The organism is Pedobacter sp. UYP30, assembly GCF_040547165.1.
GTDB lineage: Bacteria > Bacteroidota > Bacteroidia > Sphingobacteriales > Sphingobacteriaceae > Pedobacter.
The window spans coordinates 1-201,723 of the sequence record NZ_JBEPPD010000008.1 but is presented as its reverse complement, the minus strand read 5'-3'; the positions used below and the strand labels follow the sequence as shown (position 1 = coordinate 201,723).

Sequence of the window (201,723 nt, the reverse complement as noted above, 5' to 3'; positions counted from 1 at the left end):
TACTGATATTTGCAACAGCAATAGACGAGCAAGGCGCAGACGCATCGCTGTTGTGATTTGCTTTCATTCTTTGAACTACTGATATTTGCAACAGCATAAGTTTTTGTGTAGATGGACTTAACTCTGTTGTGATTTGCTTTCATTCTTTGAACTACTGATATTTGCAACAGCAAAGGTAAATATAAAAATGGTATTTGCAAAGTTGTGATTTGCTTTCATTCTTTGAACTACTGATATTTGCAACAGCAATAGACGAGCAAGGCGCAGACGCATCGCTGTTGTGATTTGCTTTCATTCTTTGAACTACTGATATTTGCAACAGCGCTGGCGCCTCACAAATTTGCCAACACTCAGTTGTGATTTGCTTTCATTCTTTGAACTACTGATATTTGCAACAGCTACAATTAGGTTCTTATTCGGCGACTATAAGTTGTGATTTGCTTTCATTCTTTGAACTACTGATATTTGCAACAGCTAATGTTGCACTAAGTATTTCCGATGTTATGTTGTGATTTGCTTTCATTCTTTGAACTACTGATATTTGCAACAGCTGATAATGATGCGTATGTGGTTTGATTTAAGTTGTGATTTGCTTTCATTCTTTGAACTACTGATATTTGCAACAGCATTTGTAGATAACCAGTTGCTCGAAGCAGTGTTGTGATTTGCTTTCATTCTTTGAACTACTGATATTTGCAACAGCAAAGCCAATTCATTCGCCGCCCAACTAGATGTTGTGATTTGCTTTCATTCTTTGAACTACTGATATTTGCAACAGCCTACATCTGTAATTGCCTGACCGTTACCATGTTGTGATTTGCTTTCATTCTTTGAACTACTGATATTTGCAACAGCTTTTTTCTCGAATATAAACCCGCACCATTTGTTGTGATTTGCTTTCATTCTTTGAACTACTGATATTTGCAACAGCATTACTTTATAGCGTTTAGGCCAGAAGCTAGTTGTGATTTGCTTTCATTCTTTGAACTACTGATATTTGCAACAGCCAAGCGTTACTAAGCGATAACCCTCATATAGTTGTGATTTGCTTTCATTCTTTGAACTACTGATATTTGCAACAGCATATACTTTTTTAGTACTAACTGAATCTAGTTGTGATTTGCTTTCATTCTTTGAACTACTGATATTTGCAACAGCCTTTAATTAAGTATTATTTAGGTACCATTGGTTGTGATTTGCTTTCATTCTTTGAACTACTGATATTTGCAACAGCCTCGTAATTCCTGCACTCCACCAAGCAACTGTTGTGATTTGCTTTCATTCTTTGAACTACTGATATTTGCAACAGCTATTTTCACAAATAAGGTTTCCCAACGCTCGTTGTGATTTGCTTTCATTCTTTGAACTACTGATATTTGCAACAGCTTCTTTCTGTAATTCTGTTTCGTGCAAATCGTTGTGATTTGCTTTCATTCTTTGAACTACTGATATTTGCAACAGCATACCCTAGTTCAAAAGATTAACCGTCAGTAGGTTAGTTCGAAAATTAGAATTAAAAAAATCTGGCTATTTCGTTAGCCAGATTTTTATTCTAATAATTATTTTTATCCTAAGCGGGAGAATAAAATTAAAACTTACTGCTTTTTTAACACCCCGCCCTTTGGGCACCCCTCTAAAAGAGGGGAATTGTTAAAAAAGCTCGAGCTGTTGAGGTGTATTGGGCAGTTCTGTTTCCTTTTTTCCATAAAAAAGTTCCATCATCCCGAACTGTTTGTCGGTAACCGACATGATGCCGATATGCCCTTTTTCTGGCAAGAGTCGTTTAACGCGTTTAATATGAACATCGGCATTTTCTCTACTGCTGCAATGCCTTAGGTAGATAGAAAATTGAAACATAGCAAAGCCATCTCGCATAATCTCTTTTCGAAACTTGCTGGCAACGCTTCTTTCCCTTTTGGTTTCAGTTGGCAGATCAAAAAATACTAAAACCCACAAAATTCTATATTCATTTAGGCGCATCAATTAAAAAGGCAGGTTGTCCTCATGTTCCGTTTTATCGTAATTGCCCGTACCTTCTGCAGCTTGGTCCAGGGTGTCGCTACCAAATTCATAGTTGACGGTACGTTTCGAGTCAAAGTTTTCCATGGCCGGATAAATAAGTTTTCTTGTAACCCCCTCATAACATTTCGCCAGAGACGACGTAGTGCTTTGCAGCCCCACCATCAGCGGACTTGTGCCTCGCTCAAACTGTACGTCGACCGTTGCGATTCCTAGTAATTGTGTTTTGATGGAAGTGCCGAGTTCTAAAAAATTCTCGCCTCGGTCTATAATGTCGAGTACAATTTCATCTACATAAGGGCGATAAGGTTCCATAATGTCATCGGCAAGGCAATAGGCGTTATATTTATTGCGATGATGAATGCCTAATGTGGGCAACAATCCAGAACACACCAAGCCACGGGCCACAATGGCCCTCAATATGGCATAGCCATAATTCAGTAAGTTGTTCGGCGGGTCTCCTTCACGACCTCTAAAAAACACTATTTTCTTCGGAAAAACATTTTTCCAATAATAGGCTGCGGCGCGTCCCTCGTAATTGTCAGGATCGCCAGATTTAACAGCTCTTGCCCATCGAATCATATTCTCGCAGGCAATATTCCGCTTATGCAATACAGCAGCTTGGTTTAAAATTTTGGCCTGGGTAGTTTGTTGCCACAATTGTTTTTTTAGAGGCTGCGAGGCATTTATTTGATGCCTAAATCGCTCGCTTTGGATGTCATGTCCATCAATCGGCAACATCATACCGGTAGGTAAATGCCCGTGGTTACAGGTAATAAGCGCTGCATTGTTTGCCAAAAGTGCTGCGATGCAACCATGGGTAATGGTAATTTGTTGATGGTCTAACAACACGATGCCAATATCTTCTATCGGGATTTTCTTTTTAGATTCCTTCTCGCCTAAAGCTTTTAAATGTGGCAAATCTATAAGCAACTGATTTTGCTGCAAACTAAGGTATGCCGGATTGGAGAAGTGGAGCGTTTTTTTGATCATGTTAACCTGTTTCGTAGTGCCGTGGCAAATGCCAACAATTTATGTTTTAGTTACCGTCTCTTTCTTTATCTATAGAACCACCCTCATAAGCACAAACCCCCATTCTTGGAGAATTGACCATTGGCAATTTTGCATAGTCTTCAAAATCTGGGCAGGTCTTAGCGTGTTTTTTAGAGCAGGCCGTACAAAAATAGGCTTCATCACTATTGCTGCAACAGATTGAGCAGATTTGAGTTGCTAATTTTTTGCCGCACAAATCGCAAAGTAGCCCGAGGGGTTCATTTCTAGACAGCAGTACAATCCTATCATCAGCTTGGATCGGATAATCATTGAGTACAGTAACTTGCAGTTCTGTAGTACTGCCGAAATCATATTGATAAATTAATTTTAAACCTTTGGCTAATGTTTTTTTTGCCTTTTTGCTCATTGCAACTTCTCCACAATTTTCCTCCATTAATTTTTCGTACTGTTTCACTTTTCCCTGCTCCAGTAAGTTACCGGCATCGAAAAAATCGAACATGGAGCCATTTTGTTTTTTCATTTTTGAGTTGGTAAATGAACTCATGTGTCCACAACACTCCAACCAAATTTGCCTTAAAAAATCATCTAATTCGTTTATTTTTGTTTCGCCATCTATCCATAAAATTAAAAAGTATGGCCTAGTTTCCCATTTAGGGTTTTCTTCAACTTTAAGCAAAAAAGAATTACCCGGTTTGCTTAATAGAAATTTTTCTTGCAGGTGTTTTTGCAAGTGCCTGCCAATACCCGCTTTTAAAAAGGTTTCTTTGCAATACAGGCATTTGCCTGTTGATTTGATGGGGTTCATTGTTAAAATCTTTACTTAAATCAAAATAGATTGTTAATTAGCGCTTAATGGCTCTTTTTTTCTTATGCTTCTCTAGCAAGACTGTAAACTGTTAAAATTAATAAATAAGATTGTTACAGGTTATTTCCTGTTTTTTATTACAAGTGCTTTTTGTGTAGTTCATTTTCATAATTCGAAGAGTTTTATATTTCCTAATCTATCCACATCTAATTTAATGCAAAAATCGGAAATTTTAATTCGATCTTCAGTCATTGTTGATTGTAGCTTATTCTGACTTTCGAGTTCTCCAATTTTACTTTTTGCATCATAATTTTTTATCAAACTTGCAATGTCCTGTCTAGTAAAATAGCATTCGGCGCCCGATGCTTTTTCAACTTTATATATTCTCTCTTTTTGTATTTTAGTTAATTCTTTTAGATTGAATATACCACTTGCTTTTTCTTCCATTGTGGGGACATATACCAAATCGTTGGGTGAAAGACTGAATAGTAATTTATTCCCATTCTCATCAATTTTAGGTGCAGAATTTAAACCTTGCTTTTCCCGTTCGATAACAATATTTAAAGGAATGGTTTCGTAATTTCTTTTGCCCTTATCGTTCTCATAAACGGCAAAAAAAAGATTTGTTCCTTTTGCAGCTTCTACAAACTTCGTTTTTTTATTTCCTGTTTGGCCTACTGCAAATTTGTTCCCTTTTGCTTCATAAGTTCTTACTTTTAAAATTGGTTGATGCAGCTTCCCTTTGTTTAACGAAGAGATATTTTTGTTCATCTCTTCTACACCTTCTGGCGTAAAAGCTAATAGTTCAGGAGCTATTTTTTTGCCCTTATCATCAAATATTTCTTTATAATTATCTAGGTGAGCAAGTAGTATTTTTTGAATGCCAGTATCGGTAATACTTTCTAATTTTTTTTCATTAAAGGACGTATCTAAACTGGTTCGCGACGCTACGTTATCGTTTTCCCAGTAGTAAATCTCAATTCTAGATACATTATGACCATCCCATTCAGAATTACCACTTTTAAAATGACTTAATAAGTGCCTTTTGTCCAATCCTTTTGCTGATAACGATTGAATATGCTTTCTCAATTTTTTGTCGGCAATATCAATGACGTTATCCAGAGCTAAACTTAGAGATACTTCTTTTCTCTTCCGCAATTTAACTAATCCCGAAACAGTATCTTTATGCATCGGTTTGCGTATTGCCCAACTATCGCCATTTGTTTGGACTATTAAATCTTTTTTTGGTTTTCCGTCTTTACCAATTCGTAAATTACCATTTTCATCTTTATAGCTCTCATATTTATTGGTGGTTTTATTAATAACACGAAGATTTTGTTTAAAACTTACAATGATGTTTTCTAAGGAATTGCGGGCATCAATAGTAAAATTATCCCAAGGCTTTAGAAAATTCTTAGGCACATCTTTTTCTATAAGTTTGCCAGTTTTTAGGTCGGTGTAAGCTACTTTTTCAAACTTTCGTAACTTTCTGTTTAAGTCAAATCGTTTGTTTGATTTTGCATGTTGATTATTTAATAAGTTAATATGATCTCTTGTAGCACAAGCAATAACTAAGGCATCCATAGCATGATGCCTGTGGTCAATTCTTTTCTTTTGAAAGCCCTTTGAAAATTCTATCGGAACAACAGGCAGGAATTTCTGATATTTTTCGTTCCAAGCTGTAAAAACGGTAGAATTGGTTACTCTATTCATTCTTTCGAAACGTGGCAAAATTAAATCATTCCATATGTCATTTAGTCCCCAATCTTTTTTGAGCTCGGTAGTTATTTTTCCGTTTCCGGGTAAGACATTTTTTGAATTTACCCCATCATCATTAATATCTGAACGTACAAGGTTGGACAAGACAGAAGAAATGAACTTGCTAATGTAACGAGTGTCGTTCATTTGTCTTTCAATCATCTTGTCAGGAATCTCTTCTAATAATAGTTTAGTTTTCTTTCCCTTGTTTTTGTCGTAGTGATTCTTTACAAAGTCTTCGTATTCTCTTTCGCCAAAAACCGTTACCTGTTTCCCAAAACCAGTTGGTACAATTTCTCCATGATGATTTTTAATAAATTCTAAACCTAGTTGCTTATCTTTTAGTTTGTTAACTGCCGATTCACAAATTATTTTATTGCTAAAACTATCATCAAAATATCTCGATTGTGGAATAATGTGTTCGATTTCGTATTCAGGTGTAAACAGCTTATTTAACGGGATGATTTCTCCTGTATATGGTGAGCGATATTTCTGCTCCAACCATAATTTGTATCGCTTTAATTCAGAGCTTGATGGCTGTGCCGTTTTGCTTATTTTTAAATATTCATCATCAATATCCAAATCAGAATTGAGTACGCCTTCCTCGTAAATTTTTAAGATTTCTTGTTGCATGGGAGAGAAAGGACGAACATTCTCTACACTTCTATCGTCTAAAAGTTCAGCAAGCAAAGATTTTATTCTCAGGTTGGTATTTTCGTTTTCTGCCACCTTATTAGTTATTTGCTTCCTGTCATCTGCTGTATTTTTCATTTCACGACCAAGCTCAACATGTATTTCATCAAAGAACCCCTTTTCGCTTTGGCCATATTTCACCCAAATATCCTGTACTACACGCAGTGTTTCTGTAATTACTTGCTCTACAATTGGGTTTCTTAGAGAGTGCTGCCTAAAGTCTTTTAGATATTTTTCTAAATCCTTTACAGAATTCCATTTGCTTAAATTTGTAGCTTCCGAGTGTCGGTCGTAAACAATATATTGAGCAAGCCAAAGTTGTAATCCTTGAAAATGATTTTCATCTGTTAGACGAATAGATTTTTCTCTTACCCTATCCTTTATATCTTCATCAAATTCGCCCGTAAGTATTTTTTCTATCTTAATTTGCGTTTTATTATCAATGTTTTCCCAATGCCAATACTTTCCTAAACGAATTAACGGGAGTAGTTTTTTGATTGCTTTTTCTGAATATGAACCATATTCGCTTTTTAAAGGCGGAAACTTTTTAAAGTTCTCTACAAAGGAATCTACATCTAAATTGTGTTTTTCCGCAAAGGTTTTTATTGCCTTCTCATAATCCACTTTATCGGTTACCGAATAAATGATGTGCCAAAGTTTTTGTTCTATTTCTGCCGTCAAAAAACCTTCTGCAATATTTTCTATTTTGGATAACCTTGTTCTAATTTGAGTGCCTGTTTCATTACAGGGATAAATTTTTTCTGACACAAAATTCCAACGATATTTTGCCATTTCAGCAGTCAGTACCCTACTCTTATATCCTTTCTGCTCTAAAAGAAATTTAATCAAGGTGTCCTGCTTAATTTCTTTTTTACTATTTAAGAAATCGAATAGTTGTTCAAAAGCTTCAATGGTATTTAAAAAATCAGTGGTTACGTTTAGATCATTGTCTTTTGTGTATATACTTAGGTTATATATCCATTGCCATAATCGAAATTCTTGATAAAGCGGGTGCGATTTTGGGATGGTCTTTAGATAGTCTGTTATTTCTAAACCATTTTCATCTTTATACTTCCTAAACTCTAATGTACAATTGCTAATTGAAGACTTTTGGCTACGCAAAGGACGTTGATAGAAAATAATGTCATTTACCAATAAATGAACAAGGTCTTTATTGTCCAACGCGGTTTGATGCGATTCATTATTACGATATAATTCTCTTACACAGTCGATATATAACCCTTGGTCATTCAGTTCTGGATGAAACGCTTTTTGAGATTTTAAAATCAATTTCAATTCATCCTTATAAAATTTGCGTTCAATTGTCCGTACTAATTTTCCTTTAATTTTTTGTTTGGGGTTTTGAAGTAATGCATCATATATATAAGTACCAACTGTTTTTTCTGAACGACCAATTTCTTGTTCTGTCTTTTTTTTCAGTAGAGTCCAATCATCTTCACTGGGTGCTCTAAAACTCCTTTTTTCATTACCTTCTTTGTCTGTCTTAATATTGCCATCATCATTCAAATCGGTGGTTACAATAAAATCGCGTATTTTATCCTTCCAATCGTATAAAGGCGTTTTGCTCGAGCGCCTGTATACCCATCCGTTTTCTAAAATCAACGAATACCAGGTTTCTGCTTTACTATTCTGCATTTCATCCCCCACTACATCAACAATTTTAAGTGAATGAAACTCAATTAGCTTATTCGGGTTTTCTTCCTCCTCTTCCCCTCGTAATTGATAATACCCCCTCTTTTGGTTAAAGTTCAGAATTAACCAAGCCAGTTCTTCTCGGCTTATTTTTTCTTTTAAAGCTTTTTTGCGTAGATAATAAATCGTCCAATCATAAGGAACTAATTTTTCCTCTCCTTTTTCATTTGTTAAGAGTTGTGGTTGATGCTTTTTGAAATCAGAAAGCATTTCTTCAAAAGATTTTCTGAAGATAAAATTCTTATTGTCATAAGCCAATTTAGGTTCTGTGTCTTCAATAAACTTCCCAAAATGTTGCTTAAAATCTATTTCGTTAGCATAGTGCTTTGGTAAAAAACCTAAAACATTTAGCACACGATGTAATCTTTCCCTGCGTAATATATGACGTTCACGAATACGACGAATGCCTCTGAAACTCGTTCTATCTGCTGTTTGCGAAATCGAATTTCCTTTACCAAATTCGTCTTTTATATCTTGGCTCATAGGGATTATTCTACTTCCCATCCCAAGAATTTTTCCTTGTTTATTTTCAGAGTTTTGAAGTATCAAAGCCCATCCAATGCTGTTTGTTCCCAAATCAAGTCCTAATATTTTTTTCATTGCATTTAGATTTCCCTAAAAGTATAAATAAAAAATAATTCATTTTTACGGATTCCCGTAATTACATTTAAAAATTAATTTCTACCTTTGATATTGAAAGCAAATCACAATAAGGATTATTCCGTTGTGAAAACATTTAAGGCGGGGCAACTCGCCTTCTTTTGTTTATAATGAGTAGGTTTTCTCGTTTCTAAATCAGGTTTTTTTCTGGTTATTTTTTTTACAGGGCAATATCGTTCTTGGTTATGGTCAGCAGATATTTCTAACGGCATATCTAAGAATTTCTGAATAGACTTTCCAACTTCTTTTTGTGCTTCTGTAACACATTTTCTTGTTAACTCATCTGAAGTCCTATAAACCCATACGGCAATTTTTATTTCGATAAGTTTTGGAAGGTGGAAGTAGAGGCTACCTGCTGAGAGCCATCATTTAGGGGGTGGTTTGCAAGAAGAATACCAGCAGAAGATAACAAACGCTACAATGTTGAATGGTTTTTCAGCTATTTTTTTGGACGTTGCTTTATCGGCTGAATGGGCATTATTTCTAAAATACATTCAAAGAAAAACCCCTTTTCAACTCAAGTTAAAAAGGGGTTAAGGTAATTTACGTAATCAATATGTTTCGCTATCGGGCGGTATGCCATAATCTATTCGTTTTCTTTCGAGCTTGTCTGGTATTTTTTCTTCAACCCAATGTTTCGCAGTATCGAACAATTTCATAAGCTTTTTTGCATTGAGTGATTGGCCTATTTTTTTAGAAGCTAAGCCAACAATAGCCTTGGTAATAAATCCGGAGCCTCTAAATAGTGTTTTTCTCATTACCATTGGAAGCAGAAAAGACATGGCGTTGCCTATTAGGTTAAATTGCTTGTTTACATCTACCATGTTGTCTTTAGAAGTAAATTTTTTAAACAAAGCTTTCGGGCTAAATTGCATGAGATAGCTTTTTCCGTTTTGCTTAAGTTGATCTTCTAAAAGGAGATAGTCAATTTTAAGTCCAACCCGTTTATTTTGCAATTCTTTCAGGCTATTAATGTTATACTTTCTCATCTTCCTCCTCTTCTTCTTCCTGTAGTTTATTAAAATATCTTTTAATCGCAAAATCGGTAATTGCCCGTTCTAAAAATGTATCTTTTGTTATATACACAACAATAGCCAACAAAATGTATATTAAAGCAACGCAACCAAAACCACCAGCATAACTTCCCAAAACTGTAGATAAATAAAGCGCAAGGGTTATACTACCAAAAAGAAAGGCCAAAATAAAACTAACTACAACAGCTAAATTTGTTACCAGGTCGGCAAACACTTTTGCTCCTTTTTCTATCGCGTACAATCTAAGGTATTCCATACGTGCGGATACGTACCCCTTCGCATCGGCCACCAAATCCTCTATGGATTGTTCTTTACTTTCTTCTTTCGTCTCTTGCATTTTTTAGATTTGTTTTTTGCGTTAAAGTTTCCGCTTAGGCATGTTCAGCCTCGTCATTATAGTCTGCTTCTATACCTCGAAGTTTGGTTTTTATAGAGCCCACTATCTTTTCTTTAAATTGATTTAATGCCTCTAGTTCATCTGCTGTTTTATCTTTAACCGCGTCAGAGAGATCCTTTAAAGACTGACTTAACTTGTCGCGTGTTTCGTCGCCCTTATCTGGTGCAAATAAAATTCCTAAAGCAGCTCCTGCCGCCAAACCCGCCAATAAGGCCACTACGGTTTTTGAGTTATCATTCATAATTTTTTTTTAATTTAAGGTTTAACAATGCTAATTTATATAAAAGTTAAATAGCGGTCTTCAATTATTAAAATAACCATTTTTATGGGTTATTGTTTGCATATAAATGAACATCTAATCTCTAATTCCGCAGTTACCTCTCCGTTTAAGTTAGCCAAAAAGCAAGCCAAAGGTTTGGCAAAAATCATTTTTTTGTAAATTTTGGCCTTCGCTTTTCAAGGAAAGCGGAAACACCTTCTTTAAAATCGCTTGTGTTAAAACAGCTGGAAAACCCCTCTATCTCGGTGCCATAATCGGCCGAAAGATTTGCCCCTGCTTGTATAGATTTTAAAGCTGCTGCCACTGCTAACGGTGCTCGCTGCTTTATCGCACCCAAAATTTCTTCAGCTTTATTTATAAGTTCTTCTTGGGTTACCGTATAATTTAGAAGGCCTATTTTTTCTCCTTCTGCCGCACTTATCAGATTCGCGGTAGTAATCATTTCTATTGCTTTTCCTTTGCCTACCAATTGTGTTAAGCGCTGCGTGCCTCCGTAACCGGGAATTAAGCCAAGCGTAACTTCTGGCAAACCGAGCTTTGCATTTTCTGAGGCTATTCTGATGTGGCAAGCCATGGCAAGTTCCAATCCTCCGCCAAGGGCGAAACCGTTAATAGCCGCCACGTAAACCTTACTTGCGTTCGCTATGGCATTAAACACTTCATTCTGCCCATTTATGGCCAACTGTTTGCCTCTTTCTAAATCAAAACCTGCAAATTCTTTAATGTCTGCGCCGGCAACAAACGCCTTTTCTCCTGCGCCGGTAATAATAACGCCAAGAATTTCGTCGTTTTCTTCTACCTGCTTTATAACCTGTGCCAACTCTCTTAAGGTAACTTGGTTTAAGGCATTTAAGGCTTTTTCTCTATTAATGGTTATGTATAAGATGTTGTCTTTTAAGGTAACCAGCAGATTTTGATATTCCATTTTTTAAAAATTTCTATGTGCCGTAACCCATTCATTAATATAGGTTACAATGCTTGCCATTGTGGTGCCTGGAGGAAAAAGCTCTCCCACACCCATTTCTGATAATTTTCGCCGATCGGCTTCGGGAATAATGCCGCCACCGGTAATGAGCACATCGTCCATTTTTTTTTCTTTCATAAACTCGATGATTCTTGGAAAAACCGTCATGTGTGCGCCAGAGAGAATTGAAATGCCAATGGCATCTACGTCTTCTTGCAAAGCAGTATTTACCACCATTTCTGGCGTTTGCCGCAAACCGGTATAAATAACCTCCATACCGGCGTCTCTAAGCGAAGTGGCAATAACTTTTGCACCTCTATCGTGCCCGTCTAGTCCAACTTTCGCAACCAACACTCTTATTGGGCGTTTCAGTATTTTGCTCATCAAAAAATTTCAAATATCATAAATGTATCGAATTTAGCAATTATATCCAATCATTGGGCTTAATACTCAATAAATATGGGCAATGTTTTTAACTTTACCGTTTAATATTGCGAGTTAGGTATATGAACGAGGAAAAATCTCTAAACTTTATTGAGGAAATAATTGAGGGCGATTTAAACGGTGGAAAATTGCAACAGTTGGTTACTAGATTTCCTCCTGAACCGAATGGCTACCTGCATATTGGACATGCAAAAGCCATTTGCCTAAATTTTGGACTGACCCAAAAATATGGCGGGTATACCAACCTTCGGTTTGATGATACCAACCCGGTCACAGAAAAAACCGAATACGTAGACAGTCAGCAGGAAGACATTAGGTGGCTAGGCTTTCAGTGGAAAAACGAATTGTATACTTCAGATTATTTTGAAGAGCTTTATCAGTTTGCAATAGCGTTGATAAATAAGGATTTGGCTTATGTGGATGATAGTACAGCTGATGAAATTGCAACCCTAAAAGGAACTCCTACCGAGCCAGGAAAAGATAGTCCTTATCGAAACCGTTCGATAGCGGAAAATTTAGCGCTTTTCATCCGTATGAAAAATGGTGATTTTCCAGACGGTGCTTACACTTTGCGGGCCAAAATAGATATGGCAAGCACTAACATGTTAATGCGTGATCCAATTGTTTATCGCATAAAGCATGTAGAACATCATCGTACCGGAAATACTTGGTGTATTTATCCGATGTATGATTTTGCACATGGGCAAAGTGATAGCATTGAGCATATTACGCATTCTATTTGCACGTTAGAATATGTTTCGCATCGCGAATTGTATGATTGGTTCATAGAAAAACTAGAAATATTTCCATCCAAACAGTATGAGTTTGCAAGGCTAAATATAACCAGCACGGTAATGAGCAAACGCAAATTGCTTCAGTTGGTTAGTGATAATTTGGTGAGCGGATGGAATGATCCCCGCATGCCTACTATTAGTGGTTTGCGCAGACGCGGATATACGCCAAAGAGTATTCGCGAATTTTGCGAGCGTATAGGCATTGCCAAAAGAGAAAATTTGATAGAACTTAGTTTGCTCGAGTTTTGTATAAGAGAAGACCTGAACAAAACGGCTCATCGTGTTATGGCTGTTCTAGATCCTGTTAAAATGTTTATTACCAATTATGAGAACGGTAAAACCGAAACGTTAATTGGCGAAAATAATCCGGAGGCAGAAGATGGCGGAGGCACGCGCGAAATTCCATTTAGCAATGAGCTTTGGATAGAACGCGAGGACTTTATGGAAGAACCGGCCAAGAAATGGTTTAGGTTGGCGCCAGGAGCCACCGTTCGGTTAAAGTCGGCTTATATTGTTAAATGCGATGATTTTAAAAAAGACGCAGACGGCAATGTGATTGAAATTTATTGTACTTATTTTCCAGATTCTAAAAGCGGTAGCGATACGAGCGGAATTAGTGTAAAAGGCACCATCCATTGGGTAAGTGCAACACATGCTAAAACTACCGAGGTTAGGCTTTATGATAGGTTGTTTACTTCTGAAACACCAGATGATGAAGAGGGCGATTTTAAAGATTACCTTAATCCAACCAGTTTAACTGTTTTGCCTAAAGTATATATGGAACCAGCTTTGGCCGAAGCAAAAATGGACAGTCGCTACCAATTTATTAGGAAAGGCTATTTCTGTTTGGACACAGATTCTACACCAGAAAAACTGATTTTTAATAGAACGGTTTCGTTAAAAGATACGTATAAGAAGAAATAGGTTGGGGCTGAAGATGAGGTTAAGGTTTGGAGCAAAGAATAAGGAGCAAGGAACAACGATATAGCTTAGAAATTTCTAGAGGATATCTGGATTAAAATTAATGCAGATGCGTAGCTTCGGCCGAAATAGTAGCGGTGGGTTTCAACCCACGGCATAACCAAGTTGATATTATTTTGATTTTTTATTGACCTAGCGTTATCTTCAACATTTAAAGCCTAATTGAAAAACTCCCGATGAAAAAAATCTTTTTAACTATTTTAATTTTTATTGCAGCTCTACAACTAAATGCCCAGCAAAACTATGAGCTAAATACTGGCTGGCTTTGCAAAAATATACAAGAAGTTAAAGAAAGCGGTAGTCAACTCTCTAATCCAATATTCGCTACCAATAATTGGATGATTGCCACGGTTCCAGGCACTGTGTTAACAACCCTGCTAAATAACAAGAAAGTTCCCGATCCCTTTTATGGAATGAATAATGAGAAAATTCCAGATGTTTACAACACCGGAAACGATTATTATACATATTGGTTTATAAAAGATTTTACAGAAAAGGCCAAGGGCGATGATCAAGTTTGGTTAAAATTTAGGGGAATAAACTATAAAGCAGATGTATTCCTAAATGGTAAAAAACTAACCGAAAAGCCAATAGAAGGAATGTTTTTGCGGTCGGAGTTTAACATCACAAAAGCACTTGCTAAAGATGGCAAAAACAGGCTAGCAGTAATTGTTTACCCGCCAGATTTTCCAGGAAATCCAAACGGAGGGCAAGGCGGAGACGGTACAATCGCAAAGAATTTAACGACACAATATACCGCTGGCTGGGATTGGATCCAGCCCATGAGAGATCGCAACACGGGTATTTGGGATAAGGTTGCCATTGAAAAAACACATGGAATAAATTTAAAAAATCCACATGTTATTACGTTGGTGCCAGGCAAACGTTTGCCAAACGTAAAGCAGGCGCCTGTAACTTTAAAGGTTTCGGTAGAGGCAGAAAACCCAACTGATAAGCCTATATCTGGCGTTTTAAAATATGAAATTGGGGGAATTACGGTAACTCAAACAGCCACTATTGCTGCCCACAGCAATAAAGAAGTGAAGTTTTTAGATATGGGTTTATCAAACCCAAAACTTTGGTGGCCAAATGGTTATGGTGCACAAAACTTGTACGACTTTAGCATCAACTTTGTTGCTGGAAAAAAAATATTAGACACCGAAAAGCTAAAAATCGGGATTAGACAAATAGACAATGTGTGGAATGCACAGACCAAAAGCATGGAAGCTATGGTTAATGGGCAGAAAATTTTTATCAAAGGAGGAAATTGGATCATTTCTGATGCTATGCTGCGGTTTAGCGATGCCCGTTACGATGCAGAAGTGCGTTATCATAAAGATATGAACCTGAATTTGATAAGAATTTGGGGCGGTGCTTTGTTAGAACGGCCAGAGTTTTACCAGGCCTGTGATAAGTATGGTTTGTTAGTTTTTCAAGATTTTTGGTTTAGTGGAGATTGTAATGGACGCTGGGTGGATCCCATGAAAAAAGAAGACCAATGGACGCGTAGAAAATATCCAGACAACCATCAACTGGTATTGTCTGCGATGGAAGATCAAATTAAAATGATTAGGAACCACGCGTCGCTCGCATTTTGGTGCGGTGGAAATGAAATTACGCCGCCCGATGATATTCTCAATCCTCTAAAAAACGATATTTTGCCTAGACTTGATGGCACGCGCATGTTATTCGATTTCTCTAACAGCGATAAAATGTCGTACAACAGCATCGGTGGTAACGGAGATGGTCCTTATGGCATACAAGACACCAAGACTTTTTGGGGAACAAAAACATATCCTTACAATTCAGAAGTTGGTTCGGTAGGTCTTGGCGACTATGTTTCTTTAGAACGATTTATGCCGGATAAGAATTTGATTCAACCAGAGGGAAAACAACTCGATTCTGTTTGGGAGTACCATAAATACATTGCTTACGATAATCATATTGATGCTTATGGCAAACCAAAAAATGCCAAAGATTTCGCAATGAAAGCTCAATTAGTCAACTATAATCAATATCGGGCCTTGATGGAAGGTTTTTCTAATGAAATGTGGAATTGGTACACGGGTTCGATTATTTGGAAAACACAAAACCCATGGACAGCTTTGCGTGGGCAGATGTACGATTACTACCTCGACCCGAATGCTTGTTTGTACGGACTTAGAAAAGGTGCGGAGCCGTTGCACGTAATGATGAACCCGTTAGATAGTATGGTTACCGTGGTGAACAATGGGTTTACAATACAAAATAATTTAATGGTGCAGGCGAAAGCTTTTGACATGAACGGGAAGGAATATTTCTATTCGCAGGTTTTTAATTCGGTCGAGCCCTCTTCTGTGAGACGATTTTTCCCGTTAAACGAATTTTTAAAAAAGCTAGATAAGAAAGAAGGCGTGTTTGTTTCCTTGCGGATATTGAAAGAGAAAGATAATGTTTTGAGCGATAATTTGTATTGGTTGCCTGGCAAGGATGGCAATTATGTGGGCTTGCAGAAAATGAAATCGGCACCTCTAAAAGCAGACGCTCGTTTTGTTACTGGCCATAAAGTAGCCATAACATTAAGTAATGCAAAAGGCAACCCAATTGCTTTTTTCAACCGTGTTGCTTTAATTAATTCGACTACAGGAAAGCGTATTTTACCTACTTTTTTTGATGACAATTATGTAAGTGTATTGCCCGGAGAAAACAGAACCATTACAGCAGAATATACAGGAAAACCCGAAAATATTGCCGTTGAGGTTTATGGCTGGAATGTTGAAGCGCAGAAAATTAAAATAGGAAAATAGATTTCTTATCAAAAAGCACGCAGAGCTTTTCACAAAATTCACGGAGTAAAGTATGCTGTTTTTCTTTGAGACCTTTGTATGGTTTGCTTGGTGCCCTCTGTGGTTTAGTCTTTTGCCACAAAGTGCAAAGAGCTTTTCACAGAGTAGAGGCATCTTGTCTTTAATCTTTGCTCCTTATTCCTTGCTCTCAGAAACCTTAACGCCCTCAACCTTCTTCTCCATCACAAAATCATCCATAAAAAAACCTCCACCTATGTCAATCTTAACATCTTCAATAATCTCAAAACCAAGCTTTTCATAGAAAAACCTCGCCTTGTTAAATTTATTTACGTTTAACAGCAGCGTTTTTCCTTTAACTGCCCTAACGAATTTCAGCACCTCATCCACAAGTTTCCAGCCCAGTCCTGTGCCTTGCGTTTCGGGCAATACGTATAATTTATGCAATTTATAGGTGTGGGCTTCTGCATCTACCAAAGAAAACCCGGCGAAGCCGAGCGCTTGGTGATGTTGTTCTGCAATCAAAAATATATGTCCTTCTGCCATCTGCTTAGAGAGCTCGGTTGCGTTGTACATTTTATCGAGCATATAGTCGACTTGTGCTTGCCCAATAATTTCTAAATAGGCACTTGGCCAAATATCTTTCGCAAGATTAAAGATCAAACCAACATCTTTCTGGGTAGCCTTTCTAATGTGTATCATAGCGCTTCGCCAATAAAAATAGTGCTACCTGTAAAACCAAACTTCACAAAGCCGTCGCTAATTACCTCGTATTCGTTGTTTTCCAGAGATTTTAAATTGGTTGGCGTTAACTGGTCGTTGCCAAAAACCTTAAAGATAATTCCGGCAGGCTTCCAGACCGAAAAGCTAGGACTAATGACATAATATTTATGGGTACTTGTAAAAACTACCACGTTTATTTTGTCGCACCAACCGTAAAAACGCCCTGCGTCGAATGTCTCGGTTATGATGTTTACGGCTGGGAATTGTTCTCGTTGAAGATAAGAAAGTGCGGTGGCCAAAGAGTCTGTAGAAGAGTTGATCAGCTTTGTATATTCTTGCACATCTTCTACCTTCCCGTTTACAAGCACATCAACTTTAATATTCCAAGACGAAATTTTATCATACGATTTAGCATTTACCAATAGAGTTGGGCTCCATTCTAACAGTTGGCCGAGTAGTTCCTCCTCAAACTCGCCAATTTCGTCTATGTATAAAGCGGGTTCTTGTTTTTCTCTAACAATGTGGTGTGAAGACATAGGTGCGAAGTTAGGAAATAAAAAATTCCTACGACAAAATTGCTATCAGAGATTAAGATGCGTATACATATTTGTCTAAATAAATGGCGTTATTTTTAAACTCTTTTTCTGCTTCTCTCAAATCATAACTAGTTTGAAGTTTTAACCAAATGGCTGGCGTGCCTCCAAATACCTTTGCAATCCTCAATGCCATATTCGGAGAAATTGAAGCTTTGCAGTTTACAACGTTGCTTAACGTTGGCCTGGCAACTTTAAGCAATTCTGCTGTTTCCTTAACGTTCAAGTTGTTTGCCTTCAAAATTTCTTCTCGGAATATTTCTCCTGGATGTGTGTTCTCGCTGATCCCTCTTTCCATAACTTATAGCACTTAATTTTTTTATGATGTCTTAATGCGTGTCCTCTAAACTTAAATCATAGGCATTGCTGTTTTTGCAACTTAAGTAGAGAACATGTGTCAGTATTATATTAAGGCAACAGCCAAAACAATTTAAAGTGGCGGTGAATTAGCGAAAGCTATATAATAAACAATGAAGCGTTCCTAAATAGTGATGCACTTACAATTCTCAAACTCGCCAATCTCGTTTATGTGTAAAGCGGGTTCTTGTTTTTCTCTTACAATGTGGTGTGAGGACATAGGTGCGAGGTTAGGAAATAAAAAATTCCCACGACAGCATAGTGTCCTAGGAATTTGCAAATTTACTTCGCCGTATTTAAGCTTTTACTGCATTGTAAAAACCTTCATATTCATCTGCAAAGTCATTTGTAAAATTAAGAGCGTGCGAAACCGCAACACCGTAAATTCCTGTTTTCATTAACGCCGGAACATCTTTTAGCTCCACGCCTCCCACAGCAAAAATGGGAAGGTCGAGATTTAATTCCTTAAATTTTTCTACTGCTTCTTTATACGCTGCCAAAGAAATGAACGGGTAGTCATTCGGCTTGGTTTTGGTTTCGGCAAAGGGACCGAAACCAAAGTAATCTGCACCAGTTTTTGCCATTCTCAATAAATTATTTAGCGTATTCACAGAACCTCCAAGTGTCAAATCATTTCCCAGTTTTTTCCGCAAAGCGATGAAATCTGCATCCATAGCTTCTATGTGAAAACCCTGGATGTCGGCTTTGCCGGCTAAATGAACGTGATCGGTAACAATTAAAGTGCTTCCCCAATCGTCGCAAATGGCTGCAATGGCATTAATATCTTTCAACAGTTCCTCATCAGTTTTACTTAGGCAACGGTACTGTATCCATTTCGCACCCGCTTCACAGGCCAAAGTTGCCTGTTCAATATGACTTCTATGGGGAATATCGTGTGTAATAAATTGGAATTTTTCTATATATTTTTCCATAATTAAAACTTAGTGTCCTATCAATTTAGCAACTATTTTACTCAATAATTTCCTCTTTAGGAGGTAGGGAGTTTAAATTTTTATGTTCAAGTTTAATAGAAAATTGGTGCCAGCTTGTGGATAGTAGAAATTTTCTGTCACCACACCATTATATAAATAGCTATAAGTGTATCCATTGCTTGCATATTTTTTATCGAAAAGATTATTTACAAGCAAACCCAAATTTATGTTTTTTAACTTAAAGGCCTGAAAATTATAACCCAAGCGCGCGTTGTTTACCCAATAACCATCTAGTTTTCTGGCATTGTTTTGGGTATTGTCTAAGTATTGCTTGCTCACATATTTGCTTTGTAAGGCAAGGGCAAAACCCTTTGCAGGTTTGTAAACCAATTCGCCAAATAATACCGCATTTGGAGAGTAAGAAATATCTGTTAAGTTGTATTTATTTATAATCTGACTAGAATCATCTTCCCCTATGTATTCGATGAAGTTCTTAATTTTATTACGACTTATAGCAGCATTTGCATTTAGGGCAAATTGACTGTTGATTTGGTAAGAGCCATCTAATTCTATTCCTATGCGATAACTTTTATCTACATTTTGACGATACGGGCTACCCACATCGTTAATTCTGCCGGTAAGCACCAATTGGTTTTTATAGAACATGCCATACGCGTTTACTCCGAAATTTAATTGCTCTTTTTTGTATCTATAGCCAATTTCAACATCATTTAAATTTTCTGATTTTGGAAAAGCCTTCATACCTCCATCTACATAATCATCGCGGTTTGGCTCTTTGTTTGCCACGCTAAACGATGCGTAAACATTTTGTTTGGTATCGATAAAATACGTGGCTCCAATTTTTGGGTTAAAGAAATTTAGGTTGTCTTTAATGTCCAGACTATTTAATTCATTCTCAGTTCCTTTAATTGTATAATTTATTCTGCGGTACTGCAAATCGACGAAGAAATTTAACGCCTCAACGGCACTATAATTGGCTTTCAAATAAGTGTTAAAATCATTTTTATTTCCTTCATTATAGTAGTAGTGCCTGTCGATGCTTCCATTACTTGCATATTGCGCCCAAATAACTTGGCCATAATGTCCGCCTGTATATTGATTGTATGCACCACCCAAAGTAAAGTTAAGCGCTTTTTTCGGTGCATAACTAAAGGCGTAAGTTAACCCATAAAAATCGTTATCAAGCCATCTTCTGCGCACTAAATTTGTAGCTTTTACAGTGTCACTTCCAATAATAACTTCTTTTAAACCGTAATTTTTAAGTGAATCTGCCTTAAGAAATTCTTCATAATATCCGGCGCCTTTTGTGTAATGCAAAGCGCCATTAAAAGAAAATTTATTAGAAATTTCTCGCGCGTACAACAACTGATAATGACTTTGATTGTAATTATCTGTTTGGTTATTGTAAGTAAAGCTGTTGTATCTAAAACCAGAGTTTAACAGATTTGCTGCATCTTCTCCATCTAATGGTACTCTATCAATGTAGGCTTTCATCCCCGGCACATCATTATTGTACCGAGATTCTGGAATTCCGTTCCAACTTTGATAGGTTTTTTCCTGACCAGAAAATATGTTGATGCGAAGCAAATCTTTATTTCCCTGATAAGCGCCTGTTAAAAAGTAAGATTTTAATAAGGAAGCACCTCTATCTACATAACCATCGCTGCTAATTCTAGAAAGGCGGCCATCAAAACTAAATTTATTGTTTATTAGCCCCGTGCCCAATTTAACGGTGTTTTTCCAAGTATTAAAACTGCCATAAGTGTTGTTTACCTCGGCATAAGGCTCAACTTCTCCGTTGGTGGTTTGAATATTTAAGCTCCCACCAAAAGCACCAGCGCCATTGGTAGAAGTTCCAACTCCACGTTGAATCTGGATGTTGTTTACAGAAGATGCAAAATCGGGCATGTTAACATAAAAAGTGCCTTGGCTTTCGCTATCGTTTATCGGTATCCCGTTTACGGTAACATTTGTTCTGCTGTTATCGCTTCCGCGGATGCGTATGCCCGTATAACCTACGCCTGCACCAGCATCAGAAGTAACCACAACGCTTGGTGTGTTCTGCAAAATAAAAGGCAAATCCTGCCCAAAATTATTTTCTTCGATGTCTTTTTTACTTATGTTCTTATAGGTGGTCGCCGATTTATCGTTTGCTCGGGTTGCCCGTACAATTACATCTTCTGCTAAAAAAACTTGTTCTTTCAAATCGAAGTTTTGGATGATGTCAGCAGTTACATCGATCACTTTTGTTATATTTCGATAGCCTACAAAGCTTACTTTTATTGTTTTTTTTCCTCCCGGGATGTTTTCGAACCGATAATTCCCGCTGGCATTTGTTGCCGTGGTAAAGTCGCCAATTTTTACCGTAGCACCATTAATAGTTTTGTTCCCGTTTGTAATTTTTCCGTTTACCACAAACTGTGCACATGCAAAACAAGGTATTAACGCGACCAGTAAAGCCACTAAATTAAATTTTTTCAAGTTTCGATTTTCTTTAGTTAAACACCTCGGGCATAGGGGTAAACCCGATTCTAGTTAAACTTCCATAACTCCAATCCCTACGCCGGCATTATCCGGATCAGGTGCATTTAAGGTTTAGGGTTTAAAGGTCTAGGGTTTAGGGTTTGCACAACCTTTAACCTTACCCCTTCTACCTCTCACCTCAAAATGGGTATGTTCTCAGCCTGTTTTTGTGTTTTACAAACAAGGCACCCCTAATGATGGCGCAAATGTATAAAATTATACTTAGATACCCAGTACATTATCATTTCTTTTGAATTAACCGCCGCACCTTGCAGGCATCCGCCAAAGCAGAGGGAATTGCAAGTGTAATAAAAGGTAATTCCCCTCTCTCACAGAGGGGTGGTCGTGTCAAAGACCTCACTTTATGATAGGCGGAGGCGTTCGCTGAGGGATAAATTATCGATAATTACTTATTTGATTAAAGAGGTTCATTATTTTTAAGACGAAACCCAAAATACTTAGTTTTACATCCTACGCTGCACATCATTATCCATACGATAATAAATCGTTATATTTGTGTATGCAATTTCTCAACAATGAACAGACAAGCAATTATTGAACGTACCGTAAATGCAATAAAGCTTCTGCCTGAAGACAAAGCCGCAGAAATTTCAACCTTTGTTGACTTTGTTTTTAAGCGATACGAAGAATCGCAAGTAACTGAAAGTATTCAAAAATTAGCTTCGGAAAGTGAAGCATTCCGGTTTCTCGAAGAAGACGAAGAAATATATTCGCTAGCCGATTTAAAAGAAGTTTTCAATGGCTAAAGGCGACATTGTTCTCATTGCTTTTCCCTTTACAGATTTAACTGGTAAAAAGTTGCGCCCAACTGTAGTGCTTATAGAAAACATTTTGGATTTGGCTGTTTGTTTCATAATAACTCAAATCGGGTGGAAAGAGCCTATGGATGTGATATTTCGCCAAGCCTAGAAAACGGCATCAGGAAACAGTCATTAATACGGACAGGCAAAATAGCAACATTGGATAAAGCATTGGCAAAGGGGCTTTTGGGCAAGTTGTCAGAAGCGAAAGTTGTCGAATTGAATGGAAATCTTACCAAATTAATACAACTGTCTTAAAATGTAAGGGTGTGTAGTAGAGTGTACCTCAGGCCTGTTAAGTGCACTTTTAACTCTTGGAAGCTTATTAAAAACGTAATGCTTTACTTTTCTGGAAACTTGCATTTGCAAGAAGAAATTAATTATCTCCACACTACTTACGTAAATTGTGGTGCTATATGCGGCAATTGGTGGAAAGGCAAATTACAAGAATTTGAGCCTGCGTATTTTAATTTTCATTTGTTTAGAGACGGAAGTTTAAAGTATGAGGTGGTGAATTATTGATGGTTTAATAATGTCTCTCCTACGGGAAACATCAGAGAATAATCATTAGCAAATTGAAATATAAAAGTTCGGAATCAAAAATAATCTACCAAGTTTTCCCCTTCTCCTGTTTCTCCAATTCAGGCATCTGTTTTTTATATTCAGCTACACTCCAGATAATATTCCACTGTTTTACATAAACAGCAAGGGGTTCGAGCCCGACCTCTGCTCGTCTTTTATCTACATTGTCGGGATCCTCAAGAGGCGAAACACAATTTCCCCCAGTTTTTTCATATACACCAATTTGGCTACCATAAATTTGTCGCTTTCCTTGCCGAATGTTTATACGATCTTCCAATAAAGCTAACGCACTACCCTTTGCATTTCCACTCTTTACAGCTTCTCTCAACATCGGTAGATACTTCTGTTGTGTTTTTAAACCAGCGTGTTGTATCACCAAAAATAAAGTCATGTTTGCAATCCCACCAACTTTATCAACCCCAACCCATCCGTCCGTATCTAAAATTTCTGTAACTTCAACTAGATTAGTGCTGTCTTGATGCATCATCACTTTCCCTAAACTATCCACCTCTCTACTTTGATAACCAAACTCTTTCTGTGCTGACAAATATTTAACCCTAATGGGTTGGTCACTATCATAGATTTTCAATAATTTAGCACGGAGAGGCTTGTCCAAAAACGCTTCCTTTTTATCAACTTCTTTTTGTATTTCAGTTAGTAAAACATTCCATTTTTCACTCTCATGTAATGCAATTAAGTCGCTATCTGTCGTTGTATGCTCAAAATTTGACCATCCATTTTTTAATGCAAGGTTTAGCCATTCGAATGCTAATTGCTTGTTGCCAAGCAACGACGCTGCACATCCTGCATTATAAAAATCAAAGCCGCTTTTCTGTTCAATTTTAAATGCTTCTTGATACTCGTCAACAGATTTCTGATATTGTTTGATTTTGTAAAGGCTATCTGCCTGATCAACAATAGATTGATATTTCTGCCCATAGGTAACTGAACAAATAAATAATAGTACGGTGGTGATAGTTAGTTTCATTTGGTTATTGTTTAAAAGATCCCTACACCATGTATTAATCAAGCTTGCACATGTTGTGAAACTCTTCGACCGTCATCTTTCTTCCTTTGCCATTTTTTAAATCCTCATCACCTTGTTTTATTTTCTTTACAAACTCTGAATCATAAGGCTTCTCCTCGTCTTTTGATAGTTCGAATTTAATTTTAAGCGCTTTCATAAACGCTTTGATGGCATCAATTTGCGAAGTATCTGCCGGATATGCCTTAATATTTATGGCTTCCATAATTTAACGTTTAACGCCAATAATTAAATTGGCTTTGCGAGCTGATTGAGTTTTTTCAACCCCCAATAATACAAATATACAAGAAATTGAATAAGGTTTTTCTGATCTTGATAAGGTGACGGTTTTTAAGAAATGGGCTAACTACCTTTGTGGTTGGCCGATAAAAAAATATCAACGGCCCCTATCGCATTTTCAAATCGCTCTTCTCCCAAACCACTAATAACCTTATAACTTGCGTTTAGCGCTTTCAATTCCTTGTGCCAAACCTCCATAAAATATCCGCGTTGGTTTGGAAAGTCTCTCAATGGGTCGTCTTGCCAAGGCAAATCAATGTCCATCAACAAATATAAATCATAGGTTCTTTCTGGCAGCGCATCTAACACCACTTGGGGCGTTTCGCCGAGCATCTCATCGCTCCAAATCTTTACGGTTACAAACGTTGTGTCACAAATAACAAAATCTTTTTCTGTGGTCGCCAATACCGCATCTTCCAGGGCCAATTGACCAAAAAACATGTTTTCTTCGTCTTGCAAAGTACACGGCCGGTTAAGGGTAGCACAGTAATAGCGCGCATATTCTGGTATCCAATCTACACAATAATGTTTGGCTATCTGTATTGAAAGGGTAGATTTGCCGGTGCTTTCTGGGCCAACAATGGCAATTTTTTTAATTTGTTTGTTCACTATGTGTTTTTTTCCATTCTAAATAACCCATCGAAGCAATATAGATGTATATGCCATACATTATCGAGGTTGCATACAGGCCTTTGTAAATATACAGGCCAACATAAATTAAATCTACAAAAATCCACATCAGCCAATTTTCTAGTACTTTCCTAGCAAGAAAAATTTGTGCTACCAAACTTATTGCAGTACAAAAACTATCCAAATATGGAGAAGCAGCATCGGTTTGTTGATGAAGATAGAAGCCTAATCCGCCTGTAAAAATCAATAAACCCAATAAAGATAATAGAAGCTCTTTTTGCTTTATTAAACCAATTCGCCGGGGTTCTTTAGCACTTTTTCGTTCTTTGCTCCAATAATACCAACCATAAATATTCATCGCAAGAAAATAAAACTGCAAACCGGTATCTGCGTAGAGCTTGGCTTCAAAAAAGATAAAAATATAAATGGTAACGCTTATAATGGCAAATGGCCAATTCCAGATAATGTTTTTTGCGGCAAGGTAAACACATAATATGCCGGTAAACACACCGCACCATTCCAGTAGGCTGGTTTTTAGAAAATAGCTTATAATTTGCTCCATGGATTGGTTTTGCCAAATGTATAAAAAAGATGCAAAAAAAACCGGTCGTAGCGGGGAGCTGCGACCGGAATTTAAACCAAACAAACTATTTATGAAGAACCTCTATGCGCGGTTAACTACTCCGCCGAGGTACCTTAGAATTAACTAAAGTATTTAGAAAACGCATGTTTAAGGCACTTATTACAAACCTTCGACAACAATTTCGTTACAATTAAAAAAGGTTGAGACCGAGGCTAAGGTTGAGAGAGGGAAGGCAGAAAGACCAAAGAGAAATGAGCCTGAGGGCTGGAAGGTAGAAGGTTTACCTCGTAAACGTTTTGGTTAGAGGGAAATCAGAAGCCGAAGGTCAGACAGATGCAGAGGACATTTTTGGTAAAGAAAATAAAATTGTAAATTTAAACAGGCTCTAAATTTCTATGCGCTCTCTCATATTATATTGTTTCTTGCGCTAACGACTGTAATGGCATCCTTTTATCCTGCTTCTTTTAGTAGGATAAAAGATACAATGGAAGGCGTGTAAAAGCGCCCAAATTATTTTACCCGTTTCAATTTTACTTCTTGCAAATTATTAAAACTTTTGCAAGATAAAAAACTAATGCACCAAATGTCCATTTCGTTCGTTATCTCGACAAAGTTGAGTATTTTAGAGGCTTATGAAAAATTACCGCAAATTAATCATCGGCGCTTCGTTTGTTGCCATGATTTCCTTTGGCTTCGTAAAAATTAAGATGGGTGCTATTAGGGGGCAAGTAGCGCCTGGTGGTGCTGTCGGCTCTATTTATCTAATTGAGGGAATAGATACTTTGGCAAGAAATTCCGATCAACAAAATTTTACTTTTAACAATTTAAAAGAGGGCGTTTATTCTATTTTAGTTAAAGGAAATAACAATTATCGCGATAGCTTAATTAAAAGTGTTGCGGTGAAAGACAGTTCTACCACAGATTTGGGGTTAATTAAACTCATTACAAAGTAATTGGCGACTTAATAGCTATTATCCCCGAAGGCGAAAAAAAGCTATTAAATTTTTGTAAAAACGTTTTAAAATATCCTTAAAAAACTTACCTTTGCATCCCGACAGAACAGTTGGAATTTTTCTTTTTAAAGCAAAAAAACCTTCTTGCTTTCTCGGTTTCAAATGAACCGATTTTTTAAAATTTATTTATTGTCTAAATATTAATCATGCCTAAAGACACCTCCATACGTTCGATTTTAATTATTGGTTCTGGTCCTATTATTATCGGTCAGGCTTGTGAGTTTGATTATGCAGGCTCGCAAGCCGCATTATCGCTAAAAGAAGAAGGAATTTCGGTTTCCATAATCAACTCTAATCCAGCCACTATTATGACGGATAAAGTGATTGGAGACCATGTATATTTAAAGCCATTAACGGTAGATTCTATAGAGGAAATATTAATTGCACATGCGGAATCTGCAGATTTACCAACTATAGATGCGGTTCTTCCAACTATGGGCGGTCAAACTGCACTAAATCTTTGTATTGAAGCAGATGAACGCAGCATTTGGGCTAAACATAACGTTCGGATAGTTGGTGTTGATGTTGCAGCGATAGAAAAAACAGAGAATAGAGAAGCATTCCGTCAGTTGATGGTTGATATTGGTGTTGGTGTTGCAGAGTCTAAAATTGCAAACTCGTTTTTAGAAGGTAAAGAAGCCGCACAAACTATCGGTTATCCTTTGGTAATTCGCCCATCTTATACCCTTGGTGGCTATGGTGGTGGTTTTGTGCACAATAAAGATGAATTTGATTCTGCATTAAAGCGTGGTTTGGAGGCATCGCCAACGCACGAAGTGTTGGTGGAAAAAGCAGTTCTAGGTTGGAAAGAATATGAATTGGAGTTGTTAAGAGATAGTGCCGATAATGTAATTATTATCTGTTCGATAGAAAACTTCGATCCAATGGGCATCCACACCGGCGATTCGATTACCGTTGCACCCGCCATGACTTTGAGCGATCGTTGTTACCAAGACATGCGCAACCAAGCGATAAAAATGATGCGTGCCATTGGCACATTTGCCGGGGGTTGTAACGTGCAGTTCTCTGTAAATCCTGATAACGACGAAATTATCGCGATAGAGATTAATCCAAGGGTTTCTCGTTCGTCGGCATTGGCAAGCAAGGCAACTGGTTATCCAATTGCAAAAATTGCTGCTAAATTGGCCATTGGTTACAATTTAGATGAAATAGAAAACCAGATTACAAAAACAACCTCTGCTTATTTTGAGCCAACGTTAGATTATGTAATTGTAAAAATTCCTAGGTGGAATTTCGATAAATTTAAAGGCGCAAATAAAGAACTTGGCTTACAGATGAAATCTGTTGGCGAGGTAATGGCAATAGGGCGTACATTTATAGAAGCTTTGCAGAAAGCTTGTCAGAGTTTAGAAATTGGACGTGCTGGTTTAGGCGCCGACGGCAAAGAGGTGCGTAATATTAACGAGATAATGGATGGTTTGGAGCACGCTTCTTGGAATCGCCTGTTTTTGATAAAGGACGCCATGCGCATGGGCGTTCCCTTGGAGTCTATTCGTAAGGTTACCAGAATTGATAAGTGGTTTTTAAACCAGATACAAGAATTGGTAGCTGTAGAAGTAGAGTTAAAAAGATATTCGCTAAATAACATTCCTTACGATTTCTTCTTCAACTTGAAACAAAAAGGATTTTCTGATATTCAGATTGCCTATTTATTAGGCAACGTAACCGAAGATGAGGTATTTGATAGACGTACCGAGTTGGGAATTAGGCGTGTGTATAAAATGGTAGATACCTGCGCTGCAGAATTTCCCGCACAAACGCCTTACTTCTATTCCACTTTCGAGGAGAAATCATCTGGAGATAATTTAGAGGGATCGAACGAGTCTATCTCGAGTAAAAATAAAAAGGTTATTGTGTTGGGTTCTGGTCCTAATAGAATAGGACAAGGAATAGAGTTTGATTATTCTTGCGTGCATGGATTATTGGCGGCAAAAGAATCGGGTATCGAGGCCATCATGATTAATTGCAACCCCGAAACGGTAAGTACCGATTTTAACATGGCCGATAAATTATATTTCGAGCCGGTTTTTTGGGAACATGTAAGAGAAATTATCGAGTTGGAGAAACCTATGGGCGTAATTGTTCAACTAGGTGGCCAAACGGCTTTAAAAATGGCCGAAAAGTTAAAAGAACATAATATTCCAATTATTGGTACAGCTTTCGACGATATGGATACTGCCGAAGATCGCGGTAGGTTTTCTGATTTATTAAAAGAGCTAGGAATTCCATATCCAAAATACGGCGTGGCAGAGAATGCAGAAGAAGCTATTTTAGTTGCACAAGAGGTTGGTTATCCGGTATTGGTTAGACCAAGTTATGTGCTCGGCGGACAAGGCATGAGCATTGTGATAAATGACGAGGATTTAGAGAAAGCGGTAGTTAAATTACTTGGTGATTTACCTGGAAACCGTGTGTTGATCGATCACTTTTTAGATCGAGCAGAAGAAGCCGAATCTGATTCTATTAGCGATGGAGACGATGTACACATTATAGGTATGATGGAGCATATAGAACCTGCAGGCATTCACTCAGGCGATTCATTTGCTGTGCTGCCTACCTTTAGCCTAAGCGAAAATGTAACCAAGGCGATGGAAGAATATTCTATAAAAATAGCCAAAGCTTTAAACGTAATCGGGCTTTTAAACATCCAGTTCGCTGTAAAAGATGAAAAAGTATATGTAATCGAGGCAAATCCAAGGGCGTCTCGTACGGTGCCATTCATCGCGAAAGCGTATGATGTGCCTTACATTAACATTGCCGCTAAGGTAATGCTTGGAGTAGCTAAATTAAAAGATTTTAAAATAGAACGTAAGCTGAAGGGCTATGCGATTAAGGAACCGGTATTCAGCTACAATAAATTTCCAGAGGTTACCAAGGAGCTTGGGCCAGAAATGAAATCTACAGGAGAATCTATTCGATTTATTAAAGACTTAGAGGATCCATATTTCCGTAAGCTGTACACAGATAAATCGATGTATTTGAGTAAGTAGGGGCGGAGATTGAGCGCCCGTCATGTTGACGGCAGGAAACATCACACTTGCTATGGCCAAACCTATTTGTGAGACTTTTCGATGCGCTACCATTGATGTTTTTGCATAAGTTATTTACTATCAGTTAATTAAATCATATCTCATTTTTATTACTCGTCCCTTCAGTCTTACAAAAAATGACCACCGACTCTTCCTTAGGTTCTCCTGACCGGAGGAGCGTCTCTCTTTTTCTTGATAAAAAGAGACAAAAATCAAGGCTTGCACCTCTTTGGGTAAAAATTCGCCAAGCTGTTTTACATCGATTCTTCGAGGCCGCCCCTTGCTCATAACCTCGCGCGGCTGCGAATCCTCTTCGCACCAGTAACCCCGCAGTTCTCTGCAAGCAGCTTTAGGCGCTTTCTCCTCCAAACTGCTGCTAGGCCGGGAGTAGCGAGATGGCTAAGCAAAGCGATATAGCTAGCTTAAACCAAAACGTCATTTATATTGATTTACATGAAATATATTAAACCTCAACGTGACGATCCCGATTTAAGGAATCGCCACGATTGCGCTTTATTATTGCTCCATAGTGGTTGGCCCTAACCCCTAAACCTCTAACCCATAACCCTTATTTAAATTCTCTAAAATCTTGGTCAGCTTTTAGGTCTAGTAAACTATGGTAGATCAAACTAATTACATTATCTACATCTTCTTTGTGCACCATTTCTACGGTGGTATGCATGTAGCGTAACGGCAAAGAAATCAACGCAGATGGAACCCCGCCGTTAGAGTAGGCAAAAGCATCGGTATCTGTGCCTGTAGATCTAGAAGATGCTTGGCGTTGAAACGGAATGTTGTGTTTTTCTGCAGCCTTTATTAAATGCTTGTTTAAGTTGGTCTGTACAGCTGGTGCGTAAGAAACAACTGGGCCTTTACCTGCAAACAATTCGCCTTGCGTATTTTTGTTGATCATAGGCGTTGTCGTGTCGTGGGTTACATCGGTAACAATCGCTACGTTTGGTTTAATTCGATCGGCAATCATCTCAGCTCCGCGCAAACCAATTTCTTCTTGTACAGAGTTAACAATATACAATCCGAAGGGAAGCTTTTTCTTGTTCTCCTTTAACAAACGGGCAACCTCGGCAATCATAAAACCACCTACACGATTGTCTAGCGCTCTACCAACATAGTACCTGTCGTTTAACACCATAAAGGTATCTTCGTAGGTAATAACACAGCCCACATGCACGCCTAATTTTTCTACCTCCTCTTTAGTGGTACAACCACAATCTAAAAAGATATTTTTTAATTCTGGCGTTTGTTCTTTTTCGCCACCATGCCTGGTATGGATGGCAGGCCAGCCAAAAACCGCTTTTACCATACCTTTATCGGTGTGGATGTTTACGCGTTTACTTGGGGCAATTTGATGGTCTGATCCGCCATTTTTGATCACATAGATCAATCCGTCGCTGGTAATGTAATTTACGTACCAAGATATTTCATCGGCATGTGCTTCAATAACCACCTTGTAATCTGCTTTGGGATTGATTACGCCAACAGCAGTGCCATAATTATCTACAAAATGCTCGTCTATGTAAGGCTTTAAATATTTTAACCACATTTTTTGCCCTTCCCACTCATAGCTTGTTGGTGCAGGGTTATTTATGTACTCTTCAAAAAATTGTAGTGATTTTTTCGTAACCACTTCTACATGTTTTGGCTTTTCTTCTTTTTCTTCTTTTGACATTTTTATAAATTTTGTAAACATTCAAGATTTAGTCTCGTTGCCAAGCTGAAAGCTTTATTCAATTTTATCATTTTCGACTAACCTCGAACATGAACCATTAACCCTAAACGGCTTAACGCCTAAACCTTTCTACTCGATCAAATTAAAGTATTTTTCCATCACCACAAAATCAAACCCATCTCTAGAAAAAATAGTGTCGGTTTTGATGAAGCCAAATTTAGTGTAAAACCCTGTAGCGTTAACCCTGGCGTTGCACCAGAGTTTCTCTGCTTGTTGAATTTTACAAAAATCTAAGATATACCGCATCAGTTGAGCTCCTAGTCCTAATTTTTGAGCGCTTGTTAATATGGCAAGTTTTCTGAACTGATAAATATTTCCTTTCTGAAATAAGGAGACAACCCCAGTTAATTTATGGTCGAGGTATAAGCCAAAGTGAATCCCGTTAAAATCATCTGCAAGTTTTACACTATCAAAAGGTAATTCGGGGTACATCACTTCATGCCGAACGCGCCAGGTTAAAGATGGGAATATTTGTTCTACTTGAATTAGAGGGTCCAAATTTAAAAAGCTTAATTATTGAATGATATTTAACACAATCTTCGGAATAGCAGAGAAACCTATGGTAAACTGATTCTTTCCTAAAGCAGAGAAGCTATTGTTGTTTAATGAAATATTTCGCCCATAATAAAAGTAGAAGCCGAGTAGGCCAACGCCGATCTTTGGTGTTGCAACCGGCTGCGTTTTGTTAAAATCTGTATATAGAGAGAAATCGGTTCTTGCAATTAGAACGCCGTCAAAAACATAAGCTGTACTTATTTTTGGCGCAACAAGAAAATTCCTATTTACCACAAATTCTGTGTCCCCGCTTATTAAAAAGCCTGAATCTTTTTTGGTTTGCCAATAAGCGGAGTATATGCTAACATCCGCATAAACCGATTTCTCAATACCAAAGTCAACGCGTTTTATCCAACCCTCCTCATCTTGCCCGCTAACTTTTGTAGTGAAAAAAGCCATTATAAAAAGCAGTATTAATCTGTAGTGCATTATGATAGGTAGTTACTAAATCGATTATCAAAAGTTTATCCCTTAATTAAACACCCCGGTCTGCGACCATCCCTCTAAAAGAGGGGAATTCCCGCTCACATTGTTTAGTACAGCTACAATTTCTCTCCTTTTGCAATTGAGCTATAAAAGCAGGGTAGTTCTTTTTGAGAATTGATCATGCATAAGCGGTATTATTAATTTTATTTTCATCTTAAAGTTATTGATGATTTCTCCGTTACAAAGGGATGTTTCCATGTTTTTTCCGAGGATTATTCACGACTTTATTTTCGAGCATTTTAAATGCTTTAATCAGTTTTATTCGCGTTTGCGATGGTTCTATCACTTCATCTACAAAGCCGCGTTCTGCTGCGCGATAAGGATTGGCAAAAATGTCGGAATATAGCTTTTCTTTCTCCAGCCATTTTTTCTCTGGATTTTCGGCTGCGTTTATTTCTTTTTTAAAGATAATCTCTGCGGCTCCTTTGGCACCCATCACGGCAATTTCTGCACTAGGCCAAGCGTAATTTAAATCGGCACCAATGTGTTTGCTGTTCATTACGTCGTACGCACCACCATAAGCTTTACGGGTAATTACTGTTATTCTCGGCACGGTTGCCTCGCTAAAAGCAAAAAGTAGTTTAGCCCCATTGGTAATTATTCCGTTCCATTCTTGGTCAGTGCCGGGCAAAAAGCCTGGCACATCTTCTAGTACCAATAACGGAATGTTAAAACAATCGCAAAAGCGTACAAATCGAGCTGCCTTTTTAGAAGAATTGCTGTCTAAAACGCCTGCTAAGTAAGCCGGTTGATTGCCTACAATGCCAATACTCCTTCCAGCCAAACGCGCAAAACCTATCACAATATTTTCTGCATAATCTTTATGCACTTCTAAAAAACTATTTTCATCACATAGCGAAGAGATAATTTCTCGAACATCATAAGGTTGCGAAACGAATTCGGGAAGTAAACTGTTTAGAGCTGGTCGGGTTTCGTCAGACGGTTCATAAGGCAAAAATGCTGCGTTTTCTTCGCAATTTTGCGGCATATAGCTCAGTAAATTTTTCAGTTTTGTAATAAGCGCAATTTCATTCTCGCAGGCAAAATGCGTTACGCCAGATTTTACGGCATGGGTATTTGCACCGCCCAATTCTTCTGACGAAACTTCCTCGTGCGTAACGGTTTTTACCACGTTCGGCCCTGTAACAAACATGTAAGAGGTGTTTTCTACCATCAACGTAAAATCTGTAATCGCCGGCGAGTACACTGCGCCACCAGCGCAAGGGCCCATAATACCCGAAAGTTGTGGTATAACACCCGAAGCCTGAACGTTTCGGTAAAAAATATCTGCATAGCCACCAAGAGAAACAACCCCTTCTTGTATACGTGCGCCTCCGCTATCGTTTAAACCAATAAGTGGTGCACCGTTTTTCATCGCCATTTCCATCAGTTTGCAGATTTTTTCGGCATGGGTTTCTGATAGTGAGCCTCCAAAAACAGTAAAATCTTGAGAAAAAACATAAGTTAACCTACCGTTTATGGTGCCATAACCAGTAACTACGCCATCGCCGAGGTATTTCTCATTTTCCATGCCGAAATCGGTGCTGCGGTGTGTAACCATCATGCCAATTTCTTCGAAACTGCCTTCGTCTACTAGGAAATGGAGGCGTTCTCTTGCGGTCAGTTTTCCTTTTTTATGCTGACTAGCGATTCTTGCCTCCCCACCGCCCAGATTTGCCCGATTAATTTTGTCATTTAAAACGTCTATCTTTTCTTGCATATCGATTTTTCAAGTTTTTGATTTTTTCAACCAGCTTACCCATACAACTAGCGTCGAAAAAAAGTTATACGCCAACCATAATGGGATTTACTAAACAGCTGCGGCGTTTATGGTAAATATAGTGAAGATTACAAACGTAATGTTAATTAAAAGAGTAAACATCGACAACATTTTTGTTGTTTTTGAATGTTCTACTAGTACATTTTCGACAGTTATTGCCAATGAAAACTGGAGGGCTTTTGTTTAATCGATAACGAAATTGTAATGATGAAAAAAATAATGGCATTACGTTAACAAATCGGTTTTACCGCGTTGCCAACAATCTCTCTCGATGCATTGAATGATTAGGAATTTTATCTGGCGAAGCCGAATAACTAATTAGGTTAACAAGAAAAAAAGGGACTGTAATCAACCAATAGCCGTTTTGAGAACTTTATCGAAATATTAATTCTTGGCATATAACTGAGCCTTTTTCCATATTAGTCGGGCAGGGCAATACCTAATCGACACTAAATATTGCTTTTAATTTCATCCGCTTTGCGCTAAAAAATTAGTTTAAATGGAATATTTATCGCCTTATGTTTAAATTTTTAAATTAATTCCACGTAGTTTTGCAACAATTGAAAAACAAGAAATACAAATATAGCATCGTTGCAATCTTTCTTTTTGTCTTTATTGCGAAGATGGTTATTTCTGGTGCGCCCGTGTTTTTTGCAAGTGCAGACAAGGCTATTATGAATGCCGTGATTATGCAAATTGAAGTAACGCATGGCCCGAGCGACGACGGAAACGACGGTTTAAAGTTTACCGACTTTAAGTTGCTTGAGGTTACACAGCCAATAACAAGCTTTTCGTTTTTGTATTCTTTTATAGAACTGAAAAGAGACGAACTGCGAAGTTCGAAACGGCTGTTCACTTCCTATCATCCTACGGTAGCAACGCCGCCCCCCAATTTTAGTTGATTTTTTATGTAAATACCGCTGTGTGTAAACTTACACGTAGCTGCCTTGCTGTTTTGTGCAGCAAAGCATGTCTTTATTTCAAATTTTAGATCAACTATACTTTTCATGCAAAAATTCAAACCGGCATTCTCTAAATCAGATGCCAATAAATATATATTAAAAAAGAACTTAAAAAAAGACCTGCCCGCTAGTATTGTGGTCTTTTTGGTTGCTTTGCCACTTTGTTTGGGCATTGCACTTGCCTCTGGCGCTCCGCTGTTTGCAGGGATAATCTCTGGAATTATAGGCGGTATAGTGGTAGCTTCCTTTAGCGGTTCTCAACTTAGCGTAAGCGGGCCGGCTGCCGGCCTAACGGTTATTGTTTTGGGTGCAATAACTTCCCTGGGCAGTTATCAAACCTTTTTGCTTGCAGTTGTTTTGGCAGGAATATTTCAACTTATTTTAGGTTTGATAAAAGCTGGAACGATTGGAAATTATTTTCCGTCTAGCGTGATAGAAGGCATGCTTGCTGCCATTGGACTGATTCTTATTTTAAAACAATTGCCGCATGCGGTTGGCGTAGATACCGATTTTGATGGGGACCAACAGTTTGTACAGAGCGATCATCAGAATACTTTTTCTGCCATTGGCGATGCACTTAGACATGTAAGCTTAGCGGCAATCGTTATCAGCGTGCTTTCTATCGCCATACTTTTGCTTTGGCCAAAAATTAAGAAATTAAATATTGTGCCCGCGCCTTTAATTGTAGTTGTGTTGGGTATTGTTGTTGGTTTTTTGTTTGCTGGCTCCAACTCCGGTCTGCGCGCTAATCAAATGGTAGAAATACCCGTTGTAGGTAATTTTGGAGAATTTTTAGGGTTGTTTACTATGCCCGATTTTTCTGCACTTGCAAACAAAGATGTTTATATTGTTGGGGCAACAATTGCCGTGGTAGCTAGTTTAGAAACCCTATTGAGTATAGAGGCAGTCGATAAAATCGACCCAATTAAACGCGTTTCGCCGACAAATAGAGAGCTACTTGCGCAAGGAATAGGCAATATTTGTAGCGGTATGATTGGCGGATTGCCCGTAACGGCTGTTATTGTAAGAAGCTCGGCAAATGTTGGCGCAGGGGCAAGAACGCGCTTATCGGCAATATTTCATGGCGGTTGGCTTTTGTTATCCGTTTTATTCATCCCACAAATTATAAATTTAATCCCACTATCTTGTTTGGCTGCAATTTTACTGGTGGTTGGTTACAAGCTAGCCAGAATTAGTTTATTTAAGCACATGTATAGAAAAGGATGGGATCAGTTTGTACCATTTGTGGTAACTATTTTAGCGGTTCTTTTTACCGATTTGTTAAATGGCGTTGGCGTGGGTTTACTTGTATCAGTATTTTATTTATTGCGTACAAACATGAGAAATTCTTACTTTTACAAAGTGCAACAAGAAGGCGATAAAAAGCATCTTAGAATAAAATTAGCAGAAGAAGTTTCCTTTTTAAACAAGGCGGCAATACAGGTTTTATTAATTAATATTCCTAAAGATAGCCATGTAGTTATAGATGGGTCAAATGCTAAATATATCCACCCAGACGTGCTCGAAACCATATTCAACTTCGAAGAAAATGCCTATACCAAAGGAACGGTAGTGACATTGGAAGAAATTAAAAAAAATTATGTAGTATCAAAAATGAATAACAAAATTGCTAACGAAATAACGAGCTAAAACATGTGTGCAAAGAAAATAGAATCATTAGACATTAACTGCGATACCCTACTTCAAGGAAATAAAGATTGGGTAAAGGAAGTGTTAGAAGCCGATCCCGGTTTTTTTGAGAAATTATCGGCTGGACAAACACCGCCTGTTTTGTGGATTGGTTGTTCAGACAGTCGTGTGCCTGCAAATCAGATTACCAATACCATGCCGGGCGATATATTCGTTCATAGAAACATTTCTAATATAGTTGTACATACCGACATGAATATGCTTTCGGTACTGGATTATTCTGTAAATGTGCTAAAGGTTAAACACGTAATTGTTTGCGGCCATTATGGCTGCGGTGGCGTAAAGGCTGCACTAGAAAATAAACCTGTTGGGATTATAGACAATTGGTTAAGGAACATTAAAGATGTATACAGAACTCACATTAGAGAGATGGAAACTATTAAAGATCCTGAGCAAAAATTTGATCGTTTGGTAGAACTTAATGCAATAAACGGTGCGTCGAATGTTAGCAATACTTCCATTGTTCAAAACGCTTGGGCAAGCGGGCAAGAATTGTCTGTTCATGCATGGGTATATAGCCTAAAAACAGGGTTGATTAAAGATTTAAAGTTTACAGGTTCTAGTTTGGACGATGTAAGCGACGTGTTTAAGCTTACCTAATTTATGAAATCGGCCCGCAAATTTTGCGGGCCTTTTTTTAACCTTAGCGCTAGGTGGTTAATCCTTATGTCGCACAAAACTAATATTAGCCTGCTTGCTAAGTAATTTTAGCTTTATTGGCTACTTTTGCTTTATGCTTACTCAACGTCAACTATTTTTACAGCATAATGCACAAACATCTCCAACACCCCTTTTATTAGAATTTGTAAGGGCAAAAGGCATTTACATTTATGATAGTGCTGGTAAAAAACATTTAGATTTAATTGCCGGGATTGGCGTAAGTAATGTTGGGCATTGCCATGCAAAAGTAGTAGAGGCGGTGCAAAAACAGGCAGAAACGTACATGCACTTAATGGTGTATGGCGAGTATGTGCAAACGCCACAAGTAAATTTTGCCAAGGCTTTGGCAAACGTATTGCCAGAAAGTTTAAATTGCACCTACTTCTTAAATTCTGGCACCGAAGCCGTAGAAGGGGCAATGAAATTGGCAAAGCGCTATACGGGTCGCCAAGGGTTTGTGGCCTGCAAAAATGCTTATCATGGCAGTACGCACGGAGCAGAAAGTTTAACAGAAAGTGAAGAGTTTACCGCAGGTTACGGGCCTTTTTTGCCGAATGTGCGTTTCATCGAACATAATAAATTAGCAGATTTAGACATCATCGATACCACGGTTGCTGCTGTTTTTATAGAACCGATACAGGGCGAATCTGGTGTTCGTGTTGCAGATATAGCTTACATTAAAGCGCTAAAGGCAAAGTGTGAAGAAGTAGGTGCTTTGTTGGTTTTTGATGAAATACAATCTGGCTTTGGCCGAACCGGAAAACTATTTGCGTTTGAACATTATGGCGTAGCGCCCGATATTTTGTTATTGGCCAAGGGAATTGGCGGCGGGATGCCTATCGGCGCTTTTATCAGTTCGGCAGAGATCATGACGGTTTTATCACACACACCTATTTTGGGCCACATGACCACTTTTGGCGGTCACCCGGTTTGTTGCGCCGCAGGTTTGGCCACGTTAAATGTGCTCTTGGATGAGAAAATTGTAGAAGATGTAGCGCGTAAAGGACAGCTTTTTAAAAAATTACTAAAACATCCGGCCATTAAAGAAATTCGGGGAAAAGGATTGATGTTGGCCGCAGAATTTGAAAACTTCGACATTAATAAAAAAATAATCGATGCCTGTATTTTAGATGGAGTGCTGTCTGATTGGTTTTTGCATTGCAGCAATTCCATGCGCATTGCTCCTCCGTTAATTATCACCGATGGGGAAATTGAAGAAGCTTGCGCCATTATTTTAAAAAATGTGGAAGCAGTTGCTCAACATTAACCCAAGTGTAAAGCCATAGCAACAATGTTTTTTTGTGATCACCAGAATCTTTAACTTTCTCTCGTTTTTTGATTGCTAGATTTCTTATTGAGTAAAAAAGTCTCCATATTGCTTTAACTATATAATTCTTCAAAACCTAAATGAATATTCTAATTGTAGAAGATGAAAAAAGCCTGGCCTTAGAAATTAACGAATTTTTGAGCAAAGAAGGGTTTACTGTTGAACATGCCTGGAAAAAGGCATCGGCCGAGGAGAAAATATTTGTAAACAGTTACGATTTTATCCTCTTAGATCTTGGCTTGCCAGATGGCGACGGGTTTGACATATTGAAATTGTTAAAATCATTTAAGGATAGAGAAGATGCCGTAATTATTTTAACCGCCCGTAGCGCTGTAGACGATAGAATTAAGGGATTGGATGGCGGTGCTGACGATTATCTGCCTAAGCCATTTTCTCTCAACGAACTTTTGGCCAGAATGCATGCCATTATCCGCAGAAAGCATAAGCTAGAAAACAACGAAATTAATGTCCACGGTTTTCTGTTAAACATTCAGAATAGAACTGTGGCCTTTGGCAATGAACGGTTGAACCTTACCAAAAAAGAATATGAAATATTCAACTACTTGGTGTTGAACAAAAACCGCGTAGTCTCTAGAATGGGTTTAACAGAACACGTTTGGGGCGATATTTTAGAAGTCAACTCTGATTCTAATTTTGTAGACGTACATGTTAAAAACCTACGTAAAAAGCTGGTTTGTCTTAGCGATATAGATTGGTTTGAAACTGTTAGAAGTATTGGTTATCGAATTAATTGTTAGCCATTAGTTTAGTTTTTTTTGAAATTAATTGGCCCTAAATGAAACTGCAAGTAAAGCTATCGCTCTACAATACTGTAACCAAAATAGCCATTGCGTTATTGCTGGGCGGTGTAGTGTTGTTTTCCATCGAAAAGATTGCATATAGCCAACTTGATAATAGACTGGTAAAGAAGAAGAATAAAATCATTAAAAACTTAAGCGATGATGAGATAAAAGTATTGTTAGATAAGCAGGACTCTTTTACCGATTACAATATTTTAAAAGAAGAGTTTATCATTCTTAACGATATTCCGGATACGCAAAAGCCCGCACCAGTAAAAATAATTACCGAAGATAGAGAGATAGAAGGGGAGGTAGAAACATTTCGCATACTTAACTTTAAGTTTTTATACAATACCAATTGGTATAACTTAGAAATAGGCGAAACCATTGGCGGTTTAGATAACATTAAAAGTTTTATTCGCTTTTATATGCTTATTTTACTGGTAGTGGCGCTCACCATCAGCCTTTTTACCGATTATGCTTTTACAAACCTATTGTTGAAACCATTTTATGCCATAATTGACAAAAAAATAAATAAGGTTAACGATCCTACGCAGTACAACTATGAGAACATTCCAACCAGTACAGACGATTTTAAGATTTTAGATGAAAGTGTAAATTCTTTGATGCGTAAGATTAACGAACTTTTTGCATTAGAAAAGCAGTTTATCGCAAATGTATCGCACGAGTTGCTAACGCCGATAACCATATTGAGCACCAGGTTTGAAAACATGTTAAATGCAACAAATATTCCTGCCGACCACGAAGATAAATTATACGCCTCGCTAAAAACATTAAATCGCTTAAAGGTTATTATAAACAGTTTGCTCCTCATTTCTAGCGTAGAGAATAATCAATACTTAAAACACGAAAACATAAGCATTTCTAAAGAGCTGGCAGAAATTTATGAGGAGTTGGAAGATAGGATAACAGATAAAAATTTAAACTATAGAGTAAAGCTCCATGCCGATTTTAAATTTATTGGTAGTAAAACGCTTATCCATATTTTGCTTACCAACATTATAAACAACGCTATAAAATACAATTACACAGGTGGTTCTATAGCTGTAAGCGGAACAACGGAAGCCAAAAACTACAAACTGCAGATAGTAGATACTGGTATTGGAATGAATGCAGAAGTAGCAGAAAATGCGTTTGATCGGTTTAAAAGGGGAAATAGCGACGAGAATGGTTTCGGGCTTGGCTTGGCGATTGTAAAAAGCATAGCCGATTATCATGGCATTCGAATTTATATGGAATCTGCCGAAAAGACGGGAACAAAAATTACGCTAGTGTTCTCCGAAGCACAAAAATTAGATCGCTAGACGATAAGCCGATTCTAGTTTAAACCGAATTAATTGTTAGTCTGCAGTATCTTCTATAATAAGTTGCAACTCTTTTAATTCGGAAACCTTATCCATCGAACCAGCCTTTTCATAAGCTGAAACCAAATTTCTCAGTACCCTGCGAATAATGTCTGTATTGGTACAAGGCTTATAATAAATGGGCTGCGGATCTAAATTTAATTGTCGAAGAAACTGATCCACATCATGTTTGCCAAAAATATTGCCTCGGTTAAAGGCATTTATGTAAAAAAGCACTCCATATTCTGTGCTTTCTTGTTTGCTTTCATCTAAATATCCCAAAATAAAATGTTGAGGTAAATTGATGCCATAAATTGGCATATCTAACTTTTGGGCTAGCGTAGCGTAAATAATGGCCAAAGAGATCTGGTTCCCCCGTTTGCTTTCGAGCACTTGGCTTAAATAAGAATTTTGCGGATCGTGATGGTTTTTGGTATTCCCCCCAAAACCGAGTTGATTGTATAGCACGTGGTTGATCAACTTCACTTGTTCTAGCGCGCTCATATCGTACTGCAAACTCAGCCATATTTCTCGTTTAATGTCTTCTATTTGGTTGATAATTTTTTGCTCATCCAGATCAGGATATTGATAACGATTAATAACCAAAGCACCTTGCAGAAGGTCAAAAGCGCCGCTCATGTACCATAAGCTTAAATCTTCTTTAACCGAATTAAATTGGATCTGATGAACAATGTTCTCGATCCTTTCTTGCAATAACGCATCTAAAGAATGTTCCCAGGCATTTTCTAAAAACTCGATTACTTCCGCGCCGTAGCTCAAAAGTTTTTTTTCTATGTGCTGATAAACTTCTCTATCGGGATCATCCAGAAGCCTAACCAAAGCATCTATTTCGTTTTTATTTTCCATAAAAAATCCTTTCAATCGCTGCTAATACCTATTTTTGCGATATGGTTTTTTCTTTTGTCGTCGACTACCTAAAACACCGTCTTAAAGCAAAGACTAGGCACGGTACGCACTCGCCATTTGTGTATAAGCTGGTAGATGAGGTAATTTACAATTTTACCGTCAATACAGCTTACAAAAGCATCGAACAGCAGCGAAAAAAACTTTTTAATGACCATTCGCTGGTCAGCGTGACAGACTTGGGCGCTGGTTCTCATGTAAACAAAAACAGAACAAAACAAGTGCGCCAAATTGCTAAGAATGCGCTAAAGTCACCTCGGTTGGCACAACTTATTTACCGTTTGGCTAAGGATTTTCAGCCAAAAGCCATAATAGAGCTAGGCACGTGTTTAGGCATAACTACGGCCTATTTGGCAAAAGCTAGCCCCGATGCCACGGTAGTAACCATAGAAGGTTGCTCGGAAACAGCCGCTGTAGCCAAGAAAAATTTTGAAGATTTAGCGCTCAAAAATATTGAACTTCACGTGGGTAATTTCGATCATATTTTTCCAGATGTTATCGCTAAACAGGCGAGTTTAGATTTCGTTTACATAGACGGAAACCACCGTAAAGACGCCACATTAACTTACTTTAAATGGTGCCTGCCAAAAGTAACTGAAAATTCCCTGCTCATTTTTGACGATATTTATTGGAGCAAAGGCATGAAAGAAGCGTGGACAGAAATAAAGAATGATCCACAGGTTACCTTAACTGTAGATCTTTTTTGGATTGGTTTAGTTTTTTTTAAAAAGGGACAGGCAAAACAACATTTTAAACTTAAATTTTAGTGACATCCATCGAGCCAACATTAAGTCGTTTCCATAAGTTGACCGCATTGCCCATTCTACTCATTTGTTTGGGAATGGGAATGTTGTTTTACCTCGGCGGATTCTTCCTTAAATTAAATGGCTTAACTCGAATTATGTTCGGATGGGACGCTTTTTCGCTCGCCTTGATTGCGATACATTGGGAAATGTTTTTCTCAGTTGATGCTGCAAGAACTAAGTTACGCGCCAAAATACAAGATGAAACTAGAAGCGAAATCTTTCTAGTAATTCTTATTGCTACTTTTGCAGCCTTGTTTGCCGTTATTCTGGTTTTGATCGACAAGTCGCTAAAAGCTGCCGACATTTCTGTGGCCATTATCGGATTATTTCTTTCTTGGTGCTTAGTGCATACAACATTTACCTTACGCTATGCGCGGTTATTTTATCAAGATATGGAGGAAAGCGGAGACAAGACGTCAAAAGGAGGCTTGGATTTTCCTGAGGATGAGGAACCCGATTTTTTAGACTTCGCTTATTATTCTTTTGTTATCGGCATGACCTTTCAGGTGTCTGATGTAGAAATATCTTCCAAAAAGATTCGCCGACTTACGTTGTTGCATAGTTTGCTTTCCTTTGTTTTCAATACCATTATCGTGGCGCTAACCATCAATGTATTGGCAGGTTTGGGTGGGAAGTAGGGTGCTTTTAGAAAAATTGACCACAGATCGCACCGAGGTTTCCCCAAAGCCCACGAAGTTATATACTGCTTTGTTTTAATTCTTCGAGAATTTTGTCTTGTTTTCTCCAAGGCCTTTAACGACTAACCTTCAAGACTCCTAACGAAAATCGACTTAACGAACAGCGATTTCCTAATAAAAAGCTATGAGGTGGCTAATGCTTAACTCCTAATACCTATCACCTCGTTCCTTTTAACAGCAAAAGGCTAAGATAAATCTTAGCCTTTTTGCCTAATCATATATTTGGTTAGTTGATTCTTATATATGCTTTCGTTAGTTTTCGCTTTTAATCGTTTGCTTAAACTTTTCGAAATAAATACCACTATTTGTTAGAGTTTTTAAATGTATAGTTATTTTTTTAATAATCCAAACTTTTTTAACTTTCTTATACTTTCGTTTGCAGCCACTCTTCCAGAAACTATCGCTGGGGGCACACCGGGGCCTGGTACGGTAAGTTGACCAGTATATAAAAAATTTTTTATTTTGCTTTCCATTTTTGGTTTTAAGAAAGCAGTTTGCGAAAGGGTGTTTGCCAAACCGTATGCATTCCCCTTAAAAGCATGGTAATCTTTTACAAAGTCGTTCATAGCGTAACTTCGTTTAAAAAGTATATGGTCTGCTATTTTGTTGCCCGTAATTGTTTCAAATCGCTCTAACATTAGTGTGAAATATTTTTCTCGTTGCGTCTCTGTATCCTGTAAACCAGGTGCTATGGGCATTAAAAAGAAAAGATTTTCACAGTTTTCTGGCGCTACGTTTTCGTCTGTAATAGACGGGCAACAGGCGTAAAAGAGGGGTTCAGTTGGCCACGCAGGTTTAGCATAAATCTCTTCTGCGTGTTTGTCAAAGTCTTGGTCAAAAAAGAGATTGTGGTGCAGCACATCTGTTAGCTTTTTATTTAAACCAATATAAAAAAGTAGGCAAGATGGCGCCATGGTTCTTTTTTGCCAATAAGATTCAATATATCTTCTATCTTTCTTTTGTAACAACTGTTGTTCTAAGTGATGATAATCGGCATTGCCAATAACAAAATCTGCTTCGAATTTGTTGTTGCCGACATTGATAAATTTCACTTCATTTTCTTCAACTTTTATTTCAGTTACCTCGCTGTTAAATAGAAATTTCACACCTTCAAGCTCGGCAATTTGCTGCATGGCCGAAACGATTTTGTGCATGCCGCCCATTGGATACCAAGTTCCAAGAATTAAATCGGCGTAATTCATCAGGCTATATAATGCCGGGGTATTTTGTGGCGTGGCGCCTAAAAATAAAACCGGAAACTCTAAAAGTTTCCTCAACTTTTCGTTTTTAAATAGCTTTTGTACATGCTTGCGCATATTGCCCAACAACTGCAGCTTTATTCCGCTAACAGCCAACCGAGGGTCGAAATATTCCATCACGCTGTGCGATGGCTTGAACACGTATTCATTCATCCCAACACGGTATTTATATTCGGCTTGATCGAGAAAAAGATTTAAATTCTTGCTGCTTCCGGGCTCTAAATCTTCAAACAATTGGTAAAGTTTTTCTACTGTGGCAGGAATGTCCAATTTCTCATTTTTACCAAAGAAAATTCGATAGGAGGGGTCGAGGCGTTTTAGCTCGTAAAAATCGGCTGTTGTTTTTCCGAAAAGTGCATAATAGTTCTCGAAAACATCGGGCATCCAATACCAACTTGGCCCCATATCAAACGTAAAACCATCTTTTTGCCATGTTCTTGCTCGGCCACCAGCCATCTCATTTTTTTCTAATACGGTAACTTCACAGCCCGATTTTGCCATTAAAGCCGCTGCGGCCATGCCAGCAAATCCAGCACCTATAACCACCACTTTGGGCTTGCTAGAAGCTGTTTCTTTTAAATTCATGTAATATTTCTTCGTTGTAATTTGGGTTTGCGCCCGGCTGCGACGCTACAAAAGCGCCTAGTAAACAGGCGTTTTCTAAAGCTTCTAACATTTCTTTTTCTGCTAAGAAGCCCGCAATAAAGGTGGCGAGAAACGCGTCTCCGGCGCCAACGGTGTCTGCAACTTTTATCTTAAATCCATTATGTCGGTAAAATTTATGGTTATGCCAAACCATTGCACCGTTTCCACCTAGCGTGAGACAAATCGCTTTTAAAGCGAATTTTTCAGCAATTTCCGGTAGGCATTCCTCGTCGATTTGGTTTTTTAGGGCAAAGTTTTGCTTTAGATAAAGCAATTCATTCTCATTTATTTTTAAAACGTGAGATTTTTTAAGCAGCAACTTAATTGTGTCAAAGCAGTAAAAGGGTTCGCGGAGGTTCATGTCAAAAATGGCCAACCTTGCTTTATCTGCAAGCGCACACACGGTTTCTCTGCTTTTCTCTTCTCTGCAAGTTAGACTGCAAAAAACCAATGCATCTGCATTTTCTACACTTGTTAGAGCTCCGTCTGTAAGCGTTATTTCATCCCAGGCCACTGGCTCTGCAATGGTATAAGTAGCATTTTGGTCGTCGTTTAGTTTGATAATTACCGTACTCGTTGGTAAATTCTTTTTTATCTGAATTAGGTGAGTTGATAAATTTTTAACCGTTAGATAGTTTATAAGCGTAATTCCATCAGCGTCATCTCCTACAGCACTAACAAGGAGGCAATTAATGCCTTGTTTGGCTAAATGGAGTGAAACGTTTGTGCTAGATCCGCCTACCTTTTTGTCGTTTGGATAAACATCCCAGAGCAATTCTCCAATACATACTACGGTGTTTTGCATGCTAACAATATTTCTGACCTTGCTTTCTATTTGAAAACTAGGTATGGCTAAAGTTATAATAAAAACTTAGTTTTTTTATGTAGTTTTCGGGTATGAAATATTTCTTGATCCTAGTTTTTTGCTTAGTCTGCATAAAAGTCTCTGCTCAACAGCAACGTATAGAACATCAGATTTTAGCTGTAATGCACAACCAAGAAATTGCTTGGAACAAAGGCGATATCGAAGGTTTTATGAAAGGTTATCAGCAAAGCGATAGTTTGTTGTTTGTAGGCGGCTCTGGGCCTACTTACGGCTGGCAAAAAACATTAAACAACTATAAGAAAGGCTATCCAGATAAAATGGCGATGGGTGAGTTAACTTTCGACATTAAAAAAATAACTGTGTTGGCAAAAGATGCAGCCTTTGTAATGGGAAGTTGGAGTTTAAAACGAAAAACAGATAATCCTCATGGCTTTTTTACCCTACTCTTTAAAAAATTAAACGGGCAGTGGAAAATTGTGGTGGATCGTACATCGAGCAGTAAAGAATAAGGTATGGTGAGCAAAAATGACTGTGCATTGCATAATGGTTTAGCACATTCTATACAGCCCCAAAGAATAGCGCTGCTAGAGTAAAAAAGTACAGATCCAAATTAAGACCTCACACCGGATTGTTAAATGCAACTCTTTATTTACTGCCTTTTATGTATCAAAAACTCATCATCAAAAACTAAAAATACCATTTGATTAATGAAATGAGTTTTTGAGAATTTGCTAAAAATCGGATTATACTGTACCTGTTTTTGGAGCGGCTTATACTAACATCAAAAAACTATTGACTTTCAGTAATTCTAAATTTCAATAAACGGGGGAATAATGACACATCATCATCTTTGTTTGCGAGGAAATAAAAAATTTATTATTTCATTAGCTCTAACAATCGTAATTTAATTTGTTCAGGGTCATTCCACTGGTATGAAGCATCTACCACTAGACCGTTACGATCAACAAGTGCATAATGTGGTATTCCAGAAATATTAAATTTCTTTGCAAGCCAATTATACTCATCGTTAGTAATTCTATAATGCTCACCTTTTATCCCAGAAATCATTGCATTGTAGGCAGTGATTGACGATGTTTGATTAGTAATGTAGAGAAAAGCTACAGGTCTTTCTTTTAACTCCTCTTTTAAAGACTTCATCTTCTGCAATCCTTCAATACATGGCGCACACCAAGTTGCCCAGAAATCTACGAATACTGTCTTGCCTTTATACTTACTAATTATTTTGTTAAAAACACTGTCAGCAATGGTTTTGGGAGTTTCATTAACGTTAGATTTTGTGGCTAAGTTGTTCTGGTCTAATCTGTTAATGATGTTATTGTTCAGTTGCTCAAGCTCAACTAAGAACTCTTTATTTCTAAGCTTTATCTTAATTTTAGCCAGTGAATCTGCAGAAAGCGGAACTTGCTTATTGCTAATTTCTTGCGAGATATCGTGTAAAGCTATTAACTCAAGTTCAAATTCTAATTTATTTTTAGTGATTTCTTTTAATACAGAACTCCGTGCCCTCCTGTATGAATCTAATTGAGCAATACCATTTTTTATTTGGCCTTGGATAATATTCCAAGTATTCAACTCAATACTATCAAGCCGCTTTCCTATGTCGATTTTATTAAATAGATCCGGAGCCACGTTACGCCAAGCGGCGACCACAATAGTATCTAAAGTTTGGAGTTGACCTAGGAAGACAAAGTATTCGCTATGTGAAATGCTAGCCTTATCACCGTACTTAATTTTTGCAAGGAAATCGAAATACTTGTTATCAAGCGGCAACTCCTCGAATACGGACTTCTTATCCTGAAAGGAGATTTGCCCCATCATACGTTTTGCTGATTCACGGTTGGAATTATATCTAATCAATGCACAAAATGTGGTATATTTTAGGTTTCTAGCTGCATGTTTATAGACCTTTTGTCCAATCTCGCCACTTTTCTTTAAGCTATCCAACTTTATTATCTGCATTCGTTCCAGCTGATAATAATAGGCCTTATATTGCTCGGGGTTAAGGTCGGCAATATCCCTATAAATTTTATTATGATCATTACCCAACAAAATAGCTTCGGTTTTAACTAGCTGCGTATTAAACAACGCTCTATCACCACTAAATTTCCTGACCAATTTGTTATTTACATCGAAATAAAAATTGCTTACTAAGTTATCCCCCGGTTCTAAGTAAACATGCCCGAAAAAGGAACCGAACCTTACCAAATACTCCTGCGGGAAATTAGCCGGAAATGCGATGGAAAAATCACCATTCTTCTTTATTTCGATAATATGTGTTTCTGATAAACCTGTTACAGCATTATTAAGAATTAGTTCTAATCTACTATAGCCAACAGCTTGAGAATAACCTTTAATGTTGCCCGAATAACTGGTCATTTTGGTTTGAGAAAAACCATGGGTAACAAGTAGTGAAAATATAATTAAGTAAGCAAGTGATTTTAAAGACATGAGCGTTAACCTTTTCATAATGATAAATGATCCGTTAAAAGTAGTAAAAAATGCAACACCCCGAATTTTTCACTTACATTTTAGAACAAAATTTTTAATTAGTTCTAAAAGATATGGGGACCGAGGAAAATAGGTTACATAACTGTATAATTCTCATCAAACGGTCGTTTTTTGAGAATCATTGCTCTTCGGGATGTCAAGCTTACGCATCCCAAACGGAGATAACTCGGATTTCCGAATCCGCACACATAAATACTTTCAGTTAGTTCGTTTATGGTGGTTGCTGAAAAAAGCTAATGTGTAGCAAATCCCGTCTCTTCCAAAGTTCAACATCGCCCTGCGGAAGATATCGAATAGCGTGATGATTTTGGATTATGGCGCTTATCCGCGCGCGTAACTTCAAGGAACGAGAAGTCTCACAACCAGGGTCTAACGATACATCGTACGTTCGTGGCGTGTGAGATGTCTCCTTTGGTCGACAAGGACGGTCGTTTAAAAAGGGAAGTCAGTAGGCAGAAAGATTAACTATAAATCAGTTCTGGGTCTAGCGAAGTATTTTACCTTTCCTCCGGCATTCTTAAATTCTTGCGATAAAAATCCTTATCAGCCTCTGTTATTTCTCTTATCACCCGGCACGGATTCCCGACAGCTAGAACATTATCTGGAATATCTTTGGTAACCACACTACCGGATCCAATTACCACATTGTTTCCAATGGTTATGCCTGGGTTTATTATAGCTCCGGCGCCAATCCAAACGCTATCTCCAATGGTAATTGGTTGTGCCCATTCTACTTCTTTGTTTCTTAAGTGTGGATGGATGGGATGCCCAGCCGTATAAATGCCAACATTTGGCGCGATAAAAACATCATTGCCGATACTAACCTTGGCACAATCTAAAATGATGAGGTTAAAGTTGGCGTAGAAATGTTCTCCTATTTCTATGTTGTATCCATAATCACATCGAAATGGTGGCTCTAAGTAAAAGTTGGTTTCGGTTTTGCCAAACAAATTTTTAAGCTGTTGCTTGCGCTGCTTTATAAACTTTGGCGCAGAATTGTTAAATTCAAAAAGCACCTCTCGCGCCTTTAAACGCTCTGCAGATAATGCTTTTTCGCCAGCAAAATAAGGTAATCCTGCAAGCATTTTTTCTTTTTCTGATTTTGGTTGTTCCATAGCTAAAGCCAAAGTAGTAAAAAATATGCTTCCCAGAAACATGATGCCGATAATTTGCACGGCGTCTCCAGTAAGAAGATGTTTACGCATTTTTTATACCGGATAATTAATGGAGTATTTGAGCGCCGAACCGACTAAAATGAACGCTGAACTTCTGTTTTTATCTTGTCTATTGTTGGCTTTCTCAAAGCGAGGAGGCTACTAAGTTTTAGTTTTAATAAATCTCCAACTATTGGTTTGCGATTTAAGTCAGCAGTTTTTTTGACGGGCTGCGTTTTCAAATGAAGGAATAACCACTTAATAATAAAATTTTATCTGTAAATTTGTCCCAAGTTATGCAGCAAATAAAAACATCATTTGATTTCGAAAAGCCTATCGCAGATTTACATCAACAGATAGAAAAGGTTAATCAGGTTGCCGAAAAAACTAAGGTGAACATGTCGGCAACGATTAATGAGCTCGAACAAAAATTAGACGAAACCTCTAAATCGCTTTATAGCAACTTAACAGGTTGGCAAGAAGTGCAATTGAGCAGACATCCCGATAGGCCACAAACCTTAGATTACATAAGCTTAATTTGCGATGATTTTATAGAGATGCATGGCGATAGAACTGTAAAAGACGATAAAGCAATTATAGGTGGTTTTGCCACGATTAATGGACAGACCGTTATGGTTATTGGCCACCAAAAAGGGAAAAACACCAAAGAAAGACAATTCCGAAATTTCGGAATGGCAAATCCCGAAGGGTATAGAAAAGCCTTAAGGCTGATGCGACTAGCAGAAAAGTTTAACAAACCCGTTGTTTCTTTTATAGATACCATGGGTGCTTACCCGGGTTTAGAAGCAGAAGAACGCGGGCAAGGCGAAGCTATTGCTAGAAACTTGTTAGAAATGTCTGTACTTAAAGTGCCTATTATTTGCATGGTTATTGGCGAAGGAGCATCTGGCGGTGCATTGGGTATTGGGATTGGAGATAGGGTTTATATGTTAGAGCACACTTGGTACTCGGTAATTTCTCCAGAATCTTGCTCTTCTATTCTTTGGCGCAGTTGGGATTTTAAAGAAAAGGCAGCAGAATGCCTAAAACTAACTTCTGCAAATATGCTCGGCAATAAGTTAATCGATGGCATTATTCCGGAGCCTTTGGGCGGTGCGCATCAAAACCCTGAATTGATGGCGCAAACCATTAAAGATCGTTTAATATCAGATCTTGCTGAATTGGGCAAAATGAAGACTGATAAACTGATAGAAACAAGAATTAACAAGTTCTGCGCCATGGGCGTGGTAGAGGAATAGAGGTTCGCTCTAGAACATCTGTATTGGAAAAAAAATTCAATAAATAAAGGCCACATTTTTTAAATGTGGCCTTTATTATGCGCGTCTAACACACTTTAGTAAGTAAATTGGTGCGTATAATCTTTATTTAAAGCAACCGTTACATCTTGGTCGCTATTCACTACCTTTCCGTCAATTTCTGCTTTATAGCTAACTTTAAAGTTCGAGCCGAAATTTATGCATTGTATGGAAACATCAATCACATCAAGTGGCGTTGTAGACTCCACCACATAAGTTTTCGTGGTTCCTGTAAAATCATTTTCGCCCAAGCTTATCGCTTGTTCATTGTTTTTTACTGCTCCATTTACCTTCCAAACAGTCTTGGCGTTTGCATTATTTAATCCGACAGCAGTAAATGACACGGCATCGACCTCAGCCGGGTTTACACCGGTTACTGTAAAGGTAAGTTTTACATTTTTTCCACTTTCGGTTTTTGGAGCTTCTTCTTTCTTTTTGCAAGAGAAGAATAAAGTAGTGCACAATGCAAGCATCAAAAGAGCTTTAAATTTGTTCATTTTTTTTGTTTATATGTTTAATTTTTTAAGTGAAAAAGACTAACCAAAAATTAAGCCAAGACAAGTTTAAAACTGTAATTTAGAAATAATCTATACTCATAAAAAAGATTTGTTGGCTTTGCAACAGACAATAAGTTAATTCTATCAAGGTTTATTTGTAATGAGTTATCCAAGGAATAACTGTCAAATTGGCTATGGAGATTTTACTGCAAACTGCTCAATGCCTCTTTTACCATGGCATCATTCGGATTTACCGCTTTGTAATACCCAACATCGCCAAAGTAAAACCGATACAAAATAGCTTTTAGGTTGTTTAAAATAACAGGCTTAGCGGCATTTAGCTGTTGAAAGTTTACCAATATGTTTTTTTTCTGCAAAAAATTGGTAAAATCTTTAAAATCGTTTTCGCTAAGTTTAAACGTATTTAAGTTTTGTTCAATCGCGGTTGACGGATACTTTAGGGTTAGTGTTTGAAACACAAAGTCAGACAGTATTTTTTTACTCATTAAAGTGCTGTAAAAGGTGTTATATCCTGCTGTATCTAGCTTAACAAATATGTCTGGTTCAATCCCTCCAGGGGTTTTTGTTATTTTGGCTGTTCTGTTTTCGATACCTTCTCCCTTTTGTACAGAATCTTTAAACGAACTGCGATCGCTGGTCAGCTCTCCATCGGTCATTCGGTCATCTAACTCGCGTTTATAGGCATCGTAGCCGTTAGCATAAGATTTTTGTATGCTTCTGCCATTTGGCGTATAATAGCGGGCAATAGTTAAGTTAAGGGCAGATCCATCTTCAAATGGAAACTGTTCTTGCACCAAGCCTTTTCCAAAAGAACGCCGCCCAACAATTATTCCCCTACCGAGATCTTGTACAGCGCCAGCTACAATTTCGCTTGCCGATGCCGTGTTTTCATTGATTAAAATAGCCAGCTTGCCTTGTTGAAAAATACCAGTTCCTGTAGACATATAGTCGGTGCGCGGCTGGTGCTTGCCCTGCGTAAACACAATAAGTTTGTTATCTGGCAAAAACTGATCTGCCAAACCAGTAGCTGCACTAAAGTAGCCGCCACCGTTATCTCTTAAATCCAGTATCAGCTTCTTCATTCCAGCTGTTTTTAAGTTAGAGAGCGCTGCAAAAAAGTCCGTATCAGTATTAGCGCCAAATTTACTTATCCGTATGTAGCCAGTTTCGGCGTTTAAAAGATAAGATGCATCTATGCTGCTTACGTTTATTTTTCCACGGGTAACCAATAAACGCTTGCTTTGAGGACTGCCTGGGTGTAATAGCAACACGCTAACTCCTGTGCCAGATTTCCCCCTAAAACGGCCGTAAAGCTGGTCTTTGCTCATTCTGCGACCACTAACGGTAGCGGTATCTATCCTCAATATTTTGTCGCCCAATTTTATTCCGGCAATACTTGCCGGGCCATCCTTTACAACCCCTGTAACAAACATGGTGTCGTTAAGCATGTAATATTCTAAACCCACGCCCTCAAAATTACCTTCAAGTGTTTGTCCCATGTCCTCCGCATCGGCGGGAGGTAAATAGGCGCTATGAGGATCTAACTCGTGCAATAGACTGTCTATAGGCAATTTTTTTAAGTTAGAAGTATTTATGTCATCCACATATTTCTTGTTGATAATCTGCAGAATCTCATCTTTTTTTTGGGCTTGCGAGTCGGCCAGATTTTGAGTTTTTTCAACAGTATACCCTTGGTCTTTTAAAAATTTGTAGCCTAAGTACATTCCAGTTATTAAAATGACGGAATAACTTAATGCAAGAAGTAAATTATAACGGGTATTCTTTTTCATTTAGATTACGCAAATTTAAGTAAATTAGCTGTTTAATCATTTTTAAAAGAGAAATTTAAGTGCTTTTGTTTGTAAAACTTTAAGACTTATGGTTTTTTAAAAATATTGCTTTTGTCTTATTCCTATTTTATTTTCTGAAAAACTTCGCCAGTTTTGCTTAAAAATTCCGAATTTTATAGAAATTTTATTTATGAACAATGTTACCGAGAGAGAATCCAATTATAAAGACATAGAGAAAATGTCTGTTTTAGAGGTGTTGCAAGCAATTAATGCAGAGGATAGAACGGTTGCATTTGCTGTGGCAGAAGCGATGCCACAAATTGAGAAGCTAGCCTCGGCAGTTGCGAAGAAAATGAAAAAGGGAGGACGGCTTTTTTACATTGGAGCAGGCACCAGCGGCAGACTAGGTGTAGTAGACGCATCTGAGTGCCCACCAACGTTTGGCGTTCCATTTGATGCTGTAGTAGGAATTATTGCGGGCGGAGATTCTGCGATTCGGAAAGCTGTAGAATTTGCCGAAGACGATAAGAAGCAGGCATGGAAGGATCTGCAAGATTTTAACGTTGGCGAAAAAGACTGTCTGATCGGCCTTGCCGCATCTGGCACCACGCCGTATGTTATAGGGGGTTTGCAAGAAGCAAATAAACATGGTTTATTAACTGGCTGTATTGTTTGCAACGGAGGAGGCCCAATTGCTGCCGAATCAGATTTTCCGGTTGAGGTAATTGTTGGCCCAGAATTTATTACAGGTTCTACACGGATGAAATCTGGGACTGCACAAAAAATGGTGCTTAACATGCTCAGTACTACGGTAATGGTTCAGTTGGGAAGAGTTGTGGGAAACAAAATGGTAGATATGCAGTTAAGTAACAATAAACTTGTAGATCGCGGAACGCAAATGGTGGCAAAAGACTTAAACATTGGTTACGGCGAAGCGGCAAAATTGCTGAGTCAATATGGCAGTGTGCGTAAAGCCGTAGAAGCAGGGAAATAAAGTTAATTTACGATTTTAGATTTACGAATTACGATGGCAGGGTGTAAAACCTACCGCCAACCCCTCCTTAAAAAAGGAGAGGAGCTAAAAAATTAATTTAAAATTGGTAGCCGCCATAACTCCTGACTTTCCGACTTCCGACTTATTTTTATCTAACTACTAAATACTACTTTTTGCACGAAATAGAACCATATTACCAGTGGAGAGACGATTACATATCTGCAGAAGACGACAAATCGCCATTTTATAATACAGAATATTCTGAGTTATATTTTGATAAGCAGATTTATAATTTTCTACTCCATCCCCAATGGGACGAGTTTGGCTCCAACACACTTTACCTCAAGGTGCTTTATGCCGATTACGAACGTAGCTACGCCATTATAGAATTTATTGGCGAATGGAATGATGCAATAAACAACGACATTATGTTGCTGAAAAGAGATATTTTAGAACTGATGATGGACGAGGGAATTAATAAATTTATTTTAATTGGAGAAAACGTCTTGAATTTTCATGCTTCAGACGACAGTTATTATGAGGAATGGTTTCAAGAGGTAGACGATGGATGGATTGTTGGCGTGAATTTTAATGAACACGTAATTAGCGAGTTTAAAGAGAACAACATAGATTATTATATAAATTTTGGCGGCGCGTTCGATAACTTTGCTTGGCGGCCACTAAAGCCACTACAGATATTTAAAAAAATTGAAGAACTTTTGACAAAAAGATTGGCTTAAACCACTATTTTTATAAAAAAATATGGCAAATGGGCAGACGCTTTAGCTTTTGCACAGTTTTTGCAATAATTGATGCAACTGACGTTATGAAGAGATTCGAGTGAAACATCTTCTTTTTATTTTTTAACACAAAATTAATCTACACAACAAATATAATGGATCAACAAAATTATCAATACCAAGACAATAGTGTCTTTGTAAAACAAGAAGCTTCGATTTCTAAACAATTTTTTGCAAATGTTTTTTTGTGGATGTTCGTGGCACTATGTTTATCAACAGCAGCTGCTTATATTTTTAGCAGTGACAAAAGTTTAATGCAATATTTGGTAAACCAAGATACAGGCGGTTTGTCTGGACTGGGGTATGTAACCATGTTTGCGCCACTTGGCTTAGTGATGCTAATGGGATTTGGATTAAGTAAGCTGTCCTTCCCGGCATTAGTGGGCGTTTTCGTACTTTATTCTGTTTTAACAGGCGTAAGTTTGAGTTTTATTTTACTTCATTATTCTACAGGCTCGGTGGTAAGTTGCTTTGCCGGCGCTGCAGGCATTTTTGGCGTAATGGCAGTTATGGGATACACCACTAACATAGATTTAAGCAAGTTTGGGCCTATTTTAATGGTCGGCGTTATCGCACTCGTAATAGCTATGGTTATCAACATGTTTATCCAGAGCAAGCAGTTTAGCTTGTTTATGGCATTTATTGGCATTGCAATATTTACCGCTTTAACCGCTTACGATGTGCAAAAAATAAAACGCATCGGTATGGGAATAGAGGCCAGAGGAGATCAAGTTTTACAGGTAGACACCAAAAAAATGGCTATTGTTGCTGCTTTATCTCTTTATTTAGATTTCCTTAACATCTTCCTTTTCTTGCTTCGTATCTTCGGTGGAAGAAAATAATTAGTTTTTAAAAGATTTCAATTTAAAAGACACATCGATAGATGTGTCTTTTTTTGTTTTTTTTTAAAACTCGAGGGATTTTGGGATTTAAAACGAATTTTATTTGGTTGTGTGGCGATAATTGTAGCTTAACTATAATAATGTATCGCTTAGCGGCTAAAAATTTGATATTGATATTGTGATATGCTATTTTTGCAACGCTTATAAAGAAAGACGGAGGGATTAGAACCGCTGAAGTCTTAGCAACCTGTGCCAACAAGGTGCTACATTCTATCTCATTATTGAGAAAAGATAAGTTTTAGACGTGTGAGAATGCGCCGAGTTTTTTAATAAGCATTGGAGTATCAGGTATAAAGTATCGAGTATCAAGACATAACTGTCTATTCGTTCGCTCATTACTTCATGCTTTGTCGCTGGTGTTCAAGTCTTGATACTTGATACTACGTACTCAATACTAAGGAAATGGATATTAGAAAAGAACTAGAGAAACGTATTTTAATTATAGATGGTGCCATGGGCACGATGATACAACGCTATCAGCTTACCGAAGAAGATTTTCGGGGCGAGCGATTTGCTAATCATGTGTGCGATGTAAAAGGCAATAACGATTTGTTAAACATTACGCGTCCGGATATTATTAAAGCCATACACTTAGAATACTTGGCGGCAGGAGCAGACATTATAGAAACCAATACTTTCAGCACGCAGCGGATTTCTATGGCCGATTATAAAATGGAAGATTTGAGCTACGAGCTAAGTTTAGAGGGTGCAAAAGTTGCCAAAGCTGCCACGGCAGAATTTATGGCTAACAATCCCGATAGGAAGTGCTTCGTTGCAGGAGCCATTGGCCCCACAAATCGTACGCTCTCACTTTCTCCAAATGTAAACGACCCAGGCTTTAGGGCAATTACTTTTGATGAATTGGTTGATGCTTATTACGAGCAAGTTCGCGGTTTGGTAGATGGCGGATCAGATTTGTTGTTGATTGAAACCATCTTTGATACCTTAAACGCAAAGGCGGCAATTTTTGCCATCAAGAGATACGAAAACGAACTGAAGTCTCTCCCTTCTGGGGAGAGATTTAGAGAGGGGCTAGAGAAAGATTGGCGATTAGAAATTATGATTTCTGGCACCATTACCGATGCCTCGGGAAGAACGCTGTCTGGACAAACAGCAGAAGCTTTTCTAATCTCAGTAATCCATGCAAAACCACTAAGTATTGGGTTTAATTGTGCTTTGGGCGCAAAAGACATGCGTCCGCATATCGAAGAATTATCCGCAAAAGCGAACTGTTATGTATCTGCTTATCCAAACGCAGGTTTGCCAAACGAATTTGGAGAATACGATGAGCAACCGCACGAAACTGCGCATCTAGTAGACGATTTTATATTATCTGGTTTTGTGAATATTGTTGGCGGTTGTTGCGGAACCACGCCAGAACACATTAAATGCATCGCCGAAAAGGCAAAAAAAATAGCGCCCAGAAAAATACCCGAGATTACGCCTTATTTGCGTCTTAGCGGCTTGGAACCCGTAACCATTACGCCCGAAAGTATTTTTGTAAACATTGGCGAGCGAACCAACATAACGGGTTCGCCTAAATTTTCTAAGCTTATTTTAAGTGGCGATTATGAAGCAGCGCTAGCCGTAGCTCGACAACAAGTAGAAGGTGGCGCACAGGTGATTGATGTGAACATGGATGAAGGTATGTTAGATTCTGAAGCCGCCATGACCAAGTTTTTAAACCTAATTGCATCAGAGCCAGATATCTGCAAACTGCCAATAATGGTAGATTCATCTAAGTGGAGCGTTATTGAATGCGGCTTAAAATGCATGCAAGGGAAGGGCATCGTAAACTCCATTTCACTAAAAGAAGGCAAAGAAAAGTTTATAGAAAGTGCCCAGAAAATAATGACCTACGGAGCTGCAGTGGTGGTGATGGCCTTTGATGAAAAAGGCCAGGCCGATAGTTTTGAGCGCCGCAAAGAGATTTGTAAGAAAAGTTACGACATTCTAGTAGACGAAGTCGGTTTTCCGGCAGAAGACATCATCTTTGATCCGAATATTTTAACCGTTGCCACGGGATTAGAAGAGCACAACAATTATGCGGTAGATTTTATAAAAGCCACCAAATGGATTAAAGAAAACCTGCCTTACGCAAAGGTAAGCGGCGGGGTTTCTAATATTTCCTTTTCTTTTAGAGGCAACAATACGGTTAGAGAAGCCATGCATTCGGCATTTTTATACCATGCCATTCAAGCTGGCTTAGACATGGGCATTGTAAATGCCGGAATGTTAGAAGTGTACCAAGAAATTCCACCTGCACTATTAGAAAGGGTAGAAGACGTGTTGCTTAACCGGCGAGATGACGCTACAGAGCGCTTGGTAGATTTTGCAGAAACGGTAAAGGCAAAAGGAAAAGAGATTGTAAAAGATGAAGCTTGGCGCAACGACACTGTGCAAAAACGTTTATCCCACGCATTGGTAAAAGGCTTGATAGAGCATTTGGATGCAGATGTGGAAGAAGCTAGACAAATTTATGATCGCCCGATACAGGTTATAGAAGGCCCATTGATGGATGGGATGAATATTGTTGGTGATTTGTTTGGCGCTGGAAAGATGTTTCTGCCCCAGGTGGTAAAATCTGCTCGGGTAATGAAAAAGGCAGTAGCTTATTTGCTTCCGTTTATCGAACAAGAAAAACTAGATAATCCAGATCAAGATCAAAGTTCGTCTGCGGGGAGAGTTTTACTCGCCACGGTTAAGGGCGATGTGCACGACATTGGTAAAAACATTGTGGGCGTGGTACTTGCCTGCAACAATTTCGAAGTGATAGATATGGGGGTGATGGTTCCTGCACAAGAAATTATTAAAAAAGCAAGAGAAATAAATGCAGACATAGTTGGGCTGAGCGGCCTGATTACGCCATCGCTAGATGAAATGGTGCATTTTGCCAAAGAAATAGAACGCGAGAAGTTTGATATTCCTTTAATTATTGGCGGCGCAACTACTTCTAGAATTCATGCTGCGGTAAAGGTTGCGCCAAATTATTCTGGGCCAACCATCCATGTATTAGATGCCTCTAGAAGTGTTACCGTGTGTAGCACTTTGATGAACAAAGAAGGCAAGGCTGCTTATGTGAATGGCATCCGGGCCGAATATGATAAGGCCAGAGAAGCACATTTGAACAAGCGTTCTGATAAACGCTATAAAACTTTGGAGCAAGCAAGGGAACGTAAATTTAAGCTAGATTTTGATAAAAACTTACCTAAACCTTCTTTTCTAGGTACTAGGATTTTTGATAACTATCCGTTGGAGGAACTTATAGACTACATAGACTGGACGCCATTTTTTCATACTTGGGAACTTCGTGGGAGTTACCCAAAAATATTCGACGATAAATTTGTGGGGGTGGAGGCCAAAAAACTCTTCGACGATGCCCAAGAAATGTTGCATAAAATAGTTAACGAAAAATTGTTAACAGCAAAGGCAGTAATCGGTTTTTGGCCAGCAAATACGGTGGGTGATGATGATATAGAGTTGACGGTAGACCATATAAAAGGCAGCCAAGTTAATGGCGAATGGGATATTAACACTCAACCTGAATCTCAGTCTCAACCTCAAAAAGTTCTCATTCATACGCTCCGTCAGCAGGCAGAAAAAGTAGAAGGGCAACCTTATTACGCCCTTGCCGATTTTATTGCACCGAAAGAAAGCAACGTACAAGATTATTTTGGCGGTTTTGCTTTAACTACTGGTATCGGCGTCGACGAATTGGTGGTAGAATACGAAAAGGGTTTCGACGATTACAACAGCATTATGGTAAAAGCCATTGCCGATCGTTTGGCAGAGGCATTTGCAGAGCGAATGCACGAACGCGTGCGAAAAGAGTTTTGGGCCTATGCGTCAGAAGAAAAACTTAGCGCCGAAGAATTGATAAAGGAGCAATATGCTGGTATTCGCCCGGCACCTGGTTATCCTGCTTGTCCGGAACATACCGAGAAAGGCACTTTGTTTGCCCTATTAAATGCAACTGAAGAAATTGGCTTAAATATTACCGAAAGCTACGCCATGTACCCAACTGCTGCGGTTAGTGGTTTTTATTTTTCCCACCCAGATTCTAGGTATTTTGGTTTGGGAAAAATCACCAAAGATCAAGCAGAAGATTATGCCGCTCGAAAAGGAATGCCTTTAGAGAAAGCAGAGCGATGGTTAGGGCCTAATTTGGCTTATTAGTTGTTTGGTTTTTGGGTATTAGTTTTTTAGAGATTTACGATTGCAGATAACATTAAACAGATGGCTTATCAAAAATATACAGATTTAGAAGTTTGGAAAAAAGCAAGGGCGTTTACATCTTTCATCTATAAAATATCCTCTTCCTTTCCAAGAGAGGAGATATATGGATTAATCTCACAAATTCGCCGGTGTGCTGTATCAGTGCCATCAAATATTGCGGAGGGATCTGGCAGAAGGCATGCTAAAGAAACTATTCAATTTCTGGCGATTGCTAGAGGCTCGTTATATGAGTTGGAGACTCAAATTTACGTTTCTTATGATATTGGTTTTATTTCAGAGATTCAGCTTAATGAATGTATTGGTGAAATCGAAACGATTGGAAAATTAATTAATGGATATATCCGATTTCTTTCAAGAGATCAATTAGGGCAAGTTTAAAGTGTTCAATTACCAACCAACCAACCAACCAACAAACAAACCAACCAACTACGCAATGAAGATTACAGATCACATAAAAAACGCGAATAACAAAACACTTTTTTCTTTTGAGTTGCTGCCGCCGATGAAGGGGCAAAGCATACAATGGGTGTATGATGCCATAGAACCACTTTTAGAATTTAATCCGCCTTTTATAGATGTTACGTCTTTAAGAGAAGATTATATTTACAAAGAGCAAGAAAATGGATTGTTGCAGAAAGTTTCGTACAGAAAGCGTCCTGGCACTATTGCGATTTGCGCTGCGATTATCCATAAGTATAAAATAGATGCCGTTCCGCATTTAATTTGCGGCGGATTTACCAAAGAAGAAACAGAAAATGCGCTAATAGATTTACAATTTCTAGGGATTGATAATGTGTTAGCGCTTCGCGGCGATGCCAGGCAAGCTGACAATGCATTCATTCCTACCAACGGTGGGCATCATTATGCCACAGAACTCATTCAGCATATTAAAGATCATAATTGTGGAAAGTTCTTGCACGAAGATATCGATAATACGCATCAGAGTGATTTTTGCATTGGAGTGGCTGGCTATCCCGAGAAGCATTTTGAAGCGCCAAACCTCAATACCGACTTTAAATACTTAAAAGCAAAAGTAGACATGGGTGCAGAATTTATTGTTACCCAAATGTTTTTCGACAATCAAAAATATTTCGATTTCGTAAAAAAATGTCGCGAAAACGGCATTAATGTGCCCATTATTCCAGGGTTGAAACCAATAAGCACCATGAAGCAACTGGTTGCCTTGCCCAAAATTTTCCACATAGATCTGCCCGACGATTTAAGCGAGGCTGTTCAACGTTGCAAATCTACCGCAGAGGTAAAAGAAGTAGGCACCCATTTTATGATAAAGCAATGTAAGGAATTGATAGATTTTGGTGTTCCCGTACTTCACTTTTACACCATGGGCAGACCAGAACAAACCAAAGCAATTGCCAAAGCGATATTTTAGGGGGAAAATCCATCATTGCGAGGCACGAAGCAATCTTTCAATCGTATAGACCGCTTCGTGCCTCGCAATGATGGATGCTCTATTAAATTCAAATATCTAATCAATTGGCGCGCGGATCGTTCGTGACGTAAGAAGCTGCATTTTGCAGAAATTTGTAAATCTAAAATCGTAAATTAAATAGCTCCCCTCCTTTTTTTCAAGGAGGGGTTGGGGGTGGTTCTAAGGTTTCCCTTTAGCCAAAGCATTCTCCGCCCTAGTTACCGCCAACTTTTCTCGGTAATTTGCATATTTTTCCTTAAACATCATTTTAAGGGCGCTATCTACCGCGCCATGGGTAAACAAACTCCAAACACTTGCAATTTTGCGCCCGATTGAAGCATCCCAAGCACGCAGGCTTAAAGAAAACGAACCATCTATATATTTCATCCAATGCCACATTCCGGTAGGCATAAACAACGTATCGCCATGCTCTAAAAATACTTCGTAACCTTTAACACCATTTAGCGCAGGAAATTTTTTAAAATCAGGATTATCTACTTCGTAATCTTCTAAAGCGTAGGTTGCATTCGGCAAGCAATAAAGTCTTTCTTTCCACTCATTATCAAACAATATAATGTGTTTCCGGCCACCAAAATGGGTGTGGAAAATATGGGGCAAATCTATATCGTAGTGTAAAAAAGTAAAGGAGTTAGAACCGCCAAAAAACATCGCAGGCATACTTTCTATAAACCCACCCATTAAATCCTTCGGGATTTTAATGTCGTCGATGAGACTAGGTACTTTTTTAAAAAGGTTGAAAAAGAATATTCTCAATTCGGTTGGCTCTCGTTTAATCAAATCAAGGTAGTCGCCAAACTTCATGTGCTTAGTAGCTGCGTTTATAGGTTTTGATGGGTCTGCCTTAGAATTGTCATACAGAGGCACTTCAAGATCGCCAGCAATCTGTTTTAAATAATCCGTGGTCCATTTCTCTCTCGCAGGCCAGTCTTTAGTCAGGCCCTTTATAACCAAGGGCCGTCTTTTATCCAAATAATTTTTTTTGAAATCTTCTGGACTGATCTGTTCTACGGTATCTACAGGTTTTAAAAGGAAGCTCATGGTTTTAACATCTAGTTCTTGAAACTCAATAAGCAAAAGTGTAAATTTTATTTCATTATAAAAATACACACTAATAATTGGGTTGTAATTATTTAGCGTAGGGTTGAGGCTGAGGTCAAGGCTGAGACCGAGGTTAAGACTAAGCCAAAATTTAAAAGGTTTAGAATTGAATTCAGCGTAACCTTCGTAAATTAAATTGTCAACCATTTTATATATCAAAAAAAAACCGTCCCTGCCCCCAAAGCAGAAACGGTCATAAACCAAACTCAATCCAAATATTATTTTGGCATTAACACGGTATCAACAACATGTATTACACCATTTTTTTGATAAACGTCTGCAATAGTTACTGTACTTGTTCCACCTTTTTCATCTTTCAACATCAATTTTCCACCTTCCATGTAAGCCCAAAGTTTACCGCCTTCTACAGTTGTCAATTCTGCTTTTCCGTTACCTTTTTTAATTGCTTTTGCAATTGCTTTGCTATCCATTTTGCCTGCAACTACGTGGTAAGTTAATATTTTAGTTAACGTTGCTTTGTTTTCTGGTTTCACCAAAGTTTCTACTGTTCCTTTTGGAAGTTTGTCAAAAGCTTCGTTAGTTGGTGCGAACACGGTAAACGGTCCTGCGCCTTTTAAAGTTTCTACTAAACCTGCTGCTTTAACCGCTGCAACCAACGTAGTGTGGTCTTTAGAATTTACAGCATTGTCTACAATGTCTTTTGTAGCGTACATGGCTGCTCCACCTACCATCGGGTTTTTTTGAGCGAAAACTTGACTTGTGAATGCCAACGTTAAGATGGCTATTCCTGATAAAATTAACTTTTTCATTTCTTTATTTTTAAGTTTTTGAATATTTGACTTAATGTACGACAGGTTACAGTCTATGGTTTTTGCAACTAGATTAAAAAAGTTAAACTGCTGACATATAGCATTATGTTATTTGGTTTTTGGGAAGATACCTTTTAACACCTTTAAATTTTCGGGATTTGTTATGCCATATTTCTATCAAGCTACCGAGTTGTCTCCTAAAACACATAAGCTCTTTGCCGTTTTCTGTAATTTTTCTTTACATTAACCACATTATGGATCAGGACGTAAAAATATCTAAAAAGAAGCCTATTTACCCGATATCGCCAGCGTTGCAAAAATATTTGAAAAGCTATCAGCGAGATGCCAAGTTACCGTTAAAGTACAGCGACCTACTTGGTTTCGACGAGGCTTTTCCCATTATGGATAAGTTTGGAAAGGATTCGCTTTGGGAATCTCCGCTTTATCCGCAAAGTGAAATAGAGCGCATACACAATGGTCTTAAAGTATTGTATGCCAAATTAAAGGCTTCTGGAAATCTCCGCATCGTAGAGCATAAATATATAGACAAAATAGAATATTGTACGTTCGGAAATACCCACCCTTTTCGCATTAGAATTGTAAATCGCTTAAACGATGTGTATGATTATTATTATATTAAAAAAGCCGATGCTTCTAGGATTTTTGGATTAGAGATGGAAGAAATCCTTTCTCCAAACCACGTAAATTACGTCGTAGATGGAGACACTTTGGTAGAGGAACATATTGCAGGCATACCCGGCGATGTATTTACCAAGTACCAATTGTTTACTCCCGGATATAACCCAACTCGCATAGCTAAAGAGTTTGTTAAATTTAACGAGCGCTGTTTAATTATGCTGTTGGGAGACATGAGGGCCTACAATTTTGTGGTACAAATAACGCCCGATTTTGACGACATTCAGTTTAGAATAAGGGCGATAGATTTCGATCAAGAGTTTTACGAAGGCAATATTAAAATCTATCAACCTCAGTTCTTCAAAGAAAATTATCCTTACGTTAAAATGAGTATGGAAAAGCTTACCGATAAAACCGTCTTACAGTATCAGCAAGAAGAGCGGTCTTCAATTGTACACCGGGTAAGAAGCGAGAGACATAGAATAAAAGATTTGCGAGACGTGTCTAGGCATGAGCAGTTGTCTACACCAGAAAATGTGGCACAGCTAAAAGAAGGTATGTCGGTCTATTTTAAAGACCAAAAATATTTGGAATGTAACTGCATGACAGATATTATAGAACTTAACATTAAAAACATGATCAGGCAGATAAATTTGTAATCGTCGACAGCTATTTTAAGAATTTCTAGTCGACATTTGGGCGCTTCAATCGCGAATCAAAAGCGAGAGAAGCTCGCTGTCCATTATATCTTTTTGGTGAAAAATCAAAAAAGAATTTCATTTCCATCGCTAGCTCAATATACAGCTTCTTATTTACATAGTTCGGCAAAATAATTTCACAGCTTTACGTTATAAATTAAAAGGAGAAAGCAATGAGCCTGTTGGATTACAGCACCAAATGAAGCAGTTTGATAGTTGCGACTGTTAACCGATTCTTGCTGCACAACAACTCTGCAGGGCTATATTTAGATAAAAATCTTCAAAACCGGCGGCCACGGGCGGTACTAATTGGCACAAATACCTGCCGCCACGTTTTCAGAGAAGAATTTTTTACGCTTTTTGTATAACTATGCGAAATTTGCAAATTCGGGCAAGGCTTGGGTAATGGGCGCAGTGGTCTAGAAAAAAGATAAAGATTAAATTTAGAAGACACAATTTTTGTTAATTTTGCTTTCTATAAATAAGAGGTTGACCTATCGTCTGTTAAAAAATTTAAGGCACGCCAACTTTTTTGCGAATAATTATATAAACATGACAGATACTTTAGACACAAGCATCACCAAGGTAGAGGAAAGTCGTTTAACCACGACGGATTTTAGTGAGTTGCCTTTCGGGAAAGTTTTTTCCGACCACATGTTTACCGCTGATTTCGAAGGTGGGCACTGGACAAATTTTCAGATTATGCCTTATGGCCCAATAGCTATGAGCCCAGCAATTTCCGCCCTGCATTATGGTCAAGCCATTTTCGAGGGTCTAAAAGCCTATCGCCTGCCAGATGGAAGAATTAGCGTATTTAGAGCAGACAAAAATTTCGAGAGGTTTAATAAATCTGCTTCAAGAATGTCTATGGCTACGGTGCCTGAGAATATTTTTATGGAAGGCTTGGCGGCATTGGTTAAACTAGATGAGCGCTGGGTGCCCGCTCAAGATGGGTACGCGCTGTATATTCGTCCGGTTATGTTTGCCACCGACCCATACTTGGGTGTCAGGGCGTCAGAAAGCTATAAATTTGCATTGCTTACTACACCAACAGGTCCTTATTACAGCAATGCCTTAAAAATAAAAATAGAAACAGAATATACTAGGGCAGATGATGGCGGTGTTGGGTTTGCGAAAACCGCAGGCAATTATGGCCGTTCACTATATCCGTTTGAGCAGGCGAAAGAACAAGGTTTTGATCAACTTATTTGGACAGATGCCAATACCCATGAATACATAGAGGAAGCTGGAACAGCGAACTTGTTATTCGTAATCGATGGCAAATTGATTACCCCTTCTATAAGGAGTACCGTGCTAGATGGAGTTACAAGAGATACCATACTTACGCTCGCTAAAGATGAAGGGATAGAAGTAGAAGAGCGTAGGGTTTCTGTAAAAGAGGTGATAGAAGGCATAGAAAAAGGCACATTAACAGAGGCTTTTGCTGCTGGTACTGCCGCAACCATAACCCAATTGGGCGAGATTGGATACCAAAACAAACTTTACACTTTGCCTGGCGCTGGATCGAGGCCTATTTCTAATGGAATTGCCAAAAAGCTGAACGACATTAGGTATGGCTTGGCGCCTGATACGTATGGTTGGAATTGGATTCTTTAAAATTATAGGGCTTATAGAGTTTTATCGATTTGAAAAAGTGTCGGTGGTAGTGATTTGTCTTACAAATTAGATTTCTTACAACATAGTGTGTGAGATTTTGCTGTTTTTGAGTTGCGAGCGAGCAACGCAGACCGATTGTAGACGGACATTTTTTTAACCAACCTTTTATGAAAACAACCTCGATTATTTATCTTATCTTTTTGTTCGCTTCGCTCGTTGCAATCGGATGTAAAACGAGGAGTAACCCAAGATCTAAGAAAGCAATGCATTAAAGCATTTATGTTGACCAATTTAAGTTGACCAATTTTCGAAAAATACTTGTTAAAGGGTACAATAATTCTAATGCCGTTAAAGAGATAATTAATGCTGATAAGAGCGGATTTACAGAACCAATACTGACAGAAGCCGATTACAAATTAATTGACAGTCTAACGACTATAGACAATGAAAACCTAAAAGCCGACTCAACACAAAGCAATAGACGTGCAGAAGGTTCGCATGGGAAAAGACCATTAGGATATATTCTCGAAAGATTAAATAGCAAATGGCTTGACAGTTTAGCAAATAAAAGATACAAAACTTCTGTGGTAAAAGAGTTTTATCAAGACTGAGAAAGCCTCCATCTGTTTTTTAGCTGGGCCGACTGACATCCTGAATTAGCTATTATTTTTCTGGAAAACTGAACTTATATACTTTTAATCCCGCTTAGGGCAAAGCTAGAAAACAATTATAAGCGCGTAATATGAAGTTAATTCCATTGCGGTAACCATTGGGGAGTTTATTCAACTAACCGCCTAACCAACTATTCAGCTTTTCTAACGCATTGCCTCTACAGATTCCTCCAGCTCCTTGTACCAAGCTTCTCCATACTTTCTAATCAATGGGGTTTTTAAAAAGCTGTACACTGGCACTTTTAATTCTCTTCCTAGGGTACAGGCATCGTGGCAGATATGCCACCTATCGTAATTTAGCACTTCAAACTCCGGATATTTGGTAATCCGGATAGGGTAGAGGTGGCAAGATAGCGGTTTCTGCCAATCTACAATGCCTAATTCATAAGCCTTTTCTATAGCACATTTGGTAATACCACCCTCAAACACTACGTAAGCACACTCCTTATTTCCATCTACGCATGGTGTTGTTAAATCTCCATCAAGATCTATTACAGAAGTACCTTGTTCTTCTATGGCTTTGATTCCTTTTTCATTTAAAAGGTGTTTTATTTTTGGATAAATTTCTTTTAAAATAACCGTTTCAGATTGATCTAAAGGAGCACCGGCATCTCCTTCTACGCAGCAAATGCCTTTGCACTTACTTAGGTTGCACACAAAACTTTCTGTTAACACATCTTCGTGCACAAGCACTTGTTCTACTTCAATCATCATTGTTATTTCGCTATCGGATATTTTAAACCAGAAGCAGATTTCAATTCCATGGTTACTGCACCAACTAAAATGTCTACCTGTGCCTGTACGGGCACACGGTTACCATCATCAGTAACCCAAAGATACAGTCTACTGTCTTCCTTAAAAATGCGGCCAGGTTTTATAGATGGACTAAATCTTAAACAACGGATATTTCCAAGCGCTGTTTTCAGTACTTCTTTTCCCGTATATTCTACTTCTAAGGCAGAAATGTTGTCTTGTAAAAAATAGTTTATTTTAAATTTATCGCCAATTTTAAGTTTGGAAATGTCTAGGCTTCGAGCAAAATAATAGGCCGATACCAAATCGAAAGTTTGATTGGTAGGCGTAGAAAACGTGCCGCGATTGGAAACTACCTTTTTACCCGCTTGGTTAAACCGTGCTTTATCTTGCCTACGGTACTTGCCCTCTCTAATGTTTTCCTGATAGAAGTAAGGCTCCAATGTTTTCTTATCAACATAAGAATCATATCTATCTCTAATCTTGTAAAAAATATCGAATGTGCCAGAGGTGTGGGCATCTACAGATAAGCGGAAAGTAGGACGGTCTTCAAATTTGAGGTCTGAATTGGTTACTTTGATGGTAGCCTCGGCCGCGGTAATAAAACCGTAGCGCAATTTATAATTTAGTACCTCGCCACTTTGAAAAACAGGCTCTTTTACTACCTCCAGATCCTGTGCATAGGCGTAGCTCAACAGAAAAACACAAGTAAAGATTAAGATGATTTTTTTCATTTAATTTTTTTTGGATGATGATTTCGCTTGAACCCTTTTTTGATTTTCAGTAGTCAATGCAAAAAACACTCCAAATATTATTTTCATTTTAAAAGATTGCCTCTTTTGTTAAGTTGAGAAAGCATTTTACTTTTAAAGCTGCTACGCAGAATTTAATCTTTACGTTTAAAAACAGGTACGGTAGAACAAGGCTCGCCAAACATAATGCTTTTAACCACAGGCGTTAGCAGATTTGTAATTTCTACATAAGCAGAAACAGGGATTTCTATGTCTCCGCAACCTTTAACCACCACGCGCTCATTGGCATATTTTGCGAGGTCTATTTCTGCCAATGCTTTTTTAAACAGTATGGTTTCCAAACCTTGCAGGTCTGCGAAAACTACTTCGTTAGCAAAAGGCTGCAGTCGGTTGGCCAACAACATATAGGCCCATGTAGGCACTATTGCATCTACAGAACAGATAATGGCGATATTTTTGTCTTTATATTGAGTCCAATCGTGGGTCTTTATAAATTCGCGAAAATCTTTTTCTCTTAGCATAAGTCCCTGAAACAGGTTGTCTTTTATGTCATATACAACACGTTCTCCCTTATAATAAAAATCTTCGAGATTCAGGGTTACTAATCCGCTGTTAGCAACTTTATTAACAATGTTTTCTTGAATTTCCATAACGAACAAAAAAAAGCCGCAGCAAAAATTTGCTGCGGCTACAAAATTACATATTTCTAATTAATAGAATTTCACGCGATTGTCTTTAATCTTGGCGTCATCTTGCAAGGCCTTAAATGCGGCGCCTAAGCTACGTTGAGTTACAGTTTGCAACAAGGCTTGCTTTTGCTGAATCATGTTCGCTATTGGCGCTGGGTTGGTAAAACCATCAACATTGAACATGTAAACACCTTTATCACCGATAATAGGTTGCGAAACCTTACCAGGTTGAGTACCGAAAACGCTACCTACCAAGGCTGCTTCTTGAGCAACACCTGGCAACACCGGGTTGGCAAACACAATATTTTGCACTGGCTCTACCTTGCTGCCAACTTTGCTAGCAATCTGGTCTAAACTTTCGGTACCAGCTTTATTAAATTTATCAGCTAACATTTTTCCTTTCGTTGCAGCCATAACCATCGGTTCAATTTCTTTCTTAACATCTTCTAAGGGCAGAATGCCTTTAGGCTTAACGTCTGTTAAGTGAGCAATTACAAATGCATTGGTCATGTTATAAATCTCGGGTAAAACATCACCCTTATCTGCAGCAAAAGCAGCTTGGATTACCTTTCGTGGATTATCTAAATTTGGCGCAAAACCCTGTACTGCCGTAACTTTATCTGCAACTGCAACCTTTAGGTTTTTTTGTTTTGCATACTTTGCAAAATCTTTTCCTTTAACATCGGTTAAAAAGGTGCTTGCTGCCTTATAAGCGGCATCTCTTGTTTTGCTGCTAGGATCTAATGCTTTTTCAATGTAGGCAACCTTAACTACCTTTTGAGAACCCATCTGCTTCTCGATTTTTAGAATGTGTATACCAAATTGAGATTTAACTATTTTTAAATCCCCAGGTTTTCCATTAAATGCGGCATCTTCGAATTCGGCAACCATGGCTCCGCGAGAGAATGTGCCAAGTTCGCCACCTTTATCTTTCGATCCGTCTACGCTGTATTCTTTTGCCAATGCAGCAAAATCACCACCTTTTTGAATCAACGTTTTTAAGGAATCGGCTAGCTTCATGGCTTGATCTTCTCCGCCTAACTTTGCAGGATCTAGCAAAATATGGGCTGCCTTAACCGAGTCTGGTGAAAAGCGGGTGTCTATCACTTTAGCCATTTTGTATGAATTCCCAATTAACTTAGGGCCGTAAAAACTTCCGGCAGGAAGTGCAAATATGGATGAATCTATAGCAGGGTCTAATTTTCCCTTGGTGATATATGTGTACGGAACTTTTACATCAGAATTTATTGCAGCAAACAGAGAGTCGTTTGGAGCGCTTTGAAACTCTGAATAAATTTTAGACACTTGTTTCTTAACGGCTGCCGAATCTGTACTAGTTGGTGCTATATCGAAACTAACATACTCAAAACTTCTTGTTTCTTGTGGATTATCGAAGCCTTCTTTATGCTCATTGTAATACGTATTATAATCTTCATCCGTAAGCTTTACAGAAGCATCTGGAATGGACGTATAATCTAAACCTACAAACTTAAAGTTGGCCAACTTATTCCTGTTATTATACTCATCTGTAGCTTCTAAAGAAGTTACGTAGATAGAGTTGCGAATTAAGTTGCTGTATTTAGCCTGCAAGGCTTGGTTTTTAACTTCTTGCTGCAACAAATTGCTTTGGTTGATCGCACCGGGATCTTTCGACTTCAAAAAATTCATCAAAGAAGCGCGGTCTAATTGCCCAGTCTGTGGATTTGAAAAGTATTGTTTAATTAGCGGACTTGGGTTAGAACCTTGTAACAAGTCCAACAACTCATCATCAGAAACGGTTAAGCCTGTTCTTTCATATTCTTTATTTAAAAGTACACTGGCCATTTCTTGGTTCCAGGCCTGATCCACGGCCATTGCAGTCATCTGTGGATTTACGTTATTGCCATACTGCTGTTTAAACTGATTTAAACTCTGATCTACCTTTGGGCCAAAATCGTCGATGTTTACTTTAACCCCATCAATAGTTCCCACTGTCTTTTGGTTTTCAGCCCAGAAAGGCTTACCCGTAGTAATTGCATCGCCAATGAAAAATGCAACAGTTGCGAAACCGATGGCAAACACCAAAATGTAGCCCATACGGTTACGCAAAAAACTCATTATTCCCATATTGTACTTTATTATATTAAATCTTTTTTTTAGAGCGCGCAAGATACAAAATTGGCTTAGAAAAGAAAATTCTTAAATTTTATTAAGAAAATCCATCAAAAGCTTATTCTAATAGCAATTAATAAGTATTATTTGCCTAAGTATGTAAATATTGCCGCTCAGACTTTTACAAGTTTGCGCCGCTGCTACGGAGCAAGTTCGTCTTTTAGCTTTACCTCTCCACTTCCGCGGGTAATTTTATAGCTACTAAAATCTTGTGGTGCCTCAAAATCCATTCCTTCCACACTATTGCCGTCGGTGGTTTTAACCGTTACCGGGAGGTTTGAATAGAATAACTTTTTCGCCTCATCCCAAATTAATTCTTCAGAAGAAAAGGTATCGCCTTTGCTGTTTTTAACCACCACGTGCTTTTTAAAGGTAGTTTTTTGCTCAGAATCCTTTTTTATCGCATAATCCGATGTTAACGTACCATCTTTTTCGCCATCTTTAGCAAAAAAATCAATCTTAACGCCTTTGATCATTTCTTGGTAGGCGCCGCCTGTAGAAGGGGTTATTTTATCCAAAATTGGTGCCACACCTCGGGCTTTTACCAGTGCAGAATCGCTGTAGATAATTTCTACGCCAAGCGTTCTTTCTCTAGAAAAGGTTATTTTTTTTGCTGAAATGGCGCTTACGTTTTTTAGGTCATCACTACCACAACCTGCTAAAAAAAGCAGCATTAAAATGGAAACGCTGAGCAAAAAACCAATTTTTTTCATCTCATTAATTCAATCTATATCTTTGGAACCACTTATCGTTAAGTGTAAAACCAAGGTGTAGGTTTAAGTACCGTTCCCTGATCAGGTTATCGGTTAGCGTACCTCTTTGACCAACTTCTGCAGTAAAATTTATTTTATAGAATGTGTTTCCGCCGTTGGCTGATGGAAGTGGGAAACCAAAACCTAGAGATGCGCCGTATTGGTTTATATCTTGATTGCTAATATTGATGTATGTTTTATCGTATTTAAATCCTAGTCGGTAATCTACCCGCTTAAAATAACTGTTATAAGAGGCTGCATCTGGCGTAAATTGCCCACCCAAAGATGCTCCCCAACTGTCTTGAAGACTTTGATTAACCCCATTTATACTCAGGTCAGACCATTTGCTCATCCTAAAATCGGCGCCAACCAGCCACTTTTCGCCTTGCATAGAAATCCCAAAATTATGCATCAAAGGTAACTTTAGCGAAGATTTATTGCCTTGTACAGTGCTCAGCGTATCTGAGGCCGTACTTTCATTACCGTCTACATCTACGGTGTATTGTGTCGCGAAATAAGATTGGGTAGAGCTAAGCTGTCCATTGTAGCTTCCAGAATAACCAAGCGTTATCAACGTTTTTTTCCCAGCTATAATATCGTATTGTATGCCGTAAGAAAAGTTAACGCCACCGATGCTATTCTTGTTCAGCAACTTTGCGTTAAGAGATCCGACAGAGTTGTATTCGGTAGATTTGGAAGTTTGTAGATTTCCAAAAATATATTCTAAATTACCACCAATGCGCAAGTGGTCTCCAAAACGATAGCCATATCCCAAATAAGCTTTTGACAATCCACCTTCGCCCTGATAAATTTGATTAACAGAAAGGGTGTCTTGTTTAATCGTATTTTGAAAAGAGTATCCCAAATTTGTATACGGCAAAAGGCCCAAGCTTAATCCCGAGTGCCGAGTTACTGGCGCTGCAAACGCCAAGTGGCTAAGGGATCCGTTAAAATATTCTGCGCTGTTGCTGTTTTTATTGAGTTGGGTAAAGCTTCCTCTCATACCCATGTCAAGCGTAGTATAATTAATGTCAGAGTAGGAGGCGGGGTTGGCAACGTTGATGTAATTAAAGCCAGATCCGGGCAGCTTGTTTATTGCGGTAGAAATATCGCCCATGGCGCGTAGCTGCGGCAAGAAAGGACCGGTGTAGTTTCCTAAGCCGTAACTAGAGTAAGGAGAAGATGTGGTAACCTGTGCTTGTGCGCCAGTAGCAAAACCCAACACCATTATGGCAACAATATAATTTATTTTTTTATACATTTTAATCTACTATAGCTTCATTTAATCCTTTTAACACTAAAAAGGGATCACTTGTTATTTGAGCCGCAAAGATGCTATTTTGTAACTGTTTAAACAAAAAATTACCATCTCCACCCGTAATAATCACCTTTAAAGCATTGTGTTTGTTGGTATATGAGGCAATAAAGCCTTTTATCTCGTTAATTGTGCCCTGTAAAATACCACTGGCAATTGCCGTTTCGGTATCGGTTCCTTCTTTAATCTCTGTCTCGGCATCCCATTCTACCAAAGGCAGCCTAGTGGCAAAGGTGTTTATTGCCTTAAACCGCATGTTTATGCCCGGGCTTATGCTTCCTCCGTAATACTTTCTATCGGCAGTAAGCAGATCGTATGTAATGCAGGTTCCGGCATCTATTACCAGAGTTGCCGCATTTTTGTATGTGGCATTTGCGCCTAAAATAGCGGCCCACCTATCTAAACCCAAGGTGGTTGGTGTTTCATAATTGTTTTCTACTTCTGCTTTATCCAAAGTAGAAAATCTTTTATATTGCGTGTGTGCTTTTAAAAATTCCTCAAACGGTTCTACAGCCTCTGCAACTGAACTTATGACGACATGTTGGGGCTTAAATTCCTCCAGCAGCATCTCAAGCTCACGCAGGGTAAAATTCTCAAATCTGCTAAAATGCGTAAGCACAGACTGATCAAATACCGCTGCCTTTGTAAATGAGTTGCCAATATCTAAGCATAAGTTTCGCATAACATGTCGTTAACAAAAAAAACTATCAAGTTGCTTTTTAAAAATTTAAAAATTTTCATCTGCAATTATCAAGTGTTTTAGCCGTAAAAATAGATAAGAACAATACTAATGTAACATTATTGCACAAAGCTATTAATCTTTAACAAGTATCGCCGGTCTATTTTGTTAAAAAAAGTTAAACAAAAAGAAAATACTCTGTCGACAATACCAGCACTACAAACAGCGATTCATAAACCCACCATTTTTTTGCATTAGAAAAATAATAAGAAAGAATTACTGCGCCTGGTGGTACACAGAGCAAGAAATGCCAAATCCGAAATTCTGAGTTAAGGTAAAAACTTGCTCCCGCCACAAGAAACATTAAAAACAGAAATTGATACGCTTTGCGCGTGCTGATAAAACTCCTGAAAAAATTTTGTCTAAGTTGCAACAACGCCAACACGATGATGATTAAAATGGGTATCAATACCAAATAATCGCTATAATCGATTTTAAATATCGTGGGGAATTTATTGCTCAGAGGTTTCCAAATCTGGTAAAAAACCTCAAAATTACCAGTCCAATAATAAAATACGGCTAAAAAGAAGAATACGGTTAAAAACCCCAATATGCCCACCACCCATTCTCTCCAATTAAACGGTCTGTACAGCAATAAGGTTAAAAATACCATAAGCAGCATGGCAATAAATGGGAAGTAGATTAATGTACCAACTCCTATTATAAGCCCAATATCAAAAACCATTAACAATGCATTGTTGCTCTTTCCAACTTTTAAAAACTTGGCAATTACCCAGATGAGGAAAAAATTGCACAGCAACACAGGACTGAGTGTCATGAAAGGCATAAAGAGGCTTGCCGAAATGATATAAAGCAGGCTAGGGAGATAACTCTGTTTGCCTAATAAGTTGTGGTTATTAACCACATTATTAAAAATTAATGCCTGGGTAAGTACAAAAATTGCAGACAGAATAACGTTTGCAAAAGGCGAAAGTACTTCTCCTAAATCTGTTTTGATAAGCAAATGGGCAAACGGACCTAAAAAGTTGCTGCTAAGTTCATCGGGCAGTTCGTAAAGTATAGGAATGCGCAAAAAGGCCGTAAACACCAGCAGGTAAAATATATTAATGGGGCTAAGCTTTCTAAACTGATTAATCATTCCTAAAAAAGAATGGGCAAAGTAAAGAAATTATTTACGATTTTTAGGTGGAAGACTGAGATTTGAGATGTACAATGAGCGCTTTAGTTTTTAGGCTTTAACCTTTGGTCTTTCAGCTTCAAGCTTTGGTCTTCAGTCCTTCCTCCCATACCTTCTTACCACCTCATCTATAATCTGCTCGGTTTCGTTTGGGAAATCAAATTGAAAATGTTGAGGATTCCTCACCCAGTCGTCTACCATTGGAAGCCAGTTTTTATTGCTCGCCCAAATAATTGGCAGCCCCAGTTGTTTTAGCGCAAAGGCATTACATTGTTGCTCAAACTGATACCGCATGGGTGCGACCAACAATTTTTTGTGCAGAAAAAGTGCCTCTGCAGGCCCTTCGAAACCACCGCCAGTTAAAAGCCCTGCACAACTGGCCAAACTTTTGGTATAGTGTTGGTTATTTACAGGCTGCACGCTAACATTTTCAACCTGATAACTTTCCTTGCTGTGCTTAGAAAAAACCTGCCAAGCCATCGGTACTTGCTTTAACAAATCCACTAAAAATTGATCGCCTACCGCCGGAAGGTAAACTGTGTAGTGGCCCAGATTTTCGGGCTTTAAATCCCTAATTTCTTGCCTAATGACAGGCGTATATATAAAATTATCGTATTTAATAAAGTGGAAACCAATGTGTTGTGTGGTTGGTGCATAGTGGCTTAAAATCAGCTTGCCCCAATCTATCGTTTTTGGCCGCGGTACTTTCTCAGATTTAAACGAGGCTTGATGCCCCATAGATACGCTTTCTAAACCTTGCAATTTACAGGCCCAGGCCGTTACCGGTTCGAAATCGTTAACAATCAAATTATACTGTTGTAATTTTAGGCTTTTTATATCTCTCCAAAACCTAAAAAGATCCATGCTTTGCCAAGTTTTAAAATGATGCACACCTCCGTGCGTGCCATAAACAAAACTAAAACCATGCAGTTTATGCTTTATCGGGAAACCCAAATCTACATCGGCCTGCGTTCCGCTAAGCAAAATATCTACCTCGCCGTGTTTTTGCAAAAGCGGAATAATGTCTCGCGCCCTGCTGATGTGCCCGTTGCCTGTTGCCTGTATTGCGTAAAGTATTTTCATGTAAAAGCCGCCAATATCCATAATAATCGCGCCATTTCATAGCAATATGTTGTCGAACTGCGTTTCAGCAAGTTTTACACAAAACAATTTCACATAAATCCATTGTGCTTCTTTTTTAGAAGACGGGCAGTCCAATAATTTTGAATGGCGTTCGGGCTTTCCCCCTACAACCTTTTGCCTCGTTCCTTGGCAAAAGTATTTCCGATTTAATCCCGTTTAGGTAGTTGGGTTACTGCTAATCTTTAACGGCCGGAGGTGTTTTTTTGGAAAGAATCTCATCCATTTTCATTTTTATTTCTTTCTGCATTTCAGGTATATATTTTTGCATCATAATAACATTATCTTTGGTAATGGAGGGCATTTCTTCAAGTAGCTTTTGTCCCGATGGCGATTTATAAAACGTTATGAAATCATTAATTTCATCCTGTGAAAAATGTTTGTCATATATAGCCACCATACCACCGTCGGCCACCATCTTTTTTAACATTGTTTTAGATACTTCCATCCCCACCTTAGTTGCCTCCATCATTTTTGCCTTAGACGCAGGATTTTTTGCTGCATATTGACTGCTCATTTGTGCTATTAAGGAGGGCATGATACTATTCACAATTTTATCCATTAAAGAATCTTGTTTCATTACAGAAAAAAGTGTCCTAATCGATTCTTGCTTTGTTTGAGCGTAACCGTTAATGGAAAATAGGGACAAGAAAAGCAATATAACGAAATAATTTTTTTTCATATCTGTTGGTTTTTTTAGTTTATTTTTCGATAAATATATTGAATTTTGGCAAGCAATTTGGGAAAAAGTTAACGAGAGTGAAGTGAGCCATTACAGAGGAAAAACGGAACGAATTAGCTTTAGAAAAATTAAAAATGCATTTTTTATTAATTAGAAAACGGGGCAGTCCAAATAATTCTGAATGGCGATCGGGCTTTCCCCTACAATCTTTTACCCCAAACCCCTAAAGGGGCTTTTGAGGCAAAAGTATTTCTGGTCCAATCCCGTTTAGGTATGCAGGGCTGTATACAAAACTTTGGTTTGCTAGCTGGCGCCAATAAAATAACTCCAAGTCTTCGTTTCTCAGAATTAATTCGATGAGACTAATGAGAATCAAAACTTTGCTTTTTCCTTTCGAACAGATACACAGGAAAAGGCTTTTTAATCGTAGTGGTTTTAATGCCATAATCCTTAAGCGAAACAATTACGTTTTGGATATTATCGGTTCTAATGGTTAAATCCATTGGTTTATCAAAGATACTATCGGGTTTTAAAACAACTACGATTTTAAACTTTTGGCTAATTTCATTCTCCAACGCTCTAAAAAAACCATTACCAATTGCAGCATAACTCTCCGACGAACTACTATGAGAAACTTCATTCTTTTTGGAATCTGATAGCACTTTTGTCAACAAAGCTCTATCTGCTACTTCTAATTGCATTACATCCATTGTACTATCCCTAACCGTATATTTTAATCCCAAACTGTTTAGTATGGTATCCATTAACTATTTTTTTGTGTTCTTTTTTTTGCTTTTATAGCAATAAGAAATATACATTTCTGTCAAGCTATCGGGCAAGATTAATTGTTTCTCCGCAACATCTAAATAATCTGCAAGGCGACTTATCAGAGCACAACCAATGGCTACGTCATCAAAAGCATTATTTGCGCTAGGGCCACTAGAAAAAGAACTTCCGTGTTTCTGCCTAATAACAGGCCCCATGGCAAAATATTCTTTTAAACTCTTATCGTTAAACGACGCATAATAGTTTTCAAATAGCTTTTTGTATATTTTACTCGTAACGCTATCTAGTGCAGTGGTGGTCTTTTCTGCTACAGGCGCAGTTATAGTTTTCCTCTCTAAAATTTCTTCAATATCAGCACTGGTAAGCTCGGTGGGGTTGCCTAACCATCTAACTATGTTTTGGTCATCTATAACTACACAATAAGGAATAGACTCTATTTTAAAATTATCCGACGTTTTCCTAGTCGTATCTGCAACAACGCTCGAAGAAAATGGCAGCCTCAATAGCAACCTTTTTACCTTATCAGCCCTTTCGTCTGTCATCGCAAGAAATATTAGGTTGGTTTTCTGCTTATTCTTTTCTACCAAATCGTTCATGTGTGGTACAGATTCTAAACAAGGCGAACACCAAGTTGCCCAAAAATCTATCACAATAAATTTCCCACTTAAGTCTTTGGATACAGGAATATTTTTCAACCAGTTGGTAACCATAATTTTTGGGGCCTGATCTCCCACCTTAAGCTGGGCTTTAGAAAAAAAGCACGAACAGAGGATAATCAGTGCTGAAGATAGAATTCTTTTGAAGGTCATAGGGAATAATTTTTTAAGGCATTAAATTTAAGCGCTCCATTAGAGAATTAAATTTGATACAAGATACAAAAAAGCCGCTAAGCGTTTTAAAATGCTTGGCGGCTTAATGATTATTAGAGTACATTAATTTACTTCACAAGTAATCAGTATAATTATCTGTAATATAAGGTGTTAGCTTTTAGCTTTATGCTTTCAGCTTTTTCTTTTCTTCTATAAAAACCCCAAAACCCAATCCTATTACTAATAAAATAGATCCAGCTAGAGAAATTTTCTCTCCGGTATAGTAAGATGTTGGATGAAAAATAAATTCTAGTTTATGATTACCAGCTTCTACCTGCGCAGCACGAAGCAAATAATCTGCTCTGAAATATGGTTTCTCTACCCCGTCAATGTACATTCTCCAACCTTTGTTGTAATAAATCTCAGAAAAAACTGCTATTGCATCTTTAGCGGTCGAATACTCATACGTCATGTGGTCTGGATTATAATTGGTCAATTTTATAAATCCTTCAGCGCCAGTGCCCAAACTGTTAGTATCGATTAGGTTTTTATACTGCTCATCAACAAACACTTCTTTTTTTGGATCGAAACTGCTAATGGCTTCCATTTCTTGATCCGAATTTTTAACAAACTGTATATTTGGTACAAACCAAGCATTCCCGGCAGCAGAATAATTGCGTTGCATTTTATACGAGCCGTTTTTTGGGTCTTGTTCGATGATGTATTTGGTGTTGAGCATATCCAATACATCGTGGTTAACGCTCTTTGCAAATTGATTTTGAATGAGTTCATCAAACCTTTTCAGTTTTGCTGCATGGTAGCCGCCAATTGTTTTATGGAAAGCAGAAGTCCTAGCATCATTGAAAGTATTAATGCTTTGATCAAAAACCCTAAAATCTGGGTCTTTGTCGGCAGATATAAATGTATCTACATCCCTTGGTTTAAAATAATCGCTAACTGTAGATTCACTTTCAAAATTATCGTTATTTAAATAACGCCTGTCTACTTGCCACATGTCTATCAACACCACAAAAGCAAGTAGGCCGAAAGCAAGTTGGGTGTTTAATTTCTTAGAAATGTAGGCCCACATAATGCCAAATCCTATCAAAATAAAAATTACAGATCTAATGGCGTCTGCCCGCGCAATGGCAATTCTATCTAACACCAAGGCATTCGCTATTTTATTTGCCATCTCTGCATTATTTTGCAAAGCTTGGCTTAGTGCTTGCACCACTTCTAAGTGGTTTGCTGTCTTAAAACTAAAAAACAATGTTGGTACAAATGCCACAATTAACGCAAAACCACCTGTAATTCCCGCAGACCATTTCAGTTTTTTGATCAAGGTTTTTTGGTCGTGCTCGCCGTCTTGGGTTTCTTTAACCGCCAATATGGCCAGAATAGGCACCATAAGCCCCACTATAGCCAAAATAGATTCTACTACTCTAAATTTATTGTAGAGCGGAAAATAATTAAAAAATAAGTCGCTGATGTAAGGGAAGTTTTTGCCGAAGGAAAGCAACATAAATAAAATGGTAGTGATTAATATCCACCATTTTAAAGGGCTTTCCACCACGAACAGACCGAATATAAAAAGAAAACAGATAATCGCACCGAAATAATAACCACCTTGGGTAAAGGGCTTTTCGCCCCAATATTGTTGTAGCCCCGATTGGCCTAATTGTTGTATCGCGCCAATTGTTTGATTCGGGTCGTTGCCAACAACCGCAGCAACAGCTTTATACATATTGCTTTCTGGCTTTATTAATTCTTTGCTTCCTGTAGCTCCGCCATATAGATCTGGAATAAGAAAGGTAAAACTCTCGCCTACACCTTGGCTCCATTGGTAGGCATATTCTTTGGAAACACCCGCATCTTTTTTGTCGGTATTTACGGCGGTAAGATTAGATTTTCCGCGATTGGTTTCCTTGGCATATTCAGCAGTGGTCCACAACAAACTTGCGTTTACCATAACAGCGAGGATAACAGATAAGGTTAAAAAACCGAATGCCTTACCCAGCGCTGGTAGCGTTTTATATTTGTAGGCCTGAAAAATTTCTACTCCGGCAAGGATTAGCACTGCCAACATTAAATAATAAGTCATTTGTACATGGTTTGACCTAATCTCTAGCGCCAAGAAAAGTGCAGCTAAACTTGCGCCGTACCAATATTTCCCACGTATGGTAAGCAATATACTAGCTATGATGGGTGCAAAGAAACCAATTGCCAAAGCCTTATTGCCGTGGCCAGTGCCCAACACCACAAAATTGTATGTGGTAAAAGCAAAGGCTATTGCGCCTGCCGCGGCCAACCAAGGGTTTACCTTTAAAACAATAAATAAGAAATAGCCTCCAAAAAGCAATAACAAAACCGTGCCGACTGGTGCAGGAAATGATTTGGTAATGAACGCAATGCCATACGTAGCGCCATTATAGGCGTATGCAGCCCAAATTTGATAAGCAGGCATACCGCCGAACATTTGATTGGTCCAAAGAGGTGCCGTACCGTCTTTGTCTTTAAAGTTCATAATCTCGGTTTGCATGGCCTTAGATTGCACCACATCACTCTGCAATGGTACTTTTCCTTGTAATACCGGACTGAAATAAGCAAAGGTAATGACTACGAAAAATGCTATGATGGCCAAATGAGTGCCATTTCTGCTAAACCAGTTGTTCATTTAGGTTTGTATTTAATTAAAATTGAACGTCAAAAATAAAAAAATGGTCGGTATAAAACATCAATCTGCTTTTTATTTGTTTTCTGAAAAGATTTTCAACATTTGCCATATTGCTGTTTAAAATTACGAATTTCTCCATTATAACGATTTAAATGTATTTAAAGCAGGGTTTAGAGACAAAACACTTGGCTAAAAATTCCAGCACATGCCACAAACACCTTTAAATTACTGTAGATAAAATTGCATGCCAGCACTGTTTAATTGGTTTTTTGTTAATTCCGTCGTATTTTGCATCGATAAAATAGATAAAGTGAAGAAAATACTCATAACCGGCGGGGCAGGTTTCATAGGCTCTCATGTGGTTCGTCGATTTGTAAACAACTATCCCGACTGCCAGATCGTCAACTTGGATAAGCTTACCTATGCGGGCAACCTGGCCAATCTGACCGATATAGAAGGCAAGCCGAACTATTCTTTTGTAAAGGCCGATATCGTAGATGCTGATGCGATCAATACGCTTTTTAGGGAAGAAAATTTCGATGCCGTGATCCATTTGGCGGCAGAGAGCCATGTAGATCGGTCGATTATAGACCCGACCGCTTTTGTGATCACCAATGTAATCGGTACGGTAAATCTGTTGAATGCGGCACGAGAATATTGGAAAGGCGATTATGATAAAAAGCGCTTTTACCATGTAAGCACCGACGAGGTGTATGGTGCATTGGGAGAAACAGGAATGTTTACCGAAACTACTTCTTACGATCCGCATAGCCCTTATTCTGCCTCAAAAGCAAGTTCGGATCATTTTGTACGTGCCTACCATGATACTTATGGCCTAGATTGCGTAATCTCCAACTGCTCCAACAACTATGGTTCGCACCATTTTCCAGAGAAATTAATCCCATTGGCCATAAACAACATCAAGAACAACAAACCCGTGCCCGTGTATGGCAAGGGCGAGAACGTGAGGGATTGGCTTTGGGTAGAAGACCATGCCAGGGCGATTGATGTGATCTTCCATCAGGCGAACGCTGGCGATACCTATAACATAGGTGGCCATAATGAGTGGAAAAATATAGATTTAATCAATTTGTTGTGCGGCATTATGGATGAAAAACTAAAACGCGAGCCGGGCACTTCGGCAAAGTTGATTACCTATGTAACCGACAGGGCTGGGCACGATCTGCGTTATGCGATCGATTCTACCAAACTTCAAGAAAACCTGGACTGGGTGCCAAGTCTCCAGTTTGAGGAAGGTTTGGCCAAAACAGTAGATTGGTACCTGGAAAATGAAGAATGGCTGAACAACGTTACTTCTGGAAATTATCAAACTTATTACGAAAAGCAATACCACAATAGTTAATGGAGATAGAACAAACCGGTTTAAAGGATTGCGTGATCATCACGCCAAAAATATTTGAGGACGCAAGGGGATATTTTTTTGAAAGTTTTAACCGAAGTGCATTCGAAGAGAAAACGGGCATGTCGGGCAATTTTGTGCAAGACAACCAATCTGTTTCCACTTACGGTGTAATTAGGGGGCTACATGCGCAGGCAGGAGATTTTGCCCAGGCAAAGTTGGTACGGGTACTTGAGGGCGAGGTGTTGGATGTGGCGGTAGACGCCAGGCCTGGCTCTCCGACCTTCGGGCAGCAAGTGGCGGTAAAACTAAGCGCGGAGAACAAACGCCAATTGTACGTGCCACGCGGTTTTCTGCATGGTTTTTCGGTATTGAGCGAACGGGCGGTCTTTTTTTACAAATGCGATAATTTTTACAACAAACAGGCAGAAATTGGGGTTATGTACAACGATGTAGATTTAGGCATCGATTGGCATATTCCTGTCGAAAAGCAGGTTGTTTCAGAAAAAGACCTAATCTTAAACTCATTTTCATCGTTACAACATGGGTAAAATAGTAGTGATAGGCGCGGGCGGCCAATTGGGGCAATGTTTAAGAACGGTTGCAGCAGAGCTAAATATCGGCAACGTGGTTTTTCCCGGAGAGGGAGAGGCGAATATTTTAAATGTAGAGCAGCTTAACGGACTCTTAGGAAAAGAGGAAGCAAAATACGTTATCAATTGTGCGGCCTACACTGCGGTAGACCAGGCAGAAGATGATAAGGCAAAGGCAAGAGCCATAAACGAAACTGGCGCGGCAAACCTTGCCGAAGCCTGCAAAGCCCATGGGGCGACTTTGGTGCACATCTCTACGGATTTTGTTTTTAGGGGAAACGAGGTGAAACTGTTGACCGAAGAAGATGTTGCCGAACCGATAAACGTGTACGGGGAAACAAAATTAGATGGCGAACAGGCCATCAGCTCTGTTTTAAAAGAGCATTATATTTTACGCACCAGTTGGCTTTATTCCGAGTTCGGAAATAACTTCGCCAAGACGATGTTAAAATTGGGCGCAGAGAGAGACGAGTTGAACATCATTGCAGATCAAGTAGGTACGCCCACTTATGGCATAGACCTGGCAAATACCATCTTTGAGGTAATTGCAAAGGATGAACAGAAATACGGGCTCTACCATTACAGCAACGACGGTGTTACCTCTTGGTACGATTTTGCCAAAGCCATTTTCGAATTGAGTGGCACACAGGTAAAGGTAAATCCGATACCCGGCGCTTCCTATCCTACGAGAGCCAAGCGGCCGAGTTTTTCGGTGATGGATAAAACCAAAATAAAGGAGACCTTCGAGGTAGAGATACCTTATTGGAGAGATAGCTTAGCGGTTTGCATCGGGAAGATAAAAGAACAAGGTTGAGGTTGAGGTTGAAGGTTGGGAACAAGTCCAAAGAACAAGGAACCTGCCGTTGACCAAAAGATAAACCAACATATTATTAAAAGCCCCTTTGGGGTTTGGGGAGAAAAGAAATTTAATACGCATAAAAATGAAAGGAATTATTTTAGCTGGCGGCAGCGGCACCAGGTTACATCCGCTAACGCTTGCAACAAGCAAGCAAATGATGCCCGTGTACGACAAACCGATGATCTATTATCCGCTTTCTACCTTAATGTTGGCAGGAATAAGGGAGATTTTGATCATTTCTACCCCGCACGATCTGCCCAATTTCGAAAAGTTGCTCGGAGATGGAACTTCGCTAGGCTGTAAGTTCTCTTATGCCGTGCAAGAAGTGCCGAACGGACTCGCACAGGCTTTTGTAATCGGTGCAGATTTTATCGGTAAAAATAAGGTAGGCCTTGTATTGGGCGATAATATTTTTTATGGTGATGGCATGTCAAACCTCCTGCAATCAAGTTCGGATCCAGATGGCGGAGTGGTTTTTGCCTATCAGGTCTCTGATCCAGAACGTTATGGAGTGGTTGAGTTTGATGCGCATAAAAAAGCCATTTCTATAGAGGAAAAGCCTACAAAACCAAAATCTAACTACGCGGTGCCGGGCTTGTATTTCTACGACAACGAGGTGGTGGAAATTGCCAAAAATATAGAACCTTCGCCCCGTGGCGAATACGAGATCACAGATGTTAATCGGGTTTATCTGGAACGCGGCAAACTAAAGGTAGGCGTACTCAGTCGCGGTACAGCCTGGTTAGATACCGGAACATTTACCTCGTTGATGCAGGCCGGACAGTTTGTTCAGATCATAGAAGAACGTCAAGGGTTAAAAATTGGTTGTATAGAGGAGATAGCCTACCGCATGGGTTTTATTTCTGCAGAGCAGTTGAGGGAAATAGCCAAGCCTTTGGTTAAAAGTGGCTATGGAACGTATTTGCTCCAACAGATTAAAGGCGGATAGTAGGGGGCAATAAAGTTTAAGCTGCTAGCTCGATACTTGTGTAATTTGCGTTTTTAGCCAATAAAATTATTAGCTATCTTTGCAACATTAAATTCCAATAAATCTTTATGAAAGTAGCCTTAATTACGGGCGTAACCGGGCAAGACGGTGCATATCTAGCTGAATTTCTTTTAAAAAAAGGTTATTTTGTGCACGGACTGAAAAGACGTTCTTCCCTGTTCAATACAGATCGAATCGATCACCTGTACCAAGATCAGCATGAAAGCAATGTCCATTTCAAGCTTCATTATGGTGATCTGACAGACTCTACCAACCTCATCAGGATCATTCAGGAAACGCAGCCAGACGAAATTTACAATTTGGCAGCGATGAGCCATGTGCAGGTAAGTTTCGAAATGCCAGAGTATACAGCAAATGCAGATGGAATAGGCACGCTCAGACTGCTAGAGGCAGTTAGAATTTTAGGTCTGGAGAAGAAAACGAGAATTTATCAGGCGAGTACTTCAGAATTATACGGCTTGGTGCAAGCCGTGCCGCAGAGCGAAACAACACCGTTTTATCCACGTTCTCCATACGCTGTGGCGAAAATGTATGCTTATTGGATCACCGTGAACTACCGCGAGGCCTATAACATGTTCGCTTGCAACGGTATCTTATTTAATCACGAAAGCCCATTGCGGGGAGAAACTTTTGTAACGAGAAAGATTACCCGAGCCGCGGCAAAAATAGCGCTCGGTTTACAAACATGCCTGTATCTGGGCAATCTATCTGCACAGAGAGATTGGGGGCATGCAAAAGATTATATAGAAGCCATGTGGCTTATTTTACAACAAGAGAAGCCTGAGGATTTTGTTATTGCAACCGGAGTAACCACTACCGTTAGAGATTTTGTGCGGATGAGTTTTGCCGAGCTCGGCATCGAAATAGAGTTTTCTGGGAAAGACGAATATGAAAAAGGCGTGATCATCGGATTGGATGATGACCTCTTAGGTGAACTTGGTGTCAATAAAGAAAAGCTTTTTTTGGGGACAACAGTGGTAAAGGTAGATTCGAAATATTTTAGACCTACAGAAGTAGATTTACTTTTGGGCGATCCTACAAAATCAAAAACACAATTGGGTTGGGAGCCGAAGTATGATCTTGCTGCTTTGGTAAAGGAGATGATACTTTCTGATTTTGAGTTGATGAAAAAAGACGAATATCTCAAACAAGGCGGCTTTAACACTTTGAATTATTTTGAGTAGGAGGAAGGGATGAAAGAGCAAAGAATAAGGAGCGAAGAGGTGCGGAAATTGGAGGTCATAAATTGGATGTCGGACACTTAAAGAAAAACTGTGTCATCCTTGAGCTTGTCGAAGGACAAAAAATCACATCTCATTTTATTCAGATAATACCCCGAAGCTCTGATTCGGCGGTCAGAGCGGAAAGTTTGAAAACGAAGTGTTTTCAAAAAGCTAAAAATAAACTCTCTGCCACCAATACCCCGATAGCTCTGCTTCGGGGTCATTTATTGATCGTTCCTTATTCTTCGCACGTCATCAATCTAAAATCATAGATAAACTAGATTACATCAATTCTTGGTTTTTTAGTAGGCCACTGTCTAACAACCTTACAAAAAATTTGTTTTGTGGTACTTGTGCCAAAGTTTCGATGTGTTTTAGGTGATGGGTGTCTGTGCCAATAAAATCAATCATGTCTTTTTCGATCAGCTTCTCTGCAATTTTTCTAATGCTTTTGCCATAATGGTCTGTTAACGATAGGGCATTTACCTGTAGCTCTACACCCATGTCTTTAATTCGTTTGTAATATTCGAAATGCCGATGAAAAAACAGGTAACGCTCTGGATGCGCAAGTATTGGCTGATAGCCTTTCAAGCTTAAATCAAAAAAGCGCTCCTCTAAGTCGTACGGCTTTGTAATTTGACTAAATTCTACCAACAAGCGGTTTCCGGGCAAGGGCATTACTGCACCTGCTTCTAACTGACCTTGGAATTGTTCGTCTAAATAGTATTCTGAAGATAAACGGAAAGTTAAACCTTCGGGCAATTTGCCTTCGAGTAAAAGGTGGCCTTTGCCCAAGGTTTTTTGGGTATTTGGATGGATGTCTTGCAGAGTATGTGGCGTTGTTATCAAGTGCTCAAACCCCAAATTCTTTAAGCCATTAATTAGTAAAATGCTGTCTGCTATATCCTTCGCACCATCGTCGACGCCAGGAATTAAATGAGAGTGCATGTCTAAGCCTACCTTGCTAAAATCGGTAGGTTGATCTTTACGGGGTCGGTTGAAAAAAAGCATACGTTCCTTATCTAAATAGCTAGCAAAGGTAAGGTTTTTTGGCAAAAGGGGGATGAAGTTGGTTTGGGGTTTGCAATAAAGATGGTAGAAATGTTAAGAGAAGCCTTTCGGGTAATTCTTCAGCTAGGCGATAGGAGAGGATTCACAACTAGTTTGAGTGGTCTGCAAGGGTTTCACTTTTTGCATATTTTTTGATGAAGGTATTTCTGGTTGTGATGCCTGCTTCTTGTGGTTCTATTCTAACTTTGCTATAAACCAATAGCAAAAGCTAATTTTCGTTTTGCCTATTGTAGCCTTTTTTTATACATTTGCGCTTTAATGAAAAGATCTACTAAATCCTCTCCTGTTACACCTGCTTATTCGCTTAATTTTAAAAGCACGGTTATGCTCAAATTTTAATTTGGGTTGCAGTCTCTATATCATTAGTCTCAACCAATTATTTGTTTTTATAATTTCAATCTTTCCTCAACATGAAGGCATATTTTAATTTATTCGACTTTAAGCAAACTGTCGATTACAAGACAGAAGTGCTGGAAGGGTTGACTGTAGCCATGACGATGATTCCAGAATCTCTGTCGTTTGCCATCTTGGCAGGATTCGCGCCTTTAACGGGTCTATATGCTGCTTTTTTAATGGGATTAATCACAGCCATATTTGGTGGCCGGCCTGGAATGGTGTCTGGCGGAGCAGGGTCTACAGTTGTCGTACTCATCGCATTGATGCAATCAAATGGAATAGAATACGTGTTCGCAGCAGTAGCGTTGGCGGGTATTATACAACTGCTGGTGGGGTTATTTCGTTTGGGCAAGTTTATACGCTTGGTGCCACAGCCTGTTATGTATGGCTTTGTTAACGGGCTTGCGGTAATTATCTTCATGGCACAGATAGAACAATTTAAAGTGGTTTCAGCAAGCGGTGGCGAGTCTTGGCTGTCGGGTTCAGCACTTTGGGTTATGCTTGGTCTGGTACTTTTAACCATCGCCATCGTTTTAGTTTTTCCAAAGATAACCAAAGCAGTACCGGCTTCTTTAGTTGCAATCATTACAGTATTTGTGCTGGTACTTGGATTTGGCATAGATACCAAAACGGTTAAGGACATTGCTTCTGTTAGCGGTGGATTTCCACCTTTTCACATACCCGATGTGCCTTTAAATCTTGATATGCTAAAAGTGATTTTTCCATACTCGTTGGTAATGGCCGGTGTAGGATTGGTAGAAAGCCTGCTTACCTTAAACGTAGTAGATGAAATTACAGGGACTAGGGGCAAAGGAAATAAGGAAGCCGTTGCGCAAGGGTCTGCCAACATTGTAAATGGTTTCTTTACGGGCATGGGTGGTTGTGCTATAATCGCCCAATCTTTCGTAAACCTTTCTGCAGGATCTAGGGCTAGGCTATCTGGTATTGTAGCTGCGCTAACCATTTTATTGATTATCTTATTTGGTGGCCCCATTATTGAACGTGTACCCATGGCCGCCCTAACAGGCGTAATGATTATGGTGGCCATCGGTACCTTTGAATGGATAAGCTTGCGCATTGTAAATAAAATGCCCCGTCACGACATAGTTGTAGGTATTTTGGTTGCAGTAATTACCGTTTGGCTGAACAATCTTGCGCTTGCTGTGCTTATTGGCGTAGTCTTGTCGGCCCTGGTATTTGCTTGGGAAAGTGCAAAGAGAATACGGGCGAGGAAATACGTGGATGGTCAAGGTGTAAAGCACTATGAAATATTTGGGCCTTTGTTTTTCGGTTCTACGACCACATTCTTAGAAAAATTCGATGTATCAAACGACCCAGAAGAAGTAATTGTAGATTTTAAAGAAAGTAGAATTGCTGATATGAGTGCTATCGATGCCGTAAGCAAACTCACCGAAAGGTATGATAAAGTTGGTAAAAAGTTACATCTGAAGCACCTAAGCGAAGATTGCCGTTTGCTGCTCAAAAATGCAGAGTTAGTAATCGATGTAAACATTAAAGAAGACCCGAGCTATAAGGTAGTGACAGATAAGAGGTAAAGGCGCTTTAAAAGTACTTGCAGGAATGGCGAACCGAATAGGCATGATTCGGCTTATAAAATATTGAATTCCAAATATTTACCCTGTTAAAGCCAACCTCACCAAAAGCCTATTCCCCTCATTAATTTCTCGAAGAGTGGTGCGCGTAGTGATTAACTTTTAGTAGTTAAGGCAGTAAACATACCCTTTACCAGATATTCTTAGTGTTTGTCATTATAATAGAGCAAGACAAATATCTATTTCCGCTTCTGTTTCTTTATATAGAGCGGAGACGGCTTGAAAATCATGGGTTTGCTCCAATGATTTAGCCAACTGAGAAAGTTTAGGTAAGCCAGCAGAAGATGCAGTTCCATACAGCTTATGCGCAAGCGGCGAGATTAGCGTGATGTCTTTTTGGTCATAGCCTTCTTTTAAAAAGATTTTTGATTGCTCCAATTGTTGCTTGGTCATAGCCAAAATGGTATCTAGAAGGGATTGGTTTCCTTTAACCATTTTATTTAGCATATTTAAATCTATATGTCCTTCCTCTGGCGCATTTTTGATTTCCGTTTCTGTTTTAAAGATTTTGTTTGTGGGCAACCAGTTGTGCAATACCTCGCGCAGCGCTTCTTCTGAAACGGGTTTGGGTACAAAGTCATTCATTCCTGCTTTTATACAACGTTCGCGCTCATCCTTAACGTTTCCAGCGGTAAGGGCTATGATCGGAACTGAACCCATTTCGTCTATTTGCCTGATGGCTACCGTTGCATCGTATCCGTTCATTGCAGGCATTTGTATGTCCATTAATATGATGTCTGGTTTTTTTAATTTAGCGAGTTCCAAAGCCTGAAGGCCATCACTCGCCTGCAAAATCTCTACATTAGAAAAAGCACCTTGAATATAGGTAACTGCCAACAGCATATTTATTGGATTGTCGTCTGCTACGAGAATTTTGAAAGACATTTCAGAAATGTTCTCTCGACTAGCTAAGATGCCTAAATTAGTTGCCTGTGGCCGATTCTTTAATCCTGCCAACGATCTGTATAAGTTTTCTATCTTTACCGGTTTTGAGAGGCTACAATTAATTCTTGACTGTTTGCGGGCATTTAATATCTTCAAATCCTCCGAAGAACTGTGCAACAGTAGAATTGGAAAATCTTCCATGAAAGCCGGGAATTTTTTGCGCATTTTTTCTACGGTTTCTATGCCATTATAATTCGGCATGTGATAATCAATAATCATCGCATCAAACCGGGCACCTGCGCTCATCAATGCAATGGCTTCCGTTCCATTGCTAGCTTGATGGCAGTTTATTTTTTTTGCACCAAGCATCTCTTTTAATATGATTCTGTTGTTGTCGTTATCATCTACAACTAGAATGTCTTTTAGCCAACTTAAATCGCTTTCAATACTTAAATGCTCAGACTCTGTTTTGGCAAGTATATCGAAAGAGAATACACTACCACGCCCCTGAGAACTTTGCACGTCCATCTTGCTATCCATTTTTTGTAGCAATTTGCTGCTTATGGCCAAACCTAGCCCTGTTCCCCCATATTTTTTGCTAGTTGAGGAATCTTCTTGCTCAAATGCTTTAAAAATTTTGTTAAGTTTTTTCTCATGTATTCCAATGCCGGTATCGCGTACTGCAAAACGTATAGAGGAACTGTTCCCGAGCTTTTTCACTACCCCAACGCCAAGTTCAATTTCGCCTTGTTCGGTAAATTTTGCTGCATTACTTAATAAGTTGTATATTATTTGCTTTAAACGAACGGGGTCAACCCAGATAAACCGTGGAACATCTGGAGCAATGTTAAGCAACAATTCAACGCCTTTTTGTTGTATTTGGAAGCTAATGATGTCTGTTGCTTGGCTACAAAGTTCTATAATATCACACCGCTCAATATCCAACTCAAGCTTACCAGCCTCAATTTTAGAAAAATCTAATATGTCATTTATAATGTTCAAAAGATCGTTCGATGACTGATGAACAATTTTTAAATACTGAGCCTGTGAATCGCTAAGTTCTGTTTTTAACACAAGGTCTGTAAAGCCAATTATCCCGTTTAAGGGCGTTCTGATCTCATGGCTCATATTTGAAACAAATTCAGACTTTGCCATGCTAGCCTGTTCGGCGGCCTTTTTTGCTTCTTTTAGCTCTTCTGTTTGTTTCACAGAAGAAGTTATATCTTGCGTAAAAATAACGATGCCTCCAATCTTTTCGGGCGATTCATACCATGGCCGCATTTCCCACTTTATATAAATGGGCTCAGTTTTCCCTGGTAAATAAAGCATATCTTGCTCTTTGGTTTCTACCGATCCCGATAGGATTCTCTTATGGCGCTCTTTTCCCTCCTCACCTATAAACGAAAAAGGCCCATAAAAAGAGGTGCCAAGTAAAGCGTTGTCGGCCAATCCATAATTCTCGATCCAGCGGTTGCTCACTGCAATATAATTCATGTTGTTATCTAACATTGCTATTGCAGCTGGCGCATGCGCAGCAAAGGCAGAAAGAATAGCTGTGGATCTTTCTGCTAAAATCTCAGTTTTCTTACGTCGATCTATATCCTGAAATGACCCATATAGCCTCTTACATTTTCCGTTTTCAAACACTCCTTTTCCTATACATTTTACCCATTTTTCTTTCCCTGTAAATGTCTCGATTTGGAGCTCTAAGTCCCACCCTTCGCGAGTTGAAAGACATTTATCAATTGCACGTTCAATCGCTGTACGAGATCCACCTTCTTTATAAAAATCAATAGCTCGCTCCAACTGTGGCTCAAAATCTTTTGGTGCATCATGAATCTCTCGCGTTACTGCGGTCCAATGCAGTTCATTTTCGTCGATATCTAACTGCCATCCACCTACTTCGGCAAGTTTGTTTGTTTGTTGCAGCAGATCAGTTACTTGCACAAGTTTTTCTTCTACCAGCAGGCGCTCGGTAACATCGAGTCCGTTACCCAGAACATAATCTGGCTGACCAGGATAGCTCTCTATAACATTATTAAAAATAAGGGTTTTAAAACGTCCGTCTTTTGTCTGCACGTGCATCTCGCCTGTACCTCGCCCAGTTTTGGCTATTTGATCTAGGTAAAGCTTAAGATATTCGTGCCTTTGGGCGGGGATGATGTTAAAAAGGCTCATTTGCTCAAGCTCCTGTTGTGAATAGCCCAACATAGTAGCACCTGCTTTATTAACGGAACTAAGGTTTCCTTCCAAATCGTGTGTACAGAGCAAACCCTGAGAGTTGTCGAACAAAGCCCTCATGTGAAATTCACTTCTTAAAAGTTTGGATTCGTTTTCCTTAAGCAAGGTCACATCCCTGCCGGTTGCAAATATATTGCCAGAGCCAGGCTCGGGGCTAGCCACCCACTGTATCACTTTGTATGCTCCAGAAGAAGTTATAAATCGGTGCTCAAAATTGGTAACTGATTTTCCTGATTTGAGCTTTCCTACCGCTTTCCGGGTTTTAGTTAAATCTTCAGGATGAACAAAGTCGAAAAAATTTTTCTCCAACATCTCTGCCTCCTTCCAGCCTAGCAATTGCTTAAATGCGGGATTAACTTTTATAAAAAAACCGTCAATACCGGCAACACATAACAGGTCATTTGAGAATACAAAAAGCTTTTCGAAATTGAGCAGGTCAGCTCTTAACCTTTTCGCTTTAATGAGTTCCATAACCTCGAGACTTAGCATTCTAAGTGCCTCTCTTTGGTTATGTCGAAGTTCATTTGGTTTATTATCTAGAACACATAAGCTACCGAGGGCGTTGCCATCGGGATCTATAAGCGGATAACCAGCATAGTATTTTATACCTTGTTCTGTATCTACGAACGGGTTGTAACGAAAACGAACATCTGCATCGGCATCTTTAACCTCTAAGAATACAGAATCCATTATGGTATATTTGCAGAAGGCTACCTCTCGCGGCGTATGGTCTATGTCTAGCCCAACTTTGGACTTAAACCATTGGGTATCTTCATCAATAAGGGTAATAATAGAAATAGGCATTTCACAGATGATCGAAGCAAGGTTGGTAATCCTATCGTACTCGGCTTCAGAAAGTGAATGGTCAATCCCATAGTTCAGAAGTGCCTTAATACGGGAATCTTCATTTTTTGGTATGATTGAATCTTGCATAATCAGCTCAAGTTATTATTAAGATTTAACTTATGAAGTGTAATTTCAAATTTAAAGATTAGTTAGTTGTATATTGTACTGAAACTCGTTATTTTACAAACATTCATAGAAAGTTCGTTTATAGAAAGCTCCAATCTAAGCTAAAATTTATATATCAACCAGGATTTTACCTTTCGTTGAAATTTGGCCAAAACATTTTTCATATATTTAATCTTGGCGATTTTTTGACGATATACTTTTTTTAGGTTATTTGCGCTAGCCAATGCAATGGCCACACTTCTGTTGGTTTCCCGAAAAACGAAGAGACAATGAAAGACGGCAAGAGCGTTGAGAGCGTTGAGAGCGTCCAAATAACCGAGATTGCAGAATACTTGATGGCCAAACGGGTTATTTATGGAAAGAGAGGTTAACAATCATCTTTTAAATAAAAGAATATGTTTTTAGATAATTATAAAAGAAATTACAATTTTAAGAGCCGTAACAACAGTGGCAGATACAACTGGCTTGCTATACTGATATCGGTATTGGTTTTTGCTTTGCTTTGGTATTTTTTTGCCTAAAAGCTGGGCTTTAAATAAAAAAAACATCACCGGTATGCTAGTGATGTTTTTTAGAAAGATTTAGCAGTATTCGAAATATTTGAAGCGCCTAAACTCCTTTCTTGCTCGTCATGCTTGCTTTTTTTGCCGGCGCAGAGGTTCTGCTAGTGGCTTTGGCGTTTGCGGGCTTTGCAACTGTACCTTTAGACTTTTTATCGGTTTTAGTTTCGGCTACCTTGGCGTCTACTTCTTCTTTTACCGCCTCTTCTGTAAACAAAGGCATGTCTTTAATAATGTTATACCAAGTTGCAATTTTCTTCATGTCAGAACCGTACACCTTCTCCTGATCGTAACCGGCAGCAACTTCTCCAAAATACGTTTTCAATGCTGCCGCATCTCCTTTCGGATCAATCGCCACATCTTTTTCTGCCATGTTAGCAAAAATGTCTGCCAGTTTTATTTCTTCATCTTCGCCGTAAACGGTAATGTCTTCTAAAGATGCAAGTTTTGTATTTGCCATATTGGCGGTAAACTTAGTCTTTTGATCGTCTAAGCTCTCTAAAATGTAACCCACCTTATTCTGTCCAACCAATTTGAACAACCCTGGCTTGCCAGATACGGCAACAATTCCTCTTAGGTTCATGTTTTTTCTGTTGATATATGAATGTAAATGATCAAATAACGAACTTTAACGGTTGAGAACACCCAACAGTCAAATCCAATTCATCATTCGAAACTTAATCTATAATTTCTATGCTGTTAATTTTATCACCTTGGCGTACATCGTCTACCACATCTACATTTTCTACCACCTTGCCAAAAACAGTATGGTTTCTATCTAAATGTGCGGTGTTTTCTCTGCTGTGGCAGATAAAAAATTGCGAGCCACCAGTGTTTCTTCCAGCATGTGCCATAGAAAGAACGCCTCTATCATGGTATTGATTCTCGCCGTCTAGCTCACAATCGATTTTGTAACCCGGGCCACCCGTTCCAGCTAAATGCGCTTTAGATGGGTCTTTTGTGTTTGGGTCTCCAGTTTGAACCATGAAATTAGGAATTACCCTGTGAAAACTTACACCGTTATAAAAGCCTTCGTTAGCCAGTTTCTTAAAATTTGCTACCGCTTTTGGAGCATCTTGCTCAAAAAATTCTACGGTCATGTCGCCTTTATCGGTCTTTATAATTGCTTTACTCATTGTTGCTGCTGTTAAAAAATAAAATTCATCTCCCGTTAAAACTCACGTGGACTGAAGTAATCGTCAAAATTAATAAAATTTATCACACAATGATACCACAAATTTCAGCAAGCCGTTAAAATATGGTAATTTAGTGTTTTAAGCCCATGTTCCTTCTAAAAAAATCTTTTCTTCTTCTTTGCTGTGTGGTGTGTAGTTTGGCTGCCAGGGCTTCTTCTATTCTTATCTATATGGATGAGGATCAAAAAAACGATTTAAAAGCTTATGGAATTGCTTATTGGAGCATTACCAAACATGCCGATGTAGATTGGCTGTTAAACTACAGAGGAGGCAGTTTTTTGATTAAATACAATCAGCAAATAGAAAACGAATGCAAAATAAGAGGCGTTTCTTATGATATTTTGCCAGATGGGAAGGTGGTAAACTTATTAAATGAAATCAGCGATCCCTCTGTAAATATGGAGATGGTAAAATTGGAGAAAGCGCCTAAAATTGCTGTGTATTCGCCCAAAAGTAAATTACCCTGGGACGATGCCGTAACCTTGGTGTTAACTTATGCCGAAATTCCCTACGACATTGTTTATGACGACGATATTTTACAGGATAAACTAAGCAAATACGATTGGCTACACCTGCATCACGAAGATTTTACTGGGCAGTACGGCCGTTTTTGGTCGGCATTTAAGTATGCAAGTTGGTACCAAAATGATGTGAAGACCCAAGAAGCGTTGGCAAAGAAAATGGGTTTTAAGAAGGTTTCTGAAATGAAGTTGGCCGTTGCAAAACACATAAAGGAATATTGCGTGGGCGGAGGATTTCTGTTTGCCATGTGTTCTGGTACCGATACGTTTGATATAGCCTTAGCTGCCGACGGAGTAGATATTTGTGCTTCGATGTTCGATGGTGATGGGGCAGACCCAAATGCGCAATCTAAACTTGATTTTAGCAAGACCTTAGCTTTCCAAAATTTTAAGTTAAATACCAACCCTAGCGACTATGAGTTTTCCAACATAGATGTAACCCAAACCCGTTCGCTAACGGAATCGGAGGATTATTTTACGCTGTTCGATTTTTCTGCCAAATGGGACCTGGTGCCAACCATGCTCACACAAAATAATGAAAAGGTAATTAAGGGATTTATGGGCCAAACAACGGCTTTTAGAAAAGAACTTATAAAACCAAGCATTACCATTTTGGGCGAAAATAAAGGGGCAGATGAGGTGCGCTATTTACATGGGGAAATAGGAAAAGGGCAATTTACTTTTTATGGAGGCCACGATCCAGAAGATTATCAACACGCCATTGGCGATCCACCCACAGACTTAAGCCTGCACCCAAATTCGCCTGGCTACAGGCTAATATTAAATAATGTGCTCTTCCCAGCTGCTAAGAAAAAGCCACAAAAGACCTAAAACCTATCCTCAAAAAAGACACGGCTAGTATTGGCTCTTCTACAACTTAATAGTGTTAGCTACAATTAGCAGAAAACCTACCCAAAAAAAACATCTACCTCATTTTGGTCTACAGTGTTTGTAAGTAGACTGTTTTATAGTAAATTAAGTAGGTGAATAGGATGCTGTTTGGATATTGGCACGGCTTTTGAAAAAGGAGCGACGATTGTGGGTTGGAATTTCCCGACACCCGTTAAAGAGTTGAATTTAAAAATTATATCATGAAAAAATTGATGATCGGTGCAGCAGCGTTATTGTTTACTACAGGTGCATTTGCACAAAATACCATGAGTGGTTCTAGCGCAAGATTTGGATTAAAAGCCGGAGTAAATCTATCTCGGCTATATTATTCTGGCACAAATTCTGGCATTATTAATAACAACACAAAGGACAATGTGGGATTCAATGTTACTGGTTATGGAGATTTTGGAGTAGCTAACAATTTCTTTATTCAGCCAGGAATTTCTTTGCAAAATAAAGGCACAAAAATCGAAGGTACTTTCGATCTTGGAGAAAATTCTGTTACTGGTACAAATACGACCAATGTTATGGCTATTGAGGTGCCTATTAATGCAGTTTACAGAATTCCAACTGGTGATGCTGGCGCTGTGCTTATCTCCGCTGGTCCTTATGTTGGCTTTAACATTTCTGGAAAAAGTAAAGTGGACGTTACATCAGGAGACAATCAGGGTAGTTCAAATACCGATTTGAAATTTGGCAACAGCAAAGACGATAACTTGAGCAGTACAGATTTTGGCGCTAACTTTGGCCTTGGCTATAGATTGAATAGCGGTTTGGGTTTCGGAGCCAACTACGGCTTGGGCTTAACCAACTTAGTGCCTAAAGACAACAGAACCGATAACGGTAAATTAACCAATAGGGTGCTAGGCTTTTATTTAAGCTATTCTTTGTAATATAACGAGCGTGGTTTAAATACTAAGCCGTTCCAGAAATATTTCTGGAACGGCTTTTTTGTGCGTTATTTACGAGTGAAATACCAATTAGAATTTGGGCGCCTTTACATCCCGCAGGTGCGGGACTAAATCTTTATTGCACCCTTCGGTTCAACAAAAGTGTATCGCTTTTGTCGTTAGCGCACGAAAAATACCAAAAACTTAATGGGCAGTGTTAAAACTTAACTTAATCGTAAAAGTTCCAGCTTACGCCAAACTTCAACATAGAATCTTGCATCGGGTAGCGGTTTACCGTGTAATAGCCAGTTAATGGATAACCCTGATTGGCGTAGCTGTATTTTAAAAAGAGATTTGTTCTCTTCAAATTGGCTTTTGCAAAAACGTCAACTACTGGTGTGGTTTTAAAAACGGTATTTTCTCCAACGTAATATTGTGCCGTAGCCGGCGAGTAGGAGTAATTGGCGTAAGCGGTATTGTATCGAACATCGAAGCCAACGTTTGTCTTTAATACCTTAAACAAGGTTTTATCCAAATAAAAACTATTGTAGGTGTAAAACTCGGGCGTTCTTAAAATATTTTTCTGATCTGTTTTTTGGTAGGCTAAAAAATTCTCCAGCACAAAGCTTCCGAAACGCCATTTCTTACTTACTTCTATCCTGATCAGGCTAATGTCTGCACCTGCCTGTTTGGGTAAAATGGCGTTACTTTGGTTTGCAGTGTCTGCGGCAAAATAGAGGTAATTACTTGTGAGGAAATAATTTGCGCCGGCGCTAAATGCCAATTTATCATTTACATATTTAAAAGATGCATTGGCAACTTTGGTGTTCTGAAAATTGTTATAGCCCCATTTATAATGGTTGCCATGGTAATAGTTAAATAACCTTGCGGGAGATTGATTTTGGGCATAAGCACCCAACTCGATACGTCCAACCGATTTACTTAGTAAAATCTTGCTTTTAGCCTCATACAGATAATCGCCAGTGTTCTCGCCCTGCAAAATTTGCTGTACATTTAAATTTAAATCTATATTGTCACTAAATCGATAGCCACCTGCGCCTAGCAACGTAATGTTTTGGTAGGTCATCTCGCTCGACTCGTAGGTGCTCCTTTCATCTTTAAACCCGGCATATTTTTGCTTGTAAAAATCGTGCCTAATACCAGCGTCTATTTTTAGCTCGTTTTTTACAACCGACTTATTTTTGCCTCGTAAAAAAAAGCTGTAGATAAATTCGTTGCCTAAATGTTGCACATGTGTAGAATCTTTGGTAAACATTGGGCTAGCGATTCCTGTTGGCAGCACATTATACGGATCATCTTCATTTTTGCTAAAACTGTAACTGTCGTTGTTATAAGAAATGGTATAGGCAATTTTGTTGGTGGGCAATGCGGCATCATCGTCATTGGCGGCAGAATCTATCCTACCCACATAATAAGTTTGCTTTAAAAAAACGGTGTTTTTTCTATAAAGGTTTTGTGCAGTTTTGAGCTTAATCTGCTCTGCATCTCTGCTTATTTTGCTATATCCAGGGTCAAAAATATCTGTTTGCACCAAAGATCCATTCTCGTACGCCCGCATGGTGTTAAAAATTACAGTTGCCCATAAATTGTACCGTTTGCTCGGAGACCTGTACCAAGAAAATAAATCTATATTTAAATTATCGCCGCGTTGTTTTGCATAAACTCCTTGGTTATCGGCCCTATTAAAGTTAAAACCAATGTTTAAATTTTTGTTGATGTTTTGGCTGTGCGTGCCTTTAAATACCTGTTCTTTTTGGCCTGCGGTTACAAAATAGAGGTTGGTAAACTGCGTTCTAGCTTCGTAGAACTTAATGTCTTCAGGTGTTACGGCATAATAGTCTAAGGCATGAAAACCAATATCATAGCCAATTCTTTTGCTGGGTTCATAAAGTAAAGGGGCGGCTGCAAGACCTAAATTTCCATTGCTTATGGTCGGGTGCTCTGGTTGTAGCAGCGGGCTAAAATTCTGCACATTTAACAAAGAGGTATCCAGTGGAAGCAATATCACACTGTCTTTGGTGAGAGCTAGTTTTGTAAAACGAATGTATTTGGAGTTGAAAACAATGGAATCTTTACCTGCATCTAGCTTCTTCCTTAGCGAATCTTGAGCTGTTTTGTCGTTTATAGAGGTTTTTAAATCTTGCGCAAATGCCTTGCTAAAAGCACTACAGAAAAGCAAAAACAAGCAAAATTTAAGAAAGTGACGCATATTAAAGTGTTGCAATTAGGCGGGTTAAAATCTCGGTCATTTTGGGTTCTGCCTTGGCTGCCGTCGCCAAAATATCGGTTAAACTAAAAGGTTGTAAATCTTCTGCAAAGCCCTCGTCAGTAAGTACAGAAAGCGCAAAAACAGGGATGCCCGCGTGGTTTGCAACAATTACTTCTGGTACGGTACTCATGCCTACAGCGTCGGCGCCAATTAACCGTAAATATTTATATTCTGCCTTGGTTTCTAAATTTGGCCCCGTTACTGCTACATAAACACCTTTATGGCAAACCACATCTACATTTTTAGCTACTGTTATGGCTTTTTTGATAATGCTGCGCTTATACGGCTCACTCATATCTGGAAACCTTGGACCAAGTTCGCTTTCATTTAAACCGCGCAGAGGATTATCTGGCTGCAGATTGATGTGGTCTGAGATAATCATCAAGTCGCCTTTTTTAAAATTTGGATTTAACGAACCCGCGGCATTTGAAACAAATAAGTTTTCTATCCCTAGGCCTTTCATCACTCTAATTGGGAAAGTAATTTGTTGCATGCTATAGCCCTCGTAATAATGCAATCTACCTTGCATCGCCACAATGTTCTTTCCATTTAATGTCCCAAAAATCAATTTTCCGCTATGAAACTCCAGCGTAGAAATCGGAAAATTTGGGATGTTTGAGTACATCAGCTGATATTTTATCTCAATGCTGTTTACCAAATCTCCCAAACCAGTACCTAAAATAATCCCCACTTCAGGTTTAAAATTTTCGGTCTTTATCCTAATGTATTCAACGGTTTCTTGTATGGCTCTTAACATATTGTAAAATAGTTTCATCAAATATACCTTTATCTGCGGCAAGCAAATCTATTTCTATCGGTATATAATATGCTGGCGAATTTACCAGTAAATTTTTGAATGCAACGGTTTTTAAACGTTGACAATCCTTTTCTGTTGTAATAATTAGTTTTTTTTCTGTTGCTAACGCGATAAAATCTGTTGCTAATTTTTCTATTTCTTTAGGACTAAAGGTATGATGGTCTGGGTATTGGTAAAGATGAAGACGAGCGCCATGCTCTGTTAACTCGCTGATCAGCGGTTGTGGGTTTGCAATGCCCGTCAACAAAAATACATCAGCGTTACTTACAGATGCCAATGGTTTGTTTTCTCCATGATAAACCGGGATTAACTGCCCGTATTGTAAAAAAGAATGCACAACCGCTTTTTTGTTATCCTTTAATATGTCTACATCTTTTTGCTTTTCGGTATCGGAGGCCTGTTTTGGCGTTTTGCTCACCATCAAAATGTCCGCTCGCTTTCGCGAAGAAAAGACATCTCTTAAATTACCGGCCGGCAACATAAATTGGTTTCTTCTTAACTTAGAAAACTCGAACAATAATATATTTAAACCAGCCCTAATACGTCTATGCTGAAAGGCATCGTCTAAAATAATTAGGTCGTGGCTATCCATTAATTTTTTAACTCCTTCTACTCTATCTTCTGAAACAGCAACGGTAATGTGCTTAAATTTGTGGAAGTATTGTAAGGGCTCATCGCCTATGGTTTCTGCCGTCGAGTGGTCATCAGCAACAAAAAAGCCTTTCGTTTTTCTGCCATAACCACGACTTAATGTTGCGATTCTATAGCCTTTTAGCAATCTGATTAAATATTCTGTAGTGGGCGTTTTTCCAGAACCGCCAACGGCTAAATTACCCACACAAATGATGGGGAAGTCGAATCGCTCGCTTTTTAATATTTCCCAATCATAGCACTTATTTCTAATAACAATTATTAGCCAATACACGAAGGAAAATGGCAGCAGTAAAATCCGTAGCTTGTTTAGAAGTTGCATCGCTTTAACCGTTCAAATAGTACGTGCAGATCCAAGCAATCTGATAGATGAGAAATATAATTACCACTGCGGCTTGAACGGTTTTTTTGTTAGACTTCATCGCAACAAGGCAAAGAGAAATATGCAAAACACCTCTAACAAGATAAGGCACTTCAATACGCGCCATATAGTTTGCCCCTTTTATATAGGTGTCGAAAAAATCGAACACAAACAAAGCCGCCAGAAATGCAAAAAACCATCTTTTCCGATAAAAAAAATAATTTTTATAGTCCTTATAATCGCTTGTATCTTCTGGAAATAACATTACCGCTAAAATGTAATAGATTATGGTGTAGGTAATGATAAACAGGTATTTGAAAAAAGTCCAATCGGTCACCTCCGAGAGATGTATTTCGAACCACCAAAAATAAACCGTAGATAGAAACATGTAAAAACCCCAAAGTAATTGCACCCAATAGGGTTTAATTTTTGTGGGGTGTTCTATAATTTTAATCGCACCTTTAAGAGAATGAGTAATGCTCAATCCCAAAATAATTCCAATTACTGTTTTTATGTGGGCAAAATTCTCCATAAATGGCTTAAACTGCCCGAAGGCGAATGGTTTTGTATAATTTTGGTTAAATTTAAACAATATGGAGCAAAATCTTGTTATCAACGCTTAACGCTTTCTAATGCTCTTTAACGCCGAAGTAAATATGTCAGTCGATTTTACAGTTGTGGTAGTTGGGGGCGGCCTTGCCGGCTTAACTTCTGCGCTGCATCTTAATAAACTTGGCATAGGCGTAACGGTGATAGAAAAAGGAGCATATCCGCAGCACAAAGTATGTGGCGAGTACATCTCCAACGAGGTATTGCCCTATCTAAAATGGCTTGACTTAGATATTTCGACACTCCATCCTACCTCGATAAACAAATTTCAGATAAGCACCACAAAGGGAAGGATTGCCACTTGCAGTTTGCCGCAAGGCGGATTTGGCATCAGTAGATTCGCGTTAGACCATTTTCTGTATCAGCAGTTATCTTCGAGGGGAGTTTCCGTCATGAAAGATACTGTCGAAGAGATTACTTTTGGCGAAGACCAGTTTACAATAGCCACGCTTTCAGGCAAAAAACTGATTGCCAGGCACGTATTGGGTGCTTTTGGCAAGCGCGCCAATCTCGATCTAAAAATGGAACGAGCATTTATCAAACAGAAAGCCCCGTTTTTAGCTGTAAAAGCACATTATCACGGTTCTTTTGAAAGTGACTTGGTTGCGCTTCATAATTTTGACGGCGGTTATTGCGGCGTTTCTAAAGTAGAGAATAATCTTATCAATATTTGTTATCTCGCCAATTACAACAGCTTTAAAAAACACAAGAACATCGACGCTTATCAAGAGCACGTGCTCAAGAAAAATCCGCATTTAAAACAGATTTTAGATAAAAGCACCATTGTTTTTGAGGAGCCAATTACCATTAGCCAAGTTTCTTTTAGCGATAAAAGAAGCGTAGAAAATCATGTGTTGATGATTGGCGATACGGCGGGTCTTATCCATCCGCTATGCGGTAATGGAATGGCAATGGCCATACACAGCGCAAAAATTGCAAGCGAACTAATTGGAGCGTTTACAAAGGGCGAAATTAAAGCGAGAAGGAGATTGGAAAATCTTTACAGCCAGAAATGGAATAAAGCTTTTGGCTTTAGAATTAAAGTTGGCCGTCTTATTTCGGGAATCTTGAGCAACCCAATCGCAGCAAATTTTTTATTGTCTGGCTTGGCACATTTTCCATTTCTGTTAAAACAAATTATCAAAAAAACACACGGTAAACCAATACCAATTTATGGCGATAAATACGAAGGTTAGAAGTAAAGATGAAGAGATTATGGACGATTTTGCCCTAGAGGGCGAAGAATTAAGAGATGCTTTAGATAAAATTGCAAGTATAAACCAGTTTTTAGGCGGAAACAAAGTAACTTTAGCAGGTGTTGAAAAACTGGTAGGAAAGAACAACAAACAGCCGATTAAAATTATAGATGTAGGTTGCGGAAACGGCGATATGCTTCGTGCTCTTGCTAATTATGCTAAGAAAAAAAACCTAGATTTCGAGCTTGTGGGTATAGATGCCAATAGTTTTACCGTGGCACATGCCGAAAGTCTTTCTAAAGATTTTAAGAATATCAGTTACCAATGTAAAGACGTTTTTAATCATTTAGAAAACCCAATCAGCTGCGATATCGTACTTCTAACATTAACCTTGCACCATTTTGTTGATGAAGATATTGTTAAACTGTTGGCCTACTATAAAGGTTCAGCCAGAATGGGTTTGGTTGTAAATGATTTGCAGAGAAGCGCTACAGCATACCGATTATTTACGGCGCTTTGCTATGTGTTTGCTTTAAATCGAATGTCTAAACAAGATGGGTTGACGTCTATTTTGCGTGGTTTTAAAAGAGAAGATTTGCAGCGCTACTCTAAAAAGCTTCAATTAAAAAAAATTACCATAAACTGGAAGTGGGCATTTCGTTACCAGTGGATTATAAACACAGCAAAAGTATGAAGAGCACCAATAGCGTAAAGATAAAGACGGTTGCCAAAGCCCTACCCGAGTTCAGTCGCGAAACAGCCGATATTTTACCTTTTTTAGATGTTTGGCTGCATGGACAAGACGAACGTTTTAGACGAAAGGTAAAGAAGATTTTCGAAGGCGCTGCGGTAGATAAGAGATATGCTTTTATGGATCCTGCAGCTGTTTTTAGCAATTTGAGTTTTCAGGAAAGAAACGACAATTATATTAGCGAAGGGATAAAATTGGGCACAGCCTGCTTGACTGATGCGCTTAAAAAAGCCGATTGGAAACCTACCGACATCGATTTTCTAATTACGGTAAGTTGTACTGGGATTATGATTCCATCTTTGGATGCCTATTTAATTAACAACTTAAAACTGAGGCAAGATGTGGTGAGGCTTCCTGTTACAGAAATGGGTTGTGCTGCAGGAGTTTCGGGCATTATTTATGCCAAGAATTTTTTAAAGGCAAATCCGGGCAAACGTGCTGCAGTCATCGCGGTAGAATCTCCAACAGCAACTTTCCAGCTCAATGATTTTTCTATGGCCAATATTGTAAGCGCCGCGATTTTTGGAGACGGCGCGGCCTGCGTGTTGTTAAGTTCGCATAACGATGATGAAGGGCCAGAAATTATAGCCGAAGAAATGTACCATTTTTACGATGCCGAGGAAATGATGGGTTTTAAAATGACCAATACAGGTTTAAAAATGGTGTTGGATGTGGCCGTGCCAGAAACCATTGAAGCGCATTTCCCAGATATTCTTCATCCCTTTTTGGCGAAAAATAATCTTAGCATCAAAGACATCGACCACCTTATTTTTCATCCCGGAGGAAAAAAAATAGTGCAAATGGTGGAAGGACTTTTTGGTGAACTGGGTAAAAACATAGATGATACCAAAGAAGTATTGAGGTTATTTGGCAACATGAGCAGCGCTACGGTTTTGTATGTGTTGGAAAGATTTATGGACAGACATCCAGCAAAGGGAGAAAAAGGTTTGATGCTTAGTTTTGGCCCAGGATTTTCTGCCCAACGGGTATTATTGCAATGGTAATATGAGTTTCGATGAGATTTTAAAAGCACTTCCTTATTCAGCGCCTTTTTTATTTGTTGATGAATTGGCGTCGGTTGATGAAAACGGTGTTGTGGGCAGCTACACTTATTTGGCGGAAGCAGACTTTTATAAAGGACATTTTAAAAATCATCCGGTTACGCCTGCGGTTATCTTAACAGAAACCATGGCGCAGATTGGTGTCGTGTGTCTTGGTATATTTTTATTAGGTACGCAAAGCGCTGCTGCTTTGTCGATTGGGATGACAAACAGCTCGGTCGATTTTTTGAAACCAGTCTATCCAAATGAGAAAGTAAAAGTTATCAGCGAAAAAGTCTATTTTAGATTTAATAAACTTAAATGTAAAGTGCGCATGGAAAACGCAAGCGGACAAGTTTTGTGCAAAGGCGAAATTGCCGGAATGATTTTAGTAAAGTAGATGGAAAGGAGAGTGGTTATTACTGGTTTGGGAGTTATTTCGCCGAACGGCACAACGTTGGCAGACTTTAACAACGCCCTAAAACATGGCATTTCTGGTATTCGCCATCAGCCAGATTTGGCTGCCCTTGGTTTTTCTTGTCAGATTGCAGGCAAACCAGAACTCAGCGATGCGCGAATAGCTGAATATTTTAATGCGTTAGAAATACGCAATCTAGATGCTACAGGCATTGTTTACGGCGTAATTGCCGCTTTAGACGCTTGGGCGGATGCAGGTTTAAATTTCGCTGCTGCGGATGAACCTTTTTGGGATTGTGGTATTTCATTCGGAACAGGCACTTCTGGTATTGATAAGTTTAGGTGGGCGATGAATAAAATCGATGCGCTTGAAGTAAGAAAAATTGGTAGTTCTGTGGTTGGCCAGGTAATGAATGGTGCAGTAAGCGCGTTTATTGCTGGAAAAATTGGATTAGGAAATCAAATTTCTACAAATTCCTCAGCCTGCGCTACAGGGACAGAAAGCGTAATAATGGCTTATGAACGCATTAAACTTGGCACAGCAACAAGAATTTTAGCTGGCAGCACCAGCGATAGTGGGCCATACATTTGGGGTGGCTTTGACGCCATGAAGATTTGTCCTTATCAATTTAATGATAATCCCGAAAAAGCGAGTAGGCCATTTAGCGCTACAGCGAGTGGTTTTGTGCCCGGTGCTGGAGCGGGCGCCTTGGTTTTAGAAGATTTAGAAACCGCGCTAGAGCGAGGTGCAAAAATATATGGGGAAGTGTTAGGCGGCCATGTAAATTCTGGCGGACAGCGAGGTAGTGGCACAATGACTGCTCCAAATTCTGTTGCTGTAAAACGCTGTATCACAAAAGCGCTAGAAAGTGCAAATACCTTTGCAAAAGATGTAGAAGTAATCAATGGACATCTAACCGCAACCGCAAAAGATGGCCTTGAGGTGCTAAACTGGAAGCAAGCATTAGGAAGATACAAGGATAACTTCCCTTTTATTAATTCTATAAAAGGGATGATTGGACATTGTATTAGCGGTGCAGGAAGCATAGAGTGCGTGGCCTCCGTGCTGCAACTGTACGAGGGATTTATTTTCCCCAACATCAACTGCGAAGATTTGCATCCAGAGATTACTGATTTGATTGATGCAGGAAAAATACCGCAACAAATGATAAAAAAAGATTTCTCTATCTTAGCGAAAGCTAGTTTTGGATTTGGCGACGTAAATGCCTGTTTAATTTTAAAGAAATACCCAAATGGATAGAGTAGAATTATTGACAACGCTAAAGGAAATTGTCACGCCTTATGCTGATGATAAAAATGCCGTTGAACACATCAATGAAAACACCGATTTTCTTGCTGATCTAAAAATCAATTCTGCCAACTTGGTCGATATTATTTTGGATATTGAGGAGAAATTCGGAATTGAGATTGATAATGATTCTATGGCCAAAATGCTTAATGTAAAGGCTACCGAAGAAATTATAGAACAGAAAATTGCAGAGAAAAATGCTGGGTAACGACATTGTCGATCTGAAACTAGCAAAAATCCAGAGCAATTGGCGAAGGAAGGGTTATCTGAATAAAATCTTCTGCGATGCAGAGCAGGCCTATATTTTAAGTTCGCCCAAACCAGATGAACTCGTTTGGAAATTATGGAGCTTAAAAGAAGCTGCGTATAAAATCTACAACAGACAAACGGGTATCAGAACTTTCGAGCCTAGAGCCATTTTATGTGATGTTGCTGAATTAACTACAGAAATTGGCGAAGTGAACATCAATGAAGAAACTTTTTTCACAAAAACTGTTGTTACATCAAACTACGTCCACAGCATTGCCGCTTTAAATTTAAAAGACTTGCAGCGAAGCAAAATCGATATTTATCGTGGGAGCGCAAAAAACTTTGATTATCACGGGTTAAGTCCACAGAGCGTCAGTCACCATGGTGATTATTTGGCCTTGGTGGATTTTAGCTGAAGATTCTCCGGATTCGCACATCATGCCGAACTCGTTTAGGCATCTTTAAAATCGGTAGTGAGTGGATTAATAACTGGCAGATACTGAAACGAGTTAAGAACGACGATATTACTTATACAATGGAAAACGAGCGGCTAATTTTAGCACTTCTTGTTTCACACTTTCAATTTCGGTTTCATTAGTAGGATCTGATATTACCCTATCTACTAGAGAAACAATTTCATCCATTTCGGTTTCTTTAAAACCTCTTGTAGTAATGGCTGCGGTACCAACTCTTATTCCTGAAGTTACAAACGGCGATTTATCATCAAAAGGCACCATGTTTTTATTTACGGTAATGTCTGCTTTTTCCAATGCTTGTTCTGCAACTTTACCGGTTACGTTTTTGCCTCTTAAATCAATCAACATCAAATGGTTGTCTGTGCCGCCAGAGATGATTTTATACCCGCGATTTACAAACGCTTTAGCCATGGACTGCGCATTTGCTGCAACTTGTTTTATATAAACGCCATATTCATCGGTCAATGCTTCGCCAAAAGCGATCGCTTTTGCCGCAATAATATGTTCTAAAGGCCCACCTTGTGTGCCTGGAAAAACGCCCATATCCAACAAATTGCTCATCATTCTAGTCTCGCCCTTTGGTGTTTTTAAGCCCCATGGGTTTTCGAAATCTTTACCCATCATAATCATACCACCGCGCGGCCCGCGTAAGGTTTTATGCGTAGTTGTTGTTACAATATGGCAATATGGAAGCGGATCAGCCAACAAACCTTTGGCAATTAAACCCGCCGGATGCGAAATGTCTGCCAACACCAATGCGCCGATTTTATCAGCAACCTGACGTATAAATTTGTAATCCCATTCTCTGGAATAAGCAGAAGCGCCGCAAATAATCAATTTTGGTTTTTCGGCCAAGGCAACTTCTTCCAGTTTTTTATAGTCGATTAACCCCGTTTCTTTTACCACGCCGTAAAAGAATGGTTTGTACAGTTTGCCAGAAAAATTTACTGGTGATCCATGCGTCAAGTGACCGCCATGAGAAAGGTCGAAGCCCAAAATTTTATCTCCGGCTTCAAGAACGGCCAACATTACTGCAGAGTTTGCCTGTGCGCCAGAGTGTGGCTGTACATTTACCCATGCAGCGCCAAATAATTCTTTCGCTCTATCAATTGCAATTTGCTCTACATCGTCTACCACTTGGCAACCACCATAATAGCGCTTTCCGGGCAATCCTTCGGCGTATTTGTTGGTTAAACAAGATCCGGCAGCTTCCATAATCTGCTTACTAACAAAGTTTTCTGATGCAATGAGTTCTAAACCGTGTTCTTGGCGGTTTAATTCTTTTTCAATCAGGTCGAAGATTTTGGTATCACGTTTCATGTTGCTGGCTGTTTTTTGTGCAAAAGTAGCAAATTAATTTACGATTTTAGATTAACGATTTACGAAACTTTCTTATTGCGCTTTCAATGACTGCCCAAATATCAATTCCCGACCGCTAACTTCCTAGTCTCGCACCTGCTCCCAGTCATTGCTCCACCTCGACCTGAACTTCAATCTTCAACCTCGAACAGTTTAAAGTTATTGTATCCTGTGCCCATCTTTAGATTTAAAACCTGTTGTTGGAGCATTTCTAAAATTGCCAAAAAATTGTAGACAAAATGGACTCTATTTTCCGAATTGCGAACCAGCAATGCAAAATCTAGCTCCTTATTTATGTTTACCAAGTTTGCGATCACATATTTTTGCTGTTCAATGGTGTATGGATATTGTATTACAGTATGCTTAATTTCTTTTATACGTATGGCATGCTTTTGCATACAACGGTTATACACACCCAATAGCCTATACAGATTTAACGAAAGCAATTCATCTTGATGCGACATAGACTCTGAGGCGTATTTTAGATCTGTGTCTATGTTTCCCCTTTTTTCTTGCATGGAGCGGTCTGCTTCGAACTGTTTAAGTTTTTCTGCAGCCTCTTTAAATTGTTTGTAAGCGATTAATCTCGCAATAAGGTCTTCTTCAGTATCTATACCTGTTTCGTCGGTTTCTAGTGCCAATCTAGGGAGTAGCATTTTAGATTTTATCCGCATAAGCGTGGCGGCAACCAAAATAAATTCACTGGCAATTTCCACATTCAGGGCCAAAAGCTCGTGGATGTAGGCTAAGAAATCGGCAGTTATTTTGGCAATCTCCACCTCATGAATATTTAGTTCATCTCGCTCTATAAAAAAAAGCAACAGATCGAACGGTCCTTCGAAAACCGGAAGTTTAATCTCAAAAGAACCTGTTTGTATCGATTCGCTCATTTTAATTTTGTTGTCGGCAATTACCTAGTGCTTCTATACCCTGAGATTTCTATAGGTGAGCAAAGGTTTTTCCAACTTCATTCAAAAAACGGCATTATTTTTTCCTTTTCAAACAAAAATGCCGTAATTTGTACCCTAGTTCCACTATTTAAAACTGAATGCAGGTACAGGCTGGTCCACTATTATCGAACATTAACTACCCAACTGATTTAAAACAGCTTACTGAAGCCGATTTAGAGCAGGTTAGCCAAGAGCTTCGCCAATATATTATTGATGTGGTGAGCGTAAATGGCGGCCATTTTGGTGCCAGCCTAGGTGTAGTAGAACTTACCGTTGCTTTGCATTATATTTTAAACACACCTTACGATAAATTGGTTTGGGATGTTGGCCACCAAGCTTACGGGCATAAAATCCTTACTGGCAGGCGCGATCTTTTTCACACAAATAGAATTTACAAGGGCATTAGCGGTTTTCCAAAAATCAGCGAAAGCGAATACGATACTTTTGGCGTTGGCCACTCTTCTACCTCTATTTCTGCTGCATTGGGCATGGCGGTTGCTTCGCAGCTTAAAGGCGAAACAAATCGGCAACATGTGGCCGTAATTGGCGACGGTGCGATGACTGCCGGAATGGCTTTTGAGGGATTGAATCACGCAGGCATAGAAAACAGCAATTTGTTGGTTATTTTAAACGATAATTGTATGTCCATCGACCCGAATGTTGGTGCATTAAAGGAATATTTAACCAGCATAACCATATCTAAATCTTATAATAGATTTAGGGACGACATATCTAACGTGTTGGCAGGAATATCAAAATTAGGCCCCAATGCACATAAATACGTTAAGAAAATTGAAAAAAGCATAAAAGGTACTTTGCTAAAACAGAGCAACTTATTCGAAGCGCTAAATTTTAGATATTTTGGACCAGTTGATGGGCACGATGTAAAGCGATTGGCTGCTACTATAAAAGAGCTTACCGCTATCCCCGGGCCTAAATTATTACATGTTATTACCGTAAAAGGTAAGGGGTTCGCTTTGGCAGAAAAAGAACAAACCAAATGGCATGCACCAGGTTTGTTTGATAAAATTACTGGCGAGATAAAGAAAAGCATCTCAGATAAGCCGCAACCACCTAAATACCAAGATGTATTTGGGCATACTTTGGTAGAGCTTGCAGAAGCGAATGACAAAATTGTGGGTATTACACCTGCTATGCCTTCAGGTTCTTCGTTAAATATTATGATGAAGGCTATGCCAACGCGGGCTTTCGATGTGGGCATTGCAGAGCAGCATGCGGTAACTTTTTCTGCCGGACTTGCAGCTCAAGGAATGGTTCCGTTTTGCAACATCTATTCTAGTTTTATGCAAAGGGCGTATGATCAAGTTATTCACGATGTGGCCATCCAGAAATTTAATGTGGTTTTTTGCCTAGATAGGGCTGGGTTGGCGGGTGCAGATGGGGCAACTCATCATGGTGCTTATGATATCGCTTTTATGCGTTGCATACCAAATTTAATTGTCTCGGCTCCGATGAACGAAGAAGAGTTGCGAAATTTGATGTACACTGCACAACAGGAAAACATGGGGCCATTTGTAATTCGTTATCCACGTGGCAATGGTACAATGGCCGATTGGAAAAGACCTTTTAGAGCCTTGCCTATTGGAAAGGGTAGGAAAATATGCGATGGCGAAGATGTGGCAATTTTAACGTTTGGGCATGTAGGCAATTTCGCCTCAGATGCAAGAGCGGAGTTAAATACAGAAGGATTTCATCCAGCACATTACGATTTGCGTTTTGCAAAGCCCTTAGATGAGGCGATGCTGCATGAAGTATTTAAGAAATATAGCAATGTAATTACCGTAGAAGACGGAACGTTGCAAGGTGGTATTGGATCGGCAATATTAGAATTTATGGTCGATAATAGATATACGGCAAATGTGTTGCGGTTGGGCATACCCGATAAGTTTATAGACCATGGCGAACAGCCACAATTGTGGGAAGAATGCGGTTATGACAAGAAAGCCATAATAGCTGCTGTAAAAAAGGTTGGTGTAAAACGTACTATTACTAGTTTGGCAGTATAAAGTTTGGTAGTCTAAATTACGGCCTGTTTGCGCTGAGAGATTCAGGAAAACTTTCTATTTAAGCATGGTGATAAGGTTCGCCTTTTAAAATGCTAAATCCCCTATACAATTGTTCTACGAAGAAAAGTCTAATCATTTGGTGCGAAAACGTCATGTCTGACAAGGACAATAGGCCATTTGCTCTTTTGTAAATGTTTTCATCAAATCCATAAGACCCACCAATGATAAAAATAACGTGTTGCACACTCCCAATCATTTGCTGGTTTAAGTAGTTTGCAAAATTAACCGACGAATATTTTTTTCCTTTTTCATCTAACAGCATCACCACATCGCTGTTGCTTATCTGCTTTTCCAACAACAATGCTTCTTTTGCTTTTTGTTGCGCTTCGCTAAGGTTTTTTACATTTTTTACATCTGGTATTTGTATAAAACTAAAGTTAATGTAGTGCTTTAGCCGGTTAACATATTTTTCTATACCTTCAATAAGGTATTTGTCTTCGGTTTTGCCAATGGCGATAAGGGTAATTTTCACTAGAATTTTGCAAATCTTTTAATTGTTTAAACTGAGTTAAAGCGTTCTGTTAAATCCTTAACTATTTTAATTATCTCATTTTTATGTCTAAGAAGCCGAGCCTTCTATTTTGCCATGTGTAATTGCAAACTATTTATTTTTAAATATTCTAAAATTTGTTCAGTTGATTTTCCTTCCAACTCTTTTGAAATTGATTCTTTGATTTTTCTAAAAGTTTTTACGGTGTCAAAGTCTTTTTCCGTTTTTTTATCTTTAGTCTTCATATTCTAAAAGTTCTTTTGGTGAGCGTATTTCTAAAGATAAATAATTCATTCTTAAATTTACAGAATTGTAACCTCTAATTCGATAGACATTTACAATGTGCTTAAAATTCCAACTTACTAAAATGTCTGCTTTGTTCACAGTAGCGGTTGCAACATGTAAACAATCATCAAAACTAATGGAGCCGACAACCTTTTCCTCAATATATTTTGTTGCAAGTTCAATTATTTGGGGAGTTACTAATACCCTCTCCATAGCATCTGTTGGAAGGTTTTTAAAGTATGTTCTCACTTTTTCTGGAGCTTTTGTTAATTCACTTTCTGTCAAATCAGAAAACATACAAATTATTTTCCCCAGTTTAACCCTTTCAAAAAGCACCAGTGTTTCTTCTTCAAACTCTTGGTCATATACACCTCCGAAAACCGATGTATCAAAATAAAATTTTTGCTTCATTTTGCTTTTACTATTAAAGCCAAATTTATAAAAAAGCTTCTAGCAAATATAATATGCTAATCGGTTGGTGCTCGGCCTTAACCCAAGGCGTTTATCGTAAGGCCAATTTCTTGTAGATAAGGTTTAATCTGCATTTTGAGACATAATTTTTTCGCAAAACAATTCTATATGACGTAGATTTTCAAATCGTTTCTGATTTCAAAATTAGCAAATAAAACATTAGCTAATTTTTCTGGTTACATTTGGTTTTTCTACACGTCACTTAATGCCTCAATTGTGGCTAGGATAATGTTTCATCTCGTTAAATATATTATGACAGCTATAGTAAATTCTTGCGGAGACTATGAAAACTTATTTAATCTTTTTAACGCCATTTATCCATTAAGCGAAGGCTTAAAATCCGAAATTATAAAGAACAGCGAAATTGTCGAGGTTAAAAAGAAAGTGCGACTTTTAAGGGCCGGTGAGCGAGGCAACACAATTTATTTTATTGTAGAGGGAGCTGCAAGAATTTATTACCTCAGTAAAGAAGGTAAAGAAACCAATACTTGGTTTTTATTCGAAAACGAACTCCTTATCTCCGTTTATAGCTTTTACACTGGTAATCCAAGTTTCGAATATTTAGAAACGGTAGAAGATTGTAAGCTAATTGCCGTGAAAAAAGAAAAGCTAGATGAAATGTACCTCAACATTATGGAGTTTAATTTCTCCGGCAGAAAGTTAACAGAGTTTTACCACATGCGCAATGAAATCCAAGCAAACGATTTACGCATGTACAGCGCCAAAGAACGCTATGAGCATTTAATTCAGCGGAACCCCCAACTGCTTCAGCGAATTTCTCTAGGGCATATTGCATCTTATCTCGGTATTTCGCAAGAAACGTTAAGCAGAATAAGAAGGCAAAAGTGATTTTTTGACATTTGTCAAAAATCGGGTTGAATGGTTTAGTTATGTTTGAGACACCAAATTGTGCAAAACGAATTAATCCGAACTTCGCGATTGGAGCCAACAGTAGCAAACCGGGAGCGCGCAAAATCTGTGAAATAACATAGTGATGAATTACATAAAAACATTATCAGTCGTTTTCTTTTTACTCATAAACGGGTTAGGTGAACATGGTCTGCCAAACTTTATTTTAATCCCTATTTTCTTATTTCAGTTTTGTAACGAGATATTCGCGCATTATGAAATATCGTGGATGTCAGGTTTGATCCCAATTGCCATAATTACTAGCCTTATTATTATTTCATTTTCTAGAGGATATAAAGACCGATATAAGTTGTTGGTAGCAATTTTAATATTATGTGCATTAGAGACTTATATGTCTGAAATACTTCAACATAAAAAATTGATGTTTTGGTTTGTATTTCCATCGATAGTTTTTACAGCAAGTTCGCTCATTTTAATTTTAAAAATCTTTAAAAAGCCGAAAGAATTACATACTACTAGCATCGAATAGAGTTTTTCGATGTAATTCTTTGTGCCGATATTTTAAAATTTTAAGGTTACATTTGGTGCTTTTAATCAACCTTTAATTGTTCTAAATGCTCGCCACAGAAGACAACCACTTATCATTATACCAACATAAGACAACTGACATTACCCAAACCATCGCGGCGCTAAAAAAGCAAATAGACCGATTATCTTTAATTCGCGTTGCGCTTTTTTTATTGGAAATTTTGTTTTTGGTGTTACTAGTGCAAACCAAAGAAGGCGCAGAACGTTTGGCGATGATTGTTGCAATGTTTCTGCCAATTGCAGGTTTTGTAGTTATTGTAAAAAAACAAAGTGCTTTAGATAAAGAAATTGTTTTTCAAACAAACCTGCTCTGGGTTTATCAGAATGAGGTGAATTTAACTCAGGGCAAAGAGCTCGCCGAAAGCGGTAAAAATGGATACGACCACGGCGAAATGTTTAAGGATAATTCCCATCCTTACAGTTCTGATTTAGATATTTTTGGCGATTACTCTTTGTTTGCAATGGTAAATAGGGCGAGTACAAAATTTGGCAACACATTGATCGCACAAACTTTAGCTAAGTCTTCTGCAACAAGTATCATTTTAGAAAGGCAATCTGCAATCGCCGAACTGGTCGATAAAATTGAACCGACTTTTGAGTTTAGGGCGACCCTTAGAGGCCAAGATCAGGAGAAAAGGGTTCTTATTGAACAAAAATTAAACGGACAGTTGGCGACTGAACTTGCTTTCACTCGGTCAGCTTTTTTAAGATTTTACGTAGCTGCAGTTCCTTATATTTCGTTATTTCTAATCGGCTGTGCAATAATTCTTGGAGGGCCTTTTATCCCCGCTTTAATTGTTTATGCCATCGCACATTTTGTGTATAATTCTCAAATTGCAAAAAAGGCGAGTAATGTGTTCGATAAGTTAGCAGGGACTGCCGATTTGCTAGATAGTTCTTCCAAATCGATTGCCTACACAGAAGATGACGATTGGAAAAGTGATTATATTAAAGGTCTCTTTCAAAATCAGGAAAAAGTCTCTATGCAGATTAAAAAGCTGGCAACAATTATTCAAGCTTTCGATGCCAGACTGAATTTTTTAGTTGGTGGAATTTTAAACGTTTTTTTACTGTGGGATATACGTTGCAGCATCAGACTAGATAAATGGCAAAATCATTCATCAACAGACATTATTGCAGCGTTAAATCGAATTGGACATTTTGAAGAACTAATTTCGTTTGCCATGTTTAGCTATAACCATTCTGGCTACATATTTCCGCATATTGAAGATAATTATAGCTTTTCTACAAGGGAGCTGGGGCATCCGCTTATTCCCATTCAAACGCGGGTCTATAACGATTTTGAATTTGCTCAAACGCCTACAGTAGATATTGTTACAGGATCTAACATGGCTGGCAAAAGCACCTTTTTGCGCACTGTCGGCATCAATATGGTGTTGGCTTATGCGGGATCTGTGGTTTGTGCAGAAAGATTAAGCCTGTCTATTTTTAGTTTGGTTAGCTACATGCGTATTGCCGATTCGCTTAACGAAAGCACTTCTACCTTTAAGGCAGAGCTGATCCGTTTAAAGATGATTTTGGAACATGTGCAGACTCAAGATAATGGATTTGTATTAATTGATGAAATGCTTCGTGGCACCAATAGTCAGGATAAATACACCGGCTCTAAAGTTTTTATAGAAAAGTTACTGAGTTTGGGTAAACCAGCACTTTTCGCCACACATGATCTGCAATTGAGCAGTTTAGCAGAAACTCATCCCCGGCAGGTGAGAAACTTCAATTTCGACATTCAGATAAATGACGGACAAATGCATTTTGATTACAAAATAAAGGAAGGCTCTTGCAAAACTTTTAATGCCGCCATTTTACTTAGAGAAATAGGGCTAGGTATCGATTAAGTTAAGGGTTAATTAAAGCTAGTTTTGCTTTTATCAACTTGCCCGATGGCGTTAACACGTCTTTTCTATTTAATTGCTCTGGCCTAGTTCCTGGAAGCAGTGCTGCCGAGCCTTCTTTTTTATCGGCGAGAGACCAATTGCACCAAGAGAGGTTGTTTTTATTTATAAAGTCGAACCAAGCGTTTGTAGATGCCACATACACCGCTCCGTCTCCATTAGCTTCAGTTGTGCCAAATTCTGTAACAAAAACAGGAAGGCCTAAATCTATGGCTTTTTGGGCGTCATCTCTGAGTTTTTCTTTATGGGTACCGGCATAAAAGTGCAGCGTGTAAGCTATGTTTTTAGCGTCGATAGGATTTTTGGCAGCCTCTAGCAGTTTTTGCGACCACGTTGGCGTTCCACATACAATAACATTGTTGTGATCAGTTTTTCTAATCGCGGCAATTATTGCTTCGTGATAAGGCTTTAAAACATTTGCCCAGGAAATGTCCAAAGGTTCGTTAAATGTTTCATAAATAATGTTTGGCGTGTTGCCATATTTCTTGGAGACTTCTGCAAAGAAAGCTACGGCTTGCAATCGATGATTTTCTGCATGATGATCATGCCAATCTACAATAACGTAAATGCCAAGTTTTATCGCTGCATCTATCACCGCAAAGATTTTCTTTTTTTCTTGCGTGGAATTTGTGAGGTACCCTCCGTTCTCTATGGCCATTGGAGCCCTAACTACATTGACATGCCAGTTGTTTTTTAATTTTGCCAACGTTTCATAATTGAAATATTGTGGTTGCCATTGGCTCCAAAATAACGACATTCCTCTTAACTGAACTGCCTTGTTGTGCTCGTTTAAAAGTCGTGTGCCTGTAATATGTAGCTGTCCGTTTATTGCCACAGGCGATAATTGTTGACTCCATCCTGCAGAAAAGCTTATGAGTAAGATGATAGGTACTACAGAAAACTTCGTTGTCAAGGTCATTTTTTTGTTTTTTGGATGAATGAAATCTCCTTTATACAAGGTAAAAATTAAGCAAGATAAAATTAGCTAAATTTGTGTAAAAGCATATTTTTAAAAGAGTTATCTTTACAAGATGAGTGATAGGACAACCGTATATAGAAACTATTATGACCCGATGGAAGCTAATATTGTGAAAGGCCGCATCGCAGATGCAGGGTTTGAGTGTTTTTTGGCTGACCAAAATCTGGCCATTTTAAACCCACTTTATACGCAGGCCATAGGTGGTGTTAGGCTTATTGTTTTTGAAAAAGATGTATCAGCTATTGATCAGTTGCTATCCGAAGAGCCGGGTTTGGCCGCAGACGATGTTGGCGAAATAGAGGCCGAAGAAAAAGCAACAAATGATGGCGGGAAAACTACTTGCGAAAAATGCGGTTCGGATCATGTAGGTTATGGAATGGCTACTAAAAAGCGCTTTGGTGTTTGGGCTATGCTTGTGGCTTTTGCAACCTTCACTTATCCCATTTTTGGCAAGAAGTGCTACCATTGCTATGATTGTGGGCATGAGTTTAGTAAATAGTATTTTGTAGCAAGATTTTAGTATCAAGTATTAAGTATCGAGTATCAAGATTTGGATGTGGAGTTTCAAATTTCTGATTGCTGACATCCAACTCTCGGTTTTCCTGCACTTTTTTTGTTCCTAAACCCGATATGCGCGGAAAGCCGCCGGTTCTTCGCCGGCGCTTGCAGCATTAGCGGGGCTGGGGTTTCCGAAGAATTACTGCACGCTCGTTTTCAAAAAAAAGACGACCTACAAATGTAAATCGTCTTTTCTTTTCGTTTGTCGTTGGTCGTCTTTCGTTTGCCGTAAATCTTAAATCGTCGGCAATTAACCACTAACCACTAACCCTTAACCTCTTTCGCTGCTTCTTTTCTGATGATGTTTAGCGCACCACCAGCTTTAAACCATTCTATTTGTGGCTCGTTGTAGGTGTGGTTTACTTCAAATTCTTCCTTAGAACCGTCTGCGTGGTGCAGAACCAAAGTTAACGGCACGTCTGGCGCAAAAGTAGTTAAGCCAACAATGTCTATCACGTCGTCTTCTAAAATTTTATCGTAATCACCTTTATCGCAAAACGTTAAACCCAGCATGCCTTGTTTTTTAAGGTTGGTTTCGTGTATGCGGGCAAAAGATTTTACCAATACCGCGCGCACGCCCAAATGGCGTGGTTCCATGGCAGCATGCTCTCTAGAAGAACCTTCGCCATAGTTTTCATCGCCTACAACAATGGTATCTATCCCTGCGGCCTTATAGGCGCGTTGGGTAGCTGGAACTGGCCCGTACTCGCCAGTAATGCTGTTCTTAACGGTATCTGTTTGGTCGTTGTAAAAGTTAACGGCACCAATAAGCATGTTGTTGGAAATGTTATCTAAATGGCCACGGAATTTTAACCATGGGCCAGCCATACTGATGTGATCGGTAGTACATTTTCCTTTTGCTTTAATTAACAGACGTAAACCTTTTAAGTCTGTTCCTTCCCAAGCGGCAAAAGGATCTAGTAGTTGCAAACGTTTAGAAGTTGGCGAAACAATTACATCTACATGAGAACCATCTGTTGCAGGTGCCTGGAAACCGGCATCTTCTACATCGAAGCCTTTTGGTGGCAATTCTAGGCCCGTTGGCGGGTCTAACTTAACCTCTTCGCCCTTATTGTTGGTAAGCGTATCGGTTAGCGGATTGAAACCCAATGTGCCAGATATGGCAATTGCGGCTACCATTTCTGGCGAAGCTACAAAAGCAAAGGTATTTGGATTTCCATCGGCGCGTTTTGCAAAATTTCTGTTAAACGAATGTACAATGGTGTTTTTTTCTGATTTTTCTGAGCCAACACGGTCCCACATGCCTATGCAAGGGCCACAGGCGTTGGTAAAAATAGTTGCATTTAAATCTTCGAAGGTTTTTAAGAAGCCATCGCGATTTGCGGTATAACGCACCTGCTCAGAACCAGGGTTTATGCCAAAAGAAGATTTGGTAATTAATCCCTTGTCTACCGCCTGTTGCGCAATAGATGCGGCACGCGATAAATCTTCGTAGCTAGAGTTGGTACAAGAACCAATTAAACCCCATTCTACTTTAAGTGGCCAGCCATTTTTTTCGGCTTCTACTTTCATTTTAGAAATAGGCGTTGCCAAATCTGGCGTAAACGGCCCGTTTAAATAAGGCTCTAATTCATCTAGGTTGATTTCTACAATCTGATCAAAGTACTGCTCTGGATTGGCGTAAACTTCTGGGTCGCCTGTTAAATAGTCTTTTACAGTATTTGCAGCATCGGCAACGTCGGCACGGTTTGTAGCGCGCAGGTAGCGCTCCATGCTTTCATCATAACCGAAAGTAGATGTAGTTGCCCCAATTTCTGCACCCATATTGCAAATGGTGCCCTTACCTGTACAGCTTAGGTTAACGGCGCCGTCGCCAAAATACTCTACTATAGCACCCGTACCACCTTTAACGGTTAAAATTCCAGCTACTTTTAAAATAATATCTTTTGCTGCGGTCCATCCGCTTAATTTTCCGGTAAGTTTAACGCCAATTAATTTTGGGAATTTCAGTTCCCAGGGCAAGCCGGCCATTACGTCGCAGGCATCTGCGCCACCAACACCAATAGCAACCATACCTAAACCACCAGCATTTACGGTGTGAGAATCTGTTCCAATCATCATGCCGCCAGGGAAGGCGTAGTTTTCTAACACCACTTGGTGGATAATTCCGGCGCCCGGCTTCCAAAAGCCGATGCCGTATTTGTTAGAAACCGAAGAAAGGAAATCAAAAACCTCGCTGCTTTCTTTTTTTGCATTTGGTAAATCTATAGCAGCACCAAGTTTTGCCGTGATCAGGTGATCGCAATGTACGGTAGAAGGTACTGCAACTTGTGGTCTGCCAGCTTGCATAAATTGCAACAACGCCATTTGAGCCGTTGCATCTTGCATGGCCACACGGTCTGGTGCGAAATCTACATAGTCTGTTCCGCGAGAGAACACTTTTTTCGGGTCGCCATCCCAAAGATGTGCATATAATATTTTTTCGGATAGGGTTAAAGGTCTGCCAACCAATTTACGGGCCGCATCTACGCGACTGCCAAAAGTTGCATAAACCTTTTTGATCATTTCTATATCAAAAGCCATTTATGTTGTGTTTTTAAAATTTGCTATTCTTATTCTACTGCGAATTTACAAAAAAAATAAGTGGTTCGACTTTATTCCGTTTCATTATATTATTTTGGAAGATTTCTAAATAGCGAAGGTGTAGATAGTGAATGATGTTGGAAGATAGTTTTTTTGAAGCGCAGGGACACGATTCCAATCAGCGTTTCTTCCCGCTTTCACTCAAAGTCCTCGCACGGCTTCAACGCGCTCGGCCACCATAGCCTTGCTGTGGGCTTTCCGTTCCAATCGGGGCTAATTGGGTTAAAGTTTGTGGCACATAGTTTAGAACCACCCCTTGCCCCAATGCCATTAACTTAAGAAAAAACCAATAAAATGGTGTCATCCAGAGCTTGTCGAGGGACAGCCATTTTATTGGTTTTTGGATTTAGCAACTTCATATTTAAGGTCTTCGACAGGCTCTGACCGACAAACGATTTCTTTAAGTTAATGACATTGGGGGGTTGGTGGTGGTCATTTAATAAATTCATATTTTGGCAAAGCCGGTTTTGTGGTAGGAAGCCTTTACCTCAGGAAATCTTTGTGGTAAATATTTAACATCAGGATAAATTAAATTGTTCAAGATTATGGTATCTGTAGGTGTCTTTATTATTGCGTAACAATATTCTCCTGTTGGAAATTTACCAAAGTTGGAATTATATAACATCATATTTGTACCTATGTAAAGATCTATAACTATGGTGTCTTTTTTCTCAATTCTAATTTCGGGTTGTTGATGTTTAAATACCTCGAAAAATTCTTCGTGTTCTATAATCGTTAAATCTTTAGCTTGCTCGTAATAATTATAGTGCAAAATAAGTGAGGGCACACACCAGCATATTGTCATTATCGACATAATGATGGCTAAAATTTTAAAATCTTTATAATTGGTAAGGTAAAAATAAACTAAAGTGAGCAAGAATCCGCCTATAAAAAACAGCAAATTTTTCAGTAACCTTAAATGATTTGCTAAAGTTACTCTATAAGTTGCGGTTCTTCCGAATGATTCTGGCGCTTCCATATTTTCTAAAATTAACTACCAGTTAAAAAAATTTTTTGTTGTGCAGCATTTTTTCGAAATACTAACTACTAAATTGTTCTCAAAGCCTTTCAAAGCTAAACCCTCTTTCTGTAAAATATTTCAATACGCGTGGCAATGCATATTGTAATCTGTCAAATGCTTTTAAGCTGTCGTGAAAAACAATGATAGATCCGTTTTGGGTATTTATTATCACATTTTGATAACATTTTTCTGGAGCTAGGTTTGTGTCGAAATCTCCGCTAAGCACATCCCACATAATAAGGTGGAAGGCGGGAAGGTTTAGGGTTGACGGTTTAGGGTGTAAGGTTGATGGTTTAGGGTTTGGAGGGTAGAGGGTGGAAGGGTTTGGTTTAGCGGTTAGAGGGTAATGGTTAGAAGGCTGAAATTGAGGCTCTGACGACTTATTTCTGACTTCAAAGCTTAGAGTTTTTATGTCTGATTGCAGACTGCTGACTGCTGACTGCTCACTTCCGACCTCCGACTCCCGACCTCCGACTCCCTTCAGCTTCCTTATCTGCGATTTCTTAATCCTCCCGTAAGGTGGCCTGAACAAATTGGTTTGTGTTAAAGCTTGCGCTTCTAAAATATTTTTTATGTATGTTTCGTCATCTGTTTTCCATCCATTTAGGTGGTTAAACGTATGGTTTCCAATGGCATGACCAGAATTTACAACGGCATTAAATACATCTGGATGTTTGCGAATGTTATCGCCAATGCAAAAAAACGTTGCCTTAGCATTATAGGCGGCTAAAGTTTTTAGAACAAAGGGTGTAACAATAGGTATTGGTCCATCGTCAAAGGTAATATAAATGGTTTTTTCGCTGCGGGGTTTATTCCACAGCAATTGAGGATAATACCATTTTAAAAAGAAAGGACTTTTAACGAGGTACATAGCTGGCAAAGTTACTGAATAGCCGTGCACATTTAAAAGATTTAATTTCTTATTTTTGGCGGAATGACCACAAATGAGACGAGAACATTTAACCATTTATAGATGATTGGCAGAACAAACACAAATAGTAAATTAATGAAGATAGCGAAAAAAATTGGGGCGATAATATGTTGCACGGTTCTAGCTACTTGCTTTTTCATCCAAAATGCATCATCTCAAGAAGTTATTAGCTTACAGCAGGCGGTAGAAAAAACTTTGAATAATAACTTGCAGATAAAGCAGTCTCAGCTTGATGAGAGTTTAGCGGTAGAGAATCTAAGCCAGTCTAAATATGCGCTTTACCCAACATTGAATGGAAACGCAAGTGCAGGGAAAAGTTTTGGACAGTACAGAAACCAAACTACACTTGAAGTTACAAATCAGAATTCTACATCTATAAACGGGGGGCTAGATGCAGGAGTAGATCTTTTTCGTGGTTTCCAAAAGATTAATCAGATTAGACAAAATAGAATCTTGCTAGATGTTAATAAGACGGCTACCGAGAAAGTAAAGAACGATTTAGTGCTACAGGTAATTACCCAATATTTGCAAGTGTTGTATAACAAAGACTTCTTGCGGGCAGCTCAAGATCAGTTGATTGTATCTAATCAGCTGTTAAAAAGAGAGCAAGCTTTGTTAGATGCAGGAAGTAAAACCTTGGCAGATATTTCTTTGGCCAAATCTCAGGCTGCAACCAGCGAGTTGAATGTAACGAATGCGAACAATGCGTTAACCATTTCTTACATTACTTTAGCACAGTTGATGGACATACCTTCGTCGGCACGGTATGAAGTGCAAGCGCCGTCTTTAGATAAATTTAAAAAGATGCAAGACAGTATAGATGCCGAAGGGCTATACCAAAAGGCCTTGGGCGAATTTCCAGATATAAAATTGGCTAGCTTAAATACAGCTGCAGCAGCGAAGGGTATCGACATTGCCAAGGGCAACTATTACCCTTCAATATCTTTAGGAGCAGGTGTGCAAACCCTTTATTCAGATCCCAGTAGATTTGGAGGGACCTTCTCAGAGCAGCTGAATGATAATTTAGGTCAAAATGTTGGCTTGAGGTTACAAATTCCAATTTTTAATGGTTTTGCTGCACGATCCAGTGTAAGAAAAGCTAAGATTAATTACGTCCAAAGCCAAACGCAAGAGCAATTGGCAAAAAACAACTTAAATAAAGTCATCTATCAGGCTGTGGCCGATTTGAAAGGCGCCGACAGTAGGTACAGCTCTACGCTTAACGCCTTTAATGCTCAAAAGGATGCTTTCTACGCAGTAGAACAGCGCTACAACGTAGGTTTAGACAATAGCTTGGATTTTAACACAGCTCAAACCAATAGAAATAAGGCCGAGATTGATTTTATCCAGGCTAAATATGATCTATTATTTAGGGAAAAAGTGATTGACTATTATTTGGGCAAACCCATTACATTTTAATATTACCTCTTAAAGAAATTACGTTAAAAATTATGAAACTTAAACCAATACTTATCACGCTGGCCATTGTTGTTGTCCTGCTAATTGTTTTGAAACTTACCGGTGTTATTGGAGGCAAAAAGACAGAGAAAGTTACCGTACAAAAAGCCGCAGATAAAACGGTAATAGAAACAGTTACCGCAAGTGGAAAAATACAACCCGAAACGGAGGTAAAACTTAGCTCTGAAGTATCTGGAGAAGTTACAGAATTAAAGGTTAAAGAAGGCGATGTGGTTAAAGCTGGGCAATTGCTTTGTAAAGTGAGACCAGATGTACTTCAATCTGGTTATGATAGAACTGTGGCAAGTTATAATGCGCAAAAAAGTGCGGTGACAGCTTCAGAGCAGCAGTTGGCTCAAGCCCAAGCAAATTTTGCTAACCAAGAAACCATTTATAAGCGCAACACAGAGTTGTCTAAGAAAAAAGTAATTTCTGTTGCCGAGTTTGATGCAGCAAAGGCAGCTTACTTAACAGCAAAAGCTACACTGGCAAGCGCGAAAGCAAATGTTACGGGTGCAAAATATACCTTAGAACAAACTGGCGCAAATGTAAAAGAAGCTGGGGCAAATTTAGCTAAAACCACCATTTATTCACCAGTTGATGGTGTAGTATCTAAGCTTTCAATCGAGCTGGGAGACCGGATTTTGGGTACCTCTCAATTTGCGGGTACAGAAATTATGCGTATTTCTAATCTTGCCTCTATGGAGGTTAATGTAGATGTGAATGAAAATGACATTACCAGGGTTAAAGTGGGCGATAGTGCTTCTATTGATGTAGATGCTTTTAGCGAAAGGAAATTTAAAGGGTTGGTAACTGAGATTGCAAGTTCATCTACCGCGGTAGGTACGACCGCTAGTAATTCCGTAGATCAAGTAACAAACTTTGCTGTTAAAGTTCGAATATCCGAAAGTACTGAAGGCAAACAGACTTCTATTTTTAGGCCCGGTATGTCTGCCACAGTAGATATTCAGAGTGCGTCGTTAAAAGGTTTGTCGGTGCCAATCCAATCGGTTTTTACCGGTTCACCAGCTGATGGTGGTGGAAATAAACCTAATGATGACGCTAACAACTCTGATCAACAAAAAACAAAATTGAACGATAAAACCGTTAAACAATACGTTTATATAGTAAATGGAAACAAGGTAAAGAAAACACAAGTTACTACTGGCATTCAGAATGATCAAGACATTATTGTTAAAACAGGTTTAAAAGCTGGTCAAGAAGTGGTTACAGGCCCTTATGCTGCCATTCAGAATAAATTAAAAGATGGGATGGAGATAGAAAAAACCACAAAAGATAAATTGTTCAGCAAAGACGGAAAATAATAGGCATTTCCTAAATAATTGTATAAGTTTGAGCGCAGTATAAAAAACTGTGCTTTTTTGTGGGTATTTAGAAACAAATTACCCAGTTTCAAACTTATCTTATTATGGTGCCAAAAATTGCAATGATCGGCGGTGGCAGTTGGGCCACGGCCATGGTAAAAATGCTCGTGGATAATCTAGCCGATAAAGAAATTTACTGGTGGATGCGGAATGCAGATGCCATTGCCCACATCAGAAAATTTAAACACAATCCAAATTACATTAGTGCGGTAGAAATTAAGTTGAAGGATGAAAATATTTCCGACGACATTAATGAGGTGATTGCGCATGCAGATTATGTTGTACTTAATGTGCCCTCTGCTTTTTTAAAACAGAGTTTAAAAGGAATAACAACAGAGAACTTAAAGGGTAAAAAGATTATATCTGCTATTAAAGGTATTGTGCCTGAAGACAATTTGATTATCGGAGAATTTCTACACAAGGTTTACGACATTCCCTATCAAGATATTTTAGTGGTGAGTGGGCCATGCCATGCTGAAGAAGTGGCTCTAGAAAAACTCTCTTACTTAACGATTGCGTGTACCGATATAAGCAAAGCAGAAGACTTCGCTTCATTTTTAGATACGAGGTATATTAAGACCAATGTTTCTGATGATATTTTCGGGACAGAATATGCTGCAATTTTAAAGAATATTTATGCCATTGCAGCCGGTATTTGTCATGGCATTGGCTATGGCGATAATTTTCAGGCGGTGTTAATTAGCAACGCCATTAGAGAGATTAGCCATTTTGTAGATAAAGTCCACCCGATTTCAAGAGATATTAAAGAATCTGCCTATCTGGGTGATTTACTGGTAACCGCCTATTCTCAGTTTAGTAGAAACCGCACCTTTGGAAACATGGTTGGCAAGGGGTATACGGTAAAGTCTGCACAGCTAGAAATGAATATGGTTGCCGAAGGCTATTTTGCCGTACAGTGCATGCACCTAAAGCGGTGTAATTTCGAAGTAGAAATGCCTATTCTTAAAGCCGTGCACAATATTTTGTATAAAAACCATTCGCCGCACATAGAGATGAAGCTACTTGCAGAAAAATTAAGTTAGGCTTTCAGCTTTTTGTTAGCTGTAAGGTTACTACAGAAATAGAACTTTTTAAGGTTGTTTTGTTACTCATGCTGTCTATTCTTTTCGTTAGTCTGAGTGCAGCTTGCTTTTATTTTCTCCAACTCAAACAATGCGTTTCCAGTGATGTTTTCTACCTATAGTTTTAAAAAAGAAACACTATGAAAAACAGATTAGTAATGGGCATGTTGTCTTGCGCGTTGTGTGTAGGACTTAGCCTTGGCGCAAGCGCCCAAACAAAGAAAAATGCTGTGGAAAGAACGGCTGATAAAACTGGTAAAGTTGTTACTAAAGCGGCCAACAAAACGGCAGAAGTTGCCGTTAAAGGTGAAGCAAAGGTTACAGACAAGGTTTGGAAAGGTAAAATGGCTCCCAACGGTTCTGATGTTTACATCAACAATAAAAACAAAAAGTATTACGTAAACAAAAAGGGCGCTAAAATCTGGTTAAAGGCAAGTCAGATTAAAAATAGGCCAGAGAAAGATTAAGCCTACCTCAAAACATTTATCAATAAAGGCAGCCGTGATAGTCGGGCTGCCTTTATATTTTATCCGATAGTCGAAGCAAGGCCCGCTTAAAGCCGAGTCGGAATTTCTCTTCCACAAATTTGTAAATCAAAAAAGAAAGCAAAAGGGAAAAGCTGGTAGCCATTACTAGGATTACATATTTATTCACCAAGTTTCCCCACAACAAGAAAAACCCGACGCCAAAGCCATGTACTAGGTAAAGAGGATATGTCAATTTGCCGAGATGAGCCGAACGCCTTAAAAAATTAAAATTTAGTTTGTTTGTTGCAGACAAACTGAAAAATAAATAAAAGCAGCAGACGCAAGCAATAACAATGTAGGTGTTGAATAGATTTTTTGCCTGATAGAAATTGTTCATATCTGCGGTAATCCACACATCGTTTTTTATGTTTATAGTAAAACAAAGTATTAAGAGAGCAATCAATTTCCATTTTTCTGCGTAATTTATTTTCCATAAATAAAATAGCATTCCAGCAATAAAGCAGCAACTGTATTTTGGAATCAAAAAGAAAGAAAATGCATTTTTTGCTGCATCGAGGTTTATGCTGAGGGTGTAAAGAAGCCAGAGCAAAATAATCATTAGCAAGCTTCTCCACAACTTTAGGGCTACAAAGGCAAGTATAATAAAGTAAAATCCGAGTTCGTAAGTCAGTGTCCAAAACACTCCATTTAGGTTTTCTTTACCGAGAAACTCTTGAAACATAGTTAAATTAACCGCCAGCAGTTTAAAGGTTGTCGGGGCTGATCCTTGCAAATGGATGTTGCCAAAATAAAGAAATACAAAGGTAAAAAGGCAACAGATCCAGTAAGCTGGGTACAGCCTGGTAATACGAGAGATGACAAAATATTTTGGCGTTTTGTGCATAGAAGACATCAGCACCACATAACCGCTTATCATAAAAAATACATCAACACCCAAATAGCCATAACGGCTAATTTTTTCTATGCCGAAAAAAGGAGTCCCCATCATTCGGTTTGATGCAAACGTGTAATGGTAAAAAAGCACGGCTAGCGCTGCCAAAAACCTCATCACATCCAGTTCGTAGAATCTAGTTTTCTCTATTTTTTGCATTGAAACACCAATCAGATTTTTATCAGCGTTCGAATATAAAGTAAAAGTGTAAGAATCGAGAACGACTCATCCTTGTAAAGGATTGAAATTGCAACATATAAAAATCCGGTGCAACTTAACAGGCCGAACCTACAGCTCTTTGTTTCAGTTTGCCAATCGCCTAATTCTTAACGCCTAATGCCTCTTTTCAAAGATGCGTAGCTTCGGCAGATATCTTATCAGCTTTTGAAATCCACCTGATACCTATAACCTAATTCCTATCGCCTAAAACTTCATTTCAACCAGCGTACCATATAGATCGAAATCTTCTGCTCGGTTAATCTTAACGTTTACAAAGCTTCCGATTGCCGCGTAGTCTATTTTAGCGTCTATCAACACTTCGTTATCTACCTCTGGCGAATCGTATTCGGTTCTGCCGATAAAATAGTCGCCTTCTTTTTTATCGATAAGCACTTTAAATGTCTGTCCAATTTTCTGCTGATTGATGTCAAATGAAATTCCCTGTTGAATTTCCATAATCTCTTCCACGCGTTGCTGCTTTACTTCTTCTGAAATGTTATCTACCAAAGAATGGGCATGTGTTTTCTCTTCGTGAGAGTAGGTAAAACAGCCTAGTCGATCAAATTTTGTATTGGCAACCCAGTTTTTCATCTCTTCAAAGTCCTGTTCTGTTTCGCCCGGGTATCCACAAATTAACGTAGTACGCATGGCTATGTTCGGTACCTTGTCTCGTATTTGATTTACTAAATCTATTGTTTTCTGCTTGGTAGTACCTCGACGCATGGATTTCAGCATATTATCTGTAATGTGCTGCAAAGGCATGTCTAGATAATTGCAAATGTTCTCGCGCTCATTCATAGCATCCAAAATTTCCATAGGGAAACCACTTGGATAGGCATATTGCAACCTAATCCATTCTATGCCAGGAATATCCGACAAGCGGCGCATTAAATCATCTAAATTACGCTTTCCATAAATATCTAAACCATAATAAGTCAGGTCCTGGGCAATTAGAATAAGTTCTTTTGTCCCGTTTTTGGCTAGAATTTTGGCTTCGTTTACTAGCTCTTCTATCGGTCTGCTCAAGTGCTTTCCGCGCATTAGAGGTATCGCACAAAAAGAGCAGGGACGGTTGCATCCTTCTGCAATTTTAAAGTAGGCAAAATGAGAAGGCGTGGTTAGTAGGCGTTCGCCGATGAGCTCGTGTTTATAATCGGCGCCAAGTTCTTTTAAAATATCTTGTAAATCATTTGTGCCGTAAAAGGCATCTACATTGCTGATCTCTGCTGAAAGTTCTGGCTTATAGCGTTCGCTCAAACAACCAGTTACCACCACTTTGCCAATCTTGCCAGCCTCTTTAAGTTCGCTAAATTGTAAAATGGTATCAATTGATTCTTGCTTGGCATTGTCTATAAAACCGCAGGTATTGATAACCACAATATCATCCTTGCCCATTTTATCACTTTCGTGCACCACATTTAAATTGTTGCCGCGAAGCTGACCCATTAACACCTCAGAATCGTAAATATTCTTAGAACAACCAAGAGTAATTACGTTTATTTTCGGTTGTTTGAGCGAGACTTTACTTTTTAGTACTTTAGTATTCATATTATATTGTTTCCATTTCCTTTCGGTTTGATTCCACAGATTATAGAATTTCACAGATTAGAATAAGGTTTGAACATTATTTTTTTTCACTATACTGATATTCTTTTGACTTCGCAACTTGTATTGCCAAAGTTAATCAATAATCCAGTTTTAATTTTACTGGCTTTCAAGTAAGAAATGAGTTGGTTCTGAAATAGTTTTGGTTGAAATCCAGTAACAGATTTTAATTCGACTATTACTTTTCCCTCAACAACTAAATCGCACCTAAATTTTCCAATTATTTGATTTTCGAATGTTACAATGTATTCCTTTTCAAAATCGAACATTAACCGAGCTTGCGTGAGCTTTATTTTTAACGCATTGACATAGATTTTCTCTAAAAAACCGGGGCCTAATTGATTGTGAACATTATAGCAACAACCAATTATTTCTTGAGTGAGTTCCTTATGCAGATATTCGTCTATAATAAAATAACTAAATTATCTGTGAAATCTTTAAATCTGTGTTATCAAGCGCTTGCGTATTTTCTTTAAAGACTTCTCTAAAATTGAAATATCAAGAAACTATGTAATCTTCAAATCAATGTAATCAAGCGCTTCCGTATTTTTTATTAAATCGTTTAATCAAACAAGCTGTTTACAAACTCTTTTTTATCAAAAAGCTGTAAGTCACCCATTTTTTCTCCAACACCAATATATTTTACTGGTATTTTAAATTGATCTGAAATACCGATCACTACACCACCTTTTGCAGTGCCGTCTAGTTTGGTAATGGCCAAAGCATTTACATCCGTTGCTTCTGTAAATTGCTGGCATTGTTCAAACGCATTTTGTCCGGTAGAAGCATCTAGCACAAGTAAAATCTCATGTGGTGCTCCAGGAACTATTTTTTGCATCACCTGCTTTATTTTACCCAATTCGTTCATCAAGCCAACTTTGTTGTGCAATCTGCCTGCCGTATCAATAATGGCAACATCGTCGCCATTTGCAACGGCAGATTGTAATGTATCGAACGCAACAGAGGCAGGGTCTGAGTGCATTGGCTGCGCAACTACCCGAACGCCCACGCGCTCGCCCCAAAGTTTAATTTGTTCTACCGCTGCGGCCCTAAAGGTGTCGGCAGCGCCAAGTACCACTTTTAAACCAGACTCTTTTAATTTGTGCGCCAGTTTGCCAATGGTGGTGGTTTTGCCCACCCCGTTAACGCCTACCACCATAATTACATAAGGTTTATGGTCGCCATATTCAAATTGTCTAAAATCACTACTGTTGTTTTCTGCGAGCAGCAGTTGTATTTCGTCTTTTAAAAGATGGTTAAAATCTGATGTAGAAACGTATTTATCTTTGGCAACCCTAGCCTCTATTCTCTTAATGATCTTAAGCGTAGTTTTTACGCCAACATCACTAGTTACTAGAACCTCTTCAAGATTGTCTAACACCTCATCATCCACGGTAGATTTACCGGCAACGGCCTTGGTAATTTTACTTAAAAAGCCATCTTTGGTTTTTTCTAAACCTTTATCTAATGCTTCTTTGGCTTCGGGTGCTACTTCTTTCTTTTTAAAAAAATCAAATAAGCCCATTAGTTAATATGTTGTTTTAAAAATTCGGTTGGTGTTAATGTTGGTATTTGGCTTTTGTTAAAATCTTTTACGTTCCTCGTAACGATAATATCAATTTGGTTTAACTCTGCTGCTGCATTTTGTACAGCATCCTCAAAGTCTAAAAAGTTGGAATGGAGCGCAAAAATTATTGTATCATAGTTGACACCAACAATATTTATCGAGTTTATCAGTGCGATAAGAATATCTATCGTTTTAGCATGACCAATGTTTTTTTTACAGATATAATAAATATCAGTAAAAGTTGAAGCTAAGATAAATCCTTTAATGGATTCTCCATTTATTTTGCTCAATGATTCGAAAGAATCTTTGTAAAATGGTTGCCGCTTTAGGCTAATGTCTATGAAAATATTTGTGTCGAATAATACATTCATTACTTATGCTTCTCCATCAGATAATCATATTTAGCCTTGTCTGAGTCTATCCCCTCCAACACTCCAGAAAATTTACCAAGAAATATTTTCATGCTTTTCTTGGTTTTATTTTGAGATGCAGGATTTAAAATAATAACCTCTACTTCTTTATTTTTTACGTCAAAGTTATCTGGAATAATAATCGTTCCATTTTCAGAAACCTTGGTTCTAAACTTGTGTGCTTCCATAGCTTTGCTTTTATCAAAGATAGCGAATTATTCGTCGGACTTATTTCTTATACGAAAAAAGCCCTTCCTTATATTGGGAACGGCCTAAATTCTTATAAAAGGTAGAACTATGCTTCTTTCTGTAGAACGATAGCTTCCTTAACGTGGTCGTTATGCACCATCATTTGCTTAAATGTATAAGCACCTGTTTTTGGTGATCTAACCATACTAATTACTTTCGAATATTCTTTACCGGTACCGGTTTTTAGGGTTGCAACAACTTTCTTTGCCATGTTTTTTGTGTTTAAATGATTAAAATGATAGATTGACAGAAAAATAGGTTAACCCTAAACCTTCTACCTCTAAACCATCAACCTTATTTAATTTCTTTATGTACAGTTACTTTTCTCAACACCGGATTGAATTTTTTCAACTCCAATCGCTCGGTGGTATTTTTACGATTCTTGGTAGAAATGTATCTAGACATGCCAGGCATACCGCTTTCTTTATGCTCAGTACATTCTAAAATAACCTGAACTCTGTTACCTTTTTTTGCCATTTTATATGTTTTTTTAAGCTGCTAATGTAAACAGCAAGTATTCTTACAATTTTCCTTTTTTTACGAAACGGGTAATCGCTTCTGTAATGCCCACCTTATTGATGGTCTTAATTGCCGAAGTGCTTACCTTTAAGGTAATCCAACGGCCTTCTTCAGGAATGTAAAATTTCTGAAGCTGTAAATTAGGATAAAACCTACGCTTGGTCTTCACGTTCGAGTGAGATACGTTGTTACCCACCATCGCTTTTTTCCCTGTTAAATCACAAATTCTTGACATGACTCGTTTATATTGTTATGATCGCCGCTTAAATTTTTTAAGAGTGTGCAAATATCCGAAAAATAAACTTAAACGGCAATAGCGTTGCAAATTATTTTTTGTGGTTCACATCTCCCTCCCATACACCCCGTTTCTCTCAAATCAAATTCGATATATTCTTTTATGTCATGTATCTTCAATTTCAATGGAAACGTAATGTTTTCTAATGTGAATTCATTTTGAGTTGTAGATAGCTTATTTATTTTTATATCCACTGCTTAAAACCTCAATCCTATCAAAAATAGATTCAGTTGCCTTTTGCGTTTCTTTTGATTCCCCAACTGCTCCGTAAACCATTGGATCGTTGTTAGCTCCACCAAAGGTCTTAACTCCTAAAGTAATGTATACTACATTGCTAGGTTTTTTGCTTTTTCTAACCGTTATAGATACTATGTTTGTCGATTTATCAAAAATCGTATAATTCGATTTTTTAATTGTGTTTGTTAAACACTGTCCTTTAACCTTGGTTGATGCTATTGATTTGGTGTTTGCTGCAACAGCATATGCGAACGCGACAAATAGAGCAATTTTTTAATTTAACAAAAATAATGGATGGCAGCGAGATTGGCTGCAATTAAAACTACGTATTCATTTTGATGAGATTTGATTATCAAGGCTAAACATTAATTCGTTAAATTAGCCGCTACTAATCAAAACTAGAAAAATAGCAATGCAGATTACATCTTTTGAGCAATATGAAGCCGATTATAAAAAAAGTGTTGAAAACCCAGAGCAGTTTTGGGGCGAGGTGGCGCAGAATTTTCAATGGAGAAAGCCCTGGTACAAGGTGTTGTCCTGGAATTTCGAAGAACCAAGCATCAAATGGTTTCAAGGCGCTAAGTTGAATATTACCGAAAACTGTTTAGATAGGCATTTGGCAAAAAACGGAGATAAACCGGCCATTATTTTCGAACCTAACAACCCCGAAGAAGAAAGCGTTACCCTTACCTATAAAATGTTGCACGAGCGGGTTTGCAGGTTTGCAAATGTGTTAAAGCGCAACGGTGCCAAAAAAGGAGATAGAATATGTATTTATATGCCTATGGTGCCCGAACTTGCAATTGCCGTATTGGCGTGCGCACGTATTGGCGCTATCCATTCGGTGGTTTTTGGAGGCTTCTCCGCAAAATCTATCGCCGATAGGATTGTTGATGCACAGTGTAAATTAGTCATCACTGCTGATGGAGCGAACCGTGGAAATAAGCAAATTCCATTAAAAAATGTAATTGACGATGCGCTAATCGGTTGCCCCAGCGTAGAGAAATGTATTGTGCTTACTCACGTTCGTACGCCAGTATCTATGTTAAAAGGTAGAGATGTTTGGTGGGAAGATGAAGTGAAGCACGTAAACCACATTTGCGAGGCAGAGGAGATGGATGCAGAAGATATGTTGTTTATTTTATATACCTCTGGTTCTACGGGTAAACCAAAAGGCGTGGTGCACACTTGCGGTGGTTACATGGTTTATGCCGGGTACACCTTTAGCAATGTGTTTAATTACCAGCCAAATGAAGTTTATTTTTGTACTGCAGATATTGGTTGGATTACCGGTCATTCTTACATTGTGTATGGTCCCTTATCGCAAGGTGCAACTTCTGTTCTTTTTGAAGGTATTCCAACCTATCCAAACGCATCTAGGTTTTGGGATATTGTAGAAAAACATAAAGTAAATACCTTATACACAGCACCAACGGCTATCCGCTCTTTGATGAGCTTTGGCGATGAGCCTTTAAAGGGGAAAGATTTAAGTTCGCTAAGGGTTTTAGGGTCGGTAGGTGAGCCGATTAATGAGGAAGCTTGGCATTGGTACGATGAAAAGATAGGGAAGGGCAAGGCGCCGATTGTAGACACTTGGTGGCAAACAGAAACGGGTGGGATTATGATTTCTCCAATTGCTACTGTTACACCAACCAAGCCAAGTTTTGCTACGCTGCCGCTGCCAGGGGTGCAGCCGGTATTGGTAGATGAAAATGGTGCAGAAATTACCGGAAATGGTGTGATGGGAAATTTATGCATCAAATTTCCGTGGCCCGGCATGTTGCGTACCACCTACGGCGATCACGAACGGTGCAAGCTGACCTATTTTTCTGCCTACGAAAACTTGTATTTTACGGGAGATGGTTGCATGCGAGATGAAGATGGCTATTATAAAATTACCGGTAGGGTAGATGATGTGTTAAATGTTTCAGGACACAGAATAGGAACAGCTGAAGTAGAAAATGCCATAAATATGCACGCTGGTGTGGTAGAAAGCGCTGTAGTTGGCTATCCGCATGATGTAAAAGGACAGGGAATATATGCATTCGTAATTTTTCCAGAAATGCATGGAGATGAGGAATTATCTAAAAAGGATATTCTACAAACCGTTACAAGGGTAATTGGACCCATTGCTAAGCCCGATAAAATATTGTTTGTAAGTGGTTTGCCTAAAACAAGGTCTGGAAAAATTATGCGTCGTATTTTGCGTAAAATAGCAGAAGGAGACACAGATAACTTGGGAGACATTTCTACGTTGTTAGACCCAGAGGTGGTAAAAATTATTACTGCTGCTGCGAAGAACCTGTAAAAAATATTTTAATTTTTATTCCTAGTTAGGTCTTCCAGAAAAAACAATTTCTCGCGCTTGATGTTCTTTGAGTACAATCAATATTCAAACACTAAAACAAAAAAATATGGATAAGCTAGAAATTAAAGGAAAGTGGAACGAGATTAAAGGCAAAGTTAAACAAGCCTACGGCGACTTGACCGATGATGACTTAACGCACGAAGAAGGAAAAGACGATGAGTTGCTGGGAAAATTACAGAAGAAAACTGGCAAAGGCCGCGACGAATTAGTGACTTGGATAAATTCATTATAACGGTTCCAAGCCAAATATTAAAAGGCAATCTGAAAAGGTTGCCTTTTCTATTTTGCGTGTTTAATGAATCCAATCACTTATATAGAATCCATTAATTAATTTCACAAATAAATAGTATAATATACTGTGATATAGCTTTTTATTTTTAAACTTTGTGCATTTTGCTTTCAGCCTTTATATAATTCAAAATAATTTATAGGAATTTGTATGTCAGATTTATCCCAAAGATTTCCAGAAAACCCATTGTTGTTTCCCAAAGATTTGATGCCGAGCAAGCCTGGTTTAGAAATTGCATGTTTGCTTAATCCTGGAGTTTTTACGTTTTTGGATAAAACGTGGATGGTTGTTCGAGTGGCAGAAAGACCACCGCAAAAGCCGGGCATTATTTCATTTCCTATTTTGAAACCTGACGGAATTGAAATTAAGGAAATATCAGCGAATGACAAAAACTTGATAGCGCTCGACCCGAGAATTATCAATTACAAGGGAAGTGATTACCTCACCACACTTTCGCACCTGCGTTTGGTTTGTAGCGATGATGGAATTCATTTTTATCAACCCGATGGCTATCCCCTGCTTCAGGGACAGGGAGCAAATGAAAGTTTTGGAATTGAAGATTGCCGGGTAACTCAAATAGATGGATTGTTTTATCTCACCTATACTGCTGTCTCCGCACACGGTGTCGGTGTTGGCATGAGAACCACCAAAGATTGGAAAACATTTACCCATCACGGAATGGTTATTCCTCCACACAATAAAGATTGTGCACTTTTTAGCCAAAAAATTAAAGGGAAATTTTATGCGCTTCATCGACCAAGTAGCGTAGATTTGGGTGGAAACTACATTTGGCTAGCAGAATCTAGCAACGGTTATGAGTGGGGAAATCATCAATGCCTCTTAAAAACTCGTAAAAATAGCTGGGATAGTCGGCGTGTTGGCGGCGGAGCAGCTCCTATAAAAACTGATCATGGTTGGCTGTCAATTTATCACGGCGCTGACGATTCACACAGATATTGCCTTGGAGCATTTCTGATGGATTTAGAAAACCCCAGTAAAGTAATCGCAAGATCTAAAGACCCAATTATGGAACCTCAGGCAGATTACGAGCTACATGGTTTTTTTGGCCAGGTAATTTTTACAAATGGGCACATCATCCATGGTGATGAATTAATAATTTATTATGGCGCAGCCGATGAGTTTGTATGCGGTGCGAGATTTTCAATCAACGCCATTTTAGAAAGTTTAACTTTTACTAGTTAACTCCGAAGATATGCTGTTTGTATCATGCTTGTAAAAATTATTTGTTAATACTTCGAGCCTGTTTAAATTTGGATAAAAGTAAAAGCGCTATAGCCATCTCGGTGGGACTGGCCTAGCAGCTGTTTGGAGGAAAAAACGCCTAAAGCTGCTTGCAGAGAACTGCCGGGTTACTCGTGCGAAGAGGATTTGCAGCCGCGCGAAGGAAAAAGCAGGGAAAAGGCCTCGAATCATCGATATTAAACAGCTTGGCGAATTTTTACCCAAAGAGGTACCAGCCTTGACTTTATTCATTAGCATCTATTGTTTTATTTGCATTCATGAGCTCGCAGAAATGCTCGGTTTTGCTACTTTTTTGTCAAGAGAAAAGTAGGACTCCCGTCCGGACAGGACAGCATTAGGCGGAGTGGAGGTCGTTTTTGGGAAGGTTGAATGGAGGAGTAATAGAAATGAGTTAGCAATTCAATTATCTGAAAGTAACAACTTTTATATAAAAACGTCAATGGTAGGTTAACAGCAGTCGTTATTTAAAAACCTATCTGTTTTAAAAATGTTCAAGTTTAGAATACTGTTTAAAAACCAAGGCTTTTTCAATATGCCAAATTTCGCGCCTTTCATCAAATAAAAAATCAACATGTTAAAATCTATAAACCCTTATTCGTCAAAACAAATTTACGAGGTAGAGGAACTCAATAAATCAGAAATAGAAAAGGCTATTAAAAATGCAGACGACCGGTATCATATTTGGAGAGAAACACCAATTTCTGAAAGAAAGAAATTAATGAAAGCTGCTGCTGCTGAATTGAGAAAGAACAGCAAGGAGTACGCTACCACAATAACAGCAGAAATGGGCAAGCCTATAACCCAGTCTTTGGCCGAAGTAGAAAAGTGCGCGCTAGTTTGCGAATTTTATGCAGAAAATGCAGAAGCGCAGTTGGCAAATAAATTGATTGAAACAGAAGCGCACGAAAGTTATGTGAGTTATGAACCTATTGGCGTTGTGTTGGCGGTAATGCCATGGAATTATCCATTTTGGCAGGTGTTCCGTTTTGCCGCACCCGCGTTAATGGCGGGAAATGTGGGGGTATTAAAGCATGCCAGCAATGTAATGCAATGTGCCAATAACATAGAGCAGGTTTTTAAAAGGGCAGGATTTGCTGAAGGCTGTTTTACAAATCTACCCATCAAGAGCGGGCAGATAGCAGACATTATCAAAAATAAATACATTAAAGCAGTTACGCTAACTGGAAGTGAAACAGCAGGTAAAGCAGTGGCCGCGGCCGCAGGTGCCGAAATTAAAAAATCGGTTTTAGAGTTGGGTGGCAACAACGCCTTGGTTGTTTTTAATGATTGTAACCTAGAACAAACCGTTAAAACCTGCGTGCAGGCTCGTTTTCAAAATACAGGACAAAGCTGTATTGCAGGGAAAAGATTATTGCTGCATGCTTCGATAGAAAAGGTGTTTATAGAAAAATTTGTGGCTGCGGTGAGCAACCTTAAAGTGGGAAACCCAATGGAGAGCGATACATTTATTAGTACTATGGCTCGAGTTGATTTGGCCGAAGAGTTAGAGAAACAATTAGATCAATCTCTTAAACAAGGTGCAAAAATACTAGTGGGCGGCAAGCGCGATGGTGCTTTTTTTGAGCCAACTGTACTTGGAAATGTCACAAAGGATATGTGCGTTTTTACCGAGGAAACTTTTGGGCCAGTTATTGGAATAACCATCTTTGAAAGTGATGAAGAGGCGATAGCTTTAGTGAACCAAAGTAAGTTTGGTTTAGGCGTTTCTATCTTTACAGAAGACTTGGCTAAAGCTAAAAGGCTGGTTTCAAAATTTGAAGACGGAGCTGTGTTTGTAAATGAATTGGTAAAAAGTGATCCAAGATTGCCATTTGGAGGTACAAAGACGTCGGGCTACGGAAGGGAGTTATCTATTGATGGCATCCAAGAATTTGTAAATAAGAAAACAGTCTACATCAACAAATTTTAAGTTTGTTTTCTGCCTCGCAATTAAATCGCCAATAAATGAAATTTTGTTTTTTATCATGCCAATTAACAATAGAAATTATACGCTTCGGTGTAGTGAGCTGATAGAAGCTGAGCAGGTCGAGTAGTTCAAAATAAGATATTCTAGAAGTCAAAGCGGGCGATTTTCTGTTGAGAAAATCGCCCGCCCTTGTTACACTTTCTGTAACACGCCTTTAAGAACCTGTCTAGTAGCCAAAAATCTGCTCTAAACTTAACTTGTTTAATGCCCCGTATTTTGTAAGGTTGGCGGTATTTACTTTTTTATCAGAAGCTACAATACAATAATTATAAGGTTTGTTAGAAATATTAGCCTGATGGAAAGCTTTTAAATCATCAAAAGTTAATGGCTTCAAATCTCGATATTCATCAATTCTAGAATCGTGGTCGAAACCAAGTTTCTTATCATCCAAGTATCTATAAATAATATCATCTTTGGTTATCCTTGTTATCTCTATGCCATTTAGCGAGTTATTTTTAGATAAGCTGAAATTTTTATCACTCAGCGGAAGCGTATCTAACAATTCATTCATACCGATTATGGCTTCGTTCATCTTATCTGCCTGTGTGCCGATATAGGCTACAATTAAATTTTCTTTGTCTCTTCTTTCTGGGGTGGCGTAAACCGCAAAAGTAGAGTAGGCAAGCGCTTTAGATTCTCTAATGGTCTGGAAAACTACGGATCCCATTCCGCCACCAAAATAATTATTAAACAAATCTATCTTTGCCGCATTTTCTGGGTTATATAGGCCGGCATTTCTTTCCCATCTAATTTCGGCCTGCACCATATCGTAATCTGCAAAATAAACCCTATTGCTATCAGTTTTGGTATACACAAATTTTTTCATTGGCGCTGCAGGTGTAAATGCTTTACCTAGCGGATGGAGCTCAGTAATGTTCTTTGTAAAATCGGCTATTTTTTCTGGTCCATAATATGTAATGGTATGTTTATAATTGCTAAGGTTGTGCAACATATAAATTAAATCTTCTGCGTTAATGTCTTTAATTTCTTGGTTGCTCAATTGATTGTTGAATGGATTGTTTGCACCATACTCCGCATAGCTCATTAAGCCAGTTAGAATAGATCCCTTATTTAACTTGGCATTTTCCCTGTCTTTTAAAATACGACTTTTCAGGTCTTCTAACGCTTTTTCATTTGGTTTGCAGTGCGCCAAAAGGTCTTCTAACATGCTGGTTGCTTTATCAAAATTTTCTTGCAAGCCACTCAACGAAACTGTTGTTACTTCTGTGCCAACATTTAAACGGTAACTACAGGCAATGTTGTAAAAAGCCTTGCTTATTTCTTCTGCGGTATACTTATCAGTACCTAAAAACGCCAAATATTGTGCAGCATAAGGCAACAATTGGTAATTGTAGGAACCCATTTCGAAACGATAGCCCATTCTAAAAATGCTGTTTTCTGTATTTTGCACCTCAATTACATCGGCTATGCCTGCTTTGCCAAATTCTAAATCCTTTTTGTAGTCTAAAAATTTTGGAGCAATGGGTTTTACTGGTTCGGCTATAATGGCTTTTGTAAACGGCGACACTTCGTTTGCATTGGTCTTTACTGCGGTGATGGCAGGTTTTTGTACCTTAATAATGTTCTTGTCTTCGCCTTTATGTTTTAACACAACTACGTAATTGTCTATAAAAAATTGATTGGCAAAATCTACCACTTCTTGTTTGGTAATCTTTGCCATGTTATCTGTGCTAGCCAAATTTTTGTCCCATTCGGTTCCTCGGTTCTGGATAAAAGCAGTCATAGTAGCATCTGCTCTAACATCGTTGTTGTCGTACCCTTCCAATTCTGCCAATTTTGTGTTTGCTACGGTTGCTTTGATTAGGCTTTCATCAAAATCGCCTTTTTTGAGCAAATTGATCTGCGACAGTAGAAGTTTTTTAGTCTCGTCTAAACTTTGGCCAGTTTTTGGAGTGGCCGATAAAATAAACACGCCATAATCTTTCATTTGTTCATAAAAGGACCCCGCCCTTAAAACCTCTTGCTTTTTGTTTAAGTTGATGTCTAACAACCCGGCTTTTCCGTTAGATAATATGCTGCTAATTAAATTTAACAGCAAACTTTTATGTGTGTTTTCTGCAAAACCACGATAGGCAACGTACAAATTTTCTGCGCTTGGGCCATACACATCTACCGTTTGTATGGTTGTTAACGGCTTTTCTGGCGCAGGTTGATAAGACTCAAAAGATTTGGGCTGCATGTAAGCAAAATCGCTACTTATTTTTTTGATCAAAGTATCATAGTTGATATCGCCGCTCATAATAAGCGCCATATTGTTAGGTGCGTAATATTTATTATAATACTTTCTAATCTGCACCAACGATGGGTTTTTTAAATTCTCGATTGTTCCTATCGTTGTTTGTTGCCCATAATTGTGCGTAGGGAAAAGTGCAGCAAGCATTTTCTCATACATTTTCCTGCCGTCGTTGTCTAATCCACGGTTTTTTTCTTCGTAAACAGCTTCCAACTCTGTGTGGAAAATTCTAAAAACAGGAGCTCTGAAACGCTCTGCCTGAACTTCTAAAAATTTATTTACGGCATTAGAAGGGAGGTTTTCTTCATAAACAGTTTCCTCTACAGAAGTATGTGCATTGGTAACGTTGCTACCAATTGCTTTCATCATTTTGTCATATTCATTTGCTATCGAGTAAGTAGAGGCTTCGCCCGATAGTTTGTCGATTTGCTTGTAAATTTCTTTACGCTTAAGTGTGTCTGTTGTGCTGTCGTAAACTTCGTAAAGCGCTTGTATTTTATCCAGATAGGGTTTTTCCTTTGCATAATTCATGGTGCCAAACTTGTCGGTGCCCTTAAAAAGCAAGTGTTCTAAATAATGCGCCAAACCAGTATTTGTGCGAGGATCGGTATTGCTACCCGCACGAACTGCCATTTTGTACACAATATTTGGCTCTTTGTTGTTTTGTGAAAGAATAACCGTTAGCCCATTTTTTAAGGTGTAGAAACGGGTTTTGGTTGGGTCGTTGGTTACGTATTTATAGGTATAACCCGCCGATGAGCCTGTTTTCCACTGATAGGTTGTTTGTGCCTTTGCTAAAAATCCAATTAACAGAAAGAATAGCAAAACTGATGATTTAATTTTCATTTGTTTATGTTTTTAGGGCGATTACACAAAGATTTCTGTGCAGCCGCTAATAATATGTTAGTTAATCAAATATAGAATTTTTACTTGCCTAATTAAATTAAAATTTATTGGCAAAAGTTGGTTTTTTAACGCCTATTAATCAATTTAAAATGGGCGAACAGTGGGTCGAAAATTTTATAATTTGTACATTTACCGATATGAAAAAAAAGGCTGCGAGACCAAATATTTTAGTTGTAAACGATGACGGCATTACCGCCAAAGGGATTAAAAACCTGATAGAGGTAATGGAGCATTTGGGAAACGTGGTAGTTGTTGCTCCAGATAGCCCACAAAGCGGTATGGGGCATGCCATAACCATAGGTAAACCCATTAGGTTTGATAAGGTAGATTTGTACGCTGGCGTAGAAATGTACAAGTGCAGCGGCACGCCGGTAGATTGCGTTAAGCTTGCTGTTAACAAAATATTTAAGGGCAATAAGCCAGATTTGTGCGTCTCGGGAATAAACCACGGGCTGAACAACTCCATTAACGTTATTTACTCTGGCACCATGTCTGCTGCGGTAGAAGGCGCCATAGAAAGAATTCCCTCTATTGGTTTCTCGCTAGATGACTTTACTTCTGATGCCGATTTTCAGTACACCAAACCGTTCATAAAATCTATTTCAGAGCAGGTGTTACAACATGGCTTGCCAGATGGAACTCTATTAAATGTAAACTTTCCAAAAGGCGATAGCCTTAAAGGAATTAAGATTTGTAGACAAGCAAATGCCAAATGGGCAGAAGAATTTGAGGAACGTATAGATCCTTATAAACGACCTTATTACTGGCTTACCGGAGTTTTTCAAAATTTTGATAAGGGCGAAGATACCGATGTTTGGGCGTTGGAGCATGGTTATGTCTCTGTAGTTCCTGTTCAGTTTGATCTAACTGCACACCACGCAATTCAATTGCTAAACGGGTGGGATTTTGGAGTTCTGGGCCCAACAGAATCTAAACAAGAGATTTCGCCAGCAGATGGTATTTACTTAGGCTAGGATATTGATGAATCCAAAATTAAACAAATTAAAAAATTCGGTTTGGACAGGTTTGTTTATCGGCCTAATTATACCCGCTTTTTTGTGCGCAATTGCATGGTATATTATTACGCACGTAATTTATTTGGCAAAGGCCGATTTGCTCTACATTGGCGCTATTGCAATTAATGCATACACCATGCAGTATTTTTTTAAGTACAATAAAGAAAATATTGGCAGAGGAATTTTGGCTGCTACCTTTTTCTGCGCATTTGTGTTTTTCTTTTATAAAGTGATGTAGGCGGAAGAGGGGTGAGAAGTCAGACAGTCGAGGGATTGTTGTTGAAGATAAGTTTTTCATTTTCCCTAAACCCTAAACCCTAAACCCTAAACCCTAAACCATGAAATACTTCCTAATAGCAGGAGAAGCATCTGGCGATTTACACGGCGCCAACCTAATGAAAGCGCTAAAGGCTGAAGATAGCCATGCAGAGTTTAATTATTTCGGCGGCGACAAGATGCAAGCGCAGGGCGGACAATTAGAAAAACACTATCGAGAAATGGCCTTCATGGGCTTCACCGAGGTGGTGTTAAATTTATCAACCATAGCAAGAAATCTAAAGTTTTGCAAGGCGGCCATAACCGCTTGGCAACCAGATGTGGTTGTTTTAATAGATTTCCCAGGCTTCAATTTAAAAATTGCAAGTTTCGCCAAAACAAAGGGTTTTAAAGTTTGCTACTATATTTCTCCAAAAGTTTGGGCATGGAACCAAAAGCGAGTGTTAAAAATCAAACAAACGGTAGATAAAATGTTTTGCATCTTACCGTTTGAAGTAGATTTTTATAAAAAATGGGGAATGGAAGTTAGCTATGTGGGCAACCCATTGTTAGACGAAATTGCGGCCTTTAAAGCGAACGGCAAATTTAGAGCAGAAAACCAGATTGGCCAAGAGAAAATCGTTGCACTTTTGCCAGGCAGCAGAAAGCAAGAAATAGAGCGATTATTGCCAGCAATGTTAACAGTAGTGCAAGATTATCCAGATTATATTTTTGCCGTTGCGGCAGCACCGACGTTCAGCTCAGATTATTACGAGCAAATAATAGGCAATAAAAGAGTAAAGATTGTTTTTAACGACACTTATAATTTATTAAACGTTGCACACGCTGCCCTCGTTGCATCTGGAACGGCAACATTAGAAACTGCGCTTTTCAACGTGCCACAAGTGGTGGTTTATAAAGGTGGTACTATTTCTATTTTAATTGCGAGGATGTTGGTGAACATAAAATTCATTTCTTTGGTAAATTTAATTATGGACAAACGTGTAGTTACCGAATTGATTCAGGAGGACTGCAGCGCGATAGAGATTAAGAAGGAGTTGGGAATGATTGTCGAAGGAAAAGGCAGGACAATTATGCTCGAAAATTATCAAGATTTACGAGAAATAATGGGCAAGCCCGGAGCCTCAGAGGCAACTGCGAGATTAATTTATAAATTCACAAAGTAGCTCCACTACCTATCTCTTTTTCTACAAACACCTATCTATGCTAACTCCATATACCGGCGCGCGTTAACACTAATTTTGGTTCTATTTTTAGTAGGAAGTTTGGTGTGTAACTAAAATTTTGCAAAGAGGTCTTTGCGAATTTCCTCATAATAACGCTATTATTGCAGAGATAAATCGATTTACCCTAGCCCATTTAGTAATGATACTTTCGTCTAATCTTCTTCTCTCAAATGTTTGTCTTTGCCGTACATTGGGCAAATGTAATTTTGATATTTAATTTCTATGGCGAAATAGTGACGCCATGTTATTCATTTTTAAGTTTATGTTTGTTCGCCACCTATGGCTTTCTCACTTTATTTTATAAAATCTTCTTATCTCAGAATTAGGCTTAATTAAGAATTTCACATTACCAAAACATAAATTTTTTTAAAAAAATCTGCTTATGAAAATTAATTTACCAAAACTAACGGTGGTGTCTGCAGCAATTCTATTGCTCAGCAGTCCTTCGTTTTCTATTACTCCTTACTGGAAGGAAAGTCAAAGAGGCTCCAACAGAAATGTGCTACGGCAAAAATCTCAGACACAAAATGTGATTACTGGAACTGTTTTTGATGAGAAAAAAGAGTCGTTACCTGGCGTAACCGTAAAAAATGCGCGTTCAGAAAAAATAGCTATTACCGATGTTAACGGTAAGTTTTCTATACAAGCCGAAGTTGGCGATACACTTAGCTTTTCTTATGTTGGCTATGTGATGAAGAAAGTGGCTGTAACCTCATCAACGAAAATCGACGTAACCCTAGCAAGCTCATCAGATAACAATTTGAAAGATGTTGATGTTGTGGCTATTGGATACGGAACCTTAGCTCAAAAAGAGGTTTCATCTGCCGTGGCGCACGTAGGCTCTGACGATTTTAGAGAGAGTGGCTCAAGAAATGCGTTAGATTTAATTCAGGGTAAGGTAGCGGGTTTAACTCTAACACGTGCAAGTGGTTCCAACCCCAATAGTGGCGTAAACGTACAGCTTCGTGGCGTAACAACCGTAACTGGGAGTTCGTCTCCGTTATTTGTAATTGATGGTATTCCTGGTGGAAACCCAGATTTGCTTCAACAAGATGACATTGCATCAATCGATGTATTGAAAGACGGTTCTGCAGCTGCAATTTATGGGTCTAGTGCCAATGCAGGAGTAATTTTAATAACCACTAAAAAGGGTAAGGCAGGGCCGCCACAATTTAATTACTCTGCCTATGTAAGAAAAGAAAGCTATAACAAATGGCTCGATTTCTTGACGCCTGAGGAGTTCAAAGCAAGGGTAGCTTCGGGCGATATTAAACAGAAAGATTTTGGTGGTCAGACAGATTTTGTGGACCAATTGATAAACCATGACAACGTTTCTACCAATCATAATTTAAATATGAGCGGTGGTACAGATAAAACCAGCTACAGGGCAAGTTTCAACTATCGAGACCTACAGGGAATAGCTAAAGAGAATGGGCGCGAAGAGTACAGTTTGCGGTTTAACATCAACCAGACTGGGCTGAATGACCGATTAAAAATACAGGCCAACTTAGCAACAAACTTTAACAAAGCCAACTTGCTAGGTGGAGGCGGTTGGGAAAGTGAGCAAACAAAAAACCCAACGCTTTCTAACTATAACCCTGATGGAACCTATCGGTTCGATTTAACAAGTACCAACGAATATGCCCGTTTGTTTCAAGAGACTTCCTACAGAAAGCAGCAAACAAGCTCGGCAGATCTGAAGGCAGACTTGGATATTATCGACGGCTTAAAGGCATCTGTTTTTGGGTCTGTAACCAGAGACAACGGCATAAATGGTGCGTACAGAGACCAGCTGAGCGAAAATTCTTTAGAAAACACAGATTTTCCAGGGGGTGGCTATGCTGAAAAATCTGATTATTTAGACCAAGATTTTGCGTTTGAACCCACCTTGCAATACAAAAAAACAATAGCTTCAAAACACACCATTAACGCATTATTGGGTTATAGTTACCGCTATGGCATAAGTGAGGGGCTGTCTGCAAACAATCGTGGTTTTATTAATGATTTATTTCACGAAGACAATTTAGGCCAAGGTTCTGCTTTAGGAATTGGCAAAGCAGGAATTGGAAGCAACAAAAATGACAACACTTTAATTGCGTTTTTTGGAAGGCTTAACTACAGCTACGACGGCAAATATATTATTGCCGCTACTTTACGTAGAGAAGGTTCTTCTCGTTTCGGTGCCAACAACAAGTGGGGCAACTTCCCTGCCATATCTGGCGCATGGAACATCTCGCAAGAAAACTTCATGAAAGACATTACTTGGGTAAATAGTCTTAAATTAAGAGTTGGTTATGGAGAAACTGGTAATAGTGGTTTTGAAAATAACGCTTCGAGGGTTACCTTAGGCGGCGGCGGGAAATACAGGTACCCAGACGGACAATATTTAGAAACCTATGGCCCCAACAGAAATCCTAACCCAGACCTAAAATGGGAAACTAAAAGGGAAACGAATATAGGTGTTGATTTTAGTTTGCTTGGTAACAAGTTAACTGGCCAGTTAGACTTATTTAAACGTACAACCAAAGACTTGTTAGATACCTATACGTCTCCACAGCCACCATTTGTGCAAAGTACAATTTATGCCAACGTGGGTACAATTTCTTCAAAAGGTATCGAACTTTCATTAGGTTATGCCGCATTTAATAGCGAAGATTTTGCCTGGAATATAGACGCTACAGCAAGTACGCTAAGTAATAAATTAGATTCCTATTCAAACAATCAATTTAAAGTTTTATATAAAACGTTTGGCGCAATTGATGGTGCAGGGGCATTGGGCGACGCAATTACTACCTACGAGGGAGGTGCACTTGGCGAATTTTGGGGCAAGAAGTTTGCGGGCTTTACACCAGAAGGCAAATGGCTTTTTTACAATAGAAATGGCGAGGCCGTAACGAACGAAAAGATTAATACTTCCAAAGACAAATCTATAACAGATTTGCAAAAACTTGGAAATGCCATTCCTAAATACTATGCTTCATTAACAAATGATTTTAGATACAAGCAGTTCGATTTACGTATTTTCTTGAGGGGTAAATTCGATTATGATATCTTAAATAGAAATGCACTTTCTTATGCAAATAAAACTTGGTCCGGTAACTTGCTGCAAAGCACATTTGGTAAGTATAGCCAAATTAACGATACCTACCAGTATTCTGATTATTACCTGGAGAGCGGTAGCTACCTGAAATTAGATGAGGTTACCATCGGCTACAACTTCAAATTTAAGACAAAGTCGATCAGAAATATGAGGGTTTATTTAACTGGGCAAAACTTGGCAACCATTACAGGTTACACAGGTAGCGACCCAGATTTTATATCGGATACAGGCTTAGGTCCTAGCGTGGATAACAGCGGTGCATATCCAAGCACACGTTCATTTTTATTCGGATTAAATGTTGGGTTTTAAAAATAACTAAAGATGAAAAACAAATCGATAATATATTGCCTATTTGCAGTGCTTTTAATTTTTGCAAACGGGTGTACCAAATTAGATGAGCATGCTTATGATCAGTTGCTTACAGATGATTTTTACAACAATAAAACAGAGGTTTTATCAGCAGTGCTAAGACCTTACACACACGCCAATGCATGGGTTACACCATCTGGACAGGATGGCTGGTGGCGTTTAGCCGAGCTTTCTGGAGATCAACTGGCCTGGCCAACAAAAGGCCGCCATGGAGAAGATGGTGGTAAATGGAAAAGGTTACACTACCACACTTGGACAACAGATGAAGCTGGGATAAATAATGCATGGTCTTTAATGTATTGGGGAATGGGTTTATGTAATGATCCAATTGAAAATATAGAAAAGCGCGACATTGGGAAAATGGGGATTACCCAAACAGAAAAGGACTCGTACCTGGCAGAACTAAAGTTATTAAGAGCATTTCATTACCTTAAGTTGATGGATTTGTTTGGAAATATTCCGATAGTTACCCAAGTTGGAATTCCAGCAAAACCAGAGACAAAATCTCGCAAGGAGGTTTTTGATTTTATTGAATCAGAAATCAAATCGAATATCGATAAGGCGCCAAAGTTATCTTCGGCCATGACTGGCCGTATGACGCAGGCAACGGGCTATGCAATGCTTGTAGAATTGTATTTAAATGCAGAAGTTTGGACAGGTACGCCGCGTTGGGATGACTGTATTGCTGCTGCAAATAAACTTATTGCAGGAGATGGCGGTGCGCAAAACGGTACCATGGCTTTAGATCCAAACATAACAGACCAGTTCAAAACCACTAACGAGCTGTCGAAGGAAGCCATATTTTCAATCGCCTATAATTATACCATCGCTGGCTTTGAGCCTGCGTGGCCAGGAGAGTTCTACTACTTTAAACAACAGCAGATTTACGGTGGTGGCAGAAATGGAAATGATGGAATAGTAGTGGTTCCCGGAGTTTTTACCACCTACGAAAACACAGATCTAAGAAAGAAAGAATGGTTATTGCAAGGGCCTATGTTTCAGTTTACAGATCCAACCAAGCCTGTTCTTGGTTCTGAGGAGTACAACGGTTTGCCTATTGTCTTTGTTGATAACATTCAGAAGAACAAGGCGGGTTCTACCGTGAGCAATATGAGTGAGGGAGAGGAGAATTCTGGCGTAAGGTTTAACAAATATAAGTTGGGAAACCAAGTCGCTGGACCAGGCGGTGTACCCGCTATAGATCCAAACTATAACAATACAGATTGGAACATCTACAGGTTAACCATGATTTATTTTGCGAAGGCAGAAGCCATTATGCGAAAAAACGGAAATGTAGCAAATGCCGAAGCAGTTCAACTTATAAACGATTGCAAAAAACGCGCCTACTCGGCCGCAGATTGGCCTGCGAAAGCATATACAACGGCCACCTTAACTATGGATGAGCTACTGGCAGAAAGAGGTAGAGAGTTTATATTTGAGGGGTTGCGAAGAGATGATTTAATTCGGTTTGGGAAATTTACCACCGGAAGTTGGTGGGACCATAAGCCATCGACACCTAATAAAGCACTTTATCCAATTCCACAAAGACAGATAGATTTAAATAACAGCCTAACCCAAAACCCTGGGTATTAGAAACTGTTTTTCATATAGGGGCGCCAATTTGGCGCCCTTTTTTTGTTTAAAATATTTTGATAATGAGGTAATTTTCACAAAAAAAATAGGCGAACACATTCCAGATTAATCTCCTTTTCGAATTACAAAGAGCACAAACTGCAGCCGGTAGAAAGAAAATAAAATCAATTACGTGTAAAAATTTACTTCGCAACATTTTTTTCGCTTAAATTGCCCTTCTCGGCTACTTTGCCCGATTTACTAAAACCTTTATGTAATTTGAGCTATATTAGCAAAATTTTTGCGATATAAAATTGCTCTAAATTAACGTTCTAACTGACAGAAAACTGATGAAAACGCTATCTATTAAAGACATTGCTGCGCTTGCAAATGTCTCAATTACCACTGTATCCTTTATTATTAACGGCAAGGCCAAAGAAAAATCAATAAGCGATGGCGTAATAAAGAAAGTTGAGAAAATAATTGCAGAGAATGGATACAAGCCGAACCAAACAGCAAGAAGTTTAAGAACAGGCAATAGTTATACCATCGGTTTACTTGTAGAAGACATTTCTAACTCTTTTTTTGCAAAGGTGGCTAGAAAGATTGAAGACAAGGCTTACTCTAAAGGATATAAAATTATTTATTCGAGTACAGAAAACAACGCAGAAAAAGCAAAAGACCTCATTCACTTATTTAAATCTAGAAATTTAGATGCCTATATAATTTCCCCAATTAATGGTATAGAGAAGGAAATAGAAATGTTGCTCAACGATAATAAGCCAGTTATTTTCTTTGACAGAAACCTACCTGCCATACAAACAAATTACGTAGGTGTAGATCATTTTAAAGCATGTTACGATGCTGTTGAAGCATTTATTAAAGACGGTAAAAGGAAAATAGCACTTATTACAACAGACGTAAAGGTGGATCAGATTATGGAACGGCACAATGGGTATGAAGCTGCAATTTCTGATGGAGGACTCTCTTACGATGAGAACTTAGTTTTAAAAATACCTTTTAAACAAACAGAATTGCAGACCATTAGTTCAATCGAAAACCTGCTGCTGTCTAGGGAAATAGATGCGGTATTATTTTCAACCAACTATCTTACTTTAAGTGGGTTAAGGGCAATAAAAAATATAAAACGGACAGTAAATAGCGATTTTACGGTAATAGGATATGATGACCACGTTGCTTTCGAGCTTCACTCGCCAGAAATTTCGACCGTTCAACAGCCTATTGAGGAAATTGCGGAGTCCATTATAAACCTAATCCTAAAAGAGCTCTCCTCTAAAGTAAAGCCTAAAAAAGAAAACATAATTTTTCCTGCTACGCTCATTCTCAGGAGCCCAAATTAATTTTTTATTATGTAACAAGAATGTTGCAACAATCGTTTTAGGAATAATCCGGTAATATCTCTATCATTGTGGCAGTAAATCGTTTTAATGATAAGGGCAAACGGTGATCTTTAAATGCTGACCAAATTATTCAATTAACCGTTAAGGTTTAATGATTGTTTCCCTGCTTTTATTACTTCGTGATACGCAATGGCGTAAATAAAACTATTGTTTAGAGCTTTTATTCCCATTTATGGGATTTTGAAAATAAATAGTATAAATATCTAATCATAATTCTAACCTAAACTGCAAATGAGAGTTAATTTACTTAAAATCTCGGGCGTAGCTGCAATTGCATTGCTAAGTAGCCCCGCGTTTTCAATGAATTACCATTGGGATTCCACATTCCCATTATTGAAAAAGAGTTTGCCCTCCAAGCAAATCTCTGCGCGAAAAGCGATTACCGGAACTGTTCTAGATGAGAAAGGCCAATCCATACCCGGGGCCGGAATCAAAAATGAAACATCTGGCAAGTCCACAGTAACCGACGCTAACGGTAAATTTTCAATCGAAGCCAACAATGGCGATGTGCTACGATTTACTTATGTCGGCTATACTGCCCAAACCGTTAAGGTCGGCGATCAATCAACCTTTTCGGTTAAACTTGCCGTATCTACCAGTAACAATTTAGATGAGGTTGTTGTAGTAGGCTACGGAACGGTAAAAAAATCAGACCTTACCGGTTCTGTTGGGGTAGTAAAAGCTAGTGAGTTACAAGAAAGACCTGCACCTTCACTTAACCAGGCATTGGCCGGTAGAATTTCTGGGGTTCAGGTAAATACAAACTCTGGTAGACCAGGCGGACAAACCAACATTAGAATTAGGGGATTCAGCTCTATAAACACAAGTAACAACCCGCTTTATGTGGTAGATGGAGTTGCCTTGCCTGTAAGTACACAAAGCCAAAACAGTAACGCTATAGATTACATCAATCCAAGCGATATTGCTTCGGTAGAGGTATTAAAGGATGCCTCGTCGACGGCTATTTATGGTGCTCGTGGCGCAAATGGTGTAATTTTAATCACTACAAAAAAAGGTGTTGCAAATACACATAGAGTTACTTATGACGCTGATTTTGGTGTAAATACCCTCGGCCCACAACATGTAGAAATGCTTAATTCTGCAGAGTATGTAAAGGTGCAGGATTTGGCTTATGAGAATATAAAAGTTTACGATCCGGTAGGGTGGGCAGCAGGAAATTACGCCTCTACCCCAATACCAAAAACGTTAAGAGCATCTTTGCCACAGTTTTTTAACAGCAATGGGGATCCTTTATATGATACAGATTGGTTAAAGGAGTCTACCCAGAATAAGCTGTCTCAAAATCACCAACTAGGTTTTACCGGTGGTAGCGACAAAAATACTTATGCGGTTTTTGCTGGCTATCGTGATGATGAAGGTTTATTAAAGAACTCTTTTTTAAAGCGCTACTCAACTAGATTTAATTTTGATAGCAAAGTTAAAGATTGGCTTTCGGTTGGTGGTAATTTAAGTTATAACAACCAAGAAGAAAACATAGTAGATGAAGGTACTGGCGGTTTAAATTCAGTAAGGATGATTACAGAAGCCTTTCCATTTTTGCCAGTTAAGTTGGCGGATGGAACTTGGGGAGATAACAAACTCATCCCTTGGGCAGAGGGTGGTTCCAACCCGGTACACATTTTAACTGACCAAAAATATGGCATACTTACCCAAACTTCTTTGGGAAGTGTTTATTCTAACATCAACTTTACTAAAGACTTACAATTGCGCTCGCAGTTGGGCGCCAATATAGTAAGCAGAGATGTAAGTGAATACAATTCCAAATTGCTTTATGGAATTTCTTATGGACAAAATGGTACGTCTAACATTGGCAACAGCAGAGAAACTTATTGGTCGTTCGAAAATTATTTAACATACAACAAGGTTTTTGCAGAAGTACATTCCATTAATGCTGTACTTGGTGTATCGTGGCAGGGAAACAACTATGTAAGTTCTAGCGCACACTCAGAAAACTTCGTAACCGATTTTTTCGAAAGTAATAACCTCGGTTCAGGGAGCAAGGCTATTTCTGTAGGCTCTAACCGAAACGGGTTTGCCTTTAACTCTTATTTTGGTAGAGTTAATTATAATTTCAAAAACAAATACTATGCAACTATTACAGGTAGGGCAGATGGTTCATCTAAATTCGGAGAGAACAATAAATTTGCATTCTTCCCTTCTGCTGCCTTGGCTTGGAAAGTGTCTGATGAAGATTTTCTTAAAGGTAACAAGACCATTTCTAACTTAAAATTGCGAACCAGTTATGGTTTAAGTGGCAACTCTGAGCTCCCTGCCTATCAATCTCTGGCAACTTTAGGAAACAACTTTGCTGTAATTAACGATAACAAAGTAACAGGTATTGGAATAAACAGATTGCCAAACCGTGATTTGGTATGGGAAAAAACAGCTCAATACGATGGCGGTTTAGAGTTGGGTCTATTTAACAATAGGTTAAATTTAGAGGCGGATATTTACTACAGGAAAACCACAAATATGTTGCTAGATGCACCTGTACCAAGAACAACTGGCTATGCGGTAATCAGAAAAAACATTGGGTCTATGGAAAATAAGGGTTTGGATCTTGGTGTAAATAGCGTAAACGTTCGTACAGATGATTTTACTTGGAAAACTACATTCAACATCTCTTTAAATAGGAATAAAGTGCTTTCTCTTGCAACACCCGATGATATTTTCGGTGTAGGTAATCCAAATTTCACAAACCAAACTGGTATTATTAGAGTTGGAGAACCTGTTGGGTCTTTCTGGGGTCTAGTTCGTTTGGGAACTTGGAGCGAGGCTGAACGCGCAGAAGCTGCACAGTTTGTAAGCTATCGTGGAGGCAAGCCATTGTTGCCAGGAGATATAAAATACCTAGATGTAAACGGCGATAAAGCAATTACAGATGCTGATAGGCAAATTATCGGTCAAGGAAGTCCAAAAGGATGGGGTTCTTTTTCTAACTCATTCCAGTATAAAAATTTGGATCTAATTGTCGAGTTACAGTATTCTTATGGAAATGATGTGTTGAACATGACCCATCACTCGGGTGAAGATAGACAAGTTCAATCGAACAGCTTTAGCAGCGTGCTAAATGCTTGGACCCCTCAAAACCAGAATACTCCGATTGCAGCCATTAGAGATCAGGCAGCTGGATATGTAACCAATGTAGATACCCATTGGTTAGAAGACGGTTCATTTATTAGAGGCAAGAATTTATTGTTGGGCTACACCTTTAATTCCTCTTTGGTAGAGAAATTACGTCTTAGCAGACTTCGCGTGTATGCTTCTGTGCAAAACTTCTTTTTGGCAACCAAATACACAGGAAACGATCCAGAAGTGAGTACCTACGGAAACTCATTTGCGCAAGGACAAACATTTTTTGATTATCCAAAACCTACCACTTTTATGGTTGGCTTAAATGTTGGATTGTAAACTTTGATCAAATTTAAAGACATTATCATGAAAATAAATATAAAAAGTGTTGCTGTTTTACTGCTTCTTGGAGGAGCAATAACAAGCAATTCGGGATGTAAGAAATTTTTGGATGAAACAGATCCATCAAATCTATCACCAACTAGTTTTTATACTCTTCCAGAGCATGCAGAAGCTGGTATAGCCGCGGTCTATTCAGAAATTAGATTTATAGGTAACGGTGCAGGTATATTTTCGAATAACTGGCAAATGTTAGATGCTCCAACGGGCATTCAATCTACCGAAACCGCGCAAAACTCTGATTTAAATAACCTTTATTCGCTTATTTATGACGGAAGTAACTTACACGTTAACCAAAACTGGAATGGCTGGTATAAAGTTATTGCACAGGCAAATTTGGTGTTAGATAAAGTTCCGGGTATTAACCCAATGGATGCTGCTCAAAAGAAAAGAATATTGGGCGAAGCCTCTTTTTTAAGGGCATGGTCGTATTTTTACTTAGTGAGGCTTTGGGGAGATGTTCCGTTGATACTAAAGCCAATAAACGGCCCCAGCGACCCTGCTTTTTCGCCCCCAAGAGTAGCACAAGAAATGGTTTACAACCAAATTGTTGAAGATCTTAAAACTGCAGAAGCAGCAGGCTTGCCTGCTATGGATGCCAGTGGTAGGGTTTCAACGATGGCAGCAAAATCTGAGCTGGCAAAAGTGTATTTGACTATGGCGGGCCAACCTCTTAACAAAGGTGCAGCATATTATAAACTTGCTGCAGATAAGGCAAAGGAAGTGATTGATTATTCTACAGCTAATCCAGGTTCATTGAATTTGTTCCCTAGTTATGATGATCTTCATAATGCAGCAAACGGTAATAAATTAGAAAACATTTTCCAAATTCAATACAATGACGCAGCTGGAGCTGGCAATCCATTGCAATCTATGTACCTTCCATTGCACCAGCCATTGGTTTCTAAGATAGACGGAATTGGCACTTCTATTCCAACAGCTGCTTTTTACGGGTCGTATGCGCTTGGCGATTTGAGGGCAAAAAATAGGGAAGGCTTTTTCTTTACCGATTATTACACCGATGGTTATAAACTACCGCTTGTAAATAGAGGTAAGCCCTATGTGTTTAAATATTTTGATTTGGTTGCAAATGGAAAACTTGGGGTGCAAGGAACAAGTCGGAGCGATTTGAACATTCCACAAATTAGATATGCAGACGTGTTGTTAATGTATGCAGAAGCAGAAAATAGAGCTGATGGAGGTCCAAACGCTAGCGCAATTGCTGCCGTAAATGCCATTAGATCTAGGGCGCAATTAGCTCCGATAGGTGCTTTATCTCAAACGGCTTTCGAAACTGAAGTTTGGAGACAACGTTGGTATGAGTTGTGTTACGAAGGCATCACATGGTTCGATATGATTCGCTTGCGTAAGGTGTTTAACGAAACAACCAAAGGATTTGACGATTTTGTGGGGCACGTTAATAAAAGCGTAAACCAACCTTTACAATCCAAAAACTTATTGTTTCCAATACCAACACCAGAAATTAAGAACAATCCTAATTTAACCCAAAACCCAGGTTATTAGAGAAATCTATTTCAAAAGGGGGCGCCAAGTATGGCGCCCCCTTTTTTTGCCTAAAAATTAAATTCTCTCTACGACCTTTTTTTGTAGAAAAGCAACATTTTAATAAAGGTGTCGTCATACTGTAATAAATTTTCTAAAAATTTCATCACAAAATGTTTTTTGAGTAAATCGTTTTACTTACCTTAGCCAAGCTTTTGGTTAAGTATTAGCGCTTTCGTTGTAAATATGGTTACGAAATTTAGCTTCTGCTGATAGTAACATAAAAACCATGTGCTTATTTAACCGTGTAAGAAAACCAAATATGATCATAAAAAACATTTACCTTTTTTTGCTGTGCGCACTTTTCTGTACCGCCGCAAATGCTCAAGACAATGCACCAGCTTATCCATTAATTACGCATGACGCCTATTTTAGCGTATGGTCTTTTGGCGATGGTTTAAATCAATCTGTTACAAAACACTGGACAGGTAAAAATCAATCGCTTATAGGTGTGGTAAAGGTAGATGGCGTGCTCTATCGTTTTCTGGGCGAACAAACCAAGAAACGCAATACCCTATTGCCTGCATCAACTCAAAGCAACTATCAAGCGCAGTACACTTTTGATAAGCCAGCGGATAATTGGTATGAAAATAATTTTTCAGATGGCAATTGGAAACAAGGTAAAGCGCCTTTTGGCGATAATAAAGAAGCAACCACCAAGTGGAAAACTGATGACCTATACTATAGAAGAAGCTTTGATTTATCAAAGATCAACCCGGGGAAAAAATTCCTTATGCTAAACCACGATGATAATGTGGTGGTTTATTTGAATGGGAAGGAGATTTTTAAGAAAGAAGGATTTGTAAACCAATTTATTTATATCCCAATTCCCGATGGCGTGCTTACAACCGGAAAAAATGTGATGGCGATTCACGTAAAAAATACAGCTGGCGGTCGGTTTTTAGATGCGGGCATTGTAGAAGATTTGCCTAGTAGTTTAAAAATGTTGCCAGCCAAACAAACCAACGTAAGCTTAAAAGCAACCACAACCAAATACACTTTTGCTTGTGGCCCGGTAGATTTAGAAGCAAGTTTTACATCTCCATTATTATTAAACGACATAAAATTAACGGCTAGACCAGTAAGTTACATTACTTACGGCGTTAAAAGCAATGATAAGAAGGTACACAATGTAGAAATCTATTTCGGTGCCTCGTCAGATCTTGCAGTAAATACCCCAAACCAACCCGTAGATGCTTGGAAAAGTGAAAGCAAAGGGCTTTCGATATTAAAAGCCGGAACAGTAACACAGCCAGTACTTAAAAAACGTGGCGATGATGTGCGTATAGATTGGGGCTACCTGTATGTTGCTGCTCCAAATTCATATAAAGCTACCCAAATTATTGGCAACCAAACAGACAACCTAGAAGCATTTCAAAATTCCAAATACACTTCTAAAAACGAAGTGTCGAACAAATTGAGTGTAGATTTGGGAACGATTATCAACTACGGTAAAATTACCGAAAACCTTGTTCAAAAACATGTGTTGGTAGGATATGATGATGTGAAATCTGTTACCTATTTCTTTAAAGATTTATTGCCGGCATGGAAAAAAACGGGTTCCAATAATTTTGTAGATCAATTGGTACAGGCCGAAACAGATTATAAACCTGTTACCTATCTGTGTCAACAATTTGATAAAAAGCTTTACGCAGATGCAGTAAAAGCAGGTGGCGAAGATTATGCAAAACTTTGCGAAATGGCATACCGACAAAGCATCGCAGCTCATACAATTGTGTATGCCCCTAACGGTGATTTATTATTCTTATCAAAAGAAAATTTCAGTAATGGTTCTATCAACACGGTTGATATAACTTACCCTTCTGCACCAGAGTTTTTGTTGTACAATCCACAATTGTTAAAGGGAATGATGAACGGGATTTTTTATTATTCTGAAAGCGGAATATGGGCAAAGCCTTACCCCGCGCACGATTTAGGAACATACCCTGTTGCTAATGGCCAAACTTACGGCGAAGATATGCCAGTAGAAGAAGCTGGAAACATGGTAATTTTAACCACAGCAATTGCCAAAGCAGAAGGAAATGCCAACTGCGCAAAGAAACATTGGAAAGAGCTATCGGTTTGGGCAGATTATTTGCTTAGAGAAGGCTTCGACCCTACAAACCAACTTTCTACCGATGATTTTGCGGGCCATTTGGCGCGCAATGCAAACTTGTCTGTAAAGGCTATTGTTGCCTTGGGCGGCTATGCACAAATGGCGAAAAAGCTTGGCTACAATGATGTGGCAAAAAAATATCGCGATGCAGCAGAAGATATGGCGAAAAAGTGGCAGGTAATGGCCAATGATGGGGATCATTTTGCCCTAACTTTTAGTGATAAAAATACTTGGAGCCAAAAATATAATTTGGTATGGGATAAGTTGTTACAGTTAGACCTTTTTCCAAAAGAGGTGTATAAAAAAGAAATAGACTTTTACCTAACCAAACAAAATGAATTTGGCTTGCCTTTAGACAGTAGAAAAACCTACACCAAGTCTGATTGGATTATGTGGACAGCTACTTTGGCCGATAACAAAGCCGATTTTGAGAAATTTATAACGCCAGTGTATAAATATGCAACGGAGACGCCAAGTAAAGTTCCATTGAGCGATTGGCACGAAACTACAAATGGCAAGCAAGTCGGTTTCCAAGCAAGAAGTGTAGTTGGTGGTTATTTTATAAAGATGCTCGCCAATAAATGGGGCATAAAATAACATCAAAATTTAACTGAAAAACCGATTGTTAATGTCCCGAAAAGCAGCCAACCCAGACTTAATGTCAAAACATATTAAATTTTATGTTTTTGGTTTGTTATGCTGTTTTTGCACGGCAAACGTTTTAGCCCAAGAAATTAGCAAGCAAAAGACATCTTTTCAAGAAAGCAGCGCATACAGCAACTCCTTCGATATTAGAACCGATATTGCCATGGTATACGGAATTAGCGGTCGTGGTGGTAATTTCGAAGAACGGGTAAAAGGATATAGAGAAAAGGGCTACGAAGTTCAATTTATGACTGGAATTGCCTGGGGAGAATATCAAGATTACTTTTTAGGCAAATGGGACGGAAAAAACCATTTAGATGAAGGCCAGGTAACTGTAAAAGGCGATACCATTTGGCATGGTAAAAATATTCCATACATTGTCCCATCTGATAATTACCTAAGCTACATGAAAAGCCAGGTAAAACGTGCTATTGATGCAGGAGTTACCGCAATTTACTTAGAAGAGCCAGAGTTTTGGGCGAGAGCAGGCTACAGTGATGCGTTTAAAGCCGAGTGGCAAAAATATTATGGCTTTGCTTGGATGCCTCAAGACAAATCTGCCGAAGCTACCTATCTTTCCTCCAAGCTAAAGTATCAACTTTATTTTAACGCGCTTAAACAGGTATTCGCCTATATAAAAACGTATAGCGAGAGCAAAGGACCGAGAGTAAAATGTTATGTGCCAACGCACTCACTTATAAATTATTCCCTCTGGGAAATCGTTAGTCCAGAGGCAAGCTTGGCAAACTTAGAAGGAATGGACGGCTACATTGCGCAAGTTTGGACTGGTACTGCCAGAGAGCCCATTTTTTATAACGGCTTAAAGAAAGAAAGAGTGTTCGAAAACGCTTTTTTAGAATATGGTTCCATGGTTTCTATGACGGCTGCAACCGGCAGGCGTGTTTATTTTTTAACCGACCCGATAGAAGACAGGGCACATTCTTGGGATGATTACAAAGTAAATTATCAGGCAACTTTTGCAGCAGAACTTTTATATCCCAGTGTAGATACGTATGAGGTAATGCCTTGGCCAAATAGAATTTACAATGGCAAGTTTACCGTTGAAGGCATGGATGGAAAGCAGCCAATTTCTCCCGCTTATGCCACACAGATGCAAGTAATGGTAAATTCTCTAAACCAAATGCCAAAGTCTAACAATAAGGTAAATGGAAGCCATGGTATTTCGGTTTTACTGTCAAACTCCATGATGTTTCAGCGGTTCCCTACTCATAATGGTTATGACGATCCTAGCCTTTCTAATTTTTATGGCATGGCACTTCCACTATTGAAACAAGGAATACCTGTGGAAACCGTACACATGGAGAACTTGGCAAACGCAAATGCATTGAAAGGTGTTAAAGTGTTGATTATGAGTTACGCTAATATGAAGCCGCTCTCGGCAAGTTACCACAAAGAATTAACAAAATGGGTAAAAAATGGCGGCGTACTTGTTTACCTTGGCAGAGATAAAGACCCTTTCCAAACGGTAAAAGAATGGTGGAACACAAATGGAAATACTTTTAAAACCCCATCGCAACATTTATTTAAATTACTAGGCATAGCCGATGATGGTAAAGCTGGCAAATATTCTGTTGGCGCAGGAAAAGTGTACGTGTTGAGGAAAGATCCCAAAGAAAATGTTTTGGAAGAAAGCGGCGATGCGTTGTTTTTAAAGACAATTAAAACGGCATATCAGCAAGAAGCAAAAGCAGGAGACTTGGTAATTAAAAACAACTTCGTTTTGCATCGCGGACCATATATTATTGCCGCGGTGATGGATGAGGGTAAGGATAGCAAACCGCTCAACTTAAAAGGCTCTTTTATCGACTTGTTCAATCCCGAGTTGCCTGTTATAAATGAAAAAGTTATCCCGCTAGGCAGCCAAGGCTATTTGTACGATTTAAGTAAAACTGAGGATAAGCAAAAGCCTCAAACATTAGCCACAGCAGCTAGGGTTACCAATGAAACCATTACCAACGCTAGTTATGCTTTCATTGCAAAAAGCCCAGAGAATACAAATAATATCATGAGGATTTTGCTTCCGGGTAAGCCAACAGCAATTCATTTAACTTTGGATGGAAAACCTTTGAAAATTGATAAAAATACTTGGGATGAAAAATCGAGCACACTCTTACTAGGTTTCGAGAATTTTAGCCGAGGAGTTAGCGTAAATATAACATGGTAAAAAAAAATAAGTCAATGAATATGAAAATTCGTATTGCGATAGGTATCGTCTTTTGTTTTACGTACAACGCTATTTATGCTCAGCAAAAGGATTTTGTTCAATATGTAAATACGTTACAGGGAACTAACTCAGACTTTACGCTTACCCGGGGCAACACTTACCCAACTACGGCCTTACCTTTTGGTATGCATACTTGGACCCCACAAACCGGTAAAAATGGCGATGGTTGGAAATATCAGTATGCAAAAGATAAAATTAGAGGTTTTCAGCAAGCCCACCAATGCAGCTCTTGGACCAGAGACTATGCCGTTTTTTCTCTTTTTCCAGAAATAGGTAAACTGGTTGTTAACGAAGATGACCGCGAAGCAAAATTTAGCCATAAAAACGAGGTTGCAAAACCAAATTACTATAAGGTTACTTTCGATAATAAGATTACGACAGAAATTTCGCCATCAGAACGCGGGGCACATTTGCGTTTTTCTTTCCCGAAAGGAGAGAAAAGCTACCTTATTTTAGATGGTTATACACGCATAAGCGGAGTTGAAATCCATCCCAAAGAAAATAAAATAACAGGGTACGTAAACAATGGCGAAGGATTTAAAAAAGGTTGGAAAAGTTATTTTGTGCTGATATTTGATAAGCCGTTTAAGGCTTACGGTACTTGGGAAAATAAAAAGAACACCATCAATTCAGATTCGACAATAGCCGAGGGCTATGGCAAAGGCGCTTATGTGCAGTTTGCAAATGGCGAGAAAGTACAGGTTAAAACGGCTTCATCGTACATAAGTGCGGCACAGGCACAATTAAATTTGGAGAGAGAACTTGGAGATGATAAAACCTTAGAACAGACCAAAAGCAAAGCTGCAGAAGTGTGGAACAAGTCTTTAGGAAAGATAGATGTAGAAGGCGGCACTAAGGCAGATATGGAAACATTCTATTCTTGTTTTTTTAGAGCAAGTCTTTTTTCTAGGAAATTTTATGAGCTAAATGAACAAGGAAAACCTTATTATTTTAGTCCGTATGATGGAAAAGTGCACGATGGCTATATGTTTACCGATACTGGTTTTTGGGACACTTTTAGAGCTCAGTTTCCGCTAACGGCATTGATGCATCCAGAAATGCAAGGCCAATATATGCAAGCTATGCTGGCTGCCTATCAACAATGTGGTTGGCTTCCATCTTGGTCTTTCCCGAGCGAAGCCGGCAGTATGATTGGCAACCATGCCATCTCTTTATTTACCGATGCTTGGGCAAAAGGCATTAGAACTTTTGATCCGAACGAAGCATTGAAAGCTTATGCGCATGAAGCTTTTAACAAAGGGCCATGGGGTCCGGCAAACGGCAGAGACGGTTGGAAAGAATATTACGAACTTGGGTTTGTGCCTTACACAAAGTACAGAGAGGCTACGGCTAAAACTTTAGAATACGCTTACGATGATTTTTGTGCTTACGAATTAGCCAAAATGACCGGTAATAAGTTCTATATGGATGTATTTAGTCGCCAGATGTACAACTATAAAAATGTATATGATCCATCTACGCGTTTTATGCGCGGGCGCGATGAGAAAGGCAATTGGCGACCAAACTTCGATCCAACTGAATGGGGTGGGCCGTTTACCGAAGGCAATGCTTGGCATTGGGTCTGGTCGGTTTTTCAAGACACACAAGGGCTTATAGATCTAATGGGCGGAAACCAAAATTTTACTGCAAAACTAGATTCTGTCTTCTCGCAGCCAAATAAAGTTAACGTTGGAAGTTATGGTGGCATGATACACGAAATGAAAGAAATGGTTGTGGCGAACATGGGGCAGTACGCTCATGGAAACCAACCTATACAGCACATGGTGTATTTGTATAACTATGCCAATCAACCGTGGAAATCCCAATATTGGTCGCGCAAGGTAATGGATAAACTTTATTCTGGTACAGAAAACGGCTATCCGGGCGATGAAGATCAAGGGCAAACATCGTCTTGGTATGTGTTAAGTGCCATGGGCTTTTATAGCGTAACGCCGGGCACGGATCAATATGTTTTCGGCAGTCCAAAATTTAAGAAAACAACCATCAGGTTAGAGAATGGAAAAAAGTTTATCATCAACGCACCAGCAAATTCGGCAGAGAACGTGTACATTAAGTCTGCTAAATTAAACGGAAAAGATTACACGCATAACTTTATTACTTATAAAGAGTTAGCTAATGGCGGCACGCTTTCCTTAGAGATGGATAACAAGCCGAACAAGAACAGAGGATTAGCAAGTGAAGACAAGCCCTTTTCTTTAACAAAAGAATAGGTTTTTTAGAAGACAACAAAAGCAAAGATTTTACAAAATAAAAAAGCATGGAAAAACATGTTGCGTTAGGAATAGACATAGGAGGGACCCACATCACTGCCGCATTGATAGATTTAGACAATCGGCATTTAATACAAGATTCTATAAGAAGACAGCCCGTAAATTCTAAAGGTAAAAAGGAAGAAATTATAAATTCTTGGTGCAAGGTTATAAACGAAACCTTTAAAGATGTTCCCAACCAATTAAGATACATAGGTATAGCAATCCCCGGGCCGTTTGATTATGAAGAAGGCATTTCTTTAATAAAGGATCAAGACAAATTTAGGGCGCTTTATGATGTAAATATTAAAAATGAGCTTTCTGCTTGCCTCGGCATACCAAAAGATCATTTTTATTTCATTAATGATGCCGCTAGTTTTTTACAAGGAGAGGTTTATGCGGGCGCTGCCAGAGACAAATCAAGAGTGTTTGGTTTAACGCTTGGTACAGGCTTAGGCTCAGCACATTGTATAGATTTTAAATCTGTAGATGCAGATTTGTGGAACGAAGGTTTTTTAGATGGAATTGCTGAGGATTATTTTTCTACCAGATGGTTTCTAAAAAGATATAAAGAAGCAAACGGCAGAGAATTGACAGGAGTTAAAGAGTTGGTAGCGTTGTTAGATAGCGATGAAAGTGCACAACAAATATTTGACGAATTTGGCGAGAACCTTGCTAATTTCTTAGTTCCAATAATTGAATTACACCAAACAGATACCGTAGTTATTGGCGGAAACATCTCAAAAGCTTTTTTTGCTTTTTCTCAAAAGTTGATGGAAACCTTAAAGCAAAAGCACGTAGCTGTAGAAATAGCGGTATCTAAACTTAACGAACTCTCTGCAATAATTGGTGCGGCAAGCTGCTGCGAAGAATATTATATAAGTAAATAATTTAGAGTAGAGAACCATACTGCTCTTTTGCTAGGTGGTTTTTAGCTTTGCGGTAATGCGAAGTGCTTTGCTACTATTTTTAAGTTTTGTGAATAGTAGAATAAGGCAGTGTGTGATTTCATTTCGAAAACCAGTAAACCACCGTTCATCTAAATTATCGTTTTATGTCAGCTTTAAATACTTTATTAAACTCAAAATAATGATGAATAGAATTTTAATTCTTATTTCCGTGCTGCTTTTTTCAATTAGTGCATCGGCACAAACCGATTCTGTGAAAAGAAATAGATATACGTTGGTTTTCGAAAATCCAAGTTCGCTAACAAACCCCAAAGTAAAAGATAAGGTTGTAGATGCTTTTTTTAAAGCCTATCCGGCTTTTGCGCGCGCAGATGGTTATCGTACAAAAAGAAAAGTTAGTTTAACCATAAAACCTAGCCTAGAAAAAGTGTTGGCCGCAAAAGAGGGAGAAATTTTAGTGGATAGCGCATGGATAAATGGAAATCCAAAGAATATTGATAAAATCTTGGAGGCAAGTTTATCGTCTCATTGGCAGCTTTCAGACACCACAAAGCATCACGGCTATACACTGGTGTTTGTAAGCAAGGATCCAAATTTAGATCCCGAAGTTAAGAAGACATTAACAGAAACATATTTTGCCGTTTATCCAAAACTTAGGAAAACCTTTAATAAAAAAGCAAGGAAGGACGTTCTTTTTGTAATAGATACTGCATATAAGGCAGTTGCAGAGGCAAGTGACGGGCGCATTTTATTTAGCGCGGCTTATATGAAAGCTCATCCCACAGATATAGATATTGTAACCCACGAAGGCATGCATGTGGTGCAAGTGTATGATTATGGATCCGGCCCAGTTTGGCTAACGGAGGGAATTGCAGATTATGTTAGGTACAAATATGGCTATGATAATGTTGGCTCTAAATGGTATTTGCCCGCCTACAACGCTAAACAAAGTTATACCAACAGTTACCGCGTTACTGCACGTTTCTTTGTTTGGCTAGAACAAAACGTTAAGCCAGAAATTATTAAAACAATAGATGGTTTACTGCGGAAGAAACAATACACGTTAGATTCTTGGAAAAGTTTAACTGGGAAAACACTCGATGAGCTTTGGGCAGAGTATGGTAAAAAACCTAATAAAATCCACTTAGAATACTCGGATCGGAAAACAGGTAAAATGGTTGTTAAGTAAGTTTTTTGAGAGATTTGAGCACAAGTTTTGCAATAATAAAACGATTTAGTAAATTGTCCTCCCAATAGGTTTTAAAAAATGAAGAGATTTTCGGTTTACACCATCTTATTTTTGTTCTCGTGTTTAATTATAAATAGTAGTCAGGCACAGGAAAAGATAAAGAAAAAGGGCTATACGTTACTTTTTGAGAGCAACGATGCAACTTTTAGTCCGCAGCTGAAACAACGGCTTATAAAAACTTTTTTTGAGGTATACCCAAAATTGGCAGCAGAGTACAATCCAAAAACATTAAAAACCGTAACTTTTTCTATAGATACAACTTATGACGGGGTTGCGGCAACTGCCAATGGCAAGGTAACTTTTAACCCGGCATATATGTCAAAACATGCTGGAGATATAGATGTAGTAACCCACGAAACCATGCATATTGTGCAAGATTATGGAAACAGCCTTGGGCCAGGTTGGCTAACAGAAGGTATTGCCGATTTTGCCCGTTACAAATTTGGAATTGCTAATGAAGAGGCACACTGGAAACTAGTGCCACCAAAAGAAAGCGATAGTTATAAAAACAGCTACAGGACCACGGCGGCTTTTTTCGCTTGGATGGAAAAGAACATCAAACCAGGAATAGTAAAAACGGTAGATGCTAAGCTTAGAGACCATACTTACACCTCAGAAATTTGGAAAGATCAAACCGGGAAAGACCTTGATGATTTATGGCAAGAGTATTTGAAAAATCCAAATATTTAGATACCTTGAACAGACCAACTAAAATAGATATACACTAACCAAATACACACAAAAATGAAAAAACTATTAATCGTTTTATTTACGCTGGCTGTTAGTCACAGTTTTGCGCAAACAAATATGCCTCTTGTTGGGCCTATTGTAGATCCCGTAGATTGGATCAATCCATTAATGGGTACCGATTCAGATCCAAGTTTATCTAATGGAAATACCTACCCGGCAATTGGTGTGCCTTGGGGCATGAACATGTGGACCCCACAAACCGGAAAAAACGGCGATGGTTGGGCATATCAATACAGCAAAAACAAAATATTAGGTTTTAAACAAACACATCAGCCATCTCCTTGGATGAACGATTATGGCGCATTTTCGTTGATGCCTGTGGTAGGTAAGTTAAAAGTTACAGACGATGAGCGTGCCAGTTGGTTTAGCCATAAGGCAGAGGTATCTAAGCCATATTATTACAGCGTTTATTTGGCTGATTATGATGTTACCACTGAGATTACGCCAACCGAGAGAGCTGCACAATTTAGATTTACGTTTCCTAAAACAGACAGCGCTTACATTGTGGTAGATGCGCAAAACAAAGGTTCGTACATTAAAATTATGCCTAAAGAGCGTAAAATTATTGGTTATACAACCAAATATGCACGCGGCCCATTACCAAAAAACTTTAAAAATTATTTTGTAATTTATTTTGATAAGGATTTCGATATATCTAAAACCTGGAGCAGCAAGGCAGCTATTACCGATGACTTGGAATTGCAAAGCGATCAAAGTGGTGCGGTTATCGGGTTCAAAACAAAAAAAGGTGAACAGGTTAATGCTAAAGTTGCCTCTTCCTTTATAAGTTTTGAGCAAGCAGAACTTAACTTAAAAAGAGAACTTTCTAACGATGGCTTTGATGCCACAAAGGCAAAAGCAAAAGCGGTTTGGAACAAAACTTTAAGTAAGGTATTGGTAGAAGGTGGTACAGTAGATCAAACCAGAACATTTTATTCTTGTATGTACCGCACGCTGTTTTTCCCAAATAAATTGTATGAGATAAATGCCGATAATAAAATTGTGCACTGGAGCCCATACAATGGCAAGACTTTACCAGGTTATATGTTTGGTGGCACTGGTTTTTGGGATACTTTTAGAGCACTTTACCCTTTCCTAAATTTGGTTTATCCTTCTATTAACAAAGAAATGCAAGAAGGGCTAATAAACGATTATAAAGAAGGCGGCTGGTTGCCAGAGTGGAGCAGCCCAGGCTATGCCAACATTATGGTGGGTAATAATTCTGCCTCTATAGTAGCCGATGCTTATATAAAAGGTGGCCGTGGGTACGATATTAACACCCTTTGGGATGCGTTAAAACACGGAGCAAATGGGCAAGGGCCAATGGACGCTGTTGGTCGTAATGGCTTTGAGTATTACAATAAATTAGGTTATGTGCCTTATGATGTAAAAATAGGAGAGAACGCAGCCAAAACTTTAGAGTATTCTTATGATGATTTTGCCATCTATCAATTAGGTAAAAAATTGGGTAAGCCAGCATCTGAGATAGACATCTATAAAAAAAGAGCCATGAATTATAAAAATCTTTTTGATAAAAGGGTTGGCTTAATGCGTGGAAAAAACGAAGATGGAACTTTCCAAAGTCCTTTTAGTCCGTTTAAATGGGGCGGAGCATTTACAGAAGGTAACAGCTGGCACTACACATGGTCGGTTTTTCAAGACATTGATGGATTGGCAAAAATGATGGGTGGCCATGATAAGTTTGTGGAGAAATTAGATTCTGTATTCTCTATGCCTCCAGTGTTTGATGAAAGCGCTTATGGCGGAGTAATCCATGAAATTAGAGAAATGCAAATTGCCGGAATGGGCCAATACGCACATGGAAACCAGCCTATTCAGCACATGATCTATTTGTATAATTACGGAGGTGCACCTTACAAAACCCAATATTGGGCTAGAGAAACCATGAATAGAATGTACCATGCAACGCCAGATGGTTATTGTGGCGATGAAGATAACGGACAGACATCTGCTTGGTATGTGTTTTCTGCAATGGGTTTTTATCCCGTAACTCCAGCAACAGATCAGTACGTATTGGGAGCGCCGTTATTTAGAAAAATTACCATTAGCTTAGAAAATGGTAAGAAGGTTGTAATAAACGCGCCGAAAAACAGCGCTAAAAATCTTTATGTAAACTCATTGAAGATGGATGGCAAACCTTACTCTAAAAACTGGTTAAGTCATTCGGCTTTGCAGAAAGGTGCAGTTTTAGATTTCGATATGAGCGCTACGCCTAATAAGCAACGCGGCTCTAACCCTGCAGATTTTCCTTACTCTTTGTCAACAGATAAATAAAATTTAAACGGGCTTGGAGGCAATTGCGCCGCCAAGCCTGTTCTTTAAGTTTAATTTCACTTTATTAAGCTTAGGTACCTAATCAGATATTAACTATGAAAATTTTTAAATTTCGAGCGTTTGCGATGGCTTTACCCCTTGCACTCTTGGCAAACTTCGGTTTTGCACAAACCCAAACAATTAGTCTGGATGATCTGTCAGCTTTTAAAAACGCAGGAAAAAACTGGTCTATTGTTGGAGGCGTAACCACAGACTTATCAAAGAACGATGCTATAGAAAGCACCAAAGGAACGGGCATTTTGCTCTGTTCTTCTAGCGAAAAAAATCACGGTGCTGATTTGTTTACGAACGAACAATTTGGAAATGCTGTTTTGGAATTAGATTACCTTATGGCAAAAGGAGGCAACTCTGGAATTTATCTGCAAGGAAATTATGAAGTTCAGTTAGAAGATTCTTGGGGACTTAGAAATCCAACTTCTGCTAACAATGGTGGTATTTATGGCCGTTGGGATGCATCTAGACCAAAAGGCGATGAAGTGGTTGGTGGCTTTGCTCCTCGACAAAATGTAAGTAAGGCACCAGGGCTTTGGCAACATATAAAAATCGTTTTTCAGGCGCCAACTTTTGATGCTTCTGGCAGCAAGACAGCAAATGCAAAAATTTTACAGGTTGAACTCAACGGCGTCCTTATCCACGAAAATATCGAATTAGTTGGCCCAACCAGAGGCAATGCAGGTAAAGAGGTGGCCAAGGCATCTTTGCGTCTACAAGGAGATCATGGATCGGTTGCATTTAGAAACATCAGTATAAAGCCGTTTCAAGATTATGCAGTAAAAGAACAACGTGGCGGTGCAGATCCAATTTATGTAGAGGCGAACAGCAATGTAAACCTTCGTAGTTTTGTTCCTTTAGAAAACAATGTGCTAGCACCGCATGGCATTTCGGTTGGTGGCCCAGAGCAAGTAAGTTTCAGTTACGATTTAGATAAAGGCATGCTTATGAAAGCTTGGCACGGGCATTTCTTAGAGACCACTGCAATGTGGGATGGTCGTGGAAACGGAACATCGAAACCACAAGGCAATGTTACTTATTTTACAAAAAAACTTATTCCATCTGTTGCTATGTTAAAGGGCAGTAAAGATAGTTGGCCAACTGATACCGTTGGTTCTGGCTATAGACCCAAAGGTTACGTAATGGATGCAGAAGATAGACCAGAGTTTAAATACATTACTTACGGAACGAAAATTAACGATGCCATTAAAGCTATGCCTGATGGCCACGGTTTAAACAGAGAGATTTCTACCGATAAATCAACAAAAGACCTATATCTGCTTTTGGCAAATGCAACAGACATTCAAGAAATAGAAAAGGGGTTGTATGTGCTAAACGATAAGTCTTACTACATTAAAATTAATGAGGCAGATGGCAAACCAATTATTCGGGATAACAACGGGATGAAGCAATTGATTATGCCAATTGGCAGCAAATTAAATTATTCAATCCTATTTTAAGCAAATACAACATGAAATTTTTAAACAGAAAAAGCGCAATTGTTGCATTGGCACTAAGTCTAATAACGGCTGGCGCAAGCTTTTCGCAAGAAACACCAAAAGAAGAAGACTTCTTTAAAATAAATAAAGTTAGAGTACCCGAGGGAGTTATTTTAGAGGTTGGCGGATTAGCCACTTTGCCAAATGGCGATTTGGGAATATCTACACGCCGAGGCGAGGTTTATATTGTAGAAAACCCAACAGGAACAAGGCCTTATTTTAGAAAATTTGCATCGGGTTTACATGAAATTTTAGGTTTAGCCTATAAAGATGGAGCTATCTACGTTGCGCAACGTGGCGAATTAACCAAATTAATAGACAAGAACATGGACGGCAAAGCCGATGTGTATGAAACTATTTATGCTTGGCCGCTTAGTGGGCATTATCATGAGTATAGCTTCGGGCCAAAAATAATGCCCGATGGTACATTTATGGTTACCGCAAACGTTGCCTTCGGCGATGAAGAATGGTGGCGCGCAGAAAGTCGTGTGCCGATGCGTGGCTGGGCAATGAACATTACCGAAGATGGAAAAATGATGCCTTATGCAGCTGGTTTTCGTTCTCCTGCGGGGATAAGTTTATTAGATGGCCAATTTTATTATACAGAAAACCAAGGCGACTGGGTTGGTTCCGGTGGTTTATGGAAAGTAAATAAAGGCGATTTTATGGGACACCCAGCAAGTCTCCGTTGGGCAGATAGACCAGATTCTCCAGTAAAATTGGATTCTACTTTTTTCTACACCCACATGGACGAAAGGCGTGTAAAAGATGCCAAAGGGCGCCAGATCAAACCCGAAAATCGGGTAAATGAGAAATTTACTACGCTTCACGAACAGCAAAAAACATTTCCTTCATTAAAATTGCCGGAGGTTATTTTACCACATGGTATTTTGGGAATTTCCACTTCAGAAGCTGTAAAAATTCCTGAAGGAACTTTCGGCCCTTTTGCAGGTCAGGTTTTAATAGGTGATCAGGGAATGAGCATCATTTCTCGCGTGTTTTTAGAAACAGTAAAAGGCCAAGAACAGGGAGCAGCATTTTTGTTTAGAAAAGGTTTCCGTTCTGGTGTGTTAAGGTTGGCGTGGGCACAAGATGGTTCGTTGTTTGTAGGAGAGACCAACAGAGGTTGGGGTTCTGCCGGCGATGCAAACGAGGGCTTAGAACGCGTTACTTATAACGACAAAATTCCATTTGAGATGAAGGCCGTTAGAGCAATGCCCGATGGATTTGAGGTTGAGTTTACAAAACCTGTAGATCCTAAATCTGCAGAAGATTTGGCTTCTTATTCGGTAGAGAGCTTTACTTATAAATATCAACCAGTATATGGTTCTCCGCCAGTTAACCAAGAAACGTTAAAAATTAGCGGTGTTAAATTGTCGCCTGATGGCTTGAAAGCTAGATTAATTGTTCAGGGTTTACGCCCATATTATGTTCATACTTTAACTTTAGATGGGATTAGAAGTAAAGAAAATTTTTATTCTTTAATACATCCGGTAGCTTTTTACACTTTAAACGCTATACCCGACGGCGCAAAACTTTCTATGAAAGGGGTAAGTACTAAGAACTCGTCAGTCAGTACAACCGGAAAGCCTTTACCTACAGCTGTTAAGACAGCGCCTGAGAAAGCTAATGCCGATAATCCTAACGCTCCCAACGCTCTTAACGGTGCTAAGCAAATGGTTGCAAAAGCACCAACTTACAAAGAAGTAGAAGGCTTGCTAACCAAAAACACCTGTTTGGCTTGCCATAACCCAACTAAAAGACAAATTGGCCCAGCCTTCTCAGAGGTTGCAAAGCGTAATTATTCTAACGAGCGAATTTTGAAACTGATTCATAACCCTGAGCCAAAAAATTGGCCTGGTTATTCTACGGAGATGCCACCAATGCCACAGGTTGCCAAAGCAGATGCACTTAAAATAGCTGCTTGGATAAACTCTCTTAAATAATACTTCGTTTGCATTTAAAAGTTTAATTTGCACCCTAATTTATTTCACAACGGTTGGCACTAACGCCAACCGTTGTTTTTTAAAGCGTTTGAATCTCTAATGAAAAATTTTTTATTTTTAGCCTTATTAATTATTAGCGCTGCGGCAAGCGCACAACAGAACATAAAATTTGAAGGTGGTGTGCTAAACTATTCAAAGCAGCATCTGCCAAACGTACTTGTACAAGTAATAAATACATCTATTGTAACAAAAACAGATGCCGATGGGAATTTTACCCTTTCTAATCTCCCATCGCGAAAGCTAAGTCTAAAATTTTCTGCGGTGGGCTATGCCGATAAAGTATTAAAGTTAGACCTTCAAAGCGATACTTATTATGTAATTACCTTAACCTCATCAAGTTTAGCGCTAGATGATATAGTGGTCAGTTCAGAAAAAAGCGAGCAAAAATTACAAGAGTTGCCTGCAAGCGTTACTTCTTTATCTGCACAAAAAGTAGAAGATTATCGCATCCAGAATACCCGAGATTTGGCTGGTATTGTGCCAAATTTGTACAGCAGCAATCCAGGTGATGGGAGAAACATAACATCTATTAGAGGCATCGGAACCACATCTTACGATCAGGCAGTGGCTACTTATATAGATGGAGTAAATCAATTTGGATTAGATACCTACATTGCATCTCTGTTTGATGTTGAAAGCATAGAGGTGCTACGTGGACCACAAGGCACGCTTTATGGGCGAAATGCCATGGGTGGCGTAATCAACATCATTACCAAAAAACCAACCAATACTGTTAGCGGTTTTCTGGGTGCCGACTTTGGAAAATTTGGCCAACAGCGTTATAGTGCTGGCATCAGGCTGCCACTGGTTCAAAATCATCTGTATTTTGGCGCTGCCGGATTGTATAGCAAGCAAGATGGTTTCTATACCAACACTTTTAACAATGCTAAGTTCGATAAGTTGCACGGTTTTTTAGGGAACTATTATTTAAAATATATACCTACTGATAAATTCTCGCTTACCTTAAATGTTAAGCACAACGAGAATAGAAATAACGGTACTTTTCCGCTTACCGGAAGTGTAGAAGAGGCTTTAAAACATCCTTTCGAGGTAAATCAGAATGCCATAACCGAGATGGTTGATAACTTGTTTAACGCTTCTCTATCTGCCAATTACTATGGAGATAAAATAAGTGTTAGCTCTCAAACCGCATATCAAAACAATTACAGGTATTATACCCAGCCAATCGACGGCGATTTTTCTCCGATAGATGGAGTTTCTATCATCAACAATTATGGTAAAGACTGGAATAAGGTGCAGGTGTATACACAAGAGTTTAAATTCAGTTCGCCAGCTACCTTTAGCAAACTAAAGTGGCTAGGCGGGCTTTATGGATTTTATCAAACCAACCCAGTTAAACAAGGAACGCATTTTGGCGCAGATGGGGGATTACTTGGTGCGCCATTTCCAAATTTTACCACCGTAAACACCAATACAGGTAAAGGGTACGGTTTAGCCGCTTTCGGCCAATTAAGTTATTCTATTACGCCTAAACTTTTAGCTACTCTTGGCTTGCGTTATGATTACGAACATAAGAAACTAAACGTGCAAGGAGAGTTTGTAATGGATGGCGCCGATGCCGTAATTACCCAGAAAGATACCGCGGGGAAAGCTACTTTTAAAGCATTTTCTCCAAAGTTTTCTTTAGCATACAAAATAGCCGAACAGAGTAACCTATATGCAAGCTACAGCAGAGGTTTTAGGGCGGGCGGAATTACCCAACTCGGTTCAGACCCATCGGTATTGCCACTTGTAGCCTATAAGCCAGAATATAGCGATAACTATGAGATTGGTATAAAAAATGAGTTTCTAGATCAAAAATTAAGGTTAAATTTATCTTATTTCTACATCAATTTAACCGATGCACAGGTGCCTGTTTTAATTTTACCAGATGCGGTAACTGTTACAAAAAATGCAGGAAAGTTGCATAGCGAGGGCGTGGAGATGGAACTTGCTGCAAAACCAGTAAAAGGTTTGGATGTGGCATACAATTTAGGTTACGCAGATGCTGTTTATAAAACCCTAAGTTTGCCGGTAGATGGTAAAGAGGTAAATTACAATGGAAACAGACAAGTTTACACGCCGAGTGTCACTTCCTCTACCGCTGTGCAATACAGCTATCAGATAAAGAAATCGTCTAATTTAAGCTTACTTGCCAGGGGCGAATGGTTTTACATTGGTAACCAATTTTACGATCTTGCCAATAGAATAGAACAAAAAGGCTACAGTTTGTTAAACGCAAAGATTGGGGTTTCTAATAAAAATTACGAAATTTATTTCTGGGGAAGAAACCTAGACAATAAAACCTATATAGATTACGCATACGATTTTGGCGCAGCACATTTAGGCAATCCCCGTACATTTGGCTTGTCTGTAAAGACAAAGTTTTAAGGAAGTTGACATTACCTACGGGCAAATTTTTAAAAACAATCAATAATGAAAAACGAGCAGTTATCTCCATCTGAAATTGAAAAAAAAGCTGCGGCTTTGGCGGCAGTAGAATTTGTTAAAAATGGAGACTTGGTGGGTCTCGGCACCGGAAGCACAGCCAAATATGCCATTGAAGCAATTGGACAGAAAGTTAAATCTGGGCTGAACATTAAAACTGTCGCAACTTCTATTAAAACCGCCCAACTAGCAGCTAGTTTTGGCATAGAAGTGATGGATCTTAGTAAGGTGGGTTATTTAGACATAAGCATAGATGGCGCAGACGAATTTACCAAAAATTTAGATTTAATTAAAGGTGGCGGCGGCGCACTATTTAGAGAAAAGATAGTGGCATCATTAACTAAAAATAGTATTATTATTGCAGACTCTTCTAAGCTAGTAGCAGCTTTAGGAGCTTTTACCTTGCCCATAGAAATAGTTCCATTGGCTTATCAATACGCATTTGAGGAAATAGAGAAGTTGGGCGGAAAGTGTGTGTTGAGGAAAGCAGACGGAGAAATTTATAAAACGGATAACGGGAATGTTATTTTAGATACTGATTTTGGTTTGATTAAAAAGCCAGAAAACCTCTCTATGCGCTTAAACCAGATTGTAGGTGTTTTTGCACAAGGATTATTTATTGGCTTAACGCAAAAAATAATTATGGCGAAGGAGAACTCTGTTGAAGTTTTTGAGAAATAAAAAGTTAATAAAAACGGGGAGGCTGCCTAAGCAACTTCCCCGCAATCTAAATTAACGCTCTCAGTAACTAAACGTTCTATTCTTTAAAATGTTTTAAAAAAATAAAAAAAAATACAACGGGCTAAAATCTACGTTTGCAGATGTTTTTTGCGTAAAAGTGTAAATTATCAGGTAAATTACGCCCAACATATCAATTAATATGAGACGAATTTATTTGCTTGCCATTGCCGTATTCTTTTCTTCCTCGGCCTTTTCTCAAAATGTATTAAGCCTTTTTAAAAATGCAAATGATTTTTTTCAACTCATGCAAGAGGAAAAATTTCACGATGCCTATGCTTTTTTTGATGACACCCTAAAAACCAAGCTGCCAGAAAAAAACCTGCAAGAGCTTTGGGGAAACATTATAGGGAAATGTGGCGCGGTAGAAAGTTTAGAGGCTATTGAAAGCAAGGCGCAAGGTAAATTTTATGCCGTTACAGTAGAAGGGAAATTTAAAAATATAGATCAAAATTTTCTGCTCGGGTTTGACAGTGCTCAAAAAATTGTGGGTATTTTTATAGCTCCAAAACGTGTGGAACAAACATACACATTGCCAAGTTATGCCGACACCGCGCTTTATATAGAAAAACCGCTTTACATTGGTGCCGGCAACAATCAGTTGGCCGCCGTATTAACCGTTCCAAAAAATATAAAAAGCTTCCCAATCGTGGTTTTTGTACACGGATCTGGCCCAAATGATATGGATGAAACTTTTGGCCCGAATAAGCCGTTTAAAGATTTAGCCGCTGGCTTGGCCTCTAAAGGTATCGCTTCGTTAAGATATGTTAAGCGCACATTAATTTATCCAAATGAATTTGTTGGGGCTTTTACAGTTAACGAAGAAACCACGAAAGATGCAATTGCGGCCATTGATGTAGCAACAAAGGTAGAAGGAGCAAAGAAAAATGGAGTTTATGTTTTCGGACATAGTTTAGGTGGCATGCTCGCACCAAGAATCGCCATGCTTTCGCCAAATCTAGGCGGCATCATTTTGGCTGCTGCGCCCGCGAGAAAATTGACAGATTTGATAGTTGAACAGAGTAAGTATCAATTTTCGATTTCTAAAGACACCACAGCTGCGGGCAAGACCCGTTTTGAACAGATTTTAAAAGAGGTAGAAAAAGGAAACATTACTAAGCTTGGAAACATGAAGGCAGATTCTATTCTTGTTGGTTTACCAGCATCTTATTGGGTAGACCTCAACAATTACAATCAGGTAGAAACGGCTAAGAAACTGTCGAAAACTAGGATATTAATTGTTCAGGGTGGCAATGATTTTCAGGTTAGCAAAACTGATTTTGATTTGTGGGAGAAGAGTTTGGGCAAGCGGAGAAATGTAACCTTAAAATTCTATCCGGAGCTAAACCACTTACTTAGCAAGCAATCAGAAAAAGGGACAGCAGCTCAATACAACATTCCAGCAAGCGTATCTGTAAATCTGGTAGATGATGTGGCGAATTGGATCATTGATAAAAATTAGAATTTTTCTCGCAGTTATCCAAGATGGATTGCCGTATTGGTTGCACGTTGCTTCGATGAAAATGAGGCTAAATTGGGCAAGAAAGTCGTATTGACGAGTTGAATCTGCGGATTGTTAAAAGTCTTATTACTAATTTGTAAAGCGGGCAAATTTGCGTAATTTTGCGATCCGTATTTTTTGCGGATAAACAAAAGTAATGGTAAATAAAAACAATAGGAACAGTCGGGATGACAAGTCCAGCTCTGGGAGTCGCAAACCTGGCGATAGAAATGCACCAAGAGCGCGTAGTACAAAAAGCGGAGATAAAGATAATGGTTCTGAAAAACGTTCTGATTTTAAGAAACGTAGCCCAGAAGGAGACGACAAACGAACTTTCGGGCGAGATAGAGAAGAGAAAACTTTTCGTGCAAAGCCTAGCGGAGAACGTGGCGAAGGATATCAGAAGCGAGAATTTAAACCACGAGATTCGGGAAAATACGCAGGTAAGAAGGAATTTGGTTCGAAGACAGCCAGAGACAGAAGTTTTGGAGACAAACCCTCTGGCAAAGATGAACGCGGAGAAGGATTTCAAAAAAGAGAATTTAAGCCTCGAGATTCAGGGAAATTTTCTGGGAAAAAGGAATTTGACCCAAAAAAATCGAGAGATAGAGGTTTCGGCGATAAGCCTTTTGCGAGAGAGGAGAGAGGAAAGGGATTTAAGAAAGATGAAGGCCAGGCTTTTAAAGCTAGACCCTATGAGAAAGGCGCAGAAGGAGATTACAAGCCTAAATACACTAAAAAGGAATGGGACGACTTTAAGCCAAGCGCAGGTAGTTCTAGAGATGTAGCGCCGAGAAACAAAGAAGGAAATGACAGCCGTCCGTTTAGACAACGAGAAGAAAACAAGCCTTTCGAAAAGAAGCGCGCATCTAGCACCGTTCTAGCGCCTGCTCGCAAAACCAATGCAGACAAGGGATTAATTAGACTTAACAGATACATAGCCAATGCTGGTATTTGTTCTCGCCGTAGGGCCGATGAGTTTATTTCTGCCGGGGTTGTTAGCGTTAACGGCGAGGTAATTACAGAACTCGGGCATAAAGTTGATCCGGCAAAAGATGCCGTTAGATACAATGGCGAGCTTTTGAAAAGAGAGAAAAAAGTGTACATCTTGCTGAACAAGCCTAAAGATTACATTACCACTACTGATGATCCCCAAGAGCGAAAAACCGTGATGCAGCTGATAGATAAGGCCACAAACGAGCGCGTTTATCCCGTTGGTAGGTTAGATAGAAATACTACGGGTTTACTATTGATGACCAATGACGGCGATTTGGCGGATAAACTTTCTCATCCCAAGAACGGCATTAGTAAAATGTACAATGTAGAATTGGATAGATCTTTATCTCAGGGCGATTTAAATAAAATCGCTTTTGGATTAGAATTAGAAGATGGGTTAATTAAGCCCGATGCCATTTCTTATGTTGCCGGCGGCACTAAGAAAGAAATTGGCATTCAGATCCACAGCGGAAAAAATAGAATTGTACGTAGAATTTTTGAGCATTTGGGTTACAATGTAGATAAATTGGATCGTGTAGTTTATGGAAACCTAACCAAAAAAGACCTTCCGCGCGGGCGATGGAGGTATTTGGAAGATCATGAACTCGTTCAAATAAAGCATTTGATAAAATAACAATGGAAGCAGCTTTTTAAAGCTGCTTTTTTTTTGATAATATTTCGCTCCTTAGGAGCGAAATATTAATAGCTTAATGGGGATGGCGCTAACAGCTCCGTAGGAGTAATATATTAATAGGCTGTAACGATGTCCGTTTTTAGCTCCGTAGGAGCGGCATTATTCGTCTTTAAAAATATATTCTGGTTTAAAATCAATTTGATAGGCGTTAAGAAATTCTATATATTCTTCTTTAAATGTTTTTGTAAGGTGGTGTTCTTCTTGCTTTTTTATGTACTCGATAATTTTCGGTAATTGTGATTGACTTACAGTAAATGCACCAAAGCCTGTTTGCCACTCAAATTTTCCCGGGATTAATTTTTTTTCGTTTATCCATTTTGAAGAATTTGCTTTAATATCGCGAACTAAATCGGATAAATTGCAATTAGGTTTTGTGCCTATTAATAAGTGAATATGATTAGGCATACCATTGATAATTAATAATTTTTGTTTTTTGTTAGACACAATCCCGGTAATGTATTTGTACAATTCATCTTTCCATTTTATCGAAATATGGTTTTTTCGGCCTTTCACGGCAAAAACAATGTGAAAATATAATTGTGTGTACGTATTTGCCATAAATTATTAATTAATATGTCGCTCCCACGGAGCTCAATCTAAATTTTTAATTAATTCTATTAATATATCGCCACAATGTGGCTTTTTGCAGCCTTTTTGTTTAGCTGTTAATATGTCGCCACGATGCAGCTCTTGGCGCAGGTTTTCTTTTTTCTACAGGCATTTTATTCTGAAAATATTTAACATCAATGCCAGGAATAATAATTGGTTAAAAATTTTATTCGAATTTGCAATTGCTTTATAAAGATAGTGTTAAATAGCGACTGTAGAATTTCCTCCTTTGATGAATGCCTTATCTACAGAAAATTCATCACTTAACGTGAGCTATAAACAATTTTTAAGCACCTTTGTTAAAACTACAAAAATGAAACCATTTCTTTGCACGCTTATACTGTTATCTCTTTTTAAAATGAGCTTTGCCCAAAAACTTACCGAAAATCTGCTTATAGGTACGTACACCAATACCGGAATGGCCAAAGGAATTTACAGCTATGGCTTTAACACGGCTAATGCAAAAGCAACTCAAGTACAAGAGTTAGATGCTTTAAATCCAAGCTTTTTAGCGCTTGCGCCTGATGGAAGATTTGTGTATGCCGTAAATGAAAGCGGTAAAACTAGTACAGTTAGTGCTTTTAAGTATAACAAGAAGACGCAGAAACTTGAATTCATAAATAAGGTAGCAAGTGCAGGAACTGATCCATGTTACATTACCGTAAATGCAAAACATGTGTTTGTTGCCAACTATTCTAGTGGCAGCTTGGCGGTTTTTAATCGTATGGCCGATGGAAGTATTACAGACGAAATTCAGGTTATTCAGCACACAGGTAGTGGCTCAGATCCTAAAGGGAGACAAAAAAGTGCGCATGTTCACATGGGGATTTTTTCGCCTGATAAAAAGTATTTTATCGTAGATGATTTGGGTGAGGACAAGGTGTACACTTACAAATATCACCCGGAGGCAAAAAAAGAAATTCTTACACCGTACGCTGTTTATAAAACCACCCCAGGTACTGGCCCAAGGCATATTGTTTTTGGCAAGGATGGAAAGTTTGCTTATTTGGTACATGAGTTTAATGGGAGAATTGCGGTTTTGGCCTTCGCCGATGGAAAATTTAAAGAAGTAGAACACGTGGAAACTGTAGCCGAAGGTTTTAGCGGAGCGATTGATGGTGCCGAGATTCTGCTTTCTGCTGATGGTAAATTTTTGTACGAAAGTAACCGTGGCGATGCAAATACCATTTCAGTGTTTTCTGTCGCCGAAAACGGAACCTTAAAACTTGTGGAGACTGTTCCTAGCTTGGGCAAAGGGCCACGCAGTTTTGTAATTGATCCAACGGGCAAGTATCTCTTGGTTGCACATCAATACACCAAAGAAATTGTTGTGTTTAAGCGAAGTAAAGCTACCGGGAAATTATCAAACACAGGCAAAAGAATAGAATTGGGCGCGGCGGTTTGCTTAGTTTTTGCAAATTAAAGATTGTTGGTATTCAGCGGCATAGATGCTCACAATCTGGCGCAAGCGTTCGCTTGTTGCAATAAACGTTTATTAAGGGTTGTAATTTTTCTAACCCGCAGATGCTTGCGCTAAAGCCAATCGTAATTAGTGAAGCTAAACTCGTAAGTAAACACCTATTTCAAATAAACCTTCTTCCCAGTCTTGGCAGATTCTTTTGCGGCGCTTAAAATTTTTACAACTATAATGTTATTCGCCAGCGAGGACAAATCGTTTTTTGGCGCTGCGGTTTCTTTTAAAACCGATGTTAAATATCCCAGATAATTAGCTTTAGAGGCGTCTAATTCTTTCGCTCTATAAATATCGTAACCGTTCATGCCGTCTTTTCGAAAACGCATGGTGTTGTTGTTAACGGTTTGCAAATAGCCGCTTTTTCCAAAAACCTCGAAATCTTTTATACTGAAAGGCCAGTTCCAAGAAGCTTCTATAATTCCTGTCGCATTTGGGTATTCCAACAAAATGGTTGCATCATCATCTACCTTAGGATAAACGTTTGGCTTAATTTGGTGCGTAACCGCCATTACAGAAATCGGCATTTTGCCGTCCATCATCCAGGTCATTAAATTGGCGCCGTAGCAGCCAAAATCTACCAATGCACCGGCGCCATTTTTTGCTGGGTCGGTTAACCAGCTTAAAAATTCTTTGCTTACGCCAATTTCTTTCGGCCCCTGATGCCCGTCATGCGCCACCATTTTTACAATCGAACCAATTTTATCTTCTTTTTTTATGTCTAAATAAGCCTCTTGATTACTTGGATACCAAGTGGTTTCATAATTAGTGAGTACTTTAATATGGTATTTTTTTGCTAAAAAAGCAATCCGGTCTGCCTCTTTGTTGTTTAGGCAAAGGGGCTTTTCTACCATAACAGACAGGCCGAGTGGTGCCGCGGTTTCTACCACATTTATATGATCGCTTATGGCATTATAAGCCAAAACAACATCTGGTTTTTTGTCTTTTAGAGCATCTGCAAGGTTGCTGTAAAATATATTTGCAGGTATGTTGTACATTTTTTTGTACTTCTCTACCAACTGGGGGTTTGGCTCGGCAATGGCTAAAATGTTAAGGTCGCCATGTTTGTAGCTGTTCATTATGCCATAAATGTGGTCGTGGTTTAATCCAGCAACAACTACATTTAGTTTTGTTTGAGCCTTTAGGCCAAAAGCCAGAACGGAGCATACTACAATGAGAGAAATTTTTTTGGTCAGCATTGTTTTTCGTTTTTTAAAAAGTACAGAATTTCAAATCTATTTTTTTCTCCCTTAAGAAAACATATCGATGTGATATTAGTTAGTTAACTTTAGAGGTTCCTAAATCTAAGCCAAATTAGATAAATTTGAACACAACTACTATTTTTTGAAGTAAAATATGGATTACGTAGATTATTATAAGGTACTTGGATTAAACAAGGATGCTACCGCTACCGATGTGAAAAAGGGATATAGAAAGCTTGCTCGAAAGCACCACCCAGATATAAATCCCGAAAATGCGGAGGCCGAAAAGAAATTCAAAGAAATTAACGAGGCCAACGAAGTGTTAAGCGATCCCGAAAAGCGCAAAAAGTACGATAAGTACGGAAAAGATTGGCAGCATGCGGACCAGATGGAAGCGCAGCAGCAAAGGCAAAGAAGCCAACAACAACAATACGCTGGCCAACAAGGTTACGCAAATAATAGCGGTGGGTTTAGCGGGGGAGAGGATTTTTCCGATTTCTTTTCATCTATGTTTGGAGGGCAGCAAGGTAGGGGCAGGCAAACTGCATTTAAAGGACAAGATTATTCCGCAGAGCTTAAGTTGAATTTGTTGGATGCCTATAAAACGCACAAACAAACCCTCACCGTTAACGGAAAGCAAGTACGCATTTCCATCCCGGCAGGGGTAGAAAACCTACAGAAGATTAAACTGCCAGGTTATGGAGCACCGGGAACAAATAATGGTCCTGCAGGAGATTTATACATCACTTTTGTGTTGGCTAACGACGCAAAATTTAAGCGCAAGGGCAAAGATATTTACGTAGAAGAACAGATAGATTTATATACAGCGGTGTTGGGTGGCGAGAAGATTGTGGAAACACTAAACGGAAAGGTTAAACTTAAGATTGTAGCAGGAACACAGCCTGATAGTACGCTCAGACTAAAAGAGAAGGGTTTTCCGGTGTATAAGAAAGAGGGACAATTTGGCGATTTTTATATTAAGTGGAAGGTACAATTGCCGACATCGCTAAGTGATGACCAAAAGGAATTATTTGAAAAACTAGCTAAACTTTAAGTATTATGGAAAATAAGCTCATCGCCATAGCCGATATTTGTTTGTATGAAAAGATAGAAATCAATTTTGTGCACGCACTTGCAGATTTTGGATTGATTACAACTACCGTGGTTCAAAAAATTGCATTTTTAGATTTAGAAGAGTTGTCTAAACTTACTCGTTTTCAACACCTTTCTAAAGATTTAGATATTAATTTAGAAGGACTGCATGCCGTTGCGCATTTGCTAAACCAATTAGAAGACGTGCAAAGCAAAGTGATCAGGTTAGAAAACGAACTTAATTACTACAAACAACTAGAAAGTCCGACAGATTAATTTTTTCATATCTAACAGGATGTTTTTGAGTATAGTTTGTTAAATTGGGCATAAAATTTACAGAAATGAGCGACAAATCGGCAAGTTTTATAGAAGAGATCAAAGCCTCCTACTCTCCCTCCGGATCATCTATTTACTTAGGTGCTGGCATTTTAGATGGAACGGTTTACAGCGAAGCAGAAGTAAACCTTTCTTTAAAAATGATGACTCGGCACGGTTTGGTGGCCGGAGCAACGGGAACGGGAAAAACAAGAACGCTACAATTGTTTGCCGAACAGCTTTCTGATGCTGGAGTGCCCGTTTTTATGTTAGACGTTAAAGGGGATTTATCTGGTTTGAACGAAGCTGGAGCAGCTAACCCAAAAATAGAAGACAGAAGCAAGCAACTTAACAAACCATTTGTTCCAACTGGTTTCCCGGTAGAAATCTACTCCTTATCTGGCAAAGTTGGCGCGCAAATGCGAGCGACGGTATTGGAGTTTGGCCCAACCCTGTTATCTAAAGTGTTAGATTTAAATGATACCCAAGCAGGTGTAATGGCGGTTATTTTTAAATATGCCGATGACAATAAAATGCCCATCATAGATCTTAACGATTTAAAAAAACTTGTTTCTTACTTATCAGAAGATGCGGGCGCAGCAGAGATAAAAAGTAACTATGGCACCATTTCAACCTCAACTTCTGGAACAATTTTAAGAAAAATAATTGCCGTAGAGCAACAAGGATTGGCAAATATGTTTGGCGAGAAATCTTTTGATATAGAAGATCTTTTCGACCGCGTAGATGGAAAAGGGACAATAAGTTTACTAAACATTGCCGATGTACAAAATCAACCGGTGTTATATTCTACCTTTTTGTTAAGCTTGCTGGCAGAAATATTTAGCAGAGAGCCAGAAGTTGGCGATTTAGATAAGCCGAAACTGGTTTTCTTCTTTGATGAAGCACACCTGTTATTTAAAGATTCTTCAAAAGCATTTTTAGAACAGATAGAAACGATTATCAGATTGATAAGATCTAAAGGAATTGGTGTTTTCTTCTGTACGCAATCGCCTACAGATGTGCCAGAAAGTGTACTTGCGCAGTTGGGTAATAGGGTTCAGCATGCACTTAGAGCTTTTACCCCGAACGATGTAGACGCGCTGAAGAAAACGGCAAATACCTACCCAAAGTCTAATTTTTATGAGATAGACAAAATGCTAACTAGTTTGGGTACCGGGCAGGCACTTATAACGGTGTTGAACGAGAAAGGTATCCCAACACAGGTTGCTGCAACTATGCTTACCGCGCCTAGATCTACTATGGGGCCATTAACTACTGCAGATTTTGATAAACTTGTAGAAGGTAGTGCGATGTATGGAAAATATAAAGATGCGATAGATCCAGAAAGTGCTTATGATATTTTAACAAAGCGGGTAAATGATCAAGCTGCCGAGGCAGAAAAAGCACAGCAGGAGGCACTAGAGCAAAAAGAGGCAAAAACCGCTAGCAAGCCAAAACCCGGAGAGAAAAGTTTGGTAGAAGAAGTAATGGGCGCCACCATTACCAGACAAATAGGAAGAGAAATAGTGAGAGGTATTTTTGGTATGTTAACTGGCAAGAAGCCCCGGGGTAAAAGCGGAGGCCTATTTGGCTTTTAAAACAAATTAATTCAACAGGTTATAAGTAAAATTATTATTTTAGCAGTCTATGAAACCAACGTTATTAATATTGGCAGCCGGAATGGCAAGCCGTTACGGAAGTATGAAGCAAATTGATGGATTTGGCCCAAATGGCGAAACCATTATCGATTATTCTATTTATGATGCAATTAAGGCCGGCTTTGGCAAAGTTGTTTTTATCATTAAGGAAGAATTTCTAGACAATTTTAAAGCGATTTTCGAGCCAAAGCTAAAAGGTAGAATAGAAACCGATTACGTGTTTCAGAATTTCGATTTGAAGCAGTTTGGCATTGAGGAAGAAATTTACAGAGAAAAACCATGGGGCACAGCACATGCTATTCTAGCAGCCAGAAAAGTGGTTAAAGAGCCATTTTGTGTAATTAACGCAGATGATTATTACGGATTTGATGCCTTCGAAAAAATGGTTCATTTCTTAGATAAAGAGGCAACCGATAGCCATTTTTCTATCATTGGATATGAAATTGGAAAAACATTATCTGATTTTGGATCTGTATCTCGGGGAGTTTGTAAAGTTGATGATGCCGGTAATTTAAAGGAAATTGTAGAACGTACGCAAGTATATAAAAAGGACGGAGCAATTGTGTACGAAGAAGATGGAAAAGAATATCCGTTGAGCTTTGATACGCCAGTTTCTATGAATTTTTGGGGATTTACACCAGCTGTATTTAGCATTACCGAAACATTGTTTAAAGAATTTGCTCTTGCCAACAAAGAAAAACCAAAGGCAGAATTTTTTATTCCACTTATTGGCGAAAACTTAGTGAAGAATAATCAGGCAAGTTTTAAAGTGGTGCCGACCGGTAGCCAGTGGTTTGGTGTAACGTACAAAGAAGATAAGCCATTTGTGCAAGAAAGTATAACCAATTTGGTTAGCAATGGCACATACCCTACAAAACTCTGGAGCTAAATCGCTTTTAAAGGATTTTAGAGATAACATAAAGTGTTTTTCGAATAGGTTTGGATTTGTATTCCAAACCTATTTGCTTTTTGGGAAGCCTTTTTTTTGGCGATAGCTTACACTAAAAATTGTTAATGCTCACCTTTACCAGTAAATTAGATTTTTGAGCACAAGCGATACGATTGCGCTAGAATTAAAGATAGATTAACCGACCTGCAACTGCCACCATGCTAGCGCCAACGACTGAAACGGCATCCTTTTACTACTAGGGCAAAAGCGCCTTTGGGGTTTTGGAAGGCCGGGGGTAAAAGATATAGTGAAAGGCGTGTTAAAGCGCTCAAATAATTTTCAATATCCTTTTTTAAAATGCACATAAAAAAAGCATTCCGAACTTAATCGGAATGCTTTAATAGATATTATCTTCGGACTTTCAGACCTCAGACTTTCTGACTGAAAGACTTATTTATTATCGTCTTCTTTTACTTCTTCGAAATCTACATCGGTTACATTGTCTGGGCCAGCTTCTGGTTCGCCACCACCTTGAGGTTGTTCTGGCGCGCCTTGTGGCTGTTCAGCTCCTTTGTACATTTCTTCTGAGGCAGCATTCCACAATGTTTGTAGTTCTGCCTGCGCAGTATCTATATCGGCAAAGTTACGAGCTGCATGTGCATCTTTCAACTTCTTCAAACCAGCTTCAATTGGTTCTTTCTTATCGGCAGCTAACTTATCACCAAACTCTTTCAATTGTTTTTCTGTAGTGAAAATCAATGCATCGGCAGAATTAATTTTATCTGCTTCTTCTTTGAAAGTTTTATCTGCATCGGCATTGGCTTCTGCTTCTTCCTTCATCTTTTTAATCTCTTCTTCTGTTAAACTAGATGAAGCCTCGATACGAATTTTCTGCTCTTTACCAGTAGCTTTATCTTTTGCACTAACGTGAAGGATACCGTTACTATCTAAATCAAAAGAAACTTCTACTTGTGGCACACCACGTGGCGATGGTGGAATACCATCTAAAATAAACCTACCGATGGTACGGTTTTGGTTTGCCATAGGGCGCTCACCTTGTAGAATATGAATTTCTACAGAAGGCTGATTGTCTGCTGCGGTAGAAAAAGTTTCTGATTTTTTTGTTGGGATAGTGGTGTTGCTTTCTACTAATTTAGTCATTACACCGCCCATGGTTTCTATACCTAAGCTAAGTGGCGTAACATCTAACAACAATACATCTTTAACATCTCCGGTTAAAACACCACCTTGAATTGCGGCACCAATGGCTACAACCTCATCTGGGTTTACACCTTTACTTGGCTCTTTGCCAAAGAAAGCTTTTACTGCTTCTTGTATTGCAGGAATACGAGTTGAACCACCAACTAAAATTACTTCATCAATATCGCTTGCGCTTAAACCGGCATTTTTCAAAGCAGATTTACAAGGCTCTATAGTTCTTTTAATTAAACTATCTGCCAATTGCTCAAATTTAGCACGACTTAAAGTACGTACCAAGTGTTTTGGGCCGCTAGCATCTGCAGTAATATATGGTAAGTTAATTTCTGTACTGGTAGTACTAGACAACTCGATTTTAGCCTTTTCTGCTGCTTCTTTTAAACGCTGTAACGCCATCGGATCTTTTGCAAGGTCCATACCGTTTTCTTCTTTAAATTCTGCAGTTAACCAATCGATAATTACGTGGTCAAAATCATCTCCACCTAAGTGAGTATCACCATCAGTAGATTTTACCTCGAATACGCCATCGCCAAGTTCTAATACAGAAACATCATGAGTACCACCACCGCAATCGAAAACGGCGATTTTCATGTCTTTATGCGCCTTATCTAAGCCATAAGCCAATGCTGCTGCAGTTGGTTCGTTGATAATACGCTTAACTGTAAGTCCAGCAATTTCGCCAGCTTCTTTTGTTGCTTGGCGTTGTGCATCGTTAAAGTAAGCAGGAACAGTAATTACCGCTTCTGTTACTTCTGTGCCTAAAAAGTCTTCAGCAGTTTTTTTCATTTTCTGCAAAACCATTGCAGAAATTTCTTGTGGCGTATATTTACGATCACCAATTTCTACTCGAGGCGTGTTGTTGTCGCCTTTAACCACTTTGTAAGGTACTCGGCCAATCTCTTTAGCGCATTCGTCGAAACTATTGCCCATAAAGCGTTTGATGGAGTATATCGTTTTTGTTGGGTTTGTAATAGCCTGACGTTTAGCAGGCTCTCCAACCTTGCGCTCACCGTTTTCTGCAAATGCAACGATAGACGGTGTAGTACGCTTACCCTCACTATTTGCAATAACTACGGGCTCGTTGCCCTCCATTACCGAAACACATGAGTTTGTTGTTCCTAAGTCTATTCCAATAATTTTTCCCATTGTATTTTTAATTTTTCTCTTTAAATTTTTACTCGATATTGCTATTTAAACAATGTGTGTGCCAATTGGCTTTTGGCAGATAATTGCGCTAAAATACTGAAATAATGTAAAAAAGAACAACGCCATCGGCTGACAGCATGGCAGAAAGACAAGTTGAGACTGAGGTTGAGGCTAAGGCTAAGGCTGAGGTCAAGGTTTAGATTGAGGTTAAGGTTAAGACTGAGTTGTTAAGCGTTAAGTATTTTGGCAAAAGACAAAGCGCTCTTCCTTTGCACCTTAATCCTCTGTATCTTTCAATCCAGTAAATCCTACTTCAGACAATTTAGAGGTTTTCTTTGTTCTTTGCTCGTTTTTTGACGTCTAGTTCTCATATCTCACTTCTCAAATCTCATATCTATTTCCTTCCTTAACAAACTTTAACACCGCCAAACACGTATGTTGTATAAAATTTTCGATATTTAAGGCGAGAAAACTTTTTATGATAAAAATTTATGCATTGGTAATTTTTTCGCTTACCATATCCGCAGCTTTTGCCCAAAATTTTACCTTACGCGGCCAGGTAAAAGACACAAATGGAGAAGCTGTACCGTTCGCTTCTGTCTATGTAAAAAATACAACCATCGGCACCTCTGCAAATTTAGACGGGCGATATGTACTTCGTTTAAATAAAGGAACATTAACTTTAGTTTACAAAGCCGTTGGTTACAAACCGCAAGAAAATATTTTGAATTTAGACGGCGACGTTTCGTTAAATGTTTCGCTTACGCCAGAAAGTTATACGTTAGCAAACGTAACCATTAGAGCAAACGCAGAAGATCCAGCTTATGCCATTATGCGCAAAGCGATAAAGGCACGGAAAAAGCACCTAGAAGAAGTAAAGGCGTACAGTTGTAACGTATATATTAAAGGCGTACAGAAGTTGGTTGGGGCACCCAAAAAATTTATGGGTACAGACATTAGAAAAACTTTTGATCTGGATAGCAACAGGAAAGGAATTATTTACCTGTCAGAGTCTGAAAGTAAGTTTAATTTTAAAAGGCCCGATCAGATTCATGAAGAAATGATTTCTTCTAGAATTTCTGGGCGAGACAATGGCTTTAGTTTTAATAAGGCTTCTGATCTGGTTATTAATTTTTACAATAACTATTTGCTGGAAAATACGCTAAGCTCTAGGGGTTTTATTTCGCCTTTGGCAGATAATGCACTATTTTATTATTACTATAAATATTTGGGCGAAACCACAGAAGACGGAGTGGTTATCCATAAAATACAGGTCATTCCTCGCAGAGAAAATGATCCAGCGTTTCGCGGAGTGATTTACATTATGGAGGACAGCTGGCGCATCTACGATACAGATTTATTTTTGACTAAAAGCGCGGGAATTAATTTTATTGATACATTGAACATTAAACAGTCTTTTACAAAAGTTAAAGACGTTTATATGCCCACTACCATTAATTTTCAATTTAACGGAAAAGTGCTTGGGTTTAAGTTTGCCGGGTACTATGTGGGTGTTTCCAGTAATTACGACCTACACCCTAACTTTCCGAAAAACTTTTTTAGTGGAGAAATTCTAAAGATTACAGAACTGGTGAATAAGAAGGATTCTGCTTACTGGAGGGCAAATAGGCCTATTCCTCTAACCACGGATGAGCAGAAAGACTACATTAAAAAAGACAGCATATCGAGATTAAAGCAGTCGAAAGTCTACCTAGATTCTGTGGAGAGAGACAACAACAAGTTTTCTGTTTGGAAATTACTGTGGAATGGCTACCGCATCAACGATCGATATGATAAGAAATCGTATAGCTTCGATCCATTATTGCGTTCGGTTTTTTACAACACAGTAGAAGGGTTTGTAGTTAAATATGGCGTAACGTATGGAAAAAGCTTCGAGAACAATGTAAATTATAGCATTAGGCCCGAATTTCGTTATGGGTTTGCAAACCAAAAGCTTACTGGCAGTTTAACGGGAAACTATTTTTACGACCCTTTAAAACGCGCAAGCGTTGGTGGTTCGTTTGGTAATGGAATTTTCGATCTTAATAATTTAGGCTCGATGACTTTGTTGGGCAACTCTATAAATGGGCTATTTTACGAAAGAAATTATTCTAAGTTTTATTACAAGCGTTTTGCTAACATATATACTAGCAGAGAACTGGCAAATGGCCTACAGGGATATTTAAGCGCAGATTATAGCAATAATGAAACGATGGTTAATCATAGCGATTTTACGATTTTAGACCGTAAAAATTTGGAATTTACGTCGAATAATCCTTTTACTCCAGCTCAAGAAACTCCCTTGTTTCCGCATTATCAATCGTTTAGCGCATTGGCCAACTTAACCTATACCATCGGGCAAAAATACATTACACGTCCTGATGGGAAATTTTACACGCGCTCTAAATATCCACGAATATCTTTAACGTATAAAAAGGGGTTTAAAAATGTACTTTCCAGCGATGTAGATTACGATTTTGTGAAGGCGGAGATTTCTCAAGATAGGATTGGGCTCGGCCTTTGGGGATATACATCGTTTTTGGTCGGAACAGGCAAATTTTTAAACAACAACAGTTTATATTATTTAGATTATAAGCATTTTGCAGGAAATATCTCGACCATCTTCCCGCCCGATTTGCGAAAATTTCAATACTTAGACTTCTATCAATTTAGCACCAAAGAGCAATATTTTGAGGCGCATTTAGAACATAATTTCGCAGGCTTTTTTATCAATAAAATACCCCTATTAAGAAAACTTAAGTTAGAAGAATTTATTGGTGGAGGTTATCTTTCCTCACCTGAAAAAAGAAATTATAAGGAATTTTATTTCGGTTTCCAACGGTTTATTTTTAGAGCGAGCTATGGTTTTGCTTATGATGGAAATAAGAAAATAAGCCAAGGGTTTAGGTTGAGTTATGGGTTTTGAGGATTGCGCCTTTGGCGCAGTGATAAATGAGCAAAGAGCAAGGAGCAATGACGGAGCGCTAAATTAAGACGGAAAGAAAATTGAATTAGTGCCATCGGCACGGCCGAGTTAATAATGTAGGGTTTTAACCCGATGTGATCTAAGAACAAAGTCAGAGACAACCTAGCCGTTACCCTATCCCTGGAGTCGTCATCTTGAGGAAAATGCTTGTCCCGAGTTCTTCGGGAAAAGACCTCACAAATAGGCTTTTCTGTAATAATTCAGATTCCTAGATGTGAGATGTTTCCTATCGTAAATATGACGGCGTGGTGTGCAAAAATATTTTAATTTTATTCCTTAGTTTTCATCGGTTCCGCAGGTGGCGGTGGCGGAGGTAATTTGCTGGAAGATTTTCGTTGTTCCTTGGTCATTTTTGTATAAATCTTGTAAATCGTCGCCTTTTGATCTGCGCCGATAGAATATACAACAACACCATTTTTCTCCGTTTCCCCTTTTTTAATAATTGCTTCATACTCTTCCATTTCTGCGCTCGTTGCACCCACACCAAACTTTTCTACTACGATTGATGGCGGCGGTGGCGGCAACTTACTGGACAATCTGCGTTGTTCTCTACTCATCTTATCATAAAATCCAATCATAGCCGTATATTCATTATCACTTAACCTTCCTCTATAGCGATTTTCTCCTACCTTAATTTTTCCTACAATACTTTCGTATTCTTCTAGCTCAGCTTTCGTGGCGCCAGGCCCAAACTTCTCTACAACTATTGTTGGAGGTGGAAGTTTTTTTCGCGGCTCTGCTGGCGGAGGTGGAGGCATTTTTACGACTTCAACTTTAGGTGGTGGAAGCAGCGTTACCGAATCGATAGGAGCGTTGGTTGATGCGTTATTTGACGAGTCTCTTTGAATCGCAACCGAGCTATTCTTTTCATTAGAAACAGAAACATCTTTCTGCTTTTCGGTTTGGTTGCAGCCTGCAAATAAGGCAAGCGCAAGCGTTGGTACCACAGCCAATGAGGCGATGAGTACTCGTTTTTTACTAAAGGGTTTTTGTAGCATGATTAGTCTTTTTTTAGTAGTGAAATAATTAAAACTGCTGCTTAGCTCCAACGCATAATAGTGCGAAGTTGCACGTTGTAAAAGAATGCATTGGTAATTGTGCACATTGCCAAATTCTTTTACCACGGTTGAGTCTGCAAGCAGTTCGTGGTTCATTTTTATTGCATTCTTGTACAAGTAAAGGATTGGATTAAACCAGCAGAAAATTTGTAAAATTTCCACCAATAAAATATCATAGCTGTGCTTTTGTCGCACATGCGCTAGCTCATGGGTTAACACTTCGGGCTCTATTTTTCCTTGCTCATATTCTTCCTCACATAAAAAAATAGTGTTTAAAAAGCTATATGGCGCAGTTACACTTTTTGATAAGGCTACGTTTGCTCCGTTAAAAACAAATTGTTTGCTTGAGTTTGTTTTCCGCCAAATAACAACAAGGTTTTTTATAAACCGAATCAATAATAACGTACTTACAACAACAAGCGTAAAGTAGGCGAGATAGGTTAGATAATCTTGGAAAGAAATTCCTGTAATTATTGGATTAATAACTCCCACCGACATATATTCCGCGTAAGCGCTGCGTGTGGGCGCATCTACCATCTTGGTAATTGTAATAAATGGTATTAAATAAGAGGCAAGTAATCCTCCCAATAAATAGAAACGATTAAATACCAATGTCTTTTCTTTGCTTAAAAAAAGATGATAGAGCCCATAAAATATGGCGCTACAGGCGATTACTTTTAATAGATAGACCATCATTTTATTTCTTCTTTTTAATTTCAGAATCAATCATATTTTTTAATTCTTCTAGCTGTGCTTTGGTCAATTTCGTTTCTTTGGTAAAGAAGGAAGCAAATTGCATTACAGAATCATCAAAATAATTCTTAATCATGCTGTTTACATGCTTAGAGAAATAGTCAACTTTTTTTATTAGAGGGTAATATTCCCTAGAGTTTCCACATTGATTAAAGGAAATTACGCCTTTATCTGTCATGCGTTTTAATAAGGTGGCCAGAGTAGTGCTTGCTGGTTTTGGATCTGGAAAACAATCCATAAGGTCTTTCATGAAAGCTTTTCCGTTCTGCCAAATATATTCCATCAACTGCTCCTCAGATTTTGATAATTTTATCATTCTACAAATATAGATTATGTTCTACAAATGTAGAGATATGTTTTATAATTGCAACTATTTTGAAATAAATTTTTTGAAAGGCAGATTTTCCATTTTTTCATGCGGTTTTAAAATGACCTTGTTGTTATTGTAAAAGCTATCAAAACCAGTATTTTTGGAGTTAAATTAGTCTTTAAAACAATCACTATGCGCCAATATCTATTTATCTTGTTAGCTACTTTTTTATTTGTGGGCTGCAGCAATGCACAAAATTCTACCAAGGTAAATTTAACTGCGTCTGAGTTTTCTAAGGAGTTAACATCAACAAAAGATGTACAACTGGTAGATGTTAGAACGCCAGAAGAATTTGAAAAAGGACATGTAAAAAATGCCATCAATATAAATCTTCGTGATGACGATTTTGGCAAAAGGGTTGATTCGTTAGATAAAGATAAGCCTGTTTTTGTGTATTGCCTTAGCGGCGGAAGAAGTAGTGCAGCAGCAAAAAAGATGGTAAGCAACGGATTTAAAGATGTGAGAGAAATGGAAGGCGGCATGATGCAGTGGCGCGCCGCAAACCTGCCCGAAGTTGCAGAAAAGCAGGTTGCTGCCGGAATGTCTTTAGCACAATACCAAGCGTTGGTAAATAGCGATAAGATAGTTTTGGTAGATTTTTATGCCGATTGGTGCGCACCTTGTAAAAAGATGAAGCCTTATTTGGATAAAATATCTGACCAGATTAAAGATAAACTTACGCTTGTAAGAATAGATGCAGATGCAAACCCGGAACTAATGAAAGCTTTAAAAGTGGAAGGGTTGCCTGTATTGAAATTGTATAAGAAAAACACATTAACTTGGGATAATGAGGGATTTGTAGAGGAAGCTGTAGTTCGAGAAAAGATAGGGAAGTAGGTTGAGGTTGAGATTAAGGGTGAGGGTGGAAGGCGCAAATTGTGACACCCAGATTGACTATTGCGTCTCATTCTCGGCTGTCACGTTGAGCCTCCCGAATGGTCGGGACAAGTAGTCGAAACGCATAAAATATCCTTCGACAGGCTACCATTGACGTTATTTTTAATTAATTGAATTTCAGATAATTATACTGTTATCTTATTTCAGTTACTCCTCCATTCAGCCTTGGCAAATTGACCAACACTCTGCCTTGCGCTGTCCTATCCGGACGGGAGTCCTACTTTTTTCTTAACAAAAAAGTAGCAAAAACTCAAGGCTGGCACCTCTTTGGGTAAAAATTAGCCAAGCTGTTTGGTATCGATGCTTCGAGGCCTTTCCCTTAGCTTATCCCAACCCACGGCTGCGAATCCTCTTCGGAGCTGGAATTTGTTAGGTTTGTACAAGCAGCTTTAGGCGTTTTTTTCCTCCAAACTGCTGCTAGGCCGGGACTAGCGAGATGGCTATAGCGCGTTAAAAAACGCCATTTATATTGATTTATATGAAATATATTAAACCTCAGGATGACATTACGCAAAAAAAAGCTGCACATTAGCGTAGCAAAACTCGAAATATTCTCTGCGTAACTCTGCGAGAAAGGAGCACAGCAAAAAGGTAGAGGGTTGAAGGCGCAAATCGCCCGTAAATTCATTGCGAGGCAATGCTTGTCCCGATTTGTACTTCGGGAAAGCAATCTCAGCGCAACTTTAAAAAGAGGCTCTTAAGTCACACGTTCGTCAAAGTCCCCTTCAGGGGATTTAGGGGTTTTATTTAAACTCAGAAATTCCCCAGCTCTTATTTGGTTCTGCGCCCATTTGCAAAATTAAAGAACCGCCTTTTAACAACTCTGACGCAGGGAAATCAAACGACTTTAACACCTTGCCATTCAACATAGCGCTTTGCACATACATATTATTACGAGAAGCTCCTGTAGCTTCGATGGTAAATTTCTTGCCTCTCCCAAACCTTTCGCCTAGATCTATCTCAATTTTTGGGTACAGCGGACTGCCAATTTCATAGACCGGATTAACTCTGCCGCCACCATCAGTTTGGAACAATCCAATTGCAGTCATAACCATCCAAGCACTCATTTGTCCTTGGTCTTCGTCTCCTAAGTAGGCATCGGAAATGCCGTAACCATAATAACGATCCATTACGGAGCGCGTCCATTTTTGTGTTGACCATGGTTTGCCAGCCCAATTAAATAAATAGGCAAAATGCATAGATTGCTCGTTGCCCTGCACCACCGGATAATCCCAATATTGATCGTTAATGCCGTTATAGCGCCAAGGTGCGCTTTGTTTAAATCCCCATTCTAACCGATCGTTAAATTTTTTCTTACCAATCATACTTACTAAAGCTGGTACATCTTGGGGAACAAAGAAGGTTAGTTGCCAAGCATTTCCCTCTACATAATGCTCGTTAGCACCGCTGCGAAAGGGATCGAAGTTTTTCGTAAATTGGCCATTGCTTAACTTCATGTGGCTGTAGCCAGCTGTATCGATGGTGTTTTTCCACCAATAGCCACGATCGTTAAACTTTTTGTGAATGTCTGATTTCCCTAAAGCTTTAGCCAATTGTCCAACATTCCAATCGTCGAAGGAATATTCCATCGTATTCGAAAACCTTCCGCTATCAGATGGTACATAATGGTACTTTTCGTAAGCTACCAAATCTCTATTTCCGGCGAAACCGGTAAAAACTTTCTGTGCAGGTGTTGTTTGCATTTTAAGTGCAGCTTGTAGTACTTTTTCTGCATCAAAACCTCTAATTCCCATTTGATAAGCGGACACCATTTGTGGGATTTCATGTTCCCCAACCATCACGGGCACGTAATTCATTCCCGCAGGGCCTTTTGCCAACCAACCGTAAGCATCGTACATGGCAAGCTGGGAATTTACCCACCTGTTGCTCCACTCTGGCGTTACGAGATTCCAAACCTGGTTTAAATTCCAAAAGGTATTCCAAAAGGCATCGCAACCCAAAGCCACATCATCTTTATTTTTAAGTTGTTGCACTTTTCCATCTGTGCCTCGCCATTGGCCATTCGTATCGCTCCATGTATTGCGGCTGCAAATAGAACGATAGAGCGAGTTGTAAAAACGTACTTTTTCCTGTCTATTTGTGCTCGTTATCTTCACACGATTAAAGATATCGTTCCATGTGTTTATTTGGTTTTGACGCACTGCGTCAAAATTCCATCCAAACGAATCAGTAACTTCAGTTTTCAAATTGTTGCTCGCATTTTCTAAGCTTACCAAAGAAATTCCAGAGCGAACCTGAACCACTGGATGTTTTTTCGCATCAAACTGAACATTTAAGCCAGCTTCATCAATGTTCGAAGCAGTCATTTCGCCGCCTTCTTGCCGTTTGTTGTTCAGCCAATTTCCTACGCTTTGTATGGGTTGGTCAAATTCTATTACAAAATAGATGGTATAATCTTGCGAAGCATCTTGGCTCCAAACGCCAGGAGAAAATTGATGGGCAAAACCTTCTATTCTATAATCGCTTACTTTGTTAACTTTTATATCCTTTAGCTGATAGCCATATTCTGCGGGAATGTGTAGGTCAATCAGCACGCGTGCACTATCGCGATCTTTTGGAAAAGTAAAACGCTCAAAGCCACAGCGTGTGGTGGCTGTAACCTCTGCCTTAATATTATAGTCTTTTAGTTGTACCTCATAAGAACCAATCGGGGCTTTTTCTGTCTTTTTATTTATTTGAGAACGATAACCCGAGCCTGGAACAAACTCGCTGCCTATATTGGTTTTTAAGTTGCCGTTTGTGGCGAAAATACCCAATCCGCCCAATGTCCATTCGTGGATGTGGCTAAAAGTCCCTATGCTTTCAAAACTTGGGTCGTAACCGGCCTGCCAACCTGCACGCTGATTATCGGGACTCATTTTTACCATGCTAAAAGGCATCCATGGGCCGGGTGCAATCATCCATCTAGAATGTGCTGTGCCCATTCTTGTATCTACATAAGCAGCCAATGTTTGCAGTTTTTGCGGATTGCGCGTTATTATTCCTTCTCTAACTACCTTGCCATTTTCAAGAACTTTATAGCTGCTCTTTTTTTCAGCTTTAACTGCTGGCATTAATGCTTCAAATTCGTAATTTCCCTTCTCAACTACTTCGTTAAAAATCTGTTTGTTATCCAATAAAACGCTAAGTTTTGGCGAGCCAGTTAAGTGTTGTGCGGTAACAAGCAAGGGCTGCGTTTCTTTGCCATGGTTATTTAATTCGTAACTCGCCGCTTCTACATGCTTAACAAATAATTGCTTCGGAATTTCGAGGGTAAGGTTTTTAGGGCCTATTAGTTGCACTTGGTCAAACATAATCCAAGAACCCTGTATTGTAGTGATGGTGATTTTATTGCCGCCTTTTTTGATAACATCTTTATCAATATTAATCTCTAAGGTTTTGGGCGTGGCCGATGATAGATCTCCACTAAGCGCAACTGAATCTACATAAGGTTCAGTTTCTGTAGGGGAGGGTTGGTTTTTCAAATCATACCGTTTGGCGGTTAATTGTATTTTCTTCTCTTGATTGTTGATGGTTATCTTTAACAGAGGTAAAAACTTTTTGGCATAGTCAGTCAGTTTTATAACCAATTTGTAGCCTTCTTTTGCCGGCAAATCTTTTACGCCAAATAGAATGTTTACTTGGTTTGTACGCCAGCCTGCGGTATTCCATGTCCCTCCCCAAGTATCTACTGGGCCAGGTAGTACATAAGGAAAATCTTTTTGCTCTTTTGAATAACCTAACAAGAAAAATTTGTCTTCATACCCAAAATCTTTCCCTACAAAACTTTTAAATCCATTTGGCGCAAGCGCAAACTCTGTAGCGCTGTGGTCTGCTTTTCCTATGCTCCAAATTGCAGTTTGCTTTGTTTGTGAAAAAAGGGAACCGGCTGTTGCGATTAGCAAACTGGTTAGTAAAAAGATCTTTTTCATAAATAGGCTAGGAATATGGGGTCAATAAATTCTACTACTGAACATAAACATTGTCGATAAGCAAACATAAGTAAAAAAATGCTATGTTCGAATGTTAATACAAAGTTTGTTCGGATTTGAATTCTACGTTCTATTATCGATTTTTAGAAAATCCTTAGGTTCGCCTACTTTCTACGGTATAAGTAAAGCCGTCGGCCAGGTAATAACCAAGATTAAATTCTATAGGCCTTTCTCCTTGGTCGTAAACAAACCTTTTTCTAAACAGAATTGGGTCGCCTACAGCTACTTCTAATTTTGTTGCAAGCGTTTTATCTGCTATTTTTGCGCTAATTTCTTCTTTTGAAAGGTTGGCAATAGTCGAATAATCCTTCTCTAGTATTTCGTACAGCGGGCGTTTAAAATCTTCATCGCCGGTTAGGCCGATTCTCGGGTGAAAGTACGAGATGAAATATACAAAAGGCCCTTCTTCAGTTCCGCGTAAGCGTTCTAATTTTAAAATTTTTCTATCGGTTGAGATTTCGAAAAAGTTGGCTATTTGCTCATCAGGATATGCCCAAGTTAAATGAAGCTCGAAATTTCGAATTGGGATGCCTCTAGCTTGCATCTCTTGTGAGAAACTAAGCCAATTATTTGATTTCGAGCTTACTAATTTTCCAGCCACTTTAGTCCCAACCCCTTTTTTCCTAGTCAATAAGCCTTCATAAACCAGTTTGTTTAAGGCTTGCCTTAACGTGGTTCTAGAAATGGCCAGTTGTTTTGCAAGGTCGACCTCGTTTGGTAGGAATTTTCCATTCGCATAATCTGGTTCCTTAATAATCTTTCTTAAAAGCTCCTCGGCTTGAGCGTGAAGCGGTATTGGGCTTTTATGATTAATTGAAAACTTCATTCGTTTGGTTGTTTTTCGGCTTGTCTGTTGCAAATTTTCATTTTTTAATGGTTGTTAGCCATTTTCTTTACCGCAAAACAAACATATAAAAATATTTCTTCAATCAGAAAATGTTTATATGTTTGTACATACAATAGTTGTTTGTGTGTTTTTTAAATGTTTAAGCAATTAAAAGATCTGATGCGTTCATAATTATTAGTTTTTAATAAAGGATTAAATTTTAGAAAATGGATACCAATTTACAAGCCGCTTCAATCAAATCAAACCTAGGTAGACGCAAAACAGATCAGCCCACCATGCCAAAAATGCTCAAGGCCGCTGTTCATAAAGGATATGACATCTATCCTAATCACAGCCTAGAAAATGGTAAGATTTTAAATGGTTACGAGACTTTAGCCATTTGGTTAGCAGATAAAAAATCTGTGGCGCTAGATGGTTATGTTGGTGTATTTTGGGAAGATGTAAAAGATGGTTTAGAACAAGAATTTTCTCGTTTGGCTTTGACGGTGAATTGGGTGGATGCTGCAGATTATTTGAAAACACCAAATACAATCGAAAAAATGGTTGCTCCTTTTTTAGGTAGTGTGGGAGATGTTTGGGGCACAAAAGCCAAACTTTCACTCGGCGATTTTTTTGAGCCGACCTTTAAAGTTACATCAAATACTGATGATAAACTAACCATTGTTTACGGCTGTGGCGCTCAGCTAATTGCGCCAGATGCTACATTGGTTTATTTCGATTTGCCAAAAAACGAGCTGCAGCTTAGAATGCGTGCCGGCTCAATTACCAATCTTGGTGCTGCCGAAGCCGAGCATCCAAACGAAATGTATAAACGTTTTTACTTTGTGGATTGGGTTGTGCTTAACGAATATAAAAAATCTCTGCTTAATAAAATCGAAATTTTTGCTGATGGTCAATGGGACAATGATGTAAATTGGATAAAGGGTGCAGATCTTATGGACGGTTTAAAGCAGTTGAGCAAGACATCTTTTAGGGTAAAACCTTGGTTCGAGCCTGGCGCTTGGGGCGGGCAATGGATGAAAGAACGAATTGTGGGATTGAGCAGGGAGGTTGTGAATTACGCTTGGTCTTTTGAATTGATCGTTCCAGAAAACGGTTTGGTGTTCGAAAGCGATGGAAACCTTTTAGAAGTTTCTTTCGACATGTTGATGTTTGCTCAGCGAAAAGCTATTTTGGGAGAGCAAGCTGAAAAGTTTGGAGATGAATTTCCAATTAGGTTTGATTTTTTGGATACTTGGCAGGGCGGTTCACTGTCGGTTCAATGCCATCCATCGGTTCCATATATTCAAAAGCATTTTGGCGAGACGATTACGCAGGATGAAACTTACTATATTTTGGATGCTGAGGAAAATGCCAATGTGTATCTCGGTTTTCAAGAAAACATCAATCCAGAAGAGTTCCGAGCTGTTTTAGAGAAGAGCAAAGAAAGCGGACAAAAGATAGAAATCACTGATTATGTGCAATCTCATGCAGCTAAAAAGCACGATCTGTTTTTAATTCCGAACGGAACGGTACATAGTGCGGGAGCAGGAAACATGGTATTAGAAATTAGTGCTACACCTTATATCTTTACGTTTAAAATGTACGATTGGGTACGACTTGGTTTAGACGGAAAGCCTAGACCGATTAACATCGAACATGCATTTGAGAATTTAAGGTTTGAATTTAAGGGCGATAAAGTGCAAGAGGAGCTTATTTCTAAACCCAGCCTTATCAAAACTGGTGCCGACTGGAAAATTATTCATTTACCCACGCATCAAGACCATTTTTATGATGTGCATCGCTTAGAGTTTGAAACAAAGATAATGGTTGATACCAACGATTCTTGCCACGTATTGATGTTGGTAGAGGGAGAATCAATTTTGGTGACAGTAAATGGCGAAAAACAATTGTATCATTATGCAGAAACTTTTGTTGTTCCGGCAGACGCGATTTCTTACACTTTGCAAAATAAAGGAACATCGGAGGCAAAAGTAATTAAGGCGTTTTTGAAATAGATGCCATTTAATTAGGCTTGAATTCAAGTAATAAATGCAACAGGGTTTAAAAGTAGCCGGTACGGCTTTTTTGCCCTAGGGCAAAAAAGCCGTACCGGCTGGGGCGAAAAA

Annotated in this window: 160 protein-coding genes, 1 CRISPR repeat array and 1 riboswitch; of the genes, 82 read left to right on the top strand and 78 right to left on the bottom strand. The window is 38.7% G+C overall.

Going from position 1 to position 201,723, the window contains the following annotated elements:
- Window positions 1-49: 49 nt before the first annotated feature.
- Window positions 50-1,462: a CRISPR direct-repeat array (repeat unit 46 nt; unit sequence GTTGTGATTTGCTTTCATTCTTTGAACTACTGATATTTGCAACAGC).
- 188 nt (window positions 1,463-1,650) lie between these two features.
- The 9 genes from cas2 to ABIB40_RS11360 form a co-directional block, all read right to left on the bottom strand.
- Window positions 1,651-1,980 (bottom strand): CRISPR-associated endonuclease Cas2, encoded by a 330-nt coding sequence (gene cas2 / locus ABIB40_RS11400; protein WP_354359113.1) that lies wholly within the window; start codon window positions 1,978-1,980, stop codon window positions 1,651-1,653.
- A 3-nt stretch (window positions 1,981-1,983) separates the two neighbouring features.
- Window positions 1,984-3,012: a type II CRISPR-associated endonuclease Cas1 gene (gene cas1, locus ABIB40_RS11395; RefSeq protein WP_354359111.1), complete on the bottom strand. Its 1,029-nt coding sequence runs from the start codon at window positions 3,010-3,012 to the stop codon at window positions 1,984-1,986.
- 46 nt (window positions 3,013-3,058) lie between these two features.
- The gene (locus ABIB40_RS11390) at window positions 3,059-3,838 is read right to left on the bottom strand and encodes a hypothetical protein (RefSeq protein ID WP_354359109.1); all 780 of its coding nucleotides are present in this window, start codon (window positions 3,836-3,838) and stop codon (window positions 3,059-3,061) included.
- Between the two features lie 165 nt (window positions 3,839-4,003).
- Window positions 4,004-8,602, bottom strand: coding sequence for a type II CRISPR RNA-guided endonuclease Cas9 (gene cas9 / locus ABIB40_RS11385; protein ID WP_354359107.1), 4,599 nt, complete (start codon window positions 8,600-8,602; stop codon window positions 4,004-4,006).
- A 611-nt stretch (window positions 8,603-9,213) separates the two neighbouring features.
- Window positions 9,214-9,651 (bottom strand): hypothetical protein, encoded by a 438-nt coding sequence (locus ABIB40_RS11380; RefSeq protein ID WP_354359105.1) that lies wholly within the window; start codon window positions 9,649-9,651, stop codon window positions 9,214-9,216.
- On the bottom strand, window positions 9,638-10,033 hold the full coding sequence (locus tag ABIB40_RS11375) for a phage holin family protein (protein WP_354359103.1): 396 nt from the start codon (window positions 10,031-10,033) through the stop codon (window positions 9,638-9,640). The genes ABIB40_RS11380 and ABIB40_RS11375 overlap by 14 nt, the downstream gene beginning before the upstream one ends.
- Window positions 10,034-10,067: 34 nt before the next feature.
- Entirely contained in the window at window positions 10,068-10,334 is a 267-nt protein-coding gene (locus ABIB40_RS11370) for a YtxH domain-containing protein (RefSeq protein WP_354359101.1), read from the bottom strand.
- 184 nt (window positions 10,335-10,518) lie between these two features.
- Window positions 10,519-11,298, bottom strand: coding sequence for an enoyl-CoA hydratase/isomerase family protein (locus tag ABIB40_RS11365; protein WP_354359099.1), 780 nt, complete (start codon window positions 11,296-11,298; stop codon window positions 10,519-10,521).
- Between the two features lie 3 nt (window positions 11,299-11,301).
- Window positions 11,302-11,721 carry a cobalamin B12-binding domain-containing protein gene (locus ABIB40_RS11360; RefSeq protein ID WP_354359097.1) on the bottom strand — a complete coding sequence of 140 codons (420 nt, stop codon included), beginning with the start codon at window positions 11,719-11,721 and terminating at the stop codon, window positions 11,302-11,304.
- A 122-nt stretch (window positions 11,722-11,843) separates the two neighbouring features.
- Here ABIB40_RS11360 and ABIB40_RS11355 point away from each other — a divergent pair, with 122 nt between their 5' ends.
- On the top strand, window positions 11,844-13,499 hold the full coding sequence (locus tag ABIB40_RS11355; RefSeq protein WP_354359095.1) for a glutamine--tRNA ligase/YqeY domain fusion protein: 1,656 nt from the start codon (window positions 11,844-11,846) through the stop codon (window positions 13,497-13,499).
- 233 nt (window positions 13,500-13,732) lie between these two features.
- Window positions 13,733-16,342: a glycoside hydrolase family 2 protein gene (locus ABIB40_RS11350; protein ID WP_354359093.1), complete on the top strand. Its 2,610-nt coding sequence runs from the start codon at window positions 13,733-13,735 to the stop codon at window positions 16,340-16,342.
- Between the two features lie 174 nt (window positions 16,343-16,516).
- Here the strand turns inward: ABIB40_RS11350 and ABIB40_RS11345 are convergent, their stop codons facing one another.
- From ABIB40_RS11345 to ABIB40_RS11325, 5 genes are all read right to left on the bottom strand, one after another.
- Window positions 16,517-17,041 (bottom strand): GNAT family N-acetyltransferase, encoded by a 525-nt coding sequence (locus ABIB40_RS11345; protein WP_354359091.1) that lies wholly within the window; start codon window positions 17,039-17,041, stop codon window positions 16,517-16,519.
- Complete coding sequence (locus ABIB40_RS11340) at window positions 17,038-17,598, bottom strand: thiamine pyrophosphokinase (protein WP_354359089.1); 561 nt, start codon at window positions 17,596-17,598, stop codon at window positions 17,038-17,040. Before ABIB40_RS11340 ends, ABIB40_RS11345 begins: the two co-directional genes overlap by 4 nt.
- 52 nt (window positions 17,599-17,650) lie before the next feature.
- Window positions 17,651-17,953, bottom strand: a complete 303-nt coding sequence (locus ABIB40_RS11335) for a HigA family addiction module antitoxin (protein WP_354359085.1) — start codon at window positions 17,951-17,953, stop codon at window positions 17,651-17,653.
- A gap of 355 nt (window positions 17,954-18,308) precedes the next feature.
- Window positions 18,309-18,944, bottom strand: a complete 636-nt coding sequence (locus ABIB40_RS11330) for a thiamine phosphate synthase (RefSeq protein ID WP_354359083.1) — start codon at window positions 18,942-18,944, stop codon at window positions 18,309-18,311.
- A gap of 72 nt (window positions 18,945-19,016) precedes the next feature.
- Window positions 19,017-21,446, bottom strand: coding sequence for a TonB-dependent receptor (locus tag ABIB40_RS11325; protein WP_354359081.1), 2,430 nt, complete (start codon window positions 21,444-21,446; stop codon window positions 19,017-19,019).
- A 578-nt stretch (window positions 21,447-22,024) separates the two neighbouring features.
- On the opposite strand from ABIB40_RS11325, the gene ABIB40_RS11320 reads away from it, so the two are divergent.
- The 3 genes from ABIB40_RS11320 to ABIB40_RS11310 all read left to right on the top strand — a co-directional run bounded on the left by ABIB40_RS11320 (window position 22,025) and on the right by ABIB40_RS11310 (window position 22,831).
- The gene (locus ABIB40_RS11320; RefSeq protein ID WP_354359079.1) at window positions 22,025-22,255 is read left to right on the top strand and encodes a hypothetical protein; all 231 of its coding nucleotides are present in this window, start codon (window positions 22,025-22,027) and stop codon (window positions 22,253-22,255) included.
- The gene (locus tag ABIB40_RS11315) at window positions 22,248-22,418 is read left to right on the top strand and encodes a hypothetical protein (RefSeq protein ID WP_354359077.1); all 171 of its coding nucleotides are present in this window, start codon (window positions 22,248-22,250) and stop codon (window positions 22,416-22,418) included. Before ABIB40_RS11320 ends, ABIB40_RS11315 begins: the two co-directional genes overlap by 8 nt.
- 227 nt (window positions 22,419-22,645) lie before the next feature.
- Window positions 22,646-22,831: a hypothetical protein gene (locus ABIB40_RS11310; RefSeq protein WP_354359075.1), complete on the top strand. Its 186-nt coding sequence runs from the start codon at window positions 22,646-22,648 to the stop codon at window positions 22,829-22,831.
- Window positions 22,832-22,916: 85 nt separating this feature from the next.
- Here the strand turns inward: ABIB40_RS11310 and ABIB40_RS11305 are convergent, their stop codons facing one another.
- The 4 genes from ABIB40_RS11305 to pnuC all read right to left on the bottom strand — a co-directional run bounded on the left by ABIB40_RS11305 (window position 22,917) and on the right by pnuC (window position 25,407).
- On the bottom strand, window positions 22,917-23,879 hold the full coding sequence (locus ABIB40_RS11305) for a DUF6624 domain-containing protein (protein ID WP_354359073.1): 963 nt from the start codon (window positions 23,877-23,879) through the stop codon (window positions 22,917-22,919).
- Between the two features lie 34 nt (window positions 23,880-23,913).
- Window positions 23,914-24,141 (bottom strand): DUF2683 family protein, encoded by a 228-nt coding sequence (locus ABIB40_RS11300; protein ID WP_354359071.1) that lies wholly within the window; start codon window positions 24,139-24,141, stop codon window positions 23,914-23,916.
- Between the two features lie 137 nt (window positions 24,142-24,278).
- Window positions 24,279-24,824: an AAA family ATPase gene (locus ABIB40_RS11295; protein ID WP_354359069.1), complete on the bottom strand. Its 546-nt coding sequence runs from the start codon at window positions 24,822-24,824 to the stop codon at window positions 24,279-24,281.
- The gene (pnuC, locus tag ABIB40_RS11290; protein ID WP_354359067.1) at window positions 24,808-25,407 is read right to left on the bottom strand and encodes a nicotinamide riboside transporter PnuC; all 600 of its coding nucleotides are present in this window, start codon (window positions 25,405-25,407) and stop codon (window positions 24,808-24,810) included. Before pnuC ends, ABIB40_RS11295 begins: the two co-directional genes overlap by 17 nt.
- Window positions 25,408-26,060: 653 nt before the next feature.
- On the opposite strand from pnuC, the gene ABIB40_RS11285 reads away from it, so the two are divergent.
- Entirely contained in the window at window positions 26,061-26,381 is a 321-nt protein-coding gene (locus ABIB40_RS11285) for a carboxypeptidase regulatory-like domain-containing protein (RefSeq protein WP_354359065.1), read from the top strand.
- A gap of 206 nt (window positions 26,382-26,587) precedes the next feature.
- A complete protein-coding gene (carB, locus tag ABIB40_RS11280) occupies window positions 26,588-29,452 on the top strand; it encodes a carbamoyl-phosphate synthase large subunit (RefSeq protein WP_354359063.1) in 2,865 nt (954 codons plus the stop codon).
- A gap of 607 nt (window positions 29,453-30,059) precedes the next feature.
- On the opposite strand, the gene ABIB40_RS11275 is transcribed toward carB, so the two are convergent.
- The 4 genes from ABIB40_RS11275 to ABIB40_RS11260 all read right to left on the bottom strand — a co-directional run bounded on the left by ABIB40_RS11275 (window position 30,060) and on the right by ABIB40_RS11260 (window position 33,999).
- Window positions 30,060-31,178: a M42 family metallopeptidase gene (locus tag ABIB40_RS11275; protein ID WP_354359061.1), complete on the bottom strand. Its 1,119-nt coding sequence runs from the start codon at window positions 31,176-31,178 to the stop codon at window positions 30,060-30,062.
- Between the two features lie 129 nt (window positions 31,179-31,307).
- Window positions 31,308-31,736 carry a GNAT family N-acetyltransferase gene (locus ABIB40_RS11270; protein ID WP_354359059.1) on the bottom strand — a complete coding sequence of 143 codons (429 nt, stop codon included), beginning with the start codon at window positions 31,734-31,736 and terminating at the stop codon, window positions 31,308-31,310.
- A 15-nt stretch (window positions 31,737-31,751) separates the two neighbouring features.
- Window positions 31,752-32,192 (bottom strand): hypothetical protein, encoded by a 441-nt coding sequence (locus ABIB40_RS11265; RefSeq protein ID WP_354359057.1) that lies wholly within the window; start codon window positions 32,190-32,192, stop codon window positions 31,752-31,754.
- A 265-nt stretch (window positions 32,193-32,457) separates the two neighbouring features.
- A complete protein-coding gene (locus tag ABIB40_RS11260) occupies window positions 32,458-33,999 on the bottom strand; it encodes an acyl-CoA carboxylase subunit beta (RefSeq protein WP_354359055.1) in 1,542 nt (513 codons plus the stop codon).
- A 611-nt stretch (window positions 34,000-34,610) separates the two neighbouring features.
- On the opposite strand from ABIB40_RS11260, the gene ABIB40_RS11255 reads away from it, so the two are divergent.
- The 6 genes from ABIB40_RS11255 (at window position 34,611) to ABIB40_RS11230 (ending at window position 40,843) form a co-directional block, all read left to right on the top strand.
- Window positions 34,611-34,961: a hypothetical protein gene (locus ABIB40_RS11255; protein WP_354359053.1), complete on the top strand. Its 351-nt coding sequence runs from the start codon at window positions 34,611-34,613 to the stop codon at window positions 34,959-34,961.
- A gap of 105 nt (window positions 34,962-35,066) precedes the next feature.
- Window positions 35,067-36,671, top strand: coding sequence for a SulP family inorganic anion transporter (locus ABIB40_RS11250; RefSeq protein ID WP_354359051.1), 1,605 nt, complete (start codon window positions 35,067-35,069; stop codon window positions 36,669-36,671).
- Window positions 36,672-36,674: 3 nt separating this feature from the next.
- Window positions 36,675-37,331, top strand: coding sequence for a carbonate dehydratase (gene can, locus ABIB40_RS11245; protein WP_354359049.1), 657 nt, complete (start codon window positions 36,675-36,677; stop codon window positions 37,329-37,331).
- Between the two features lie 133 nt (window positions 37,332-37,464).
- Window positions 37,465-38,658 carry an aspartate aminotransferase family protein gene (locus ABIB40_RS11240; RefSeq protein WP_354359047.1) on the top strand — a complete coding sequence of 398 codons (1,194 nt, stop codon included), beginning with the start codon at window positions 37,465-37,467 and terminating at the stop codon, window positions 38,656-38,658.
- Between the two features lie 140 nt (window positions 38,659-38,798).
- On the top strand, window positions 38,799-39,476 hold the full coding sequence (locus tag ABIB40_RS11235; protein ID WP_354359045.1) for a response regulator transcription factor: 678 nt from the start codon (window positions 38,799-38,801) through the stop codon (window positions 39,474-39,476).
- Window positions 39,477-39,514: 38 nt separating this feature from the next.
- Entirely contained in the window at window positions 39,515-40,843 is a 1,329-nt protein-coding gene (locus tag ABIB40_RS11230) for a sensor histidine kinase (protein WP_354359043.1), read from the top strand.
- Between the two features lie 36 nt (window positions 40,844-40,879).
- On the opposite strand, the gene ABIB40_RS11225 is transcribed toward ABIB40_RS11230, so the two are convergent.
- On the bottom strand, window positions 40,880-41,749 hold the full coding sequence (locus ABIB40_RS11225; RefSeq protein ID WP_354359041.1) for a transglutaminase-like domain-containing protein: 870 nt from the start codon (window positions 41,747-41,749) through the stop codon (window positions 40,880-40,882).
- A 41-nt stretch (window positions 41,750-41,790) separates the two neighbouring features.
- On the opposite strand from ABIB40_RS11225, the gene ABIB40_RS11220 reads away from it, so the two are divergent.
- Both ABIB40_RS11220 and ABIB40_RS11215 read left to right on the top strand, forming a co-directional pair.
- Window positions 41,791-42,573: an O-methyltransferase gene (locus ABIB40_RS11220; protein WP_354359039.1), complete on the top strand. Its 783-nt coding sequence runs from the start codon at window positions 41,791-41,793 to the stop codon at window positions 42,571-42,573.
- Window positions 42,573-43,250 (top strand): DUF1345 domain-containing protein, encoded by a 678-nt coding sequence (locus ABIB40_RS11215; RefSeq protein WP_354359037.1) that lies wholly within the window; start codon window positions 42,573-42,575, stop codon window positions 43,248-43,250. The genes ABIB40_RS11220 and ABIB40_RS11215 overlap by 1 nt, the downstream gene beginning before the upstream one ends.
- A 389-nt stretch (window positions 43,251-43,639) precedes the next feature.
- On the opposite strand, the gene crtID is transcribed toward ABIB40_RS11215, so the two are convergent.
- Both crtID and ABIB40_RS11205 read right to left on the bottom strand, forming a co-directional pair.
- A complete protein-coding gene (crtID, locus tag ABIB40_RS11210; RefSeq protein WP_354359035.1) occupies window positions 43,640-45,154 on the bottom strand; it encodes a bifunctional phytoene desaturase/3,4-desaturase in 1,515 nt (504 codons plus the stop codon).
- On the bottom strand, window positions 45,129-46,019 hold the full coding sequence (locus ABIB40_RS11205; RefSeq protein ID WP_354359033.1) for a carbohydrate kinase family protein: 891 nt from the start codon (window positions 46,017-46,019) through the stop codon (window positions 45,129-45,131). Before ABIB40_RS11205 ends, crtID begins: the two co-directional genes overlap by 26 nt.
- A 182-nt stretch (window positions 46,020-46,201) precedes the next feature.
- On the opposite strand from ABIB40_RS11205, the gene ABIB40_RS11200 reads away from it, so the two are divergent.
- Window positions 46,202-46,549, top strand: coding sequence for a YybH family protein (locus ABIB40_RS11200; RefSeq protein ID WP_354359031.1), 348 nt, complete (start codon window positions 46,202-46,204; stop codon window positions 46,547-46,549).
- 367 nt (window positions 46,550-46,916) lie between these two features.
- Here ABIB40_RS11200 and ABIB40_RS11195 read toward each other — a convergent pair whose 3' ends face one another.
- Window positions 46,917-48,509 (bottom strand): TlpA family protein disulfide reductase, encoded by a 1,593-nt coding sequence (locus ABIB40_RS11195; protein ID WP_354359029.1) that lies wholly within the window; start codon window positions 48,507-48,509, stop codon window positions 46,917-46,919.
- A gap of 557 nt (window positions 48,510-49,066) precedes the next feature.
- Window positions 49,067-49,774 carry a sugar O-acetyltransferase gene (locus ABIB40_RS11190; RefSeq protein ID WP_354359027.1) on the bottom strand — a complete coding sequence of 236 codons (708 nt, stop codon included), beginning with the start codon at window positions 49,772-49,774 and terminating at the stop codon, window positions 49,067-49,069.
- Between the two features lie 245 nt (window positions 49,775-50,019).
- Here ABIB40_RS11190 and ABIB40_RS11185 point away from each other — a divergent pair, with 245 nt between their 5' ends.
- Window positions 50,020-50,982: an acetyl-CoA carboxylase carboxyltransferase subunit alpha gene (locus ABIB40_RS11185; RefSeq protein WP_354359025.1), complete on the top strand. Its 963-nt coding sequence runs from the start codon at window positions 50,020-50,022 to the stop codon at window positions 50,980-50,982.
- 95 nt (window positions 50,983-51,077) lie between these two features.
- On the opposite strand, the gene ABIB40_RS11180 is transcribed toward ABIB40_RS11185, so the two are convergent.
- Both ABIB40_RS11180 and ABIB40_RS11175 read right to left on the bottom strand, forming a co-directional pair.
- A complete protein-coding gene (locus ABIB40_RS11180; protein ID WP_354359023.1) occupies window positions 51,078-51,536 on the bottom strand; it encodes a hypothetical protein in 459 nt (152 codons plus the stop codon).
- 203 nt (window positions 51,537-51,739) lie between these two features.
- Complete coding sequence (locus ABIB40_RS11175) at window positions 51,740-53,347, bottom strand: S41 family peptidase (RefSeq protein ID WP_354359021.1); 1,608 nt, start codon at window positions 53,345-53,347, stop codon at window positions 51,740-51,742.
- Between the two features lie 190 nt (window positions 53,348-53,537).
- Here ABIB40_RS11175 and murQ point away from each other — a divergent pair, with 190 nt between their 5' ends.
- From murQ to metF, 6 genes are all read left to right on the top strand, one after another.
- Window positions 53,538-54,341, top strand: coding sequence for an N-acetylmuramic acid 6-phosphate etherase (murQ, locus tag ABIB40_RS11170; RefSeq protein WP_354359019.1), 804 nt, complete (start codon window positions 53,538-53,540; stop codon window positions 54,339-54,341).
- Between the two features lie 173 nt (window positions 54,342-54,514).
- Window positions 54,515-55,081 carry a hypothetical protein gene (locus ABIB40_RS11165; protein ID WP_354359017.1) on the top strand — a complete coding sequence of 189 codons (567 nt, stop codon included), beginning with the start codon at window positions 54,515-54,517 and terminating at the stop codon, window positions 55,079-55,081.
- Window positions 55,082-55,236: 155 nt separating this feature from the next.
- On the top strand, window positions 55,237-55,983 hold the full coding sequence (locus tag ABIB40_RS11160) for a Bax inhibitor-1/YccA family protein (protein WP_354359015.1): 747 nt from the start codon (window positions 55,237-55,239) through the stop codon (window positions 55,981-55,983).
- Between the two features lie 198 nt (window positions 55,984-56,181).
- Window positions 56,182-56,281, top strand: a riboswitch (SAM riboswitch).
- 164 nt (window positions 56,282-56,445) lie between these two features.
- Complete coding sequence (metH, locus tag ABIB40_RS11155; RefSeq protein WP_354359013.1) at window positions 56,446-60,219, top strand: methionine synthase; 3,774 nt, start codon at window positions 56,446-56,448, stop codon at window positions 60,217-60,219.
- Between the two features lie 60 nt (window positions 60,220-60,279).
- The gene (locus ABIB40_RS11150) at window positions 60,280-60,657 is read left to right on the top strand and encodes a four helix bundle protein (RefSeq protein ID WP_354359011.1); all 378 of its coding nucleotides are present in this window, start codon (window positions 60,280-60,282) and stop codon (window positions 60,655-60,657) included.
- Window positions 60,658-60,712: 55 nt separating this feature from the next.
- On the top strand, window positions 60,713-61,669 hold the full coding sequence (gene metF / locus ABIB40_RS11145) for a methylenetetrahydrofolate reductase [NAD(P)H] (RefSeq protein ID WP_354359009.1): 957 nt from the start codon (window positions 60,713-60,715) through the stop codon (window positions 61,667-61,669).
- A 219-nt stretch (window positions 61,670-61,888) separates the two neighbouring features.
- On the opposite strand, the gene ABIB40_RS11140 is transcribed toward metF, so the two are convergent.
- Entirely contained in the window at window positions 61,889-62,767 is an 879-nt protein-coding gene (locus ABIB40_RS11140) for a cupin-like domain-containing protein (protein WP_354359121.1), read from the bottom strand.
- A 278-nt stretch (window positions 62,768-63,045) separates the two neighbouring features.
- Window positions 63,046-63,597, bottom strand: a complete 552-nt coding sequence (locus ABIB40_RS11135; RefSeq protein ID WP_354359007.1) for a fasciclin domain-containing protein — start codon at window positions 63,595-63,597, stop codon at window positions 63,046-63,048.
- 254 nt (window positions 63,598-63,851) lie between these two features.
- Here ABIB40_RS11135 and ABIB40_RS11130 point away from each other — a divergent pair, with 254 nt between their 5' ends.
- The 3 genes from ABIB40_RS11130 to ABIB40_RS11120 all read left to right on the top strand — a co-directional run bounded on the left by ABIB40_RS11130 (window position 63,852) and on the right by ABIB40_RS11120 (window position 67,159).
- Window positions 63,852-64,892: a hypothetical protein gene (locus ABIB40_RS11130; protein ID WP_354359005.1), complete on the top strand. Its 1,041-nt coding sequence runs from the start codon at window positions 63,852-63,854 to the stop codon at window positions 64,890-64,892.
- 591 nt (window positions 64,893-65,483) lie between these two features.
- Window positions 65,484-66,548, top strand: coding sequence for a branched-chain amino acid aminotransferase (locus ABIB40_RS11125; RefSeq protein WP_354359003.1), 1,065 nt, complete (start codon window positions 65,484-65,486; stop codon window positions 66,546-66,548).
- Between the two features lie 296 nt (window positions 66,549-66,844).
- Window positions 66,845-67,159, top strand: a complete 315-nt coding sequence (locus ABIB40_RS11120; RefSeq protein WP_354359001.1) for a hypothetical protein — start codon at window positions 66,845-66,847, stop codon at window positions 67,157-67,159.
- A 204-nt stretch (window positions 67,160-67,363) separates the two neighbouring features.
- Here ABIB40_RS11120 and ABIB40_RS11115 read toward each other — a convergent pair whose 3' ends face one another.
- The 13 genes from ABIB40_RS11115 to ABIB40_RS11055 form a co-directional block, all read right to left on the bottom strand.
- Window positions 67,364-67,930: a DUF3109 family protein gene (locus tag ABIB40_RS11115; RefSeq protein WP_354359119.1), complete on the bottom strand. Its 567-nt coding sequence runs from the start codon at window positions 67,928-67,930 to the stop codon at window positions 67,364-67,366.
- 5 nt (window positions 67,931-67,935) lie between these two features.
- On the bottom strand, window positions 67,936-68,706 hold the full coding sequence (locus ABIB40_RS11110; protein ID WP_354358999.1) for a DUF3108 domain-containing protein: 771 nt from the start codon (window positions 68,704-68,706) through the stop codon (window positions 67,936-67,938).
- Window positions 68,707-68,858: 152 nt separating this feature from the next.
- Window positions 68,859-69,374: a DUF2480 family protein gene (locus tag ABIB40_RS11105; protein WP_354358997.1), complete on the bottom strand. Its 516-nt coding sequence runs from the start codon at window positions 69,372-69,374 to the stop codon at window positions 68,859-68,861.
- 60 nt (window positions 69,375-69,434) lie between these two features.
- A complete protein-coding gene (locus tag ABIB40_RS11100; RefSeq protein ID WP_354358995.1) occupies window positions 69,435-71,510 on the bottom strand; it encodes a peptidylprolyl isomerase in 2,076 nt (691 codons plus the stop codon).
- A gap of 194 nt (window positions 71,511-71,704) precedes the next feature.
- On the bottom strand, window positions 71,705-72,277 hold the full coding sequence (locus tag ABIB40_RS11095) for an LPS export ABC transporter periplasmic protein LptC (protein WP_354358993.1): 573 nt from the start codon (window positions 72,275-72,277) through the stop codon (window positions 71,705-71,707).
- Between the two features lie 4 nt (window positions 72,278-72,281).
- Entirely contained in the window at window positions 72,282-73,577 is a 1,296-nt protein-coding gene (bamG, locus tag ABIB40_RS11090) for a BamG family beta-barrel-assembly machinery protein (protein ID WP_354358992.1), read from the bottom strand.
- Between the two features lies 1 nt (window position 73,578).
- The gene (locus tag ABIB40_RS11085; protein ID WP_354358990.1) at window positions 73,579-74,313 is read right to left on the bottom strand and encodes a type III pantothenate kinase; all 735 of its coding nucleotides are present in this window, start codon (window positions 74,311-74,313) and stop codon (window positions 73,579-73,581) included.
- Window positions 74,314-74,488: 175 nt separating this feature from the next.
- Window positions 74,489-75,469, bottom strand: a complete 981-nt coding sequence (locus ABIB40_RS11080) for a DUF6427 family protein (protein WP_354358988.1) — start codon at window positions 75,467-75,469, stop codon at window positions 74,489-74,491.
- 132 nt (window positions 75,470-75,601) lie between these two features.
- Window positions 75,602-76,591, bottom strand: coding sequence for a glycosyltransferase family protein (locus ABIB40_RS11075; protein WP_354358986.1), 990 nt, complete (start codon window positions 76,589-76,591; stop codon window positions 75,602-75,604).
- Between the two features lie 235 nt (window positions 76,592-76,826).
- On the bottom strand, window positions 76,827-77,330 hold the full coding sequence (locus ABIB40_RS11070) for a DUF2059 domain-containing protein (protein ID WP_354358984.1): 504 nt from the start codon (window positions 77,328-77,330) through the stop codon (window positions 76,827-76,829).
- 362 nt (window positions 77,331-77,692) lie between these two features.
- On the bottom strand, window positions 77,693-78,094 hold the full coding sequence (locus ABIB40_RS11065; RefSeq protein ID WP_354358982.1) for a hypothetical protein: 402 nt from the start codon (window positions 78,092-78,094) through the stop codon (window positions 77,693-77,695).
- 3 nt (window positions 78,095-78,097) lie between these two features.
- The gene (locus ABIB40_RS11060) at window positions 78,098-78,850 is read right to left on the bottom strand and encodes a TlpA family protein disulfide reductase (protein ID WP_354358980.1); all 753 of its coding nucleotides are present in this window, start codon (window positions 78,848-78,850) and stop codon (window positions 78,098-78,100) included.
- A gap of 259 nt (window positions 78,851-79,109) precedes the next feature.
- Complete coding sequence (locus tag ABIB40_RS11055; RefSeq protein ID WP_354358978.1) at window positions 79,110-81,599, bottom strand: YfhO family protein; 2,490 nt, start codon at window positions 81,597-81,599, stop codon at window positions 79,110-79,112.
- Window positions 81,600-81,909: 310 nt separating this feature from the next.
- On the opposite strand from ABIB40_RS11055, the gene rfbB reads away from it, so the two are divergent.
- From rfbB to gmd, 5 genes are all read left to right on the top strand, one after another.
- Window positions 81,910-82,962 carry a dTDP-glucose 4,6-dehydratase gene (rfbB, locus tag ABIB40_RS11050; protein WP_354358976.1) on the top strand — a complete coding sequence of 351 codons (1,053 nt, stop codon included), beginning with the start codon at window positions 81,910-81,912 and terminating at the stop codon, window positions 82,960-82,962.
- Window positions 82,962-83,510 carry a dTDP-4-dehydrorhamnose 3,5-epimerase gene (gene rfbC / locus ABIB40_RS11045; RefSeq protein ID WP_354358974.1) on the top strand — a complete coding sequence of 183 codons (549 nt, stop codon included), beginning with the start codon at window positions 82,962-82,964 and terminating at the stop codon, window positions 83,508-83,510. The genes rfbB and rfbC overlap by 1 nt, the downstream gene beginning before the upstream one ends.
- On the top strand, window positions 83,503-84,366 hold the full coding sequence (rfbD, locus tag ABIB40_RS11040; RefSeq protein ID WP_354358972.1) for a dTDP-4-dehydrorhamnose reductase: 864 nt from the start codon (window positions 83,503-83,505) through the stop codon (window positions 84,364-84,366). The genes rfbC and rfbD overlap by 8 nt, the downstream gene beginning before the upstream one ends.
- Before the next feature lie 127 nt (window positions 84,367-84,493).
- The gene (gene rfbA, locus ABIB40_RS11035) at window positions 84,494-85,360 is read left to right on the top strand and encodes a glucose-1-phosphate thymidylyltransferase RfbA (protein WP_354358970.1); all 867 of its coding nucleotides are present in this window, start codon (window positions 84,494-84,496) and stop codon (window positions 85,358-85,360) included.
- Between the two features lie 107 nt (window positions 85,361-85,467).
- On the top strand, window positions 85,468-86,604 hold the full coding sequence (gmd, locus tag ABIB40_RS11030; RefSeq protein ID WP_354358968.1) for a GDP-mannose 4,6-dehydratase: 1,137 nt from the start codon (window positions 85,468-85,470) through the stop codon (window positions 86,602-86,604).
- Window positions 86,605-86,925: 321 nt separating this feature from the next.
- Here the strand turns inward: gmd and ABIB40_RS11025 are convergent, their stop codons facing one another.
- Complete coding sequence (locus ABIB40_RS11025; protein WP_354358966.1) at window positions 86,926-87,654, bottom strand: tyrosine-protein phosphatase; 729 nt, start codon at window positions 87,652-87,654, stop codon at window positions 86,926-86,928.
- 470 nt (window positions 87,655-88,124) lie between these two features.
- Between ABIB40_RS11025 and ABIB40_RS11020 the strand changes: the two genes are divergently transcribed.
- Complete coding sequence (locus ABIB40_RS11020; protein WP_354358964.1) at window positions 88,125-89,666, top strand: SulP family inorganic anion transporter; 1,542 nt, start codon at window positions 88,125-88,127, stop codon at window positions 89,664-89,666.
- 213 nt (window positions 89,667-89,879) lie between these two features.
- Here the strand turns inward: ABIB40_RS11020 and ABIB40_RS11015 are convergent, their stop codons facing one another.
- The 3 genes from ABIB40_RS11015 to ABIB40_RS11005 form a co-directional block, all read right to left on the bottom strand.
- On the bottom strand, window positions 89,880-93,782 hold the full coding sequence (locus ABIB40_RS11015; protein ID WP_354358962.1) for a PAS domain S-box protein: 3,903 nt from the start codon (window positions 93,780-93,782) through the stop codon (window positions 89,880-89,882).
- A gap of 648 nt (window positions 93,783-94,430) precedes the next feature.
- Entirely contained in the window at window positions 94,431-94,964 is a 534-nt protein-coding gene (locus ABIB40_RS11010) for a DUF5606 family protein (protein WP_354358960.1), read from the bottom strand.
- Between the two features lie 94 nt (window positions 94,965-95,058).
- A complete protein-coding gene (locus ABIB40_RS11005; RefSeq protein ID WP_354358958.1) occupies window positions 95,059-95,517 on the bottom strand; it encodes a peptidylprolyl isomerase in 459 nt (152 codons plus the stop codon).
- A 146-nt stretch (window positions 95,518-95,663) separates the two neighbouring features.
- Between ABIB40_RS11005 and ABIB40_RS11000 the strand changes: the two genes are divergently transcribed.
- Entirely contained in the window at window positions 95,664-96,929 is a 1,266-nt protein-coding gene (locus ABIB40_RS11000) for an asparagine synthetase B (RefSeq protein ID WP_502931059.1), read from the top strand.
- A gap of 260 nt (window positions 96,930-97,189) precedes the next feature.
- Complete coding sequence (locus ABIB40_RS10995) at window positions 97,190-97,882, top strand: porin family protein (RefSeq protein WP_354358956.1); 693 nt, start codon at window positions 97,190-97,192, stop codon at window positions 97,880-97,882.
- A 226-nt stretch (window positions 97,883-98,108) separates the two neighbouring features.
- Here the strand turns inward: ABIB40_RS10995 and ABIB40_RS10990 are convergent, their stop codons facing one another.
- The 4 genes from ABIB40_RS10990 to ABIB40_RS10975 are packed head-to-tail and all read right to left on the bottom strand — an operon-like array spanning window position 98,109 to window position 102,530.
- Complete coding sequence (locus tag ABIB40_RS10990) at window positions 98,109-100,109, bottom strand: putative porin (RefSeq protein WP_354358954.1); 2,001 nt, start codon at window positions 100,107-100,109, stop codon at window positions 98,109-98,111.
- A gap of 1 nt (window position 100,110) precedes the next feature.
- Window positions 100,111-100,926, bottom strand: a complete 816-nt coding sequence (locus ABIB40_RS10985) for a purine-nucleoside phosphorylase (RefSeq protein ID WP_354358952.1) — start codon at window positions 100,924-100,926, stop codon at window positions 100,111-100,113.
- The gene (gene lpxK / locus ABIB40_RS10980) at window positions 100,898-101,959 is read right to left on the bottom strand and encodes a tetraacyldisaccharide 4'-kinase (protein WP_354358950.1); all 1,062 of its coding nucleotides are present in this window, start codon (window positions 101,957-101,959) and stop codon (window positions 100,898-100,900) included. Before lpxK ends, ABIB40_RS10985 begins: the two co-directional genes overlap by 29 nt.
- 4 nt (window positions 101,960-101,963) lie before the next feature.
- A complete protein-coding gene (locus ABIB40_RS10975; protein WP_354358948.1) occupies window positions 101,964-102,530 on the bottom strand; it encodes a hypothetical protein in 567 nt (188 codons plus the stop codon).
- Window positions 102,531-102,630: 100 nt separating this feature from the next.
- Between ABIB40_RS10975 and ABIB40_RS10970 the strand changes: the two genes are divergently transcribed.
- The 7 genes from ABIB40_RS10970 to ABIB40_RS10940 are packed head-to-tail and all read left to right on the top strand — an operon-like array spanning window position 102,631 to window position 107,985.
- On the top strand, window positions 102,631-103,803 hold the full coding sequence (locus ABIB40_RS10970; RefSeq protein WP_354358946.1) for an NAD(P)/FAD-dependent oxidoreductase: 1,173 nt from the start codon (window positions 102,631-102,633) through the stop codon (window positions 103,801-103,803).
- A complete protein-coding gene (locus tag ABIB40_RS10965) occupies window positions 103,781-104,497 on the top strand; it encodes a methyltransferase domain-containing protein (RefSeq protein WP_354358944.1) in 717 nt (238 codons plus the stop codon). Before ABIB40_RS10970 ends, ABIB40_RS10965 begins: the two co-directional genes overlap by 23 nt.
- On the top strand, window positions 104,494-105,558 hold the full coding sequence (locus ABIB40_RS10960) for a type III polyketide synthase (RefSeq protein ID WP_354358942.1): 1,065 nt from the start codon (window positions 104,494-104,496) through the stop codon (window positions 105,556-105,558). The genes ABIB40_RS10965 and ABIB40_RS10960 overlap by 4 nt, the downstream gene beginning before the upstream one ends.
- 1 nt (window position 105,559) lies before the next feature.
- Window positions 105,560-105,994 (top strand): 3-hydroxyacyl-ACP dehydratase FabZ family protein, encoded by a 435-nt coding sequence (locus tag ABIB40_RS10955; protein WP_354358940.1) that lies wholly within the window; start codon window positions 105,560-105,562, stop codon window positions 105,992-105,994.
- Window positions 105,995-107,272, top strand: coding sequence for a beta-ketoacyl-[acyl-carrier-protein] synthase family protein (locus ABIB40_RS10950; protein WP_354358938.1), 1,278 nt, complete (start codon window positions 105,995-105,997; stop codon window positions 107,270-107,272).
- Window positions 107,265-107,528, top strand: a complete 264-nt coding sequence (locus tag ABIB40_RS10945) for an acyl carrier protein (protein ID WP_354358936.1) — start codon at window positions 107,265-107,267, stop codon at window positions 107,526-107,528. Before ABIB40_RS10950 ends, ABIB40_RS10945 begins: the two co-directional genes overlap by 8 nt.
- Entirely contained in the window at window positions 107,518-107,985 is a 468-nt protein-coding gene (locus tag ABIB40_RS10940; RefSeq protein WP_354358934.1) for a 4'-phosphopantetheinyl transferase family protein, read from the top strand. Before ABIB40_RS10945 ends, ABIB40_RS10940 begins: the two co-directional genes overlap by 11 nt.
- Window positions 107,986-108,093: 108 nt before the next feature.
- Here the strand turns inward: ABIB40_RS10940 and glyA are convergent, their stop codons facing one another.
- Together glyA and ABIB40_RS10930 are read right to left on the bottom strand one after the other, a co-directional pair.
- A complete protein-coding gene (gene glyA / locus ABIB40_RS10935) occupies window positions 108,094-109,365 on the bottom strand; it encodes a serine hydroxymethyltransferase (RefSeq protein ID WP_354358932.1) in 1,272 nt (423 codons plus the stop codon).
- 170 nt (window positions 109,366-109,535) lie between these two features.
- Window positions 109,536-110,294 carry a segregation and condensation protein A gene (locus ABIB40_RS10930; protein WP_354358930.1) on the bottom strand — a complete coding sequence of 253 codons (759 nt, stop codon included), beginning with the start codon at window positions 110,292-110,294 and terminating at the stop codon, window positions 109,536-109,538.
- 158 nt (window positions 110,295-110,452) lie between these two features.
- Between ABIB40_RS10930 and dxs the strand changes: the two genes are divergently transcribed.
- Window positions 110,453-112,381, top strand: coding sequence for a 1-deoxy-D-xylulose-5-phosphate synthase (gene dxs, locus ABIB40_RS10925; RefSeq protein ID WP_354358928.1), 1,929 nt, complete (start codon window positions 110,453-110,455; stop codon window positions 112,379-112,381).
- Between the two features lie 58 nt (window positions 112,382-112,439).
- Here the strand turns inward: dxs and rlmH are convergent, their stop codons facing one another.
- From rlmH to ABIB40_RS10910, 3 genes are all read right to left on the bottom strand, one after another.
- Window positions 112,440-112,913, bottom strand: a complete 474-nt coding sequence (rlmH, locus tag ABIB40_RS10920; RefSeq protein WP_354358926.1) for a 23S rRNA (pseudouridine(1915)-N(3))-methyltransferase RlmH — start codon at window positions 112,911-112,913, stop codon at window positions 112,440-112,442.
- Window positions 112,914-113,017: 104 nt separating this feature from the next.
- Complete coding sequence (locus ABIB40_RS10915) at window positions 113,018-113,176, bottom strand: hypothetical protein (RefSeq protein ID WP_354358924.1); 159 nt, start codon at window positions 113,174-113,176, stop codon at window positions 113,018-113,020.
- Complete coding sequence (locus ABIB40_RS10910; protein ID WP_354358922.1) at window positions 113,166-113,627, bottom strand: PIN domain-containing protein; 462 nt, start codon at window positions 113,625-113,627, stop codon at window positions 113,166-113,168. The genes ABIB40_RS10915 and ABIB40_RS10910 overlap by 11 nt, the downstream gene beginning before the upstream one ends.
- Before the next feature lie 312 nt (window positions 113,628-113,939).
- Here ABIB40_RS10910 and ABIB40_RS10905 point away from each other — a divergent pair, with 312 nt between their 5' ends.
- Together ABIB40_RS10905 and ABIB40_RS10900 are read left to right on the top strand one after the other, a co-directional pair.
- A complete protein-coding gene (locus ABIB40_RS10905; protein ID WP_354358920.1) occupies window positions 113,940-114,536 on the top strand; it encodes a Crp/Fnr family transcriptional regulator in 597 nt (198 codons plus the stop codon).
- A 635-nt stretch (window positions 114,537-115,171) separates the two neighbouring features.
- On the top strand, window positions 115,172-117,004 hold the full coding sequence (locus ABIB40_RS10900) for a MutS-related protein (RefSeq protein ID WP_354358918.1): 1,833 nt from the start codon (window positions 115,172-115,174) through the stop codon (window positions 117,002-117,004).
- Between the two features lies 1 nt (window position 117,005).
- Here the strand turns inward: ABIB40_RS10900 and ABIB40_RS10895 are convergent, their stop codons facing one another.
- Window positions 117,006-117,980 (bottom strand): glycoside hydrolase family 5 protein, encoded by a 975-nt coding sequence (locus ABIB40_RS10895; RefSeq protein ID WP_354358916.1) that lies wholly within the window; start codon window positions 117,978-117,980, stop codon window positions 117,006-117,008.
- A 112-nt stretch (window positions 117,981-118,092) separates the two neighbouring features.
- On the opposite strand from ABIB40_RS10895, the gene ABIB40_RS10890 reads away from it, so the two are divergent.
- Window positions 118,093-118,539 (top strand): putative signal transducing protein, encoded by a 447-nt coding sequence (locus ABIB40_RS10890; protein WP_354358914.1) that lies wholly within the window; start codon window positions 118,093-118,095, stop codon window positions 118,537-118,539.
- 323 nt (window positions 118,540-118,862) lie between these two features.
- Here the strand turns inward: ABIB40_RS10890 and ABIB40_RS10885 are convergent, their stop codons facing one another.
- The 3 genes from ABIB40_RS10885 to ABIB40_RS10875 form a co-directional block, all read right to left on the bottom strand.
- Complete coding sequence (locus ABIB40_RS10885) at window positions 118,863-121,142, bottom strand: aconitate hydratase (RefSeq protein WP_354358912.1); 2,280 nt, start codon at window positions 121,140-121,142, stop codon at window positions 118,863-118,865.
- 505 nt (window positions 121,143-121,647) lie between these two features.
- The gene (locus ABIB40_RS10880; protein WP_354358910.1) at window positions 121,648-122,181 is read right to left on the bottom strand and encodes a hypothetical protein; all 534 of its coding nucleotides are present in this window, start codon (window positions 122,179-122,181) and stop codon (window positions 121,648-121,650) included.
- Between the two features lie 79 nt (window positions 122,182-122,260).
- The gene (locus ABIB40_RS10875) at window positions 122,261-123,124 is read right to left on the bottom strand and encodes a polysaccharide deacetylase family protein (protein WP_354358908.1); all 864 of its coding nucleotides are present in this window, start codon (window positions 123,122-123,124) and stop codon (window positions 122,261-122,263) included.
- 72 nt (window positions 123,125-123,196) lie between these two features.
- Between ABIB40_RS10875 and ABIB40_RS10870 the strand changes: the two genes are divergently transcribed.
- From ABIB40_RS10870 to ABIB40_RS10855, 4 genes are all read left to right on the top strand, one after another.
- A complete protein-coding gene (locus ABIB40_RS10870) occupies window positions 123,197-124,573 on the top strand; it encodes a TolC family protein (RefSeq protein WP_354358906.1) in 1,377 nt (458 codons plus the stop codon).
- A 32-nt stretch (window positions 124,574-124,605) separates the two neighbouring features.
- The gene (locus ABIB40_RS10865; RefSeq protein WP_354358904.1) at window positions 124,606-125,937 is read left to right on the top strand and encodes an efflux RND transporter periplasmic adaptor subunit; all 1,332 of its coding nucleotides are present in this window, start codon (window positions 124,606-124,608) and stop codon (window positions 125,935-125,937) included.
- Window positions 125,938-126,041: 104 nt separating this feature from the next.
- Window positions 126,042-127,040 (top strand): NAD(P)H-dependent glycerol-3-phosphate dehydrogenase, encoded by a 999-nt coding sequence (locus ABIB40_RS10860; protein WP_354358902.1) that lies wholly within the window; start codon window positions 126,042-126,044, stop codon window positions 127,038-127,040.
- Between the two features lie 179 nt (window positions 127,041-127,219).
- Entirely contained in the window at window positions 127,220-127,546 is a 327-nt protein-coding gene (locus ABIB40_RS10855) for a hypothetical protein (protein WP_354358900.1), read from the top strand.
- A gap of 52 nt (window positions 127,547-127,598) precedes the next feature.
- On the opposite strand, the gene ABIB40_RS10850 is transcribed toward ABIB40_RS10855, so the two are convergent.
- The 9 genes from ABIB40_RS10850 to rpmB form a co-directional block, all read right to left on the bottom strand.
- Window positions 127,599-128,657 carry an acyltransferase family protein gene (locus ABIB40_RS10850; RefSeq protein WP_354358898.1) on the bottom strand — a complete coding sequence of 353 codons (1,059 nt, stop codon included), beginning with the start codon at window positions 128,655-128,657 and terminating at the stop codon, window positions 127,599-127,601.
- A gap of 264 nt (window positions 128,658-128,921) precedes the next feature.
- Window positions 128,922-130,265, bottom strand: coding sequence for a 30S ribosomal protein S12 methylthiotransferase RimO (rimO, locus tag ABIB40_RS10845; RefSeq protein WP_354358896.1), 1,344 nt, complete (start codon window positions 130,263-130,265; stop codon window positions 128,922-128,924).
- Between the two features lie 89 nt (window positions 130,266-130,354).
- The gene (locus ABIB40_RS10840) at window positions 130,355-130,717 is read right to left on the bottom strand and encodes a GxxExxY protein (RefSeq protein WP_354359115.1); all 363 of its coding nucleotides are present in this window, start codon (window positions 130,715-130,717) and stop codon (window positions 130,355-130,357) included.
- A 167-nt stretch (window positions 130,718-130,884) separates the two neighbouring features.
- Complete coding sequence (ftsY, locus tag ABIB40_RS10835; RefSeq protein WP_354358894.1) at window positions 130,885-131,847, bottom strand: signal recognition particle-docking protein FtsY; 963 nt, start codon at window positions 131,845-131,847, stop codon at window positions 130,885-130,887.
- Window positions 131,847-132,260 (bottom strand): type II toxin-antitoxin system VapC family toxin, encoded by a 414-nt coding sequence (locus tag ABIB40_RS10830; protein ID WP_354358892.1) that lies wholly within the window; start codon window positions 132,258-132,260, stop codon window positions 131,847-131,849. The genes ftsY and ABIB40_RS10830 overlap by 1 nt, the downstream gene beginning before the upstream one ends.
- Window positions 132,260-132,487, bottom strand: coding sequence for a hypothetical protein (locus ABIB40_RS10825; protein ID WP_354358890.1), 228 nt, complete (start codon window positions 132,485-132,487; stop codon window positions 132,260-132,262). The genes ABIB40_RS10830 and ABIB40_RS10825 overlap by 1 nt, the downstream gene beginning before the upstream one ends.
- A gap of 107 nt (window positions 132,488-132,594) precedes the next feature.
- A complete protein-coding gene (locus ABIB40_RS10820) occupies window positions 132,595-132,759 on the bottom strand; it encodes a DUF4295 domain-containing protein (protein ID WP_354358888.1) in 165 nt (54 codons plus the stop codon).
- Between the two features lie 83 nt (window positions 132,760-132,842).
- The gene (gene rpmG, locus ABIB40_RS10815; protein ID WP_010599807.1) at window positions 132,843-133,025 is read right to left on the bottom strand and encodes a 50S ribosomal protein L33; all 183 of its coding nucleotides are present in this window, start codon (window positions 133,023-133,025) and stop codon (window positions 132,843-132,845) included.
- A 43-nt stretch (window positions 133,026-133,068) separates the two neighbouring features.
- Complete coding sequence (rpmB, locus tag ABIB40_RS10810) at window positions 133,069-133,302, bottom strand: 50S ribosomal protein L28 (RefSeq protein WP_354358885.1); 234 nt, start codon at window positions 133,300-133,302, stop codon at window positions 133,069-133,071.
- A gap of 709 nt (window positions 133,303-134,011) precedes the next feature.
- Between rpmB and acs the strand changes: the two genes are divergently transcribed.
- The 4 genes from acs to ABIB40_RS10790 all read left to right on the top strand — a co-directional run bounded on the left by acs (window position 134,012) and on the right by ABIB40_RS10790 (window position 139,449).
- Complete coding sequence (gene acs / locus ABIB40_RS10805; RefSeq protein WP_354358883.1) at window positions 134,012-135,907, top strand: acetate--CoA ligase; 1,896 nt, start codon at window positions 134,012-134,014, stop codon at window positions 135,905-135,907.
- 106 nt (window positions 135,908-136,013) lie between these two features.
- Entirely contained in the window at window positions 136,014-136,199 is a 186-nt protein-coding gene (locus tag ABIB40_RS10800; RefSeq protein ID WP_354358881.1) for a CsbD family protein, read from the top strand.
- A gap of 207 nt (window positions 136,200-136,406) precedes the next feature.
- The gene (locus tag ABIB40_RS10795) at window positions 136,407-137,459 is read left to right on the top strand and encodes a glycoside hydrolase family 130 protein (protein ID WP_354358879.1); all 1,053 of its coding nucleotides are present in this window, start codon (window positions 136,407-136,409) and stop codon (window positions 137,457-137,459) included.
- Between the two features lie 631 nt (window positions 137,460-138,090).
- A complete protein-coding gene (locus tag ABIB40_RS10790; RefSeq protein WP_354358877.1) occupies window positions 138,091-139,449 on the top strand; it encodes an NAD-dependent succinate-semialdehyde dehydrogenase in 1,359 nt (452 codons plus the stop codon).
- Between the two features lie 223 nt (window positions 139,450-139,672).
- Here the strand turns inward: ABIB40_RS10790 and ABIB40_RS10785 are convergent, their stop codons facing one another.
- Complete coding sequence (locus ABIB40_RS10785; RefSeq protein ID WP_354358876.1) at window positions 139,673-142,606, bottom strand: M16 family metallopeptidase; 2,934 nt, start codon at window positions 142,604-142,606, stop codon at window positions 139,673-139,675.
- A 197-nt stretch (window positions 142,607-142,803) separates the two neighbouring features.
- Between ABIB40_RS10785 and surE the strand changes: the two genes are divergently transcribed.
- From surE to ABIB40_RS10680, 21 genes are all read left to right on the top strand, one after another.
- On the top strand, window positions 142,804-143,640 hold the full coding sequence (surE, locus tag ABIB40_RS10780) for a 5'/3'-nucleotidase SurE (RefSeq protein WP_354358874.1): 837 nt from the start codon (window positions 142,804-142,806) through the stop codon (window positions 143,638-143,640).
- A gap of 7 nt (window positions 143,641-143,647) precedes the next feature.
- Window positions 143,648-143,920, top strand: coding sequence for a stationary phase survival protein SurE (locus ABIB40_RS10775; RefSeq protein ID WP_354358872.1), 273 nt, complete (start codon window positions 143,648-143,650; stop codon window positions 143,918-143,920).
- Window positions 143,921-144,020: 100 nt separating this feature from the next.
- Window positions 144,021-145,124, top strand: coding sequence for a lipid-A-disaccharide synthase (gene lpxB / locus ABIB40_RS10770; RefSeq protein ID WP_354358870.1), 1,104 nt, complete (start codon window positions 144,021-144,023; stop codon window positions 145,122-145,124).
- Window positions 145,125-145,566: 442 nt separating this feature from the next.
- Window positions 145,567-148,593, top strand: a complete 3,027-nt coding sequence (locus ABIB40_RS10765) for a SusC/RagA family TonB-linked outer membrane protein (RefSeq protein ID WP_354358868.1) — start codon at window positions 145,567-145,569, stop codon at window positions 148,591-148,593.
- A gap of 12 nt (window positions 148,594-148,605) precedes the next feature.
- Window positions 148,606-150,246: a RagB/SusD family nutrient uptake outer membrane protein gene (locus ABIB40_RS10760; RefSeq protein WP_354358866.1), complete on the top strand. Its 1,641-nt coding sequence runs from the start codon at window positions 148,606-148,608 to the stop codon at window positions 150,244-150,246.
- Between the two features lie 329 nt (window positions 150,247-150,575).
- Complete coding sequence (locus tag ABIB40_RS10755; RefSeq protein ID WP_354358864.1) at window positions 150,576-151,586, top strand: LacI family DNA-binding transcriptional regulator; 1,011 nt, start codon at window positions 150,576-150,578, stop codon at window positions 151,584-151,586.
- A 291-nt stretch (window positions 151,587-151,877) separates the two neighbouring features.
- A complete protein-coding gene (locus ABIB40_RS10750; protein ID WP_354358862.1) occupies window positions 151,878-155,078 on the top strand; it encodes a SusC/RagA family TonB-linked outer membrane protein in 3,201 nt (1,066 codons plus the stop codon).
- A gap of 27 nt (window positions 155,079-155,105) precedes the next feature.
- The gene (locus ABIB40_RS10745; RefSeq protein WP_354358860.1) at window positions 155,106-156,662 is read left to right on the top strand and encodes a RagB/SusD family nutrient uptake outer membrane protein; all 1,557 of its coding nucleotides are present in this window, start codon (window positions 155,106-155,108) and stop codon (window positions 156,660-156,662) included.
- Between the two features lie 301 nt (window positions 156,663-156,963).
- Window positions 156,964-159,414 carry a glutaminase family protein gene (locus ABIB40_RS10740; protein ID WP_354358858.1) on the top strand — a complete coding sequence of 817 codons (2,451 nt, stop codon included), beginning with the start codon at window positions 156,964-156,966 and terminating at the stop codon, window positions 159,412-159,414.
- 61 nt (window positions 159,415-159,475) lie between these two features.
- A complete protein-coding gene (locus ABIB40_RS10735; RefSeq protein ID WP_354358856.1) occupies window positions 159,476-161,647 on the top strand; it encodes a hypothetical protein in 2,172 nt (723 codons plus the stop codon).
- A 20-nt stretch (window positions 161,648-161,667) separates the two neighbouring features.
- Window positions 161,668-163,938: a GH92 family glycosyl hydrolase gene (locus tag ABIB40_RS10730; RefSeq protein WP_354358854.1), complete on the top strand. Its 2,271-nt coding sequence runs from the start codon at window positions 161,668-161,670 to the stop codon at window positions 163,936-163,938.
- A 47-nt stretch (window positions 163,939-163,985) separates the two neighbouring features.
- Window positions 163,986-164,867, top strand: a complete 882-nt coding sequence (locus ABIB40_RS10725; RefSeq protein ID WP_354358852.1) for an ROK family protein — start codon at window positions 163,986-163,988, stop codon at window positions 164,865-164,867.
- Window positions 164,868-165,066: 199 nt separating this feature from the next.
- Window positions 165,067-166,074 (top strand): basic secretory protein-like protein, encoded by a 1,008-nt coding sequence (locus ABIB40_RS10720; RefSeq protein WP_354358850.1) that lies wholly within the window; start codon window positions 165,067-165,069, stop codon window positions 166,072-166,074.
- Window positions 166,075-166,152: 78 nt separating this feature from the next.
- The gene (locus tag ABIB40_RS10715) at window positions 166,153-166,824 is read left to right on the top strand and encodes a basic secretory protein-like protein (RefSeq protein WP_354358849.1); all 672 of its coding nucleotides are present in this window, start codon (window positions 166,153-166,155) and stop codon (window positions 166,822-166,824) included.
- A gap of 54 nt (window positions 166,825-166,878) precedes the next feature.
- A complete protein-coding gene (locus tag ABIB40_RS10710; protein ID WP_354358847.1) occupies window positions 166,879-169,179 on the top strand; it encodes a GH92 family glycosyl hydrolase in 2,301 nt (766 codons plus the stop codon).
- A 125-nt stretch (window positions 169,180-169,304) separates the two neighbouring features.
- Entirely contained in the window at window positions 169,305-170,690 is a 1,386-nt protein-coding gene (locus ABIB40_RS10705; protein ID WP_354358845.1) for a 3-keto-disaccharide hydrolase, read from the top strand.
- An 11-nt stretch (window positions 170,691-170,701) separates the two neighbouring features.
- The gene (locus ABIB40_RS10700) at window positions 170,702-172,675 is read left to right on the top strand and encodes a c-type cytochrome (RefSeq protein ID WP_354358843.1); all 1,974 of its coding nucleotides are present in this window, start codon (window positions 170,702-170,704) and stop codon (window positions 172,673-172,675) included.
- 99 nt (window positions 172,676-172,774) lie between these two features.
- Window positions 172,775-175,126: a TonB-dependent receptor gene (locus tag ABIB40_RS10695; RefSeq protein ID WP_354358841.1), complete on the top strand. Its 2,352-nt coding sequence runs from the start codon at window positions 172,775-172,777 to the stop codon at window positions 175,124-175,126.
- A gap of 45 nt (window positions 175,127-175,171) precedes the next feature.
- Window positions 175,172-175,864, top strand: coding sequence for a ribose-5-phosphate isomerase RpiA (gene rpiA, locus ABIB40_RS10690; protein WP_354358839.1), 693 nt, complete (start codon window positions 175,172-175,174; stop codon window positions 175,862-175,864).
- A gap of 199 nt (window positions 175,865-176,063) precedes the next feature.
- Entirely contained in the window at window positions 176,064-177,383 is a 1,320-nt protein-coding gene (locus tag ABIB40_RS10685; protein ID WP_354358837.1) for a DUF3887 domain-containing protein, read from the top strand.
- Between the two features lie 196 nt (window positions 177,384-177,579).
- Entirely contained in the window at window positions 177,580-179,052 is a 1,473-nt protein-coding gene (locus ABIB40_RS10680; RefSeq protein ID WP_354358835.1) for a pseudouridine synthase, read from the top strand.
- 159 nt (window positions 179,053-179,211) lie between these two features.
- Here the strand turns inward: ABIB40_RS10680 and tnpA are convergent, their stop codons facing one another.
- Window positions 179,212-179,670, bottom strand: a complete 459-nt coding sequence (gene tnpA, locus ABIB40_RS10675) for an IS200/IS605 family transposase (RefSeq protein WP_354358833.1) — start codon at window positions 179,668-179,670, stop codon at window positions 179,212-179,214.
- 364 nt (window positions 179,671-180,034) lie between these two features.
- Between tnpA and ABIB40_RS10670 the strand changes: the two genes are divergently transcribed.
- Window positions 180,035-181,144: a lactonase family protein gene (locus ABIB40_RS10670; protein WP_354358831.1), complete on the top strand. Its 1,110-nt coding sequence runs from the start codon at window positions 180,035-180,037 to the stop codon at window positions 181,142-181,144.
- A 155-nt stretch (window positions 181,145-181,299) separates the two neighbouring features.
- On the opposite strand, the gene ABIB40_RS10665 is transcribed toward ABIB40_RS10670, so the two are convergent.
- Window positions 181,300-182,391, bottom strand: a complete 1,092-nt coding sequence (locus ABIB40_RS10665; protein WP_354358829.1) for a Gfo/Idh/MocA family protein — start codon at window positions 182,389-182,391, stop codon at window positions 181,300-181,302.
- Between the two features lie 157 nt (window positions 182,392-182,548).
- Here ABIB40_RS10665 and ABIB40_RS10660 point away from each other — a divergent pair, with 157 nt between their 5' ends.
- From ABIB40_RS10660 to ABIB40_RS10645, 4 genes are all read left to right on the top strand, one after another.
- Window positions 182,549-183,448 (top strand): DnaJ C-terminal domain-containing protein, encoded by a 900-nt coding sequence (locus ABIB40_RS10660; protein ID WP_354358827.1) that lies wholly within the window; start codon window positions 182,549-182,551, stop codon window positions 183,446-183,448.
- Window positions 183,449-183,453: 5 nt separating this feature from the next.
- The gene (locus ABIB40_RS10655; RefSeq protein WP_354358825.1) at window positions 183,454-183,762 is read left to right on the top strand and encodes a chaperone modulator CbpM; all 309 of its coding nucleotides are present in this window, start codon (window positions 183,454-183,456) and stop codon (window positions 183,760-183,762) included.
- A 65-nt stretch (window positions 183,763-183,827) separates the two neighbouring features.
- Entirely contained in the window at window positions 183,828-185,399 is a 1,572-nt protein-coding gene (locus ABIB40_RS10650) for a helicase HerA-like domain-containing protein (RefSeq protein WP_354358823.1), read from the top strand.
- A gap of 49 nt (window positions 185,400-185,448) precedes the next feature.
- Window positions 185,449-186,348 (top strand): nucleotidyltransferase family protein, encoded by a 900-nt coding sequence (locus ABIB40_RS10645; protein ID WP_354358821.1) that lies wholly within the window; start codon window positions 185,449-185,451, stop codon window positions 186,346-186,348.
- A gap of 450 nt (window positions 186,349-186,798) precedes the next feature.
- On the opposite strand, the gene dnaK is transcribed toward ABIB40_RS10645, so the two are convergent.
- Window positions 186,799-188,712 (bottom strand): molecular chaperone DnaK, encoded by a 1,914-nt coding sequence (gene dnaK, locus ABIB40_RS10640; RefSeq protein WP_354358819.1) that lies wholly within the window; start codon window positions 188,710-188,712, stop codon window positions 186,799-186,801.
- A gap of 478 nt (window positions 188,713-189,190) precedes the next feature.
- Here dnaK and ABIB40_RS10635 point away from each other — a divergent pair, with 478 nt between their 5' ends.
- Complete coding sequence (locus tag ABIB40_RS10635; protein ID WP_354358817.1) at window positions 189,191-191,638, top strand: DUF5686 and carboxypeptidase regulatory-like domain-containing protein; 2,448 nt, start codon at window positions 189,191-189,193, stop codon at window positions 191,636-191,638.
- A 329-nt stretch (window positions 191,639-191,967) separates the two neighbouring features.
- On the opposite strand, the gene ABIB40_RS10630 is transcribed toward ABIB40_RS10635, so the two are convergent.
- Together ABIB40_RS10630 and ABIB40_RS10625 are read right to left on the bottom strand one after the other, a co-directional pair.
- Complete coding sequence (locus tag ABIB40_RS10630) at window positions 191,968-193,452, bottom strand: M56 family metallopeptidase (protein WP_354358815.1); 1,485 nt, start codon at window positions 193,450-193,452, stop codon at window positions 191,968-191,970.
- Between the two features lies 1 nt (window position 193,453).
- Window positions 193,454-193,825 (bottom strand): BlaI/MecI/CopY family transcriptional regulator, encoded by a 372-nt coding sequence (locus ABIB40_RS10625; protein WP_354358813.1) that lies wholly within the window; start codon window positions 193,823-193,825, stop codon window positions 193,454-193,456.
- 186 nt (window positions 193,826-194,011) lie between these two features.
- Here ABIB40_RS10625 and ABIB40_RS10620 point away from each other — a divergent pair, with 186 nt between their 5' ends.
- The gene (locus ABIB40_RS10620; RefSeq protein WP_354358811.1) at window positions 194,012-194,716 is read left to right on the top strand and encodes a thioredoxin domain-containing protein; all 705 of its coding nucleotides are present in this window, start codon (window positions 194,012-194,014) and stop codon (window positions 194,714-194,716) included.
- Between the two features lie 803 nt (window positions 194,717-195,519).
- On the opposite strand, the gene ABIB40_RS10615 is transcribed toward ABIB40_RS10620, so the two are convergent.
- Together ABIB40_RS10615 and ABIB40_RS10610 are read right to left on the bottom strand one after the other, a co-directional pair.
- Entirely contained in the window at window positions 195,520-198,708 is a 3,189-nt protein-coding gene (locus tag ABIB40_RS10615; protein WP_354358809.1) for a GH92 family glycosyl hydrolase, read from the bottom strand.
- A 154-nt stretch (window positions 198,709-198,862) separates the two neighbouring features.
- Window positions 198,863-199,594, bottom strand: a complete 732-nt coding sequence (locus ABIB40_RS10610) for a GntR family transcriptional regulator (RefSeq protein WP_354358807.1) — start codon at window positions 199,592-199,594, stop codon at window positions 198,863-198,865.
- 227 nt (window positions 199,595-199,821) lie between these two features.
- Between ABIB40_RS10610 and ABIB40_RS10605 the strand changes: the two genes are divergently transcribed.
- Window positions 199,822-201,612: a class I mannose-6-phosphate isomerase gene (locus tag ABIB40_RS10605; RefSeq protein WP_354358805.1), complete on the top strand. Its 1,791-nt coding sequence runs from the start codon at window positions 199,822-199,824 to the stop codon at window positions 201,610-201,612.
- Window positions 201,613-201,723: the final 111 nt, after the last annotated feature.

What these genes read in the sequence shown, in the direction of transcription:
- ABIB40_RS10655 (WP_354358825.1), top strand. Translation starts at nt 183,454, where the DNA reads ATGGAAAATAAGCTCATCGCCATAGCCGATATTTGTTTGTATGAAAAG.
- rpmB (WP_354358885.1), bottom strand. Translation starts at nt 133,302, where the DNA reads ATGTCAAGAATTTGTGATTTAACAGGGAAAAAAGCGATGGTGGGTAAC.
- ABIB40_RS11390 (WP_354359109.1), bottom strand. Translation starts at nt 3,838, where the DNA reads ATGAACCCCATCAAATCAACAGGCAAATGCCTGTATTGCAAAGAAACC.
- ABIB40_RS11175 (WP_354359021.1), bottom strand. Translation starts at nt 53,347, where the DNA reads ATGAAAAAGAATACCCGTTATAATTTACTTCTTGCATTAAGTTATTCC.
- ABIB40_RS10700 (WP_354358843.1), top strand. Translation starts at nt 170,702, where the DNA reads ATGAAATTTTTAAACAGAAAAAGCGCAATTGTTGCATTGGCACTAAGT.
- dnaK (WP_354358819.1), bottom strand. Translation starts at nt 188,712, where the DNA reads ATGGGAAAAATTATTGGAATAGACTTAGGAACAACAAACTCATGTGTT.
- ABIB40_RS10735 (WP_354358856.1), top strand. Translation starts at nt 159,476, where the DNA reads ATGTCAAAACATATTAAATTTTATGTTTTTGGTTTGTTATGCTGTTTT.
- dxs (WP_354358928.1), top strand. Translation starts at nt 110,453, where the DNA reads ATGCAGGTACAGGCTGGTCCACTATTATCGAACATTAACTACCCAACT.
- rfbA (WP_354358970.1), top strand. Translation starts at nt 84,494, where the DNA reads ATGAAAGGAATTATTTTAGCTGGCGGCAGCGGCACCAGGTTACATCCG.
- ABIB40_RS11360 (WP_354359097.1), bottom strand. Translation starts at nt 11,721, where the DNA reads ATGAGCAAAATACTGAAACGCCCAATAAGAGTGTTGGTTGCGAAAGTT.
- ABIB40_RS10985 (WP_354358952.1), bottom strand. Translation starts at nt 100,926, where the DNA reads ATGTTAAGAGCCATACAAGAAACCGTTGAATACATTAGGATAAAGACC.
- ABIB40_RS11250 (WP_354359051.1), top strand. Translation starts at nt 35,067, where the DNA reads ATGCAAAAATTCAAACCGGCATTCTCTAAATCAGATGCCAATAAATAT.
- ABIB40_RS11005 (WP_354358958.1), bottom strand. Translation starts at nt 95,517, where the DNA reads ATGAGTAAAGCAATTATAAAGACCGATAAAGGCGACATGACCGTAGAA.
- ABIB40_RS11080 (WP_354358988.1), bottom strand. Translation starts at nt 75,469, where the DNA reads ATGATTAATCAGTTTAGAAAGCTTAGCCCCATTAATATATTTTACCTG.
- ABIB40_RS10970 (WP_354358946.1), top strand. Translation starts at nt 102,631, where the DNA reads ATGCTCTTTAACGCCGAAGTAAATATGTCAGTCGATTTTACAGTTGTG.
- ABIB40_RS10825 (WP_354358890.1), bottom strand. Translation starts at nt 132,487, where the DNA reads ATGGAAGCACACAAGTTTAGAACCAAGGTTTCTGAAAATGGAACGATT.
- ABIB40_RS10615 (WP_354358809.1), bottom strand. Translation starts at nt 198,708, where the DNA reads ATGAAAAAGATCTTTTTACTAACCAGTTTGCTAATCGCAACAGCCGGT.
- ABIB40_RS11140 (WP_354359121.1), bottom strand. Translation starts at nt 62,767, where the DNA reads ATGAGCTTCCTTTTAAAACCTGTAGATACCGTAGAACAGATCAGTCCA.
- gmd (WP_354358968.1), top strand. Translation starts at nt 85,468, where the DNA reads ATGAAAGTAGCCTTAATTACGGGCGTAACCGGGCAAGACGGTGCATAT.
- ABIB40_RS10730 (WP_354358854.1), top strand. Translation starts at nt 161,668, where the DNA reads ATGAAAATTCGTATTGCGATAGGTATCGTCTTTTGTTTTACGTACAAC.
- ABIB40_RS11340 (WP_354359089.1), bottom strand. Translation starts at nt 17,598, where the DNA reads ATGTCTTCACACCACATTGTTAGAGAAAAACAAGAACCCGCTTTATAC.
- rimO (WP_354358896.1), bottom strand. Translation starts at nt 130,265, where the DNA reads ATGAATACTAAAGTACTAAAAAGTAAAGTCTCGCTCAAACAACCGAAA.
- ABIB40_RS10855 (WP_354358900.1), top strand. Translation starts at nt 127,220, where the DNA reads ATGAAAAACAGATTAGTAATGGGCATGTTGTCTTGCGCGTTGTGTGTA.
- ABIB40_RS11200 (WP_354359031.1), top strand. Translation starts at nt 46,202, where the DNA reads ATGCACAACCAAGAAATTGCTTGGAACAAAGGCGATATCGAAGGTTTT.
- ABIB40_RS11320 (WP_354359079.1), top strand. Translation starts at nt 22,025, where the DNA reads ATGAACAGACAAGCAATTATTGAACGTACCGTAAATGCAATAAAGCTT.
- ABIB40_RS11130 (WP_354359005.1), top strand. Translation starts at nt 63,852, where the DNA reads ATGGATCAGGACGTAAAAATATCTAAAAAGAAGCCTATTTACCCGATA.
- ABIB40_RS10930 (WP_354358930.1), bottom strand. Translation starts at nt 110,294, where the DNA reads ATGAGCGAATCGATACAAACAGGTTCTTTTGAGATTAAACTTCCGGTT.
- surE (WP_354358874.1), top strand. Translation starts at nt 142,804, where the DNA reads ATGAAAAAAAAGGCTGCGAGACCAAATATTTTAGTTGTAAACGATGAC.
- ABIB40_RS11020 (WP_354358964.1), top strand. Translation starts at nt 88,125, where the DNA reads ATGAAGGCATATTTTAATTTATTCGACTTTAAGCAAACTGTCGATTAC.
- ABIB40_RS10665 (WP_354358829.1), bottom strand. Translation starts at nt 182,391, where the DNA reads ATGCTGACCAAAAAAATTTCTCTCATTGTAGTATGCTCCGTTCTGGCT.
- cas1 (WP_354359111.1), bottom strand. Translation starts at nt 3,012, where the DNA reads ATGATCAAAAAAACGCTCCACTTCTCCAATCCGGCATACCTTAGTTTG.
- ABIB40_RS10605 (WP_354358805.1), top strand. Translation starts at nt 199,822, where the DNA reads ATGGATACCAATTTACAAGCCGCTTCAATCAAATCAAACCTAGGTAGA.
- ABIB40_RS10630 (WP_354358815.1), bottom strand. Translation starts at nt 193,452, where the DNA reads ATGATGGTCTATCTATTAAAAGTAATCGCCTGTAGCGCCATATTTTAT.
- ABIB40_RS10965 (WP_354358944.1), top strand. Translation starts at nt 103,781, where the DNA reads ATGGCGATAAATACGAAGGTTAGAAGTAAAGATGAAGAGATTATGGAC.
- ABIB40_RS11185 (WP_354359025.1), top strand. Translation starts at nt 50,020, where the DNA reads ATGCAGCAAATAAAAACATCATTTGATTTCGAAAAGCCTATCGCAGAT.
- ABIB40_RS11240 (WP_354359047.1), top strand. Translation starts at nt 37,465, where the DNA reads ATGCTTACTCAACGTCAACTATTTTTACAGCATAATGCACAAACATCT.
- ABIB40_RS11150 (WP_354359011.1), top strand. Translation starts at nt 60,280, where the DNA reads ATGGCTTATCAAAAATATACAGATTTAGAAGTTTGGAAAAAAGCAAGG.
- carB (WP_354359063.1), top strand. Translation starts at nt 26,588, where the DNA reads ATGCCTAAAGACACCTCCATACGTTCGATTTTAATTATTGGTTCTGGT.
- ABIB40_RS11335 (WP_354359085.1), bottom strand. Translation starts at nt 17,953, where the DNA reads ATGGAAAGAGGGATCAGCGAGAACACACATCCAGGAGAAATATTCCGA.
- ABIB40_RS11375 (WP_354359103.1), bottom strand. Translation starts at nt 10,033, where the DNA reads ATGCAAGAGACGAAAGAAGAAAGTAAAGAACAATCCATAGAGGATTTG.
- ABIB40_RS11000 (WP_502931059.1), top strand. Translation starts at nt 95,664, where the DNA reads ATGTTCCTTCTAAAAAAATCTTTTCTTCTTCTTTGCTGTGTGGTGTGT.
- ABIB40_RS11100 (WP_354358995.1), bottom strand. Translation starts at nt 71,510, where the DNA reads ATGAGTTTTTTGCGTAACCGTATGGGCTACATTTTGGTGTTTGCCATC.
- ABIB40_RS10900 (WP_354358918.1), top strand. Translation starts at nt 115,172, where the DNA reads ATGCTCGCCACAGAAGACAACCACTTATCATTATACCAACATAAGACA.
- ABIB40_RS10625 (WP_354358813.1), bottom strand. Translation starts at nt 193,825, where the DNA reads ATGATAAAATTATCAAAATCTGAGGAGCAGTTGATGGAATATATTTGG.
- ABIB40_RS10950 (WP_354358938.1), top strand. Translation starts at nt 105,995, where the DNA reads ATGGAAAGGAGAGTGGTTATTACTGGTTTGGGAGTTATTTCGCCGAAC.
- ABIB40_RS10885 (WP_354358912.1), bottom strand. Translation starts at nt 121,142, where the DNA reads ATGGCTTTTGATATAGAAATGATCAAAAAGGTTTATGCAACTTTTGGC.
- ABIB40_RS10760 (WP_354358866.1), top strand. Translation starts at nt 148,606, where the DNA reads ATGAAAAACAAATCGATAATATATTGCCTATTTGCAGTGCTTTTAATT.
- ABIB40_RS10660 (WP_354358827.1), top strand. Translation starts at nt 182,549, where the DNA reads ATGGATTACGTAGATTATTATAAGGTACTTGGATTAAACAAGGATGCT.
- ABIB40_RS10905 (WP_354358920.1), top strand. Translation starts at nt 113,940, where the DNA reads ATGACAGCTATAGTAAATTCTTGCGGAGACTATGAAAACTTATTTAAT.
- ABIB40_RS10650 (WP_354358823.1), top strand. Translation starts at nt 183,828, where the DNA reads ATGAGCGACAAATCGGCAAGTTTTATAGAAGAGATCAAAGCCTCCTAC.
- glyA (WP_354358932.1), bottom strand. Translation starts at nt 109,365, where the DNA reads ATGAAACGTGATACCAAAATCTTCGACCTGATTGAAAAAGAATTAAAC.
- ABIB40_RS11355 (WP_354359095.1), top strand. Translation starts at nt 11,844, where the DNA reads ATGAACGAGGAAAAATCTCTAAACTTTATTGAGGAAATAATTGAGGGC.
- ABIB40_RS10795 (WP_354358879.1), top strand. Translation starts at nt 136,407, where the DNA reads ATGTCAGATTTATCCCAAAGATTTCCAGAAAACCCATTGTTGTTTCCC.
- ABIB40_RS10680 (WP_354358835.1), top strand. Translation starts at nt 177,580, where the DNA reads ATGGTAAATAAAAACAATAGGAACAGTCGGGATGACAAGTCCAGCTCT.
- ABIB40_RS11195 (WP_354359029.1), bottom strand. Translation starts at nt 48,509, where the DNA reads ATGTCTTTAAAATCACTTGCTTACTTAATTATATTTTCACTACTTGTT.
- ABIB40_RS11110 (WP_354358999.1), bottom strand. Translation starts at nt 68,706, where the DNA reads ATGAAAAAAATCATCTTAATCTTTACTTGTGTTTTTCTGTTGAGCTAC.
- metF (WP_354359009.1), top strand. Translation starts at nt 60,713, where the DNA reads ATGAAGATTACAGATCACATAAAAAACGCGAATAACAAAACACTTTTT.
- tnpA (WP_354358833.1), bottom strand. Translation starts at nt 179,670, where the DNA reads ATGGCAAATACGTACACACAATTATATTTTCACATTGTTTTTGCCGTG.
- ABIB40_RS10800 (WP_354358881.1), top strand. Translation starts at nt 136,014, where the DNA reads ATGGATAAGCTAGAAATTAAAGGAAAGTGGAACGAGATTAAAGGCAAA.
- ABIB40_RS10740 (WP_354358858.1), top strand. Translation starts at nt 156,964, where the DNA reads ATGATCATAAAAAACATTTACCTTTTTTTGCTGTGCGCACTTTTCTGT.
- murQ (WP_354359019.1), top strand. Translation starts at nt 53,538, where the DNA reads ATGAACAATGTTACCGAGAGAGAATCCAATTATAAAGACATAGAGAAA.
- ABIB40_RS10995 (WP_354358956.1), top strand. Translation starts at nt 97,190, where the DNA reads ATGAAAAAATTGATGATCGGTGCAGCAGCGTTATTGTTTACTACAGGT.
- ABIB40_RS11205 (WP_354359033.1), bottom strand. Translation starts at nt 46,019, where the DNA reads ATGCAAAACACCGTAGTATGTATTGGAGAATTGCTCTGGGATGTTTAT.
- acs (WP_354358883.1), top strand. Translation starts at nt 134,012, where the DNA reads ATGCAGATTACATCTTTTGAGCAATATGAAGCCGATTATAAAAAAAGT.
- ABIB40_RS10755 (WP_354358864.1), top strand. Translation starts at nt 150,576, where the DNA reads ATGAAAACGCTATCTATTAAAGACATTGCTGCGCTTGCAAATGTCTCA.
- ABIB40_RS10880 (WP_354358910.1), bottom strand. Translation starts at nt 122,181, where the DNA reads ATGGAAGCGCCAGAATCATTCGGAAGAACCGCAACTTATAGAGTAACT.
- ABIB40_RS10715 (WP_354358849.1), top strand. Translation starts at nt 166,153, where the DNA reads ATGAAGAGATTTTCGGTTTACACCATCTTATTTTTGTTCTCGTGTTTA.
- ABIB40_RS11095 (WP_354358993.1), bottom strand. Translation starts at nt 72,277, where the DNA reads ATGAAAAAAATTGGTTTTTTGCTCAGCGTTTCCATTTTAATGCTGCTT.
- crtID (WP_354359035.1), bottom strand. Translation starts at nt 45,154, where the DNA reads ATGAATTTAAAAGAAACAGCTTCTAGCAAGCCCAAAGTGGTGGTTATA.
- ABIB40_RS10765 (WP_354358868.1), top strand. Translation starts at nt 145,567, where the DNA reads ATGAAAATTAATTTACCAAAACTAACGGTGGTGTCTGCAGCAATTCTA.
- ABIB40_RS11235 (WP_354359045.1), top strand. Translation starts at nt 38,799, where the DNA reads ATGAATATTCTAATTGTAGAAGATGAAAAAAGCCTGGCCTTAGAAATT.
- ABIB40_RS11265 (WP_354359057.1), bottom strand. Translation starts at nt 32,192, where the DNA reads ATGGCTTTTTTCACTACAAAAGTTAGCGGGCAAGATGAGGAGGGTTGG.
- ABIB40_RS11345 (WP_354359091.1), bottom strand. Translation starts at nt 17,041, where the DNA reads ATGATACACATTAGAAAGGCTACCCAGAAAGATGTTGGTTTGATCTTT.
- ftsY (WP_354358894.1), bottom strand. Translation starts at nt 131,847, where the DNA reads ATGGGCTTATTTGATTTTTTTAAAAAGAAAGAAGTAGCACCCGAAGCC.
- ABIB40_RS11115 (WP_354359119.1), bottom strand. Translation starts at nt 67,930, where the DNA reads ATGATTGAAGTAGAACAAGTGCTTGTGCACGAAGATGTGTTAACAGAA.
- ABIB40_RS10750 (WP_354358862.1), top strand. Translation starts at nt 151,878, where the DNA reads ATGAGAGTTAATTTACTTAAAATCTCGGGCGTAGCTGCAATTGCATTG.
- ABIB40_RS10785 (WP_354358876.1), bottom strand. Translation starts at nt 142,606, where the DNA reads ATGAAAATTAAATCATCAGTTTTGCTATTCTTTCTGTTAATTGGATTT.
- ABIB40_RS11365 (WP_354359099.1), bottom strand. Translation starts at nt 11,298, where the DNA reads ATGGAATATCAAAATCTGCTGGTTACCTTAAAAGACAACATCTTATAC.
- lpxB (WP_354358870.1), top strand. Translation starts at nt 144,021, where the DNA reads ATGAAATACTTCCTAATAGCAGGAGAAGCATCTGGCGATTTACACGGC.
- ABIB40_RS10910 (WP_354358922.1), bottom strand. Translation starts at nt 113,627, where the DNA reads ATGAAGCAAAAATTTTATTTTGATACATCGGTTTTCGGAGGTGTATAT.
- pnuC (WP_354359067.1), bottom strand. Translation starts at nt 25,407, where the DNA reads ATGGAGCAAATTATAAGCTATTTTCTAAAAACCAGCCTACTGGAATGG.
- ABIB40_RS10955 (WP_354358940.1), top strand. Translation starts at nt 105,560, where the DNA reads ATGAGTTTCGATGAGATTTTAAAAGCACTTCCTTATTCAGCGCCTTTT.
- ABIB40_RS10705 (WP_354358845.1), top strand. Translation starts at nt 169,305, where the DNA reads ATGGCTTTACCCCTTGCACTCTTGGCAAACTTCGGTTTTGCACAAACC.
- ABIB40_RS10775 (WP_354358872.1), top strand. Translation starts at nt 143,648, where the DNA reads ATGAATCCAAAATTAAACAAATTAAAAAATTCGGTTTGGACAGGTTTG.
- ABIB40_RS10850 (WP_354358898.1), bottom strand. Translation starts at nt 128,657, where the DNA reads ATGCAAAAAATAGAGAAAACTAGATTCTACGAACTGGATGTGATGAGG.
- ABIB40_RS11135 (WP_354359007.1), bottom strand. Translation starts at nt 63,597, where the DNA reads ATGAAAAAGTTAATTTTATCAGGAATAGCCATCTTAACGTTGGCATTC.
- ABIB40_RS11025 (WP_354358966.1), bottom strand. Translation starts at nt 87,654, where the DNA reads ATGCTTTTTTTCAACCGACCCCGTAAAGATCAACCTACCGATTTTAGC.
- ABIB40_RS10725 (WP_354358852.1), top strand. Translation starts at nt 163,986, where the DNA reads ATGGAAAAACATGTTGCGTTAGGAATAGACATAGGAGGGACCCACATC.
- ABIB40_RS11105 (WP_354358997.1), bottom strand. Translation starts at nt 69,374, where the DNA reads ATGGAAATTCAAGAAAACATTGTTAATAAAGTTGCTAACAGCGGATTA.
- ABIB40_RS10865 (WP_354358904.1), top strand. Translation starts at nt 124,606, where the DNA reads ATGAAACTTAAACCAATACTTATCACGCTGGCCATTGTTGTTGTCCTG.
- ABIB40_RS10945 (WP_354358936.1), top strand. Translation starts at nt 107,265, where the DNA reads ATGGATAGAGTAGAATTATTGACAACGCTAAAGGAAATTGTCACGCCT.
- ABIB40_RS10890 (WP_354358914.1), top strand. Translation starts at nt 118,093, where the DNA reads ATGAGTGATAGGACAACCGTATATAGAAACTATTATGACCCGATGGAA.
- ABIB40_RS11230 (WP_354359043.1), top strand. Translation starts at nt 39,515, where the DNA reads ATGAAACTGCAAGTAAAGCTATCGCTCTACAATACTGTAACCAAAATA.
- ABIB40_RS10610 (WP_354358807.1), bottom strand. Translation starts at nt 199,594, where the DNA reads ATGAAGTTTTCAATTAATCATAAAAGCCCAATACCGCTTCACGCTCAA.
- ABIB40_RS10645 (WP_354358821.1), top strand. Translation starts at nt 185,449, where the DNA reads ATGAAACCAACGTTATTAATATTGGCAGCCGGAATGGCAAGCCGTTAC.
- ABIB40_RS11180 (WP_354359023.1), bottom strand. Translation starts at nt 51,536, where the DNA reads ATGAACAAATTTAAAGCTCTTTTGATGCTTGCATTGTGCACTACTTTA.
- ABIB40_RS11305 (WP_354359073.1), bottom strand. Translation starts at nt 23,879, where the DNA reads ATGAAACTAACTATCACCACCGTACTATTATTTATTTGTTCAGTTACC.
- cas9 (WP_354359107.1), bottom strand. Translation starts at nt 8,602, where the DNA reads ATGAAAAAAATATTAGGACTTGATTTGGGAACAAACAGCATTGGATGG.
- ABIB40_RS10940 (WP_354358934.1), top strand. Translation starts at nt 107,518, where the DNA reads ATGCTGGGTAACGACATTGTCGATCTGAAACTAGCAAAAATCCAGAGC.
- ABIB40_RS10790 (WP_354358877.1), top strand. Translation starts at nt 138,091, where the DNA reads ATGTTAAAATCTATAAACCCTTATTCGTCAAAACAAATTTACGAGGTA.
- ABIB40_RS11055 (WP_354358978.1), bottom strand. Translation starts at nt 81,599, where the DNA reads ATGAACAACTGGTTTAGCAGAAATGGCACTCATTTGGCCATCATAGCA.
- ABIB40_RS10695 (WP_354358841.1), top strand. Translation starts at nt 172,775, where the DNA reads ATGAAAAATTTTTTATTTTTAGCCTTATTAATTATTAGCGCTGCGGCA.
- lpxK (WP_354358950.1), bottom strand. Translation starts at nt 101,959, where the DNA reads ATGCAACTTCTAAACAAGCTACGGATTTTACTGCTGCCATTTTCCTTC.
- metH (WP_354359013.1), top strand. Translation starts at nt 56,446, where the DNA reads ATGGATATTAGAAAAGAACTAGAGAAACGTATTTTAATTATAGATGGT.
- ABIB40_RS11380 (WP_354359105.1), bottom strand. Translation starts at nt 9,651, where the DNA reads ATGAGAAAGTATAACATTAATAGCCTGAAAGAATTGCAAAATAAACGG.
- ABIB40_RS10990 (WP_354358954.1), bottom strand. Translation starts at nt 100,109, where the DNA reads ATGCGTCACTTTCTTAAATTTTGCTTGTTTTTGCTTTTCTGTAGTGCT.
- rpmG (WP_010599807.1), bottom strand. Translation starts at nt 133,025, where the DNA reads ATGGCAAAAAAAGGTAACAGAGTTCAGGTTATTTTAGAATGTACTGAG.
- ABIB40_RS11125 (WP_354359003.1), top strand. Translation starts at nt 65,484, where the DNA reads ATGACAGATACTTTAGACACAAGCATCACCAAGGTAGAGGAAAGTCGT.
- ABIB40_RS11160 (WP_354359015.1), top strand. Translation starts at nt 55,237, where the DNA reads ATGGATCAACAAAATTATCAATACCAAGACAATAGTGTCTTTGTAAAA.
- ABIB40_RS10870 (WP_354358906.1), top strand. Translation starts at nt 123,197, where the DNA reads ATGATTGGCAGAACAAACACAAATAGTAAATTAATGAAGATAGCGAAA.
- ABIB40_RS11330 (WP_354359083.1), bottom strand. Translation starts at nt 18,944, where the DNA reads ATGGAAAAATATATAGAAAAATTCCAATTTATTACACACGATATTCCC.
- ABIB40_RS10895 (WP_354358916.1), bottom strand. Translation starts at nt 117,980, where the DNA reads ATGACCTTGACAACGAAGTTTTCTGTAGTACCTATCATCTTACTCATA.
- ABIB40_RS11225 (WP_354359041.1), bottom strand. Translation starts at nt 41,749, where the DNA reads ATGGAAAATAAAAACGAAATAGATGCTTTGGTTAGGCTTCTGGATGAT.
- ABIB40_RS11370 (WP_354359101.1), bottom strand. Translation starts at nt 10,334, where the DNA reads ATGAATGATAACTCAAAAACCGTAGTGGCCTTATTGGCGGGTTTGGCG.
- bamG (WP_354358992.1), bottom strand. Translation starts at nt 73,577, where the DNA reads ATGTATAAAAAAATAAATTATATTGTTGCCATAATGGTGTTGGGTTTT.
- ABIB40_RS11075 (WP_354358986.1), bottom strand. Translation starts at nt 76,591, where the DNA reads ATGAAAATACTTTACGCAATACAGGCAACAGGCAACGGGCACATCAGC.
- ABIB40_RS10635 (WP_354358817.1), top strand. Translation starts at nt 189,191, where the DNA reads ATGATAAAAATTTATGCATTGGTAATTTTTTCGCTTACCATATCCGCA.
- ABIB40_RS10820 (WP_354358888.1), bottom strand. Translation starts at nt 132,759, where the DNA reads ATGGCAAAGAAAGTTGTTGCAACCCTAAAAACCGGTACCGGTAAAGAA.
- ABIB40_RS11085 (WP_354358990.1), bottom strand. Translation starts at nt 74,313, where the DNA reads ATGCGAAACTTATGCTTAGATATTGGCAACTCATTTACAAAGGCAGCG.
- ABIB40_RS11310 (WP_354359075.1), top strand. Translation starts at nt 22,646, where the DNA reads ATGCTTTACTTTTCTGGAAACTTGCATTTGCAAGAAGAAATTAATTAT.
- rfbD (WP_354358972.1), top strand. Translation starts at nt 83,503, where the DNA reads ATGGGTAAAATAGTAGTGATAGGCGCGGGCGGCCAATTGGGGCAATGT.
- ABIB40_RS11285 (WP_354359065.1), top strand. Translation starts at nt 26,061, where the DNA reads ATGAAAAATTACCGCAAATTAATCATCGGCGCTTCGTTTGTTGCCATG.
- ABIB40_RS10620 (WP_354358811.1), top strand. Translation starts at nt 194,012, where the DNA reads ATGCGCCAATATCTATTTATCTTGTTAGCTACTTTTTTATTTGTGGGC.
- ABIB40_RS11065 (WP_354358982.1), bottom strand. Translation starts at nt 78,094, where the DNA reads ATGGATACCATACTAAACAGTTTGGGATTAAAATATACGGTTAGGGAT.
- ABIB40_RS11190 (WP_354359027.1), bottom strand. Translation starts at nt 49,774, where the DNA reads ATGCGTAAACATCTTCTTACTGGAGACGCCGTGCAAATTATCGGCATC.
- ABIB40_RS10960 (WP_354358942.1), top strand. Translation starts at nt 104,494, where the DNA reads ATGAAGAGCACCAATAGCGTAAAGATAAAGACGGTTGCCAAAGCCCTA.
- ABIB40_RS10830 (WP_354358892.1), bottom strand. Translation starts at nt 132,260, where the DNA reads ATGAATGTATTATTCGACACAAATATTTTCATAGACATTAGCCTAAAG.
- cas2 (WP_354359113.1), bottom strand. Translation starts at nt 1,980, where the DNA reads ATGCGCCTAAATGAATATAGAATTTTGTGGGTTTTAGTATTTTTTGAT.
- ABIB40_RS11350 (WP_354359093.1), top strand. Translation starts at nt 13,733, where the DNA reads ATGAAAAAAATCTTTTTAACTATTTTAATTTTTATTGCAGCTCTACAA.
- ABIB40_RS11300 (WP_354359071.1), bottom strand. Translation starts at nt 24,141, where the DNA reads ATGGAAGCCATAAATATTAAGGCATATCCGGCAGATACTTCGCAAATT.
- ABIB40_RS10745 (WP_354358860.1), top strand. Translation starts at nt 155,106, where the DNA reads ATGAAAATAAATATAAAAAGTGTTGCTGTTTTACTGCTTCTTGGAGGA.
- ABIB40_RS10710 (WP_354358847.1), top strand. Translation starts at nt 166,879, where the DNA reads ATGAAAAAACTATTAATCGTTTTATTTACGCTGGCTGTTAGTCACAGT.
- ABIB40_RS10860 (WP_354358902.1), top strand. Translation starts at nt 126,042, where the DNA reads ATGGTGCCAAAAATTGCAATGATCGGCGGTGGCAGTTGGGCCACGGCC.
- ABIB40_RS11315 (WP_354359077.1), top strand. Translation starts at nt 22,248, where the DNA reads ATGGCTAAAGGCGACATTGTTCTCATTGCTTTTCCCTTTACAGATTTA.
- ABIB40_RS10685 (WP_354358837.1), top strand. Translation starts at nt 176,064, where the DNA reads ATGAGACGAATTTATTTGCTTGCCATTGCCGTATTCTTTTCTTCCTCG.
- ABIB40_RS10670 (WP_354358831.1), top strand. Translation starts at nt 180,035, where the DNA reads ATGAAACCATTTCTTTGCACGCTTATACTGTTATCTCTTTTTAAAATG.
- can (WP_354359049.1), top strand. Translation starts at nt 36,675, where the DNA reads ATGTGTGCAAAGAAAATAGAATCATTAGACATTAACTGCGATACCCTA.
- rfbC (WP_354358974.1), top strand. Translation starts at nt 82,962, where the DNA reads ATGGAGATAGAACAAACCGGTTTAAAGGATTGCGTGATCATCACGCCA.
- ABIB40_RS11275 (WP_354359061.1), bottom strand. Translation starts at nt 31,178, where the DNA reads ATGTCAAAAGAAGAAAAAGAAGAAAAGCCAAAACATGTAGAAGTGGTT.
- ABIB40_RS11260 (WP_354359055.1), bottom strand. Translation starts at nt 33,999, where the DNA reads ATGCAAGAAAAGATAGACGTTTTAAATGACAAAATTAATCGGGCAAAT.
- ABIB40_RS11015 (WP_354358962.1), bottom strand. Translation starts at nt 93,782, where the DNA reads ATGCAAGATTCAATCATACCAAAAAATGAAGATTCCCGTATTAAGGCA.
- ABIB40_RS11220 (WP_354359039.1), top strand. Translation starts at nt 41,791, where the DNA reads ATGGTTTTTTCTTTTGTCGTCGACTACCTAAAACACCGTCTTAAAGCA.
- ABIB40_RS11010 (WP_354358960.1), bottom strand. Translation starts at nt 94,964, where the DNA reads ATGAACCTAAGAGGAATTGTTGCCGTATCTGGCAAGCCAGGGTTGTTC.
- ABIB40_RS10915 (WP_354358924.1), bottom strand. Translation starts at nt 113,176, where the DNA reads ATGAAGACTAAAGATAAAAAAACGGAAAAAGACTTTGACACCGTAAAA.
- ABIB40_RS10720 (WP_354358850.1), top strand. Translation starts at nt 165,067, where the DNA reads ATGATGAATAGAATTTTAATTCTTATTTCCGTGCTGCTTTTTTCAATT.
- ABIB40_RS11070 (WP_354358984.1), bottom strand. Translation starts at nt 77,330, where the DNA reads ATGAAAAAAAATTATTTCGTTATATTGCTTTTCTTGTCCCTATTTTCC.
- rpiA (WP_354358839.1), top strand. Translation starts at nt 175,172, where the DNA reads ATGAAAAACGAGCAGTTATCTCCATCTGAAATTGAAAAAAAAGCTGCG.
- ABIB40_RS10975 (WP_354358948.1), bottom strand. Translation starts at nt 102,530, where the DNA reads ATGGAGAATTTTGCCCACATAAAAACAGTAATTGGAATTATTTTGGGA.